Annotated in this window: 241 protein-coding genes, 2 tRNA genes, 1 other RNA gene and 4 pseudogenes; 115 read left to right on the forward strand and 133 right to left on the reverse strand. The window is 67.5% G+C overall.

Annotated features, from left to right (window positions below):
- Window positions 1–69: 69 nt before the first annotated feature.
- On the reverse strand, window positions 70–774 hold the full coding sequence (locus ACOFKX_RS09895) for a hypothetical protein (RefSeq protein WP_419826817.1): 705 nt from the start codon (window positions 772–774) through the stop codon (window positions 70–72).
- Between the two features lie 330 nt (window positions 775–1,104).
- Between ACOFKX_RS09895 and ACOFKX_RS09900 the strand changes: the two genes are divergently transcribed.
- Window positions 1,105–1,902, forward strand: a complete 798-nt coding sequence (locus tag ACOFKX_RS09900) for a hypothetical protein (RefSeq protein ID WP_419826818.1) — start codon at window positions 1,105–1,107, stop codon at window positions 1,900–1,902.
- Window positions 1,903–1,948: 46 nt separating this feature from the next.
- On the opposite strand, the gene ACOFKX_RS09905 is transcribed toward ACOFKX_RS09900, so the two are convergent.
- Window positions 1,949–2,206, reverse strand: coding sequence for a hypothetical protein (locus ACOFKX_RS09905; RefSeq protein WP_419826819.1), 258 nt, complete (start codon window positions 2,204–2,206; stop codon window positions 1,949–1,951).
- 444 nt (window positions 2,207–2,650) lie between these two features.
- Between ACOFKX_RS09905 and ACOFKX_RS09910 the strand changes: the two genes are divergently transcribed.
- Both ACOFKX_RS09910 and ACOFKX_RS09915 read left to right on the forward strand, forming a co-directional pair.
- A complete protein-coding gene (locus ACOFKX_RS09910) occupies window positions 2,651–2,857 on the forward strand; it encodes a hypothetical protein (protein WP_419826820.1) in 207 nt (68 codons plus the stop codon).
- Between the two features lie 312 nt (window positions 2,858–3,169).
- Window positions 3,170–3,562 (forward strand): hypothetical protein, encoded by a 393-nt coding sequence (locus ACOFKX_RS09915; RefSeq protein ID WP_419826821.1) that lies wholly within the window; start codon window positions 3,170–3,172, stop codon window positions 3,560–3,562.
- A 298-nt stretch (window positions 3,563–3,860) separates the two neighbouring features.
- Here ACOFKX_RS09915 and ACOFKX_RS09920 read toward each other — a convergent pair whose 3' ends face one another.
- The 6 genes from ACOFKX_RS09920 to ACOFKX_RS09945 form a co-directional block, all read right to left on the reverse strand.
- Window positions 3,861–4,790, reverse strand: coding sequence for a transporter (locus tag ACOFKX_RS09920; protein WP_419826822.1), 930 nt, complete (start codon window positions 4,788–4,790; stop codon window positions 3,861–3,863).
- Window positions 4,702–5,265 carry a hypothetical protein gene (locus ACOFKX_RS09925; RefSeq protein WP_419826823.1) on the reverse strand — a complete coding sequence of 188 codons (564 nt, stop codon included), beginning with the start codon at window positions 5,263–5,265 and terminating at the stop codon, window positions 4,702–4,704. The genes ACOFKX_RS09920 and ACOFKX_RS09925 overlap by 89 nt, the downstream gene beginning before the upstream one ends.
- A complete protein-coding gene (locus tag ACOFKX_RS09930) occupies window positions 5,259–6,032 on the reverse strand; it encodes a metallophosphoesterase family protein (RefSeq protein WP_419826824.1) in 774 nt (257 codons plus the stop codon). The genes ACOFKX_RS09925 and ACOFKX_RS09930 overlap by 7 nt, the downstream gene beginning before the upstream one ends.
- A 1-nt stretch (window position 6,033) precedes the next feature.
- On the reverse strand, window positions 6,034–7,818 hold the full coding sequence (locus ACOFKX_RS09935) for an AAA family ATPase (protein WP_419826825.1): 1,785 nt from the start codon (window positions 7,816–7,818) through the stop codon (window positions 6,034–6,036).
- Window positions 7,819–8,066: 248 nt separating this feature from the next.
- Window positions 8,067–8,141: transfer RNA gene (locus ACOFKX_RS09940), tRNA-Gly, on the reverse strand.
- A 384-nt stretch (window positions 8,142–8,525) separates the two neighbouring features.
- Window positions 8,526–8,705, reverse strand: coding sequence for a hypothetical protein (locus ACOFKX_RS09945; RefSeq protein ID WP_419826826.1), 180 nt, complete (start codon window positions 8,703–8,705; stop codon window positions 8,526–8,528).
- A gap of 180 nt (window positions 8,706–8,885) precedes the next feature.
- Between ACOFKX_RS09945 and ACOFKX_RS09950 the strand changes: the two genes are divergently transcribed.
- Window positions 8,886–9,161 carry a hypothetical protein gene (locus tag ACOFKX_RS09950; RefSeq protein ID WP_419826827.1) on the forward strand — a complete coding sequence of 92 codons (276 nt, stop codon included), beginning with the start codon at window positions 8,886–8,888 and terminating at the stop codon, window positions 9,159–9,161.
- Window positions 9,162–9,440: 279 nt separating this feature from the next.
- Here ACOFKX_RS09950 and ACOFKX_RS09955 read toward each other — a convergent pair whose 3' ends face one another.
- The gene (locus tag ACOFKX_RS09955) at window positions 9,441–10,238 is read right to left on the reverse strand and encodes a hypothetical protein (RefSeq protein ID WP_419826828.1); all 798 of its coding nucleotides are present in this window, start codon (window positions 10,236–10,238) and stop codon (window positions 9,441–9,443) included.
- A gap of 333 nt (window positions 10,239–10,571) precedes the next feature.
- Between ACOFKX_RS09955 and ACOFKX_RS09960 the strand changes: the two genes are divergently transcribed.
- Together ACOFKX_RS09960 and ACOFKX_RS09965 are read left to right on the forward strand one after the other, a co-directional pair.
- On the forward strand, window positions 10,572–11,273 hold the full coding sequence (locus ACOFKX_RS09960; protein ID WP_419826829.1) for a hypothetical protein: 702 nt from the start codon (window positions 10,572–10,574) through the stop codon (window positions 11,271–11,273).
- A 107-nt stretch (window positions 11,274–11,380) separates the two neighbouring features.
- Window positions 11,381–12,121 carry a hypothetical protein gene (locus ACOFKX_RS09965; protein ID WP_419826830.1) on the forward strand — a complete coding sequence of 247 codons (741 nt, stop codon included), beginning with the start codon at window positions 11,381–11,383 and terminating at the stop codon, window positions 12,119–12,121.
- On the opposite strand, the gene ACOFKX_RS09970 is transcribed toward ACOFKX_RS09965, so the two are convergent.
- On the reverse strand, window positions 12,015–12,821 hold the full coding sequence (locus ACOFKX_RS09970) for a DUF429 domain-containing protein (RefSeq protein WP_419826831.1): 807 nt from the start codon (window positions 12,819–12,821) through the stop codon (window positions 12,015–12,017). The two genes, ACOFKX_RS09965 and ACOFKX_RS09970, sit on opposite strands and share 107 nt — an antisense overlap.
- A gap of 117 nt (window positions 12,822–12,938) precedes the next feature.
- On the opposite strand from ACOFKX_RS09970, the gene ACOFKX_RS09975 reads away from it, so the two are divergent.
- The 5 genes from ACOFKX_RS09975 (at window position 12,939) to ACOFKX_RS09995 (ending at window position 17,702) form a co-directional block, all read left to right on the forward strand.
- The gene (locus ACOFKX_RS09975) at window positions 12,939–13,571 is read left to right on the forward strand and encodes an SOS response-associated peptidase family protein (RefSeq protein WP_419826832.1); all 633 of its coding nucleotides are present in this window, start codon (window positions 12,939–12,941) and stop codon (window positions 13,569–13,571) included.
- A 1,646-nt stretch (window positions 13,572–15,217) separates the two neighbouring features.
- Complete coding sequence (locus ACOFKX_RS09980) at window positions 15,218–15,874, forward strand: hypothetical protein (protein ID WP_419826833.1); 657 nt, start codon at window positions 15,218–15,220, stop codon at window positions 15,872–15,874.
- Window positions 15,875–15,888: 14 nt separating this feature from the next.
- On the forward strand, window positions 15,889–16,557 hold the full coding sequence (locus tag ACOFKX_RS09985) for a recombinase family protein (RefSeq protein ID WP_419826834.1): 669 nt from the start codon (window positions 15,889–15,891) through the stop codon (window positions 16,555–16,557).
- Between the two features lie 637 nt (window positions 16,558–17,194).
- Window positions 17,195–17,482 carry a hypothetical protein gene (locus tag ACOFKX_RS09990; protein WP_419826835.1) on the forward strand — a complete coding sequence of 96 codons (288 nt, stop codon included), beginning with the start codon at window positions 17,195–17,197 and terminating at the stop codon, window positions 17,480–17,482.
- A gap of 13 nt (window positions 17,483–17,495) precedes the next feature.
- Entirely contained in the window at window positions 17,496–17,702 is a 207-nt protein-coding gene (locus tag ACOFKX_RS09995; RefSeq protein WP_419826836.1) for a hypothetical protein, read from the forward strand.
- A 372-nt stretch (window positions 17,703–18,074) separates the two neighbouring features.
- On the opposite strand, the gene ACOFKX_RS10000 is transcribed toward ACOFKX_RS09995, so the two are convergent.
- Genes ACOFKX_RS10000 through ACOFKX_RS10010 form a run of 3 tightly spaced genes read right to left on the reverse strand, consistent with a single transcriptional unit; the run spans window position 18,075 to window position 19,987 of the window.
- Window positions 18,075–18,356, reverse strand: coding sequence for a CRISPR-associated protein Cas2 (locus ACOFKX_RS10000; protein ID WP_419826837.1), 282 nt, complete (start codon window positions 18,354–18,356; stop codon window positions 18,075–18,077).
- A 30-nt stretch (window positions 18,357–18,386) separates the two neighbouring features.
- Window positions 18,387–19,235, reverse strand: coding sequence for a DUF4435 domain-containing protein (locus ACOFKX_RS10005; RefSeq protein WP_419826838.1), 849 nt, complete (start codon window positions 19,233–19,235; stop codon window positions 18,387–18,389).
- A gap of 5 nt (window positions 19,236–19,240) precedes the next feature.
- Window positions 19,241–19,987, reverse strand: a complete 747-nt coding sequence (locus ACOFKX_RS10010) for an AAA family ATPase (protein WP_419826839.1) — start codon at window positions 19,985–19,987, stop codon at window positions 19,241–19,243.
- Window positions 19,988–20,241: 254 nt separating this feature from the next.
- On the opposite strand from ACOFKX_RS10010, the gene ACOFKX_RS10015 reads away from it, so the two are divergent.
- Window positions 20,242–21,371, forward strand: a protein-coding gene (locus ACOFKX_RS10015) for an IS3 family transposase (RefSeq protein ID WP_419826167.1) whose coding sequence is annotated in 2 segments (ribosomal slippage) — window positions 20,242–20,503 and window positions 20,503–21,371 — 1,131 coding nt in all. Because the reading frame shifts where the segments join, the coding sequence is not laid out codon by codon here.
- A gap of 740 nt (window positions 21,372–22,111) precedes the next feature.
- Here the strand turns inward: ACOFKX_RS10015 and ACOFKX_RS10020 are convergent.
- The 7 genes from ACOFKX_RS10020 to ACOFKX_RS10050 all read right to left on the reverse strand — a co-directional run bounded on the left by ACOFKX_RS10020 (window position 22,112) and on the right by ACOFKX_RS10050 (window position 28,981).
- Window positions 22,112–22,708 carry an arylesterase gene (locus ACOFKX_RS10020; protein WP_419826840.1) on the reverse strand — a complete coding sequence of 199 codons (597 nt, stop codon included), beginning with the start codon at window positions 22,706–22,708 and terminating at the stop codon, window positions 22,112–22,114.
- Window positions 22,709–22,810: 102 nt separating this feature from the next.
- Window positions 22,811–23,053 (reverse strand): hypothetical protein, encoded by a 243-nt coding sequence (locus ACOFKX_RS10025; RefSeq protein ID WP_419826841.1) that lies wholly within the window; start codon window positions 23,051–23,053, stop codon window positions 22,811–22,813.
- Between the two features lie 509 nt (window positions 23,054–23,562).
- Window positions 23,563–26,337 (reverse strand): DUF5906 domain-containing protein, encoded by a 2,775-nt coding sequence (locus ACOFKX_RS10030; protein ID WP_419826842.1) that lies wholly within the window; start codon window positions 26,335–26,337, stop codon window positions 23,563–23,565.
- A gap of 149 nt (window positions 26,338–26,486) precedes the next feature.
- Window positions 26,487–26,825, reverse strand: coding sequence for a hypothetical protein (locus tag ACOFKX_RS10035; protein WP_419826843.1), 339 nt, complete (start codon window positions 26,823–26,825; stop codon window positions 26,487–26,489).
- A gap of 46 nt (window positions 26,826–26,871) precedes the next feature.
- Entirely contained in the window at window positions 26,872–27,063 is a 192-nt protein-coding gene (locus ACOFKX_RS10040) for a helix-turn-helix transcriptional regulator (protein WP_419826844.1), read from the reverse strand.
- Between the two features lie 149 nt (window positions 27,064–27,212).
- The gene (locus ACOFKX_RS10045; RefSeq protein ID WP_419826845.1) at window positions 27,213–27,866 is read right to left on the reverse strand and encodes a hypothetical protein; all 654 of its coding nucleotides are present in this window, start codon (window positions 27,864–27,866) and stop codon (window positions 27,213–27,215) included.
- Window positions 27,827–28,981 (reverse strand): tyrosine-type recombinase/integrase, encoded by a 1,155-nt coding sequence (locus tag ACOFKX_RS10050; RefSeq protein WP_419826846.1) that lies wholly within the window; start codon window positions 28,979–28,981, stop codon window positions 27,827–27,829. The genes ACOFKX_RS10045 and ACOFKX_RS10050 overlap by 40 nt, the downstream gene beginning before the upstream one ends.
- A gap of 672 nt (window positions 28,982–29,653) precedes the next feature.
- On the opposite strand from ACOFKX_RS10050, the gene ACOFKX_RS10055 reads away from it, so the two are divergent.
- Complete coding sequence (locus ACOFKX_RS10055; protein ID WP_419826847.1) at window positions 29,654–30,058, forward strand: hypothetical protein; 405 nt, start codon at window positions 29,654–29,656, stop codon at window positions 30,056–30,058.
- Between the two features lie 35 nt (window positions 30,059–30,093).
- Window positions 30,094–30,546, forward strand: coding sequence for a YaiI/YqxD family protein (locus ACOFKX_RS10060; RefSeq protein ID WP_419827402.1), 453 nt, complete (start codon window positions 30,094–30,096; stop codon window positions 30,544–30,546).
- A gap of 119 nt (window positions 30,547–30,665) precedes the next feature.
- Here ACOFKX_RS10060 and ACOFKX_RS10065 read toward each other — a convergent pair whose 3' ends face one another.
- The gene (locus tag ACOFKX_RS10065) at window positions 30,666–31,700 is read right to left on the reverse strand and encodes a hypothetical protein (protein ID WP_419826848.1); all 1,035 of its coding nucleotides are present in this window, start codon (window positions 31,698–31,700) and stop codon (window positions 30,666–30,668) included.
- Here ACOFKX_RS10065 and ACOFKX_RS10070 point away from each other — a divergent pair.
- The 7 genes and pseudogenes from ACOFKX_RS10070 to ACOFKX_RS10100 form a co-directional block, all read left to right on the forward strand.
- Window positions 31,680–32,011, forward strand: a pseudogene (locus ACOFKX_RS10070) (transposase); the annotation flags it as partial. The gene ACOFKX_RS10065 and the pseudogene ACOFKX_RS10070 overlap by 21 nt on opposite strands.
- Before the next feature lie 1,024 nt (window positions 32,012–33,035).
- The gene (locus ACOFKX_RS10075; protein WP_419826849.1) at window positions 33,036–33,710 is read left to right on the forward strand and encodes a VC0807 family protein; all 675 of its coding nucleotides are present in this window, start codon (window positions 33,036–33,038) and stop codon (window positions 33,708–33,710) included.
- A 238-nt stretch (window positions 33,711–33,948) separates the two neighbouring features.
- Window positions 33,949–34,155 carry a hypothetical protein gene (locus ACOFKX_RS10080; RefSeq protein ID WP_419826850.1) on the forward strand — a complete coding sequence of 69 codons (207 nt, stop codon included), beginning with the start codon at window positions 33,949–33,951 and terminating at the stop codon, window positions 34,153–34,155.
- A 383-nt stretch (window positions 34,156–34,538) separates the two neighbouring features.
- Entirely contained in the window at window positions 34,539–34,964 is a 426-nt protein-coding gene (locus ACOFKX_RS10085) for a hypothetical protein (RefSeq protein ID WP_419826851.1), read from the forward strand.
- Between the two features lie 35 nt (window positions 34,965–34,999).
- Window positions 35,000–35,344: a hypothetical protein gene (locus tag ACOFKX_RS10090; protein ID WP_419826852.1), complete on the forward strand. Its 345-nt coding sequence runs from the start codon at window positions 35,000–35,002 to the stop codon at window positions 35,342–35,344.
- A gap of 17 nt (window positions 35,345–35,361) precedes the next feature.
- Window positions 35,362–35,862, forward strand: a complete 501-nt coding sequence (locus tag ACOFKX_RS10095; RefSeq protein WP_419826853.1) for a hypothetical protein — start codon at window positions 35,362–35,364, stop codon at window positions 35,860–35,862.
- Complete coding sequence (locus ACOFKX_RS10100; protein ID WP_419826854.1) at window positions 35,859–36,383, forward strand: hypothetical protein; 525 nt, start codon at window positions 35,859–35,861, stop codon at window positions 36,381–36,383. The genes ACOFKX_RS10095 and ACOFKX_RS10100 overlap by 4 nt, the downstream gene beginning before the upstream one ends.
- A gap of 653 nt (window positions 36,384–37,036) precedes the next feature.
- On the opposite strand, the gene ACOFKX_RS10105 is transcribed toward ACOFKX_RS10100, so the two are convergent.
- Window positions 37,037–38,416 carry an aromatic ring-hydroxylating oxygenase subunit alpha gene (locus ACOFKX_RS10105; protein ID WP_419827403.1) on the reverse strand — a complete coding sequence of 460 codons (1,380 nt, stop codon included), beginning with the start codon at window positions 38,414–38,416 and terminating at the stop codon, window positions 37,037–37,039.
- 401 nt (window positions 38,417–38,817) lie between these two features.
- On the opposite strand from ACOFKX_RS10105, the gene ACOFKX_RS10110 reads away from it, so the two are divergent.
- Both ACOFKX_RS10110 and ACOFKX_RS10115 read left to right on the forward strand, forming a co-directional pair.
- Window positions 38,818–39,596 (forward strand): IS5 family transposase gene (locus ACOFKX_RS10110; RefSeq protein ID WP_419826855.1). Its coding sequence is split into 2 segments (ribosomal slippage): window positions 38,818–39,238 and window positions 39,238–39,596, totalling 780 coding nucleotides; the frame shifts between segments, so codons are not numbered across the junction.
- A 1,584-nt stretch (window positions 39,597–41,180) separates the two neighbouring features.
- The gene (locus tag ACOFKX_RS10115) at window positions 41,181–42,077 is read left to right on the forward strand and encodes a hypothetical protein (protein WP_419826856.1); all 897 of its coding nucleotides are present in this window, start codon (window positions 41,181–41,183) and stop codon (window positions 42,075–42,077) included.
- 705 nt (window positions 42,078–42,782) lie between these two features.
- On the opposite strand, the gene ACOFKX_RS10120 is transcribed toward ACOFKX_RS10115, so the two are convergent.
- From ACOFKX_RS10120 to ACOFKX_RS10130, 3 genes and pseudogenes are all read right to left on the reverse strand, one after another.
- Window positions 42,783–43,157: a GNAT family N-acetyltransferase gene (locus tag ACOFKX_RS10120; protein WP_419826857.1), complete on the reverse strand. Its 375-nt coding sequence runs from the start codon at window positions 43,155–43,157 to the stop codon at window positions 42,783–42,785.
- A gap of 120 nt (window positions 43,158–43,277) precedes the next feature.
- Window positions 43,278–43,487, reverse strand: coding sequence for a hypothetical protein (locus ACOFKX_RS10125; protein WP_419826858.1), 210 nt, complete (start codon window positions 43,485–43,487; stop codon window positions 43,278–43,280).
- A gap of 12 nt (window positions 43,488–43,499) precedes the next feature.
- Window positions 43,500–43,868: pseudogene (locus ACOFKX_RS10130) on the reverse strand (phosphotransferase); the annotation flags it as partial.
- Here ACOFKX_RS10130 and ACOFKX_RS10135 point away from each other — a divergent pair.
- The 3 genes from ACOFKX_RS10135 (at window position 43,859) to ACOFKX_RS10145 (ending at window position 46,329) form a co-directional block, all read left to right on the forward strand.
- A complete protein-coding gene (locus tag ACOFKX_RS10135) occupies window positions 43,859–44,317 on the forward strand; it encodes an MAPEG family protein (RefSeq protein ID WP_419826859.1) in 459 nt (152 codons plus the stop codon). The pseudogene ACOFKX_RS10130 and the gene ACOFKX_RS10135 sit on opposite strands and share 10 nt — an antisense overlap.
- Before the next feature lie 237 nt (window positions 44,318–44,554).
- On the forward strand, window positions 44,555–45,361 hold the full coding sequence (locus tag ACOFKX_RS10140; protein WP_419826860.1) for an SDR family oxidoreductase: 807 nt from the start codon (window positions 44,555–44,557) through the stop codon (window positions 45,359–45,361).
- Entirely contained in the window at window positions 45,361–46,329 is a 969-nt protein-coding gene (locus tag ACOFKX_RS10145; protein ID WP_419826861.1) for an SMP-30/gluconolactonase/LRE family protein, read from the forward strand. The genes ACOFKX_RS10140 and ACOFKX_RS10145 overlap by 1 nt, the downstream gene beginning before the upstream one ends.
- Here the strand turns inward: ACOFKX_RS10145 and ACOFKX_RS10150 are convergent.
- The 17 genes from ACOFKX_RS10150 to ACOFKX_RS10230 all read right to left on the reverse strand — a co-directional run bounded on the left by ACOFKX_RS10150 (window position 46,319) and on the right by ACOFKX_RS10230 (window position 63,942).
- A complete protein-coding gene (locus ACOFKX_RS10150; RefSeq protein WP_419826862.1) occupies window positions 46,319–47,122 on the reverse strand; it encodes a VOC family protein in 804 nt (267 codons plus the stop codon). The genes ACOFKX_RS10145 and ACOFKX_RS10150 overlap by 11 nt on opposite strands.
- Complete coding sequence (locus ACOFKX_RS10155) at window positions 47,119–47,565, reverse strand: cupin domain-containing protein (protein ID WP_419826863.1); 447 nt, start codon at window positions 47,563–47,565, stop codon at window positions 47,119–47,121. The genes ACOFKX_RS10150 and ACOFKX_RS10155 overlap by 4 nt, the downstream gene beginning before the upstream one ends.
- Entirely contained in the window at window positions 47,562–48,026 is a 465-nt protein-coding gene (locus ACOFKX_RS10160) for a DoxX family protein (protein ID WP_419826864.1), read from the reverse strand. Before ACOFKX_RS10160 ends, ACOFKX_RS10155 begins: the two co-directional genes overlap by 4 nt.
- Window positions 48,023–49,591: a GMC oxidoreductase gene (locus ACOFKX_RS10165; protein ID WP_419826865.1), complete on the reverse strand. Its 1,569-nt coding sequence runs from the start codon at window positions 49,589–49,591 to the stop codon at window positions 48,023–48,025. Before ACOFKX_RS10165 ends, ACOFKX_RS10160 begins: the two co-directional genes overlap by 4 nt.
- A gap of 54 nt (window positions 49,592–49,645) precedes the next feature.
- On the reverse strand, window positions 49,646–49,960 hold the full coding sequence (locus ACOFKX_RS10170) for a cytochrome o ubiquinol oxidase subunit IV (RefSeq protein WP_419826866.1): 315 nt from the start codon (window positions 49,958–49,960) through the stop codon (window positions 49,646–49,648).
- Window positions 49,957–50,583, reverse strand: a complete 627-nt coding sequence (locus ACOFKX_RS10175) for a cytochrome c oxidase subunit 3 (RefSeq protein ID WP_419826867.1) — start codon at window positions 50,581–50,583, stop codon at window positions 49,957–49,959. The genes ACOFKX_RS10170 and ACOFKX_RS10175 overlap by 4 nt, the downstream gene beginning before the upstream one ends.
- Window positions 50,580–52,667: a cbb3-type cytochrome c oxidase subunit I gene (locus ACOFKX_RS10180; protein WP_419826868.1), complete on the reverse strand. Its 2,088-nt coding sequence runs from the start codon at window positions 52,665–52,667 to the stop codon at window positions 50,580–50,582. Before ACOFKX_RS10180 ends, ACOFKX_RS10175 begins: the two co-directional genes overlap by 4 nt.
- Window positions 52,664–53,509: a cytochrome ubiquinol oxidase subunit II gene (locus ACOFKX_RS10185; protein ID WP_419826869.1), complete on the reverse strand. Its 846-nt coding sequence runs from the start codon at window positions 53,507–53,509 to the stop codon at window positions 52,664–52,666. The genes ACOFKX_RS10180 and ACOFKX_RS10185 overlap by 4 nt, the downstream gene beginning before the upstream one ends.
- A complete protein-coding gene (locus ACOFKX_RS10190; RefSeq protein WP_419826870.1) occupies window positions 53,506–54,453 on the reverse strand; it encodes a glycosidase in 948 nt (315 codons plus the stop codon). The genes ACOFKX_RS10185 and ACOFKX_RS10190 overlap by 4 nt, the downstream gene beginning before the upstream one ends.
- A gap of 21 nt (window positions 54,454–54,474) precedes the next feature.
- Window positions 54,475–55,332 carry a sugar phosphate isomerase/epimerase family protein gene (locus ACOFKX_RS10195; protein ID WP_419826871.1) on the reverse strand — a complete coding sequence of 286 codons (858 nt, stop codon included), beginning with the start codon at window positions 55,330–55,332 and terminating at the stop codon, window positions 54,475–54,477.
- Window positions 55,333–55,465: 133 nt separating this feature from the next.
- A complete protein-coding gene (locus ACOFKX_RS10200; protein WP_419826872.1) occupies window positions 55,466–56,428 on the reverse strand; it encodes a mechanosensitive ion channel family protein in 963 nt (320 codons plus the stop codon).
- A 74-nt stretch (window positions 56,429–56,502) separates the two neighbouring features.
- The gene (locus tag ACOFKX_RS10205; RefSeq protein WP_419826873.1) at window positions 56,503–57,822 is read right to left on the reverse strand and encodes a DUF2254 domain-containing protein; all 1,320 of its coding nucleotides are present in this window, start codon (window positions 57,820–57,822) and stop codon (window positions 56,503–56,505) included.
- Between the two features lie 39 nt (window positions 57,823–57,861).
- Window positions 57,862–58,149 (reverse strand): hypothetical protein, encoded by a 288-nt coding sequence (locus ACOFKX_RS10210; RefSeq protein ID WP_419826874.1) that lies wholly within the window; start codon window positions 58,147–58,149, stop codon window positions 57,862–57,864.
- 68 nt (window positions 58,150–58,217) lie between these two features.
- Window positions 58,218–59,357 carry a permease gene (locus ACOFKX_RS10215; protein ID WP_419826875.1) on the reverse strand — a complete coding sequence of 380 codons (1,140 nt, stop codon included), beginning with the start codon at window positions 59,355–59,357 and terminating at the stop codon, window positions 58,218–58,220.
- Between the two features lie 295 nt (window positions 59,358–59,652).
- Entirely contained in the window at window positions 59,653–61,197 is a 1,545-nt protein-coding gene (locus tag ACOFKX_RS10220; RefSeq protein WP_419826876.1) for a DUF389 domain-containing protein, read from the reverse strand.
- The gene (locus ACOFKX_RS10225) at window positions 61,194–62,252 is read right to left on the reverse strand and encodes a mechanosensitive ion channel family protein (protein WP_419826877.1); all 1,059 of its coding nucleotides are present in this window, start codon (window positions 62,250–62,252) and stop codon (window positions 61,194–61,196) included. The genes ACOFKX_RS10220 and ACOFKX_RS10225 overlap by 4 nt, the downstream gene beginning before the upstream one ends.
- A 283-nt stretch (window positions 62,253–62,535) precedes the next feature.
- A complete protein-coding gene (locus ACOFKX_RS10230; protein WP_419826878.1) occupies window positions 62,536–63,942 on the reverse strand; it encodes a hypothetical protein in 1,407 nt (468 codons plus the stop codon).
- A 26-nt stretch (window positions 63,943–63,968) separates the two neighbouring features.
- On the opposite strand from ACOFKX_RS10230, the gene ACOFKX_RS10235 reads away from it, so the two are divergent.
- Window positions 63,969–64,331 carry a hypothetical protein gene (locus ACOFKX_RS10235; RefSeq protein ID WP_419826879.1) on the forward strand — a complete coding sequence of 121 codons (363 nt, stop codon included), beginning with the start codon at window positions 63,969–63,971 and terminating at the stop codon, window positions 64,329–64,331.
- A gap of 23 nt (window positions 64,332–64,354) precedes the next feature.
- Here the strand turns inward: ACOFKX_RS10235 and ACOFKX_RS10240 are convergent, their stop codons facing one another.
- The 3 genes from ACOFKX_RS10240 to ACOFKX_RS10250 form a co-directional block, all read right to left on the reverse strand.
- A complete protein-coding gene (locus ACOFKX_RS10240) occupies window positions 64,355–65,626 on the reverse strand; it encodes a sensor histidine kinase (RefSeq protein WP_419826880.1) in 1,272 nt (423 codons plus the stop codon).
- A gap of 109 nt (window positions 65,627–65,735) precedes the next feature.
- Window positions 65,736–66,416, reverse strand: coding sequence for a response regulator transcription factor (locus ACOFKX_RS10245; protein WP_419826881.1), 681 nt, complete (start codon window positions 66,414–66,416; stop codon window positions 65,736–65,738).
- 77 nt (window positions 66,417–66,493) lie between these two features.
- The gene (locus tag ACOFKX_RS10250; protein WP_419826882.1) at window positions 66,494–67,312 is read right to left on the reverse strand and encodes a S1C family serine protease; all 819 of its coding nucleotides are present in this window, start codon (window positions 67,310–67,312) and stop codon (window positions 66,494–66,496) included.
- Window positions 67,313–67,324: 12 nt separating this feature from the next.
- On the opposite strand from ACOFKX_RS10250, the gene ACOFKX_RS10255 reads away from it, so the two are divergent.
- Together ACOFKX_RS10255 and ACOFKX_RS10260 are read left to right on the forward strand one after the other, a co-directional pair.
- Complete coding sequence (locus tag ACOFKX_RS10255) at window positions 67,325–67,750, forward strand: hypothetical protein (protein WP_419826883.1); 426 nt, start codon at window positions 67,325–67,327, stop codon at window positions 67,748–67,750.
- Window positions 67,751–68,304: 554 nt separating this feature from the next.
- Window positions 68,305–70,353 (forward strand): PAS domain-containing protein, encoded by a 2,049-nt coding sequence (locus ACOFKX_RS10260; RefSeq protein ID WP_419826884.1) that lies wholly within the window; start codon window positions 68,305–68,307, stop codon window positions 70,351–70,353.
- Between the two features lie 182 nt (window positions 70,354–70,535).
- On the opposite strand, the gene ACOFKX_RS10265 is transcribed toward ACOFKX_RS10260, so the two are convergent.
- From ACOFKX_RS10265 to ACOFKX_RS10275, 3 genes are read right to left on the reverse strand one after another with little or no spacing between them, the layout of a single operon-like run.
- Window positions 70,536–71,879 carry a chloride channel protein gene (locus ACOFKX_RS10265; protein ID WP_419827404.1) on the reverse strand — a complete coding sequence of 448 codons (1,344 nt, stop codon included), beginning with the start codon at window positions 71,877–71,879 and terminating at the stop codon, window positions 70,536–70,538.
- A gap of 46 nt (window positions 71,880–71,925) precedes the next feature.
- Window positions 71,926–73,188: a cation:proton antiporter gene (locus ACOFKX_RS10270; protein WP_419826885.1), complete on the reverse strand. Its 1,263-nt coding sequence runs from the start codon at window positions 73,186–73,188 to the stop codon at window positions 71,926–71,928.
- A complete protein-coding gene (locus ACOFKX_RS10275) occupies window positions 73,185–73,745 on the reverse strand; it encodes a hypothetical protein (protein WP_419826886.1) in 561 nt (186 codons plus the stop codon). Before ACOFKX_RS10275 ends, ACOFKX_RS10270 begins: the two co-directional genes overlap by 4 nt.
- A gap of 147 nt (window positions 73,746–73,892) precedes the next feature.
- On the opposite strand from ACOFKX_RS10275, the gene ACOFKX_RS10280 reads away from it, so the two are divergent.
- The 4 genes from ACOFKX_RS10280 to ACOFKX_RS10295 all read left to right on the forward strand — a co-directional run bounded on the left by ACOFKX_RS10280 (window position 73,893) and on the right by ACOFKX_RS10295 (window position 77,412).
- Window positions 73,893–74,429 (forward strand): hypothetical protein, encoded by a 537-nt coding sequence (locus ACOFKX_RS10280; RefSeq protein ID WP_419826887.1) that lies wholly within the window; start codon window positions 73,893–73,895, stop codon window positions 74,427–74,429.
- The gene (locus ACOFKX_RS10285) at window positions 74,426–75,916 is read left to right on the forward strand and encodes an ImmA/IrrE family metallo-endopeptidase (RefSeq protein ID WP_419826888.1); all 1,491 of its coding nucleotides are present in this window, start codon (window positions 74,426–74,428) and stop codon (window positions 75,914–75,916) included. Before ACOFKX_RS10280 ends, ACOFKX_RS10285 begins: the two co-directional genes overlap by 4 nt.
- Window positions 75,917–76,228: 312 nt before the next feature.
- Window positions 76,229–76,513 (forward strand): hypothetical protein, encoded by a 285-nt coding sequence (locus ACOFKX_RS10290; protein WP_419826889.1) that lies wholly within the window; start codon window positions 76,229–76,231, stop codon window positions 76,511–76,513.
- Window positions 76,513–77,412: a TIR domain-containing protein gene (locus ACOFKX_RS10295; protein ID WP_419826890.1), complete on the forward strand. Its 900-nt coding sequence runs from the start codon at window positions 76,513–76,515 to the stop codon at window positions 77,410–77,412. The genes ACOFKX_RS10290 and ACOFKX_RS10295 overlap by 1 nt, the downstream gene beginning before the upstream one ends.
- 453 nt (window positions 77,413–77,865) lie before the next feature.
- Here ACOFKX_RS10295 and ACOFKX_RS10300 read toward each other — a convergent pair whose 3' ends face one another.
- Window positions 77,866–78,963: a DUF4238 domain-containing protein gene (locus ACOFKX_RS10300; RefSeq protein WP_419826891.1), complete on the reverse strand. Its 1,098-nt coding sequence runs from the start codon at window positions 78,961–78,963 to the stop codon at window positions 77,866–77,868.
- 350 nt (window positions 78,964–79,313) lie between these two features.
- Window positions 79,314–80,558, reverse strand: coding sequence for a patatin-like phospholipase family protein (locus ACOFKX_RS10305; RefSeq protein ID WP_419826892.1), 1,245 nt, complete (start codon window positions 80,556–80,558; stop codon window positions 79,314–79,316).
- A 484-nt stretch (window positions 80,559–81,042) separates the two neighbouring features.
- Here ACOFKX_RS10305 and ACOFKX_RS10310 point away from each other — a divergent pair, with 484 nt between their 5' ends.
- From ACOFKX_RS10310 to ACOFKX_RS10350, 9 genes are all read left to right on the forward strand, one after another.
- Window positions 81,043–81,222 (forward strand): hypothetical protein, encoded by a 180-nt coding sequence (locus ACOFKX_RS10310; protein WP_419826893.1) that lies wholly within the window; start codon window positions 81,043–81,045, stop codon window positions 81,220–81,222.
- A gap of 11 nt (window positions 81,223–81,233) precedes the next feature.
- The gene (locus tag ACOFKX_RS10315; protein WP_419826894.1) at window positions 81,234–81,602 is read left to right on the forward strand and encodes a hypothetical protein; all 369 of its coding nucleotides are present in this window, start codon (window positions 81,234–81,236) and stop codon (window positions 81,600–81,602) included.
- 26 nt (window positions 81,603–81,628) lie between these two features.
- Complete coding sequence (locus ACOFKX_RS10320; RefSeq protein ID WP_419826895.1) at window positions 81,629–82,144, forward strand: hypothetical protein; 516 nt, start codon at window positions 81,629–81,631, stop codon at window positions 82,142–82,144.
- Window positions 82,141–82,989 (forward strand): ThiF family adenylyltransferase, encoded by an 849-nt coding sequence (locus tag ACOFKX_RS10325; protein WP_419826896.1) that lies wholly within the window; start codon window positions 82,141–82,143, stop codon window positions 82,987–82,989. The genes ACOFKX_RS10320 and ACOFKX_RS10325 overlap by 4 nt, the downstream gene beginning before the upstream one ends.
- Window positions 82,990–83,021: 32 nt before the next feature.
- A complete protein-coding gene (locus ACOFKX_RS10330; protein WP_419826897.1) occupies window positions 83,022–83,900 on the forward strand; it encodes a hypothetical protein in 879 nt (292 codons plus the stop codon).
- 9 nt (window positions 83,901–83,909) lie between these two features.
- Entirely contained in the window at window positions 83,910–84,770 is an 861-nt protein-coding gene (locus ACOFKX_RS10335; RefSeq protein WP_419826898.1) for a ComEC/Rec2 family competence protein, read from the forward strand.
- 394 nt (window positions 84,771–85,164) lie between these two features.
- Window positions 85,165–85,746, forward strand: a complete 582-nt coding sequence (locus ACOFKX_RS10340; protein ID WP_419826899.1) for a tyrosine-type recombinase/integrase — start codon at window positions 85,165–85,167, stop codon at window positions 85,744–85,746.
- A 46-nt stretch (window positions 85,747–85,792) separates the two neighbouring features.
- Complete coding sequence (locus ACOFKX_RS10345) at window positions 85,793–86,176, forward strand: DUF3768 domain-containing protein (protein WP_419826900.1); 384 nt, start codon at window positions 85,793–85,795, stop codon at window positions 86,174–86,176.
- A 3-nt stretch (window positions 86,177–86,179) separates the two neighbouring features.
- Window positions 86,180–86,791 carry a hypothetical protein gene (locus tag ACOFKX_RS10350; protein WP_419826901.1) on the forward strand — a complete coding sequence of 204 codons (612 nt, stop codon included), beginning with the start codon at window positions 86,180–86,182 and terminating at the stop codon, window positions 86,789–86,791.
- Here the strand turns inward: ACOFKX_RS10350 and ACOFKX_RS10355 are convergent.
- The gene (locus ACOFKX_RS10355; protein WP_419826902.1) at window positions 86,788–87,075 is read right to left on the reverse strand and encodes a helix-turn-helix domain-containing protein; all 288 of its coding nucleotides are present in this window, start codon (window positions 87,073–87,075) and stop codon (window positions 86,788–86,790) included. The two genes, ACOFKX_RS10350 and ACOFKX_RS10355, sit on opposite strands and share 4 nt — an antisense overlap.
- 83 nt (window positions 87,076–87,158) lie before the next feature.
- Here ACOFKX_RS10355 and ACOFKX_RS10360 point away from each other — a divergent pair, with 83 nt between their 5' ends.
- The 7 genes from ACOFKX_RS10360 (at window position 87,159) to ACOFKX_RS10390 (ending at window position 91,085) form a co-directional block, all read left to right on the forward strand.
- Complete coding sequence (locus ACOFKX_RS10360; protein WP_419826903.1) at window positions 87,159–87,809, forward strand: DUF805 domain-containing protein; 651 nt, start codon at window positions 87,159–87,161, stop codon at window positions 87,807–87,809.
- A gap of 66 nt (window positions 87,810–87,875) precedes the next feature.
- Complete coding sequence (locus ACOFKX_RS10365) at window positions 87,876–88,433, forward strand: DUF2628 domain-containing protein (protein ID WP_419826904.1); 558 nt, start codon at window positions 87,876–87,878, stop codon at window positions 88,431–88,433.
- A 166-nt stretch (window positions 88,434–88,599) separates the two neighbouring features.
- Window positions 88,600–89,334, forward strand: a complete 735-nt coding sequence (locus ACOFKX_RS10370; RefSeq protein ID WP_419826905.1) for a hypothetical protein — start codon at window positions 88,600–88,602, stop codon at window positions 89,332–89,334.
- Window positions 89,335–89,400: 66 nt separating this feature from the next.
- Window positions 89,401–89,706: a hypothetical protein gene (locus tag ACOFKX_RS10375; protein WP_419826906.1), complete on the forward strand. Its 306-nt coding sequence runs from the start codon at window positions 89,401–89,403 to the stop codon at window positions 89,704–89,706.
- Between the two features lie 601 nt (window positions 89,707–90,307).
- On the forward strand, window positions 90,308–90,613 hold the full coding sequence (locus ACOFKX_RS10380) for a response regulator (RefSeq protein ID WP_419827405.1): 306 nt from the start codon (window positions 90,308–90,310) through the stop codon (window positions 90,611–90,613).
- A complete protein-coding gene (locus ACOFKX_RS10385; RefSeq protein WP_419826907.1) occupies window positions 90,568–90,849 on the forward strand; it encodes a winged helix-turn-helix domain-containing protein in 282 nt (93 codons plus the stop codon). Before ACOFKX_RS10380 ends, ACOFKX_RS10385 begins: the two co-directional genes overlap by 46 nt.
- Window positions 90,846–91,085, forward strand: coding sequence for a hypothetical protein (locus ACOFKX_RS10390; protein WP_419826908.1), 240 nt, complete (start codon window positions 90,846–90,848; stop codon window positions 91,083–91,085). Before ACOFKX_RS10385 ends, ACOFKX_RS10390 begins: the two co-directional genes overlap by 4 nt.
- Before the next feature lie 363 nt (window positions 91,086–91,448).
- On the opposite strand, the gene ACOFKX_RS10395 is transcribed toward ACOFKX_RS10390, so the two are convergent.
- A complete protein-coding gene (locus ACOFKX_RS10395; RefSeq protein WP_419826909.1) occupies window positions 91,449–92,156 on the reverse strand; it encodes a class I SAM-dependent methyltransferase in 708 nt (235 codons plus the stop codon).
- A gap of 201 nt (window positions 92,157–92,357) precedes the next feature.
- On the opposite strand from ACOFKX_RS10395, the gene ACOFKX_RS10400 reads away from it, so the two are divergent.
- The 3 genes and pseudogenes from ACOFKX_RS10400 to ACOFKX_RS10410 all read left to right on the forward strand — a co-directional run bounded on the left by ACOFKX_RS10400 (window position 92,358) and on the right by ACOFKX_RS10410 (window position 94,902).
- A complete protein-coding gene (locus ACOFKX_RS10400) occupies window positions 92,358–93,170 on the forward strand; it encodes an IS5 family transposase (RefSeq protein ID WP_419826910.1) in 813 nt (270 codons plus the stop codon).
- Between the two features lie 177 nt (window positions 93,171–93,347).
- Window positions 93,348–94,525: pseudogene (locus ACOFKX_RS10405) on the forward strand (AAA family ATPase).
- 2 nt (window positions 94,526–94,527) lie between these two features.
- On the forward strand, window positions 94,528–94,902 hold the full coding sequence (locus ACOFKX_RS10410; RefSeq protein WP_419826911.1) for a hypothetical protein: 375 nt from the start codon (window positions 94,528–94,530) through the stop codon (window positions 94,900–94,902).
- A gap of 389 nt (window positions 94,903–95,291) precedes the next feature.
- On the opposite strand, the gene ACOFKX_RS10415 is transcribed toward ACOFKX_RS10410, so the two are convergent.
- On the reverse strand, window positions 95,292–95,804 hold the full coding sequence (locus ACOFKX_RS10415; RefSeq protein WP_419826912.1) for a hypothetical protein: 513 nt from the start codon (window positions 95,802–95,804) through the stop codon (window positions 95,292–95,294).
- A gap of 85 nt (window positions 95,805–95,889) precedes the next feature.
- A complete protein-coding gene (locus ACOFKX_RS10420; protein ID WP_419826913.1) occupies window positions 95,890–96,549 on the reverse strand; it encodes an ImuA family protein in 660 nt (219 codons plus the stop codon).
- Between the two features lie 305 nt (window positions 96,550–96,854).
- On the opposite strand from ACOFKX_RS10420, the pseudogene ACOFKX_RS10425 reads away from it, so the two are divergent.
- Window positions 96,855–97,477: pseudogene (locus ACOFKX_RS10425) on the forward strand (SOS response-associated peptidase family protein).
- Window positions 97,478–97,489: 12 nt separating this feature from the next.
- Here ACOFKX_RS10425 and ACOFKX_RS10430 read toward each other — a convergent pair.
- Entirely contained in the window at window positions 97,490–98,149 is a 660-nt protein-coding gene (locus ACOFKX_RS10430; protein ID WP_419826914.1) for a helix-turn-helix domain-containing protein, read from the reverse strand.
- Window positions 98,150–98,206: 57 nt separating this feature from the next.
- On the opposite strand from ACOFKX_RS10430, the gene ACOFKX_RS10435 reads away from it, so the two are divergent.
- Together ACOFKX_RS10435 and ACOFKX_RS10440 are read left to right on the forward strand one after the other, a co-directional pair.
- On the forward strand, window positions 98,207–99,139 hold the full coding sequence (locus tag ACOFKX_RS10435) for a hypothetical protein (protein ID WP_419826915.1): 933 nt from the start codon (window positions 98,207–98,209) through the stop codon (window positions 99,137–99,139).
- Complete coding sequence (locus tag ACOFKX_RS10440; protein WP_419826916.1) at window positions 99,129–99,446, forward strand: helix-turn-helix transcriptional regulator; 318 nt, start codon at window positions 99,129–99,131, stop codon at window positions 99,444–99,446. The genes ACOFKX_RS10435 and ACOFKX_RS10440 overlap by 11 nt, the downstream gene beginning before the upstream one ends.
- On the opposite strand, the gene ACOFKX_RS10445 is transcribed toward ACOFKX_RS10440, so the two are convergent.
- Window positions 99,437–100,693 (reverse strand): tyrosine-type recombinase/integrase, encoded by a 1,257-nt coding sequence (locus tag ACOFKX_RS10445; protein ID WP_419826917.1) that lies wholly within the window; start codon window positions 100,691–100,693, stop codon window positions 99,437–99,439. The two genes, ACOFKX_RS10440 and ACOFKX_RS10445, sit on opposite strands and share 10 nt — an antisense overlap.
- Before the next feature lie 156 nt (window positions 100,694–100,849).
- Window positions 100,850–100,924, reverse strand: a tRNA-Gln gene (locus tag ACOFKX_RS10450).
- A gap of 81 nt (window positions 100,925–101,005) precedes the next feature.
- Between ACOFKX_RS10450 and ACOFKX_RS10455 the strand changes: the two genes are divergently transcribed.
- Window positions 101,006–101,497 (forward strand): MarR family winged helix-turn-helix transcriptional regulator, encoded by a 492-nt coding sequence (locus tag ACOFKX_RS10455; protein ID WP_419826918.1) that lies wholly within the window; start codon window positions 101,006–101,008, stop codon window positions 101,495–101,497.
- A 17-nt stretch (window positions 101,498–101,514) separates the two neighbouring features.
- On the opposite strand, the gene ACOFKX_RS10460 is transcribed toward ACOFKX_RS10455, so the two are convergent.
- From ACOFKX_RS10460 to ACOFKX_RS10500, 9 genes are all read right to left on the reverse strand, one after another.
- On the reverse strand, window positions 101,515–101,910 hold the full coding sequence (locus ACOFKX_RS10460) for a pyrroline-5-carboxylate reductase family protein (RefSeq protein ID WP_419826919.1): 396 nt from the start codon (window positions 101,908–101,910) through the stop codon (window positions 101,515–101,517).
- A gap of 30 nt (window positions 101,911–101,940) precedes the next feature.
- A complete protein-coding gene (locus ACOFKX_RS10465; RefSeq protein ID WP_419826920.1) occupies window positions 101,941–102,339 on the reverse strand; it encodes a pyrroline-5-carboxylate reductase family protein in 399 nt (132 codons plus the stop codon).
- Complete coding sequence (locus tag ACOFKX_RS10470; protein WP_419826921.1) at window positions 102,336–102,839, reverse strand: YbjN domain-containing protein; 504 nt, start codon at window positions 102,837–102,839, stop codon at window positions 102,336–102,338. Before ACOFKX_RS10470 ends, ACOFKX_RS10465 begins: the two co-directional genes overlap by 4 nt.
- Before the next feature lie 79 nt (window positions 102,840–102,918).
- Window positions 102,919–103,239 (reverse strand): accessory factor UbiK family protein, encoded by a 321-nt coding sequence (locus tag ACOFKX_RS10475; RefSeq protein WP_419826922.1) that lies wholly within the window; start codon window positions 103,237–103,239, stop codon window positions 102,919–102,921.
- A gap of 17 nt (window positions 103,240–103,256) precedes the next feature.
- Window positions 103,257–103,811, reverse strand: coding sequence for a TspO/MBR family protein (locus ACOFKX_RS10480; protein ID WP_419826923.1), 555 nt, complete (start codon window positions 103,809–103,811; stop codon window positions 103,257–103,259).
- A 54-nt stretch (window positions 103,812–103,865) separates the two neighbouring features.
- Window positions 103,866–104,621 carry a TlyA family RNA methyltransferase gene (locus ACOFKX_RS10485; protein ID WP_419826924.1) on the reverse strand — a complete coding sequence of 252 codons (756 nt, stop codon included), beginning with the start codon at window positions 104,619–104,621 and terminating at the stop codon, window positions 103,866–103,868.
- A gap of 281 nt (window positions 104,622–104,902) precedes the next feature.
- The gene (gene dxs, locus ACOFKX_RS10490) at window positions 104,903–106,828 is read right to left on the reverse strand and encodes a 1-deoxy-D-xylulose-5-phosphate synthase (protein WP_419826925.1); all 1,926 of its coding nucleotides are present in this window, start codon (window positions 106,826–106,828) and stop codon (window positions 104,903–104,905) included.
- 62 nt (window positions 106,829–106,890) lie between these two features.
- Complete coding sequence (locus ACOFKX_RS10495) at window positions 106,891–107,388, reverse strand: Fur family transcriptional regulator (protein ID WP_419826926.1); 498 nt, start codon at window positions 107,386–107,388, stop codon at window positions 106,891–106,893.
- A gap of 12 nt (window positions 107,389–107,400) precedes the next feature.
- Complete coding sequence (locus ACOFKX_RS10500) at window positions 107,401–107,817, reverse strand: MerC domain-containing protein (protein ID WP_419826927.1); 417 nt, start codon at window positions 107,815–107,817, stop codon at window positions 107,401–107,403.
- A gap of 103 nt (window positions 107,818–107,920) precedes the next feature.
- Between ACOFKX_RS10500 and ACOFKX_RS10505 the strand changes: the two genes are divergently transcribed.
- From ACOFKX_RS10505 to ACOFKX_RS10525, 5 genes are all read left to right on the forward strand, one after another.
- Complete coding sequence (locus ACOFKX_RS10505; protein ID WP_419826928.1) at window positions 107,921–108,985, forward strand: COX15/CtaA family protein; 1,065 nt, start codon at window positions 107,921–107,923, stop codon at window positions 108,983–108,985.
- Between the two features lie 13 nt (window positions 108,986–108,998).
- Entirely contained in the window at window positions 108,999–109,322 is a 324-nt protein-coding gene (locus ACOFKX_RS10510) for a hypothetical protein (protein WP_419826929.1), read from the forward strand.
- A 160-nt stretch (window positions 109,323–109,482) separates the two neighbouring features.
- Window positions 109,483–109,962, forward strand: coding sequence for a 50S ribosomal protein L13 (gene rplM / locus ACOFKX_RS10515; RefSeq protein WP_419826930.1), 480 nt, complete (start codon window positions 109,483–109,485; stop codon window positions 109,960–109,962).
- Window positions 109,962–110,492, forward strand: coding sequence for a 30S ribosomal protein S9 (gene rpsI / locus ACOFKX_RS10520; RefSeq protein ID WP_419826931.1), 531 nt, complete (start codon window positions 109,962–109,964; stop codon window positions 110,490–110,492). Before rplM ends, rpsI begins: the two co-directional genes overlap by 1 nt.
- Window positions 110,493–110,600: 108 nt before the next feature.
- Window positions 110,601–111,914 (forward strand): cell wall hydrolase, encoded by a 1,314-nt coding sequence (locus ACOFKX_RS10525; RefSeq protein ID WP_419826932.1) that lies wholly within the window; start codon window positions 110,601–110,603, stop codon window positions 111,912–111,914.
- On the opposite strand, the gene ACOFKX_RS10530 is transcribed toward ACOFKX_RS10525, so the two are convergent.
- From ACOFKX_RS10530 to ACOFKX_RS10540, 3 genes are all read right to left on the reverse strand, one after another.
- Window positions 111,883–113,451, reverse strand: a complete 1,569-nt coding sequence (locus ACOFKX_RS10530; RefSeq protein WP_419826933.1) for a peptide chain release factor 3 — start codon at window positions 113,449–113,451, stop codon at window positions 111,883–111,885. The two genes, ACOFKX_RS10525 and ACOFKX_RS10530, sit on opposite strands and share 32 nt — an antisense overlap.
- 90 nt (window positions 113,452–113,541) lie before the next feature.
- The gene (locus ACOFKX_RS10535; protein ID WP_419826934.1) at window positions 113,542–113,865 is read right to left on the reverse strand and encodes a YbaB/EbfC family nucleoid-associated protein; all 324 of its coding nucleotides are present in this window, start codon (window positions 113,863–113,865) and stop codon (window positions 113,542–113,544) included.
- Between the two features lies 1 nt (window position 113,866).
- Entirely contained in the window at window positions 113,867–115,459 is a 1,593-nt protein-coding gene (locus ACOFKX_RS10540; protein ID WP_419826935.1) for a DNA polymerase III subunit gamma/tau, read from the reverse strand.
- Window positions 115,460–115,507: 48 nt separating this feature from the next.
- On the opposite strand from ACOFKX_RS10540, the gene ACOFKX_RS10545 reads away from it, so the two are divergent.
- Window positions 115,508–116,311 (forward strand): APH(3') family aminoglycoside O-phosphotransferase, encoded by an 804-nt coding sequence (locus ACOFKX_RS10545; protein ID WP_419826936.1) that lies wholly within the window; start codon window positions 115,508–115,510, stop codon window positions 116,309–116,311.
- Window positions 116,312–116,327: 16 nt separating this feature from the next.
- On the opposite strand, the gene ffs is transcribed toward ACOFKX_RS10545, so the two are convergent.
- The 5 genes from ffs to ACOFKX_RS10570 form a co-directional block, all read right to left on the reverse strand.
- Window positions 116,328–116,425, reverse strand: an RNA gene (ffs, locus tag ACOFKX_RS10550) — signal recognition particle sRNA small type.
- A 39-nt stretch (window positions 116,426–116,464) separates the two neighbouring features.
- Window positions 116,465–116,692: a hypothetical protein gene (locus ACOFKX_RS10555; RefSeq protein ID WP_419826937.1), complete on the reverse strand. Its 228-nt coding sequence runs from the start codon at window positions 116,690–116,692 to the stop codon at window positions 116,465–116,467.
- A 9-nt stretch (window positions 116,693–116,701) separates the two neighbouring features.
- On the reverse strand, window positions 116,702–117,037 hold the full coding sequence (locus ACOFKX_RS10560; protein ID WP_419826938.1) for a 2Fe-2S iron-sulfur cluster-binding protein: 336 nt from the start codon (window positions 117,035–117,037) through the stop codon (window positions 116,702–116,704).
- Window positions 117,034–118,158 carry a cysteine desulfurase family protein gene (locus ACOFKX_RS10565; RefSeq protein WP_419826939.1) on the reverse strand — a complete coding sequence of 375 codons (1,125 nt, stop codon included), beginning with the start codon at window positions 118,156–118,158 and terminating at the stop codon, window positions 117,034–117,036. The genes ACOFKX_RS10560 and ACOFKX_RS10565 overlap by 4 nt, the downstream gene beginning before the upstream one ends.
- Complete coding sequence (locus ACOFKX_RS10570) at window positions 118,155–119,231, reverse strand: cysteine desulfurase family protein (protein ID WP_419826940.1); 1,077 nt, start codon at window positions 119,229–119,231, stop codon at window positions 118,155–118,157. The genes ACOFKX_RS10565 and ACOFKX_RS10570 overlap by 4 nt, the downstream gene beginning before the upstream one ends.
- Before the next feature lie 108 nt (window positions 119,232–119,339).
- Here ACOFKX_RS10570 and ACOFKX_RS10575 point away from each other — a divergent pair, with 108 nt between their 5' ends.
- Window positions 119,340–119,981 carry an alpha/beta hydrolase gene (locus tag ACOFKX_RS10575; RefSeq protein WP_419826941.1) on the forward strand — a complete coding sequence of 214 codons (642 nt, stop codon included), beginning with the start codon at window positions 119,340–119,342 and terminating at the stop codon, window positions 119,979–119,981.
- A 13-nt stretch (window positions 119,982–119,994) separates the two neighbouring features.
- Here the strand turns inward: ACOFKX_RS10575 and ACOFKX_RS10580 are convergent, their stop codons facing one another.
- The 8 genes from ACOFKX_RS10580 to coxB all read right to left on the reverse strand — a co-directional run bounded on the left by ACOFKX_RS10580 (window position 119,995) and on the right by coxB (window position 126,406).
- Window positions 119,995–120,570 (reverse strand): SURF1 family protein, encoded by a 576-nt coding sequence (locus ACOFKX_RS10580; RefSeq protein WP_419826942.1) that lies wholly within the window; start codon window positions 120,568–120,570, stop codon window positions 119,995–119,997.
- Window positions 120,571–120,577: 7 nt separating this feature from the next.
- Window positions 120,578–120,961 (reverse strand): DUF983 domain-containing protein, encoded by a 384-nt coding sequence (locus ACOFKX_RS10585; RefSeq protein ID WP_419827406.1) that lies wholly within the window; start codon window positions 120,959–120,961, stop codon window positions 120,578–120,580.
- Window positions 120,962–121,004: 43 nt separating this feature from the next.
- Window positions 121,005–121,823: a cytochrome c oxidase subunit 3 gene (locus tag ACOFKX_RS10590; RefSeq protein ID WP_419826943.1), complete on the reverse strand. Its 819-nt coding sequence runs from the start codon at window positions 121,821–121,823 to the stop codon at window positions 121,005–121,007.
- Window positions 121,824–121,855: 32 nt separating this feature from the next.
- The gene (locus ACOFKX_RS10595; protein WP_419826944.1) at window positions 121,856–122,401 is read right to left on the reverse strand and encodes a cytochrome c oxidase assembly protein; all 546 of its coding nucleotides are present in this window, start codon (window positions 122,399–122,401) and stop codon (window positions 121,856–121,858) included.
- A gap of 23 nt (window positions 122,402–122,424) precedes the next feature.
- Complete coding sequence (locus ACOFKX_RS10600; protein ID WP_419826945.1) at window positions 122,425–122,574, reverse strand: hypothetical protein; 150 nt, start codon at window positions 122,572–122,574, stop codon at window positions 122,425–122,427.
- Window positions 122,574–123,500 (reverse strand): heme o synthase, encoded by a 927-nt coding sequence (locus ACOFKX_RS10605; RefSeq protein ID WP_419826946.1) that lies wholly within the window; start codon window positions 123,498–123,500, stop codon window positions 122,574–122,576. Before ACOFKX_RS10605 ends, ACOFKX_RS10600 begins: the two co-directional genes overlap by 1 nt.
- Before the next feature lie 75 nt (window positions 123,501–123,575).
- Window positions 123,576–125,252, reverse strand: coding sequence for a cytochrome c oxidase subunit I (gene ctaD, locus ACOFKX_RS10610; RefSeq protein WP_419826947.1), 1,677 nt, complete (start codon window positions 125,250–125,252; stop codon window positions 123,576–123,578).
- An 11-nt stretch (window positions 125,253–125,263) separates the two neighbouring features.
- A complete protein-coding gene (coxB, locus tag ACOFKX_RS10615; RefSeq protein ID WP_419826948.1) occupies window positions 125,264–126,406 on the reverse strand; it encodes a cytochrome c oxidase subunit II in 1,143 nt (380 codons plus the stop codon).
- Between the two features lie 193 nt (window positions 126,407–126,599).
- Here coxB and pyrE point away from each other — a divergent pair, with 193 nt between their 5' ends.
- From pyrE to ACOFKX_RS10645, 6 genes are read left to right on the forward strand one after another with little or no spacing between them, the layout of a single operon-like run.
- A complete protein-coding gene (gene pyrE, locus ACOFKX_RS10620) occupies window positions 126,600–127,202 on the forward strand; it encodes an orotate phosphoribosyltransferase (protein ID WP_419826949.1) in 603 nt (200 codons plus the stop codon).
- A gap of 2 nt (window positions 127,203–127,204) precedes the next feature.
- A complete protein-coding gene (locus ACOFKX_RS10625; RefSeq protein ID WP_419827407.1) occupies window positions 127,205–128,269 on the forward strand; it encodes a serine hydrolase domain-containing protein in 1,065 nt (354 codons plus the stop codon).
- The gene (locus ACOFKX_RS10630; RefSeq protein ID WP_419826950.1) at window positions 128,266–128,994 is read left to right on the forward strand and encodes a pyridoxine 5'-phosphate synthase; all 729 of its coding nucleotides are present in this window, start codon (window positions 128,266–128,268) and stop codon (window positions 128,992–128,994) included. The genes ACOFKX_RS10625 and ACOFKX_RS10630 overlap by 4 nt, the downstream gene beginning before the upstream one ends.
- The gene (acpS, locus tag ACOFKX_RS10635; protein WP_419826951.1) at window positions 128,991–129,395 is read left to right on the forward strand and encodes a holo-ACP synthase; all 405 of its coding nucleotides are present in this window, start codon (window positions 128,991–128,993) and stop codon (window positions 129,393–129,395) included. The genes ACOFKX_RS10630 and acpS overlap by 4 nt, the downstream gene beginning before the upstream one ends.
- A 14-nt stretch (window positions 129,396–129,409) precedes the next feature.
- Entirely contained in the window at window positions 129,410–130,333 is a 924-nt protein-coding gene (gene lepB, locus ACOFKX_RS10640; RefSeq protein ID WP_419826952.1) for a signal peptidase I, read from the forward strand.
- Window positions 130,330–131,460 carry an AI-2E family transporter gene (locus ACOFKX_RS10645; protein ID WP_419826953.1) on the forward strand — a complete coding sequence of 377 codons (1,131 nt, stop codon included), beginning with the start codon at window positions 130,330–130,332 and terminating at the stop codon, window positions 131,458–131,460. The genes lepB and ACOFKX_RS10645 overlap by 4 nt, the downstream gene beginning before the upstream one ends.
- A 19-nt stretch (window positions 131,461–131,479) precedes the next feature.
- Here the strand turns inward: ACOFKX_RS10645 and ACOFKX_RS10650 are convergent, their stop codons facing one another.
- From ACOFKX_RS10650 to ACOFKX_RS10680, 7 genes are all read right to left on the reverse strand, one after another.
- Window positions 131,480–132,052: an FKBP-type peptidyl-prolyl cis-trans isomerase gene (locus tag ACOFKX_RS10650; RefSeq protein ID WP_419826954.1), complete on the reverse strand. Its 573-nt coding sequence runs from the start codon at window positions 132,050–132,052 to the stop codon at window positions 131,480–131,482.
- Window positions 132,053–132,200: 148 nt separating this feature from the next.
- Entirely contained in the window at window positions 132,201–132,407 is a 207-nt protein-coding gene (gene rpsU, locus ACOFKX_RS10655) for a 30S ribosomal protein S21 (RefSeq protein WP_419826955.1), read from the reverse strand.
- A gap of 110 nt (window positions 132,408–132,517) precedes the next feature.
- Window positions 132,518–134,302, reverse strand: a complete 1,785-nt coding sequence (locus tag ACOFKX_RS10660; protein ID WP_419826956.1) for a cisplatin damage response ATP-dependent DNA ligase — start codon at window positions 134,300–134,302, stop codon at window positions 132,518–132,520.
- A 13-nt stretch (window positions 134,303–134,315) separates the two neighbouring features.
- Window positions 134,316–134,498, reverse strand: coding sequence for a DUF1328 domain-containing protein (locus tag ACOFKX_RS10665; protein WP_419826957.1), 183 nt, complete (start codon window positions 134,496–134,498; stop codon window positions 134,316–134,318).
- A 92-nt stretch (window positions 134,499–134,590) separates the two neighbouring features.
- Window positions 134,591–135,091 (reverse strand): Dps family protein, encoded by a 501-nt coding sequence (locus ACOFKX_RS10670; RefSeq protein WP_419826958.1) that lies wholly within the window; start codon window positions 135,089–135,091, stop codon window positions 134,591–134,593.
- A 103-nt stretch (window positions 135,092–135,194) separates the two neighbouring features.
- Window positions 135,195–135,761, reverse strand: a complete 567-nt coding sequence (locus tag ACOFKX_RS10675; RefSeq protein ID WP_419826959.1) for a TMEM165/GDT1 family protein — start codon at window positions 135,759–135,761, stop codon at window positions 135,195–135,197.
- Window positions 135,762–135,768: 7 nt separating this feature from the next.
- Window positions 135,769–136,092 (reverse strand): hypothetical protein, encoded by a 324-nt coding sequence (locus ACOFKX_RS10680; protein ID WP_419826960.1) that lies wholly within the window; start codon window positions 136,090–136,092, stop codon window positions 135,769–135,771.
- Window positions 136,093–136,301: 209 nt separating this feature from the next.
- Between ACOFKX_RS10680 and rpmG the strand changes: the two genes are divergently transcribed.
- Window positions 136,302–136,469: a 50S ribosomal protein L33 gene (gene rpmG, locus ACOFKX_RS10685; protein ID WP_055844439.1), complete on the forward strand. Its 168-nt coding sequence runs from the start codon at window positions 136,302–136,304 to the stop codon at window positions 136,467–136,469.
- A gap of 3 nt (window positions 136,470–136,472) precedes the next feature.
- Here the strand turns inward: rpmG and ACOFKX_RS10690 are convergent, their stop codons facing one another.
- Window positions 136,473–136,853 (reverse strand): response regulator, encoded by a 381-nt coding sequence (locus ACOFKX_RS10690; RefSeq protein WP_419826961.1) that lies wholly within the window; start codon window positions 136,851–136,853, stop codon window positions 136,473–136,475.
- Between the two features lie 39 nt (window positions 136,854–136,892).
- Between ACOFKX_RS10690 and ACOFKX_RS10695 the strand changes: the two genes are divergently transcribed.
- From ACOFKX_RS10695 to ACOFKX_RS10710, 4 genes are read left to right on the forward strand one after another with little or no spacing between them, the layout of a single operon-like run.
- Window positions 136,893–137,168, forward strand: coding sequence for a DUF3572 family protein (locus ACOFKX_RS10695; protein WP_419826962.1), 276 nt, complete (start codon window positions 136,893–136,895; stop codon window positions 137,166–137,168).
- Entirely contained in the window at window positions 137,165–137,842 is a 678-nt protein-coding gene (locus ACOFKX_RS10700) for an HAD family hydrolase (RefSeq protein WP_419826963.1), read from the forward strand. Before ACOFKX_RS10695 ends, ACOFKX_RS10700 begins: the two co-directional genes overlap by 4 nt.
- Window positions 137,843–137,852: 10 nt before the next feature.
- A complete protein-coding gene (locus ACOFKX_RS10705) occupies window positions 137,853–138,320 on the forward strand; it encodes a RidA family protein (protein WP_419826964.1) in 468 nt (155 codons plus the stop codon).
- A 15-nt stretch (window positions 138,321–138,335) separates the two neighbouring features.
- Window positions 138,336–139,466: a GNAT family N-acetyltransferase gene (locus tag ACOFKX_RS10710; protein WP_419826965.1), complete on the forward strand. Its 1,131-nt coding sequence runs from the start codon at window positions 138,336–138,338 to the stop codon at window positions 139,464–139,466.
- A gap of 4 nt (window positions 139,467–139,470) precedes the next feature.
- Here the strand turns inward: ACOFKX_RS10710 and ACOFKX_RS10715 are convergent, their stop codons facing one another.
- Both ACOFKX_RS10715 and panC read right to left on the reverse strand, forming a co-directional pair.
- Window positions 139,471–139,767: a hypothetical protein gene (locus tag ACOFKX_RS10715; RefSeq protein ID WP_419826966.1), complete on the reverse strand. Its 297-nt coding sequence runs from the start codon at window positions 139,765–139,767 to the stop codon at window positions 139,471–139,473.
- 71 nt (window positions 139,768–139,838) lie between these two features.
- Window positions 139,839–140,687, reverse strand: a complete 849-nt coding sequence (gene panC / locus ACOFKX_RS10720; protein WP_419826967.1) for a pantoate--beta-alanine ligase — start codon at window positions 140,685–140,687, stop codon at window positions 139,839–139,841.
- A gap of 72 nt (window positions 140,688–140,759) precedes the next feature.
- On the opposite strand from panC, the gene ACOFKX_RS10725 reads away from it, so the two are divergent.
- Genes ACOFKX_RS10725 through ACOFKX_RS10740 form a run of 4 tightly spaced genes read left to right on the forward strand, consistent with a single transcriptional unit; the run spans window position 140,760 to window position 144,642 of the window.
- Window positions 140,760–141,590, forward strand: coding sequence for a division plane positioning ATPase MipZ (locus ACOFKX_RS10725; protein ID WP_419826968.1), 831 nt, complete (start codon window positions 140,760–140,762; stop codon window positions 141,588–141,590).
- A gap of 12 nt (window positions 141,591–141,602) precedes the next feature.
- On the forward strand, window positions 141,603–141,860 hold the full coding sequence (locus ACOFKX_RS10730) for a J domain-containing protein (protein WP_419826969.1): 258 nt from the start codon (window positions 141,603–141,605) through the stop codon (window positions 141,858–141,860).
- 26 nt (window positions 141,861–141,886) lie between these two features.
- Window positions 141,887–143,269 carry a phosphoglucomutase/phosphomannomutase PgmG gene (gene pgmG / locus ACOFKX_RS10735; protein ID WP_419826970.1) on the forward strand — a complete coding sequence of 461 codons (1,383 nt, stop codon included), beginning with the start codon at window positions 141,887–141,889 and terminating at the stop codon, window positions 143,267–143,269.
- Window positions 143,270–143,277: 8 nt separating this feature from the next.
- On the forward strand, window positions 143,278–144,642 hold the full coding sequence (locus ACOFKX_RS10740; protein WP_419826971.1) for a hypothetical protein: 1,365 nt from the start codon (window positions 143,278–143,280) through the stop codon (window positions 144,640–144,642).
- Here the strand turns inward: ACOFKX_RS10740 and ACOFKX_RS10745 are convergent.
- Both ACOFKX_RS10745 and ACOFKX_RS10750 read right to left on the reverse strand, forming a co-directional pair.
- The gene (locus ACOFKX_RS10745) at window positions 144,549–145,691 is read right to left on the reverse strand and encodes a glycosyltransferase (RefSeq protein WP_419826972.1); all 1,143 of its coding nucleotides are present in this window, start codon (window positions 145,689–145,691) and stop codon (window positions 144,549–144,551) included. The genes ACOFKX_RS10740 and ACOFKX_RS10745 overlap by 94 nt on opposite strands.
- Window positions 145,692–145,765: 74 nt before the next feature.
- Window positions 145,766–146,764, reverse strand: a complete 999-nt coding sequence (locus ACOFKX_RS10750; RefSeq protein ID WP_419826973.1) for a ligase-associated DNA damage response exonuclease — start codon at window positions 146,762–146,764, stop codon at window positions 145,766–145,768.
- Between the two features lie 98 nt (window positions 146,765–146,862).
- On the opposite strand from ACOFKX_RS10750, the gene ACOFKX_RS10755 reads away from it, so the two are divergent.
- Genes ACOFKX_RS10755 through ribH form a run of 9 tightly spaced genes read left to right on the forward strand, consistent with a single transcriptional unit; the run spans window position 146,863 to window position 154,299 of the window.
- Window positions 146,863–147,024: a hypothetical protein gene (locus ACOFKX_RS10755; protein WP_419826974.1), complete on the forward strand. Its 162-nt coding sequence runs from the start codon at window positions 146,863–146,865 to the stop codon at window positions 147,022–147,024.
- 13 nt (window positions 147,025–147,037) lie between these two features.
- The gene (locus ACOFKX_RS10760; RefSeq protein ID WP_419826975.1) at window positions 147,038–149,476 is read left to right on the forward strand and encodes a ligase-associated DNA damage response DEXH box helicase; all 2,439 of its coding nucleotides are present in this window, start codon (window positions 147,038–147,040) and stop codon (window positions 149,474–149,476) included.
- 56 nt (window positions 149,477–149,532) lie between these two features.
- Window positions 149,533–150,111, forward strand: a complete 579-nt coding sequence (locus tag ACOFKX_RS10765) for a CHAP domain-containing protein (protein ID WP_419826976.1) — start codon at window positions 149,533–149,535, stop codon at window positions 150,109–150,111.
- Window positions 150,112–150,156: 45 nt separating this feature from the next.
- A complete protein-coding gene (gene pdeM, locus ACOFKX_RS10770; protein WP_419826977.1) occupies window positions 150,157–150,831 on the forward strand; it encodes a ligase-associated DNA damage response endonuclease PdeM in 675 nt (224 codons plus the stop codon).
- A 32-nt stretch (window positions 150,832–150,863) separates the two neighbouring features.
- Window positions 150,864–151,184: a hypothetical protein gene (locus ACOFKX_RS10775; RefSeq protein ID WP_419826978.1), complete on the forward strand. Its 321-nt coding sequence runs from the start codon at window positions 150,864–150,866 to the stop codon at window positions 151,182–151,184.
- A gap of 26 nt (window positions 151,185–151,210) precedes the next feature.
- Complete coding sequence (ribD, locus tag ACOFKX_RS10780; protein ID WP_419827408.1) at window positions 151,211–152,155, forward strand: bifunctional diaminohydroxyphosphoribosylaminopyrimidine deaminase/5-amino-6-(5-phosphoribosylamino)uracil reductase RibD; 945 nt, start codon at window positions 151,211–151,213, stop codon at window positions 152,153–152,155.
- A 10-nt stretch (window positions 152,156–152,165) separates the two neighbouring features.
- Window positions 152,166–152,765: a riboflavin synthase gene (locus ACOFKX_RS10785; protein ID WP_419826979.1), complete on the forward strand. Its 600-nt coding sequence runs from the start codon at window positions 152,166–152,168 to the stop codon at window positions 152,763–152,765.
- The gene (ribB, locus tag ACOFKX_RS10790; RefSeq protein WP_419826980.1) at window positions 152,762–153,886 is read left to right on the forward strand and encodes a 3,4-dihydroxy-2-butanone-4-phosphate synthase; all 1,125 of its coding nucleotides are present in this window, start codon (window positions 152,762–152,764) and stop codon (window positions 153,884–153,886) included. Before ACOFKX_RS10785 ends, ribB begins: the two co-directional genes overlap by 4 nt.
- Entirely contained in the window at window positions 153,886–154,299 is a 414-nt protein-coding gene (ribH, locus tag ACOFKX_RS10795; RefSeq protein WP_419826981.1) for a 6,7-dimethyl-8-ribityllumazine synthase, read from the forward strand. The genes ribB and ribH overlap by 1 nt, the downstream gene beginning before the upstream one ends.
- 3 nt (window positions 154,300–154,302) lie before the next feature.
- Here the strand turns inward: ribH and ACOFKX_RS10800 are convergent, their stop codons facing one another.
- Window positions 154,303–155,397, reverse strand: coding sequence for an alkene reductase (locus ACOFKX_RS10800; protein ID WP_419826982.1), 1,095 nt, complete (start codon window positions 155,395–155,397; stop codon window positions 154,303–154,305).
- 53 nt (window positions 155,398–155,450) lie between these two features.
- Here ACOFKX_RS10800 and ACOFKX_RS10805 point away from each other — a divergent pair, with 53 nt between their 5' ends.
- Genes ACOFKX_RS10805 through ssb form a run of 5 tightly spaced genes read left to right on the forward strand, consistent with a single transcriptional unit; the run spans window position 155,451 to window position 159,775 of the window.
- The gene (locus ACOFKX_RS10805) at window positions 155,451–156,377 is read left to right on the forward strand and encodes a DMT family transporter (protein WP_419826983.1); all 927 of its coding nucleotides are present in this window, start codon (window positions 155,451–155,453) and stop codon (window positions 156,375–156,377) included.
- Between the two features lie 10 nt (window positions 156,378–156,387).
- Window positions 156,388–157,056, forward strand: coding sequence for a COQ9 family protein (locus ACOFKX_RS10810; RefSeq protein ID WP_419826984.1), 669 nt, complete (start codon window positions 156,388–156,390; stop codon window positions 157,054–157,056).
- A gap of 53 nt (window positions 157,057–157,109) precedes the next feature.
- Window positions 157,110–157,352: a FeoA family protein gene (locus ACOFKX_RS10815; protein WP_419826985.1), complete on the forward strand. Its 243-nt coding sequence runs from the start codon at window positions 157,110–157,112 to the stop codon at window positions 157,350–157,352.
- Window positions 157,349–159,217: a ferrous iron transporter B gene (gene feoB, locus ACOFKX_RS10820; protein ID WP_419826986.1), complete on the forward strand. Its 1,869-nt coding sequence runs from the start codon at window positions 157,349–157,351 to the stop codon at window positions 159,215–159,217. Before ACOFKX_RS10815 ends, feoB begins: the two co-directional genes overlap by 4 nt.
- 12 nt (window positions 159,218–159,229) lie before the next feature.
- On the forward strand, window positions 159,230–159,775 hold the full coding sequence (gene ssb, locus ACOFKX_RS10825; RefSeq protein ID WP_419826987.1) for a single-stranded DNA-binding protein: 546 nt from the start codon (window positions 159,230–159,232) through the stop codon (window positions 159,773–159,775).
- Between the two features lie 11 nt (window positions 159,776–159,786).
- Here ssb and ACOFKX_RS10830 read toward each other — a convergent pair whose 3' ends face one another.
- Both ACOFKX_RS10830 and ACOFKX_RS10835 read right to left on the reverse strand, forming a co-directional pair.
- Window positions 159,787–160,329, reverse strand: a complete 543-nt coding sequence (locus ACOFKX_RS10830; protein ID WP_419826988.1) for a YceD family protein — start codon at window positions 160,327–160,329, stop codon at window positions 159,787–159,789.
- Entirely contained in the window at window positions 160,314–160,838 is a 525-nt protein-coding gene (locus ACOFKX_RS10835; RefSeq protein ID WP_419826989.1) for a ubiquinol-cytochrome C chaperone family protein, read from the reverse strand. The genes ACOFKX_RS10830 and ACOFKX_RS10835 overlap by 16 nt, the downstream gene beginning before the upstream one ends.
- A 92-nt stretch (window positions 160,839–160,930) precedes the next feature.
- Here ACOFKX_RS10835 and ACOFKX_RS10840 point away from each other — a divergent pair, with 92 nt between their 5' ends.
- Window positions 160,931–161,431 carry an outer membrane protein assembly factor BamE gene (locus tag ACOFKX_RS10840; RefSeq protein ID WP_419826990.1) on the forward strand — a complete coding sequence of 167 codons (501 nt, stop codon included), beginning with the start codon at window positions 160,931–160,933 and terminating at the stop codon, window positions 161,429–161,431.
- 30 nt (window positions 161,432–161,461) lie between these two features.
- Here ACOFKX_RS10840 and ACOFKX_RS10845 read toward each other — a convergent pair whose 3' ends face one another.
- The gene (locus tag ACOFKX_RS10845) at window positions 161,462–163,720 is read right to left on the reverse strand and encodes an NADP-dependent malic enzyme (protein ID WP_419826991.1); all 2,259 of its coding nucleotides are present in this window, start codon (window positions 163,718–163,720) and stop codon (window positions 161,462–161,464) included.
- Between the two features lie 131 nt (window positions 163,721–163,851).
- Between ACOFKX_RS10845 and mutS the strand changes: the two genes are divergently transcribed.
- The 4 genes from mutS to ACOFKX_RS10865 are packed head-to-tail and all read left to right on the forward strand — an operon-like array spanning window position 163,852 to window position 170,430.
- Window positions 163,852–166,410: a DNA mismatch repair protein MutS gene (gene mutS / locus ACOFKX_RS10850; protein WP_419827409.1), complete on the forward strand. Its 2,559-nt coding sequence runs from the start codon at window positions 163,852–163,854 to the stop codon at window positions 166,408–166,410.
- Between the two features lie 36 nt (window positions 166,411–166,446).
- On the forward strand, window positions 166,447–167,253 hold the full coding sequence (locus ACOFKX_RS10855; protein WP_419826992.1) for a transglutaminase family protein: 807 nt from the start codon (window positions 166,447–166,449) through the stop codon (window positions 167,251–167,253).
- Window positions 167,254–167,285: 32 nt separating this feature from the next.
- Entirely contained in the window at window positions 167,286–167,642 is a 357-nt protein-coding gene (locus tag ACOFKX_RS10860) for a DMT family protein (RefSeq protein WP_419827410.1), read from the forward strand.
- A 37-nt stretch (window positions 167,643–167,679) separates the two neighbouring features.
- Window positions 167,680–170,430: a [protein-PII] uridylyltransferase gene (locus ACOFKX_RS10865; RefSeq protein WP_419826993.1), complete on the forward strand. Its 2,751-nt coding sequence runs from the start codon at window positions 167,680–167,682 to the stop codon at window positions 170,428–170,430.
- Window positions 170,431–170,533: 103 nt separating this feature from the next.
- Here ACOFKX_RS10865 and infC read toward each other — a convergent pair whose 3' ends face one another.
- From infC to metX, 4 genes are all read right to left on the reverse strand, one after another.
- Entirely contained in the window at window positions 170,534–171,070 is a 537-nt protein-coding gene (gene infC / locus ACOFKX_RS10870; RefSeq protein ID WP_419826994.1) for a translation initiation factor IF-3, read from the reverse strand.
- An 80-nt stretch (window positions 171,071–171,150) separates the two neighbouring features.
- A complete protein-coding gene (gene metW / locus ACOFKX_RS10875; protein WP_419826995.1) occupies window positions 171,151–171,741 on the reverse strand; it encodes a methionine biosynthesis protein MetW in 591 nt (196 codons plus the stop codon).
- The gene (locus tag ACOFKX_RS10880; protein ID WP_419826996.1) at window positions 171,738–172,169 is read right to left on the reverse strand and encodes a GNAT family N-acetyltransferase; all 432 of its coding nucleotides are present in this window, start codon (window positions 172,167–172,169) and stop codon (window positions 171,738–171,740) included. The genes metW and ACOFKX_RS10880 overlap by 4 nt, the downstream gene beginning before the upstream one ends.
- The gene (gene metX, locus ACOFKX_RS10885) at window positions 172,166–173,278 is read right to left on the reverse strand and encodes a homoserine O-acetyltransferase MetX (protein WP_419826997.1); all 1,113 of its coding nucleotides are present in this window, start codon (window positions 173,276–173,278) and stop codon (window positions 172,166–172,168) included. The genes ACOFKX_RS10880 and metX overlap by 4 nt, the downstream gene beginning before the upstream one ends.
- Before the next feature lie 130 nt (window positions 173,279–173,408).
- Here metX and hisC point away from each other — a divergent pair, with 130 nt between their 5' ends.
- The 4 genes from hisC to ACOFKX_RS10905 all read left to right on the forward strand — a co-directional run bounded on the left by hisC (window position 173,409) and on the right by ACOFKX_RS10905 (window position 176,884).
- Complete coding sequence (gene hisC, locus ACOFKX_RS10890; protein WP_419826998.1) at window positions 173,409–174,509, forward strand: histidinol-phosphate transaminase; 1,101 nt, start codon at window positions 173,409–173,411, stop codon at window positions 174,507–174,509.
- Window positions 174,509–175,414, forward strand: a complete 906-nt coding sequence (locus ACOFKX_RS10895; RefSeq protein WP_419826999.1) for a prephenate/arogenate dehydrogenase family protein — start codon at window positions 174,509–174,511, stop codon at window positions 175,412–175,414. The genes hisC and ACOFKX_RS10895 overlap by 1 nt, the downstream gene beginning before the upstream one ends.
- Window positions 175,415–175,563: 149 nt before the next feature.
- Window positions 175,564–175,788, forward strand: a complete 225-nt coding sequence (locus tag ACOFKX_RS10900) for a dodecin (protein ID WP_419827000.1) — start codon at window positions 175,564–175,566, stop codon at window positions 175,786–175,788.
- 601 nt (window positions 175,789–176,389) lie between these two features.
- Window positions 176,390–176,884 (forward strand): DUF892 family protein, encoded by a 495-nt coding sequence (locus tag ACOFKX_RS10905; RefSeq protein WP_419827001.1) that lies wholly within the window; start codon window positions 176,390–176,392, stop codon window positions 176,882–176,884.
- A gap of 40 nt (window positions 176,885–176,924) precedes the next feature.
- On the opposite strand, the gene ACOFKX_RS10910 is transcribed toward ACOFKX_RS10905, so the two are convergent.
- The 4 genes from ACOFKX_RS10910 to ACOFKX_RS10925 form a co-directional block, all read right to left on the reverse strand.
- Entirely contained in the window at window positions 176,925–177,233 is a 309-nt protein-coding gene (locus ACOFKX_RS10910; protein WP_419827002.1) for a hypothetical protein, read from the reverse strand.
- A 77-nt stretch (window positions 177,234–177,310) separates the two neighbouring features.
- Window positions 177,311–178,012 (reverse strand): M48 family metallopeptidase, encoded by a 702-nt coding sequence (locus tag ACOFKX_RS10915; RefSeq protein ID WP_419827003.1) that lies wholly within the window; start codon window positions 178,010–178,012, stop codon window positions 177,311–177,313.
- A 7-nt stretch (window positions 178,013–178,019) separates the two neighbouring features.
- A complete protein-coding gene (locus ACOFKX_RS10920) occupies window positions 178,020–178,469 on the reverse strand; it encodes a YcgN family cysteine cluster protein (RefSeq protein WP_419827004.1) in 450 nt (149 codons plus the stop codon).
- Window positions 178,457–179,065: an SCO family protein gene (locus ACOFKX_RS10925; RefSeq protein ID WP_419827005.1), complete on the reverse strand. Its 609-nt coding sequence runs from the start codon at window positions 179,063–179,065 to the stop codon at window positions 178,457–178,459. The genes ACOFKX_RS10920 and ACOFKX_RS10925 overlap by 13 nt, the downstream gene beginning before the upstream one ends.
- 38 nt (window positions 179,066–179,103) lie before the next feature.
- Between ACOFKX_RS10925 and ACOFKX_RS10930 the strand changes: the two genes are divergently transcribed.
- Entirely contained in the window at window positions 179,104–179,703 is a 600-nt protein-coding gene (locus ACOFKX_RS10930) for an ankyrin repeat domain-containing protein (RefSeq protein ID WP_419827006.1), read from the forward strand.
- Here the strand turns inward: ACOFKX_RS10930 and ACOFKX_RS10935 are convergent.
- The 11 genes from ACOFKX_RS10935 to ACOFKX_RS10985 all read right to left on the reverse strand — a co-directional run bounded on the left by ACOFKX_RS10935 (window position 179,700) and on the right by ACOFKX_RS10985 (window position 186,525).
- The gene (locus tag ACOFKX_RS10935; protein ID WP_419827007.1) at window positions 179,700–180,188 is read right to left on the reverse strand and encodes an MmcB family DNA repair protein; all 489 of its coding nucleotides are present in this window, start codon (window positions 180,186–180,188) and stop codon (window positions 179,700–179,702) included. The genes ACOFKX_RS10930 and ACOFKX_RS10935 overlap by 4 nt on opposite strands.
- A 37-nt stretch (window positions 180,189–180,225) precedes the next feature.
- Window positions 180,226–180,780, reverse strand: a complete 555-nt coding sequence (locus ACOFKX_RS10940; protein ID WP_419827008.1) for a cell wall hydrolase — start codon at window positions 180,778–180,780, stop codon at window positions 180,226–180,228.
- Window positions 180,781–181,007: 227 nt separating this feature from the next.
- Window positions 181,008–181,349, reverse strand: a complete 342-nt coding sequence (locus ACOFKX_RS10945) for a DUF1491 family protein (protein WP_419827009.1) — start codon at window positions 181,347–181,349, stop codon at window positions 181,008–181,010.
- Window positions 181,346–181,831 (reverse strand): PaaI family thioesterase, encoded by a 486-nt coding sequence (locus tag ACOFKX_RS10950; RefSeq protein WP_419827010.1) that lies wholly within the window; start codon window positions 181,829–181,831, stop codon window positions 181,346–181,348. Before ACOFKX_RS10950 ends, ACOFKX_RS10945 begins: the two co-directional genes overlap by 4 nt.
- Window positions 181,828–182,295, reverse strand: a complete 468-nt coding sequence (locus ACOFKX_RS10955; RefSeq protein ID WP_419827011.1) for a PTS sugar transporter subunit IIA — start codon at window positions 182,293–182,295, stop codon at window positions 181,828–181,830. Before ACOFKX_RS10955 ends, ACOFKX_RS10950 begins: the two co-directional genes overlap by 4 nt.
- Before the next feature lie 21 nt (window positions 182,296–182,316).
- Window positions 182,317–182,889 carry a ribosome hibernation-promoting factor, HPF/YfiA family gene (hpf, locus tag ACOFKX_RS10960; RefSeq protein ID WP_419827012.1) on the reverse strand — a complete coding sequence of 191 codons (573 nt, stop codon included), beginning with the start codon at window positions 182,887–182,889 and terminating at the stop codon, window positions 182,317–182,319.
- Between the two features lie 52 nt (window positions 182,890–182,941).
- A complete protein-coding gene (gene dnaQ / locus ACOFKX_RS10965; RefSeq protein WP_419827013.1) occupies window positions 182,942–183,649 on the reverse strand; it encodes a DNA polymerase III subunit epsilon in 708 nt (235 codons plus the stop codon).
- A complete protein-coding gene (gene coaE / locus ACOFKX_RS10970; RefSeq protein WP_419827014.1) occupies window positions 183,610–184,251 on the reverse strand; it encodes a dephospho-CoA kinase in 642 nt (213 codons plus the stop codon). Before coaE ends, dnaQ begins: the two co-directional genes overlap by 40 nt.
- On the reverse strand, window positions 184,248–185,102 hold the full coding sequence (locus ACOFKX_RS10975) for a shikimate dehydrogenase family protein (RefSeq protein ID WP_419827015.1): 855 nt from the start codon (window positions 185,100–185,102) through the stop codon (window positions 184,248–184,250). Before ACOFKX_RS10975 ends, coaE begins: the two co-directional genes overlap by 4 nt.
- Window positions 185,099–185,692: a Maf family protein gene (locus ACOFKX_RS10980; protein ID WP_419827016.1), complete on the reverse strand. Its 594-nt coding sequence runs from the start codon at window positions 185,690–185,692 to the stop codon at window positions 185,099–185,101. Before ACOFKX_RS10980 ends, ACOFKX_RS10975 begins: the two co-directional genes overlap by 4 nt.
- Complete coding sequence (locus tag ACOFKX_RS10985; protein ID WP_419827017.1) at window positions 185,689–186,525, reverse strand: pyruvate, water dikinase regulatory protein; 837 nt, start codon at window positions 186,523–186,525, stop codon at window positions 185,689–185,691. Before ACOFKX_RS10985 ends, ACOFKX_RS10980 begins: the two co-directional genes overlap by 4 nt.
- Before the next feature lie 292 nt (window positions 186,526–186,817).
- Here ACOFKX_RS10985 and hemE point away from each other — a divergent pair, with 292 nt between their 5' ends.
- The 4 genes from hemE (at window position 186,818) to ACOFKX_RS11005 (ending at window position 190,352) form a co-directional block, all read left to right on the forward strand.
- Window positions 186,818–187,870 carry a uroporphyrinogen decarboxylase gene (hemE, locus tag ACOFKX_RS10990; RefSeq protein ID WP_419827018.1) on the forward strand — a complete coding sequence of 351 codons (1,053 nt, stop codon included), beginning with the start codon at window positions 186,818–186,820 and terminating at the stop codon, window positions 187,868–187,870.
- Entirely contained in the window at window positions 187,870–188,313 is a 444-nt protein-coding gene (locus tag ACOFKX_RS10995; protein ID WP_419827019.1) for a CopD family protein, read from the forward strand. Before hemE ends, ACOFKX_RS10995 begins: the two co-directional genes overlap by 1 nt.
- A 138-nt stretch (window positions 188,314–188,451) precedes the next feature.
- On the forward strand, window positions 188,452–189,708 hold the full coding sequence (gene rho / locus ACOFKX_RS11000) for a transcription termination factor Rho (protein WP_419827020.1): 1,257 nt from the start codon (window positions 188,452–188,454) through the stop codon (window positions 189,706–189,708).
- 2 nt (window positions 189,709–189,710) lie between these two features.
- On the forward strand, window positions 189,711–190,352 hold the full coding sequence (locus ACOFKX_RS11005; RefSeq protein ID WP_419827021.1) for a YjbE family putative metal transport protein: 642 nt from the start codon (window positions 189,711–189,713) through the stop codon (window positions 190,350–190,352).
- Here ACOFKX_RS11005 and ACOFKX_RS11010 read toward each other — a convergent pair.
- The gene (locus tag ACOFKX_RS11010; protein ID WP_419827022.1) at window positions 190,349–191,020 is read right to left on the reverse strand and encodes a YggS family pyridoxal phosphate-dependent enzyme; all 672 of its coding nucleotides are present in this window, start codon (window positions 191,018–191,020) and stop codon (window positions 190,349–190,351) included. The genes ACOFKX_RS11005 and ACOFKX_RS11010 overlap by 4 nt on opposite strands.
- Window positions 191,021–191,042: 22 nt before the next feature.
- Between ACOFKX_RS11010 and ACOFKX_RS11015 the strand changes: the two genes are divergently transcribed.
- Window positions 191,043–191,582, forward strand: coding sequence for a thiamine phosphate synthase (locus tag ACOFKX_RS11015; RefSeq protein ID WP_419827023.1), 540 nt, complete (start codon window positions 191,043–191,045; stop codon window positions 191,580–191,582).
- A gap of 4 nt (window positions 191,583–191,586) precedes the next feature.
- On the opposite strand, the gene ACOFKX_RS11020 is transcribed toward ACOFKX_RS11015, so the two are convergent.
- Window positions 191,587–192,300 carry a hypothetical protein gene (locus ACOFKX_RS11020; RefSeq protein ID WP_419827024.1) on the reverse strand — a complete coding sequence of 238 codons (714 nt, stop codon included), beginning with the start codon at window positions 192,298–192,300 and terminating at the stop codon, window positions 191,587–191,589.
- Window positions 192,301–192,489: 189 nt separating this feature from the next.
- Here ACOFKX_RS11020 and ACOFKX_RS11025 point away from each other — a divergent pair, with 189 nt between their 5' ends.
- From ACOFKX_RS11025 to holA, 4 genes are read left to right on the forward strand one after another with little or no spacing between them, the layout of a single operon-like run.
- Entirely contained in the window at window positions 192,490–192,948 is a 459-nt protein-coding gene (locus ACOFKX_RS11025) for a DUF3576 domain-containing protein (RefSeq protein ID WP_419827025.1), read from the forward strand.
- A 10-nt stretch (window positions 192,949–192,958) separates the two neighbouring features.
- On the forward strand, window positions 192,959–195,466 hold the full coding sequence (leuS, locus tag ACOFKX_RS11030; RefSeq protein WP_419827026.1) for a leucine--tRNA ligase: 2,508 nt from the start codon (window positions 192,959–192,961) through the stop codon (window positions 195,464–195,466).
- Window positions 195,463–195,948: an LPS assembly lipoprotein LptE gene (gene lptE / locus ACOFKX_RS11035; RefSeq protein ID WP_419827027.1), complete on the forward strand. Its 486-nt coding sequence runs from the start codon at window positions 195,463–195,465 to the stop codon at window positions 195,946–195,948. The genes leuS and lptE overlap by 4 nt, the downstream gene beginning before the upstream one ends.
- A 9-nt stretch (window positions 195,949–195,957) precedes the next feature.
- A complete protein-coding gene (holA, locus tag ACOFKX_RS11040) occupies window positions 195,958–196,992 on the forward strand; it encodes a DNA polymerase III subunit delta (protein WP_419827028.1) in 1,035 nt (344 codons plus the stop codon).
- On the opposite strand, the gene ACOFKX_RS11045 is transcribed toward holA, so the two are convergent.
- From ACOFKX_RS11045 to ACOFKX_RS11085, 9 genes are all read right to left on the reverse strand, one after another.
- Window positions 196,973–197,893 carry a ParB/RepB/Spo0J family partition protein gene (locus ACOFKX_RS11045; protein WP_419827029.1) on the reverse strand — a complete coding sequence of 307 codons (921 nt, stop codon included), beginning with the start codon at window positions 197,891–197,893 and terminating at the stop codon, window positions 196,973–196,975. The genes holA and ACOFKX_RS11045 overlap by 20 nt on opposite strands.
- Window positions 197,890–198,675 carry a ParA family protein gene (locus tag ACOFKX_RS11050; RefSeq protein WP_419827030.1) on the reverse strand — a complete coding sequence of 262 codons (786 nt, stop codon included), beginning with the start codon at window positions 198,673–198,675 and terminating at the stop codon, window positions 197,890–197,892. The genes ACOFKX_RS11045 and ACOFKX_RS11050 overlap by 4 nt, the downstream gene beginning before the upstream one ends.
- A complete protein-coding gene (gene rsmG / locus ACOFKX_RS11055; RefSeq protein ID WP_419827031.1) occupies window positions 198,672–199,298 on the reverse strand; it encodes a 16S rRNA (guanine(527)-N(7))-methyltransferase RsmG in 627 nt (208 codons plus the stop codon). The genes ACOFKX_RS11050 and rsmG overlap by 4 nt, the downstream gene beginning before the upstream one ends.
- A 9-nt stretch (window positions 199,299–199,307) precedes the next feature.
- Window positions 199,308–199,544 (reverse strand): DUF6489 family protein, encoded by a 237-nt coding sequence (locus ACOFKX_RS11060; protein WP_419827032.1) that lies wholly within the window; start codon window positions 199,542–199,544, stop codon window positions 199,308–199,310.
- A 14-nt stretch (window positions 199,545–199,558) separates the two neighbouring features.
- Window positions 199,559–200,065, reverse strand: coding sequence for a L,D-transpeptidase family protein (locus tag ACOFKX_RS11065; protein WP_419827033.1), 507 nt, complete (start codon window positions 200,063–200,065; stop codon window positions 199,559–199,561).
- Window positions 200,062–201,120 carry a GTP cyclohydrolase II gene (gene ribA, locus ACOFKX_RS11070; protein WP_419827034.1) on the reverse strand — a complete coding sequence of 353 codons (1,059 nt, stop codon included), beginning with the start codon at window positions 201,118–201,120 and terminating at the stop codon, window positions 200,062–200,064. The genes ACOFKX_RS11065 and ribA overlap by 4 nt, the downstream gene beginning before the upstream one ends.
- Window positions 201,114–201,905 carry an exodeoxyribonuclease III gene (locus tag ACOFKX_RS11075; RefSeq protein ID WP_419827035.1) on the reverse strand — a complete coding sequence of 264 codons (792 nt, stop codon included), beginning with the start codon at window positions 201,903–201,905 and terminating at the stop codon, window positions 201,114–201,116. Before ACOFKX_RS11075 ends, ribA begins: the two co-directional genes overlap by 7 nt.
- Before the next feature lie 257 nt (window positions 201,906–202,162).
- Complete coding sequence (locus ACOFKX_RS11080) at window positions 202,163–202,771, reverse strand: LolA family protein (protein WP_419827036.1); 609 nt, start codon at window positions 202,769–202,771, stop codon at window positions 202,163–202,165.
- 460 nt (window positions 202,772–203,231) lie between these two features.
- Window positions 203,232–205,571: a DNA translocase FtsK 4TM domain-containing protein gene (locus ACOFKX_RS11085; protein ID WP_419827037.1), complete on the reverse strand. Its 2,340-nt coding sequence runs from the start codon at window positions 205,569–205,571 to the stop codon at window positions 203,232–203,234.
- Window positions 205,572–205,659: 88 nt separating this feature from the next.
- Between ACOFKX_RS11085 and ACOFKX_RS11090 the strand changes: the two genes are divergently transcribed.
- Together ACOFKX_RS11090 and ACOFKX_RS11095 are read left to right on the forward strand one after the other, a co-directional pair.
- Window positions 205,660–206,877, forward strand: a complete 1,218-nt coding sequence (locus ACOFKX_RS11090) for a UbiH/UbiF/VisC/COQ6 family ubiquinone biosynthesis hydroxylase (protein ID WP_419827038.1) — start codon at window positions 205,660–205,662, stop codon at window positions 206,875–206,877.
- A gap of 34 nt (window positions 206,878–206,911) precedes the next feature.
- Entirely contained in the window at window positions 206,912–207,448 is a 537-nt protein-coding gene (locus ACOFKX_RS11095; protein ID WP_419827039.1) for a hypothetical protein, read from the forward strand.
- A gap of 3 nt (window positions 207,449–207,451) precedes the next feature.
- Here the strand turns inward: ACOFKX_RS11095 and ACOFKX_RS11100 are convergent, their stop codons facing one another.
- Window positions 207,452–210,655 (reverse strand): helicase-related protein, encoded by a 3,204-nt coding sequence (locus ACOFKX_RS11100; RefSeq protein WP_419827040.1) that lies wholly within the window; start codon window positions 210,653–210,655, stop codon window positions 207,452–207,454.
- A 158-nt stretch (window positions 210,656–210,813) separates the two neighbouring features.
- Between ACOFKX_RS11100 and ACOFKX_RS11105 the strand changes: the two genes are divergently transcribed.
- On the forward strand, window positions 210,814–211,776 hold the full coding sequence (locus ACOFKX_RS11105; protein ID WP_419827041.1) for an SDR family oxidoreductase: 963 nt from the start codon (window positions 210,814–210,816) through the stop codon (window positions 211,774–211,776).
- Window positions 211,763–212,851, forward strand: coding sequence for a radical SAM protein (locus ACOFKX_RS11110; protein ID WP_419827042.1), 1,089 nt, complete (start codon window positions 211,763–211,765; stop codon window positions 212,849–212,851). The genes ACOFKX_RS11105 and ACOFKX_RS11110 overlap by 14 nt, the downstream gene beginning before the upstream one ends.
- 3 nt (window positions 212,852–212,854) lie before the next feature.
- On the opposite strand, the gene ACOFKX_RS11115 is transcribed toward ACOFKX_RS11110, so the two are convergent.
- The 4 genes from ACOFKX_RS11115 to ACOFKX_RS11130 are packed head-to-tail and all read right to left on the reverse strand — an operon-like array spanning window position 212,855 to window position 217,147.
- Window positions 212,855–213,742 carry an alpha/beta fold hydrolase gene (locus ACOFKX_RS11115; RefSeq protein WP_419827043.1) on the reverse strand — a complete coding sequence of 296 codons (888 nt, stop codon included), beginning with the start codon at window positions 213,740–213,742 and terminating at the stop codon, window positions 212,855–212,857.
- Between the two features lies 1 nt (window position 213,743).
- Window positions 213,744–216,020: an FdhF/YdeP family oxidoreductase gene (locus ACOFKX_RS11120; RefSeq protein WP_419827044.1), complete on the reverse strand. Its 2,277-nt coding sequence runs from the start codon at window positions 216,018–216,020 to the stop codon at window positions 213,744–213,746.
- Window positions 216,021–216,074: 54 nt separating this feature from the next.
- Complete coding sequence (locus tag ACOFKX_RS11125) at window positions 216,075–216,944, reverse strand: MBL fold metallo-hydrolase (protein WP_419827045.1); 870 nt, start codon at window positions 216,942–216,944, stop codon at window positions 216,075–216,077.
- Window positions 216,941–217,147: a hypothetical protein gene (locus ACOFKX_RS11130; protein ID WP_419827046.1), complete on the reverse strand. Its 207-nt coding sequence runs from the start codon at window positions 217,145–217,147 to the stop codon at window positions 216,941–216,943. Before ACOFKX_RS11130 ends, ACOFKX_RS11125 begins: the two co-directional genes overlap by 4 nt.
- Between the last annotated feature and the right edge of the window lie 156 nt (window positions 217,148–217,303).

Genomic DNA, 217,303 nt, shown 5'->3' on the forward strand with positions numbered 1-217,303 from the left:
ATCAAAGGACTTCCCTCCTAGGTGCGGCTGAGCGTCGAGAGGCGCGCTGGTGCGTGGCAGACCCGCTCGTCATTTCGCCGCCGCCTCGACGCGATACCGGAGCCCGTCACCGCCAAGCCCGAGCAACGTGATCTTCGTGTCGCGCCAGGTGACCGTCTGCGGGTACGTGCCGGTGATCGGGAAGCTGAGGTCCTCCGTAAAGGCGGGCCGCGCCATGTCGTTGGAGAACTCGCGGTAGCTCAGCCGCAGCGTGCCGGCGCTCGCTCCCTGATAGATCAGCACCGCCTGATGGTTGTTCTCGCCGAAGCCCTCCGGCACGCCCGTCACGGTGTAGGGCACCGGCTCCTTGAGCAGCTTGGTTGTGCCCATGATGGACTGCGCGGACACGCTGTCGAAGGTGCCGTCGCGATCCCGATCGGTGAGGCAGGCGCCACCCGTCTGGTTCATCATGTTGGTGTAGGTGTCCTTCGCCACCGTGCAGACGCGCAGCTTCTTCGGCGTGTCCGTCTCCGCCTTCATCGGCGAGCCCGCGCTGATCCGCACGTCGCCCTGCATGCCGAGGTCGACGTCCACGTCCCGCTCCAGGATGACGCCGGGCACGACGATCATGTTGTACCGCTTAAGCAGCGGCGAGCCGATCGTCACAACGCTATCTACGCCCGCCTCGGGTTTCTGGCCGACCTCGCGGTGCGCCAGCTGCGCGACCGCTGCGCCAGCGACGCTTGCCGCCAGCAGCGCAGCCGCCGCGATACGAGTACCGATGTTGCTTCTCACCCCGTCGCCTCCCTCTCGGCGACGCTGGCACCAGCCGGCGCCGCCCCTAGTCCATCTCGGGGCGGCGGCCGAAGCCGGATGTTCGAAACCCGCAGGAGTCCACAGGCGCATGCGCCTTTACCGTTGCCGGCTGGACATGCGCGCATGCCACCCGGCCCCAGCGTGAGCTGCGACCGGCTGACTCCTGAGAGAGGTTTCGACGCCCCACCCCCTCGGCTTTCACGAGGAGGCGGCCGAACCTTAGGTGTCGGCACGTGAAGTTGGCAAGTGACGGCGGACGGCTGGACATCCCGACGAGCGACGTGCGATCCCACACATGGGAGGGGCTGCGTGGCGAAGCTCAACAGGAAGCAGATACAGGCCCGCGCTCTGGAGCTGCTGGAGGCGACGCCCGGCGGCATCCGCTGGGGAGAGATGCTTAACGCCATCCACGCCGCCGATCCCGAGACGCCGCAGAACAGCATTCACGGCGCGCTACAGACGCTGCTCACGACCAGCGACGACATCGCCAAGGTGGCGCGCGGCACCTACCAGCTTACAAAGTATCAGGACGCCCAGGCGAGCGCAGCCATCGCGCAGGACGAGGCCGTGGCGAACGAGCCGCTGATCGTCGAGACGCCCTCGCACGCCAAGGTGACGCTCCTAGAAGCCGACTTCTACGGCAGCTTCGCCGAGTGGCTGTCGGACGTCGCCGAGGAGGTCAACGTCGCCGTCGCGCTCGGCGGCAGCATCCTGAAGGGGAAGTGGGGCACGCCGGACGTGATCGGCGTGCTCAAGCCGCGAGCGCAGGATATCCTGAAGTTCGAGCCGCAGATCGTCTCGGCCGAGATCAAGATCGATCCGGGCCAACCAGTCGTCGCGTTCGGTCAGGCGGTGGCGTACCGCCTGTTCTCACACAAGAGCTACATCGTCGTGCCGCGAACGACGAGCGAGGACGATCTAAGCCGCCTCAAGGCGCTGTGCAGCATCCACGGCGTGGGGCTGGTGACGTTCACGCTCGACAAGGCGGCGCCCGACTACACCGTCGTCGTGCTGCCGGTGCAGGCAGGCCCTGACATGTTCTACGCCAACCAGATGCTTCGGCGGCTGCTGGACAGCTCGGCCGAGCTGTTCAACAAGCTGTTCTGAAGCAACGGCGAGCGTCGGAGCTTCCGCCGACGCTCGCTGCTCGCGCTTACTGCGGCGTCGTGGTGGACGTTGCCGTCGTCGTCTTCACGGCTGCCCCGTTTGGCGTCGCGGCCGTCGAGCGGTGCACCACCTTCGTCACCTTAGGATGTCGCTTGCCGTCGTGATGCGTCACCGTGTGGGTATGGACGCTCGTCGTGTGAGTGGCGGCGACCGCGGGCGCTGTCGGCGCTGCGGGATCAGTCTGCGCGACGGCGACTGAGGAGCCGGCGACGGTCACGAGAGCGGTAAGGGCGAGCATCCTCATATTGCTTCTCCTAGCTCGGCGAAAGGCCGACGGGAGTGATGTAGCCGCTCGACCGATGCATCGTTGATGAACGTCCTGCGACGGCGGCTCGACGTCGCTACCGACCGAATCGGTAGGTCGCTGGAGCGACGAGGAGGCTCGCCAGCAAAGCGCCGAGAGACTACGACGGTTGGCGCCGCGCAGCGGACGGCATCGAGCGGTCAGGGCAGAAGCTACTGCGCGTGGTGCGGCCGAGACATCCACCTCCCGGCACAGCCCTGCTCGGCCACGGACGGCGCAGGCATAGCCACCGCAATCACGATCCCCGGCATGGGCGAGCGGTGCAAGTGGGAGCTGCGAACCCGAGTGCTGAAGTAGCCAGCATGAACGCTGCAACGGCACGGCGTCAATCTCGGCCCTTCCGCGTTGAAGCTGGACGAATGAATGTGTGAAGTCGGAGAAGCCTTGGCTTGGGATAGGATCGACAGCGTAGCGCCGCCCGTCGGGCGGCCGGTGCTGGTGCGCACGTTGGAAGCTGGCGAGCCCATCGTCGCGTTCCTCGCGCCGGACGGCGCCTGGTACGAGGGCGGCGCTCTAGTTCAGAGCGCGTCCATGCTCCTGGCCGCCGTGCCCACCGAGTGGTGCGAGCCCGAAGGCGCGGATCGCCTGTAGCTCGGCAAGCCGGGCACTGCGCCCAACAACTAAGTGGAGGACGCTCTGACCATCGGCGCAACGTCGGCCCGCAGAACAGCGGGCAGCTTCTTACTCGCCCTAACCCTCGCACTCGGCGCATGCGGCAAGCCGAAGCAGAGCGACCCGCGTGAGGTTGCGAAGGTGGAGGGGAACACGAAGTGGCAGAAGGCTGCCTGCGCGTCGCCGACCGCCTAAGATAAGCTCAAGGGACTCATCTTCGATCGGGCGATAGGCGAGCGCGCCGGTAATCGCGCGAACCTCGACACGCTGGCCGACTACTCCGTCGCGAGGATGGAGGAGCCGGTCGTCACCGGGTGGGACGCCGCGCTGGACGTGACGCGGTGCCAAGGCCGCCTCGTTCTGGAGATCCCGCCGGGTGCGGAGCGCGGGTTCGCGGGCGAGCGCCATCTGCGAGCCGACATCGGCTACACCGCTCAAGCCGCCGCCGACGGCAATGGCTTCGTTTACCGGCTGACGGGCGGGGATCCGATCGTCAGCAAGCTCGTCGCGTTCAACATGACGAGCGGCGCCTACCAGCCACCGCCGGCGATCGACGAGACGCAAGTCGCCGCGGCGGACACTGCCGCGGCGGATGAGGCGGCCGCCTCCGCGCCTGCGCCGGGCGCCGCTCCCTCCGCGGGGATGCCGAACCAGAGGCAGGCTGAGAAGCGCCGACGCACCTGACGTCAGGCGGCGCGGGCGTCTCTGAACGTGCGGAGTCGGAGGCAGCGATTGGCTTGGAGCAGGATCGACAGTGTCGCGCGCCGTTGGGCGCCGGTGCACGTGCGCACGTTGGAGAACGACGAGCCTACGATCGCGTTCATAGCGTCCGGCGGCGTCTGGTACGAGATCCGCGTGCTCTTTCAGAGCGGGCGACGGTGCTCGCCGCGGCCCCGACGGAGTGGTGCGAGTCAGCGGACGAGACGAGCCTGCAAGAATCGATAGTCTTCAGACCAGGTCGGATCACCGCTGCTTACTCTTATCACAGCTTTAGCGAAAGCGACGCGCCTCCCGAGACCGCGGCAGCGCCATTTGACAGACCTTTTGAGATGTACGTCGTGAGCCGCAAACGATCATCGGCAAGCGGAGCGGATGCGCCGAGCACGACCTCGTGGGCATCACGAATAAACCGGCTCGCGGCCCGAACATATTCGTAGTTCAGCACAAGCGAACAACGCGATCCGATCGTGTAGCCCGTACCGGCGGTGACGTCGAAGCCGTTGCGAAATTGCCATTGCCTGTTATCGCCAAAAATCCTGTAGACGGTGGATACGGTTGGTGTGAATCGTCCTATCGTCTTCGTCAGGTCAACGCCGACCGAATAGTCGGCCTTGCCCGTGGAAAGCTGGCTGGCGTTTGACGCGGTCGGCACCTTGGCCCGCACCGACAGGTCGACGTCGAAGCCGCGCGCCTCACCGTGCGGGAGAAGATAGGACGCGCCCACTGTGAGGTCGCCGAAGCCACTTCTGACACGATCGGTCATGCCGACTTTCGGCGCGACGAACAGCGGTGTCCCACCCAGGCCCGCGAAGAACGTGCCGTCGCTCCTTATCCGCATTCGCGGGATGTACGCGACGAGCCGCAATCCGCCGATCTGGTAACGCGCGCCGAACACCACCGAGACGATCTGTGTGTTGGTGGGCGCTCCGAAATGTCCGCTCCAGATCGACGCGCCAGCGGTCACCGACAGTGCGCTTGGCAGCGCGTCCGACGCCTCCTCGGCCTGCGCCGAGGCTGGTGCAGCGATCCCGGCTAATGCAAATGGCAGCGCCCACGCGTATCGACCGCCTTCGCGGAGCCGCTTTCCGAAACGATGCGGCCGTTCAATGCAAGCGGAGCGTTTGCAGCGCATCCTTCGCATCGAGACGCGCAGCCTTGATGGCCACGCCTTCCTTTCGTTCGGGCGCAGCATCCTTCTCTCCCAAGCCGTTCGCGGCGGATCGCGTTGATGGTGTCGATTGGGTCGTTAATTCAGACGATCGGCGATCGGCGAAGCGACCCTCGGGACTGCTGTGGGATGAGCGCCGGGCGGCACGTCCCTTGTTCGTGCCGCCGAGCGGCCGGTGCCTGCCGGCGCTGGAAGGATGCGGCGTTGTTTCCTGGTACGCCGCTTCGGACACGCGAACTGTTCGTGGCTTGTCGCTCGGCGTCCCGAGCGGCTCAAGCACCACCCGCTTCGCGACTCGACTACGCGCGCCGAGAAAGCCCTCGCTTTGCAGGACGCCCAGTGTACCAGCGCCGATCGCTAGCGCCAATGGCAACGCGATGATGAGGCCGGTTCGGCGACGTCGACGGATGCGTATGGCCGTGGATGCGCCGAGGATGCCGGCGAGTTGCCGATCCAGTACCTCGCGATATGGCGGGGGCGCCTGATGCCCCCTCAGCAAGGCTCAGTCTCCAACGGCGCTGGGACGTCCACCCCACGCTCGGAAGTCGCGCTTATCGACCACTGGCGGCTTCCCTCGAAGCCAACCGCGGTTAGGCGACCCGTCCGGTACGCGCCCGTATCCAGGTTGATGCGGTGGCGCAGCATCTCCGGGCCATGCTCGCGCACGCTGTGGCCATGAACGATCACCGCCTCATGCTCGACCTCGGCCGAGAGAAACTCTTCGCCGATCCAGAGCAAGTCGTCGGGATGCTGGCGCGCCAATGACGTGCCGGGCCGTATGCCGGCGTGCACGAAGTAGAAGTCGCCCGACCTGTAGGAGAATGGCAGCGCCGCCAGCCATGCGGTGACGCTTGGCGGAACCGCGCGCCGCGCGGCGGCGACTATGTCCGCCAGTTCCAGGGCAAAATCGTTGTCCTGAAAGCCCCAACTCCGCAAGGTCTGCTCGCCGCCGAAGCGTAGCCAAGCCTCGAACGAAGGCTCGTCCCCATCCAGCGCCTGGATCATCATCTGCTCGTGGTTGCCGCGGAGCACGATCACGTCACCGTCGCGACCGGTGTTGTCGTGCAGCCATTCAACGACCTCGCGTGAGCATGGGCCTCGATCGATGAGATCGCCGATGAACAGGATCCGCGTCCGCTGGGCGGGCCTACGTTCGGCATCTGCGCGGATCCGCGTCAGCAACGTGACGAGAAGGTCAAGGCAGCCATGGACGTCACCGATCGCGTAGATACGTTCGTGCCGTGCGATCCTGGGCGGCGCTCGCATACTACCGCTCGGTCCACTTGCTGAACAGCGGACGGGCGCGAACGACGCGCGTCGCGATGATTCCGGCGATGTCGGCGTTTGCGTAGGACAGTGTCGTCAGCGCCCGGCGGCTCGCGCCTCGCGGCGTAACTCGCCAGCGCAGGACGAACAGCACGCGATCGGTGAGCGACGCCAGGATTCGCGTTTCCGCCAGTCCGAGCACGGGCGCGGTGTCGAGCAGCACCAGCTCAAAGCGTGCGGCAAGCTCGGCCAGAACCGGCGCCATCAGCTTGGCATCGGACAGGTCGCGGAACGACGTATCGGCGCTATGGCGCAGGAAATGCGAGCCTGAGACATCCTGCTCAATGGCATCCGATAGGCTGGATTGATCGTCGAGGACCTGAACGAGACCTGCGGTCGAACGGCCGGGGAGCGACTTGCTGAGGATCGCCCGCCGGCCGTCGCAATCAACGACGACGGTCCTCACGCCGGACAAGGCCGAGGCCCGGGCGAGGCACAGGGCCGTCGTCGTCTTGCCCTCGGCCGGGATCGCCGAACAGATTGCGACGGTGAGCCCGCCGTTCGGGCGCAACGACAGCGACGAGAGCGCGTCTCGCAAGGAGGACAGGAGCAGCGAGCCACCATCGCCGAGGATCAGATCGGCCGGGTCGCTCGATCCCGATCGGCGCCCGCCGCCCGTCTCGGGCACCAGCGCCACCACCTTCGTTCCGAACGCCGCCTCTATCGCGCGGACGGACCGGAATCCCTTCGCCTGCATCTCGTGCACGAACAGGAGAAGGCCCGTCGCGGCGGATGTAGCGGCGAGGGCGATCAAGAGGATGAGTGGCGTCGACGGTCTGCCGTGTCGTTGCGGCGTCACGGCACGTTCGACCCGCACGACGTAGGGGAAGGGCGGCGCCAGCGCCTTCATCTGATCGAACAAGGCCACGCGACGCGCTTGCGCGGCCGCGATCGCGGCTTTGAGTTTGGCGATCAGCAACGTCACCTGCGGATTGCCTGGCGTCGCCGTCGCGGGAGGCACGGCGTCACGAGCGCGGTGCAAGCGCGCCTTGGCCTTGCGGACGTGAGCACGGACGGTCGCAAGGTCGGACGTCGCCGCCGTCAACGCGGTGGACGCGGCGTCGAGCCTGGCGCGGTCTTCCGCGATCACGGGATGCAGCGGCCCATATCGTTCCTCGAGCGCCTCGAGATCCTGCCGCGCGGCATCGCGCGCGCCGGCAAGGGTGGCAACATTCGCCTTCGACGCGGTCTCGAGACCGATCGCGTCCGTGAGCTCCTGTTGCGCTTCGGCTTGAGTGCCCTGGCCCAAAACCGGCGGCGTCGGCACCTGAGCGGTGTTGATCGTCGCGCGCACGAGCGCGAGAGCGCTGGAAAACTCGCCAACCTCCCTGTCGGCTGCCGCAAGGTCGTTCGCGAGCGCGCCACGCCGCATTCTCGACGCCGGATTGTCCGCAACTCCGTCGAGAACCTTGCCGAGTCTGGTTCCCGACACGTAGCGATCCCGATCGTCGAGCGAGACCACGAACAGCGATGTTCCGGGTTCAGGAGCTACAGTGATACGATCGTCGCCCGCCTCGACCTGATGAGCAAGGCGCTGCCTTAGTATGTCCGCCGTGATCTCGGCCGGCACGTGAGCCTGCGTCGTCAACCATTCGACGGAAACGCTGGCGTCCGACCGATACAGCCTTGGCATCAACATTAGGACGAGGATCGTCGCTGCGGCCATGGTCACCAGGAGCATGGCGATCCAGGACTTACTAAGTTGGATAGCGCCGGCTGGACGCACTGCGTGCGCCTGTGTCGCGCCAACAGGCGCTTCAACGGATATGCTTTCGTAGGACGCGGTGCGATCCCCTCTGAAAAGCCAGATAACAGAGATGACTGCCCAAGCCCAGCGTTCGTCGTAGCCTTGGTCCCAATCCTCCGCAGCCTACCGGACCACCGGGAGTTACCCCGTTGTTACCCCACGCGCCGGGCGGCAGCACTGAACGCCCTTCAGGGTCCAGCTAACTACCTATCAATGTTGTCGAAATCTGGAGCGGGCGAAGGGATTCGAACCCTCGACCCCAACCTTGGCAAGGTTGTGCTCTACCCCTGAGCTACGCCCGCTCTGGCGTCGCGCGGCGGGCATACCCGCCGAGCGAGGGCGGCCTTTACCGTGGCTTAGGGGGGTAGGCAAGCCCGTTGCCGGGTGCCGAGCGACAACGGCTGAGATGGGCTTAGAAGCTATCGGGGTAACAGCGGGGTAACTCGCGTTGGTGGGCTTCGCTGCGAGCCAGTAGCGCGTGGTGAGCCGTCGGCCTTTGGAGCAGAGAGGTTAGCTGCGTCCCCGCGTACGGTCGCAGCCGGTCACGACCTCAATTAGGTTGTGCTCCGCTCCCCGCCTTCTGACGGACCGAGGATGTCGTTCAGGCCGGCATCAACCAGCCGGCGAGATCGTCGGGAGCTTGCCCAGCGCCGGGCGGGCGTACAGGTGGCCTTGGTGGAAGCGCACTACTCTCCGGGCGGCGGCGTCTCGGATGGCGCGGTACCGGGTTCGTTGTAGCCAGGATCCGGCGGCGAGATGCCGGGCACGTCGGGGTTTGGAGCCTCGGCGGGTGAGCCGACGCCCGGCGCCTCTTGAGGCGACTGCGGCGCGATGACATCGATGCCGGGATCGGGTTGCGTAGCCATAGGGAAGCTCCTGTCGCTCGCCGGAAAGCGAGAGGCTGACGAGCGACCGAGCGAAGGCGCAGTTCCCTCGTGCGACGTTCCAGGTTGCACTCGCTTCTAGGTCGCGTCCCAGCCGATCGTGGTGGAACTTAGAGCCTGTCGCCACCTTGAGTCGTTTTCGACATGACGAGGAAGCGAGCGATGACGGAAGCGACATGGGGTGACGGCGCGCGGACGCCGACCATCGACTGGCGGATGAGCGCATCGCTGGAGAATGTCCCGCGCGGCGACGCCGACGTCGCTGAGGTGACGAGCCTGGAGGGCGCGGTGCGGGCGTGGTCGCAGCTCGACGCGAAGCATCAGGCGGAGGCGGTGCTGAAGCCGGAGCGCGCTGTCCAGATCGACGGCGTCTCGTCTGACATCTTCCACGCGGAGGGCATCGGCAGACTCGTGGAGCATCTGCCGACCGCGGACTGACGGCGAGCATCGCAGTGCTCCTTCAATTGCTCCCGACGTCCCGGGTCCGCAGCTCCCACTTGCATCGCTCCCCCAAGCCGGGGATCGTGTTGGCGGCGGCTATGCCCGCCCCGCCCGTAGCCGAGCAGGGGTGCGCTGGGAGGTGGATGTCTCGGCCGCACCACGCGCAGTAGCTTCTGCCCTGACCGCTTGGCGCCGTCGTCCACGGCAGGTTCGACTCGCGCTCACCGTCGTCCGCTTCGTAGTCCATCGTCAATCCCGGTGCGCTCCGTCCTCGCGTCAGAAAAGCTTGTTGAACAGCTCCGCCGAGCTGTCCAGCAGCCGCCGAAGCATCTGGTTCGCGTAGAACATGTCCGGGCTCGCCTGCATCGGCAGCACGACGACGGTGTAGTCGGGCGCCGCCTTGTCGAGCGTGAACGTCACCAGCCCTACGCCGTGGATGCTGCACAGCGCCTTCAATCGGCTTAGATCGTCCTCGCTCGTCGTTCGCGGCACCACGATGTAGCTCTTGTAGGAGAACAGGCGGTACGCCACCGCCTGCCCGAACGCGACGACCGGTTGGCCCGGATCGATCTTGATCTCGGCCGAGACGATCTGCGGCTCGAACTTCAGGATGTCCTGCGCTCGCGGCTTGAGCACGCCGATCACGTCCGGCGTGCCCCACTTCCCCTTGAGGATACTGCCGCCGAGCGCGACGGCGACGTTGACCTCTTCGGCGACGTCCGACAGCCACTCGGCGAAGCTGCCGTAGAAGTCGGCTTCTAGGAGCGTCACCTTGGCGTGCGAGGGTGTCTCGACGATCAGCGGCTCATTCGCCACGGCCTCGTCCTGTGCGATGGCTGCGCTCGCCTGGGCGTCCTGGTACTTTGTAAGCTGGTAGGTGCCGCGCGCCACCTTGGCGATGTCGTCGCTGCTCGTGAGCAGATTCTGCAATGCGCCATGGATGCTGTTAGGCGGCGTCTCGGGATCGGCCGCGTGGATGGCCTTCAGCATCTCGCCCCAGCGAATGCCGCCGGGCGTCGCCTCCAGCAGCTCCAGGGCCTGGGCCTGGATCTGTTTCCTGTTGAGCTTCGCCACGCCGCGTCTCCCCTTGCTGAAGGGATCGCATGGCGGTCCGCGCTGTGTCCAGCCGCCCGCCGTCACTTGCCAACGTCACTCGCCGCCACCTAAGGTTCGCCCGCTCCTTCGTGAAAGCCGGGGGAGCGGGGCGTGGAAACCCCTTCTGCAGTGCAACCGGTCGCGGGATCAATCCTGGGGCCGGGTGGCATGCGCGCATGTCCAGCCGGCAACGGTAAAGGCGCATGCGCCTTGCGCACTGCCAGGGTTTCCAACATCCGGCTTCGGCGCCGCCCCGAGATGGACTAGGGGCGGCGCCGGCTGGTGCCAGCGTCGCCGAGAGGGAGGCGACGGGTGAGAATCAAGATCGGAACACGTATCGCGGCGGCTGCGATCCTGGCGGCTTTCGTGGCAGCGTCGGCGCCCGCACAGAGCGCGCACCGCGAGGTCGGGCAGAAGCCGGAGCCTGGCGTCGAGAGCGTCGTCACCATCGGCTCGCCGCTGCTCAAGCGGTACAACATGATCGTCGTGCCGGGCGTGATCCTCGAGCGCGACGTGGACGTCGATCTCGGCATGCAGGGTAGCATCCGGATCAGCGCGGGCTCGCCGATGAAGGCCGAGACCGACACGCCGAAGAAGCTGCGCGTCTGTACGGTGGCGAAGGACACCTACACCAACATGATGAACCAGACGGGTGGCGCCTGCCTCACCGATCGGGATCGCGACGGGACCTTCGACAGCGTCTCCGCACAGTCGGTGATGGGCACTACCAAGCTGCTCAAGGGGCCGCTGCCGTACAAGCTGTCAGACGTGCCGGAGAACGCCGGCGCTAATAATCATCAGGCGACGCTGATCTACCAGGGTGCCGCCGCCGGCACGCTGCGGCTGAGCTATCGCGAGTTCTCCAACGACATGGCGCGGCCGGCGTTCACGGAGGACCTCAGCTTCCCGATCACCGATGCCTACCCACAGACCGTCACCTGGCGCGACACGAAGATCACGCTGCTGGCGTTGAGCAGCGACGGGCTGCGGTATCGGATTGAGGTGGCGAAGTGACGCGGCCTCGCCCCTTCCTCATAGCCGCACTCGCGTCGGCGGCCGGGTCGTTCGTGACTGCGTGTGGCAGCACGTCCAATCCGACTGCCTCGAACGTCAGCTGGAAGGTGGAGCGCACCACCGACCGCAAGGCCTACCGCGTTTCAGGCAGCGCGACCTATTCGAAGGGGCTTGATGGCTGGTACGCGCCGAAGCTCACGCTCATGGACGAGCTAGGCTGCACGACGGAGGTGAGCCTGCCTGATACGCAGATCGCCGACGAGCGATCCAGCGGCTTCGTCACCGCGACGTACGACCAGCAAATACAATTGCCACATCCTGTCGCCCGCGCCTCACTGCACGTCGACTACGGGGAGGCGAAGCGCTTCAACGATCCTACGAGCGTCGTGGATACGCCGGTATACGATCAGGAGCAGGTGGTAGACGCCAGCGTTCGGCCGCCGTCCGAACCTGCCGCCGGTTGCGCGGCGCGGGCGAAGGCGGCGCGGCGACGCGAGGGTAAGGCGGCGGACACGGGCGACGGGCTGGACCGTCTGCCGCGCAACAGACTGGTTGCGCTCGCCATCAACAGCGCTGGCTTTCTTTGCGCGCGCGTGACCGATCTCTACCCCGACTCGGCAGGCCAGATCATCGCGCACTGCGTGAAATACCGCACTGGCCGAGGGCGCGACGTATCGCATCGACGCGGACGGCGCGACGGTGGAGGAGGTGGACTAGGGCCGCAGCCGATGTCGGGGAGCGTCAGGCGTATGGAACGCCGGTGCGTCCCGCCGCCGCGATTAAACGCGAGCGTACATCTGCCGAGGCTGGCGCGACCATGTAACCGGATACCGTATCGCCTAACATGATCGATCTTTCGGCCGGCTCGATCCGCCAGTGCATCGCAACGGCGAGGCACAGCATGGCGTCCAGACGATCCTGATCCGCCTTGCGCGGTGCGGGCAGCTCGCCGGCGGCGCGACACCAGGCGGCGGCGTCCGCGACGCCCCAGCCATCGAACGATCTGGCGGCGGCCGCGCACACCTGGCGCCAGTCGTCCGGCCGGAAGCGACGCCGAACTGCCGGGTTGTACTTGGGCGCACCCATCCGCGTGAAGAAGCTCGGATCGAGCGACGCCAGGGCGAGCGCCGGGAACACCTCCATGAGGTAGCGTCCCGATGTCGCGGTTCGTGCGACAATAGGGTCCTCGATGGCGGACAGGGCAGCGAGGAACGGCCAAATTGGCGAGTCGTTGCAGAACATGCCGATCTTGCCCCTGTTGGCTGGCTGCACCCCGCCGCCGATCCAGCTGATCACCGAAGCCGCCACCCGCTCCACCGGCCGCATGCTCGTCGCGTTCGGCACGATCGTAGGCTGGTCCAGCGCGATAAGGGTGTAGTCGACCGCCGCCTCGTCGACGAACGCGAGCGCTTCCGAGAAGCGGACGAGCCGCGGCGCGTAGAAGACGGGCGCGGTGCCATCCTCCAGTCGCACGGCGCATATTGCACCCGGCGCCCGCGGATTGTCCGTCCAGGCAGAGTCGAAACCGACGAGGGTCTGTGCGCGCATGCCGCGAGAATGCTCGCTGGAAGCGCTTGCGCCAAGCGGAACTGAGCCGATCTAGTCCGCAGACCGCCAGCCGCCAGCGGCTTAGCAGGTGTCGTTAGCGCCGGGCATAACGGCCCCATGTGCAACCGCGCCCGCATGTCCCACGAGCCCGAGACGATCTGCGGCGCCGCCGCCACCCTGTTCGACGAACGACCGCGCGACAACCGCTTCGATCCGCGCGAGCTGCGGCCCCGCGGCCGCGCCTACGTCATCCGCGAGCAGGACGGGGTGCGCGCCTGGGACGTGCAGGAGTGGGACGTGCTCGGCGGGCAGGCGGCCTGGCCTATGACCAACGTGCGCAACCTGGGGCTGCCGCAGTGGCGGCGCCTGGCCGAGCGGCCGGAGAACCGCTGTCTGGTGCCGCTGACCGAGTTCTGCGAGTGGACGCCGGAGAAGCAAGATCTCGGCGACGGCAAGCCGCCGCTCAAGGGGGAGATGTGGTTTGCCGTGCCGGATCAACCGGTGTTCGCCGTCGCCGGCTTCTGGCAGCGCACGCGCGTGGGCCGCGGCTTCACGATGGTGACGTGCGATCCCAACGAGCTGGTGCGGCCGATCCATCCCAAGGCGATGATCACGATCCTCCCGCCGGAGGACGTGGATACGTGGCTGCGCGGATCGTACGAGGAGGTGACGGCGCTGCAGAGGCCGTACGAAGCCGGGCGGATGACGGTGCGCGGGCCGGTGTTCCCGACGAGGCGGGACGAGGCTTAGCCGGTGGTCTGCTATCGCCCAGTTGCCGACGGCAGCGTGATCGTGCAGCGTTCCTGAAAGCGGACAGGGCCGAGACGATGGTAGGATTTCTCCTTGCGGTTGCGGCGGCTCTTCCCGCCCCGCCGGCCTTAACGGCTGATGATGCGCATCGCATACGTGCGAAATGCCATGTACCGCAGTCGTGGGTGAACTACCGGAATGGTGGCGTCCACATCGCGCCGCCGCCTTCGGCGTCCGATCGGCAGATCAACTGCATCCTTGGCGAGGCGACGAAGAACTTCCCGCACGTTGGATGGGTCGGCAACGAGGCATGGTGAGAACCGGCGCGAACCGCCCATTTGCGGACATCAGGCCTCTGGGTGGGGAAAGTCCCATTTGAACCGCTGATGCTCACGTCGGCGAGGTGACCTAGCGTCAAGCGCCTCTATCTCCTGAGCCCATCGGATGAAATTTGGAATGCATTCAGTCTCTAGGAATCCGCGTATCTCGGCCACCCGCTCTGATGGCGCAGCGCCGCAAGATACCCAAAAACAGAGTTCCTCTGGCCAGCTTCCCTCGGGATAGAAGGTAGCTTCAAACGTCTCCTGCCTCTTGTAGTCCCATCTCGTCAGGCGAACCGGCAATTGCAGGCGCGCCGCACCGATAGCCTCCTCAAGCGACGAAGGTTTGAGCGGATAGCCGCGCCCCCTCGGCAGCTTCTCTTTGCGAGCGTCCATGCGGCACCTTCCGCAACATTCACTTGTCGGTCAATGTCCGCTGTCCACCACTCTGCGCCGTTCGGCTCGGCCGAAGCGGACATCAGGAGCAGCCGGGCAGAATGCGCCCATTCGTCGCCCTTCGCTTAGCCGTCAGAAGAACCTGCAAGCCATCGCTCACCGAACGCGCGATGCGGATGGCGGCGGCGGCGGCGGTGGTGGCATGTGCTCAATAATGCAGCCAAACGCTGGGTGGCAATCGTTTGGCGTCACTCCTCCAGAGTCGGGAAACATGATCTGTAACCAAATCACGGGAGCATTCTTGGACCACTTGATCTTCTGCGTCCCATCAGCGTCCAACTTGTAGAGAGTAGCCATCTTTAGAGCCGCCGCACCTACTTCCGGACGATCGGGCTCGGCTGTTACCACCTCGCAGTTCGTGACCTGTCCCTGCTTGTCCGCTGTGCATTTCAGAGCAGCTCTTGACCCGCCAGGAATTCGAGCGGCTTTGGTCGCTGCGATGTCCCTAGCCGATGGTGCCCCTGACCAGTGAGCGTCTTCTGATTGCTGAACGGTGTAGGTCAATATCGCTCTGGGGCCCATTTGGATCATTCCCGTCGCTGCGACTTCTCCCATCAGTAGAACTGCTGCGAGCATTGCGCGCTCCTCTTTCGCACGGGCCCAATCTACCCTCAGGCTGCACAATCGACAACGGCAGCTTTCGCCAGCAGCAGGCTCAAAGCCGACCGACCGCCAACCACCAAACTCCGCCGTCGATTGCTCCGCTGAAAGCTCGACGTCGAGCGTCGAGAAATTCCAATCGCGGCCACTGAACCCATAGCTTCCCCCCAGGGGGAATACCCCCTGTTGGGTCCCCTCCGCGATCACTTGCGCTTCTCTGCTCTCCTGGCATCGAACCAACAGGGAACAATCCCAGGGGAGTTTCGCACCGTGACACAAGCAGCATCCGCCGACACGCCGGCCCGTCCCAAGCTCGGCATCCGCACAGGCAGCAGCCGCAAGCTGCTGGAGCGGAAAGCGCGCGAGCAGGCGGAGAGCGCGCCCGCGGGCGAGAGGCTGGAGGACAGCTTTCCCGCGGACGCTGCCGGCGATGTTGTGTCGTCATCGGCTGACATGGCGCCGGACGCCGAGGACGCTACGGGAGACGCAAGCGAGGAGGCGCCGCCCCCGCCCGCACAGGCCTCTCCAGCGCCCGCCGCCGCGCCGCCGCCAACGCTACCCCCCGCCGCTCCGGTGTGGTCTGCCGAGGACGAGAGCGCCTTCCAGAGCCTCACCGCCAGGCGCAAGGCGGCCGGCTACCAGCGCCGCGGCCGCGACGTGGCCGATCAGATGATCACGCTCGGCGCCGTGACACCCAACCCCGGCACCATCGTCGCCGTGATCGTAGCGCTGGTAGCAGAGCGCGGTGGCAGCGTCGGGCGGGCGGAGCTGGTCGCCGCGATGGCGGGCGCCGACTTCCCGCACGGCAAGGCGCGGCCCGACGACAAGGGCTGGTGCCAGGGCTACGTGGCCGGCGCGGTGCGCAACGGGTTCCTCGCGCTGGCGGACGCCGAGCCGGCGGCCGAACCTGTCGCCGCGGCGGCCTGACGGGAGCGCGCACCATGCAGATCGTCACCTACCTCCGCGTCTCCACCGCAAGGCAAGGCGCCAGCGGCTTGGGGCTGGAGGCACAGCGCGCCGCCGTCAGCGCCTACGCCGCGGCCGCCGGCCACCGTCTCGTCGCCGAGTACGTGGAGGTGGAGTCTGGCAAGCGCGCGGACAGGCCGCAGCTGACGGCCGCCTTGGCGGCCTGCCGGCTGCACCGCGCCACGCTGGTGATCGCCAAGCTGGACAGGCTGGCGCGCAACGTCGCCTTCATCGCCAATCTGATGGACGGTGGCGTCGAGTTCGTGGCGTGCGACATGCCCCACGCCAACCGGCTGACGCTGCACCTGCTCGCAGCCATGGCTGAGCACGAGCGCGAGATGATCAGCCAGCGGACGAAGGCGGCGCTGGCGGCGGCGAAGGCGAGGGGCACCCGGCTCGGCAACCCGCGAGGCGCGGTGGCGCTGCTGGATGGCTGCCGGGCGGCGGCGGCCGTAAGCGGTACCAAGCGCACGGCAGAGGCTGGCGCGCGTGCCGCCGGGCTACGGCCGCTGCTGGAGCGCTACGCGGCAGCCGGCGCTCGCACGGCGAGAGAGTTGGCTCTCGCGCTCAACGTGGGCGGCGTGCCGGCGCCGGGCGGTGGGTCGTGGTATCCGCAGCAGGTGAGGCGAGCGCTGTCGGGATAGCACACTCGAGTTGCGGCTACTTTGCGTCTCTGGCACGGTGTCCACGGGGGGCATGCGGACTGTATGGCTGCACATGTTAAGCTCGAGTGGCGAAGCTTCACTTTCAAGGCACATGGAGTGTCAGGATGGCGCGCCTTCATAGCGGCCGCCGACGTCGATAAGGACTCTCTGGTACTCTCCGACCGCGCCGTCTACGTTATTCGTGTACAGCGACCGTTCTCATTCAGCTATGGCGAGGAGCACTCGCACGTTGCTTATATTGGGAAGGGCCAGTTCCAGCAGAGAATAACATCACACATAAAGACGTGGATCGGGCACCTTTCGAAGAGATTTCCGGATCTGAGGATAAGAGTTTACTACTGCGAGCCTCGCGTTCGACGCCATGGCACGATTTGCGAAGGCGTAGAAGCTGACCTTATTGGTAAATTCGTGCAAAGGTATGGGCGTAGACCTCTAAGGAACCGCAACACACCAACGGACTGCTACGAAAGAGTTTACCTGCCAGCAGACTTGCGCGTCCTTCATCCAGGGAAGGGCCGTGGCTACGAGTGGAGCTTGTCTCCTTTAGCTTCATCGCACTTCTACCGAACGTAAGAGAGCCGCCGCGCGTTTTCTTATTGCAGCTAAGGAGGAGAGTATGACAAGAGCGCGCGTTTTCGTGCTTCGCGAGAAGCAGGCAGAAGTGCTGAGCGCCGGCTTGTCGGCACTCTACAATGCATGGATCAGCACAGAGGATGGTCCTGATGACTTGGCTGCTCGCCAGGCTATTTCTACGCACCTCTACGATTTCTATGACGTTCTCTACTCACCTGAGCAGGTTGAGGATTGGGAGAGCGCCGAGCTTCTGGCGGCGAGCGTGGCGAGGGTGGTCCTTACCCGAGATCCGCCCAATACGAAGCCGCCTTGGAACGCACTATGGGTTTAAGGCGCCCAGCCGGGTGGTGGACGTCGAGCCGCTCCTGCGGCTGTGCGCGATACGGCGGCGGGACACCTCGTTCGTCGCGATCGGCAAGAAGCTCCGCTGCGGCCGATGTCGCGCCAAGTTCCCGATCCTGTCCGCGTCGGATCAGCCGGCCGAACATCCGCCTATCGGCCCCGCCACGGAGGCTGAGTTCCGGCGGATGGTGCGCGAGCAGCGCCGGTAGCGATCAGTGCGCGTGGAGCAGATTGTACGCGATGGCCCACAGGCCGTAGGCGCCCATCAGGCGCGAGAGCACGAGTAATCGCATGAGGCCGTCTCCTTCGAGAGTGTCGATACGGTCGCTGAGGCATCGAGCAAGTGACGGCGAGCGGTCAGGATGATCGTCGGGGGGCTGACACAGCAGCCGTAACGCCCGTTTGGGCTCGTGGGTCAGGGTGATCGTGGCAGGAGTCGGCCTTCCCGGGCGGCGTGCCAACCGGTACGGATAGGCAGCAGGTGCCGGACGGTGTCACAACCGCTCGGTTTTGACATCACTAGCAGATCCTAGGGTGAAGGCGGAGTATTGCTACTGGCGGGCCGTTTGGCAGGACGTCATTTACTTGGACCATTTGTCCAATATGAAAGTACTCACCTCACTGGATAAACCGTGCCACGCCGACGCCCCGTTTGTCGCATCGACCACATACAGCTTATCTCCAGCATCCATGGCTTTCATGACATGATCACGCGCCTGAGATGCAGTGTAAATCGAGTTGACATACCAAAATGAATATCCAACTTTTGCCCAGTTTCCGAGCTGCTTGATACTCTCTATGACACGTTGATAGCTTTGCCCCGGTGCCATCAGGTCATACGATATGTGCAAGTTATTGGCCATTATCAGTTCCTTAATAGATTAAAGGCGAAGTTAACGGACTGCCATTACTCGTTGACCGGTCCTCACTTCCCAAGTCTCTACCATACTCTTGAGCCCGCATTCTTGTAAGTCGGACGCGTCAAATGTCAGCCGGAGATGCTTTTCTACCTCTGATCGCCACGTTTGTGGAGGGCGACGGCAACCAAGGCGATCACGCAGCGCGATGCCTAAAGCCTCGATAAGATCATGCCCGTTTGTAAACTGCCAGAGATCAATTTCAGCAGCTGTGTAGCGGTCTACGAATCCACGAAGCGCTGTTTTATGCTGGTCAGTAACAAACCTTCCGGTAGAGACATGGTCGATCATTTTATCGATGTCTAAGTCGCCTCCATCGAAGAATTGAGAGACATCGATCTTGTCGAATGAATAAGCCAGAAGATGCTTCTGGTTTGCAAACCGCATCGCCGATAACGGCTTTAGTGTGGCTAATAGCTGCTCTATGACAGCGATTTTTCCGCCGCGGTTAACTATCTTCTGCTCCTCGCCCATTTCGTCCAAATATCTATGCATTGCAGACGTAGCACAGACATCGGTGTCAAAGTCGTGATGAGCGGAATGTATTATGTCGCCATTCTCGACATGATTGCCTAGCACCCTATCAAAGTCGGCGTCAGCGAAACCCAAAGAGTCACAACGACCAGAGTTCTGTTCTATATCAATGGCTCCGATTACGTTATCCTTGCCAAAGCAGTTTACAAACGAACAACTCTGGGGGTCGAAAAACTTCCTAAATCTTCGGATGTCGGTGGCTCCCTCCACCAAGGCGAAGACGCCGCGATGACGCTGGCGTTCCATCCTTAGCTGTGCAGAGATGTCCGAAGGACGAATATGTCGGGACATGGATCTCATTCTGGATCAACGTCGCCGAGTTCAACAACCAAGCTTTCCCACTCACCAACCAGCTGCGGTGAGTGCGTCGCCAATAAAACATCAAACTTGTTTAGAGAAATAATCCGTTTCAAGTCAGGTATAAACTTCTTCTGCCATCCGACATGGAGCGACAACTCTGGCTCGTCGATCAATATTAAGGCATTCTCCTGAAGCTCAAAAAGAAGCTCAAAAAACAAGACTAGCTGATGCTGCTCGCCGGACGAGAGCTTTTCTAGAGGAACGTTCACATCGCTGCTTCTCTGAACAATAAACCCGACACCCTTGTCGACAAGAACTCGCTTTGGCTCAAACCTATTATCGATTAACTCAATAAAAAGTAGTATGCGCTCTCTTAGCTGCGCGAGAACCTCAAGTTTCTTGCGAGTATCCTCTACATACACGCTTAGAACGGCGGCAACCGCCGAGTCCAACTCTCGCACAGGAGGAATAGCGTCCTCTGCTTCTTGAGCCAAGATTCCCGCTTCGGTTAGCCCTCTTCTAAGAATATCTAGTTCCTCTAGATTCTTAGTAATGTCCTCTGAAGGCTTTATAGGCCCGAGCTGGAGAACCCGCCGGGGGAAAGACCGGTCAAGCGACTGCGAGATAGAGGCGTAAGTAGCTAGCTCGCGTGCGATGATCGCCTTTAATGCTTGGGCCTTACGCGATATGGCTAAAGTCGAAGCCTGCGGTGCTCCACGGCGAAACTCATCGTTCTGAAACACAAGTAGTCGTTGAGTTTCGATTAAATGACAATCCACTTGACTAATGAGGTGACCCAAGGCGCTAGGTGGAGCGGAGCTAAATGATCTTGCAACGTGGTCGGGCAGTTGATCCCCGAATGCCTCGATAAGCTCCTGAAGATTGTATGTCTGCCGGGTAGAATCGTGGGTCAGAGGTGGCTCGGGGAATCTGCACAGCGGGGATAAGTGGATTGCCGATCTGACAGCGGCCATGCTGGCCGCGAGCAGGAGGCAAGATGAGCAAGCGACCGCGCCGGAACCACAGCCCGGCGTTCAAGGCCAGGGTGGCGCTGGCTGCCGTGAAGGGCGAGAAAACGCTGGCCGAGCTGGCGCAGCAGTATGACGTGCATCCGAACCTGATCAACCAGTGGCGGGCACGGCTGCTTGAGGGGGCAGCGGACGTGTTCGGGTCGGAGCCCACAGCGACAGAGCCAACCGTCGATGTGACGGTGCTGCACGCGAAGATCGGCGAGTTGACGCTGGCGAATGATTTTTTGGCCGGTGCGCTCGGCAAGGCCGGTCTGTTGCCGAGCGCAAAGCGATGATCGACCGTGGTCATGCGCTGCCGCTGGTTGCCCAGGTGCGGCAGCTCGGGATCAGCCGCGGCAGCATCTACTATCTGCCACGCGCTGTGCCGGGCACTGACCTGGCGATCATGCGGCGGATCGACGAGCTGCACCTGCTCTATCCGTTCGCCGGCAGCCGGATGCTGCGCGACCTGCTCCGGCAGGAGGGCGTGAGCGTTGGTCGGCTGCATGTCGCGACGCTGATGAAGCGGATGGGGTTGGAGGCGATCTACCGGCGGCCGAACACGTCGAAGCCGGCACCGGGGCACAAGATCTATCCATACCTGCTGCGCAAGCTGGCGGTGACGCGGCCGAACCAGGTGTGGGCAACGGACATTACCTACATCCCGATGGCTCGCGGCTTCGTCTACCTCGTCGCCATCGTCGACTGGTTCACCCGGCGCGTGCTGGCGTGGCGGGTGTCGATCTCGCTCGAGATCGCGTTCTGCATCGAGGCGCTGGAGGAGGCGATCGCCCGCCACGGCAGGCCGGCGATCTTCAACAGCGACCAGGGCGCGCAGTTCACGAGCACGGCGTTCACCGCCGTCCTGCACCGCGAGAAGGTCGCCATCAGCATGGACGGAAAGGGTCGCTGGCGCGACAACGTGTTCGTGGAGCGCCTCTGGCGCTCGGTGAAATACGAGGAGGTCTATCTCCACGCCTACGCGTCGGTCCCCGAGGCTCGCGACGGCATCGGCCGCTACCTCGGCTTCTACAATGCCGTCCGACCGCACTCGGCGCTAGGCGGCAGAACGCCCGACCAGATATACTTCAACCACCCGCTTCTCGCAGCGGCATGATCAACCAGCGGCAGTCCACTTATCCGAGCCGCGAGCCTGTGCAGACAAACCGAGCCACCTCTGGTCCACATCCTCGGGCCGGTGCGTGTTACGTATGGCAAGTAGCCGTCGATCCTACCGAGCCTACCAGGTGCTTCCTCAACCACACGCGGGGACCAGATCTCCCCCTCATCGGCGCTCGCGAGACGAGTGCGTAATCTGATGCCCAAAGCATCACTTACTTCAGTATCCGAGTCTGTGGTGTTAATGTGACTAACAGTAACAGTGTTCCCATTCGAGAACACATATTCCACCTCGGTGAAATCAGTGGACGAAAAGACGGACCACTGCTTGCGGAAAAGCGCATTTATAAGACGGAGGCAGGCGGTCTTGCCGAGACCGTTCGGACCGATCAGCGCTGTAACTCTATCGTTCTGGTTAAAATCTATGCGGTGGTTAAACTCGCCAAACAGCCCAGTGACTCGAAACTGGGTAAGCCGCACCAACTCCCCCGCTGTATCAGCCATCCTGAAATGCTCCCCTGAGATTGATGTGGTCCTCGCTTGCGTTTCTGCATAATGATTGTGGGGCGGAAGTCGACCTGCTCGCTGTTACGTGCGTCCCGACGCAGGGTGAATGTGTGCCTTGCAGGGTGAGAAAAATGCCTGAGATCACGCGGACTGGTGTCAGAACCGGACGGTTCTGACACCGGGGACGCGGTCGCGGGTTTTCAGAGGCTTTACAGGTGTCAGAAGTCTGCTTCACAATCGCCGCATCTGCATCAGCCACTCGCCGTCGAGTGCCGCGAGCACTGCCGGCAAGAAGGCGGCCGCGACGATCTCGATTGCGCGCGCGTTCGGGTGGATGCGATCGGCCAACGTCAGCTCCGGACGGCCAACTACGCCCGGCGGGAAGAAGGGGTGGGTCGCAACGCCATGCCGAGCGCGCATGTCAGCGTAGATATCTTGGTAGAGCGCCGCGGTTGGACCGAGGAAAGCCGGCGGCTCGAAGGTGGCGAGCAGCGCGGGCACACCGCAGCGCCCCAGCTCCAGCAGTATGGCGTCCAGGTTCGCGCGCGTGCGCTCGGGCGGCACGCCGAACAACACGTCGTTCGCACCAAGCTCCACGATAGCGAGGTCAGGCTTGCGGGAGAGGCTTGCCAGCACGCGCGGCAGGCGCCGGATGCCACCCGCGGTCGTGTCGCCGCTCACGCCAGCGTTGTGCACGATGGCGCCAGCCCGGTGCTGGCCTAGCAACGTCTGGAGTTGCGCCGGGAAGCAGGCGGAGGGCGCCAGGCCGTAGCCCGCGGTAAGGCTGTCCCCTAGCGCCAGCACGAGCGGCGCGGATGCGTTGGTCATACCCGCAATGTAGGTGCTCGCAAGCGGCCTCGGCAGAGGGGCTAGGCTTGTCGGCAACGCAGCCGCCGCAAGGACGCTACGCAGGGCCGGCGGCTCGACCAGCTACCCCGCGGTGATCGGCGTCGCTTCCAGGACAGGTGCGCTGCCGACGTGCACGCGAACGGACGCTCCTTCAGTTTGCCCTCCTGTCGCGGTGTCCGGCAGCTCGCCATGATGCACCACGACGCCGGCCACCGCCGCCGCGCCGCGATGCACGGTGACGGTGCCCACCTCGTGGTGCTGCCACCCATGCTGCCAGGGGTGCGGCAGCAACGATGGTAATGCGATGCTGTCTGCACGCTGCAAGGCACGCCGCCACCCACTATGGATGTGCCCCGCTGCGCATCGCGCTTGGACAGAGGGTGCGGCTCGTACATCCGCGACCACGCCGCCACCGCACATGCGTTTACACCGCCAATGGCCGTCACTATTAGCCGCAGCCGCAGCATAGCCCTGCCCGAGTTGGCAATTGGCCCGCGTTACCGCCTTGTGGGTGGGGGTACTCGCGTTATCCCCCGACGCGTTACGCGGCAGCTGCGGGTGGAAAAATCGTCTCGCAGCCGCCGAACGCGGGTAAACCGCGCCTGTCGCTCGCCCGAGGAGCGATCCTCTTCAAGCGTCTACCACCCCTACCAGGGTTGCCACCCCAGCAACTCAGCAATACACCTTTGTACCTGCACCTCTAATACTAATTCTCTCTTTTGTAAGTACCCCTGGTAGGGGTGGCAGAAGGGAAAAAGGTGAGCGTAGCGAGTGCTTTAGACTACCAGCGGAGTGCTGCCGGCCCTGGCAGCGGCGGGCAGCACCCCTGGCAGCTAGATGGCGGAGCGAAGCTGGGCGGGTTGCGGTGAGCGGTCGATCGTTTGACCGCTGACCTTCTCAAAGTAGGCGCAGCATGCCTCATAGGGCGGAAGCGCGAGGAACTGATCCCGCTTGCCTGCGACCATGATCCGCTTGGCGGGCAGTCCACCAGGGAGCATCTTGCCTAACTCCTTCGCCCACTCCGCCTTTGAGCGTACCTTCGCGCGGGCCTCGGGCGCATTCGCCTCGCACCAGCCGCGATAGCGCCCGTAGAGAGCGTCTTTAGGGAGGGGGGCCGACCAGTCTGTCGACTTCCCATCTGTCTCAGCCAGGACGCCGCGCTCCAGCGTTTCGCGCCACCAGACGCGCTGCAGATCACGATCAGCGTCATCCTGTGCGAGTTCGCGGAACAGGTGCGTCTTAGGTATCACCGCCGGCGAGAAACCTGTGAGATCGACCCGCAGGAGATCGTAAGCGAGCGCTTCGTAGCCGCCGTCGTCGAGTTCCGCCCACATCTGGCCGTACCACTCCCTTCGTGCAGCTTCGTCGCCGCCGAGGCGATCGGTCACTTCATAGATCGCGAACCGACGGCTATCGGCGCTGATCCGAACAAGATTACGCTCGTTCGACGTGATCGCTATGAAAAGATGATTGTCCGCTTGGAACTGCGAGAGGTACTTGTTCTCTAGGTCGAGCTTATCACCATTCACAAAATGCATGAGCCTATGATGGTAAGCCATACTTCTTCCGAGATCCATCTCCTCGGCCTGTACGAAGAGCTTATCCTGAAGCGCCGCGTTGTTCTTCCCGAGAAACTTGTCCGGATCTGACAGCGAGATGCTGTGCGGGGCGAGTAGCCGACGGATTACCTGCGTGATCGACGACTTTCCCGCACCCTGCTTGCCGGTGAAGGCAAGACCGGCAGGCACGAAACCGCTGAGGTTCTGAAGTCGATAGGCGATCACCTTCCAAAGAAACTGCCCCGTGTCGCCATTCTCGGCCATGACGGCGTCGATGTGCTCGCGCAGTAGCGTGTAGCGTCCTCCGGGGGCCGGTTGTACATCGAAGCCGCGAAACATGTTGAATTCGTCGTCGGCCACGCTGCCAACGGGCTCGAAGACAGCCTCGTGTGCGGGCAGCAGTGCGTGGTTCTGCCAGAGGTCGAAGATGTTCGTCACCTCGCCCTTGAAGTTCGGCACCTTGTATCGCCGCAGCACCGACTCAGCATTCTTTTCGCGCATCTCGCGAAGGAAGTAGGAACCATCGACGGCGCGGCGCTGGAAGGCGACCACGACGTTATCCTTGCGAGTGAGCTTGCGGTGGCTCTCCTCGAACTCAGCGAGGTGGGCGAGAGCCAGCGCTTCCGGTGATGGCTGCCAGGGTGCTCCCTCTCCCTTCGTACGGCCCCGCGCCTCCTTCATAGCTGCGCGGAACATTGCAAGAAGGGGCAGCGGGGTCGGCGGCTGAGCAACGTCGTAGGCGTCGAAGATACGGCGCACCTCACCGTCGATATACTTCCCGTGCCTGGCGGCATCGCGTTGCGACCAAGCGTCAGCTAGCCGGTAGCCAGCTTCGCCGAGGGCATGGTGAACGGCGCTCAGCATCCCCATCCACCGACCGCGCTTACAGCCGGAATCGATATGGCCGAGAGCCTGCTCGACAGCCTCCGTGACCCTCTTGTCGCGAGCGAAGATACCGTCGGGCAGCCGAAAAGGCGGCGCGTGCCTGGCGCCTCCGCGAGGTGCAAGCGCGCTCTTCACCTCGTCCCACTGAACGGGCGCCGCCTCCGTCAGGTGCCGGCGCAGATCGTCGGGCGTCATACCCGCCGGCGGCTCGTCGGCGAGGTCCCACTTATCGGGGAGCCCCGCGGGCAAGGCTACCGTGCGAACGCTTGCGGCACGGGCCGCGATGATGTGAGCTGCGACGGTGCGCTCGTACTTCGAGCCCGCCGCGTCGTTATCGCGCCAGATGGTCACGTCACGTCCGTGTAGGGGCGACCAGTCGGTACGGCTCACGTTGCCGGAGCCTGACGCCGACGTCACGACGACGTGATCGCGGAACAGCTCCTGCGCGGCATCGGCCGTGCCCTCGCCCTCTACCAGCAACACGGGTGCGATCGGCTCCGCGACGAGCCGATCCCAGCCATAGATCGGCCAGAGACCGGAGGGAAAGCGGAACACCATGTCGGCGTTGTCGCTGGCGTCTACCTCTAGATGCGCCGGTAGGAACTTCTTCCGCTCGCCGACGCGCCGCCGGAAGGTGAACATGATCGGGGCGCCGCTGGGGCCGCGATACGCGAAGGGCGTCACGTCACCGCCGCCGCTGGCCCGAAACTTACGCAGTGTTGCGCGCTCGTCGTGATCCAGGAACTGGGCGACCTTGCCGTGTACAACCGCGTCAAGAACCCGTCGCTCCGCGTCCGGGCCGAAGGAGTAAAGAACGTCGTCACGCACCTCGAACGCGAGCGGGGCAATCCTATGCAGCGCCTCACGGAGCCGAGCGATCTCGCAACCACCGGCGCACGTCAGCACGAACGGAGCGCCCGTGGAGAAGCCGGTGGCAACGGTCGCCTCCTTGCCGCAGACGGGACAAGCGAAACCGAAGGCTGAGAAGCGATCCGCCTTGGTGCCGAGCGGCTTCGCGCTGACGAGGTGGCCCGCGAGGTACGCGGTGCTGAGGTACGGGCGCTCGGCGGTGTTCATAACGCGCTGCTCGATCGGCACCGGCGTGATCGGCTCGGCGGCGTCGAGCAAGCTGTCGATGTCGTAGCTCTCTTTCTTAGTGGGCATCTCGAAGGTGTCCTGCGCGGGCGGAGTATGGTTGCCGGCGGGGAGCCGCAGTATCGGCGGCGGTTTAGAAATGGCCCGGCTATGCGCCGGGCCGAGTGAAGAGGCGTTGCTGAGTTAGCCGTGCTGCCAAACTAGCCAGTCGACTTAGCTCAGGTGACCGCGATCGAGGTGAGCCGAGTGGTGCGGTGCCACGAGCCGTCATAAGCTACGACAAAATAAATCTGGTGGCCAACCGAGTAGTCATCTCCGGCGTAGGCATCTTCCTCTCCGCGAATCAGGAGAAGCTCCTGTTCCAGGTCGCCGTTGTCCACGCGGATGATCGTCGGCGGACCATCCGTTTCCGAAAAGCGATCCAGAAACTCCAGAAATTCACCGGAGATCGTGATCGAGTTAAGATCACCCTTCTCGTCGATAATGGGGAAGGATCGCGGCACGCACGCTGGCGGCAGAGGAGCGGCCATGATGCGACCGGCAGAAGTGAAGCTCATTCCGATTATCCTTTTTATGAGTCGCCGTTACCGTTGCTAAGGCGGTTCAAACCGCCGCAGCGGCGCGGCGAGCCGCAATCCACTCGTCGAAGTCCTCGACAGCGAAACCGCAGCGCGACGGCCCGAGCTTCACCTTCGGGACGAAGGTGCCGGCCTTGACCCAGCGATCGAGCGTGCTGCGGTGGACGCCGACGAGCGCCGCAGCCTTGTCCGGCGAATGAAACTGACATTTGAGCATGTATGCCTCCCGTAAATGTGCAGTATAATACTACTGCATGCGCATGGACCATGGCTGCGTGCTACGTGCACGAGCAAATGGCCGTGGGAGACCTTAAGAGGTGCTAGCTTGTACGGCGATGACAATTAAGCCCGGCTGTCATGAAGGGGCTATTTTCGCATTTCCTTCCTAACGGCATTCATGTGCGTGCCCAGCTCACGTCCCGTTACGCTGAACTCTAGGGCGTCAAGCACCGCAAAAGTGAGCTTTGCTGCTTCAGACACAATTGGCCATTCCGGACCGTGCTCGCCCTGCTTCCGACGCGGCGCCCCGGTGTAAGCCAACCCTAGGCTACGGAAATATTGTCCGCACGCCCGCACGATCGCACGCGTCCCCTCGTCCCCTTTGGGCTTCACAGCGAAGTCACTATCATCCCTTCGCATTTCAATATTTGCAACCGCTTCAATGGTCCTTACTACCGAAGCAATCGTACGGCGGTAGGTAGCCTCAGAAGTCCCTCTCTGTAAAACGTCGCCAACGGCGTTGTGTAGAAGGCTGTAGTTTGTGTGAGACGATTGGTGTCGGAGCAGTCCGTTTGCTAGCTTTATCATCTTTGTGAGTTTATTACGCGTGTCTACACGCGCCTCGCGCTTAAGATCGTCGTAGCGAGCAAACTGGATATTGATGTACAAGCCAGCGCGGCGTTGCAGTAATTCGGCTAGGAGGGTTGGCTCGGTCGGCGGTTTGGGCAGACCTGCAAGCGCGTCAACGATACGCGACGAAGCTACGTTTGCGCCACCATCTCCAGCAATCTTGTCTCCCATCGCTCCAACGCCTCCCGCTTCTCGGCCAGATACTCGTGCCGGTTGTAGATGCGATCCACCTTGCCGTCCTCGTGGTTCAGCACCTTGCGGGCGACGTCGCGCGGAACGCCCAGCTCGGCGAGCTTGCTCCTGACGGTGCGACGGATGTCGTGGATGCGCCAGTCGCTCACGCCGGACAGCTCGTCGATCCGCTGCTTTACGTAGGAGAAGCCGCTGGCGGCGGTGGCACCGCCCGTGCGCGTGAAGATGAACGCGTCGTCGCCCCAGCGTGGCAGGGTGGCGAGCGTGGCGGCTGCCGTGGCGACCAGCGGCACCGCGTGCGGCCTGTCCTTCTTCACCTTCTCGCGCGGAATGACCCAGGTGGCGCCCTCCACCTCGCTCCATCGCATGGTGGCGACCTCGCTGCGGCGTTGCCCGGTGAGCATCAGCAGACGGATCATCTGGCACCATGGCGGCGACATCTGCTCGCACGCGCGCCACACGGCGACGATCTCGGCGTCGTTGAGCACGCGGTCGCGCTCCACGACGCGCACCGGCGGCCTGATCCGCTCGCACGGGTTGGCTGGCAGCAGCTCGCGCTCCGCCCCCCAGTTGAACACCATCTTTAGGCGGCGGAGCAGATTCACCGCTGCCTGCCCCTTCCCTTCCGCCACCACAGCGTCGATCAAAGATGCGATTTCGCCACGAGTGATCCCGGCGGCGGCACGGGTGCGCAGCGTGCGGAAGGCGGGGTGGAGCAGGCTGGAGCGGATGTCGCGCCAGGAGCGCGCGTTGGGCCGCAGATGCCGCTCGGTGTACGCGTCCACCAGCTCGGCGTAGGTTATGGCCGGAGCGGGTGCCGCCGCGGGCTCACGAGGATCTACGCCCTCCGCGGCGCCGCGCTGCATGGCTAGGGCCGCGGCCCGCGCCGCCGCTAGCGAGAGGTTGGGGTAGCGGCCGATGGTGCGACGTTGGAGCCTGCCGTTCACGCGCAGCATCGTGGAGAAGCTTTTCGTGCCTCGCCCGCTAACGCGAAGATGCAGGCCGGGGCACAACGCGTCGGCGTAGTCGGCCCGCTGCGCGCGCGGCGCCGAGCAGGACTGTATCCAGCGATCGGTGAAGCGATGGAGAGCCACGGGTAGCTGCCTGCTGCGAGGTTCGGACGCGCGAGGTAGGGCAGCGTCCAAGTCGCTTGCAAGGGGGCGTAAAGTGGGAGCGGCCTATAGATCACCGATGCCGCAGTACAGTGACGACGCCTGCGCACGATTGCGCACGCAGCGAACAGCAGAAATAAATCTCACCGCTCAATCAGCACAGAACCGGGGTAACTTCTCGGGTAACAGGCGACTGCGAATTGGTGCGCAGCGGTGCGGCAAGGTGCGCAAGCGTCGAGAGGTAGATCAGGACATCTGCTTGCGCATGCGAGCGCTTGGGTGCTACAAGGTGCCAATTGGCAAGGTTGTGCTCTACCCCTGAGCTACGCCCGCTCTGGCGTCGCATGGCGGGCGGACCCGCGCAGGCGAGGGCGGGCTTTACCGTGGGTTACGGGGGTAGGCAAGCCCGTTGCCGAGCACGGGGCGAGTGCGCCTCAATGGGCTACGAAGCCAACGGCAACAGCGGGGTAACACCCGCGGATGCGGTAGGCTGCCTGTGAACGGTTGCCTTAGCAGCAAACGCACGATCTGGGTCTCCTCGACCCCGGTTGGCTGCGCGGTGATCCTGCGGCAACCGGCGCATTGGCGTTCAGGCGGGGTGCAGCGCCGCTTCCGCAGACGAAGTGCGGGAGTCCCGACTGGAGTCCGAGCACGATGAAGCCGTTTTCCGCTTTCCTGCTTCTCGCCTTCGCGATGCCCGTAGCGGCTGAGATCGCTCCCGATCGTTCGATACGGCGCGGTGAGGTCGTCGCCGCGATCAAGCAGCAGTTCGCCGAGATCGATGCGAACCACGACGGTATCGTCACTCGAGAAGAGTTCGACCGTTTCCATGCGAGCCCGGCGGGACAGGCGGCCGGCACGTCGACCAACCCGTTCAGCCACGTCGGCGGCCACTGGTTCGAGCACGCCGACGTGGGCGGCACGGGGCGCGTGACGCTCTCGACGGCCGAGCAGCATCCGCTCCAGCTCTTCGACATGGCGGATGTGAACCACGACGGTGAAGTAAGCGTAGCCGAGATGCGGGTCGCCGAGACGATGCGCTCGCTGATGGGGCACTGAGACGGTTGGCGGATCCGGTTGCCTGCCAGCTTGGCATCCGCATCCTGGTCGACGCCGACGCATGTCCGGTGAAGGACGAGGTGTATCGCGTGGCCTGGCGGCACGAGGTGCCGGTGACGATCGTCAGCAACGCGCGTCTGCGCGTCCCGGAGCATCCGCTCGTCCAGCGCGTCGTGGTGCACGCCGGCTTCGATGCCGCCGACGACTGGATCGCAGAAGCCGCCGACGCAGACGCGATCGTCGTCACCGCCGACATCCTCCTGGCAGACCGCTGCCTGAAGACGGCGGCCGCAGTCCTCTCGCCGAACGGCAAGCCGTTCACCGCGAACTCGATCGGCGCGGCGATCGCCACCCGCGCGATCATGGCCGACCTGCGCGCCGGCGGAGACCAGATCGGCGGCCCGCCACCGTTCACGAAGACGGACCGCTCGCGCTTCCTGAGCGCTCTGGACGAGGCGATCGTGCGGCGGAAGCGAGAACGGGCGTAGCGTCAGCGGTGGCGGGTGGTTCACGGCGTGTGACGGCTGACGCTGCTCGGCCGGCTGGTGCCACTCCACAGCGGGGCGTAGCTCCTTCGCGACGAGAGTGCGCCGGGGATATCCTGGCCTCAACAGCCATTCAGCGCGCGGATCGAGCGGATCAAGCTACGGGCATCTAGGCTGACGATGGCGCTTCCGCCGCAGCGCGAGCGACCGGCGGAGTAGCGATAATTGACACGGTAGCTGCCGGGGCTGAGTGGCTTGATCTCAGTGAGGCGGATCGGTTCGGGCAGCGATCCGTAGAAGCGGGAGAGCGCCTCCGGGGAGAACGGGCCGCTCGATCTCTTCTGCGGGATGATCCGCGTTGACGCCGACGCGCCGTCTCCTACGCCGAGCGCACTGTAGAACGCGCGTACGGTAGCCTCGCCGGCTGCGCCCGGTGCGATCCGCGACGACGAGGTGCTCGGCTCAAGACCGGCGCGTTGCGAAGCATCGCCGGTCGCGAGGGTCTGCGGCGCAACGGATTGCGCCCGTCCTCGATCGGGCGTCGCTTCGGACTGAACGGCGCGCGGCAGAGGCGCGGAGGCGTTCGGCTGAATGCCGGCGGGAGCTTGCGTCTCGTCAATCGCCGGCGGCGGGCGGTAAGCGGCGGTTGTCATGTTGAACGCTGCGAGCTTGGCGACGATGGGTTCCGCGCCGCTCAGCCGGTACACGTAGCCGGCGCCGTCGGCGGCGGCCTGAGCCGTGTAAGCGATGTCGGCTTGCAGATGGCGTTCGCCGGCAAACGCGCGCTCGGCACCCGGTGGGACTTCCAGGACGAGGTGGCCTCGACAGTGCGTGACGTCGAGCGCGGCATCCCAGCCGGTGACGACGGGCTCCTCCATCCGGGCGAGAGAATAGTCGGCGAGCACGTCGAGGCTCGCGCGCTTGCCGGTGTGCTCGCTGATCGCCTGATCGAAGATCTGGCCCTTCAACCTGTCGTACGCGGTCGGCGACGCGCACGCCGTCTGCTGCCGCTTCGTGTTCCCCTCCTCCCTGGCACTCGCGTGCGCATCGCTCTGCTTCGACCTGCCGCATCCACCGAGAGCGACGGTCAGGGCGATACAGGCCGCGATCATGAAGGCTGATCTCGTGCCGGCAACACCGAGGGCATGGCGCTCCATCTTCAGAGATCTCCGCGGCGGCAGCGCTCGGCGCCCACGCCGTGCTGCTGCTCGATCAGGCCGGTTGGCATGGCTCGCGCGACGTCGTCGCTCCCGGCAACATCACGCTCCTGCCGCTGCCGCCGCGCTCGCCCGAACTCAACCCGGTCGAGAACGTCTGACAGTTCATGCGCGACAACTGGCTCTCGAACCGCGTCTTCGCCTCCTACGCAGAACATCCTCGACCACTGCTGCCACGCCTGGACCACGCTCGTCGGCCAGCCTCGGCGCATCACGCCCTCGGCTTCCGCCAATGGGCGCATCGGTCATGAACTTAAAGGCTCGATATCAGGTCCAGCAGCGTGATCCTGGTATCGCGCCAGGTGACGGTCTGCTGGTACGCGCCGGTGATCGGGAAGCTGAGGTGCTCCGTGGACGCCGGGCGCGCCATGTCGTTGGAGAACTCGCGTAGCTGAGCCGCAGCGTGCCGGCCGCCGCGCCCAGGTAGACCAGCGTCGTCTGGCGGTTGTTCGCGCCGGCGTTCTCCGGCACGTCGATCAGCTTGTACGGCGGCGTGCCCGTCGTTGTCTTCATCGGCGAGCCCGCGCTGGTCCGGATGCTGCCCTGCATGCCGAGGTCGACGTCCGCGTCCCACTCCCGCCGCCAGCGGAGACCGGCGAGAAGATGCGAAACCTGCTGGCGCCGATCGAGTGCACCCGCCTCGACCGCATGGTGGACGTGATGTTCGCCATCGCCAGGGACGTGAGGAGGGACTTGGGGCGATCGAAGAGGACTCTACCGATCTTGCGCCGGAAGACGATACGCCACGCCCCTCCGTCGGGGCGGCGCCGTCGGCCGAATAGCTATTCATACGAGAGGTGGCGGTGGCGCGCAGGCCGAACCCCGACTTGAGGCCGTACGAGATCGCCATAGGCTGACGAAGCGGGGGGAGACTCGCCCACGCACCTCGCCTACTGCGACATCGACGTCTTGGTAGCAGTTCCGGCGGGCGTCGCAATCGTCGAGCGGTGCACCACCTTCCTTGCCTTCGCGTGACCCTTGCCGTCGTGATGCGTCACGGTGCGGGTGTGCACGCTCGCTGTATGAGCGGTCGCCGCCGGGCGGGCGCGGCAGCGGGATCGGCCTGCGCGAGGGCAGCGCGACGCGGCTGTCGTCGCAGGTGCGATGAGAGCGAACATCTTCATCGTTGTTCTCCTGTTCCGGCGTCGCGGCGGTGAAGACATCTAGACGGCGAGCAGGTGGATCGTCGATGAACGCTTCCCGGAGGGGACGGACATCGCGGCGATGCCGCCGCCTCCGAAATGATGCGCAACGTTGGCCCGAAGGATGCAGAGCTTGAACAGGGGGGCACTCTGGCTTCGGCGGCACGGCGCCGCGACGTTCGGCGAGATTGCGGTGAACTTCGTGGCGCCCGTCCTCATCTACGATCGGTTCGCCCCTGCTCACGGCGACGTGGTGGCGCTGCTCGGCTCGTCCGCTCCGCCGGCGCTGTGGTCGCTCATCGAGTTCATGCGCAGGCGCCGTGTCGACGCCATATCGCTCATGGTGCTTGCGGGCATCGTGCTGTCGCTGCTCGCGCTCGTCGGCGGCGGCTCGGCGCGCTTTCTCCAGCTGCGCGAGAACCTCGTGACGGCGCTCGTCGGGATCGTCTTCCTCGGCTCCGCCGCGATTGGCCGCCCGATCATCTACCAGTTCGTTCGCGCGGGCGCCGCGCGCCACTCGTCCGACATGGCGGCCGCCTACGCCGCCAAACGCAACCTGCCGCGTTTCCGCCGCGTGATGACGATCATGACGGTGGTGTGGGGCTTCGGGCTGCTGGCGTCCACGGCGGCGGCGTGCGCGCTGGTCTACGCGCTGTCGATCCATGACTACCTGATTGTCGGCCCGTTCGTCGGCTACGGCTCGATGGGGGCGCTGGGGGCGTGGACCTTCTGGTACGCGCGGCGGGCGAAGCGGCGCGGAGAGGCGCTCGACGCCGCGGCTGGTTCGGGGCGGCTGGTTCGGGAGTGACGCCGTGCTCGTAGTCAGGCTGGCAGCCCTGCGCGCCGCCGCCGGCCGGAGCGACACCGGTTAGTAAGACAAAGGCTTGCGCGAATTATGCTTCGTCCGCGCTCGGCAAACTGGATGGCAGGCTGGCAATCGAGTGAAAACAGGCGCGCGAAGGCCGCTGACGTACTGACTGGCATTGCCGCGTCAAGCCCGCAGCGGTGGCGATCGCCCTCGACGGGCGAGCAGGAGGAGAGGCGGTTTGAGTTGGAACAGGAGCGACAGCGTGCCGCCGCCGGTGGGCCGGCCGGTGTTGGTGCGTATCGCGGAGTGCGACGAGTCGGTGGTCGCCTTCCTCGGCCCAGACGGCGTCTGGTACGAGGGCGGGGCACTCGTGCAGAGCTCAACGACTGTGCTCGCCGCGGTGCCGACGGAGTGGTGCGAGCCTCACGGGGCGGATCGTCTGTGATGCTGCGAGGCGAAGCGAAATGGCGCGACGGTGCGGAGTCCGTTCCGATCAGCGAGTCAAGACGAGGGCCGCACCTTGCCCTCGGCCGAACATATGGCGCCGTAGATGGAGGCGGATGCGGTGCGCTCTAGGGCGTGCCGTGCGGGAGACGCGCGCGGATCGCCACCATCACCGGCACGCCCGAGGCCTGTCAGCCATGCGCCACCAGCGGTGATCCTGGAGAAGCCTGTGCGCCAGCATCTTGTTCTGGAGGCGTTCAGCCGACTGGCGCCCCTTTAGCAACCGGCGTCCAACGAACTTCTTGGTGCGGCCAGCTCACCGCCGATGCGGCTTGATCCAAACTCGATTATCGCCACCCTAGGCATCAAGGTGGGGAGTGTTGCGTGCCGGCGGAGCTGACACAGCGTCAGAAGGAGTATCTGCGTCTCGTCGCACGGGGCCATACCTCGTTCGAGATCGCGCGCCTCGTATCGACACCTGACACTACCATCAGCCCCACCGCAGTCGACAAGCAGCTGAAGAAGGCGATGGCCGTCTATCAGGTCGGCGATCGCAAGGCCGCGGCACGTCGGCTCATTGCCGAAGAAGCAGGGGTCCAGGCGCTGGACCCCCCAGCCAACGGCCCTTCCATGCCCGTCCTTCAGCTGCTGCCACTGCCGCTGCCGACCGAGGCTGCACCCCGCCAGAACATGACAGGGTGGCAGATACTCGCCTGGGGTTTGATCATCGCGGTCACTGCCACAGTCGGGTTGCTGGGAGCCGTCCTGTTGTTGGACAGCCTGTCTCGCATCGTTGGCGGCCCGCGCTGACGGAGTACGCTCCGGGGCGCCAGAGGAGTGGTGCAGTGGCTACCATCGACAAGACTGCGATCGGCCTAACCATCGGAACCGACGTGCGGAGGGCCGAACGCTCGATCCAAGCCGCGATGCGTGAAGTGGCGCAGCTCGCCGTCTCCACCATCGAAGCGGCAGAGGCGCTCGACGTCGGGGCGGCATTGACGCACCCGGCGCTGGAGGGCCTCTCGAAATCCTTGGTCGGGCTTACCGAGGCCCACGGAGCTGTCGCGAGGCGCGCGCATGTGGCTCTCGAACGCGTCGGTCGGCGTATCGGGCTTACCGAAGTGAACTGGGGACCAGGTGGCGCCAAGCCAGCGATCGGCGACCAAGAGCTGGAGAGTTTTCCAGCTTGATAAGGCGGTGAGCGGGCATGACGACCGGAATGGCGCTGACCGCGCTCTACTACCTGTTGCTGATCGGAGTGGCACTTCACGCGCTTCTGCGTGGAGGAGTGCCTGAGAAGGTCGGAGCGGCGCTCAACATAGGTGCGTCGCTCCTAACTTTCGCCGTGATCCCGCCACTGCATGTTCGATGGAGATCGGTCGATCTGCCGACCTTCGCCATCGACGCTGCCGTGGCAACCGGATTCTTCGTAATCGCCAGATGCTCCGACCGGTTCTGGCCGGTATGGTGTCTTGGCTTCGCAATTGCGAACCTCTTCGTTCATTTCGCGCGCTTCACGGTGCAGAACGAGGTGCCGCTCGCCTACGCGGACGGCTCGGTGGCTTGGGCATACCTCGCGCTCGTAGCTCTCGCGGTCGGCACCTCTCACGAAGCAGGAGTCGTCGCAGGGGTCCGGCTGGCCGATCGCGTCGCGGCGAAATTGCGGAGACTGCTGGCCTCTAACGAAACCAACGAGGAACGTCAGTGACGCAAGACGACAGCCAGTTCTTGATCGAGTCCCGTGAACCGGATGCAGCATGCCCGAGGATCGGCCATCACCTTAGCGTGGTCGCCTCACAAGGCGATCCGGACTATGCGGCATACGCAGCGGCGATCATCACGAACTGGCAGGCGCTCAGCCTCAACATACCAGGTGGTATCTTCAACGACTCGGCGTTGATCATGATGCTCGATCTGTTTTTGGCGGCTGAGCGCAACGAGAAACGATACGTTACATCGGGCTCCCGCGCGGCGACGCTGCCGCATACGACCATACTGCGCTATATCGATCTCATGTCCCGCGCCGGCTTGATCACTCGCCCGCCTGATGCTCGCGGGACGCTGATCGCGATAGCTCCGAAGACCCGAGAGGATATACGAGCTTGGCTGGAGGCGACCTCGTCTATCCGGCTACGGCGCCAACCTCGGGAGCTTCAGGTCGAAGCAACATCAAAGCCTGATGCGCATAGATCGCCTCGAGACCTAGGCCGAGATCGTCGAGAATCCTGACGGCTTCCTCAAGCAGATCCTCCGCTTGCCGTCGTTTCTGAGCTGTCTCTTGCTGCACCCGCACCTCCCTGATGCCCACTGGCACGATCCTACCGGACGTCACTAGACGTGTGGAGTAGGGTACGCAAAGCCCAGCCCGGGAACATGAGAGGCGCGCAAGACAACCTCGAACCGTCAACAGCTGTTCAGCGCACGTTTCGACCGGATCAAGGCTAAGGTCGTTCGCGCTCGCGAGGCTCACGATTGCGCCGCCGTCCTAGCGCACGCAGCCATCGTCCAACCGTTAACTGGGGTTGACGATCTCATGGATCGCGCGCTGCGACCCCCGGTATAATCCCGCAGAACCTTCCGAGTGCGGTCTCACCCCTCGATGAGGCAACCCATCCAGCGCCCCCCACCAGCACTGATAGTTTATCCCATCGGCCCGTTCTCACGCAGCCCCGGTGACTGCCCGAAGCCGTGCTGTTCGTCGACAGACTTCCGCAGGATGCTACTGCAAACTCCCGAAGACCGCGTCATCCAGGGGCCGTTAGGCACCGCGCCGCTACACACGGCGCAGAGACTGAGAGTCCGACGACGTACCGACCATGCGCCCTTGCCGCAGCATGAGGAACAGCACGCGCCCGACCAGACGATGCGACCCGCTCGCCCGATCAGGCGTTCAGATAACGGTCCAGTTCGGCCAGATAATGCCGGATGCGGATTTCCTGCTCTCCGAGCCGGTAGCCTTTGAACGCGCGCGACCGCATACCGGCCTGAACGTGCGGCACGAGATGGGCGTCCTGCGCTAGAACGAAGCCGAGTTCGGCGTCGGTCGTCGGGTGCATGCGTGGCGGGCGCGGGTCGCCCGTCCACATCGTCTCGCCGCCATGCCCTTGGCCGATATTCGTGATGTCGAACATCTTGTAGTCCGGATCGTTGACCGGAAGGTTCAGGCTGATCGGATTATAAATGCTCACATTCGGGTCGTCCGGATGCGGCAGGAAACGCTGAATCAACAGCGCATTCGGGTAGATGTTGATCGTCACATTTGGGAAAATGTGGTAGTTCCACACGTCCGCGATCTGGTTGTCGGAGAGAGCTTCGAAGAAGTCGAGTCCGTTCTTCTTGCCCCAACGGCGCTTGGTGTCGACGACCGCTTGCTTGTAATCACGACCTTTTAAATGCGCATAGTCATCCGGATTACCGCCATACTCGCGAACCATCGCCTTCAGGCCCTCGGTGACAGTGTCAGTATCTGGGTTCGTATCGGGCACATACCCCATCGGCACGATCATCCGACTTATGCCACGAGGATATTGATCGTACTGGACATGATAGGTCTCGACGACCGGTCCAAGCTCGGGGTGAACGACGTCGCCATGATAAAATTCAAGGAACGCGTCCAGCGCGGTCTTCCAGTTCGCCTTCCACGTTATCTCGTCGTCTTTCGAGACGCGGAAGCGATCAATCGGGTAAGCATCCAGATGGGCCGGCAGGACGCCGAGGAACTCAATCAGAGGCGGGGCGCCGTCATCCATGCAGATGAACACCATGCCGTTCCAGACGTCGCACCGAACCTCCGCAAGCGCGGGTCGGTCACGGAAGACCTCCGGACGGAACGTCTCGGGCCGGTAGACGCTCTTTAGCTTGCCGTCCGTGGTGAAGCTCCAATTGTGGAACTTGCAATTGAAGCAATTGTCCTTGGCGACGCCGAAATCGTCCCACACGAGCCGCGTTCCGCGATGAGGACAAACGTTGTAATAGGCCTTGATCTTATCCGCCTCGGTACGGACGACAATGAACGACTCCGGACCAATTTCGTATTTGAAGTAGTCTCCCACGTTCCTGACGTCGCAGACCATCCCCGCAAGCGTCCACACCTTGGTCCAAAGCTTCTCCCACTCGAGCTCCATAGTCTCGCGGGAGGAGAATAGCTTCGGGTCGATGAGGCCAGTGCCGAGGTCGACATAGGGCGCCTTGGCCTCGATGTGCTCACCATGCGCGTCCGGGTTAACCAGCGGACCATCGATATAATTGTAGCTCGTCCTCATCCCACTCACCACATCCGCCTGTACGTTAGCGTCAACTTAGGCCGGAGCGGCGGTCCAGGCAAGATCAATGATACTAATCGGTATCTTGGGAGATCGGCCGGCTCGCCGCCGGAAGCTAGCTCCGAACGACCGAGCAGAGGCGTCCGCCGGGGGCCGACCCATTGCCGACCCTAATCCTCGTCGCAAGTCCCTCTACCCTCGACCTTGCAGGACCGTGATCGGCGGCAGCGGCGGAGCGATAGAGCTCCTCCATCAGCGGCTGGCCGACTACGGGAGACATGGCGCCTACCTTATGAGCGCCGGCGTAACTCAGAGGCCGTATCAGAACGCTGGCGTAACGGTGGGCGATCGGGTTCCGATGTGGTTCCGGCGGTTGCGAGACCAGACCTGGAAGACATCATGTGGGACCCGACCGCTATGGAAGCGATCTGACCGACGCGGAGTGGGCGATCGTGGCGCCGCGTCTGGCCAAGCCCTGCGAGCGGGGGCGGCATCGTCGATGGCGATCGCGCGAGGTGCTGGACGCGATCTTCTACGTCCTGCGGGCGGGCTGCCCCTGGCTGCTGCCATCCGACAGCTTCCCGCCCTGGCGCACCGTCTACCGCTGGTTCGGGGAGCTGCGCGACGCTGGCGGGTTCGAGGGGCTGAACGACCAGTTCGTCCAGATGGACCGGGCCAGGGTCGGGCGTGAGCCGATGCCGTCTGCGGCCGTGATCGACAGCCAGAGCGTCAAGACCACTGGAGCCGGCGGTCCCTGCGGCTATGACGCCGGCAAGAAGGTGAAAGGCCGCAAGCGCCACGCCATGGTCGACACCGATGGCGGACGCTCGAACTCCTCGTCCATCCTGCCGACGTGCAGGACCGCGACGGCGCCGTGTCCCTGCTCAAGCTATCGCGCGGCCGCCACCCGTTCGTGAAGCTCGCCTACGCCGACAGCGCCTATGCCAGCCCGCGCGTCGCCATGGCGGCCGCCGTCAACATCGAGATCGTGCGCAAGTTCGCCGACCAGACCGGCTTCGTCGTCCACCCGCGGCGGTGGGTGGTCGAGCGCACCTTCGCCTGGCTTAACCGCAACCGCCGCCTCGCCAAGGACTTCGGGCACACCGTCAGGTCCGCCACCGCCTTCCTCTACGCCGCATCAGCCATGCTGCTCTCTCGACGCATAGCTCGCTACGCATGAGATTCGGGACGGGCTCTTAGGAGTCTGCCGGACGTGTGGTCTGGGCGAGCCAGCAGCCTCGACGGTAGGATCCTCGATGTAATGTGCTGGGTCGACCGGCTCCTGTTTCACAGCGATTGCATGCAACATCGGGCAACAGCTGGTGACACGCCGCAGCGCCGAGATCCGTCTGTTATTCGGCCTCTGCGACATATGGCAACAGCATACTACAAGAGGCTGGCTGGGGCGGCAACTGTCAAATTACGATACACAAGTGTTTGTTAATGCTCATTTTGCTTCAACATCATCTGGCGAGATGCCCCCACTCGTGCCCCCAGGGTGCCTCGATGCCCGATCGAACAAGCGCATCAATCATGCGCTCGAGACGGTACCACATTAGGCTGCAGTCGCCACGCGGCTCGTTTGTTGGTGAGCGGCGATGCGCCGCATAAACCAGTGTTGAGTGTCGAGCACGAAGTTAGGTCAGAGCCGTTGAGACGGCCGGAGCTTCTAACCAGCGTCGAACCCTACTCTCGCGTGCGGAGCAGGCCAAGCCGCGCGGGCAGAACTCGCCGACAGCAGCCGAGCTATCATGAACCTCATGGCCATGCACATCGCGACTGTGCAGACGTATGAGAGATTGCGGCTTGCGTCACGCAAGCGCAGGCGGTGATGGCCGTGGGAGTTGCCTATGGCGCCAGCTCTTGTTCCCGTTCTCGACGACCCGCTGGACAGAGTGCTGCCGCTTCACGGCATCGGCGACGCCCCCGTTACAGGCATGGCGCATTCGACTGAGCTTTGATGTTCCCATCATCTGCAGGATGGCGTGGCGTTCCATAGGACCTTCCCAGGCGGTCGTAACGGGCGCAGTCGGCGACCGGCTCGCGGGTGAGCCGCAGCGCCTCGGGCGTGGCGATGCTGGCGGACGTGTCGGCTGGCGCTGGCGGGTGATTATGTCGAACGCGACGCCGCGGCTGACGGGGCCGACGGCGGGCGCCCCAGCATCGGCCGCCTCCTCCGCGTGGAGCCCGTCCATCGTCATCGCTGCCAGGATACCCACCATCTGGCTCGCCGCGGCGTATCCCGTCAATCTCCGCCTGACGCGTTCCAGCGCCACCGGCAGTGTCCAGTCCTCAAAGAGGGAGCCGGTCCTGAGCGCGCCGGGCTTGCGCGCTCACACCGGCACGTAGTGCCACGAGCCGTAGAGCGTTTGGGCTAGCCAAAGCGCCGTGCACGCCGACGACTTCGCCTCCCTGGCGGACAGCAGGCCTGATCGATTTTTCTCGACGGCCCGCTTCAACGGGACAGATTCCGCGCCAAAGATAGGTTTGTAAACCTTGGATGGCCGGAGGCATTTATGAAGCGCAGCGCTCATGTTCCCCGCACAGGCACCGCCAAACTCGCCCATTCAGCCGCCCCACGGTTCCCTATTACGCATCAAGGAGGTCCGCCATGCGCGGCTTTAGCAACATCAAACCTCTGCCACCGCGATCCGGGATTGATCCCTCGCCACGTGCGGCGAAGGCATATCTGCGCGCGACGTTAGAGCAAGGATTGAGCTGCCACTTCCGGTGTACCGAGCGATGGTGCCTAGACGCTCCAGCGTTGCGCACCGAGGCGGATATTCTGGGCGCTTCGCAGTTCAGAACCCTTCCACGCAACGCGCTTGCTTCGAATATGGGCCTACGTTGGCATGTGGGCGCGTTTGGCATCGACATGTTCGCCGAGTTCGCGGCTCAAAATCCACAGCGCCGCTTCATGCTGGTAACGCTCATCAGCGACGGCTGGCTAGCGTATGATTGCGACACCTTCATCTACCTGGGTGGAATGCAGGCCGCGTCCACAGCCTTGCTAAACCAGGCCGGCTTCGACGGCTGGGCGGCCATCGCCGAAATCCAAACCCTCGATGAGTCGAAGAAAGATCTGGGGCGAATCCTGCTGCCAAACGTCCACGCCATTGCTTGGACCATGGACCCAACCATCGAACTGGCGGCCCTTGAAAGACAACTGCAGGCATCTCCCGAGTTGAAGAGCGCCACCAGTGCTGCAACGGTAACGATCGAACATCGAGCAGACACCAGCCCTACCAACTTAATGGCCTACCTCTTGAAAAACGCTGCGTTGGCGAAGCGCCGTGTGCCTTCGCGACACAGCCTCTCTGGTCTCGCGCTCGGTGACTGTGCACTGCGGCCAGCCAGCGCAGTCCGCCAGCACGAGATCCTGTCGAGGATCTACCTCAGCGAGCTCATCTTTGCCGGCGGCGAGGGCCTCCCACTGAAGGATCAGCTCGATCACGAGGTTGATCGCTGTGCTCCATTCCATCGCGGGGAGCTGTCAACCGACGCAGCTGCGATGTTCTGGAAGCGGCTTCGGCAACGCCACGGGCGCGACGAGCACTATTACCCGGTCGCAATCGATCGGAGCCCCGCCCAGCTACCTTGCGAGTCGCCGATCTCGCTGGCGGCTTCGCGCTTCTACCGACCGACACGGTCGGCGGCGTAGAGCCGACCGCAGGCGTAGATGCGTGCCAGCCCAACTTAGCAATGCCGCGGGAGGTGTTGGAGGGCCGAGCGCATTCGTCTAGGCCTGCGGTCGACCCTAGGCCGCGCGCAGGGCTCGTCCTCGGCCACCGCGCCGAAATTGCGGTTTGTCGATGCAGCTCGCGAGCGAGGACTTCGCCGACGACGTACGAGATGTCGTACCTAGGCTGAGGGGCGTAGCGGCAGGAGGCGATTGTATTATGTGCGGACAGCGTTTGGCGTCCGCCGATCTCGTACGCTCCAGCGAGGGTGTCAACGGCGGCGTGGCCGTAGCTTTCGGCAGTTCTCGACGTTAACTGGAATTTCCCCGTGCGCATCGACGCACTCTGACGCGCTCGCCGACCGCTTAAGCAGGTTAAGGGCTACTGGTGCCAAAAAGTGATAATGTCATTAGTAGGCGTCGGAGCAATCCGGCGCCTACAGCATTTTGACCCTGCGGTTTGTTGGGCTGCTCCCAAACCACTTCCACGGCGAGGCCTCGCCCGAGCAGCGCGCGGGCGATCGCACGCCGGAGCCGCAACCGATGTCCAGCAACGCCGCGCCTGCGGGCAGCATGTCGCGGAAGCGGTCCAGCCACGCCCTTCCACCGCTCGCTCGCCGCGCAGCCCAGTTCAGGTCGCGCCGTTCCGGTCATACACGCCGAGCACGGAAACCTCGACCGGTCCGGCTATGCCCGTCCCGACGCGGCCAGCGGCTTCACCATCAACAGGCACGGCGCGTCCTCTCCCCACAAAGTCGGGAACACCTCCAGCGGATCGGTCCCGACCGCCTCGTAGAAGGCTCGCGTCCTTGCATAGTGCGGGTCGGGATGCGAGGCGGCGAGCGTCTTGACCGTCAGCCAGCGGACTCCCGCAGCCATCAGGTGCCGCTCCGCCTCGCCAAGCAGGCGGCGCCCATGATCCCGGCCGTGCCCGGCGCGGGAGACGCCCATGACGTGCACCTCGGCGGCGACGGGCGTGTCCCGTTCGAGCGTGGCGAACCCGACCGCCCGGCCGTTGGCCGAGCAGGCCACCAGCGTCGGGAGCCGCCCGGCCGCGGCCACGTAGGCGTCCAGCGCCGCCGGCCGGCCGAACCATTCGGGAAGCGCGTCCAGGACGGCCCGCCACCCGATCCGCTCCCTGCGTCACGAGCTCGACGCGGCAGCCGCCCGCGGCCGGACCGGTCATCCGACGAGCCGCTTCGACGCGCGATAATTGTGAAGCGCGACGCCGTTCAGGACGAAGTCGTTCCGGGCATCGAGCCTGAAGCTGCGCCGCATGAAGAAGCGGCGGGCGCCTTCGCTCGCTTCGACGGACAGGACGGGGATGCCCGCCTGTTCTGCGGTTGCTTCCAGCCCGGCGTAGAGGGCCGAGCCCACGCCCGTGCCGACCATTGCCGAACGCCATCAGAACAGCTCATCCAGCAAAAGGTGGATGCGCAGCTTGCGCTCGTCCACCGCGGCAACGCCGTAGCCGGCGAGCAGCGCGTCCCGGACCAACGGGTCGAACTCGCCCAGGCAGTTCCACAGGATGGCGAGGTCCTGCCAGCGGTCCGCGATCCCAACGCGGCCGACATCGATGCAGCCGACCGCCTCTCCGCCGAGCAGCAGGAGGTTGTCGAGCGAGAAGTCGCCGTGGGTCACGACCGAGTCGAGAGCGAGCGGCAGCAGGCCCACGAGTTCGTCCCAGACCTGCTCGGCCGTCCAGCCGCGGCGTTCTTCGTCGAAGTCGCCTGTGTCCACTAGGCCGGCATCGATCCGCTCGCGTGGCGGCATTGTGCGTCACCATCCTGGTCTCGGCAACGTGCCTGTTCCAGGGTGCCGCAGCCCCGACCACGTTGGCCGAGCGCCTGATCGTCACGGCAAGGGCAGATGTGTTCGTCCTCTGCTGGCTTGCCGCGGCGATCGGCAATGTCGCCCGGCTGCGTTTCTTCTCGGCCGACGACATCGCCGGCAGCGGCTCCGCGCCAACGCAATCCTGCAGAACACGCTCGAGCAGGTGGTGCTGGCCGTTTCCATCCACGTTGCGCTGGCGGGTGCTGGTTGCGTCATCGGTGCCGCTGATCGAGGCGCTTGCGGCGCTATTCGCGACCGGGTGTTTTCTCTTCTGGATCGGCTATGCGAGAGGTGCCAAGTCGCGCGCCTTGGGGTTCGCGTTGACCACCTATCCAAGCCTTGCCGGGCTGATCATCGTGGTTTTAGCGGCGGTCAGGCTACCGCTGTAGCGACAATGTGCCAGTGCTCCCGCGGCGAATGACCCACAAAGCGACATTCGGAGCTTCTTGCTGCCTCCCCAACTACGGTCATCCGTTCACCTTGAGCGACCCGTTGCCGCCGACATCCCTTTTTCTCGCCCTTCGGATTTCAGCGTCACCGCCTGAGGTGGAGCGGACCGTAGTGGAGGACAAAGCGTTGAACAGCATCGACCCTTGGCACATCGCTCGGGCTCAGGAGACCTGACGATGGCCAACGAGATTGTGTCGAGAATGTTTGGCGACGTGCTTGCCAAGCGCGTGGCGCTGGTGACCGGCGGTGATTCGGGGATCGGGGCGGCCTGCGCCAAGGCGCTGGCAGCAGCAGGGGCCGACGTTGCGATCACCTACCTACATGATGCGGACGGGGCAAACGAAACCGCCGAAGCCGTTCGCGCCTTGGGGCGGCGGGCGCTGGCGCTGCGGAGCGACGCGCGCGAGGAGACGGCGGTCGAGGCTCTGTTCGGCCAGGTCGAGCAGGAGCTTGGCACGGTCGATATCCTGGTCACCTCGGCAGGGATCAATACGTACGGCATCGAGATCGCCAAGCTGACGCTCGAGCAGTGGGAGAACATGCTGCGCACCGACCTGACCGGCACGTTCCTCGCCACGCGGCGCGGCATCAAGGCGATGCGGGAGCAGAAGAAGAAGGGCACGGTTATCGCGATCAGCTCGATCCACGCCGAGATCGTACGCTCGGGCAGCTCGGCCTACGCGGCGGCCAAAGCGGGGGTGAAGCACTATATCGAGACGCTGGCGCTGGAAGTGGCGGGCGACGGCATCACCGTGAATGCGATCGCGCCTGGCATGATCCTGACCCCAATGAACAAGACGGCCGAGGACTGGTGGATCGTGCGCAAGGCCAAAAGCGAGTTCATCCCGCTCGGCCGGCCCGGCGAGCCGGAGGAGGTTGCGAACGTCGCCGTCTTCCTCGCCTCTCCCGCCGGCGACTATTTCACCGCCTCGACGCTCACGATCGACGGCGGCCTGTCCAAGATGGTGGCGCTCGGCGCGTGATGTCGGACCTGCTCCCGACCGGGCTGCTGCGTCGGCCCGGCCCGCCCCGGCCGCTGCCGGACTGGCGAGGGGTGCAGGTCGACGATCCGCGCTTCGCCGTTGTGCTGTCGCCGGACGCGCCGCTGCTCGTGCTGCACGAAGGCACCGTTCATGGGGAGGGACCGGCATGGCAGCCCGGCAAAGGGCGGCTGGTCTGGTCGGACGTGCCCAACCGCCGCCTGCTCGGCTGGTATCCGGACGGCCGCGTCGAGGTGCTGATCGAGGGCACTTGGTTCATGAACGGCAACGCGGTGTTGCCGGACGGGACGCTGGTCCACGCCGAGCATGGCCGGCGCTGCATCAGCCGGGGCGGCAGGGACGGCACCGAGCCGGAGCCGATCGTGACTCATTTCGAGGGCAGGCGGATCAACTCGCCCAACGACGTGGCGGTGGCACCCGACGGCAGCATCTGGTTCACCGATCCGATCTTCGGCATCGTCATGCCCAACCAGGGTGCGCTGGCCGAACCCGAGCTCGACCATCGCAGCGTTTACCGCTTCGATCCCGCCAGCGGCGAGCTCGCGCGGAAGGCGGATTTCGAGCAGCCCAACGGTCTCGCCTTCACCGCCGACGGTGCGACGCTGTACGTATCGGACACTTCGCTGTCGCTGGGGGAGGTACCGGGGTTCGAGCCAGGATCGAAGCACGAGATCGTCGCCTTCGACGTGGGCGGAGACGGCACGCTGTCGAACCGCCGCTTCTTCTGCCACACCGATCATGGGTATCCGGACGGCTTCGCGGTGGATGCGCGTGGCTGGGTGTGGACAAGCGCGGCGGACGGCGTCCACGTCTGGTCGGCGGACCGGCGTAAGCTCGGCTTCGTTCCGACGCCGATGACCGCCTCCAATCTCACTTTCGGCGGCGCGGATGGGCGGCGGCTGTTCATCGCCGCGACCACGTACCTGTTGGCGATAGACCTCAGCGCGTGAGCTGGTGGAGGTGCCCGTCGGGATCGCGCACCAGCGCGTCGCGACCGGCCTCCCAGACGATCCGCGTCGCGGAGACGTCGTTGGCGCGTAGCGGGGGATGCGGTCGGCCACGGGGGTGGCAGTAACCGAGCAGCTCGAGATGAGGCGGCTTGGAGGCGGGCTGCATCGGGACCACGTCGACACGCACCCCGTCAAGCCCGTCGAGCGCGACCTGCTCAGCCCCCTCGTTCAGCGTCACCTTGCCTTCGATCAGACCGGCATCGGCGAAGAAGCGGCGGCTCGCGCCCGCATCCGCCACGGCGATGGCGCTGTGGTCAATCCCGAGCACTCCCCTGCCCGTCCAATCAGGGTTCTTGCCCGGCGGGAACTGGAGGAACTCGAGCGGGTGGCCGTCGGGATCGCGGAACTTGACCGCCGTCACCCCGCCCGACGAGGCCGGCAGCGTCACCGGGCGCTCGCGGCTGATCGGCGTGGCACCGGCGGCTTTTGCTCGCGCCCACGCCGCTGCCGCGTCGTCGGTCACCAGCGCCAGGTGCTGGAAGATCGGGTCAGCGGCGTTCGCGCCGGCGGGGTAGGACGTGCCCGGCACCTCGAAGCAGTCGAGGTCGAGCCGGCTGGGGCCGAGCGTCATGATCCGCCGCCAACCACCTCCATCGAGGCCGAGCAGGCGCGTTTCGTCTGCTGCGATCACGCGCTCGTCGCCGATCACGAAGCCTATCGCAGCGTAGAACGCCGTAAGCCTCTCTGGATCGCTGGTGACGATCCGGAAACCGGCGATTCTGGTCCAGCTCACGACAGGTGGCACGGCTCGCGTTGCGGATCACGGTGGAGCTGCACCGTCATCAGGCAGCATGGCTCGTCCCCGACCGTTCCCGACTTGTGGCCCTTGCGCCCTTCCGTCTCCGTACAGCCCTGGTCCTCGCCGAACGAGAACTCGCCCGGCCCCTGCTCAATGCGGATGCCGTCCATGCTCTCGATCCACCAGCGGCCCGACAGCACCACGATCCATTGCGGCGCCGGGTTCTCGTGCCAGTCCCCCACCCATCCAACCGGCTGGACGGTGAACACCACCGTCGCCTCGCCGCGCTCCATCTTGTTGTTCCACTGCGGGTCGGCAGGTCCGACACCCTTCGCCTCGTAATCGGTGAGGTGGCATTGCGTCTGTCGGCTGACGCCGTCCGCGTCCACGTAGAGGTGCCAATAGGGCACAGAGGGCTTGGGGCCGAGATCGCTCATGGCATGCTCCGATAGGGATGGCTGGACGCAAAGGGCGCGGCGAGGAAGGGACGCAGCCCCGAACCATCGGTGCCGACGACCAGCAGTAGGAAGCCTGCGCCAAGCGACAGGTTCTTGAGGAAGTCCCAGAACAGCGTCCGGCCCTTGCCGCCCGGATCGGACCAGAAGTCGCCGGGCGCCCAGAACCGCTTGTAGAGCAACGCCGTCGCCGCGCAGTAGCCCGCGATCACCAGCGCTGAAGCGCGGTCTGCGACCCCGATCACGACGCCCAGCGTGCAGATGACCTCGATCGAGAGGCCGACGAGCAGCACTGCGGCGGCAAGCGACGGGGGGCTGAACACCTCGCCGGCCTGCTTCACCGCTTGCGGAAAGTTGAACACCTTGTCGAGCGCGCTGAACGGCAGGAACAGCATCACCATGCCGTAGCGCACGACCAGCGCGACGAGTGCGGGTGCGCTCACAACCGGTCTTTCAGCAGATCGGCGACCCGCAGCGCGTTGGCGATGATCGTCAGCGTCGGGTTGACCGCGCCGATCGAGGGAAAGAAGCTGGCGTCGGTGACGTAGAGATTGTCCACCTCGTGCGCGCGGCAGTCGAGGTTCAGCACCGACGTCGCGGGATCGGTGCCGAACCGGCACGTGCCCGCCTGATGAGCGGTGCCCGACAGCGGGATGTCCTTGCCGAGGTAGAGCGATCGTTCCACCAGCACCGCCGGCCAGCCGATGTCGGACAAGACCTGCTTGAGCTTGGCCTTGAGTCGGCCCAGCGCCTCCTCGTTCGTCTCGGCAACATCGAGGTGGACCTCGCCGTCCTCGTAGTACACCCGGTTCTCGGGGATCGGCAGATCCTCCGTCTGCAGCCAGAAGTCCATCGAATGCCGCGCCATCTCGGCGAACGGCATGTCGGGGAGGTGCTTCATCAAACCGGCAAGCGGCGCTTCGCCCTTGATCTGGTCGGCATGGCTGGTGGCGCACATCTGGATGAGGCCGAGCGGATGCGGGAAGTCGGCATCACCGCTGTCGAAATAGAAGTCGCTGAGCGCGAGCGTCTTCTGGAACACCGTCTCGTTGACGTGCCGCATGACCGCCATGACGATCGACATCTCGTGGCGCATGTAGTTGCGGCCGACCTGATCCGACCCGTTGGCGAGCCCGTTCGGGTGTCGCTTGTTCGCCGACCGCAGCAGCAGCAGCGCGGACGACAGGGCGCCGCAAGCAACCACCACCGTACCGGCGGTGTAGACTTCCTCCTTGCCGCCCCGCGTGACGTGCACCGCATCGATGCGCCGGCCGCTCGCGTCGGTGTCGAGCTTCGAGACATAGGCGCCGGTCAGCAGGGTGACGTTGTCGTGCGCCTTCAGAATCGGATCGACGCAGATCACCTGCGCGTCGGCCTTGCCGTTGAGCAGGCAGGGGAAGCCGTCGAAGAACGAGCACCGCATGCAGGTGCTGGTCGGCGTCGCAAACCCGTCCTCCTTCTGGTCGAGCAAGATGCCGAGCGGCAGGTGGAAGGGATGGAGGCCGATCCCCGCCAGCTTGCCGGCGAGTTCTGCGACCTTGGGCTCGTGCTTTACCGGGACGAAGGGATAGGGTGCGGCGCCGGGGTCGAGCGGATCCTCGCCGCGCCGGCCGTGGACGTGGAACAGCGCCTCGGCCTCGTCATAATAACGCGCGAACGCCTCGTAACCGAGCGGCCAGGCAGGCGAAACACCGCCATGATGGCGCACTTCTTCGAAGTCGCGCTCGCGCAGGCGAAACAGCGCGGCGCCATAGACCTTGGAGTTGCCGCCGACATTGTAGTGGAGCTGCGGCTTGAACGAGCCGCCGTCGGCGTTGCGCCACGTCTCGTCGGCCTGATAGCGCCCTTCCACGAACACCGCCTGCGGGCTCCAGTTCGCCTCCTCGCGCGGCAGATAGTCGCCGCGCTCGAGGATCAGGATGCGCTTGCCGGTGGGGGCCAGGCGATGCGCCAGGCTGGCGCCGCCGGGCCCGCTGCCGATCACGATCAGGTCGTAATGCTCGCTCATTCCATACCCTTCGCGCCGGTTGTGGCTGAACGTCGGCTCCGCACCTTGTCTCCCTCACATCATGCGGGCGCGCAGGTTGAACAGGATGACGAGCGTGCCGCCGACCATCAGGATCACGATCAGCGTCGAGAACAGGATCAACTGGAGATCGTCCCGCGACGATCGCGCGAGGCTGATGTGGAGAAAGCAGCGGAACTGAACCACGACCTGCACCAGCGCGAGGGCGAGCACGACCGCGAACGTCGCGCCCGCGCCAATCGACGGCCAGCGTACCGCCGCGAACGCCGCCGCCGTCAGGGCGAGCGCGAGCAGATAGCCGATGGCGTAGGTGCGGATCTCCCTTGCGCGGCTCCGGTTCGGTCCGCTCATCGGATCAGCCCCTGCAGGTAGACGAGCGAGAAGATGCCGATCCAGACGATCTCGAGGAAGTGCCAGAACAGCCCCAGCCGCAGGATGTTGACCTTGACCCGCGCGTCCGCGCCGAAGACGAGGAGCTGCGCCATCATCACGACGATCCAGATGCTGCCGGCCAGGACGTGGAGCCCGTGGAGCGGCACCAGCGCGAAGAAGCCGGACAGGTAGCCGCTGCGCGACGGGTAGGCGCCGTCGCCGAACATGGTAGCGAAGTCGTGCAACTCCAGCCCCAGGAAGAGGAGCCCGAGCAGCAGCGTCACACCGAGCCAGCCGAGCAGCTCTCGCCGCGGCGCCCCGTGCTTCATCGCCACCGAGCCGAGGCCGTAGGTGAAGCTGCTGGTCAGCAGCACCAGCGTCTCGATGAACGCGGGGCCCATCTCATACTCGCCCGCCGGGGTCGGGCCGCCCATCGTGGCGGGCAGCATCACGCCATAGGTCGCGAACAGCAGCGCGAAGATTACCGCGTCGCTCATCAGGAAGACCCAGAAACCGAACACGTCGCTGCCCGCCACCATGTGCGTCGGCTCGTCGGTATCGCCCAGGTTGAGCCCGGGGTGACGCCCCACGCCGGCGCTCACCGGTGTACCTCCGCCAGCCCGGCATTGGCAGGCGTCATCTCCTCCTCGCGCTGCACGGGCACGGCCCGGCTCACCGCGTCCAGCCAACGCCGCTCGGTCCGCTCCACCTCGGCGGCGGGGATCTTCCGATCCACGTCGCGCGCGAAGCTGCGGGCGATCACGGCCGCCAGCACCGCGAGGCTGCCGAGGATCGCCAGCCACCACATGAGCCACACCAGCCCGAAACAGGCGGCCGCTCCCGCAATCCCGATCACCGGGCCGGTGGCGCTGCTCCGCGGCATCTCGATGGCGTGGTAGCGGCGCGCGGGGGCATAGGGTGCGTAGACACGCTTGTCGTGATGAAATGCGTCACGGCGATGGACGTGGGGAATGACAGCGAAGTTGTACTCGGGCGGCGGTGCCGAGACCGACCATTCGAGCGAACGCCCGTCCCATGGATCGCCCGCCGTGACACGGTTTGCGTCGCGCTCCCGGATGCTGACGTAGAGCTGCATGAACAGGGCCGCGAGCGCCACGAACAGGATCACCGCACCGCCTTCCGCGATGTAGAGCCACGGGCGGTAGGCGGCCTCGAATACCGCCTGCGTGCGCCGGGTCATGCCGGCCGCGCCGAGCACGTAGAGCGGCATGAACGCGGCATAGAAGCCCACCACCCAGCAGACGAACGAGATGCGTCCCCAACGCTCGTTGAGGCGGAAGCCGAACGCCTTGGGGAACCAGTATTGGTAGCCGGCGATCATCCCGTACAGCGTGCCCGGGATCAGCATGTTGTGGAAGTGCGCGACCAGGAACAGCGTGTTGTGGACGAGATAGTCGAGCGGAGGGAAGGCAAGGATGATGCCGGTGAAGCCGCCCAGCACGAACGTCATCATGAATGCGATCGAGAACAGCATGGGCGTGGTGAAGCGCACCTCGCCCCGGAACATCGTCCAGATCCAGTCGTAGATCTTGACGCCGGTGGGCACGCCGATCGTCATGGTCGCGATGCCGAACACGGCATTGATGTTGGCGTTCTGCCCCATGGTGAAGAAATGGTGGACCCAGACGGTGAAGGACAGCACCGCAATCGCCATGGTCGCGAGAACCAGCGAGGTATAGCCGTACAGCTCCTTGGAGGAGAATGCGGACACCACCTCCGAGTAGACGCCGAACGCGGGCAGGATGACGATGTAGACCTCGGGATGGCCGAACATCCAGAACAGGTTGGCATACATCATCATGTTGCCGCCGAGGGTGTTCGTGAACAGGTGGAAGCCGAGATAGCGGTCGAGCGCCAGGAGCGCGGTGGCGACGGTGAGCGGCGGCATCGCGAAGATCATCAGGATCGAGGTGCACAGGCTCGTCCAGCAGAACAGCGGCATCCGCATCAGTTTCAGGCCGGGGCACCGCTTCTTGTAGATGGTAACGGCGATGTTGAGCCCCGTCAGCGTCGAGCCGATCGAGCCGAGCGACACCGCCCAGATCCAGTAGTCGGGCCCGACGTCGGGACTAAAGGCCAGCTCGGTATAGGGGGGATAACCGCTCCATCCGCCGGTCGAGAAGCGCCCGACGACGAGCGAGATCATCATCAGCCCCGCGCCGCCGCCGGTCAGCCACAGGCTGATCGAGTTGAGCAGCGGAAAGGAGACGTCGCGCGCGCCGAGCTGGAGCGGCACGACGTAGTTGATGAGGCCGGTCAGGAACGGCATCGCCATGAAGAAGATCATGATCGAGCCGTGCGTGCTGAACAGCTGCGCGAAATGGTCGGGTTCGATGAAGCCGGGTCCGTCGATCGCGGTCGCCTGCTGGAGCCGTATCAGGTTTGCCTCGATCAGCGCGCGCGCGAGCATCACCAGCGCCACGACGACGTACATGATGCCGATCTTCTTGTGGTCGAGGCTGGTCAGCCACTCCCGCCACAGCCAGCCCCAGCGGCCGGTGACCGTCAGCAGCACCACCACGAACAGCGCGCCCGCGACGACGATGCCGCCCGCGCCCGCGCCGATGATCTCGCTAAGGCTCGGGTCCTGCCACGCGCGCACGAACGGCAGCGCCTGCCAATCGAAGCGGCCGAGCACCGCCGGCCAGATCGGGTGGTGGTTCATCGCGTCGGCCTCTGGGTCGCGGCCATGATGCGGCCGAACAGAGTGGGTGGAACGGCCGAGAAGAATTGGGGCCGGGCCGGCGTCGACCGGCCGAGCACGCTCGCCAGGGCCGGGCGCGTCAGCGGCTGGGCGGCCTTTACCCGTGCCAGCCAGCGCGCATAGGCCGCGGGCGGCAGCGCAACCACGTCGAACTTCTCCCGCTGGAAGCCCTGGCCGTTGAACTGCGTGTTCTCGCCGCGAAAGATGCCAGCCCTGGACGCCATCAGGTTGAGCTGCGTGCGCATCCCCGCCATCGCGTAGATCTGTCCGGCGAGCTGCGGGATCATGAGCGACTGCATCACTGTGCCGCTCGTCAGGCTGATGTGGACGGGTCGTCCCACGGGGATCGCAAGCTGGTTTAACGCCGCGACCCGCGCATCGGGGTAGATGAACAGCCACTTCCAATCGAGTGCGACCGCCTGCACCTCGACCGGCGCCTGCGCGGAGGGCAGCGACCGATAGGGATCGAGCTCGTGGGTGTAGTTCCACAGGAGGAAGGCTAGACCGATGACGATGCCGATCGGAGGCACCCAGATGAACCCCTCCAGAGGCCAGGAGAAGTTCCACTCAGGCTTGAAAGCATTGCCCTTGTTGCCGAGCCGGTAGTGCCAGGCGATGATCGGGGTCAGCAGCAGCACCGGCCCCGCCACGAACACCAGCACCGCGCCGACGATGACGTAGAGGTGCCATTGCTCGGCGGCGACCGGACCGGCATGGTTGACGACGCCCAGCTTGAGCGCCGCGCAGCCGCCGAGCGACAGGCAAACCGCAGTGAGCGCCAGCCGAGCCGGGCGAAAACTCACGTCGTCTGCCGAATGGTGGCGCGCTTCAGCTCGCGGTCGTTGCGGGAGTAATAGAGCCAGATCGTGCCTTCCGTGTCGACGACCGAGGCCGCGAAGGAGATGTCGCGCGGACCGTCGGCATCCGCCGGCGGCGCGATCAGCGGCCCGTCGCACCGGGCGGTCACCCGGCGCAGGTCGGGCGAGAGCGCCACCCAGCCGATGCCCCAGTCCGCGCTCTTGTTGGCGCCGTTGTAGAACATGACCGGCCGCGCAGGATCGGAGCGCAGCAGCGGCCCGGTCGACAGGTGCCAGCTGTCCCACTTTTCGGCACGAGGGCCGAACGGATCGGGCTGCTCGTCCCAGGGGCCCGCTGGCCCCGCCCCGTTGGTCAGGCTGATGAGCGAGTGACCTTCGGAGCTGTACTCGTAGAGCAGTTGCCAGCGGTCGTCCGCGCGCAGCAGCGTCGCTTCCTTGCTGTTCTTTTCACCCTTCGAATTGGGCAGTGCCACACCGCGCTTCTCCAGCCTGCGCATGTCCGCACCCGTGGCGTAAAGCAGGTGCCCGTTCTTCCGTCGGTCGACGCCGGTGTAGAGCACGGCATAGCCTGCCTCGGTCTGCACCACGGTCGGGTCTTCGCAGCCGAGCGCGTCATCGCCTTCGTCACTGGGGACAAGCACCGGCGTCTCGTCCATCCGGAACACGAGTCCGTCGCTGCCGCTCCGCCCATACCAGATACGGCCGCTCTCGTCGTCCGGACCCTTGTCGGGCGGCACCGCGCGGACCAGCGCCATCAGGCCGGCATCCTTGCCCTCGCGCCACGCAAACGGGCTCATCAGGTTTTGCTTCAGAAGCTCGGCAGGTCCGTCGAGCACCACGTCATCGATCCGCTCGACGGTGAAGCCAAGGGTCATGCGCAAAGTCCTTTGTATGGAGGCGATCGGCGCCGCTTGCGCAGGCGGCGGCAAGTCGGGTGGATCATCATCCGGTCAATCTCGACCCGATCTGGCCCAGGCTGCGCCCATGGCGTCGCGGCAACGACCGATCATTGCTGCCATGTCGCCATTGTACAGCGAGTCGGTTACGTCGTTCGAGAAGATCTCCACCACCCACGGCCCGGCGAAACCGGTGGCACGGGTCGCTGCAATCAGCCGGGCGAGCGGGATCGCGCCGTCGCCGGGCACGATCCGGTCGGCGAACGAGCGCGGGGTCCGCCAGTCGCTCGCCTGGACGGTGAAGATCCGGTCGCCTGCCCGAGCGATCGCCGCCTCGATCCCGGCGTCCTGCCAGATGTTCCAATAGTCCAGGCAAAGGCCGACATGGTCGCTGCCGCTCGCCTCGATCACATCGAGCGCCTGGTCGACCGTCCAGATCGCGCTCTCGACGTTGACGGAGGTAGGGTTGAGCGGCTCCAGCGCCATCGTCACGCCGTGATCGGCCGCGACGCGGCCGAGTTCGCCGAGCCCGGCAGCCGCGACCTTCATCGCTTCGGACATGTCGCCCTGCGGATGCGGCCCGGTATTGGTGATGAACGGCACACCGGGCGCGTAACGGGACAGCCGCTCGATGGTCGCTCGCAGGCAGGCAATCCGCTCATCGAGCGGCTTGGGATCGGGCATCATCCGGCTCGGGAAAAACGTGCGGACCTTCGGCTGCACCCCGCTGATGACGAGCCCGGCGTCACCGATCGACCGCATCTGCTCGGCGAACCGATCCTCGTCGAGCTTGGCTTCCACGACCTCGACCGCGTCCACCCCCAGCGCGGCGTAGTGCTGGACATCCTCCTCGAACGACCAGGGCATGGTGGTGAACTCGCTGATCCCGAAGGTGAAGGGCAGGTCGCTCATGGGGCAGGCTCCTCGGACGGGGACACAATGCGCGAGCATGTCGCGCGGGCTCGTCAGGTTCGGTGCGCCCGTGATCGGGAGATCGCATTCGGGCGGCGTGACATCCGAATCGCCGCGCGGCCCGGCCCGCTCCTCAAGGCGCGGGGTTCGAGGGTGCCGACCGGATCTCGATCGGCGGAAAACCAACGATGTCGTAGGTGGCGGAGGCGATGCCGATGCCGACCTTGTCGAGTTCGGCAATGATGGTGCGGCTCATCGCGTCCTTGGCGCCGCGGATGCCATGAGTATGGACGATAAAGCGCACCGTCAGCTCAAGCCAGTTGTCGGTGATGCGGTAGAATACGCGGGGCACGAGGTCGATCGGCTCTACCCCGAACCGCGCCTGCAAGCCTTCCTTGTACTCGGCCGCCAGCGAGTCCGGGTCCACGGATTGCTGCTTGGCGGCTTCCAGCATGATCGCTTCCACCCGGACGCGGTCGGCCTGGTAAGTGATCGGGATCGCCATCTCCTCCCAGATGAAGGGGAAGTCGCGGGTGTAGTTGTAGACCGGCTCGGCGAAGATCTTCGCATTGCTCACCGTCACGATGCGGCCGGTAAACTGGCGGCTCTTGACCCACACCGCCGGGTCGGCGCCCTGGACAGCCGGCGGCTCGCCCATCTCCATGATCGTCGTCTGGATGAACCCCAGCCGCATCACGTCGCCGCGCACGCCGCCCATCGAGATGCGGTCGCCGACCGTGAAGGTGTTGCCGCGCAGGATCACGAAATAGCTCGCGATCGCGGTTACGGGCTGCTGGAGCGCGAAGGCGAGGCCGGCGGACATCAGGCCGGCGGCGGTAGCCAGCCGGGTGGGGTCGCTGAACCAGATCGACAGCAGCCCCAGGATCAGGATGATCGCGGCGGCGAGGCTGATCGCCTGACGGGTCCAGAACCGCGTCTGCACGGTCGCATGGTCAACGCGGCGTAGCAGAAGGCTGACGAGACCGCGCAACAGCCTGCTCGCGAGCACCACGATTGCGATGAACGCGAGCGACAGCAGCAGCTTGCGCCCGTTGTCGGCGTTGACGCCTACCCAGTCGATGCCAAGGAAATGCATGATCGATCCTTATGGCCGGAGCTTGCCGGAGGCCGGCAGGCTTGCGGTCGTTCGAAGGCCAGCGGCCAGGTACATCATGCCGCCTTGCGCTCCAGGACGCTGATCGGCCCGATCGTCTGCATCGCGATGAAGCGCCGATGCCGTCCCTTGAGGTCATCGAGGTCGGCAGGCGTGGCAACATCGCGCTCGCCGTCGCCCAGCACCAGGTCGGCGTGTCGGCGCAGCACGCCCAGCCGTTCAGGCCGGCGTTCTAGCCCAGCGACGGCTGTCAGCACCTCCAGCATCCGGATCAGCACCGCCGCGCTCCCCGCTGCGTTCTGCCGGATCAAGTGAAACATAGCGTCGACCAGCCCATCATAGTCGATCGTGGGCACGACCAGCACGGTGCGCCCGCCGCGCTCGACCCTTCCGTGCGAGAGATGGCGCGGCACCATGTCGCACAGTGCCGCCCCCATCCGGTCGAGCACGCTCATCGCGGTATGCGGATCGTTGATGCCCGGCGACAGCGCCCGCACCGCGATCTCGACAAGCTGGCGGACCGCGAACTCCAGATCAATCCGGCTGACGCGCTGCCCGCCGAGCGCGGAGACACGCCGGATCGCACGGTCGATGCCGTCGCGCACTGGCTCCGCCAGCGCGATCGGCGCGCCGGGGAAGACGTAGTCGCCCGGGCGCACCAGCAGCTGGATCGTGCAATCGTGCGCGGCGGCCCAGTCGGCGAGCTGGTCGGCGTCGAGCTCCTGGACGTAGCCGCGGCGCGGGTCGGCGATGGCCGTGACGGCATCGGTGAAGGTCGGCGCGGCGACGGGCTTGGGCGCGTCGATGCCAGTCAGCCGGCGGATCGCGTGGGTGACGTCGTCGCTCACCAGCTCGATGACGGTGTCGACGTTGATCCGGCCCGCCATGTGGCCGACGAAGAACACCAGCACGCCGACACACAGGAACGCCAGCAGGATGCCGGCGGTCAGCGCGGCGTGGGGCACGAACGGCCCCTCGCCCTGCGTCCGCACGCTCCTGAGCACCATCAGAGCGTAGGAGAAGGTGCCGAGGAAGGCGCCGAGCGTGAACTGGTTGCCGCGATCCTTGACGAAGTTGCGCAGCAGCCGCGGCCCCATCTGCCCGGCTGCCAGCGACAGCGAGGCGATGGTGATTGAGAACACGGTGCCCGCGACGCCGATCGTTGACGAGGCGACGGCTCCCAACAGGGTCCGCGCGCCGGTGCCGCCGCCGTTGTAGAGCCACGGGCTGTCGATCAGCCACTGCGGCACGATCCCGCTGCGGTCGAGCTCGACCAGCCCGACCGCGAGCAGGATGCCGGCGACCACCAGCGCCGCCGGCAGCAGCCAGAACGTCTCGCCGATGGCGACAAGGAACTGGCGCAGGCGGGCGGTCAAGCGGATCGCGATCTCAGCGAAGTCGCGTGCCGGGCCGGATCACCGGACAGCGGGTGCCGCCCCGTTGACGATCGCAGCCTTCTGCTCGTTGCTCATCGCCCGGGTGTTGAGGTTGGCGGCATCGATCGCGTCGCCGCGCTCCTTGCCCGTTGCCCGGATCTGCTTGGCTTCGGCGTTGAGTTCGGCCGCCTGGTTCTTGAGCGCGTCGGCCTGGGCGTCGGCGTGGTTCTCGACGCGGTCGGCGAGCTTCTCGTCCCCGCTCTTGGCGCAGCCGCCGAGCCCCAAGGTCAGGCTGGCTGTGAGCAGCGTCGCGGTGATCGTCTTCATGGCTTCTCCCCTTAAAGGGAAAGGCATCGGCGCATTCGGAAGCGTTGTCGAACGAATAGCACCCAGGATCAGCCGTGGGCGTCGCATCCTCCGGCGTGGTGGTGGCCGTGATCCATCGGATGACGTCGATTGAGCACGAACAGCCAGATCGCGAGCGCCAGCGCCACGAGGTTCAGCCAGAAGGTGTAGTTGATCGCGAAGTGGCTCACCCGAGCTTCGATGCCGCCGGTCGCGTGCGGCACGATCCCGACCGCGGTGAAGCCGAGGTCGACGACCAGCGCGGCGAGCGCCATCGCCGTGTAGAACACCGCACCCATGTAGATCGCCATCCGCCAGCCATAATAGCGACGGTAGATGTCGAGCAGCGGCAAAACAATAAGGTCGGCGAACAGGAACGCCACCACACCCCCGAAACTCGCGCCGCCTCCCCACAGCACGGCCGCCAGCGGCACGTTGCCGATCGAGCACACGAAGGTGAGCATCGCCACGATCGGGCCGATCAGCGCATCTACAGGGAGGCGGACCCAAGGCGAGGCGTGGGTCAGGAACAGCCCCTGCCAGACGCTATCGGGCACGAACACGGTCAGGAAGCCGCCGATCAGGAAGCCGGCGGCGAGGTCCTTCCATAGCATCCGCCAATCCATCGCGAAGTTCTGCGCGACCCGCACCGGCGTGTCGGGGCTGCGCAGCCGCTCGCGCCAGGTGCCTCCCTCGACGGTCATGCTCATATGCTCATGACCGCCACCCTGCTCCTCATGGTGACGCGCTTCGTCCGCCAACCCCGCCGGGAGGGTGGCCTTCACCAGCAGGCTCAGCACCGCGATCAGCACCAGCCCGCCGACCCACTCGGCGAGCATGAATTGCCATCCCAGCAGCAGGTAGAGGATGATCCCCAGCTCCAGCACCAGATTGGTGGAAGCGAACAGGAACGCGATGCTGGCGACGAACGAGGCGCCCTTCTTGAACAGCGTCCGCATGATCGCCGCCGAGGCGTAGGAGCAGCTCGAACTCGCCGCCCCCGCCAGCGTGGCGATGGCGATCTCGCGCGGGCCGGCGCGGCCGAGCGCGCGGCGCATCTGGTCCGCCGGCACGATCGCCTGAAGCAAATCAGAGACGGCGAAACCCAGAACGAGGCTCCAGCCGGTCTGCCAGAACATGCCCGCCGCCATCACCAGGGCCCGCCTGACCTCGTCCAGCAGGTGTGTCATGCGTGATAGTTCCTTCGGACGAACGACGCGTGCGGCTTGCGCGCTTCAATCTCAACGTCGAAGGGCTCGCAATGGCAGCGTCGCTCGACACCTTGCTGGCCCGACCCGCGCAGATGAGAACGGCAATCGTGCCGGCCGCAGCAATGAACTGCGGTGCCGGTTGGTGATGCCGTGTACTCGGGCTGATTAAACCCTCTTTTTACAAAGGCTAGCATCGACTCCTGGTAGCCGAATGGCGATGCCGATCCGCGGCAGTTGGGCGTTCTGCCAAGCGCCGGACGAGGGGTTCGCCGCGTCAAGGATTAGGAGAAGTCGATAGGATCACCTTCTGTCCCTCAGCCGGTGCGCTCCTCGTAGCAATCCCCTCCTGCTTCAAGATAGCGCCGATCGCGAGCGCGCGCCGTTCGTCGAGCCGCGGTTTAACTGGGGTCGTCGGCGGAAGCCCCGGCACCGACAGTCCAGGTGCGTTCCATCTCTTGGCTGCCCAGGCCGAGAGATGGACTGCTTGGCGGCCTACGTCATCAAGCGCATCTACCCCATCGGGAAAGGCGATCGTCGGCAGCGGCATGACGGGAGGAACGATGGTAATGTCCCAGCCAGCGGTAGCACTCGCGACCCTGTGCTCCAGCGCGAAGTAGGTTGCCAGCGAGGCGCCCGGCAGCACTGCCGCCTGGACGATGGCGCGGTGGCGGTCCTGGTCAATAGTGACGGCGTCCGGCGCGACGCCTGCTGCCAGCGCGACGAGCTTCGCCGTGGTGTTGTCTTCCGCGACTGCCGCCTGTGCGCTTTCAGCCAGCTTCAGCTCGACGCGCTGCCGATCGATCGACTCTGCTCCCGGATTGAGCAGGACCTCGTCGATCCTCAGCGTCGCCGGTCGACCAAGCTCCTTGGCGAGCTCGGCGGCGAGGATCGTCTTGGCAATCGCACGGTCGCGCGGCGCGATAACGACCGCACGGACCACCATCGGCTTGCGCTCGAAGTCGACATCTAGCTGGGTCAGGCGGGACTGATCGCCAAAGCGGCCGGACAGGAACGATCGAACCTCGGCGACGGTGAGCGCCTCGCCGGCGATACGCCGGAGCGAGATCGCGAGCGGGATCGCCATGACGACGAAGACGATCACCAGCATGATGGTCTGCGCCCAGCTCTGATGGCTGGAGAGCGAGTGGCCGAAGCCGTAATAGCGCGCCATGATCGTGGCGGAGAGCGCGATGGTCACGAAGTTGGTGACGAAGAGCGCCAGCGCACCCTCCAGAACCGGCACGTTCCAGGTCGCCAGCCCGTACCCGACAACCGCGATGGGCGGCATCAACGCCGTCGCAATGGCGACGCCAACAATGGTCTCGCCACGACCACGGATGATCGCGAACGTCCCTGCCAATGCCGCAAATAGCGCCACCAGCAGGTCGAACAGGTTGGGTCGCGTCCGCGACAGGATCTCGGGCGTGGCTGCCTTGAGCGGTGAAAGCAGCACGATCAGCGCGGTAAACAGCAGTGCCGCGGCCGCCCCGACCAGGAGTGCGGCCAAAGCCCGCCGCATCTCGGTGAAGTCGAAGAGGGCTAGGCTAAAGCCGAGGCCGAGAATCGGGTTCATCAGTGGCGAGATCAGCATCGCGCCGATGACGACGGCGGGCGACGAAAGCAGCAGGCCCAGGATGGCGATGCCGGCCGACATCATCGTCATGAAGGCATAGCGCGGCGACCAGCCGCTTTCCTCGAAGATGCGGACGACGACCTGCTCCTGATCGACGCTCCCGACGACGTGGGATTGCCACCAGCGATACGGTAGCCATCCCGCGGGCGCTTCGGTCTGTACCAGGCTATCCGGTAAAGGAGTCATGCCGTGCCTACACCGGCGTTTTCGGCCGCGCCGCCGCTTCGTATGTGGATGTCGCGCTGCGGGAACGGGATCTCGATGCCGTTTTCCTTGAAGGACACCCACAGCCGGTTGAGAACCTCCGAGCGGACGTTGCCGACGCCCGCCTCCGGGTCGGTAATCCAGACCAGGATCTCGTGATCGACCGAGCTGTCGCCGAAATCGGTCAGCCACACGGTCGGCTTGGGATCTTTGAGGACCCGCGGTGCCGCCAGGGCCGCCTCGATCATCAGCCGCTGCGCAACCGCCAGGTCGCTGTCGTAGCCGACGCCGACCTTGATGTGCACGCGCACGTTGCGGCTGGAGTAGGACCAGTTCTCGACAGGATCGGTCATCAGCTGCTCGTTGGGGATCAGATGCTCCTTGCCGTCGCGGGTGACGACGGAGACGGCGCGCACGCCGATCTTGCCGACCTGCCCAAAGGTGTCGCCGACGACGATCACGTCGCCCGGCTTCACCGAGCGGTCCATGAGCAGGATGAGCCCGGCGATGAGGTTGCCGAAGGTCTTCTGGAGGCCAAAGCCCACCGCGAGGCCGAACGCGCCGGAGAACACCGTCAGTGCGGTGAGGTCGATGCCGAGCAGGTCGATCCCCAACAGCACCGCGAGGACGACGATGGCGATGCTCGCCAGCTTCTGGACGAGCGCGCGCTGAGACACGTCGAGCGAATGCACCCGGCCGATCGAATGCAGCACGACCCGGTTGGCGACGCGAGCGAGCGCATAGAGCACTGCCGCCACAACGACGAAGTTGACGACGCCGAGCAATGTGATCCGGTGCGTGCCGACCGTCATTCCGACGCTGTTGAGGCCGGAGACGAGCGGTTGCATGCCGCCGAGCGTGGCCGAGGTGGTAGCGACGAGCGCTGCAAACGCGAGCACGCCCGCAGTGGCGGTGCCAAGGCTTGCGGCGCGACACAGATGGTAGCCAAGCATCGCAACGGCGACGCCCAGCGCGAGTGCCACGATCATCAGCGCGATCGGGCTCAGCGTCGCGGCATTGCCGACGACGAGCAGCAACAGCGCGACGATGCCATAGTTGGCGATCGAACAAGCGAGGTTGATGTAGTCACCGTCGCGTCCGGTCCATCGGTGGGTAAGCGCGACGAGGCGCGGTCCTGCCCGGCTGCCGACGAACCAGCCGATCCAGTAGGCGCCGACGACCAGCACCACCGCCAGCAAGATGGAGCTAACGTCCGGCGATCTGGGCAGCGGAAGACCCCACTCGCTCACCAAATGTTGCCAGTTCATCCGTAGGCCTCCGCACTCATTCTCGAGTGCTGCACCTGAGCAGTCGGCATGATCAACCCTCCGCCGGAGCGCCGGCAGCCGCCGCGACGGCGCAGATCAGCCCGATCGCGGCGAAGCCGCCGCGCGCTGCCCGACCACCGGCGCCGCTCCGCAGCGACGCCCAGAATGCCAAAGCCGCCTGCATCGCGTAGAACAAGGCGAACGAGCGCGAGGCAAGCGCGACCACCTGGAACGGATCAGTGAGCCACACGATGGCAACAGAAAGGGCGCTCGATGCGAGGAAGGCGCCGCGCACGCCGAGCTTGCCGCGCGAAACCTCGATGAGCAGGCCGCCGGCGCCGATCGAGTCCGCGATCGCAGCGCTAAGCTGACTCGCGGCAGCGCCGATCAGCACGAAGATACCGAGGGCGGAGGCAACGATGGTCATGATGTCAAGGATGCCGGCGACGCCCTCGGCATGCTGCGCCTGACCGAGAAAGGGTGTGAGGAGCGCGATGAAGCCGAGGTAGATCGCCGAGGACATCAGTTGTGACAGGCGCATCGTGCGGATGCGCGTCTGCCGGCCATAGCTGGCGCCGAGATAGCGCGAGGTCTCAAAACCCTGTACGGTGATAAGGAGACCGAGCAGCATCGCCACGCTCCCCCAACCGACCCGCACCGGTGGCAGCGCGGCAGTGTCGCCGGCATGCTGCAACCACCACATGGCGAGTGCCGCGAGCAGGCCGGCGATGATCCCGATCTTGAGCGAAACACTGCCATGCGCGGCATGCTCGATCTTGCGGATGCTTCCCGAGAAGGTCAGTGCGACGAACAGAAGGATGATCGCGGTCACCACTATGTTGGCGACGAGGGCGTGGATCGTCTCCGGCACTGCGAGACGCTTCATGCCGAACTCGGCCAGCAGCTTCAGATAGTAGGCGACGGACACGGCGTAGGCGATGCCGAGCATCCCTTGCGCGACGCGCATCGCCCAGGCGAACGGATCATGCAGCCGCAGCGTCTCGGCCAAGGGCTCGACCACGGCGATGTTGAAGCGGATCACCCAGCCGACCGCATAGGCAAGCAGCAGCAACACCGCCATCGCGCCAAGCGCCGCCGCGCCGAACTCGCGTGCCAAAAGCGGCCCGCAGATGAGGAAGCCCGAGCCTATGATGGAAGCGAGCGGCGTGACCGTCGCCCGCCAGGTCTCGGATCGTGCGATCGGTCCGACTGTGAGCAGCAGCGTCACCACAGCCGCCACTGCGATTGCAACGATCACGATCATTGCGAATGCCTCACTCGGGTCGCTGGATGGCTGCGGGAAACAGGGAGAATAGGAGGGAAATCCATCATCCACGAGGCGTAGCATGGATGGCTGCGATGTCTGCCGGTTGAGCTTCGCTGCCAAGGGCGCAGAGAAGATGACCGTCCGGTGGCTCGCCCGTGCTAAGGTCGCTGCGCGGTAGGTGCCTTCGTCCAAGCACAACCGCCCTGAAGGAATTCATCATGCGCCAACTGTTCGCCGGGTTGCTCATCCTCGCTGCCGCCGGCTGTTCGAAGGCCAATGAGCAGATCGAGTGTCCCGCGCCCGAGAGTGGACAAGCCGCGGGAACACTGCGGGAATCGCCGGGCCAGATCAAAGCCGCTGGCGACCAGCTAGGTCAAGGCAGCGAGAACGAGATCGCCGAAGCCGCGGCGCGGATCAGGGCGCGTCACGCGGGCGCCGCAAGGAGCGAGGTCATCAATTACCTGGTCACTGCCTATTGTCCGAGGATCAACGGGCAGAGCTCGCTCGATAAGTCGGCGAAGCAGCAAGCCTTGCAGAGCTTCTCGGCCCGGGCGGAGAAGATAGTGAAGGCCGGGAGCTGAGTACGGGAAAGGCCCAGTTCTACTTAGTGAGCGGGAAGCGCACCCCTCGCCAGTGGAAAGCTGATCTCGACGCGGAGGCCAGGCTCATTGTCTGCCAGGCGCAGCGTTGCGTCGTGTAGGCGAGCCACGACCTCGACAATGCTAAGCCCGAGGCCGCTGCCTGGCACTGTCCGGCTTTCGTCGAGCCGGCGGAAGCGTTGCAGGACCTCATCGTGCCGATCGGGAGCTATTCCCGGACCGTTGTCCGCGACCGTGAAAGTCGCACTCTGGCCCTCCGGCACGAGCGCGACACGCACGCGCCCGCCGGCCGGCGTGTATTTGATCGCGTTGTCGAGCAGATTGGCGACGAGGCGCGCCAGCAACGAGCGCGATCCGAGGACCATCGCCGGCAAGACCGCGACGTCGAGCTCGATCGCCTTGTCTTCGGCGAGCGGAAGATAGAGCTCCAGCGCCTCGCTGACGATCGCGTCGAGCGCCACGGGCACGAATCCTGCGGTAGGCGTCGCTTCGGCGCTGGCGAGACTGAGCATGTCGTCGATCAGCTGCAACAGCCCGTCGAGATCGTGACGGCTTTCATCGACCGCCCGCTGCAACACTGCGGGCGGACCCTGCTGGAGGTCGGCGAGCTCGAGCCGCGCCCGGATGCGAGTCAGCGGGGTCTTGAGGTCGTGCGCCATGCCGTCGGTGGCAGCGCGGAGCGAACTGACCAGTCGCTCAACCTCGGCGAAGGCGCGGTTGATCGTTTCGGCGAGCCGATCATATTCGTCGCCGCGCGCAGAGACAGGCAGACGCTCCGCCAGATTACCGGCGAGGAAGCGGTCCCCCGCGTCGGCGACGATGCCCACGAAGGCGAGGCCGCGCCGGCTGTACCACCAACCGAGCAGCAGCCCGAGCAGACCGGTGGCCAGCATCGACCATAAGAGCGCCGACAGATAGCGCTCGCGCAGGGCGGCCTGCTCATCAGCGAAGTCCCCGACCAAAAGGCGAAAGGTGCCGTCGAGGAGCACCGCGCGGGCCTCGACGCGCCGCCGGCTGGTTGCGCCGCGCGTATTGACGACATCGGTATCGAAGCTGTGGAAGCCGGTCTGACTGACCTCTGCGGGCCAAGCCAGCAGGTTGCCGGCGAGCGACGTCCCGTCCGGCGCCGCCAACAGATAGAAGAATTCATGGATGCGGGGTACGGCCTGCTGCCGCTGGATCGCGCCCGCCACCCCATCGACTCCTTCGCTGCGATAGCGCTCGACCAGCCCGGACGTCTCGTCATCGACGGCAGCCTGCCGGCGCGCCTCCACCATCCGTGTCGTCTGGACATATTGCAGCGTCAGCGCGAAGCCGGTGGTGACCAGCGCGATCAGCGTGATCCACAGCGCACCGCGCCACGCGGCGCTACGCGGCCGGCGGTTCTCAGACGGCATCGAGGCGATAGCCGGCGCCGCGGATGGTGCGGATCATCGGCGGCTCGCCAGGTCCGTCGATTTTCGCTCGCAGTCGGCTGATGTGGACATCGACGATATTGGTACCGGGATTGAAGTCATAGTCCCAGATCGCCTCGATCAGCATCGTGCGGGTCACCACCTGACCAGCGTGGCGCAACAGATATTCGAGGAGCTGGAACTCCTTGTTGAGGAGCTCGATGGTCCGCTCGCCGCGCCGGGCGGTGCGGCCGAGTAGATCGAGCGCGAGGCTGCCGACGACCAGCCGAGTCGCCACGTCTCCGGCGGACTGCGATTGCCGGCGAACAATCGCCTCCAATCGCGCGATCAGCTCCTGAAAGGAGAAGGGCTTGGGCAGATAATCGTCGCCGCCGGCGCGCAGGCCGGCGACGCGGTCGTCGACCTGGCCGAGCGCCGAAAGGACGAGGACGGGCGTACGATTGCCCTGTGCCCGCAGCGCCCGCAGCACGGCCAAGCCGTCAAGCTCGGGGAGATTGCGGTCGAGTACCACTGCATCGTAGTTGTGAGTCAGCGCCGCGGTCAGTCCCTCTACCCCGTTCGGCGCGTGATCGCAGATGTGGCCGAGTTCGCCGAGGCCCCGCCGCACATAATCGGCGGTCTGGGCGTCGTCCTCGACGAGAAGCAGCTTCACCAGTACCCAGCCTTATCGTGACGACGGATGCGGGGATGGACGCCTTCCATCCCCGCGAGTTCCGCATTGGCGCCGGCTCAGCCGTTGCGATCGGTGCCGATACGTAGGTCGAGCGCTACCTGATGGCCGTCGCGGACGACCGTGACTGGCACCTTGGTGCCGGCACGCGCATCGGCGACCATGCGGGCCATGTCGCGGCTGTCCTTGATCGGCTTGCCGTCAAAGCTACGCACGACGTCTCCCTGCTTGAGGCCGGAGAAGAAGGCTGGACCATCGACGTCCACCTTGGCGATCAGCGCGCCGTCATGGTCCTTCATGCCCATCGCGTCGGCGATGTCGGGTGTGACGCTCTGAAGCGCGACGCCGATCCTTCCGCGCGAGACGCCGCCTTTGCTCACGATCTGGTCGGCCACCCGACGCGCCATCTGCTCGGGAATGGCGAAGCCGATGCCGACATTGCCGCCCGAGGGTGAGAAGATGGCGGTGTTGATGCCGACGACACGGCCGTTGCCATCGAACAGCGGTCCGCCGGAATTGCCCGAGTTGATCGCCGCGTCGACCTGGAGGAAGTCGTCATAGGGACCCTCGCCGATGTCGCGGCTGCGCGCCGAGACGATGCCGGCGGTCACGGTGTTGCCGAGCCCGAACGGGCTGCCGACCGCGAATACGCTGTCGCCGACGCGGATATGGTCGCTGTCGCCCCACTGGATCGGCTGGAAGTTACCGCCGCCGTTGATCCGCACGACCGCCACGTCGGTCTTCGGATCGGTGCCAAGCACCGTGCCCTTGTACTCGTGGCCGTCGCTGGTCTGCACCGTCACCTGGCTAGCGCCCTCGACGACGTGGTTGTTGGTGAGGACGATGCCCGAGCGGTCGATGATGAAGCCCGAGCCCAACGCGCCCTCCTCATGCGGCGCCTGACGCTGGAGTGCGCCGGCGCCTTGACCGCCGAAAAATTGGCGCAACTGATCTTCCATCCCGCCATCGCCGCCCGCTTCGTCACCATCGCCTTCAGGCGAGAAGGCCATCTGCTGGCCATCGACATGCTTGCGGACGCTGATCTGCACCACACTGGGTCCGACGGCCTGCACCATGTCGGCCAGCGAATGCGCACCGCCGCGCGCCGTCAATGGTGCGAGCTGCGGCGCAACAATGGCCTGTGTCATCCCGCCGCTTTCATTAATTGCGAATGCCCCCGAGGCGCCGAGCGCAGCACCGCCCGCGAGCAGCAAGGCGGCCAAGGCGGGACGCGCGGACATATGATCGTTCGGTTTCATGGGCTTGCCCGTCCATCAGAGATGATTTCGGGCCGTTGCTACTCCGGCAGTATCTAGCCAGCCTGTGATGAACGTGAAGAGAATTCCATGTAGCCATGCTAGGGCTCGCCGCGATCTGAGGCGGCTAGCCTAAACGTTTTCCTTGCAGCCGATCCGGATCAAGCCGGCAGTTGACCTACAATCAGCCCTTCGCCGTTCATTTTCAGCTCGCCAACTTCGGCCGCCCTTTCATCTTGGTTGCAAGGGCGGCGTCAGGCGTTTGACTCCGGCCGCCACGCGACCGCCTTCCCGAAAACAATGGTCTATCGGCAATGCCTATCCCACGCGGGAATAGCTCCTAGCGCGGCACAAGAGTTGACGCACAAGGTGCTGAGCTGCCGACGCGTCGTTCCTATCCCTGATCGGCGAGCGCCGCATCTATGAAGCGGTTGATCCATCCATGTCCAATGAGGGTCACGTCGCTAGTCGACGCCACCGTAGCGAGAAGGTGCGACCTGGCGCTCCATTCTCAAATTTTCGACCAAGCCCGCACGATCAATAGTCTCTGGCCGATCTCGCCGTCCGCACGTTAAAGCCCCGGACAGCGTCGATAAGAAGACAGAGACAGAGCCATGCCGACGCTTGCCAAGATGATCGACCACCACGACTGGGCCGGAACGGCTCTTGGAAACCGGGTGTCGTGGCCAAGGTCGCTGAAGACGATCCTTGACCTCATGCTCGCCTCCAAGTTCGCGATGTGCATCAGCTGGGGACCGGAACTGACCCTGTTCTACAACGACGCCTACGTGCCGTTCCTTGGCAGGCGGCACCCCGACGCGCTCGGCCGCCCCATCGCCGAGGTCTGGTCGGAGGTGTGGGCGGACATTGCGCCGGATATCGAGAGGGCGATGGCCGGCGAGCCGGTGGCCTACGAGGACCTGCCGCTGACGATGACGCGGCACGGCTATCCGGAGGAAACCTGGTGGACCTTCGCCTACAGCCCCGTCCGCGACGACGACGGCCGGGTCGCCGGTTTCCTCGACGTGGCGACGGAGACCACCTCCAAGATCCTCAACGAGCGCCGGCTGATGGCTGAGCGCGAGAAGCTCGCCGCGCGCGAGGCGGAGTTGCGCGCGCTCAACGCCGATCTCGAAGAGCAGGTGGTCGCCCGCGGCCGGGAACGCGCAACCACCTGGAATGTGAGCTCCGAGTTGCTGTCGGTGATCGATCTGACAACTGGCAGGTTCGATCGGGTCAATCCCGCTTGGCAATCGTTGGGATGGCTGCCCGAGGAGATGGAGGGCTCGTCCTACACCGAGTTCGTCGATCCGAACGACGTCGCGAGCAGCGCCGCCGCATTCGAGCAGGTGCGCTCGGGTGAGCCGGTGCCCCGGTTCGAGAACCGCTATCGCGCCAAGGACGGTTCCTGGCACTGGCTGTCCTGGGTGGCGGTGCCGTTCGAAGGCAAACTCTACAGCAGCGCTCGCGACGTGACGCTCGAGCGGCGCCAGGCCGAGGAACTGGCGAAGGCCGAAGACGCACTCAGGCAAGCGCAGAAGCTGGAGGCGGTGGGACAGCTCACCGGCGGTGTCGCGCACGACTTCAACAACCTGCTGACGGTCATCCGCGGCTCGGTCGACTTGCTGCGCCGTCCGGGCCTCACTGACGAGCGGCGTGAGCGCTACGTCAGCGCCATTTCCGAGACCGCCGACCGCGCCGCCAAGCTGACCGGCCAATTGCTGGCCTTTGCCCGGCGCCAGTCGCTCAAACCGGAGATCTTCGACGCCGGTGCCAGCATCCAGGAGGTGGCGTCGATCGTCCGTACGCTGACCGGCTCCAGGGTCGTGCTGGAAACGACGGTTCCGGCCGACGCCTGCTACGTCCTCGCCGACCGCGGCCAGTTCGACACCGCGATCATCAACATGAGCGTCAACGCGCGCGACGCGATGGACGGCGAAGGCCGGCTAAGCATCGCGATCGGCCCGGTCTCCGGCATCCCGGCCATCCGCAGCCATCCGCCCGTTTCCGGCAGTTTTGTCGCGGTCACCATCGCCGACGACGGCAGCGGCATCACGTCTGACGATGTCGGCCGCATCTTTGAGCCGTTCTTCACCACCAAGGAGGTCGGCAAGGGTACTGGTCTCGGCCTCAGCCAGGTGATCGGCTTTGCCAAGCAATCCAACGGCGACATCCGCGTCGAAAGCGCCGTCGGCAGCGGCACGACCTTCACGCTCTACCTGCCTCGGGTGAGCGCGGATGGCATGGTCGAGGAGGAGCGTAACGAGCCCGAGCAGCGGGTCGATGGCGACGGCATCTGCGTGCTGGTGGTCGAGGACAACAAGGGGGTCGGCGACTTCGCAGTCCAGGCGCTGCGCGAGCTGGGCTACGACACGATTCTGGCAGTGAACGCCGCGGAGGCGCTCACCGAGCTGGAGAGCGACTGCGACCGCTTCCACATCGTGTTCTCCGATGTGGTCATGCCGGGTATGAGCGGCCTGGAGCTTGGCCAAGAGATTCGAAGGCGCCATCCCGAAATGCCGGTGATCCTGACCAGCGGCTACAGCCATGTTCTCGCGCAGAACGGCCGCTACGGGTTCGAACTGCTGCATAAGCCCTATTCGATCGAACAGCTATCGCGCGTGTTTCGCAAAGCGGCGAACTGGCGGACGCAGAATCGGTGAACGCGCACGCCGGCGCTTGTGCGCAAGCTGCGCCGATCCGCAATTCTCTGCCGGTTTACGATGCCAACCTTGTCGAACGTTCCGCATTTCTGGGCCTGGCACGCAGACCGGAGGTGCCGGAGAGATCGCAGGGTTAGCTTTTGTTCTAGCCTACGCACGAGCGCGCGCGAGGTTGCCTTAGGTTAGACCGACGTTGCCAGGCTATCCTTCGAGGAAGCGTCACTGAGTTGCTGCTCTCGAAAATCTGCAGGAGATGTCTCCAGGAACGGCTTGGCCAGCCCGTGGTAAAGCCGCTCCCTCGATACCAGCGCGCTGACGCCGTCCGCAATCAGCGCGGTCGCGAACAAGGGCAGGATCATGCCCCGGCTGGCGGTCGTCTCGGTGATGATGATGACCGCCGTCAGCGGCGCGCGCACCACGCCAACGAAATAGGCCACCATTCCGAGCAGGACCACAGCCCCAGCCGGACTGTTTGGAAACAAGGGTGTCAGCAGGTTCCCCACCCCGGCACCGACCGCAAGCGACGGCGCGAAGATGCCGCCAGGGGTGCCGCTGAGCGTCGTCGCCAGCGCGGCGAGGAACTTGGCCGGGCCGAACCACAGCGAGCCGCCATGTCCCTCGACAAGGCCGCGGGTGGTCTCGTACCCTGTGCCCCATGTCGCGCCGGCCGTGGCGAGGCCGAGCACGGCCACCGCCAGCCCGCATGCCGCGGCGAACCGCACCGGCCGGGCTTTCATGCGCCGGAGCGCCGGATGCGCGGGCCTCGCGAAGCGGAGCACAAGGCGTGTGAACAATCCGCCTGCCAGCCCGCCAATGACCCCGGCGATCGGACTGACCATCAACACCGCCGAGACCGACAGCGTCTCTCGCATGGCGCCGAAATAGACGTAGTCGCCGGCGATCCCGAGGCTCACCAGACCCGAAATCATCACCGCCGCCATCACCAGCACCGCCACGCGTTGCTCGTAGGCCGAGGCCAGCTCCTCGATGGCGAACGCCACCCCGGCCAGAGGGGTGTTGAAAGCGGCCGCGACGCCGGCAGCACCGCCGGCGATCAGGACCCCGGCGCTGATCGGCACCTTGAGGACGCGATGGACCGCGACCATCAGGGCGGCACTGATCTGGACCGTCGGTCCCTCACGACCGACCGAGCCGCCAGCGAAGAGCATGGCGATGGTCAGCCCGAACTTGGCGGCCGCGGTGCGCAGCGACACCAGCGGTCCACGAGCGGCGACGTCCGGCGTCCGGGTCGCAGCGATGACCTGCGGTATGCCCGATCCCCGCGCCTCGGGTGACCATCGCTGCGTCGCCAGCATCACCACGGCGAAGGTGGCGGGGGTCAGCACGAGCGGGGCATAGGGGCAGGCCCCGACGATGCCGGCAAATACGTGCTGCGCCCAGTCGCCGGCTTTGGCGAAGGCCAGTGCGACCAGGCCGAGCAGGATCGCGCCGCTGGCCGTCGCGATCCGCCGGCTCAACGCCTTGAGCGGCGGCGCGAGATGGGTCGACCGCCGACGCCGCCACATGACGGTTAGCTTGCGGGCATCGTTGCGGGAGAACAGGCGCGGCATCTTACCGGATCCCTGCGCGCGATCTGAGCACCCGCTCGATCGTCCCGCCCTGGACGATGACCGAGAAGAGGACCACGAGATAGGTCGCGGCCAGCGCGAACGCGCGCGCAGGGCCATCGGGCAGCCCGAGCGCCAGTGCAACGGAGATGCCGCCCCGCAGGCCGCCCCAGATGAGGGTCACGGGAGCCAGGCTCCCCAGCGATAGAAACGGCCGAAGCGCCGCCAGCGGCACCAGTACCGAGACGCCGCGCGCCAAAAGGACGAGCGGTATCGCGGCGGCGCCGAGCAGGATCAGCCGCATGTCAGAGGGGATCGTCACGACCTCCAGCCCGATCAGCAGGAACAGGACGGCATTTAGGATGTCGTCGATCAGCGCCCAGAATTTGAGCAGGTAGTCGCGGGTCACGTCGCTCATCGCGTGGGCGACCCCGTGGTTGCCGATGATTAGCCCAGCCACCGCCATCGCCACCGGCCCGCTGACGTGCAGCCAGCGGGCGACCGCATAGCCGCCCATCACCACCGCGAGGCTGATCATGACCTCGACCTGATAGTCGTCGATCGAGTGCATCGCGCGATATGCAAGCCAGCCCGTAACGAGCCCCAACGCGATGCCGCCGCCGGCTTCCAGCAGGAACAGGTGCGTCGCATGGCCGAGCGAGAGCGGCTCGGTTCCTGTTGCGGCGGCGAGGATGATCGCGAACACGACCACGCCGATCCCATCGTTGAACAGGCTCTCGCCCGCGACGGTCGCTTGCAAGGTCGGCGGGACAGCGGCGTGGCGCATGATCGCCATGACGGCCACCGGATCGGTCGGGCTGATCAGCGCGCCGAAGACGAGACACCAGACCAGCGGGATGGAGAGCCCCATCAGCCCGGCGATGACCTGGAAGCCGATGCCGATGATCGCCGTCGAGGCGAGAACGCCGGCCGTGCTGAGAATCAGAATCGCCCATCGCCCGCGATGCATCTCGCTCCAGTCGATGTGGAGCGCACCCGCAAACAGCAGGAACGACAGCATCCCGTCCATCAGCGTCGCATGGAAGTCGATCCCGGCGATGAACGCGACGATCTCGTGGCTGAGACGGCTGCCTGGTGACAGCCGGTCGATGCCAACGACGATGAGCGAGGCGATCACCCCCATCACCGTGAGCCCGATCGTCTGCGGCAAATGGAGGAACCGCCGATTGAGGTAGCCGAGCGTCGCCGCGAGCACGATCAGGATTGCAGCTGCATCGAAGGGGGTGATGATGACGCCGTGGATCATTGCGCTGCACCCGAGGCGGCGGTCAGCGCGAAGGTCTGTCCTGCCGCAGGCGCGGGCACGACGGCCATGCCCTGCTGACGCAGGAGCGTCCCCACGGCGAGACCGCGCCGCTGGCTGAGTGCCGGCACCGTGCACGACCCGAACCCGTCGGCGTCGATGCGTTCCTTGACCACGATCGTGCAGTCCTGATGCGAGCCGAACGCCCAGTTCCTCAGCGCCGTTTTATCGAACAGGATCGCACAGATGGGGCGAGCATCGGGCCCGAGCTCGGCGTCCGCGATCGCGCCGATCGGTCCGGCGGTGTCGAGGAACGGCTTTAGCTGCGGACCACCGCCGATCCGCGCGCCTTGCACGCTACTCGGCAGCGTGGCCAAGGCAGCCTCAAGGCGGATGGAGGCAGCCTCGTCCAGCGCTTGCGCGAAAAGCTGGGCTCCACCTTCGTCGAGATTGAGATCAGCGGATCGGTCAGTTCTCGCAAGCATGTTGATCAGGTAGCCGAGACCACTGGCTGGGTCGACCTGACAGCGCTCCCCGCAGCTCGACCCATAAGGCGACATTCACGCCGCCCTCCCCGCCACCCGAAACCTGCCGCTTATTCACAATCCATTTTCAGCTCGGGTTGGCAGTTGCAGCCTCACGATTCTTGAGGCATCAGCGTTAGGAAGCGGAAGTTCGCTCGCTCCTACACCCTTCGCAGATTGACGGTGCCGACGGGCGCCACAACGGGTGGCATGCGGGCGGGGACGCTTTGGCTCGTCCTCGCGCGCGATCTGACCCCTTGCCCGCTGGCTACCTTTTCCCGCAAGACGGACTTCGTCATGGCACCGCCCTGGAATCACAATGGCCCCACCTATAAGGGCAGCTCGAAGCACAAGCGACGCCCTGGAGATGAGGTGAAGGGTACGCTCTGCCCGCAATGGTCGCACCAGACGGCGGCAAGTGGGCTCGGCACCGACATGGACAAACATGATTGGATTAAGTCAGCGGCGTCGACGTTGTTCGCAGATTCGCTTGCGCATCCGAGTGGTCTTGAGCGGCGCTATGCGACGCTGAACGGCATCGCGTTCGAGGCGAAGCCGTCGGGTGATCAGACGTGGCACGGCTATCCCGTCCCCTGGCAGTCGGTGCCCACAGCGATCGTGCGTGGCTGGAAGAAGACCGGCGCGGTCAGGACAAAGCAGATCCGCGACTTTTGGAAGGATGACGATCGCATCGACTGGGCGCTGGAGAGCGACGGATGAACACGATGTCCTTTGGGTCGCGCGAGCGCTTCGCCGTCACAATCGGTTGGATCGACGACGGCTCGCCAGCCAGGAATCGTCCGAAAGGCCATGGCTTTTCGTTGGGGTCGTTGGAGTTGGTCGTTAATGGCTATTCGCTTACTGCCCACCTAGAGGACGAGACGCGGCACGACAGCGTCCGTTGGTATCTTCTTCCGATTTTCCGCTGGGCCGCAGAAAATTGGCGTTATCTCTTCCATGAAGAGGACTTCTCGTGGCCCGAACGGACCGAGGAGCCGGGCGCGATCGCCTGTAACGTCGCGCTCGAGCGCTTTCTCCCGCCCGATCATAGCGAGCGCTTCGCGGTCTACGATCAGGTGCAAGCTTGGTGGCAACGCCATGCGTTGCGCGCAGGTGCGAGCGGCGGCCTGCTCCCGGACGTCTTTCTTCGCCGGCTGGGCGACGGCGTCGAACTGTCTTGGTCGGCACGCGAAGCGGATTTTGCGCCTCCGGGATACAAGCTCATAATCGCGCCGGGCGTGGCGGTGTTGCCGGTTAAGGATGTGGCGACGCCCCTCTGGGGGGCGTTGCGCTGGCTCCTGGATACGGCCAAGGTGCCGGACGCGGCGTCGCGCACCGAAATCGACGAGCTTTGCGCTCTGGTTGAAGGGCTGCGCGGCGCCTCGGATCGGGAGGTTCGGCAAATCTATCTCGGAGACAAGCTCGCTGGAAAGGTCGAGAATGTCTTTCGTGGTCTCGGGAAGAGCGATCTGCTCGTTTCTCAGTTCGATCGCGAGGTCCCCGTCGTCGAGGTGTTGGCGGCGCCGGTCGCTATGTTCGGTGGCGTCGATCCCAATCTCACGCTCAGAGACGTTCGCAGCCTGTCCAATATCCTCGTGACGCAGTTGCGCGAAGTCGATACCGCCGAACTCGACCGCTTCGTCGATCGCTCGGTGAGTTTCCCGCTAATAGCTGCCTACGATGAGGGCTATGAACTGGCGGAAGCTCTACTTGACGATCTGGGCATCAGCCTGTCCGAAGCAATCGACATCGAGCAAATCTTTCGGGATCTCGGGATCACGCTGCTGCAGCGACAGTTCGACACCCATACAATCCGGGGCGTGGCGTTGGCGGGGTCCGGCCTCGCGCCCACGGTCATCATTAACAAGAACAGTCCGTTCTCGCGGAACGAGGCCGGCCGCCGCTTCACTATGGCACATGAACTCTGCCACATACTCTATGACCAAAGTCGGGCGCGCCGCGTGACACAAGCTAGCGGTCCTTGGGCGCCGAGCGGTATTGAGAAACGAGCGAATGCGTTCGCGGCGATGCTGCTGATGCCGCGCGCCCTAATCGACCAACATCTCCGCCGCTATAATGCATGGAGCGAGGAGCGCGTCCGGGCGATCGCAAGCGACATGAAGGTCAGCTTTGGCGCGCTGACCGAACATCTCTATAATCTCGGCTACATCAATGAGGCCGACCGCGAGGAGCTACGCCTTCACTGATCGATCCGCGACATTCGGGTGTGCTCGAAGGGCGATTAGCAAGCCAGATAACCACGTCTAGCCCGCCTGCTGACCGGGAGGCTTCGGGTGGGCGGCATTTGAGGCACTCTGCGACAGCGCCTCGGCGGCTGGATCTCAAGAACCAAGCCCGTCGAGTTGACGTTGAGTAACAGCCTCGACCCACGATGCGCCACTCCGCGGCCTCAAAGCGTTTCTCGGTTTCAGGCCTTCGTACAGTCGTAGGATATGACCCCGAGCGTTTTTGGTTTGTTCTACTCATTCAGCGTGTTAAACTTCACGCGGGAGAACGCTATGTTTGAGATCAAGGGCCTGGACAAGCTCAGTCGAGACCTGGAAGCGGCGCAGCAGGCGTTCGCGGAACTGGACGGCGAACTCGGGACGGTTAACTTCAATGCCGAAGACCCGGAAAGCATTGAGGCGGCAATCGCGGCAGTCGAGAAGATGGTGGATGACCGCGTGGGCAGGTACTCTGACAATCCATTTGTCGGTCCGATGATCGATGAGATGAAGGAAAGCTACCGCCAGGCGATCGTCGACAAGGCAGCGGAAGCTCGAGTCGGGGGTGAGGCCGACTGATGTCGAACGATATTTTTGCTCAAATAAACAACGCTGTCCTCGATCTTCAGGCGTCCGACTATCAGAGCTACCAGCGACCGCTCCGCCAGCTCGCTCGTTTGCTGGCCCATGACGATCTGAAGGCTGCGAACGAGGCGCTCACTGCGGGCGTTGACCTCGACGCGTTCCTCCAGTCCAGCGAGGCAACACAGGGCGGCATGGTCGGCAGCGCGGAACTCCTCTGGCCCGAGGAGCCGCGGGAGGACTTGGCCCTCAGGCTGCTGCTGGTGAGTAGAGCGGGCGAAGATCCGGATTTCGCATTCCAGTTCAGTCATACGTTCTTTGCAGGCAGTAACTCGAAGGTGATGTCGAGCATCAACGCAATGACGCGCCAGCTGATCATACCATTCGTGCGTGACTACAAGGCTCACGTGCTGGCGGGCGGACGAGCGAAGGTGAAGCTAGTCGTGCCCCATTCGAAGCGCGTGTTTATTGTGCACGGCCACGATGCTGAGGCCCGGGAAACTGCCGCCCGCTTTCTCGGCAACATCGGATTCGAGCCCGTCATCCTGCACGAACAGGCTAATCGAGGTAGGACAGTTATCGAGAAGGTAGAGGCTAACAGCGACGTCGGCTTCGCGATCGTGCTGCTCACCCCCGACGATGTGGGGCGGGCCAAGGAGGCGGCAGAGTTGGAGCCCCGCGCCCGACAGAACGTGCTGCTTGAGCTCGGCTACTTCATCGCAAAGCTCGGGCGCGATAGGGTGTGCGCGCTCAAGCGAGGCGACGTTGTGATCCCGAGCGACTTCGCCGGGGTAGTCTGGACGGACTGGGACGCCGCCGGTGCATGGAAGACCGCGCTTGGGAAGGAACTTCAAGGCGCGGGCTACGAAGTCGATTGGAATACGGTGATGCGCTGATCCGCAACGTCGAGCGTGCAACCGGCGTATGGGGAGCAACGGCGGCTTTCATCTGAGGTCCGAGACTCTGCAGCTAGGACTGGACATCGAGAATGGCCGCGGATGGACCTACAGCTGAAGCGACCCAAAGCCGGGCATTCGCGGCCGCTTTGCCCATTCCCAGGTGCGGAGACTCGTTGACCCATGAATCTTGGTATTGGTCGATTCCGCCTGGCGCGATCGGCCGGCTGAACAGCACAGAGTGATGCTTGCGAAGCGGTAGCTTGTGATCTTCGGCGGAGCTGGTCCGGTCGCTGCCGACAAGCCTTGCTCATCACCAGCGGCTGTCAGAAACGGCGGCGCCACCTGACTGGAGCCCTGCCTTTGCCCACGGTGCACAACTTTACGGCCCGACGCTGCGCTGGCCTGCACGACGGCCGCGAGTGGCGGCCGAAGGACGCAGAGGGTCGCCGCTTAGACCCGAATTTTGCGATAGCCCGCGCCGGTGACAAAGCCGTGTTCAAGGCTTCCCTGCCGCGTCCGGCCCGCGCCGGTGTCGTTCGACCAGGCGGTGGCGCCCGGGCGAAAGCGCAGGAAGGACGGCCAGGCAGCTGGCTCGGGATGGTCAGGCCAAACATTGATCAGCCATTTTCGGCCATCGCGGATATCGGTGATCGGCTGAACGGTGAAGCGCTCGCCCCAATCGCTGATCTCGTCGCGCACGGCATGGACAACTGACAACCGCTCGGCCGGCCGGCGTGGCCGCGCGTCGGCTGCGGCTGCGCCCACGTCGACGCGGCATTCCCAATCGCCGAAATAGATGTTTGCCATGCAGTGGAGGTATTGATGCTGATTGAGCGCGGCGATGTCGGTTGTACGATCCGCGTCAACCCAATGGCCGCGATGCGCGACGGCGTAGACGTTGCCGTCGTACAAGATCGCCAGCAAAGCAGGCGTCAGCGGAAGGAGGAAGACAACGCCGGCGTCCTTGGCACCGAAGCTGCACTTGCCTGGCACCGGGCGCTGGAAATGAAGGCGATTGGTCAGAATCGCCGGATTGTCGGATGTGACGAAAGGAAGCCCCGTCCGGTCGCGGACGATTGAGAGCTTGAGATCATCGACGATGCACATGGTCGCGGCGTATTCCTGCATCGCTGCCTGGACCGCCATCTTGGCAAGCTTGCCGAACGACGGGGCCGGCAGGTCCGATCCAGGCACGGCGGTCATCGCCATCGCCATCTCGGCGCCGGCGATTGCCGCCGCTTCGGTCCGTAAAAACTGAAGATAGAGAAAGCGGCGGAGCACGATATCGACGCCGGGCGCGACCACGCCGTTTTCGGCCAGATGACGGACGACACTACCATACGGGCCCTCGACGGACTGGATCGCGCGCTCGAGCCGGGCGTCGTGACCGTAGAAATAATCACCCGAACATTGGTTCTTGGCCGGAACGTCTGAAATAGCTCGCGTGCGCTCGAGGTTGAACAGGTTGATCGCACGCCCTGCTCCGTCCCGGGTGAACGGCTTCAGATGCACACGAGGAACATAATGCTGGTTTCTATTGTCAGCCATTTAGCCTCTCGAGACTCGTCCGTATCGGAGCGGTGGTGCAGGTGCCGGGTCATCGGTGCGCGCGTTTATGTTGCGCGTGATTTGCGCGTGATCTCAGACAGAGCGCTCTACAGCATTGAGGTTGGCCGGGATTCTGACGTGACGCTTGACAGCCCGCAAAGTTCGTGACGTCGTGTCGACGTGCAAGGAAATCGCTGACCTCGCGAGTTGTCTCGCTGTCTCCGGCGCAATCGCGAAGACCTGGAAAAGAGGCGGTCGAAGTAGTCGTGACAACGCTCGCCAAAAATGAAGCCGCTGTGCCCGCAGGCGGAGGTCGCGCTGCGGAGCCTCCGATTGATGGTGCTGCCTAGTCATCGCCCCTCCCCCCGCGCTGCCATAGCGGGGCAGTCAGGTGAAAAATCTAAAGCGGCAGGCGTGTCCGTCGTCAGCATCTCCGGCCAATTCTCGCGTACAAGCGCATGGACCAGCTGCTCGCCACGCCGCGACAGCCGGTCGATCCATTCGGGTGGCATCGCCGAGAAATTCGTAGGGTAGCCGGCAACGTCTTCGTGGCGGACGAGGTCGTCCGGTGGGTATCTGAGCTTGTCATCACGCTGTCCCAGATAGGGTAGCAGGAACCCCTTCAGCTCTCCGGCACGAACCAGATCGTATAGACGAGTAGTGGCGAGGTTCTGCGCCCTAGCGAAAACGCTCTCGAACGCCGCGTTCATGCGCGAGAGCATGGTCGACGCCGGATCCGCCACGTCCAGTGCGTAACCGGCTCGGCAGGCGATGATCCGGTCGTGACGGCCCGTATCCAGGCTGATCGTCGGGTCCCGACCGGGCCAGAACGGTGCGAGGCCGAGATTGTCATAAACGCCGCCGTCGGTCAGGGTAATGCGGTGCCGCTCGGTCCGCCCGCTCTTCTCGAACGACATTTTCGTCTCGATCGTCGGCAGCGCGGCCGGGTAGGCTGCGGATGCGGCCACCGCGTCAGCGAGCTCAACATTTTCGGAACTGGCCGAGCCGTAACGCCAGCAATGAAGGCGCTCCGCCGTGAAGTAGAAAGCCGCCTTCGCCCTCAGCTCGCAAGCCACGATCACGAGCCGAGGACGATCCGGCCTCAGATCAGTCAGCCGGGCGCCGGCGAACATCCGGCTGAAAGTGCGCCTCAGAATGGTCGTCCGGCTGGACCGGCGAAGCACCGGCGAAGTGCTCAGCCATCCCCATGCCGGCCTCTTGCGGAACGCGGCAAGCGTGCGGCGGGCGAGGAAGGCTGCGGTCCGGTCGGTGGCGAGCAGTAGCCGGGTTCCGATCGCACGCACTCCCTCGTCCGTCGTGAGCGCGGTACGCACCGCGGGACGAAGAAACCCTTCCTTTAGCACCTCGCGTGCTCGGCACTCGAAGGCCGTGAAGTCGCCGGGATGGCTGCAGTAGATGCCGGCGAGCACGCTGCCGCCGGACACGGCTGACACCGTCGAGACGCGCTGTAGGATACCAAGGTCGTGGAGCGCGCGTAGGCAGCCGAGATGGAACGCGATCGCTCGAGATCCGCCACCGGACAGCGCTAGCGCGAGCCGCTCTTCTGGCTGCCGTTCAGGATAGACCATCGTCATGTTCCACTTACCTCCGACCCGCCCACCATCCTGCCAGACGGTCGGAGCGAGCGAAAAGTCGGTATTGCGCCAGGCCACGGCGAGCGCGGCAGAGGTGATTGAGCCCCGGACACGCTCGAATTGCCCCGCAAGCCGGGCGACATTCTAGCTTCGTGCAGCTACCAAAAGCCGTTAGCTGAAACAGTATCGCCCCGTGGCCAGCCCTGAACATCCACATCGCCTCGCCAGCCTCCACCGCCGCTCCGGCCTGGCCGTCGTTCAACGGGCTGACCCGATCCTTCGCCATTGAAACCTTACTATGCCCGACTCCGTCTGCGCCGAGCCGGAGATTAGCGCCGTGCTGAAGTTAAGGTCAAAGCCGACCGGTCGAAGCCTCCAATCCGGAGGCCTTTCACGTCAAAGCGGTTAAAAGCGTTTTGCATAACGCGTGATTAAGCGTATGCATGATCGTGCAATCGTGCGATTTAGATCATAAGGTGATCATATGGCTCGCCCCACTATCGCGGAACTCGAAGCCATCCTCGAGAGCGAGGAGCAGACAGAGATCGAGATCCTCCCGAATGGTGAGGTTCGGGCGAAGGGTCAGACGTCCTCCCACGAGCTGGGCGGAAAGAAGCCGTTGACGATGCGCGAGGATCTCGGCGGGGAATACGGAGCGAGGTGAATCCAGTGGACGTGCAGCGCATCTACAACGAGGTCACGGCGGCTAAGAACCACTTCGCACTGGTCGAGGCCCATCCGGACGGACTGGGCGGCGTTTTCGTCAAGGCTGGCTTTCAGACGTCGGCCGGCAAAACCTACTTCACCAAAATCTTGTTCGCCGGCTACCCGCACGGCATGCCGCAAGTCCACGTGACAACGCCCGCACTCGGGACGACCCCGCACCGCTACACCGACGGACACCTCTGCTACCTGCACCCCAGCATGTGGAACCCCGGTCGTCACGACCTAACCTTCGTGCTCGGCCGCGTCGCGAAGTGGCTCAACAAGTACGAGGTCTGGCGCGTCCGCGGTGCCTGGCCCGGTGCCGAGATCAAGCACTGATGCCCCTAGACTTTCGCCTCCTGTCCATGACGGAACTACGCAGCAAGCCCGGCGAGATCTTCGACCGCGTGGCCGACGACGGCGAGGCGTTCATTATCGAGAAGGGTGGTCGCCGGAAGGCCTGCCTAGTCCCACTCTCGGTATTTTTTCCCGACGTGTCGCCAACCCGGATCGCCGACGAGATCGACGAGCTGCAGAAGAACGGCGAGACGGCGCGCGTCGCGATCACGGACCAGCGCGAACTGGCGCTGCGGTTCACCTGCGACATGCCGGGCGACGACGCCGTCGAGGTCAGCATCGTGCTGCCGCACGGCTATCCCAGTACGCCGCCGCGAGTTTACGCAGAGCTCGGCAACACCGGCGACGTCGCCGTGCCCCACCGCTGGGACGACGGGGCGCTTTGCCTCTACGGTGTGATGAGCGGGTGGAACCCCGGTCGGAACACTACGCTGTCTACGCTCCGGCTCACCCGCCAGTGGCTCCAGCACTACGCGGCATGGCAGCGGGCGGGGGCGTGGCCAAAATTCGGAGACAGACCATGAGCGACGATCCAGCCTTCGCCCGCCTCGCCGGACTATTCGACGTCGGCCTGCTCAAGGACGCGCGGGTGCTCGTCGCTGGCTGCGGCTCGGGCGGCAGCCAGGTTGCCCTTCAGCTCGCCATGTCCGGCATCCGGGACTTCACGCTCCTCGACAACGACGAGCTGGAGATCGAAAACGTGATCCGCCACGCCTGCGGGCGGCGCTACCTCGGCCAGCGCAAAGTCGGCGCGGTAGCCGACTTGATCCTGGACAGGAACCCGGCGGCGGCGATCACCGAGCTCGACGTCGACCTAATGAGCGCGCCCGACCTCGACGATCAGATTGCCGCCAGCAGTGTCGTAGTGCTGGCCACCGACAACGACCAGACCCGATATCTGGTGAACCAGAAGTGCGTGGAGCTGGAGACGCCATTCGTGACCGGCCGGGTCTTTACCCGCGGGATAGGCGGGGAGGTCTTCGCCTACAATCCAGGCGTTACCGGCTGTCTCGCCTGCCTGGAAGGAGTGCTCGAGCGAACGACGCTCCGGCAGGGCATCCGCGAAATCGACCTGGTCGACGAGGACGTGCGCGAGAAGATGTATGGCATGGAGATCGCCGAGATCAAGGACTCTCCCGGGCTAAACATCGACATCGCGTTCATCACCTGCTTCCACACGCGGCTGGTACTGGACACGATAGCCCGCGGGTTGCCGGAACGGCCGAAGTTCCTCCCGCCGCTCGAACACAACTACTTTGTGTGGGGCAATCGTCCGATCCCGCCCTTCTCAAAGCACTTCGAGCTTCAGAAGATCGCGCTCAAGCCACAGGAAGGATGCCTGATATGTGGTCCCGCAAGTCACGAGTGAAGATCGCCCCGCAGGCGGCGATCCGCATCGTCATGCCGCGCGAGGCGATGATGACGGTGTTCGACGAATGCGACGCCTTCCCGGACGACGAGACCGGCGGCCGCATCATCGGCACCTATCGCGAGGCGAAGGGCGTGCTGACGATCACTGTGGCCGGGATCATCGAGCCCGGTCCCCGCGCCCGCCGCTCGCGCGTCAGCCTCTTCCAGGACGGATCCTACCAGGAGCGCGTTTTCAGGCGCGTCGAGCAGGCCCATCCGGAGATCGAGCACCTCGGTAGCTGGCACACCCACCACGTCAACGGCTTGCCCCACCTCAGCGGCGGAGACATCGAGACCTACACGCGGACGGTCAACCACGAAAACCACAACACGTCGTTCTTCTACGCGCTCCTGGTGACCGGCAAGAACCCCGGCGCAAAGGGGATCGATCGATACGAGTTTAGGCACTACGTCTTCCACCGCGGCGGCGGCGATTTCGTCGAGGTCCCGGCGAGCGACGTAAAGTTCACCGATACGGCCATGCTCTGGCCCGTCGCGGCCGCCCCTGCGGGACCAGCCACGGGCGACTCCGGGCCGCGCGAGGAGTGGCCCGGACGGGTCGCCGACCGCGACACCCTAGGGGAGCTCTATAAGAGCTTCCGGTCCTACACGTCGCAGCAGCTCGGATTCTACTGGCGGGGCAAGTTGGAGCTCGTGGACGGCTCCGAGCAGGATCTGCTGGTGCTTGAGGACCAGACCGGGAGGGAGCCCGCCTACACCGTGATGCTCCGCAATCCGCCCGAGCCGCTGCACGCCGCGGGCCACGCGATCGCCAAGCCGCAGCACAATTCCGCCCGACAGGCGCTCGCCGACACCGAACGGACCCTCAACCGCGCGCTGTTCGAGCAGCTCCGCAAAACCGTAAGATAGGAAGACGCAATGGAGGTTTTCACGCTGTATGCGGGGCAGGGCGACCTTGCCGCAGTCCGAGCGGGTAACGAGGCCATCATCGTCGACGCGCACATGCCGGCGTCCGACGACGTCACTCCACCGCAGGTGGAGGAGAGCCTCGACGTGTTCCTCACGGGCCGCCACACTCGCGGACTAGTCTTGACCGGTCTAGACAAGGACCACGCGTGTCCCGTCGGCGTCGAGTTGATCCTGACCCGCTACTCCCCCGACTGGGTGATGTATCCGACTTACTACAAGGACACCGCGACGGCTGAGGAGGTCTTCGCCATCATCGAGCGTCACGTTAAGCGCCGCGCCGGTACCGCGCGACCGCTGACACGCCACTCCGTGCGCATCGACAAAAGCGGCGGGCGCTTCCTGACGGGCCTGGCCGACCTCTTCACGTTCGAGTTCTTCGCTCCCCACATCGACGACATGGACTGCTCCAACAACTGCAGCATCGTCATGAAGATCACCGGAATGGACGCTACCGGCTTTGGCTACCTCGTCACGGGCGACACCGAGACGGGAGCATGGGACCGCATTAACGCCCGCTTCGGCGACCTGCTGTCGGCTCCCGTCATGTCCGCGCCGCACCACGGGGCGACGAGCGGATGCAACGCGGCAACGACCGTGCGGGTCGATCCCGACACGGTTCTAATCAGCGCCGGCGTCGACAACGCGTATGGCCATCCTGACACCTCGGCGGTCCGGGTGTATGCCGCAGTTGCACGGGCGGTATATTCGACGAACCAGGTCCCGGGGGGTACATGCCTGTTCACTCGGCGCGTGGGCGACAGCTACGATACGCGCCTGGTCGATCACTACCCAAGCGTCGCCGCCGCCTGACCGGCCTGGCGATCGGCAGCAGATGGCCAAACGCGTTGAACCCGCGTCGTCATCGACCTGCGAGCGCTCACACCGGATGGGGATCGTGCGAGCGTGGGTTGATGACCTCTCGCTCGAACAGAGCATCAATCGATTGGATGATCTTCGCTCGTGGATGCGAAGTGGACCCGTCAAGTTGCTGAATGAATGGCAGATATGGTTGTTTGGCTCCTCCGAAGCGGTCAGGCCGAAATCCACCAGCTTAGCCTCGAGAGCAGCCGTTAAGTTGCCATCCGCATGGGCAGCAAAGCGGCTACTTTAAGATATAACTTGACATAGCTATATCGTTCTGGTAGCGTAATGATGCTGCCACACAGCTGGCCAGCGCCCACCCACATAGCTCATCGAGACCGTCATGCCCCGACAGCCTGCCAAGGCGTTGGAGAGCGAAGACGTGCGCCGCCTGCTCGAGCACGTCTGCGACCAGCGCCACCCTGCCCGTAACCGCGTCATCATTCTGCTCAGCTTCAAGGCGGGCCTGCGTGCCTGCGAGATCGCCGGTCTCGACTGGTCGATGGTGCTGGCCAGCGACAACCGCGTAGGCTCGCATCTGCGCGTCGCCCGCTACATCGCCAAGATGGGGTCCGCCCGCGACATCCCCATGCACAAGCAGCTGGCGACCGCGCTGGGGCGGCTGCACCGCGCCGCCGGCCGGCCCCGCGACGGTCCGGTGATCCGGTCGGAGCGCGACCGGGCTATGACGGCGCGGAGCATCGTCAACTGGTTCGGTCGGCTCTACCGCGAGCTCGAGCTTACCGGTTGCTCATCGCACTCCGGTCGTCGGACCTTCATCACTGCGGCGGCACGCGTGCTCGCCGGCACGGGCGGCTCGCTGCGCGACGTGCAAGAGCTCGCCGGGCACCGCGCGCTCACCACAACCGAGCGCTACATCCAGGGCAATCGCGAGGCGCAGCGCAAGCTCATCGCGCGGCTCTAGTCCCCTACCCTTCTACCCACTCCATCATTGGAAAGGATGCTGCCGCATGTCCCGCAGCGATCAGGAAAGCTATGCCTGCAACCGCGCTGGTGCCGAGAGGCTCGACGAGCGCAAAGCCCGCATCCGCCACCTCAACGACGAGCTGCGCCGCCTGTTTGTCGGCGGCCGCATCATGGTCACGTCCGGCGTGCAGGCGCTCGCGACCGACCACCTAGCAAGGGCGCTGAGACAAGTCTCCTGCTTTGCCGACTTCAACCCCGACAACGATTCCCACGACGAGCACGACTTCGGCGCCGTCGAGGTCGCAGGGCAGCGCATCTTCTGGAAGATCGACTGCTACGACAAGCAGCTGGAATATGGCTCGCCCGACGCCGCCGACCCCGCTGTCACCGCACGCGTGCTGACCATCATGCTCGCGTCGGAGTATTGACGCGTGAACCCGCGCACCAGGCTGGCACTTGCCGCCAAAGAGCTGATCCCCCTGCGCCAGGGCGATCTCGACGGGCTCTGCGGCCTCTATGCCATCATCAACGCCGTCCGTCTCGCCATCCACCCCGGGCAGCGGCTACGGCATCCCCAGTCCAAGCGCCTGTTCGAAGCCGGGATCGTCACGCTCGGTCGGCACCGTCGCCTCCGCTACGCACTCCATGAAGGCATGACGGACGCGACATGGCGCCGGGTCTGCGAGGCTGTGCTTGCCGAGGCGGACCGCCTCGTCGCCGGCAGCGTCACCGCCACCTGGATCTTTGCGGGCGAGGCCAGGCTCGAGGTCCGCGACATGGTGCGGCGCGTGCGCCGCAGCATACGCGAGGGCAACCCCGTCCTGATCACGCTTGGCGGCTGCTATCATCATTGGACGGTCGTCGTCGGCTTCAACGGTGACCGCCTCAGGCTCTTCGATAGCGCAAGCTACCGGTGGGTGCTGATCCGCTCGATCGGCTCGGCGACCGACCACCCGCTTCGGCGGCATCAGATTTCGCCGGCGGGCGTGATCGCGCTGAGCTTCCGGTCTCTAACGGGCACGGTAGCAGCCCGCGAGACTTAGAGATCCGACGATTGGATCAGGTCCGAAAGCGAACTTCGGAGCGCAACCGCGATTCGAACTAGGTTTAGCACCGTGACATTGCGCTCACCTCGCTCAACCTTACCCATGTGAGATCGATCGAGCCTAGCAGCATCCGCAAGCGCCTCCTGAGACATACCCAGCTGCTGGCGACGTTCACGAATAGCGACGCCGACCCGGATCAAGACGCCTTCAGAATCAGCTTTGCCCGAGATGCGAACCACGGAAGACGTGGTTGAGCCTAGGCGTTTTGAGGGCCACGGCATTTACGACCCGGAGGCTCTCTGTCAGAAGCGATCCAGCACGATCGCCAACGCAAATTAGCCGTCCACAGCACCTAAAGAGGAAGATGGATCCTATGCTCGTGCTCACCGCGTTGAAGCGCTTTGCCCAGTTCAGCGGCCGCAGCGGTCGTGCCGAGTTCTGGCAGTTCATAGCCGCCTACGCCGCTACCCTAACCGTCGTCGCGGTCGTAGAGTCGGGTACCTACGCTTACCAGGCATCGGGCACTCCCACGCTCACCCTACTGGTGCTGATGGTCGGCGCCTTGCCCTCTTACGCAGTCGCGTTCCGCCGGCTCCACGACCGCGATCTGTCCGGTTGGATCATCGGTGCCCAGTGGCTGCTCAACGCCATCTGGTTCACCGTCGACCACTTCCGCAACTTCACGCGCGGGTCGATCGTCGACTTGCCCTTCGCCCTCGTCAACGGCATCGATCTCCTGCTGACGGTCGGCGTCGCCGGCTACGTGCTCTATCAGCTTTGCCAGCCGGGAGACGCGGCCGCCAACGCCTACGGTCCCCCGCCGAGCGAGAGCACGCCCGATGCGGAGGCAAGCGCGGGCAGGTCGGCCATGGAACCGCCGTTAGCACCACCCGCGTCCGACAATGATCCGCTTGCGATGATCGAGCGCCTGTCGCGACTGCGCGAGCAGGGCGTGCTCAGCCAAGCCGAGTTCGATCAACAGAAGGCTGCGCTCCTGGCCAAACTCGCAAGCTAACCGGGAGCGTACGCGGCACGGCGATGGCGTCGGCGCCGCCCTTTACCACCTCAGGGAGATGGAACGATGGATCAGGCGAGTTTAAACCGGCTCGAGCAGCTCGCGCGGCTCAAGGAGGCTGGCGCTCTCACCGACGAGGAGTTCGCGATCGCCAAGACGACTGTGTTAGAGCACAAGGTTACCGCCAATCGCGCTTCGACAACGCCACGCGCTGAAGTTTCGACATCGGCCAAAGCCGCCGAGACTCTCAGCCTTTCTGCGACATGGCGCTTTCGGTTCGACTTCCTCGATACTCATGGGCTGCCGGGTACGCCCAGCTACCAAGCGGCCTTCCGCGCACTTTCGTTGTGGAACAAAATCCGGGTGAGATCCAGCTTCTGGGGCTTGGTGTTCGGCCCATTCTATCTCCTCTACCTGGGTCTGTGGCGCGCTGCCCTGACGGTCACCGCCGGCTTGATCGCCGTCGTGGTTCTGCTCGCGCTGCTCGGCGCCTCAGACGACGCCCTTCAGCCGCTCGGCGCTGGCTTCGGTGGGCTGATCGCGAGCACGTGCGTGCCGCTCTATTACCTCAAGGTAGTCTGCAAGAAGAACCGCTGGAACCCCATCGTCTGGCGGACGGCCTGACATGCGAACACCATCGCCTCCATTCGTCTGCCGATCACAACGCCGGGCATCGGAGACCTGCGCCACCAACGGCTTCATTCCCCGACCAGAAGCCGCCCAGTGGCCGGTTTCATCTGGCCGGCTTACATCCCGCAATCGATTGCATCGCGCCGAGCGCGCCCGTGTCATGCCGAGGATCGTGCCGTTGCTCGCTGTAAGCATGTTGCTGTCGGCTTGCGGCCTCAAGTCCGAACGGACGCCCGAACCTAGCGAAACTCAGCGGGTAGCCGACCTGATCAACCGCCTTGGCACGGATCGCTCCTACAACTCTCGTACGCTGCTCTGGAACCCAGATCCCGACGGACTGGTCCTGTCGGCTTGGTTGGCCCGGCGCACCGCGACACTGAATGGCAACCTCGCCTGGGATCAGTTTCCGGCGTCGATCAATCCAGGATCTATCGGCGCAACGCTGACATGGGAACAGCAAACGGAAAAAGCGGAAAGCTTCTTGGTTGCCGACTATGGCGAATATTCGAAGGCACTGTTCTTTGCAGGCATCGCTTGCCCAAAGCTGCGAGATAGCGAACAACGTTGGCTGGACGGCGTCAAAGCAAACCGGACCGGTGGCGGCTACACATCTGCCGTCGATTGGGGCGCACGCCAAGCCACGTTCAAAGCCCGGTGTCCTGTCGAAGAGCGGGAAAATAGTGCTGAGGAAGCACGAGAGAAAGCTGCCGAAGCGGCAGAAGCTGCCAATTTTGTCCATGCCCAGGAGGAATGCCGAGCGATCTACACGCGAGCGAACGACATCTACATGAAAGCGTTCACGATCGAAACAGGGAACGCCCTGAACGATGCCTCACAGGCGATGCGAGCGTGCTTTAAGCGCATTCCTCAGTGTGCGACCTCTAACTGCTCGTGATGTAACTGCCATTTCGTCACCAGTTAGGTAAGCGAGGAAGAGCCAGGATCGTAAGGAGCAGGCCTGATGCTTAAGGGCATAGCACTGGAGAGTGCTTGGCTTCGGTGGGGCGTCGACCGAACCCTGAAGCCGGAGATCAGAGTGATCGAGGTAGGTCAGGAGATCGACAAGCGATACTTCATGAGCTGGGGCAGCCCGAACGCCGACTTTCGAATGGCAGAACCGGAGCAGCGTCTCACTCTGCTGTTCGCGAAGGCAATGGAACTAGTTCTCTACCACGGCTACGATCCAAACATCGTTCACTGCGCGCTCCTGCCGATCTATGAGTACCGAGCCTGCCTGTTCGATAACCTTGTTCTTAATGATCTGTAGCAACCCTGCGCGCGGTGAATGTTATGCTATCGCGCGGCGACATGCCAGAACATCGTCAGCGGCCAGCACTCGGGGGCAATGGCCGGCTGAGACGAGCCGGCATCCAATTCGCAACAGCTTCCGCCCCTGCCTCCAGCGCCTCTTATCGGAGCCGGCGGCTTGAGGAGGGTCGCACACCTCCGTACGATCAGCGCGCTCGCCCTCTCCTCGCTCCCGACCGCCTGCCGCCGTCAAGCCGCTGCCCGAGAAATCGTGCGGGCCCGATCTCCGCTGCAGCCACTATCGCGGGATCGCCGAGGCCGACATCACCGGCCGCTGATCGGTGCCGGGTCGGCCTGGATCGCCGAAACAGTCCGCCGCGCGGACAACCGATCGCGAACGCGACATTGGGAGGTTGTAAGGGGCGTTCCGCAGCCGGCGCGCTAAGATGTCGCCGATGACCGATCGGACGAACCCGGCGCCATGCGCATCCTGATCGCCGAGGACGACGCCGAGCTGGTCTCCTCGCTCCTGCGCAGGCTGGCCGGGGCGTGCCACGAGGTGACGACCGCTGCCACCGGGACCGAGGCCGCCGCACTGATCGGGCGGGTTTTTCGACGTGGTGGTCCTCGATCGACTGCTTCCCAATCGCGACGGGCTCGCGGTCCTCACTGAAGCCCGGGTTACAGGCCTCGCCACGCCCGTCATCATGCTCACGGCGCTCGGCCAGATCGCGGACCGCGTCGAAGGCCTGTCCGCAGAAGCGGACGACTACCTGATCAAGCCGTTCTCGTTCGACAACTCCTCGCCCAGATCAAGGCCGTCGCGCGCCGCCACGGGGCGGACGCGTCCTCCGGTCGCCTGCGATTGGGCCGCCTCGACATGGACCTGCTGCACCGCGAGGTGCGCTTCGCTCGCCGCCTGGTAGCGCTGCAACCGCGCGAGATCCGTCTGCTCGAGACGCTCATCCGCAACGGCGACACCGTCGTCACCCGCGCCATGCTGCTGGAGACGGCGTCGAGCTTCCACTTCGACCCCCAGATCAACTTGGTGGAAACCCACATCAGCGGGCTCCGCTCGAAGCTCGCCCTCGGCGGACTTCCGGACGCCATCGAAACCGTCCGTGGCATCGGCTACCGCTTCCGGACGGCGGGCGCCGCATGATCCGTAGCGCCGCAAACCGCATCGCCGTGGTCTACTCGACGGCGTTCGCCGCGTCGGTGCTGCTCCTCGGCGTCGGCGTCTATCCGGCATCAGCAACCAGACCGAGCACGACCGGGATCGCGAATCGTCAGGGTCCACGAACCTGTCCGCGCCGCTCCACCTGCTCGCCGACGACCAACTGGGAAGTCGGGGGCAAACTGCGCTTCCGCACTTCCGCCACAAGATCGCGCAGGTGAACCGCTTTTCGGTGAGCGGCGCCGGACAGAGCCTCGTCGCTTTCCAGAGCGGCGGCCCCTACACCTTCTGCGAAGACCACTACCAGATCGGCTAGCCGAGCTTGTTCAAACGTAGACGAGCGGTGGCGCGACCGGCTACGAACTCCTCCGTCGGTCCGACGAGAGGTCAGAGACATCGCGACGGGCGCTAAAGTAGCCGTCCACGCCCGGCGATCGGGACGGCGACAGTGATCGCGCATCGATCGTATTCGTGGACGCCCGCTTCAGACTGGCGGTGACGAGCCGTGAACAATCAATTCGCCGAAACCCACAACAAACTCCCTTAGGTGAAGAACAGGATGAGGCCAAAAAGGCCCCTCCTGATCAATCAGCAAGGTTACTCGGAAAGGCCAGCGTACAAACCACGCCTTCCAAACAGAGATCCATTGGCCTCAGGCCTGGAGGGAGCTTCGGCCAGATTTCAGTGAATTTCTTAACCTCACGATCAGGCACAACACCTAGATCAAGTAGAATTAGCCCCGCCTCCCGTACCGCCTCAAGGAAGCTGGTAATTGTCATCCCGTTCAGTTCGGCTCGATAAGCCTCCCACTGGCGCGGTGGCACCATCATTCGCAGCTCATCCTGCGTCATGGTGAGGTGCTGCCAAGGCCCCACTCGAAGGTGGTGCCCGTGCGAAGACAGGAAGAGAGGATCCGCAAAAATGACGATTCGCGCACCGGGAGCGGGCAGGAAACGCTGAAGCGAGGCAAGAGTGTGGGAGAGGCCACGCACATGCTCGAATACGTTGTTGGACATCACGTAATCGAACGTGCCGATCTCGCGGACATCGTGCGTCGTTGCCGCTATCATCTCGAAGGCGTCGCACCGTGCAGACAATCCTAGTCGCTGCAATGCGATCCTCAGGGCATCCGGGGCACAACCTTCGGGATCCAGACCCACAACATGCTCGGCTCCGTTGCGCAGCGCCCAGAGGATCTCAGGACCGTATTGTGAGCCGATCACCAAGACACGTTTGCCATCAACCTGCATACGCGATCCAAACCAGCGGCTAAGATGGCCATCCCACTTCATCACGTAGTCGGCGAGTTCCTCAGGGGATTTATCGGAGAGAATGTTCTTATTCCTGCTATCGGGTTGACGGCCGTCACCGGGCGGAGCCAGGCAAACGCTCCACCTTTTTCTAAGAGGCTGTGTCAGAACGGCTACGTAACGGTGGACGATCGAGCTTCAGCGTGATTCCGAGGGGTTGCGATACCATCCTTGGAAGAGCTCATGTGGAACCCGACCGCCCGTGCGCAGCATAGCCGCGCGGGGCTGCGCTATGGAAGTGACCTGACGGACGCGGAGTGGGAGATCGTCGCGCCGTTTCTGCCGAAATCGCGCCGCCGAGGCCGGAAGCGGCGCTGGGGCTGGCGCGAGGTGCTGAACGCGATCTTCTACGTGCTGAGGGCGGGATGCCCTTGGCGCTTGCTGCCCGACAGCTTTCCGCCGTGGCGCACGGTGTACCGCTGGTTCGCCGAGCTGCGCGACACCGCCGCGTTCGAGGGGCTCAACCACCATCTGGTGCAACTCGACCGGGTGCGGATCGGCCGAGAGCCGGCCCCTTCGGCAGCGGTGATCGACAGCCAGAGCGTGAAGACGACCGAAGCAGGCGGTCCGCGCGGCTACGACGCCGGCAAGAAGGTGATGGGCCGCAAGCGCCACGCCATGGTCGACACCGACGGGCGGCCGCTCGAACTCCTTGTGCACCCGGCCGACGTTCAGGACCGCGATGGCGCCGTGCCGCTGCTCAAGCGCTCCCGCCGACGACACCCCTTCGTGAAGCTCGCCTATGCCGACAGCGCTTACAACAGCCCCAGGGTCAAGATGGCCACCTCGATCGGCATCGAGATCGTCCGCAAATTCGCCGACCAGACCGGCTTCGTCGTTCACCCGCGCCGCTGGGTCGTCGAGCGGACCTTCGCCTGGCTCAACCGCAACCGCCGCCTCGCCAAGGACTTCGAGCACACCATCCGATCCGCCACGGCCTTCCTCTACGCCGCCGCGGTCATGCTCCTCATCCGACGCTTGGCTCGTTACGCATGAGATTCGAAACGGGCTCTAAGGCCGTATATAAGCGTTTGCTGCTTCGGGAAGCAACAATGAGCCCTTCAGAAAACACGAACAGGGCGATTGGCTTCGTTTACCACCAAATGCTCGGTGCCGACGCCATTCGGCTCGGCTACGCCGTCACTATCGCTCCCGTTTCGACCTTCGAGCTGGATGCCGTGCCGCAGGCGCCGCGCGAGGCCTTCTTGGCCAACTCCGCCGACATCAAGGCGGGGCTGGAGGCCGCCCGCATCGTCGCCGCGGCCGAGCTGCGCGCCGCCGACCACGGCCACGCCTGGACGCAAGGGCAGCGCGACGCCACGCGCGGCCTCCTCCTGTCCACCACCAGCGTCACCGGCGTCCAGGGCCGCCGGCACCGCCAAGACCACCACCGTGCTCGCCACCCTCGCCGAGCCCGCGCGCGACCAGGGGCTCGCCGTCCGCGCGCTGGCCCCCACCGCCACCGCCTCCGACGTGCTCGGCCGCGCGATCGGCGCCGAGCCGATGACCGTCGCCAAGATGCTCGCCGGGGACGTCGAGCACGGCCGCGTGGTCTGGATGGTCGACGAGGCCAGCATGGCTGGCACCCGCGACATGGACGCGCTCCTCGCCCGCGCGGCCGACGCCGGGGCTCGGCTCGTCCTGGTCGGCGACGTCGCCCAGCTGGCTCGGTCGAGGCGGGGCGTGCCTTCGGGCAGCTCCAGGACCATGGCATGGCGACCCTCGTCCTCGACGAGATCGTCCGCCAGACCAACCGCCACACCCGCGAGGCGGTCGAGCACATGCTCGCAGGCGACGCGGAGAAGGCCTTCGCCGCGCTCGATGCCGGCGGCGGCCGCATCGTCGAGCAACCCGACACCCAGACCCGCCAGGCCATCCTGGCGCGGGACTTCGCCGCTCTGACCGCCAAGGAGCGCGCCGCGACGCTGGTGCTCGATCCGACCCGCGAAGGCCGCCGCCAGCTCACCGCCTGCATCCGCGCCGCGCTCGTCCGCGACGGCACGCTCTGCGAGGAGGCGCTCGTCGCCACCGTCCTCGAACCGCGCGGCCTCACCCGCGCCGAAGCCAAGCGGGCGACGAGCTACCAGCCGGGCGACGTCGTGACCTTCCGCGAGCAGGAGAAGGGAAGGCCCCGGCCCGGCACCGGCTACAGGGTCGACGCCGAGACGGCACCGTGCGGCTCGTGCCGCCCAACGGCAAGCCGCACGACCGGCAGCCGGCGCGCTGGGGCGCGTCCCACGCCGAAGCCTTCGCCGAGATCGAGATGGAGGTCCGCGCTGGCAACCGCCTCCAGTTCACCCGCAACAACTACCGCGCCGGACGCCTCAACGGGCACACCGCCGAGGTGGTAGCGGTGGACGCGGGCGGCTCCAGTGTCGTCGTCGAGCGTGAGGGCGGGCGCCGCGAGATGCTCGACCTGACCCACCTCGCCGATCGCCATGCCCGCCATGGATGGGTCCGCACCATCCACTCCGCCCAGGGAGCGACGGCAGATCGAGTGATGGCCAACCTGGAGAGCTTCCGCGCCGCCACCGTCGATGCGCGGTCGGTCTATGTCGCGATCGGTCGCGCGAGGACCGGCGCCGCCCTCTACACCGACAGCCACGCCGGCCTCATCGAAGCGCTCGGACTGCGTGATGGCGCAAAAATGGAGGCAAATAGACAAACGGCACGAGAGAGTGCCGAAACTACGCACCACCACAACGCGATGGAATTATTTAATCCGTAGCAGCCTACGACCGCAGTCCGGTCACATTGACTCGCCGAAGATAGTAAATTGCGAGCAGTTTGCACTCTTATCAGGCGGGAAAGGTATCACCCCTCTACCTCTAAAACGCGCACAACCTTGGCCGAACTGGCTTGCCACTAATATTAGTAGTGCAAGGAAAGTCGCGAACAACGCAAGAGAGACTTTTCTTCTCAATGAGCTTGGACCAGCATGTATTATTCTATATCAGCTTCGCCGTTGACGCCGTCTTATCAGAACTGCGTTGTAGAGTATTGCTATCAGAACTAGAACTGAAACAACCGTCTTTGATGTTCCGTGCAGAAATACGATAGACACGATCTGAGCAATTGCCAGGACGACCAAGATTATTGGTCGGATGCTACGAGCCGTCATTCGAACACGTCTTTGATAGCAGCGGCACAAGATGTCCCCGCCAGCACGCCTCCAGCAAGGTCTTCGACCGTTGCCAGCCCTGTCACACAACCGGTTAGATCAATAAGCAAGTCTTGAGATCGATTGATTTCCTCACGTAGGTCCTTCTTCTTCGGTGGGCTAAGCCGCGGCGTCGGTGTAGCAGGAAACGTTCCGCACTGGGCTCCGAAGCAGACGGTCACCGGCGCAATCCGAACCGGAGGCACCTGCACGTTATTGTTCGGCCGCCGACCCGTGACGGTGATGCACTGTTTCGGGTCTTTAGCGCAGGCATCGTCCCCATCCCCATTTTGCGGCGAGGTAGGCAGCTTTTTCGCGAACGCGCTAATTTTGTCTTTATTAGCCACCACTTGCCCGACAGCATAAGCGATGATGTAGCTAGCATCAATCGAGCCGATGTTAGTAGCATCACCACCATCCAGTGAAAACGCTCCGTTACCGCTACCACCGCCAGTGGGAGCATCCACCACGATTGCGCCAACTAAACCCGAGGGATCGCTCAGGCTCGGCCTGCGCAAGCTCCCCTGATCGGCTCCCTTCTGAGTGGTCAATCGTCTATGGCAGTTCAAATTTAGTCGCAAGATCACGCGCGGCAAGCTGCTCGGCTTCTTCGCAAGCCACCCGTAATGCGTGGTGGCGCTGGAGACGACCATGCGCATCGCAGCCCTCCAGGTTCCAGGATTGCGCCTCGCCGCCACGCTGGCGGACGAGGTCGACCTGCCAGCGCGAGCGGCCGACGCCCGCCACCGGGAGGCGTGCGGACGGCAGGCAGCCGATCCGCCAGCGCGCAGCCGCCGTTGATGGCCGAAAGCGAGTCGACGCAGGCCTTGGCTGCCTTCTCAGCAGCAGCACCGGCACGCCCGCCTCACCGGCAACGAGCTGCAGCGTGCGGGTCGCGACCATGGAGGCGGCGCGCACCTCGCCGATCACGGCGGCGGGCGTGCCATCGCGGATGGCGTCCTCGACGACGGCGAGCAGCGCCGCGTCGTCTTGCGCCTCGGCGTAGAGCACCGACGATGCTGGCAGATCAACCTGCTCCAGCCCTGGCGCGTAGAGATCGAAGCGGTTCAACGCCCAAAGCACCGGCACACCCGCGGCCAGAGCGCGGCGGGCCACGATGCCGGCCAGGAACAGCGTCGCGGCGGCATCGTCACCGAGGGCCGAGGATGCCGCGGCACCGTCGCGCAGCCCGCCTCGAGCCAGACTGCGCGCCACGAGTCGGTCATCGACGGCCGCCACGCCAAAGGGAAGAACCGCCGACGGCTTACCGATGCTGGATGCGGCGACGATCGCCCTCAGCTCGGCTAGCGGGGTTGGCGGAGCGGAGGAAAGCATGAGAGACTCGGCTCGTGATGTTTCCCAAATGTTATTGCCGTGGTTGATGATTGGTCGACCGGGTAACGTTGTCCTGATGCGAGACCCTCAACGCCTGGTCGACGCGTGGCGACGCTGCCGGTAGCCGCCTGCCGGCGCCTCGCTAGCGAGGTCTAGCGGGCCGCGCTCCCAACGAGGAACGATCAATGTGCAACCTCGCGCGCATGCCTACGGGCCTGAGACCATCTTCGGCGCCACGAGCGCGCTGTTCGACGAGCGCCCGCGTGACAACCGCTTCGACCCGCGCGAGCTGCGACCCCGCAACCGCTCCTACGTGATCCGCGAGGAGGCCGGCGAGCGGGCCTGGGACGTGATGGAGTGGGACGTGCTCGGCGGCCAGGCGGCGTGGCCGATGACCAACGTGCGCAATCTCGCGCTGCCGCAGTGGCGCAGGCTGGCGGAGCGGCCGGAGAACCGTTGCCTCGTGCCCCTGACCGAATTCTGTGAGTGGACGCCCGACAAGCACGACCTCGGCGACGGCAAGCCGGCGCTGAAGGGCGAGATGTGGTTCGCGGTGCCGGAGCAGTCGGTGTTCGCGGTCGCTGGTTTCTGGCAGCGTACGCGCGAGGGCCGCGGGTTCACGATGGTAACATGCGATCCCAACGAGCTGGTGCGGCCGATCCACCCCAAGGCGATGATCACGATCCTGGCACCCGAGGACGCCGACATCTGGCTGCGCGGCTCCTACGAGGAGGTGGTCGCTCTCCAGAAGCCGTATGATGCCGCTGACATGACGGTGCGCGGACCGCTTTACCCCACTAGAGCATAGAAACATCGTGACCTAGCCAGGCTCGTTCCTGTTGAACCCATTTTCTGAGGCTTGGCGAGACAACGCGAGCTTGACGCGCTTGCGAAGCGCCGAGCGGTCTCTATGCCGGCGTTCCGCGGCCTCCTTACTAATCGCCTGCTCCGTCGCCCGGTCGAGCGGACCGGCAAGCTTCTTCTGCTTGAGCAGATGTTCGTTTAGCTCTCGGAGATGCGTAAAGCCAAGAGCCTCCGCGTACTTCGCATTGCACGGTTGCTGGTAAGCGTCGGTCGTCGTGCCAGCGGATGCAAGCAGCTTGCATACAGAGCCACGTTCGAAGCGAGACAAAGCACTCGTACTAACACCTGCAAGACTCGCGCACTGCGCGAGGCTGAGACCCCGATTTCTGCGCAGTTTCCGGAGCGATGCTCCCAAATTCGGGTAGGCGGACCTGTCGGCCGCAGCAGACTGCGGTAGCAGATCCCTTAGCTCGAGTTGCAGGGCCTCCACGATCTTATCAATCGTCGATCGGTACGCCTTCCGGCCGGCCTCAAGGCGACAGATTGTCTCGCGGCTGACGCCAATCTTTCGGGCTAGCAGCTCCTGAGTCATCGCAGGCAGGCGACGGCGACGCGCCTCCCGGACAGCGCTGCCGACCCTAGCCGCAGCATCAGAATCAAGTTCAACATCGCTCATTTCAGATTTGTGTGACGTCTTTGCCGAGGGTGTAAACCCGCCCTGTGAAGCGCTGGGATGAAGCACAAAGCACCCCCGCCGCTTCCGCTCGACGGCCACGCCGCCGCCCCGGAGCACCGCACCGTCGCGATCGCCGACATTGTCGTCGATCGCTCCATCCACCCGCGCATGCTCGTAATGCGAGGCCACGTCCATAAACTTGCGCGCGCCCTTGCAGAAGGAAGTGAGCTGTTACGGCCGATCGTTTTTGATGATCGAGGCGAACTGATTCTTTCAGATGGGTTCTACCGGCTCGCGGCGCACGATCGTGTCGGTCACAAAACGATCGACGTCGAGGTGCGGCGCGGCAATCATCACGACGCCAAGATCTTCGCGATCACCGCCAATGCATACCACGGGATGAAGCTGACCTCGCACGAGAAGCGTCGGGCGGTGAACACGTTGTTCAACGACCTAGTCTGGAGGCGCCGGAGCGATCGCGAGATCGCGGCAGTGTGCGGTTGCAGCCCCCCGACGGTGGCGAAGATCCGGAAGCTGCACCCTCTCACTGAAAATATTGGCAGTGACGAGGTTCGCGAGGTCCGCAACAAGCATGGCGCGCGTGCGCCTATGAAGATCGACGGTTTGCGCCGTCCACCGGTGGATCGCCAGGAAGGCAATCACACCGGCATCCTTCCAGACACGAAGCGGGATATCCGGGCCGCCAAGACGGCCGAGGACGCATCAGTCGACGTGGCTAGGCGAGCTCGCCGTAGCCGCGAAAGGACCGTGGATCGCGTGCAGACGGCGACAGCGATCGTCGAGGCTCTTGAAGCGGTTAGGGCACAGTACGGCAACGCCATAAGCATTGCGGACGCCATTCTCGCTTCGCGCGATGATGCTTTGATCCGGCGCTTCAACAAGGTTTCGGTTACGTTCCGCGTCGCTTCCCGGAAGACCCGCGTCAAAGGGAAAAGCAACCGGGACCAGGAGGCCAGCAATGACCGCTGAACTGTTGGTCCCTCTGATGCCCGCTGGCAACGTGGAGCTCCCGCAGGCTGAAGCAGCGAACATCCATGTTGCAGCACAGGCCCGTGCCAGCGCCGCTCGCCGGACCCGCACGAACGAGCGGCTGGTCCGGATCGGCGAGGTGCTGCACCGCGTCGGCGTCCACCGCGGCACGATCTACAAGTGGATTAAGGAAGGTCGCTTCCCACGCCAAATCTCCCTCGGGCTCAACAGCTGCGCGTGGTACGAGAGCGACATCGATCGATGGATCGCTGATCCAACCGGTTGGAGGGCACCTGGTCAGTCTTGACCGGGTGCCAGGAGGTCGGCCCACTCCTGGCCCAGCTCGCGCCGCCGTTCCATGTGCTCGGAACGGTTGTAGGCGGCTTCCGAGCTAGACAGGCCCGTCGGCACGTGGGCCAACATCAGGTCGATCACTGCGCGATCACCGGGATGCCCATGATGCCGAGCGCGCTCGTTCATGATCGTCGAGAAGGTCGACCGCCAGCCATGTGGGACGTGCTTGCCGGTATAGCCCAGGCGCCGGTAGAGGACGCCGAGCGTGTTGTTGGAGATCGGTTTGGCGGTGCTCCAGTGCCCCGGGAAAACGAAGGGGCTGTACGAGCTGAGGCTGCGCGCCTTGCGGAGGGCAGCCACCGCCTGTCGGGAGAGCGGCACGAGCTGGTCGAAGCCGTCATCATGCTTCCGCTCCAGCTCTAGCTTCATGCGTCCCGCTGGGACCCGCCAAACAGCCGCTGGAGCAGGCTCGGAAGGATGTGACCAGTCAATGGCCTCGAACTCGCTCCAGCGAGCGCCCTGTGCGATGCCTGGCCGGACGGCCGTTAGCGCTAAGAGGCGGGAAGCGATCCTAGTGCCGACGTCTGCCGACGACTGGTCCACGTCCGACATGAGCTGACGAGCATCGTCGATCCGGGTGACTGCCGGCTGCTTCCGTTTCTTCACCAAAGGCCTGAGCGCCCTGCCGACGCTTGCCGAGGGATCTGTTACCGCGACACCCTCTGCGATGGCGTAGGCGTACACCGACGAGATGAACTGGCGGATGCGCTTCGCACTCTCGATCGAGCCGCGCGCTTCGATCTTCCTGAGCGCCGCCAAGATCAGCGGGGGATGAATCGAGCCCAAAGGAAGTGACCCCAACTCTGGAAAAATGTCGCGCTCCAGCGAGCGAAGGATCAGGGCGGCATACTGAGGGACCCACCGCGGCGCTTGAGCCTCATGCCACGCCCGGGCTTGCGCCTCGAACGTAAGCGCCGCCACGGCGTCACTTGAGGAGCGAAGCCGCTTGTGTTCTACGCCCGGGTCGACACCCTCTCGTAGCCATCGTCGCGCTGCGTCTCGCTGCTCTCGCGCCTCGGCGAGCGAGATCTCCGGGTAAGGCCCGAAAACTAGACGCCTTTCCTTGCCTGCAAAACGATATTTCAGCCGCCAGGACCGGAACCCCGTCGTCGTGACGAACAGGTAGAGGCCGCCCGAGTCGGCAAGCTTATAGTCCTTGCTTGCTGCCTTCGCCTTGCGAGCTTGCACGTCCGTAAGCATCGATGCCCCCAATCATACGAGTTGGTGCCCCCGACGTGCCCCCATGCTGCAGCGATCGCATGCGACATGACGCAACAGCCGGCGACACCGCGCTTGCCGCAGATGCCGGAATCTCTGCACTTCTGCGACGTTTGGCAACAGCATACTACAGGAGGCTGGCTGGGGCGGCAGGATTCGAACCTGCGAATGGCGGTACCAAAAACCGCTGCCTTACCACTTGGCGACGCCCCAAGGCCGGGCAGCTTCTAGCCTCGGCGGCGGGGCAGCGGAAGCCCTGCTTGCCCGCCGGCCCGCACCGGCTTAACCGGCGCCATGTCCGGCGTGCCCGCTTCCGCTTCACCCCTGTTCCTGCGCGAGGCGGAGGTACGACGCGGGATCGAGTTCCTCTTCTTCGGTCATGCCAGCCTGTTCCGTGCGGTCGACGCGCGGCTCGCGCACGAGGGGATGGGGCGGGCGCATCACCGAGCGCTCCACTTCATCGCGCGATCGCCCGATCTCGCGGTGGGCGACCTGCTCGCGCTGCTCGGCGTGACCAAGCAGTCGCTCGGCCGCGTGCTCGCCGAACTGACGGAACGCGGGCTGATCGAGACGCGGGTCGGACGGGACGATCGGCGGCGGCGGCTCCTGCGCCTGACGCCGGCGGGCGCGACGCTGGAGGCTGAATTGTTCGAGCCGCTGCGCGCAGCAATGGCGACGGCTTACGGCGAGGTTGGGCCGGCGGCGGTCACCGGTTTCTGGCAGGTGCTGGAGAGGTTGGTCTCACCTGAACAGCGCGCGGCGATGACGGTGCCGGGCCGCCGCTAGCGCGCGCCTGCTCACGCCTAGCGTGCGGCAGCCGCCATCTCGGCATTGCGGCGTCGTGCGGCGGCCAGCGTTTGAGCGAGGAGCTTCCGGAGCGCGAAATCGTGGTCAAGCACGTCCAGCCCGGCGCGCGTGGATCCGCCGGGGCTCGCGACCCGCTCAGCGAGCAGCGCCGGTGCCTCGCCGGACGTGACGGCCAGCGCGGCGGCCCCCTCCACCGTGGCGAGCGCGAGGCGCGTGGCGCTCGCCACGTCGAGCCCGTCGGCGGCGCCGGCAAGCGCGAGCGCATCGACGAAGCGGTAGAGGAAGGCGGGCCCGCTGCCGGCGAGCGCCGCCGCCGCGTCCATCGCGCGCTCGTCCGCCAACCACTCGACGAGGCCGAGCGGCGCCATCAGCTCGTCGATGCGCGCGCGCACCTGCAGGAAGATCGGGGCCGGCGGCCAGCGTCACCACGCCCCGGCCGATCGCAACGGGCGTGTTGGGCATGGCCCGCACCACCGCGCCGGCGCGGGGAAGCGTCGCGCCAGCGCGACGCGCTCGACGCCAGCGAGGATCGACAGTAGCACCGTGTCCGCGCCTGCCGCGCCGGCGAGCGGGAGAGCCGCCTCGTCGAGCTTCTGCGGCTTGCATGCCAGCATCAGGAGCGCAGGCGGCGCCTCGCCCGCCGGTGCGAACGGCACCACGCGCACGCCATCGGCCACGGCGTGACCCGATGGGCGGATCACCGTCACCCGGGCGGGATCGAGCCCGCACGCCAGCCAACGCGACAGCATCGCGCCGCCCATGTTGCCGCACCCGACGAACCAGATCGCGCCCTCGCCCGTTCCGTCCGGCAGCGGCGTCACGCCTCGCCCTGCGTCTCGATCATGGCAGCGGCGATCGCGTCGGCCGGGCTCTTGTCGCCCCACAGCACGAACTGAAAGACCGGGTAGAAGCGGTCGCACTCGTCGATCGCGCTCTCGACCAGCGTCTCGGCCTGATCAAGCGAGAGGCCGGAATCGCCGTCGATCAGCATGGCGTTGCGGTAGAGCACTATGCCGGACGACGCCCACAGTTCGAAGTGCCCAAGCCAAAGCTGCTCGTTGATGAGACCGATCGCCTCGTAGACGGCGCTACGCTTGTCGGCGGACACGCGAATATCGGGCAGCGCCAGGAATTGGAGCACGCGATCCTCGCCGCGCCAGATGCCGCGCAGCTCATATTGCGCCCAGCTTCCCTGCACGCTCGCCAGCACCTCGTCGTCGCCGATCAGCTCGGGCGACCAGCCGTGCGCGGCGAGGTAGCTCTCCAGCATCTCGATCGGCGCGCTCTGGTCGCTCTCCGTCTCGTCGTCGTCGAGCGTCATCGCAGGCCCTCCGGCGCGCGATGTGCCGCGCGCGCGAAGACCGGGCAAGCCACGGACAACGGAAAGCTGTGGATGACGCTCAGGTGACGGGCGGGAAAGCGGCGGGCGACTCGGACGCCGGCGTTGCCGGATCGTAGGAGGTGGGCGCGTTCGACTGATGGACCTTGCCGTCGAGCGCGTCGAGCCGCGCCCTCAGCGCGTCCACCTCATCGCGCGCGGCCGCCGCCATCGCCTTCACCGCCTCGAACTCGTCGCGCGAGACGAAGTCGCTTCCACCGAGGAAGCTGCGCACCCGCTCGCGGAACTGCCCCTCGGCCTCGCGGCCGGCGCCCGCCATCGTGCCCGCCAGGCCGTTAAACAGCTTGGCCATGTCGTCGAACAGGCGGTTCTCGGTCTGCATCGTGCGCTCCTTCCGGCTCAGAGTTCGACTTGGGTGCTGCCGCGCCCCGGTGCAAGCGCGGCCGCATCGGGGTTCATCACGTCGATACGGTGGTTGAGCCAGGCGGCGAAGCACAGCCAGGCGAGGTAGGGCAGCATCGCCCACGCGGCGCGGCGGCGCACGCGCGCGAAGGCGAGGATCGTCGCGATCGTGAAAAGGATCATCAGCAGGATCACGCCGAACGCGATCGCGACACGATGGCCGGCGAAGAAGATCGGCGACCAGGCGAGATTGAGCGCGAGCTGCACGACGAACAGACCGACCGCGAGGCCCCGCCCCGGCGCGCCGCGCGCGATGACGACCGCCGCGAACGCGAGCCCGATCAGCACGTAGAGGATCGACCAGACCACCGGAAAGGCCCAGCCCGGCGGCGTGGCGGCCGGCTTGGCGAGATCCGCGAACCAGGGATTGCCGTCACCCGAGCCCGAGAGCACGCCCGACGCGATGCCGAGGAACAGGATCAGCGGCACGATCGCCAGCGCGGCGCGCGCGTAGGACATGCGAAGCTGGCCGGCGGACGCGATCTCGGTCATCCAATATCCCGTCGGTCGAGTACGCGCCTGTGCGTAAAGCGGCCCGGCCCCGCGTCAACCGCCGTCTTGTGCGGGTTCGCCGGCGACTGCCCCGATCAGGAACTCGACATTGCCTTCCGGCCCGGTGATCGGGCTTCGCACCAGGTCCGCGACGTGCCACCCCTCGCCCGTCAGCCAATCCGCCGCCTGCGTGCACACGCGGGCGTGGATTTCGGGGTCGCGGACGACCCCACCCTTGCCGACCTCGCCGCGCTCCGCCTCGAACTGCGGCTTGACGAGCGCCACCAGCCGCGCGCCCCGACAAGCCAGCGACAGGGCCGCCGGCAGCACCTTGGCGAGCGCGATGAAGCTCGCGTCGCAGACCACCAGGTCGACGGGCTCGGGCACCTGCTCGCGAGTGAGCGCGCGCGCGTTCATGCGTTCCAGCACCACCACGCGCGAATCCTCGCGCAGCTTCCAGGCCAGTTGGCCGTGCCCGACGTCGACCGCGTAGACGCGCGCGCATCCGCGCGACAGCAGCACGTCGGTGAAGCCACCGGTCGAGGCGCCGACGTCGATCGCCGTCGCGCCCGTCACGTCCCAGCCGAGATGCGCGAGCGCGTGATCGAGCTTGAGGCCGCCACGCGAGACCCAGGGATGATCGCGGCCCTTGACGGTGAGCGGAGCGTCGGGCGCCAGCGGCTGGCCGGCCTTGTCGATGCGCCGATCGCCGCTGAACACGAGACCGGCGAGGATCAGCGCCTGGGCGCGCGTCCGGCTCTCGGCCAGCCCGCGGTCGGCGACGAGCTGATCGGCGCGGATGCCTGTCATGCGCCACCTCTGCGCGACATCGGGATATGCAAGCGGTAACGCATTCTTCGCAGCTGCAGCATAACAGGCGCGATCACATCTGGCGCGTCAGGAACCTACCGCGATACGGCTCGACTGACGTTAGAAGGACATGATCATGCACAGGTTCGAGAATGCGGCGATGTTCGCCGCCGTCATCGGCACACAGGTGCTCGCGGTCAGCGCCTTCTTCATCCGCTGATCGCCCCGTGCGAGCGAGGCATGATGCGGCCGTAGCGATTTGCGCGGCGGATGGCGTCACGTCAGGCGCGCGCGCCCTCGGCAATGCCGAGCGAGTTGAGGCGTAGCGCCTTCGCCACAGCATCCACGATCGCGTCGGCGTCGAGCCCCGCCTCGGCATATTGCCGCTCGGGCTTGTTCTGCGCTTGGAAGGCGTCGGGCAGGCGCAGCGTACGGATCTTGAGCCCGGCGTCGAGCAGGCCCGCGTCCGACGCCAGCGTCAGCACGTGCGCGCCAAGGCCGCCGACGGCGCCTTCCTCGATCGTCACGACGACCTCGTGGCTGCCCGCAAGATCGCGAATCAGCGCCTCGTCGAGCGGCTTGGCGAAGCGCAGGTCGGCGACCGTCGTGGAGAGCCCCTGCGCATCGAGCCGATCGGCGGCCTTCAGCGCCTCGGCGAGACGGGTGCCGAGCGAGAGGATGGCGATCTTCTTGCCCTTACGCACGATGCGGCCCTTGCCGATCGCCAGGCGTTCGGGCGCGGCGGGCAGCGCGACGCCGGTGCCATTGCCGCGCGGATAGCGTAGCGCGATCGGGCCATCATCGTGGACGGCGGCGGTGTGGACCATGTGGACGAGCTCGGCCTCGTCGGCCGCCGCCATCACCACCATGTTGGGCAGCGTCGCGAGATAGGTGATGTCGAACGATCCGGCGTGCGTCGCGCCGTCCGCGCCGACGAGGCCCGCGCGATCGATGGCGAAACGGACGGGCAGGTTCTGGATCGCGACGTCGTGGACCACTTGGTCGTAGGCGCGCTGCAGGAAGGTCGAGTAGATCGCGCAGAACGGGCGCATGCCCTGCGCCGCCAGTCCGGCGGCGAAGGTGACGGCGTGCTGCTCGGCTATTCCTACGTCGAACATGCGATCCGGGAAGCTGGCCTCGAACTTGTCGAGGCCGGTGCCGGACGGCATCGCGGCGGTGATCGCGCAGATCGTCTGGTCGCGCTCCGCCTCGGCGGTCAGCGCGGCGGCGAAGACGCCGGTGTAGCTTGGCGGGCCGGCGGGGCCCTTGTCCTGCTTGCCGGTGAGGATGTCGAACTTCTGGACGCCGTGGAGCTTGTCGGCGGCGGCCTCGGCAGGGCCGTAGCCATGCCCCTTCTTGGTGACGACGTGGACGAGGATCGGGCCCTGCGCGGCGTCGCGCACATTCTCCAGCACCGGGATCAGGTGATCGAGGTTGTGGCCGTCGATCGGGCCGACATAGTAGAAGCCCAGCTCCTCGAACAGCGTGCCGCCCGTCGCCATGCCGCGCGCATACTCGTCGACCTTGCCGGCGGCGTCGGCGAGCGGACGGGGCAGCTTGTTGGCCAGCTTCTTGGCAAGATCGCGCAAGCTGAGGAACGGCCGCGACGAGACGATCTGCGCCAGGTAGGCGGACAGTCCGCCGACCGGCGGCGCGATCGACATGTCGTTGTCGTTGAGGATCACGACGAGCCGGTTCCCGGCCTGCGCCGCGTTGTTCATCGCCTCGTAGGCCATGCCGGCGGACATCGCGCCGTCGCCGATCACCGCGATGCCCTTGCCCGGCCGATCGGCGAGCTTGTTGGCGATCGCGAAGCCGAGCGCCGCCGAGATCGAGGTGGAAGAATGCGCGGCGCCGAACGGGTCGTACTCGCTCTCGGCGCGCTGGGTGAAGCCCGAGAGCCCGCCGCCCTGGCGCAGCGTACGGATGCGGTTCCGCCGGCCGGTGAGGATCTTGTGCGGATAGGCCTGATGGCCGACGTCCCAAATCAGCGTGTCGCGCGGCGTGTCGAAGACATAGTGGATCGCGGTGGTCAGCTCCACGACGCCGAGGCCGGAGCCGAGATGGCCGCCCGTCACCCCCACCGCCGCGATCATCTCGCGGCGAAGCTCGTCGGCGAGCTGGCGTAGCTGGCCGGGCTTCAACCGGCGCAGGTCCGCCGGCGTATCCACCGTATCGAGCAGAGGGGTGTCGGAACCGTTGGACACTGGAAACTTCTCCTGCGGATCGCCCCGTCTACGCGCGGCGGAGCGACCGTCCAATCGCGAACTTAGCGGCCGGCCGCCGGTTCCGGGCTTTGCGCGCGGCAGGTGGCGCAAAGGCCACGCACCTCGATCACCGGCCGCTCGGGCGCGAAGCCGGCGCGGGCGGCGGCGTCGCGGACGTCGGCCGCCACGCGGTCGTTGTCGAGGTGGAGCGTCGCGCCGCAGCGATCGCACACCAGGAAGATGCAGTCGTGGACGCAACCCGGATGCGGGTTGGCGATATAGGCGTTGGCGCTCTCGATGCGCTGGGCGAGGTTGGAAGCGACGAACAGGTCGAGGATGCGATATACGCTGTTCGCCGCCACCCGCCGGTCCTCGGCGCGCGACACGCCGTCGGCGACGTCGTAGGCCGAGGCCGGGCGGCCGGCATCGCTCAACACCGCGAACACCGAGGCGCGCAGCGCCGTCCACTGCTCGCCGCGCGCCTCCAGCGCGGCGCGGGCGGCGTCGGCGAGGGCGGCGCCCTGCTGGTGCGCGTGGGCGTGAGCGGAAGCAGCGGGCATGACGCCGCGAAGCTAGTGTTCGCGACCGACCTCGACAAGCGACCGGCGCCCGGCGTTGAGCCGGTGCGCGAGCGCGAGCAGCGTCACGCCCGCCACCGTCGCCCCGATCTCACCCGCGCCGTGCTCCACAACCAGCCCCGACGCCATCAGCGCGAGCCCGGCACCACCGAGCCCCAGCGGGCGCGCATCGCGATGAAGCGCGTAGCCGCGGCCGAGCGCCGCCGCGCCGATCAGGATGGCGAGCGTGAACCCCGCCTCGTGCCACGCCGGGTCGGCGAGCGCGGCACCGGCGGAGGCGAGCGTCGCGGCGAGCAGCACGGTGGCGATGCAATGCACCACGCACAGCCCGGACAACGCGATCGCCAAGCGATCGAGCCGGCCGACGCGGCGCCGTTCGCCGGAGGGGGAGGAGCTGGCGGTGACGGTCATCGCGTCGCTATGGCGTCGGCGCGCGCATGTTACAACATCTCACGGGGATGTCGTGCCGAATGTTGGATACAAGTTGGAAAGGCGCGGCTACCACGCGGCCGCCATGGCACTCAGCAGCTCCACCATGCTCCGCCAGCCTGCCACCCCGCGCCCGGCACCGCGCGCGCTGTCGCGCTGGCTGTTCCTGGTCGCGGCGATGGTATTCGCGATGGTGGTCGTCGGCGGCATCACGCGATTGACCGAGTCGGGGCTGTCGATCGTCGAGTGGAAGCCGGTGTCGGGCACGCTGCCGCCGCTCACCCACGCCGATTGGCAGGCGGCGTTCGACGCCTATCGCCGCACGCCGCAATATCTGCTCGTCAATCGCGGCATGACGCTGGCCGATTTCCAGCAGATCTTCTTCTGGGAATATGTCCACCGCCTGCTCGGCCGGCTGATCGGCACGGTGATGGGCGCGGTGGTGCTGGTCGCGTGGGCCCGCCGCGCGATCCCGCCCGGCTACGGCTGGCGCATGGTCGCGATCCTGGCGCTCGGCGGATTGCAGGGCGCGATCGGCTGGTGGATGGTGAAGTCCGGCCTGCAGGATCGCACCGAGGTCAGCCACGTCCGCCTCGCCGTTCACCTCGTCAACGCGCTGCTCATCTACGGCGTGCTGATCTGGACGGCGCTCGATCTCGCGCGGCTGGCCCGCGATCCCGGGTCGCGACCGGCACGGCTGACCGGGCTCGCCGCCGTGGCGCTGGCCGTGCTGGCCTACCAGATCACGCTCGGCGCCTTCACCGCCGGGCTGCGCGCTGGCTACGCCTTCTCGTCCTGGCCGAAGATGGGAGACGACTGGTTCCCGGCGGGCGGCTGGAACACCGGCCTGTCGACGCTCGCCAACCTCGTCGACAATCCGATCGCGGTGCAGTTCGTCCATCGCTGGTGGGCGTGGGTGACGGCGGCGGCGGTGTTGACCGTCGCCGCCGCCGCGCGCCGGCGCGGTGCCGGCCCGGCGGCGGTGGCGATCGCCGCCGCCGTGACGGCGCAGATCCTGCTCGGCATCGCGACGCTGCTGTCGGGCGTGGCGCTGCCGATCGCGGTCGCGCACCAGGCGACGGCGACGCTGCTCGCCGGCGCGGTGGTGTGGGGCGCTCACGCGATCGGGCGGGCGCCGGCGCGGCCGTGAGGCGGGCGGCATGATGCTGATCGCCGCGGCCGCCGCCGCGCTGACGTTGCCCTTCGCGCCGCCGCTCGACCATCCGCTACGCTATGAACTGGTGGAGACCACGCCCTCGCCGGGTGGCGGCGAGTGGCGCTTCAGGCTCGTCGAGGAGGCCCGGTTCACGCGCGAGGGCGCGGGCTTCGCGCTTGCCCTGCGCGCGCGCAGGGTCGCCGCGAACGGGCATTCGGAGGGCTCGGCTACCCTGGACGCGGCGGTCCGGCCGACGATCGGCGTTCCCCTGGTGCTGCGCGTCTCCGCTGGCGGTGTCGCCACCGACGTGATCGAAGGTGGGGCAAAATGACGGCGCGACCGAGGGATTTCTGATCAGGTATTATGTTACCTTGCCGCAAAGCCGCACTTTTGCTTGACTTGCGCGGTGCGGATCGTCATTGCAGCCGCCGTGGCGTCGCCCTGCCAAGGGCGGCGCGCTTTTGTTTCGAGACATATCGGAGGTCGGGGCCATGAAGGCGCTGATGAAGACCACCAAGTCGGCGACGCCGTACACGGTGGAGAAGAAGTGGCTCCTGATCGACGCCGACGGGCTCGTGGTGGGCCGGCTGGCGTCGATCGTCGCCAACATCCTGCGCGGCAAGCACAAGCCGAGCTTTACCCCGCACATCGATTGTGGCGACAACGTCGTCATCATCAATGCGGAGAAGGTGCGCTTCACCGGCAAGAAGCTGCAGCAGCAGACCTATTACAAGCACACCGGCTATGCCGGCGGCATCAAGGAGATCACCGCCGACAAGGTGCTCGCCGGCCGCTTTCCCGAGCGCGTGCTTGAGAAGGCCGTCGAGCGCATGATTCCGCGCGGCCCGCTCGGCCGCCAGCAGATGCGCAACCTGCGCATCTTCGCGGGCACCGAGCATCCCCACACGGCGCAGGATCCGCAGCCGCTCGACGTCGCGGCCATGAACCGCAAGAACAAGGTTGGTGCGTGATGACCGACAATCGCCAATCCCTCTCCGATCTCGCCGCGCTCACCGGCGGCGAGGCTCCCGCTCCCAGCCAGGGCGGTGCCGCCTCCAGCCCGCTGGGCGACTTCGTCTCCGCCGCCCCGTTGCGCGAGAAGCAGGTCGACGCGCAGGGCCGCGCCTACGCCACCGGCCGCCGCAAGGACGCCGTCGCCCGCGTGTGGCTGAAGCCGGGATCGGGCAAGATCACGGTCAACGGCCGCGATCAGGAGATCTACTTCGCGCGGCCGACGCTGCGCCTCGTCATCAATCAGCCGTTCGGCGTCGCCGGCCGCGAGGGCCAGTACGACGTCGTCTGCACCGTCTCGGGCGGTGGCTTGTCGGGCCAGGCGGGCGCGGTGAAGCACGGCATCAGTCAGGCGCTCACCCGCTTCGAGCCGGGGCTGCGCGCGCCGGTGAAAGCGGCGGGCTTCCTCACTCGCGACAGCCGCGCGGTCGAGCGCAAGAAGTACGGCCGCGCCAAGGCGCGCCGCAGCTTCCAGTTCTCGAAGCGCTGATCGGCACGCGGGCGGCGCCTTCGCGGCGCCGCCCCGCCTCCTGTTCCGGGACGGGGACGGCGCGCAGGCGCTTCCCTTGCGGTATGGCGGTCGCGTAAGGCCACTCCGGTGCTGGCGCCGCCCGATCCCTCACCGGCCACGGGCTGGAGCGCTCCCGCGACACGCCGGGCAAGCCTGTTGGCGCTGGCGCTCCTCGCCTCCCTGGTGCTGATCGTCTTCGGGCTCAGCGGCTCTCCCTCCGCTGTCGGCCGCGGCGCGGTGCGCGCACGCCCCGCCGGATCGGCGCTCGCCGCCGCGCCGACCCCGCCGCCGCCGGTCGCGCCCACCATTCTCGCGGACCTCACGCCCGAGCAGGCGCGTGCGGACAACGCCGCGATCGGCTTCGCCGACGAGAAGCCGAAGCCCGCGCCGCCCTTCCTCTTCGCCGGCACCGATGTCGATCGTGCGGAGGCGCGCGCGTGCCTCGCCGCCGCCGTGCTCTACGAGGCGGGCGACGATGCCAGGGGCGAGCAGGCGGTGGCGCAGGTGGTGCTCAACCGCATCCGCCATCCCGCCTTTCCCAAGACGGTGTGCGGCGTCGTCTTCCAGGGGTCGGAGCGGTCGACGGGCTGCCAGTTCACCTTCACCTGCGACGGCGCGCTCAATCGACCGCCTCCGGAGGCGGCTTGGGGCCGCGCGCGCAAGGTCGCCGACGCCGCGCTCGCTGGGCATGTCGACACCGAGGTCGGCGCGGCGACGCACTATCATGCCGACTATGTCGTGCCCTACTGGCGCGACACGCTGACCAAGCTCGCCCAGGTGGGCGCGCACATCTTCTATCGCTGGCCGGGCTGGTGGGGTTCGAGCGCGGCGCTGACCGGCAGGCTCCAGCCGTTCGAGCGGCTCGATCCGCGTCTCCTGGCGCTCGCCGGGCCGGAAGCAGTGGCGGCGGCAGCGGCGGCGGCGCCAAGCGTCGCGGACCTAGGTCCCGACGCTCCGCCAACCGCTCCGGCTGCCGCCCCGCTCCAGTCGCTGGGCGTCGACGGCGTGCCCAAGGCGGCGCTCAAGGGCAGCATCGTGCGCGCCAAGGACGAGGCGGTGGCGCAATATGCGCTCCAGCTCGAGGCGGGCTCATTCCCGGGAAGCTGGGCGGTGATCGGCTTCTCAATCTGCGCCGACCATCCGGATTGCATCGTGCTCGGCTGGACGTCGGAGGAGCTGACGCCGCGCGTGCTGCCGATATCGCCGCTGTCGATGCGGACGCTGGCCTTCATGTACCGCAAGTCGACCGCGCTGGACGTGACGCAGCCGTCATGGGACTGCCGCCGCTATCCGCGCGCCGATCGCAAGCAGTGCCTGCCGGGCACGGCGCCCGCGCCGAAGCCGCCCGCCGCGTCCGCCGCCGTCGCGATCAAGCCGCCGCCCGCTCCCGAGTCGCACTGAAGCGCACCTGCGGGCTGCGTTCGGCGACGTAGCCGACCTCCCACTGATCGCGCGCGAGGAAGACGGGCGCGCCGTCGCGATCCTCGGCCATCGCCCCGCCCCGTCCCTCCGCGAATGCCTTGAGCGCGGCGGGATCCTCGGCCGACAGCCAACGCGCGGTCTCGAACGGCGCGGGCTCGAACTCGGCGGCGACGTTGTACTCCGCCGCGAGCCTGGAGATCAGCACTTCCAGCTGGAGCTGGCCGACGACGCCGACGATCCACTGGCTGCCGACAAGCGGCTTGAAGAGCTGCGTCACCCCCTCCTCCGCCATGTCGACGAGCGCGGTGCGAAGCTGCTTGGTCTTGGTGGGGTCGAGCAGCCGCACGCGGCGCAGGATCTCGGGCGCGAAATTGGGGATGCCGGTGAAGGTCAACTGCTCGCCCTCGGTCAGCGTGTCGCCGACGCGCAGCACGCCGTGGTTGGGGATACCGATGATGTCGCCGGGCAGCGCCGTCTCGGCGAGCTCGCGGTCTTGCGCGAAGAAGAAGATCGGCGAGTTGATCGCGATCGTCTTGCCCGTCTGCACCTGGCGGAGCTTCATGCCGCGCCGGAACTGGCCCGAGCAGACGCGCAGGAACGCGATGCGATCGCGGTGCTGCGGGTTCATGTTGGCCTGCACCTTGAAGACGAAACCCGAGACCTTGGGATCGTCCGGCGTCACGGCGCGCGGCTCGGCGGGTTGGCGGCGCGGCGGGGGTGCATGGCGCGCGATCGCGGCGATCAGCGTCTCGACGCCATATTCGCGCAACGCCGAGCCGAAATAGACGGGCGTCTGGTCGCCATCGCGATAGGCCTGCTCGTCGAATGCGCCATAGCCGCCCAGCGCCAGCTCCGCCTCATCGCGGAAGGCGGCGGCGCCCTCGACCAGCGTGTCGAGGCGGGGATCGTCGAGCCCGGACAGCCGCTCCTCCGCCTGCCCCGGCCGCATCAGCGTGTCGGCGCGCAGGTCGTACAGCCCCTCGAAGGTGCCGCCCATCCCAACCGGCCAGTTCATCGGCGTGACGTCGAGCTGGAGGAGGTCGGCGATCTCGTCGAGCAGCTCGTAGGGGGGCCGGCCCTCGCGATCGACCTTGTTGACGAAGGTGATGATCGGCACCGATCGCAGCCGGCAGACCTCGAACAGCTTCCTCGTCTGCGCCTCGATACCACGCGCCGCGTCGATCACCATCACCGCCGAGTCGACGGCGGTGAGCGTGCGGTAGGTGTCCTCCGAAAAATCCTCGTGCCCCGGCGTATCGAGCAGGTTGAAGGTGAGCCCGCCCAGCCCCTCGAAGACGCGCTCGAACGTCATCACCGACGAGGTGACGGAGATGCCGCGCTGCTGCTCGATCTTCATCCAGTCCGATCGCGCGCGGCGATTGGCGCCCCGCGCGCGCACCTCGCCGGCGAGGTGGATCGCGCCGCCGGCGAGCAGCAGCTTCTCGGTGAGCGTGGTCTTGCCCGCGTCGGGGTGGGAGATGATCGCGAATGTGCGGCGGGATGAGGCGTCGGTCATGCCGCGCGCCTTAATGCCGCTTGCCACGGGGGCAAAGCGGCACTGCGCGAGTCACGGTTCGGGCGGCGGGACGCCGCCCTGCCGCGCTGATCAGAAGTTTGGCAGCTTGAAGCCCGGCGGCAGCGGCAGGCCGGCGGTCAGCCTGCCCATCTCGTCGTTGGAGGCGGCGTCCGCCTTGCTGCGCGCGTCGTTGAAGGCGGCGGCGATCAGATCCTCCAGCATCGCCTTCTCGGAGAGCTGCACCAGGCTGTCGTCGATTGCGATCGACAGGATGCGGCCCTTGGCGGTGGCGCGCACCTTGACGAGCCCGCCGCCCGAGGCGCCCTCGACCTCGATCTTCTCCAGCCCCGCCTGCGCGGAGGTGAGCTGCTCCTGCACGTTCTGCGCGGCCTTCATCAACTGCTCGATGTCCATGTCAGCTCCTTGCGTGTTCGACGAGTTCGGCACCGGGGAACGCGGCCATCGCCGCCGCCACCACCGGGTGATCCAGGATCGCGGCGTGCGCGTCCGCCTTGGCCTTGAGCTCCTGCTCGCGCAGCGTCGGCTCGCCGGGCTCCTCCGATAGCGAGACGCGCCAGCCGATGTCCGCGACCGATTTCAGCGCGGCGGCGAGATTGCCGTCGAGCGGGCGACGCGGGTGGAGCACGAGCTCGGGCGGCGCGTAGCGGACGGGGCTGGCATAATCGTGGAGCTGCTGCGCGAGGTGCGCGTGCCGCCGGTCGAGCGCCGCCACCAGCGCAGCGAAAGTCTCGGGCGCGGCGGGCGGCGGGGCGGCCGACGGCGCGGCGCTGGGGGCGCCGGGTGCGGGCAGGCCGCCCTCCAGCCGCCGCGCCAGCTCGCCGGGATCGGGCATCTGGCCGGCGTGGACGATGCGCAGCAGCGCCATCTCCGCCGCCTCCTGCGGCATCGTGCCGGTCTCGACCTCGGACAACCCCTTGAGGAGGAGCTGCCAAAGCCGGTGCAGCGTGGCGTGGCCAAGCCTATCGGCATAACCCGCCATCGCCTCGCGATCCTCGACGGAGTGGGCGGGATCGGGCGCGGCGCCCGATTTCGCGAGCGTGACGCCGTGCACCGCCTCCAGCAGCCCCCGGATCAGCCCCGCCGGATCGACGCCGAGCGCGTGCTGTTCCGCCAGCGCGGCGAGCACGGCGGGCGCGTCGCCCTTCAAGATATCGCCGAACAGCCGGCGCACGGCGCCGCGATCGGACAGGCCGAGCATGTCGCGGACCTGCGCGGCGGTGACGCCGCTCTCCTCCATGCCCGCATGCGCGATCGCCTGGTCGAGGATCGACAGCCCGTCGCGCGCGCTGCCCTCCGCCGCGCGCGCGATCAGCGCCAGCGCCTCGGGCTCCGCTTCCGCGCCCTCCGCCTCGACGACGCGCGCGAAGTGGGCGGCGAGCAGGTCGGCCCCGATGCGGCGCAGATCGAAGCGCTGGCAGCGCGACAGCACCGTCACCGGCACCTTGTTCACCTCGGTGGTGGCGAACAGGAACTTCACGTGCGGCGGCGGCTCCTCCAACGTCTTGAGGAGCGCGTTGAACGCGTTGCGGCTGAGCATGTGGACCTCGTCCACGATGTAGATCTTGTAGCGCGCCGACACCGCCGAGTAGCGCACCGCCTCGATGATCTCGCGCACGTCGTCGACGCCGGTGTGGCTGGCGGCGTCCATCTCGACGACGTCGATGTGGCGACCCTCCGCAATCGCGCGGCAGGGTTCGCAGACGCCGCAGGGATCGATCGTCGGCCCGCCCGCGCCGTCCGGCCCGACGCAGTTGAGCGCCTTGGCGATCAGGCGGGCGGTCGACGTCTTGCCGACGCCGCGCACGCCGGTGAGCAGGAAGGCGTGCGCCAGCCGATCGCGCTTGATCGCATTGCCCAGCGTCTGGACCATCGCGTCCTGCCCGATCAGCTCGGCGAAGGTGCGCGGGCGGTATTTGCGCGCCAGCACGCGGTAGGGCTGCGCGGCTACCGGTTGCGGCGGCTCGCCAAGATCGAGGGAGTCGGGCATGCCGCGCGAAGATAGGGGCATGGGCGGCGGCGGTCGAGGGCGGAGCGGGTGGAGCGCGAACGGACATGCGAGCCGCCGATCCTCCCGGCGGCGCTGGCGGAGCGGATCGCCGGCCGCGCCTGGTCGCGCGACACCGTGGGCGAGGCCGGTTGCGCGGTATGGCGGCTGCACCGGCCGGGCGCCGCGGACTACTACCTGAAGCAAGGCGACGGTGCCCGAACCGCCGACATACTCGACGAGGCCACGCGGCTGCGCTGGCTCGCCGGGCGCCTGCCGGTGCCGGCGGTGCGCCACCTGACGGTGGACGGCGACGCGGCGTGGCTGCTGACCGACGCCATCGCGGGGCCGACCGCGTGGCAGGCGCTCGACGCCCGGCCCGGCCGGCGCGGCGAGGTGGTCGATGCGCTCGCCGACTTCCTGAGGCGCATCCACGCGCTCCCCGTCGATCGCTGCCCGTTCGAGGCGGGCCACGCGCTGCGGCTCGCCCACGCGCGCGATCGGCTGGAGGCGGGAGAGATCGACGAATCGGACTTCGGCGAGGACCATGCGGGATGGAGCGCCGCGCGATTGTGGGAGGAGATAACCACGCTGCTGCCGTTCGATGCCGGGCGGGTGGTGACGCACGGCGACTATTCGCTCGACAACATCGTGATGGCGGAGGGTGGCGTCGCCGGCTGCCTCGACGTCGGGCGGCTCGGCGTCGCGGACCCTCATCAGGACGTCGCCATCCTGTGGGAGTGCCTCGGCGAGTTCGACGCGGAGCTGCGCGAGCGCTTCCTGGCGCGCATCGGCATCGCGGCGGTGAACGAGCGGCGGCTGCGCTTCCACCTCATGCTCGACGAGTGCTTCTAGAAGCGCCGGCGTGGGGGGCGGTGGGAGCCGGAACGACCCGGTACGGAATCGTTGCGGCTGCTTCCTTCCGGACCTGACCGGGTTGGCGACGGCACCGTCCGCCCGACTCCCGCGGGCGCTATGCGCGAAGCCGCGCCGCCTCGCAAGCGCGCGCTAGGCGCCCTCCCCCCGGTAGCGGCGCCGCGTCGCCTCGCGCAACGCGTCGAGCGAGGCCGCGTCCCCCGCCTCCATCAGCGCGCGCAGCCGCGCCAGCCGACGCTCGTGATGATCCATGACGAGCGCCTGCACGAAGGCCTCGGCATCCGGGTAGCCGGCGTGCGCGACCTCCTGGCGCACGAACGCCGCCAGCTCGTCGGTCAGGTGCAGGACGATCTTGGGCATGCCGTGGCGTCAACGCCGCGTCATGTCGCGAGCGGTGCCGGGCATGCGGACCGTCAGCGTGGCGAGATCGGGGGCAAGCATGATCTGGCAGGCGAGCCGCGAGGTGCGCGTCGCGTGCGCGGCGAGATCGAGCAGGTCCTCCTCCATCTCGGAGGCGGGCGGCAGCCGCGCGAAATCGGCGGGATCGACGATCACGTGGCAGGTCGAGCAGGCCATCTGCCCCTCGCACGTGCCCTCCAGCGGCTGGCCCGCCGCCTGCGCGACGTCGAGCAGCCGGGCGCCGGGCGCCGCCTCCACCTCGGCGGAGAGGCCGCCGCCCGTGTCGAGGAAGCGCACGCGCGTCACGCCCAGGCCCGCTGCGCGTCGGCGGCTTGCGCGATCGCGGCGACCGCGACGTCGACCTCGTCGGCGGTGGTGTAGCGGCCGAAGCCGAGCCGGATTGAGCTGCGCGCCTCCGCGTCCGTCAGCCCGATCGCGGCGAGCACGTGGCTCGGCCGCCCCGATCCGCTCGCGCAGGCGGAGCCGGCGGAGAAGGCGACGCCGCGCACCTCCGCCATCAGCCGGGCGACGTCGAGCCCCTCGCGACGGAGATTAAGGTTGCCGGGCCAGCGCGGGTTGGCGGCGCCGTTGAGCATCCAGTCGCCACTCAAACCCTCGCCCACCCGCCGCCACAGCCGCGCGACGTGCGCGGCGTCGTTGTCGATCCGCGTGCGCGTCACCGCCGCAGCCGCGCCGAAGCCCGCGCACAGCATCGGCGCGAGCGTACCCGAGCGGCGCCCCGCCTCCTGTCCGCCGCCGTGCAGCAGCGGTTCGATCGCCACGCCGTCGCGCAGCCACAGCGCGCCGATGCCCTTAGGCCCGTGGATCTTGTGCGCGGAAACCGCGATCAGATCGCACGCCGCCGCCGGAATCGCGACGCGGCCATAGCCCTGCACCGCGTCGCACAGCATCACCGCACCCGCCCGGCGCGCCATCGCGCCCAGTTCGGCGATCGGCTGGATCACGCCGATCTCGTTGTTGACCAGCATCGCCGCGACGAACGCGGTGGTGTCGTCGATCGCGCGCGCCGCCGCGTCCAGGTCGACGAGGCCCTCGCCGTCGACCGGGAGGACGACGACGTCGCGGCCCTGCCGTGCGAGCCAGCCGGCGGTATCGAGCACGGCGGCATGCTCGGTGGCGATGGTGACAATGCGCGGGCGGTCGGGGCGCGCGGCGGCGACGCCCTTCATCGCCCAGTTGATCGCCTCGGTGGCACCGCTGGTGAAGACGAGACGCCCGCCGGCGCCGAACGGCGCCGCGACCTGCGCGCGCGCGAACTCCACCGCCGCCCTGGCCTCACGGCCGGGGCGGTGCGCGGAGTGCGGATTGCCGAAACCCGCACGTTCGGTCTCGTCCAGGAAGGGCAGCATCGCAGCGCGCGCCTCGGGCGCCAGCGGCGTCGTCGCCTGATAGTCAAGATAGATCATGCCGCGCGCGCCCGCACGTCGGCGGCGATGGCACCCCACGCCGCGAGGAAGCACTGGACGTCGCCGTCGGTGGTCGTGCGGCCGAAGCTGACGCGGATCACCTCGTCGGGGTGAGGCACGCCCATCGCGGCGAGCACCGGACTCGGCTTCATCGTGCCCGACGAGCAGGCGCTGCCCGCCGACACCGCGATCCCGGCCAGATCGAGCCGCACGAGCTGCGCGGCGGCCGATACGCCAGGCATCCGGTAGGAGGCGATGGTCGGCAGGCGCGGGCTGGCCGCTGCCACGATCTCGCCACCCGCCGCCCTGATCGCCGCATCGCACGTGCCGCGAAGCTCGGCCACGCGCGCGAGCCAGTCGCGCCCTTCGTCCAGCGCCGCCGCCATGCCGGCGACGCCGGGCAGGTTCTCGGTGCCGGCGCGGTAGCCCTGCTCCTGCCCGCCGGTGGCGGCGAGCGTCGCCAGATCGCGCACGAGCAGCGCGCCGATCCCCGGCGGGCCGCCGAACTTGTGCGCGGAGAGGACGAGGAAGTCGGCGTCGGGCAGCGGCATCTTGCCCGCGCCCTGCGTCGCGTCGCACAGCCACAGCCCGCCCGCCGCACGCACCGTGCCGCCGATGCGTTCGACGTCCTGCACTACGCCGGTCTGCGGGTTGACGAGCTGGATCGCAACGAGAGGGCGCGGCCCCGCCGACGCCATCGCGGCGGCGAGCGCCTCCGGATCGGCGAGACCGTCGGCGTCGACCGAACAGGTGACCGCGCGTTCGCCCGCGATCCGCGTGACCGCGTCATGCTCCGCCGCCGAGACGACGCGACCGCCGGCCACGACGCGCGCGAACACCGCCGCGATCCCCTCGCTCGCGCCGCCGGTGAAGAGGATGGCGTGCGGCAGGCCGAGCGCCGCGCCGATCCGCGCCCGTGCCTCCTCCAGCGCCGCGCGCGCGGCGCGTCCCTGCGCGTGCGGCGACGAGGGGTTCGCCCACCGCTCCATCGCCTCCATCACCGCCGCCCGCGCGCGCGGCAGCACCGGCGTGGTGGCGGCATGATCGAGGTAGACGCGCGATGCGACGGCCAAGCGGGGACACTCCTCCTCGCACCCGCGATTGCGCGAGGGCGGTGCGGCTCTATATAGGCCGCCGCTCCCCGGCGCACGCGCCCGTCTCCAGGTTTTCCGCCGAAACTTATGCCCGAAGTCATTTTCCCCGGCCCCGAAGGCCGTCTCGAGGGGCGGTTCAGCCCCGGCCCCCGGCCCCGCGCGCCGGTCGCGCTCATCCTCCACCCGCATCCACAGGCGGGAGGCACGATGAACAACCGCATCGTGCAGGCGCTCTACCAGACGTTCGTGCGGCGCGGCTTCGCGACGTTGCGCTTCAACTTCCGTGGCGTCGGCAAGTCGCAGGGCGTGTTCGACAACGGGGTGGGTGAACTCTCGGACGCGGCCTCGGCGCTCGACTGGGTGCAGAGCTTCCACCACGAGGCGAGCCAGACCTGGGTCGCCGGCTTCTCGTTCGGCGCGTGGATCGGGATGCAGCTCCTCATGCGGCGGCCCGAGGTGCGCGGCTTCATCTCGATCGCGCCGCCTGCCAACCTCTACGACTTCACCTTCCTGGCGCCGTGCCCGTCATCGGGGATCATCATCCAGGGCGATCAGGACGAGGTGGCGACGCCGCCGGCCACGCAGAAGCTGGTCGACAAGCTGCGCACCCAGAAGCACATCACCATCCATCACGACACCATCCCGCGCGCGAACCACTTCTTCGCCGACGAGATGCCCGAGCTGATGGCCTCGGTGGACGGCTACCTGGACATGCGCCTGAAAGGATGATCGTCGCGCGTCCTCAGCGGGGCGGCCGCCGCCACAGCGCCACCGCGTAGATGATCGCCGCGATCGCGGCGAACAGGAACCACTGCACCGCGTAGGCGAGGTGATTGTTCGAGACCACCGCGACGTCCGGCCTGGCGCTCGGGACGAGGCCGGGCGCTGCCTCGTCCGCCACCAGCAGCACCTGCGCGTTGCGATCGGGGCCGATCGTGCCCGTCACCCTGCCGCCGCGCCAGCCGCCGGGCGCCTCCGGACGATCCGACCAGCCCATGTCGATCGCGACGCCCGGCCCTTCCGCGCCGGTGCGGCAGTCGGCGACGTGGCGATAGCCGGAGCGACCGGTACGATCGCGCCCGGCGCTCGCGCGCCAGGCGGTGGGCTGCAGGCAGAAGACTTCGGAGCGGCGGAACAGGAGCGACTGGTCGGTCGGCACACGCGGGAAGCCGACCGGCGGCAGCGTCGCCGCCGCCTCGTACCGCGCGATCAGCGCCTCCTTCCAGCGGAGCCGGTGAAGCTGCCACACGCCGAGCGCGATCATCGCCGCCACCGCCGCCGCGACCAGCAGCGTCGGCAGCACCGGGACGCGCCTCACCGCCGGCTCACTCCCCGCTGGCGCGCGGGCTCAAGCGGCCCTCGCCGGCGCGATTGCGATATTCGGATGCGATCAGCATGCCCTTGGCGACGCGCAGCATCGCCAGGACCAGCAGGATCGTCACCGGCACCCACAGTATGATGTGAACCCAGAAGGGCGGATCGGCCGCAAGTTGAAGGATGATCGCGCCCGCCGTCACGATGGTGCCGACGATCAGCGTCAGGAACGCCGCCGGCCCGTCGCCCACGTTGAACGCCGTGAGATCGAGCCCGCAGGCGCGGCAGCGGCGCGCGAAGCGGATAAGGCCGTCGAACAGCGTGGGCGCACCGCAGCGCGGGCAGAGGCCGCGCAGGCCGACGGCGACGATCGTCGGAGGCTCGCCGTCGGTCATGGCGTCCGGCGGCACGTGGCCGCCGGTCGGCTCCGCTTCCGGATCAGGAGGCGTAAGTGCCACCCCAGCCGCCCCAGACGTAGATCGTCAGGAACAGGAACAGCCACACGACGTCGACGAAGTGCCAATACCAGGCGGCCGCCTCGAACCCGAAGTGCGCGCGGGGCGTGAACTCGCCCTTGTAGGCGCGGATCTGGCAGGCGATCAGGAAGATGGTGCCGATGATGACGTGGAAGCCGTGGAAGCCCGTCGCCATGAAGAAGGTGGCGCCGTAGATATTGCCCTTGAAGGCGAACGGCGCGTCGGCATACTCATAAGCCTGGATCGAGGTGAACAGCAGGCCGAGCAGGATCGTCGCCCACAGCCCGGTCTTCAGACCCTTGCGGTCGCCGTGGATCAGCGCGTGGTGCGCCCAGGTGACCGTGGTGCCCGAGCACAGCAGGATCAGCGTGTTGAGCAGCGGGAAGTGGAAGGGGTTGATGACCTCCATCCCCTTCGGCGGCCAGACGCCGCCGACCACCTCCGCCGCCTTGGGGAACAGCGAGGCGTCGAAATAGGCCCAGAACCAGCCGACGAAGAACATCACCTCGGACGCGATGAACAGGATCATCCCGTAGCGCAGGTGGAGCGACACGACGGGGGTGTGGTGGCCCTCCTTGCCTTCCTTGATGACGTCGGACCACCAGGAGCACATGCACAGCGTGACGAGCGCCGCGCCGATGGGCAGCACGATCTTCCCGAACGGATAGGCGTGCATGTACATGATGAGGCCCGCGGCCATCACCAGCGCGGAGAAGGCGCTCAGGATCGGCCACGGGCTGGGCGGCAGGATGTGGTATTGATGGTCTTTGGCGCCGGCCATGTCCGTCCCCGTTGTCCTCTGTCGCCCGTGCCTTAGCTCGCGGCCTTGGCCGGGTCCACTGGATAGAAGGTGTAGCTGAGCGTGAGCTCGCGCACGCCGTTGTCGTCCGGATCCTTGAGGAAGGCGGGATCGACGTAAAACACCACGGGCATGCGCTGGGTCTCGCCGGGTTGTAGAGTCTGCTTGGTGAAGCAGAAGCACTGCACCTTGACGAAGTACTGCGCGGCCTGATCGGGGGTGATATTGAACACCGCCGATCCGGTGAGCGGCTTGTCGGTCAGGTTGGTCGCATCGAAATAGGTGAGCTGGCGCGCGCCGATCGCGACGGACTTGCTCCTGGCCTCGGGCTCGAACCGCCAGCCGAGCTTGTCGGACACGTTGGCGTCGAAACGCACCGTGACGATGCGCCCGGTATCGCCCGGCGCGTGCGCGGCCTCGTCGATGCGCGCGGTGCCGCCATAGCCGGTCTGCTGGCAGAAGATGCGGTAGAGCGGCACGGCGGCGAAGCCCATGCCGACCATAGAGCAGGCGACCGCGCCCGCGATCAGCCCGGTGCGGATGTTGCGCGTGGCGGTCATCGGGCGTTCGGCGGTCGCCCGGCTCACATCATCTTGGCTATGCTGATCGCGTAGAACAGCACCACCAGCCCACCAAGGATCAGCGCGGTGACCAGCGCGCGGCTCTTCTGCCGCTGCCGGATCGCAGCGTCGCGGCGCAGCTCGCGCTCCTCCTCATAGTCGTGGCGCGGCATCAGGCGAGCAGCCGGTCGACGACCAGCATGCCGAAGCTCGCGAACAGGTAGAGGATGGAGTAGCCGAACAGCCGGCGCTCGGCGCGCATCTTGGTGGCGTCGGGTTCGCCGCTGAAGCCGACGCGTGCCGCAAGCACCACGAAGACGATGTTGAGCAGGACGGCGGCGACGCCGTAGATCGGCCCGACGAGGCCCATCGGCCAGGGGGCCACCGCCACCGCGGCCATCGGCAGCGAGTAGAGAAAGGCCTGGAGCCGGGTGGAGCGCTGCCCCGCGACCACCGACATCATCGGCACGCCGGCGGCGGCATAGTCCGAGTTGACGAATAGCGAGAGTGCCCAGAAATGCGGCGGCGTCCACAGGAACACCTGGAGGAAGAGCAGGATCGGCAGCGCGTCCACCCGTCCGGTGGCGGCCGCCCAGCCGATCAGCGCGGGGAAGGCGCCGGCGGCTCCGCCGATCACGATGTTCTGCGGAGTCCGGCGCTTCAGCCACATCGTGTAGACGACGACGTAGAACAGGATCGACACGCCGAGGATCGCGGCGGCGAGCGCGTTCACCGCCAGCCCCATCAGCACGACGGAGGCAACCGCGACGCCGACGCCGAACTGCAGCGCCGCGTCGGGCTCCATGCGGCCGGCAGGCAGCGGGCGGTTGCGAGTCCGCTTCATCTTGGCGTCGAGGTCCGCCTCGTACCATTGGTTGAGCGCACCCGCCGCGCCAGCGCCGAGCGCGATGCACAGGATGGCGGTGAGCGCGATCACCGGATGGACGTGGCCAGGCGCCGCGAGTAGCCCGCAAAGGCCGGTGAACACGACGAGGCGCAGCACGCCGGGCTTGGTGAGCGCGACGAAGTCCCGCCAATCGGCGGGCAGGCCGTCGATGCGATCACCTTCGCCAGCGAGATGGGTCAACACGGTCGCCATGGCGTCCAAACTCGCGAAAAGCAGCGGCCGGAGCGGTAGCACCGCCCCGGCCGCCCGTCACCTGAAAGCGCCCGATCAGTCAATCTTCGGGAGCTGCTCGAACTGATGGTACGGCGGCGGGCTGGACAGCGTCCACTCCAGCGTGGTCGCGCCCGGACCCCATGGATTGGCCGACGCCTTCTTCCCCGCGATCAGGGACCAGGCGATGTTGACGAAGAACACCGCCATGCCGAGCGCCATGATGTGGTAGCCCGTCGTCGCGACGCCATTCCAATGCTCGAATGCATCGGGATAGTCGGGATAGCGGCGCGGCATGCCCTGAAGCCCGAGGAAGTGCATCGGGAAGAAGAGCGTGTTCACGCCCACGAAGAACAGCCAGAAATGCACGTGGCCGAGCAGCTCGTTGTACATCTTGCCGCTCATCTTCGGGAACCAGTAGTAGAAGCCCGCGAACAGCGAGAACACCGCGCCAAGCGACAGCACGTAGTGGAAGTGCGCCACGACGTAGTAGGTGTCCTGCATGTAGTTGTCGATGCCGCCATTGGCGAGCACGACGCCGGTGACGCCGCCGACGGTGAACATGAAGATGAAGCCGAACGCCCAAACCATCGGCGTCTTGAACTCGATCGAGCCGCCCCACATCGTCGCGATCCACGAGAAGATCTTGATGCCGGTGGGCACCGCGATCACCATGGTGGCGGCGGTAAAGTACATCTTCGTGTTCACGTCGAGGCCGGTCGTGTACATGTGGTGCGCCCACACGACGAAGCCGATGACGCCGATCGCCACCATAGCATAGGCCATGCCGAGATAGCCGAACACCGGCTTGCGGCTGAACGTCGCGACGATTTGGCTGATCATGCCGAAGCCCGGCAGGATCATGATGTAGACCTCGGGGTGGCCGAAGAACCAGAAGAGGTGCTGGTACAGGATCGGATCGCCGCCGCCCGATGCGTCGAAGAAAGCGGTGCCGAAGTTGCGGTCGGTCAACAGCATGGTGATCGCGGCGGCGAGCACCGGCAGCGCCAGCAGCAGCAGGAAGGCGGTGACCAGCACCGACCACACGAACAGCGGCATCTTGTGCAGCGTCATGCCCGGCGCGCGCATGTTGAAGATGGTGGTGATGAAGTTGATCGCGCCGAGGATCGAGGACGCGCCCGCGAGGTGCAGCGCCAGGATCGCCATGTCCACCGCCGGGCCCGCCGAGCCCGAGGTGGAGAGCGGCGCATAGACGGTCCAACCGGTGCCGGCGCCCTGCCCCGTGCCGCCGGGCACGAAGACCGAGCCGAGCAGCAGCATGAAGGCCGGAATGATGAGCCAGAAGGACACGTTGTTCATGCGCGGGAACGCCATGTCCGGCGCCCCGATCATGATCGGCACGAACCAGTTGCCAAAGCCGCCGATCATCGCGGGCATCACCATGAAGAACACCATGATGAGGCCGTGCGCCGTCACCATCGTGTTCCACAGGTGGAGCATGGCATCATTGCCGGCCGGCCCGCCGAGCAGCGAATGGACGAGCGGCAGCACCTGGATGCCGGGATGCGCCAGTTCCTCGCGCATCACGCCGGAGATGGCGCCGCCGATGATCCCCGCGGTAATTGCGAAGATCAGGTAGAGCGTGCCGATGTCCTTGTGGTTGGTGGACAGGAACCAGCGGGCGAAGAAGCCGGGCTTGTGATCGGCGTCGTGATGATGCTCGTGCGCCTCGTGCGGCTGGAAGAAGCGGGCGTCGGCGGCGGTATCGGTCATCTGTCCGGCCTTCAGTTGTTCGTGGCGCGCTGGCCGTAAGGCTGAGCCTTCGCGGTCGCGTCGATGGTGGCGGCGCCCTCGACGCCTTCGCCGTAGGCGCCCGGCTTGGCGGTCGCGGCGGCGGGGTTGCTGACGGGCGAGTTCTGGGTCGCGTCGGACGAGGTTGCCTTGCCGCCGATGGTGCCGCCGCGCGCGGCGATCCACTGGCGCCACTGCGCGTCCGTCACGACCTCGACCGCGATCGGCATGTACCCATGGCGCGCGCCGCACAGCTCCGAGCACTGGCCGTAATAGACGCCGGGGCGATCGACCTTGAACCACGTCTCGTTGAGGCGGCCCGGCACCGCGTCCATCTTGGTCCAGAAGGCGGGCACCGCGAAGGAATGGATCACGTCGTCGGAGGTGGTGATGACCTTCACCACCTTGCCGGCCGGCACCACCATGCGCTCGTCGACGCCGAGCTGGCGGGGTTCGCCCTTCGCCTTGTCTTGTGCATCGGTCAGGATGTTGGAGACGACCTCGAAGTCACCGTTATCGGGATATTGGTAGGACCAGTACCACTGGTGGCCGATCACCTTCACCGTCAGGTCGGGCTTGGGCGTGTCGTACTGCGCGGCGAGCAGGCCGATCGACGGCACCGCGAGCAGCGCTAAGATCAGCACCGGCGCCACCGTCCAGGCCACCTCCAGCACGGTGTTGTGCGACGTGGTAGACGGCGTGGCGTTCACGCGGCGGTTGAAGCGCGCGACCAGCCACAGCAGCAGGAACAGCACGAACAGCGAGATGACAACGATCACCGGCAGCAGGATCGCGTCGTGGAAATGGCGCGCGCGCAGGCCGAGGCCCGTCTCCTGCGGCTGGAGACCGATCGAGTCGGTCGGCTGGCCGATGCCGGGAGTAGGCTTGTAGAATTGCGGGATGGGCTTCTTGGCGGCGGCGGCGGCCGGCGCCGTCGCGGGAGCGGCCGCCGCGCCGGTGGCGGCAACAGGAGCGGGCGCGTTAGCCGACGTCACCGTTGGCGGAGTAGCGCCGGCGGTCGAATCGGTGCCCACGGTCGTCGGCGAGGCGCTGGTGATCGGCTGCGCCGAGGCGGCGCCGGTCAACGCCAGCGCCGTCAGCCCGATCGCCGCCAGCATCCCCTTGATCCGTGTCATCGCCACCCTTTCACCCGCCCCGGTGGGGCGTCAAGCAGCGGCCTTATAGCAACAGGCGCCCGCCGCTCAAGCGCCGCGCCGCACCAAAACAATGCAGGTTCCGGACGTTGCGCCCCATGCCCGGCGGCCGCCATTGAAGGGGGCGGGTCGGCACCCTATCAGCGCGGCACGGGTAGCTTGAGGTACGCACGCGATGACCGACGAGGAAGTGCTGACCGAGTTCCGCGCCGCGGACGCGCTGCTCGACGGCCACTTCATCCTGTCCTCGGGGCTGCGTTCCGCCACCTACCTCCAGTGCGCGCGCGTGCTGATGGACCCCCGGCGCGCGGCGCGGCTCTGCGCGGAGCTTGCCTCGCGCCTCTCGCCCGCCGTCCATGCCGGCGTCTCGGCGGTGGTGTCGCCCGCGATGGGCGGCGTGATCGCGGGTTACGAGATGGCGCGTGCGCTGGGCGTGCCCGCGATGTTCGTCGAGCGGCCGAGCGGCACGTTCGAGCTCCGGCGCGGCTTCGCGCTGGAGGCGGGGCAGAAGGTGCTGATGATGGAGGACGTCGTCACCACCGGGCTCTCCAGCTGCGAGGCGATCGCCGCGATCGAGGCGGCGGGCGGCCGAGTGATCGCGGCCGCGTGCCTCGTCGATCGCTCCAACGGCCGCGCCGACGTCGGCGTACCGCTCACCGCGCTCGTGCGGCTCGACGTGCCGACCTACGCGGCGGACGCGCTACCGCCCGAACTCGCCGCCATCCCCGCGATCAAGCCGGGCAGCCGCGCCCTGAACCACGCGGGGGCGGCGGCGTGAGGATGGCGGTGGCGGCGCTCGCGCTCGCCGCCGCGGCGTCGCCCGCCGCGCCGCCGTCGCTGCGGCAGGTGGTGCGCGAGGCGGGGTTCGAGGGCGTCGCGATCGCCGGCGGCGGCGCCACGCCCTCAACGGTGATCGCCACCGGGCTCGCGGCGCCCGGCGTTCCCAACCGCGCCACCGCGACGTGGCGCTGGGCGTCCGTCACCAAGCAGATCACCGCCGTCCTGGTCCTGCAGGAGGTCGCCGCCGGTCGGCTCGCACTCGACGAGCCGATCACGCGCGCCTGGCCCGACTGGCCGCAGGTGTTCGCCGACGAGGTGACGATCCGCGAGCTGCTCCAGCACACCAGCGGCATAGCCGATCCGAACGAGCCCGATCCCGCGCAGCCAGCGGCGCTGCCGGCTTTCTACACGCCCGCGAACGGCGCCGGCACGATGCAGTATGAGGCGACGCATTTCTGCGCCGAGCATCCGCTGAGCCGGCCGGGCGCGGGCTTCCACTACAGCAACTGCGACTACATCGTGCTCGGCGCGCTGCTGGAACGGGTGACGGGCAAGCCGTTCGCGGCGCTGGTCCAAGAGCGGATCGCGCGACCGCTCGGCATCCGCATCGGCCTCTTCCGGCCTGGCGTGCCCGCCGCCGCGCATGTCGGCGGGCGCGATCGCCACGGCCGCCCCGACGTGATCGGCGATCTCGGCGTCTATGGCGCGGCCGGCTCCGCCTACGGCAGCCCGCTCGCGCTCTACGCCTTCGATCGCGCGCTGCTGGAGCATCGCCTGCTGCCGCCTGCCGTCACCCGGCAGATGTGGACGGGGGATCCGAGGCTCGGCGCAGCGGCGCTCGGCCAATGGGCGTTCGAGGCGCCGCTCGCCGGTTGCGCGGCGCCGGTGTCGATCGTCGAGCGGCGCGGGCAGATCGGCGGCGTGCAGGTGCGCAACTATATCCTCCCTGCCGGCGGCCGCGCGCTCGTGCTGTTCACCGCCCGCGAGGCGTTCGACTTCGGCGAGGTTTGGCAGGGGCGCGGCTTTGCCTATCGCGCGCTCTCCGCCGTGGCGTGCGCGGCATGACGCCGCCGCTGCGCCTCGGCGTCAACATCGATCATGTCGCCACCATCCGCAACGCGCGCGGCGGGCTGCATCCCGATCCGCTGCGCGCGGCGCGGATGGCCGCCGCCGCCGGCGCCGACGGCATCACCGCGCACCTGCGCGAGGATCGCCGCCACATCGTCGACGACGACATCGCGCACCTGATCGGCGGGATCGCGCTGCCGCTCAACCTGGAGATGGCGGCGACGGACGAGATGGTGGCCATCGCGCTCCGCCATCGCCCCCACGCCGCCTGCATCGTGCCCGAGCGCCGCGAGGAGGTGACGACCGAGGGCGGGCTCGACGCGGCGGGACAGCACAACCGGCTGAAGCCGCTCGTCACCCGGCTCGGGGAGGCGGGGATCCGCGTCAGCCTGTTCGTCGAGCCCGATCCACGCCACATCGAGGCGGCGCTCAGCCTCGGCGCGCCCGTCGTCGAGCTTCACACCGGGCGCTACGCGCACGCGGAGGGCGAGGTGCGCGAAATGGAGCTGCGCCGCTTGTCCGATGCCGCCGCTCTCGCCGCCAAGAACGGCATCGAGGTCCATGCCGGTCACGGGCTCACCACCGACAATGTGGCGGCCGTCGCGGCGATCCCGCAGCTCGTCGAGCTCAACATCGGCCACTATCTGGTCGGCGAGGCGATCTTCGTCGGGTTGGAGGAGGCGATCCGCCGGATGCGCGCGTCGATGGACGCGGCGCGGTGATCCTCGGCATCGGCTCCGACCTTTGCAGCATCGAACGCATCCAGGCCTCGCTCGATCGCTTCGGCGAGCGTTTCGTGCGGCGCTGCTTCACGCCGCAGGAGCGCGCGAGGGCGGAGCGCCGCACGCTGACCCGGGCCGCCACCTATGCCAAGCGCTTCGCCGCCAAGGAGGCCTTTTCCAAGGCGGTGGGCACGGGATTCCGCCATGGCGTGTTCCTGCGCGATATCGGCGTCGTCAACCTGCCCTCGGGCGCACCGACGCTGGCGCTCGCCGGCGGGGCGCAGGAAGCGCTTGACGCGTTGGTACCCGAAGGCCACGCCGCGACGGTCCACCTGACGATGACTGACGACCAACCCTGGGCGCAGGCTTTCGTGGTGATCGAGGCGAGACCCTGCCGTTGACCAAGGACGCCCGCGTGACCGACACCGCCGCCACCGCGACCGCGCGCGAGAGCACGCCCGAGGGCGGCCCCGCCGCGCCGCCCCCCGCCCCCGCCACGCCGACAAAGGCCGGCACCGACTGGTGGGCGGAAGCCAAGGGGCTGTTCTGGCTGGTGCTCGCCGTGCTCGGCTTCCACTCGCTGATCGCCAAGCCTTTCTATATTCCGTCTGAATCGATGATGCCGACGCTCATCAAGGGCGATCGACTGGTGGTGAGCAAGTTCCCCTATGGCTGGAGCTACGTCTCGCCATCCTTCCACGTGCTGCCCTTCATGCCGGGTCGGTTCTTCGGCCATATGCCCGAGCGCGGCGACGTCGTGATCCTGACGCCGCCGGGCGAGCAATCCGATTACATCAAGCGCGTCATCGGCCTGCCCGGCGACACGATCGAGGTCCATGAGGGCGTCGTCCGCCTCAACGGCCGCGATCTGCCGCGCGTCGCCGAGGCGCCTGCCGCGATCCCGATCGACGCCAACGTGCCGTGCGATCACGGGCTGGAGGCGCAGTACCGCGTCGTCGACGCGAGCGGCCATGGGGTGTGCGCGCTGCCGCGCTTCCGCGAGACGCTGCCCAACGGGCGCAGCTACGACACGGTCGACATGGGCTACATACCCGGCTCGGGCGACGATTACGGGCCGGTCACCGTGCCCCCTCGACGGGTCTTCGTGATGGGCGACAATCGCGACGAATCGGCAGACAGCCGCTACCCGACCGAGGAACTTGGCCTGGGCGGACCGGTACCCTGGGAGAATCTCGGCGGCCGCGCCGACTTCATCACCTTCTCGCTCGACGGCCGGTCCGAGTGGTATAACCCGATCTCGTGGCTTACCGCGCTGCGCGGCGGCCGATCGGGGATCAGCCTGCACCCGGCGCGCAGCACCAAGGACGACAGGCGATGAGCGACGACACCCGTATCGAGGCCGGTGCCCGCGCCGAGGCGCAGGCGCGCGCGATTGAGGCGCCGAGCCCGATGGAGATGCGCGATCCCGGGATGCGCGCGGAGCTGATGCGCGCGATCATCTGGGTGTCGGTCGTGCTCGCGATCGTGCTGCTCTACGTGCTCGCGCAGCCGCTGCTGCTGATCGTCGGAGGGCTCGTCTTCGCCGCCATGCTCGACGGCGGCGCGCGGCTACTCGGCCGCGTGCTGCCGATCGGACGGGGCTGGCGGGTGGCGCTGGTCGCGGTGTTGGCGCTGATCTTCCTGGTGGGCGTGATCTTCTATGCCGGGCTGACGCTCGTCTCGCAGTTCACCGCGCTTAAGACGCTGGTGTTGGCGCAGGTGACGCGCGTCGAGGGATGGGCGACGCAGCTCGGCGTCATGCCGCCGGGCGGCGCCGGCGGCGGCATCGGCGAACTGGGCAAGCAGCTCATGGGCTCGCTCGGGCAGCTCACCAGCGCGGTGGGCACCGCGCTCGGCGGCGTCACGTCGGGCGCGATGATCGTCGTGCTCGGCCTGTTCTTCGCCGCCGAGCCGCGCATTTACGAGCGCGGGCTGGCCTGGCTGATCCCGGAGGACAAGCGCGCCGCCTTCTTCGAGACCAGCCGCGACATGGCGTCGACGCTCCGCCGGCTGATGGCTGGCCGTCTGTTCGGCATGGCGTTCGAGGGCGTGGTGGTGGCGATCACGCTCTCGATCGTCGGCGTGCCGTTCGCGCTGCTGCTCGGCGTCATCACCGGGCTGCTCGCCTTCCTGCCCAACATCGGCGCGATCGTCTCGGGCGCGCTCACCATCCTCGTCGGCTTCTCGGCAGGATCGACGACCGGGTTCCTGGCGATCGGCGTTTACGTGATCGTCCAGATCCTCGACGGCTATATCGTCGTGCCGATCGTCGCACGACGCGCCGTCGACCTCGCGCCGGCGCTGGTGCTGGGCATGCAGCTGCTGCTCGGCGCGCTGTTCGGTCTGCTCGGCCTGATGTTCGCCGACCCGATCGTCGCGATGACGAAGGTGGCGCTGGAGCGGAGGAGCGGTATCGATCCCAAGGAGGATCAGAAGTCCAAGCCGACCGGAACGCTACGCCAGTAGCCCGGGGACGCCCGCGCGATCACATCGCGCCGGCGCCACCCATCCCCGCGACGCCGCCGCCCGGCTGCTGCGGCGCGATCTCGTGCAGCGTCACGTCGAACTGGAGCACGCTGTTCGGCGGGATCACCCCGTCGCCCGCGCCCTGCGCGCCGTAGGCGAGCTGCGGCGGGATCCAGAAGCGGTAGCGCGCGCCCCGGCTCATGAGCTGGAGCCCTTCCGAGAAGCCAGGGATCGAGCCGGCCACCGGCATGACGGCGGGCGAACCGTGTTGCGCCGTCGAATCGAAGGTCGATCCGTCGAGCAGCTTGCCGTCGTAATCGATCAGCACGATGTCGGTGGCGCCCGCCTTCGCCCCCGCCTGCCCCGCCGTCAGGACCTGGTACTCCAGTCCGCTCGCGGTGGTGTGGACGTCATGCTTCTTCGCGTTCTTGGCAAGGAAGACCGACGGCGGCTGCCCCATCGCCACCTGCTTAGCGGTGCCCGCCCAGGCGAGCCCCGCCCCCGCCAGCGCCGCGACCGCGACGCCGATCCAGACCTTGGTGACGGTGCCCTTCGCGACGGGGCGGAGCGGCACGGCGGTGACTTCGGACATGCGGGCGGTTCCCTCAGGCTGACGCAAGGTTCATGGCGACGCCGCGCCTCGCCGTCCAGCGCCAAGGCGAAGCGCGGAAACGGCGAGGGCCGGCATCCGGAGACGATCCGGATGCCGGCCCTCGCCAGTCGCCAGCGAAGTAGACCGATTACCGGACGCCGTCGCGCTCCATGCGCTTGCGCTCCACCTTGCGGGCGCGGCGGATCGCGGCGGCCCGCTCGCGCGCGCGCTTCTCCGACGGCTTCTCATAATGGCGGCGCAGCTTCATCTCGCGATAAACGCCCTCGCGCTGGAGCTTCTTCTTGAGAGCCCGGAGCGCCTGGTCGACATTGTTGTCGCGAACGATGATCTGCATAAACCTCTGGTCTCCACGGGCAAGCGGCGGCCGGAGCCATGCCCCGCCGCAGGAAAGCGCGGGCCCTAGCAGGCGGTGCGATTCGGGACAAGCACGTAGCTTGCGCGCCGTCAGCTCTTCTTGGCCGCCGCCTTGCCGCCCTTCTTGCCGAGCTCGGCCTGCGCGGCGGAGGATTTCCGGGGGTTCTTCTCGCCTTCCTTCGCCGCCTTCGCATTGGCCTTCTTGGCCGTGTCGCTGCCATGGCCCTTCTTCTCGGTCATCTCCGTCTCCTCCGTCGGGATCATACGCCGAAGCGTGTCGATCAGGTCCGCCTCGGCCGCCGGCTTGTCCCGCCTGAGGCGCGCGATGCGGGGAAAGCGCATCGCCAGACCGGACTTGTGGCGCTTCGATCCGTGGATCGAGTCGAAGGCGATCTCGAGAACGAAGCTCTTCGCCACCTCGCGTACCGGGCCGAAGCGCTGCACGGTGTTGTTGCGCACGAAGCGGTCGATTTCGCGCAGCTCCTCGTCGGTGATGCCGCTGTAGGCCTTGCCCACAGGCAGCAGCTCGCCGCCTTCCTCTGGCGGCGCGGTCCAGCAGCCGAAGGTATAGTCCGAATAGTAGCTCGAACGTTTTCCGTGACCGCGCTGCGCGTACATGACGACGCAATCGGCGACGAGCGGATCGCGCTTCCACTTGTACCAGAGCCCCGCGCGCCGGCCCGCGACGTAGGGCGATGAGCGGCGCTTGAGCATGACGCCCTCGATCGCGGCGTCGCGCGAGCCGAGCCGGATCTCGCCGAGCGCGGCGAAGTCTGCCGCCTCGATCAGCTGCGAGATGTCGAAGCGATCGACGGGCAGCCTCGCGGCAAACGCCTCAAGCCGGATGCGGCGCTCGGTCCACGGCAGCGCCCGCACGTCGTCGCCGCCGACGAACAGCGCGTCGTAGAGGCGGACAAAGGCGGGATAGTCCGCCATCATCCGCGTCGTCACCGCCTTGCGCCCGAGCCGCTGCTGAAGCGAGTTGAAGCTCGCCGCGCCGCCGCCATGCTCGTCGCCGCCCTGGCCCAGCCCGCGCACGAGCAGCTCGCCGTCGAGCACCGCGTCCTCGGTGGCCGCCTCGCCGAAGGCGGCGGCGACATCGGGGAATGTGCCGGTGATATCGTCGCCCGCGCGGCTGTAGAGCCGCACCTCGTCGCCAACGCGGACGAGCTGGACGCGGATGCCGTCCCACTTCCACTCGGCGGCATAATCCGCGAGGTCGACGGTGCCGTCCTCCAGCGGATGGGCGAGCATGAACGGGCGGAACACCGGGAGCGCGCCCGCCACCGGCCGCTCGCCGCCGCGTGCCGCCCAATCGAACAGGGAGGCATAAGGCGGGGCGAGTCCGTGCCACAGCTCCTCGACCTCGTCGACGTCGAGACCGAAGGCCTGCGCCAGCGCCGTCTTGGCGAGCCGCGACGAGACGCCGACGCGCAGCTCTCCGGTGGCGAGCTTGAGGAGCGCGTAGCGGCCCGAGGCGTCCAGCCGGTCGAGCATGTCCGCCAGCAAAGCGGGCGCCCCGGCGCGCGGCGCCTCGTCGAGCGCAGCCAGGGCGGCGGCGAGGCCGAGCGTGCCATCGTCGATCTCCTCGCAAGCGCCTTCGGGCTTGGGCCAGAGCAGCGACACGGTCTCGGCGAGATCGCCCACGAAGTCGCGGCTCATCCCGAACAGCACGGGATCGATGCGCTGCGCGACGAGCGCGTGGATGGCGGCGGGCTTCACCGCCTTCAGGTCGACTGCGCCGGTCAGCGCGGCCATCGCCCAACCGCGATCGGGATCGGGCGTGGCGCGCAGATAATCGCCGATCAGCTTCAGCTTGGCGTTGCGGGAGCGCGTGTAGACGAGCCCGTCGAGAAGCTGCGAGAAGGCGCGCAACCCCGCGCCCGCGCTACAGCCTGTCGGACACCGCGCGCCCGGCGAGCAGGCCGAGCACCAGCAGCACCACGAACACGATGAGCGCGAGCACGAACAGGAATTTGGCGATGGTCACGAAGGTGCCCTCCGCGCCGGTAAAACCGAACGCGCCGCACACCAGCCCGAGCACGAGGAAGATGATCGCCCACTTTATCATCGCGCCATTCCCCCGACCTGCATGCTCCCGAAACGAAGTGGGCGGAGCGCCGTTCCCGACGCCCCGCCCGCTCTATGGAGCCGTCTTCCGGCTCAGTTCGTGCGCGCGGCCTCGAACAGGAACCAGGCGCGGCGCTCGGCCTGGTCGATCCAGTCGTCAATCATCGACGAAGTCGGCGTGTCGCCGGCATCCTCGCACTTCTCGCGCGCCTCGCGGAAGTGGCGCACCACCTCGAGATTGTCGTCACGCAGCTCCTTGAGCATGGCGAGCGGCTCGACGAACTCCTGATCGTTGTCGCGGATCGTCTGGCGGCGCGAAATGTCGCCGATCGAGCGCAGCGTGAGATTGCCGAGCTTGCGCATGCGCTCGGCGACGTCGTCCGTGATCGCGAAGATCTGGTCCGCCTGCTCGTCGAGCAGCAGGTGATAATCGCGGAAATGCGGACCGGACATGTGCCAGTGGAAGTTCTTGGTCTTGAGGTAGAGCGCGAACAGGTCCGCGAGCACGCCGTTCAGCGCGTCGGCGGCCGTCTCGGTGTTCTTGGCGTCGAGATCGGTCGGGGTGTCGAGCGCGGGCGCGGGGGCGTCGGCCATAAATGGATGCTCCTCATCATGTTTCCTCGGTCGCCAGCGCAACGATGGTGCGGAGCATGAGTTGCTTGGCGTCGCGCGCGAAAACCCGATCGGACTGATCGGATCAGGCGATCTCCAGCGCCGACAGCGCCACCGCCGCGCCGGCGAGCATCAGCAGCACGCCCGCGCCGACGCGCGCGGACCGCAGCGCCGGCAACGCCGTCCAGCGATCGGCGAACAGGGCGGCGGGCGCGCAGGCGAGCAAAATCCCGATCGCAGCGCCGATGCCCGTCTCGACGGGCGCGCCGCTCGCCGCCGAGAGCGCCACCGCGACGAACACCGCCGACTCGCCGAAGCCGAGGATCAGCGCCGCGCCGAACGAGGACAGCAGCGATCCCAGCCGCCAACGATCCACGGCGGGGGCGGGCGTGGGCCGGAAGAGCGCGCCGCCGCCGGCGAGCAGCAGGGCCACGCCGACGAGCAGCCGCGCCGCGCTGTGCGGCACCTCGCGGCCGAGCGCGACGCCCAGCGCCGCGCCCATGCCCATATTGGCGATCGCCGCGAGCAACAGACCCGCGAGCACCGGGCCGACGCGCCCGAAGCGCCGCGCGAGCAGCACCGCCAGATGCTGCATCCGGCCGGCCATCTCGGCGAGCCCCGCCGCGACAAGGGCGGGGATCAGTGCCTCCACGCGATGCTCAGCCGGTCAGCCGCACCACGACGGAGGAGAGCCACGAGGTCTCGGCGCCGGTGTCGGCAGCCTCGCAGCCGATCGCGTCGCGCAGCCGCTCGATCCACGGACCGACCGCCGCGCCGCGCCCGCCCGACTCCAGCGCCACCGCCAGCCCCTCGGCCAGCCGCACCGCCGGGCGGAAGCCGTGCTCGCCCGCGATCGCGCCGATCTCGGCGGCCTCGGCCGCGAGCCCGATCGGACCGCGCGCGGCGAGCGCCGCCTCCAGCCGTTCGAGCCTGCGGCACAGGTCCGTCCGCACCATCTGCGCCGCGTCCTTCGCGTCCCGCATGCCCTGTCTCCGATCCTCTACGAAGAAGCGTAACGCGCGATGGTTGCGATCGTGTGAAGCGGATGGCCGGCCGACGCACTTCTTGACAGCCGCGGCCGCTTCGCGCAGGAGCGCCGGCGTTCACGAGCGGCGGCGACGCCGCTCTTTTGCTTTCATCGATCCGCAGGACGGCCGGGCGCCGGACGGATCGTGCCGATCCGGAGCGTGCCATGGCGAAGCCCACCACCGTCAAGATCAAGCTGGTATCGAGCGCCGACACGGGCTTCTTCTACGTCACCAAGAAGAACCCGCGGACCAAGACCGAGAAGCTGAGCTTCAAGAAGTACGATCCGGTCGTGCGCAAGCATGTCGACTTCAAGGAAGCCAAGATCAAGTAAGGCTCAGGCGGGAGGCGATCCCGCCGCCAGCGCCTCGATGGCATCGATGAAGCGCATCACCGAGATCGGCTTCGACACGTAGGCGGCGGCGCCCGCCGCCCGCACCCGCTCCTCGTCCTGCGGCGTCGCGTAGGCCGTCACCGCCATGATCGGGATGCGCGCGAGCGCGGGCTCCGCCTGCATCGCGGCGATGATCTCCAGCCCGCTGACATGGGGTAGCTGGATGTCCATCACGATCATGTCGGGCGCGAACTCGCGCGCCGCGGCGAGCGCGTCGCGCCCATCGCGCACCGCGCGCGTGTCGTGGCCGTGGACCTCCAACAGGTCGCAGAACAGCTTGAGATTGAGTTCGTTGTCCTCGACAACGAGCACCTTGCCCACCAAATGCCGCTTCCCGCCCTGAACCGGCCGTCGAGATAGGCGATGCGCGCGTACGACACAAACACGCCCGATCCCCACGCCCTGGCGCTCGCCGCGCTGGCGTGGACACTCGCCGACGATCAGCGTGCCGAGCGCCTGCTCGCGCTGACCGGGCTAGACGCGGCGGGCTTGCGGATGCGCGCGGCCGAACCGGCGCTGCTCGCCGCCACGCTCGGCTTCCTGGCGGCGCACGAGCCCGACCTCGTCGCCTGCGCCGACGCGCTGGGCACCGAGCCCGCCGCGCTGATCGCCGCGCAACGCGCGCTGGAGGCGGCATGAACGCCGACGCAACCGGACGCCCGCTGCTCGTCTCCGACTGCGACGAGGTGCTGCTCCACATGGTCGCGCATTTCCGCGACTGGCTGTCGGACGAGCACGCCATCGATTTCGCGCTCCACGAGGAGAATTGGGGCGAGGCGCTGGTCCGCCGCGACACCGGCGCGATCGTGCCGGGCCCCGAGATCTGGCCCTATCTCGACAGCTTCTTCGACACCGAAATGCGCCGCCAGACGCTGGTGCCGCACGCGCTGCACGCGCTGGAGCGGATCGGCGCGCACGCCGACATCGTCATCCTCACCAATCTCGGCGATTACCGCCAGGCGCCGCGCGTCGAGCAGCTTCGCGGCCATGGCATCGCGCACCGCGTCGTCTGCAACCAGGGCGGCAAGGGGCCGGCGCTGCGCGCGCTGCTCGACGAGTTCCGGCCGTCGGCGGCGGTGTTCGTCGACGATCTCGCCTTCCAGCAGCAGTCGGTGGCGGAGCACTGCCCCGAGGTGTGGCGGCTGCACATGATCGCCGAGCCGCAGGTGGCGGTGCGCCGCCCGCGCGCGCCCGACTCGCACGCCCGCATCGACGACTGGCGCGAGGCGGCGGAGTGGATCGAGGCGCGCTTCGCCGAAGGTCCCGCCCCGCTCCCCGCTCCCGCCTTGACCGAGGCGGAGCGCGGGGCGTAGCGGCCGCGCGATGGACATCGACGCCCGCCTCGCCGAACTTGGCCTCACGCTTCCCAAGCCCGCCGCGCCCGTCGCCGCCTACGTGCCCGTCGTCGAGGCGGCCGGCCTGCTCCACGTCTCGGGCCAGCTTCCCTTCGACGAGGCGGGCGCGCTGATGACCGGGCGGCTGGACTCTGCGGACGATGTCGAGCGCGGGCAGAAGGCGGCGCGGCGTTGCGCGCTGATGCTGGTGGCGCAGGTCAAGGCGGCGCTGGGCGGATCGCTCGACCGGGTCGAGCGCGTGGTGAAGCTCGGCGCCTTCGTGGCGAGCGGGCCGGACTTCACCGATCAACCCAAGGTCGCCAACGGCGCCTCCGAGCTGATGGCTGATCTGTTCGGCGAGGCCGGGCGCCACGCGCGGTCGGCGGTGGGCGTGCCGGTGCTGCCGCTCGGCGCGGCGGTCGAGGTGGATGCGATCGTCGCCGTGCGCGCCGCCTGATCGCCAGCGAGCGTCGTGACCGAAGTCACCGCCCGCCTCGGCGACGGCGTCGGCTCGATCCCCGCGGCGGACTGGGACGCCTGCGCGGGCGACGCCAATCCCTTCGTCAGCCACGCCTTCCTCTCCGCGCTCGAGGACTCGGGCAGCGCCACCGCGCGCGCCGGCTGGCAGCCGCTGCCGATCGTCGTCGACGGCGGCGATGGCCGCCCCGCCGGCATCCTGCCCGGCTACGCCAAAAGCCACAGCCAGGGCGAATATGTCTTCGATCACGGCTGGGCGGACGCGTGGTCGCGCGCCGGCGGCAGCTACTATCCCAAGCTCCAGGTGGCGGTGCCGTTCACGCCGGTGCCAGGCCCGCGCCTGCTGCTGCGCGATCCCGCCGCGGCACCCGCGCTCCTCGCCGCCGCCGAGGCGGTGGTGCGCCAGCACGATCTCTCCTCGGCGCACGCGACCTTCGTCGAGGAGGCCCAGCTCGCCCACTTCGAGGCGGCGGGCTGGATGATCCGGGCGGGCAGCCAGTTTCACTGGATCAACGACGGCTATCGTGACTTCGCCGATTTTCTCGACGCGCTGGCGTCGCGCAAGCGCAAGGCGATCCGCAAGGAGCGCGAGGCGGCGGTGTCGGGGCTGGAGGTGCGCGCGCTGGCCGGGCCGGAGATCGGGGCGGCGGAGTGGGACGCCTTCTGGGCCTTCTACCAGGATACCGGCAGCCGGAAGTGGGGCCGGCCCTATCTCACCCGCCGCTTCTTTCCGATGCTGACCGAACGGATGCCCGACAAGGTGCTGCTGTTCCTCGCCTATCGGGCCGGCAAGCCGATCGCCGGCGCGCTCAACCTGATCGGGCGCGACGCACTCTACGGGCGCTACTGGGGGACGACCGAGGAAGTGCCCTTCCTCCACTTCGAGCTATGCTATTACCGCGCGATCGAGGAGGCGATCGCGCGCGGCCTCTCGCGCGTCGAGGCGGGCGCGCAGGGCGAGCACAAGCTAGCGCGCGGTTATCGGGCGGTGCCGACCTACTCCGCGCATTACATCCCTCACCCTGGCTTTCGCGCTGCGGTGGCGGACTTTCTGGAGCGCGAGCGCGATGCGGTCGCGCGCGACATCGAGATGCTGGGAGAGCTCGCCCCGTTCAAGCGGGGCTAGCCGCTCAGGCGGCGCGCCGCTGGCTGAGCTGGAGCCAGGCGCGCGCCTGCTTCTGCGCCTCGACGATCTCGCGCGCGGTCATCTCCTCGGCGATCTCGGCGCGGCACTCCTGCGCGCGCTCGTCGCCGGCGACCGAGGCGAGATTGAACCACTTGTGCGCCGCGACGAGGTCCACGTCGGCGCCGCCGCTGCCCGTCGAGAAGGCGATGCCGAGATCGTAGAGCGATTGCGGATCGTCGAGCGAGGCGTGCGGAAGCCTGCTCTCGATCATCATGGCGGCGGCGTGAAGGCTGATTCCCATGTCCGGTCTTCCCCTGTCATGCGGGAGACTTGGCCGCCGAACGGGAAAAAGTTGGTTAACGTCGGCGCCGTTTACTTCGGTTCGATCGCGATGTTGTCGATAAGCCGCGCCTTGCCGATCCGCGCCGCCGCGAGCAGCCGCGCGGGACGCCCATCGAGCGCGTCGACCGGCCGCAGCGTCGCGGCATCGGCGAGCGCGACATAGTCGACCGTCGCGAAGCCGCCCCGCGTCAGCCGCTCGGCCGCGAGCGCCACCACGACCGCCGCCGGCTCCCCCCGCGCGATCGCGGTCGCCGCCTCTTCCAGCGCGCGGGGCAGCGCGCGTGCCGCCGCGAGTTCGTCAGCCGTCAGATAGGCGTTGCGCGAGGAGAGCGCGAGGCCGTGCTGGTCGCGCACGATCGCCACGCCCGCGATCTCCACGGGAAGATCGAGGTCGGCGGCCATGCGGCGGACGACGGCGAGCTGCTGCCAGTCCTTCTCCCCGAACAGGGCGACGTCCGGGGCCACTTGGTTGAGGAGCTTGCACACCACGGTCGCCACACCGTCGAAGTGGCCGGCGCGCGCGGCGCCCTCCAGTGGCTCGGATACGCCGGCCACCGCAATCGTGGTGGCGAAGCCTTGCGGGTACATCGTCGCGGCGTCGGGGGCCCACAGGATCGCGCAGCCCCGCGCCTCCAGCATCGCGGCGTCCTCCGCCTCGCGGCGGGGATAGCGCGCGAGGTCCTCGCCCGCGCCGAACTGCATCGGGTTGACGAAGATCGACGCGACGACGGTGTCCGCACGTCGCCGCGCCTCGTCCACCAACGCCATGTGGCCGGCGTGGAGCGCACCCATCGTCGGCACCAGCGCGACCCGGTCGCCGTGCCCGCGGACTTCGGCGACGGCGCGGCGCAACGCCGTCAGGTCACGGATCGTTTGCACCGGCGACTCGGCTCCGATATGACTGGCGACGGCTTCATTGCGGTGACGGATGACCCGGATCAAGGGCGCCCGATGCGCGAGCCCAGCAACGAGAGGGACAGAGCCTTGGCCCGCGCGCATATCATCGTCTTCGCAAACGAGAAGGGCGGCACCGGCAAGTCGACGACGGCGGTGCACGTCGCCGTGGCGCTCGCGGCGCAGGGTCGCCGCGTCGCCGCGATCGACCTCGACACCCGCCAGAAGACGATGGCGCGCTACTTGGAAAACCGCACCGCCACCTGCAGGCGCGAGGCGCGCGAACTCGTGACGCCGCGCTTCGAGGTGTTCGATCCCTCGCGCGATGCCAATATCGAGCGCCGTCTCGACGAGATGAGCGAGGACGCCGAGTTCATCGTCGTAGACACGCCCGGCCGAGACGATCCCTACGCGCTCAAGGCCGCCGGCCGCGCGGATACGCTCGTCACGCCGATCAACGACAGCTTCATCGACCTCGATCTCATCGGCCAAGTCGATCCCGACACCTACAAGATCAAGCGCCCGTCCTTCTACGCCGAGGTGGTGTGGGATGCGCGCAAGGTGCGCGCCAAGGCGGACGGCGCCACCGTCGACTGGGTGGTGCTGAGGAATCGGCTCCAGCACCTCGCCGCGCACAACATGCGCCGCGTCGGCGTGGCGGTCGACGAACTCTCCAAGCGCGTCGGCTTTCGTGTCATCCCAGGGCTCGGCGAGCGCGTGATCTACCGCGAGCTGTTTCCGAAGGGGCTGACGCTGCTCGACATGGGCGCGATCGAGAATGCCGGCATGAGCCACGTCGCCGCGCGGCAGGAACTGCGCGAGATGGTCTCCTCGCTGGAGCTGCCCGAGGCGGCCGAGCTGCTGGAGCGCGAGCGCACCGCCGCCTGAAGGCCGGACGTGGTGAAGCTCCTCGTCGCGCTCGCCATCATCGTAGGCGTCTGGTGGCTGGCGCAGCGCCGCCGCCCCGCTCTGTCGCCCGACGAGGCGCGTGCCCTGCTCGGCGTATCGCCGGGGGCTACGCGCGACGACATCGCCGCCGCCCATCGCCGCCTGATCGCGCGTGCACCCCGACGTGGGCGGCTCGGCCGCGCTCGCGCAGCGCGTCAACGCGGCGCGCGACCTGTTGCTGACGCAACCGTAATAATCGTCAGCCATTGAGACGCGAACCGCTACCGGAGACCCTCATGACCCACCGCTTCGATCCGACGTCGCTTCGCGAGTACGACATCCGCGGCATCGTCGGAAAGGCGCTCGGCCCCGCCGACGCGACCGCGATCGGCCGCGGCTTCGGCACGCGGCTACGGCGCGCGGGCGGCACGCGTATCGCGGTCGGCTATGACGGGCGTACCCACTCGCCGATGCTGGAGGCGGCGCTGATCGAGGGGCTGACGGCGAGCGGCGTCGACGTCGTCCGCATCGGGCTCGGCCCCACGCCGATGCTCTATTATGCCGAGGCCACGCTGGAGGTGGACGGCGGCATCCAGATCACCGGCAGCCACAATCCCGGCGATTACAACGGCTTCAAGATGGTGCTCCAGCACAAGCCCTTCTTCGGCGCCGACATTCAGGATATCGGCCGCCTTGCCGAAGCCGGCGACTGGGAAGAAGGCCGGGGCAACGTCTCCGATTACGCGATCATGGACGATTATGTCGGACGCCTGATGGTGGGGTTCACGGGCGGCGCCTTCCGCATCGGCTGGGACGCCGGCAACGGCGCCGCCGGGCCGATCGTCGATCGCTTGGTTAAACTGCTGCCCGGCGAGCACCACACGCTCTACACCGAGGTCGACGGCACCTTCCCCAACCATCATCCCGATCCCACGGAGGAGAAGAACCTCGCCGACCTGAAGGCGCTGGTCGCCGAGAAGGGCTTGGATTTCGGCATCGCCTTTGACGGCGACGGCGATCGCATCGGGGCGATCGACGGCGAGGGCCGCGTCGTGTGGGGAGACCAACTCCTCGCCGTGCTCGCCGAGCCGGTGCTGAGGGCGGTGCCCGGTGCCACGATCATCGCCGACGTGAAGGCGAGCCAGGCGCTGTACGATCGCATTGCCGAGCTGGGCGGCACGCCGCTGATGTGGAAGACCGGCCACTCGCTCATTAAGACCAAGATGAAGGAGACGAACTCGCCGCTCGCGGGCGAGATGTCGGGCCACGTCTTCTTCGCGCACGATTATTACGGGTTCGACGACGCGCTGTACGCCGCGATCCGGCTGATCGGATCGGTGCGCGTGATGGGCGGCTCGCTGACCGCGATCAAGTCGGCCATGCCCGTGATGGTGAACACGCCCGAAATGCGCTTTCAGTCGTCCGAGGACCGCAAATTCAAGGTGGTCGACGAGGTGCTGGCGCGGCTGGAGGAGGCCGGCGCCGAGGTCAACCGCACCGATGGCGCGCGGGTGAACACCGCCGACGGCTGGTGGCTGCTGCGCGCGTCGAACACGCAGGACGTGCTCGTCGCCCGCGCCGAGGCGAAGGACCAGGCCGGGCTCGACCGGCTGATGGCGCAGATCAACGATCAGCTCGCCCGGTCCGGCGTCGAGCCGGTGCTCGCCGGACACCACTGATCGCGGCGATGCGGCGCGAAGCGGCGCGCGCCTGGCGGATCGCCTCGCCGCACACGCGAGCGATCCTCGTCGCCGCGATCCTGATCGGGCTTGCCGAGCGCATCGGCTGGGCGCTGGCGCGGCGCACCCCCTTTGCGGTGGGCGAGGCGGCGGAGGTCGCCATCGCGCTCGCGCGCGGTCGTGGCTTCGCGGATCCCTTCTTCCCCGGACAGGGCGCCACCGCGCACCTGCTGCCGACGACGCCGGCGATCGCGGGCGTCGTATACGCGCTGCTGGGCATCCGCAGCCCGGCGGCGGAGGCGGTACTGCTCGGCTGGGCGCTGGTGCTCACCTTCGCGGCCTACGCGCTCACCTGCCTCGCCGCCGCGCGCATCGGCGTGCCGCGCCGCGCCTGCTTCTGGGCGTTCGTCCTACTGGCGGTGGCACCCGTCTACACCACCGACGAAGCGTTCGAGTGGCGGGTGTGGGAAGGCGGGCTGGGGCTGACGCTCGCCACCGGCTCGCTCCTGCTCCTGCTGCGGGCGGAGGATGGCGCGCGGCTGCGGGGTTTTCGGGCGTTGCAGGCGCTGCTTCCGGCGCTCGCCTTCTTCGTCAATCCGGTGATGGGGGTGACGGCGTTCGCCGGCTGGCTGCTGTTCGCGTGGCGGCATCGGATGCGCGACGGGCTGGTCCGCCCCGCGCTCCTCGCCGGGCTGTCGCTCGCGCTGCTGATCGGACCGTGGACGGTTCGCAACGTGGTGACGATGGGGCGACCCATTCCGCTGCGCGACGATCTCGGGCTGGAACTCGCCGTCGCGAACCATCCCGCCGCCGTGCACCCGGCCGACTTCGACCGCGTGTTCCTGGACAGGCTGACTGCGATCCAGCCCTATATCCACCCGCAGGCGCAGCGGCGGATGATCGCGGCGGGCGGCGAGATCGCCTACTCGCAGGCACTCGGCCGCGCGACGATCGCGTGGATGCGCGCGCACCCACGCGCCGTGGGCACCCTGTGGGCGCGCCACCTGCGCGAGATGCTGTTCACCCGCAAATGGCTGTTCAAGACCGCGCACGGCCAGCAACTGCCGCTGATCCGCGCCACGACCGTCTCGGCGCTGGCGACACTCGCGCTCGTCGGGCTCGCGATGGCAGCGCGCCGGCGCGATGGGCGCTACCTCTACGCGGCCGCCTATCTGTGGACACCGACGCTGCTCTACGTGCCGTTCCAGCCGGTGATCCGCTACACTTGGCTGATCTGGCCGATCGTCGCCTGCCTAGCCTGCGACGCGATCGCCCGCGCCTACCGCCTGCGCCACGTCACGAGCGTGGACGCCGCGAAGTTCCAGAGCGAGCCGACCACCGCCCCCGCCACGCCCGAGACCCACCAGCGCTGATGATGCGCGAACAGCACCGCGCCCGCGCCGACATTGGCAAGCGCGCCGAGGCCGCACACCGCGTAGAAGCTGGCGAGCCCGGCGACGAGCCGCCATCCCGACAGCCGCCGATCGCGGAAGGTGACGGCGTTGTTGGCGACGAAATTGAACGCGATCGCGACGGCCACGGCCACCGCCTGCGCGCGCGCGAAGCTCGGCTGCGCGGCCAGCATCGCGCGGAGCACGCCCAGGTGGATGCCGAGGCCGAGCGTGCCGACGCCCGCGAACATCACCAGTCGCGACGGGAGGTAGCGGCGGACCAGTCGATCGAGGATCGTCACCAGATAGTCGATCGCGACCGCGGGGCCGAGCTTGCTGTCGCCATGCTCGCGCAGGCGGAACCGGTAGGGCAGCTCGACGATGCGCAACGGCTCGGGCGCGGACGTCAGCAGATCGAAGAGAATCTTGAAGCCGCGCCCCGACAGCCTCGGCAGCAGCGCATCCACCGCGTCGCGCCGGATCGCGAAGAGGCCGCTCATCGGATCGGCGACAGGGGTCCGCAGCACCAGGCGCGAGAGGCGAGTCGCAGCGCGGCTGGCGCGCAGCCGTCGCTCGTTCCAGACGCCGGTGGACCCGTCCGCGCAGTAGCGCGAGCCGATGGCCACGTCGGCGGCGCCATTCGCCACAGCCTTGTGCAGGCGCGGCAGCAGCCGTTCGTCGTGCTGGCCGTCACCGTCGATCACGGCCACCACCGGCGCCATCGTCGCCATCATCCCCTCGACGACCGCCGAGGCGAGCCCGCTGCGACCGAAGCGGCGCAGCACGCGTATGTCGGCACGGCCCCGCGCCAGCTCGGCGATCGCCGCGGCGGTGCCGTCGGTCGACCAATCGTCGACGAACAGGATCTCGAAGCGCGTGCCGCGAAGCGCGACGTCGAGCGAGGCGACGATCCGCGCGACGTTGCCGGCCTCGTTGCGCGTCGGAACGACGACGGCGAGATCGTAGCCGCCGGACACGGCTACGGGCTCGGGCGCGAACTCCTCGGGCAGCTCCGCGAACCTGGTGGCCATGGCTTCCCCGCCGATCGGCCGTTCGCCGACGAGACGGCCCTGCGCGCCGGCCCTTTAAGGTTCGGTGAAGCCGCTCAGTCGTCCTCGTCCTCGTAGCCGACGAGCGCCAGCGACCGCGCGCGCATCTGCCTGGTCATGCACCAGTGGACGAGCGCCTCCTCGCGGCCGTGCGTCACCCACACCTCTTCCGGTGCGATCTCGGCTAGCGTGGCGGTCAGCTCGTCCCAGTCGGCGTGGTCGGAGACGATCAGCGGCAGCTCGACATTCTTCTGCCGCGCGCGCTGGCGCACGCGCATCCACCCGCTCGCCATCGCGGTGATCGGATCGGGCAGCCGGCGCGACCAGCGATCGTTGAGCGCCGAGGGCGGGCAGAGCACGATGCGCCCGCGCAACTGCTCCTTGGGCGCGGCGGTGGCGAGGACGAGTTCGCCCAGCGCCACGCCATGATCGGCGTAGAGCGTGCAGAGCCGTTCCAGCGCGCCGTGGATGTAGATGGGATCATGGTGGCCGCGTCCGCGCAGCTCGGCGATCACGCGCTGCGCCTTGCCCAGCGCATAGGCACCGACGAGAACGCAACGATCGGGATTGGCATGGAGCGAGGCCAGCAGCCGGTCGATCTCCTCCCCCGCGTCGGGATGGCGGAACACCGGCAGGCCGAACGTCGCCTCCGTCACGAACACGTCGCAGGGCACCGGCTCGAACGGCGGGCAGGTGGGATCGGCGCGGCGCTTATAGTCGCCCGAGACGACGATGCGCTCACGCCCGTGCTCCAGCACGATCTGCGCGGAGCCGAGCACGTGGCCGGCGGGTACGAAGGTGGCCGAGACGTCGCCCAGCCGAACTGTCTCGCCATAGCGGACCGGCTGGCCGTTCTGGTCGCCGTAGCGCGCGCCCATGATCGCCAGCGTCTCGGGCGTGGCGAGCACGGCACCGTGGCCGCCGCGCGCGTGATCGGCATGGCCGTGCGTCACCAGCGCGCGGGGCTTCGGCTGCGACGGATCGATCCAGGCATCGGCGGCGGGCAGGTAGATGCCCTCGCGGCGGGGATCGATCCAGTGTCCGAGGCGCGGCATGTCGGGCGGGGAAGCGGGCGATGGCGGCGCATGGTTCCTTCGGCACCGGACGCCGCGCGCGAGCGTTGGCAAGTCAACTCGCGTCGGAAGGATCTATCATGGGTTGGGTGCCGTATATCGGCGGCTTCGTGCTGCTCGCCTTCATCATCATCGTGACACTGAGGAACCGCAGCGCGAAGAACGTCGCGGAGGCCGATCGCAATACCGAGAAGCTGTACCGCGATCTCGCCCAGAAGGAGAAGGATCGCGGCGGCGCCTGAGCCTTTGCTCGGGGTGCGCGACGCGGACGCGCTCCCCGCCGCCCTCACGGACTGGTTCGCGTCAAAGGGCTGGCGGCCGCGCCGCCACCAGCTCGCGATGCTCGACGCGGCGCGTGCAGGGCGTTCGGCGCTGCTCGTCGCGCCCACCGGCGCGGGCAAGACGCTCGCCGGTTTCCTGCCGAGCCTGGTCGAGCTGATCGAGGAGGGTTCGTCCGGCCTCCACACGCTTTACGTCTCGCCGCTCAAGGCGCTGGCGGTCGACGTGCAGCGCAACCTGCTCGCCCCCGTCGAGGAGATGGGGCTCGACGTCCGTGTCGAGACGCGCACCGGCGACACGCCGTCCGATCGCAAGGCGCGGCAGCGGGTGAAGCCGCCCGACATGCTGCTGACGACGCCCGAGTCGCTCAGCCTGCTCATCAGCTATCCCGATTCGGCCGCGCTGTTCGCCAACCTGCGGCGCATCGTCATCGACGAGGTCCACGCCTTCGCGCCCACCAAGCGCGGCGACCTGCTGGCGCTGGCGATGGCGCGGCTCCAGCGGCTGGCGCCGGCGATGACCCGCGTCGCGCTGTCGGCCACCGTCGCCAGCCCCGACCTGTATCGCGGCTGGCTCTCGGGCGATGGCGAGATCGACCGCGTCGCGCTCGTCGAGGGCGAGGCCGGCGCGGATCCCGACATCTCGATCCTGCTGCCCGAGGGCCGCGTGCCGTGGACCGGCCATTCCGGCCGCTACGCCGCCGCACAGGTCATGGCCGAGATCGCGCGCCATCGCACCACGATCATCTTCTGCAACACGCGCAGCCTCGCCGAGCTGATCTTCCAGGATCTTTGGGCGGTGAACGAGGCGCACTTGGCCGTCGGCATCCACCATGGATCGCTTGACATCGCCGCGCGTCGGAAAGTCGAGCAGGCGATGGCGGACGGGAAGCTGCGCGCGCTCGTCGCCACCGCCTCCCTCGATCTCGGCGTCGATTGGGGCGACGTGGACCTCGTCGTGCAGATGGGCGCGCCGAAGGGCTCGTCGCGGCTGCTCCAGCGCATCGGCCGCGCCAATCACCGGCTCGACGAGGCCTCCAAGGCGCTGCTCGTGCCCGGCAACCGCTTCGAGTATCTGGAGGCGCAGGCGGCGCTCGACGCGGTGGAGGCGGGCGAGCGCGATCCCGACATCTTCCGCCCCGGCGCATTGGACGTGCTGGCCCAGCACGTCATGGCGATGGCGTCCGCCGCGCCCTTCCGCCGCGACGATCTGCTCGCGGAGGTGCGCGAGGCGGCGCCCTATGCCACGCTGTCGGACGAGGTGTTCGACCGCGTGCTCGGCTTCGTCGCCACCGGCGGCTACGCGTTGCGCGCCTACGACCAGTACAAGCGACTGACGGAGGGGCCGGACGGGGTGTGGCGCGTCACCAAGCCGGGCTTCGTCACCCAGTTCCGGCTCAACGCCGGCATCATCGTCGAGGCGGCGATGCTCACCGTACGTTTCCGCAACGGCCGCTCGCTGGGCCGCGTCGAGGAGGGGTTCGCCGCACAGCTCAGCGCCGGCGACACCTTCTTCTTCTCCGGCCTCAGCCTGGAGGTGGAGGGCGTAAAGGGCGAGGACCTGTTCGTCCGCGCCACCTCCCGCCCCGCGCGCATCCCGACCTATGGCGGATCACGGATGCCGCTCTCCACCAATCTCGCCGATCGGGTGCGCACCTTCCTGTTCGATCGCAGCCAGTGGCGGCGCTTCCCCGACGACGTATCCGAGTGGCTCCAGTACCAGGAGCTCCGCTCGATCCTGCCGGAGCCCGACCGGCTGCTCGTCGAGACCTTCCCGCGCGAGGGCCGGCACTATGTCGTCATCTACGGCTTCGAAGGCTGGAACGCGCACCAGTCGCTCGGCATGCTCGTCACCAAGCGGATGGAGGCGCAGGGTCTCCAGCCCATCGGCTTCGTCTCGTCGGACTACGCGCTCGCCGCCTTCTGCCTGAAGCCGATACCCGATCCCGCCTCGCTGCTCTCGCGCGATCTGCTGGAGGACGAGTTCGTCGAGTGGGTGCAGTCGTCCGCGCTGCTCAAGCGCGCGTTCCGCGAGGTGGCGGTGATCGGCGGGCTCGTCGAGCGCCAGCATCCCGGCAAGCGCAAGACGGGCCGACAGGTGAGCTTCTCCACCGACCTCATCTACGACGTGCTGCGCCGCTACGAGCCCGAGCACCTGCTGCTGCGCGCCGCGTGGGACGACGCGCGTGCTCGGATGACCGACGTGGGACGCCTCGCCAACCTGCTCGATACCGCGCAGGCGCGTATCGTCCACGTCGCGCTAGATCGCGTGTCGCCGCTGGCGGTGCCGGTGCTCGTGCTCATCGGGCGCGAGCGGATCGCGACGAGTTCCGGCGACGACGCTCTGCTCGTCGAAGCAGAAGCGCTGGTCGCCGAAGCCACCGCCGGAATGACGCTGCCGTTAACGCCCAAATAGGCTGCGGCGAGTAGACGACGATTTGTTCGGGGAGCGACCGACGAGGGGGCAGCCGAGTGTTTCGCAAGCTTTTGCTTTCCATTCTCATGGCGTGGTCGGCGGTGCCCGCGCAGGCGGCCAACCTGCCCGACATGATCGACGGGCGCATCGGCACCGGCCTGGAATGCGTGCCCTTCGCGCGCGAGATGTCGGGCATCACGATCTTCGGCAACGCCTGGACGTGGTGGGAACAGGCTTCCGGCCGCTATGCCGAGGGCAGCAGCCCGAAGGTCGGCGCGGTGCTGGTCTTCCGGCCCCATGGTCCGATGAAGCTCGGCCACGTCGCGGTGGTCAGCAAGATCGTGTCGACACGCATCCTGATGGTGACGCACGCCAATTGGTCTCGGATCGGCGGCGTGCGCGGGCAGATCGAGCGCGACGTGACGATCGTCGACACCAGCCTCACCGGCGACTGGAGCCGCGTGAAGGTGTGGTGGAACAGTAACAAGAGCCTCGGCGGCACCGCCTACCCGGTATACGGCTTCATCTACGGCACGCCGGCGGCCTCCGGCGTCGCGGCGGCGCGGCCGAGTCCGCGCCTCACCACCAAGTCGCCCGACATCGTCGGCGCGGTGATCGACTCGCTGGGCGCCTGACCGCTCGTTCTTGACCGCGCTGGCGGCGTCGTTAGAGCGCCCGCCATGGTTCGCTTTTCGTTCGCCGGCACCGAACTCGCCGCGCTGCCCGGCGGCGTGCTGTGGTGGCCGGCGCGCGCCGCGCTGATCGCGGCCGACCTGCACCTGGAGAAGGCGAGCTTCCTCGCGCGGTTCGGCCAGATGCTGCCGCCCTACGACAGCGAGGCGACGCTCGCAGACCTGTCGGCGCTGCTCGTCGCCACCCAAGCCCGCGAGGTATGGTGCCTGGGCGACAGCTTCCACGACGCCACCGGGTGCGAGCGGCTGTCGGCGGCGGCGCGCGAAACGCTGCGCGGCATGACGTCGGCCAGGCGCTGGACGTGGATCGTCGGCAATCACGACGCCCGCGCCACCGCGCTGGTCGATCATTGCGGCGGCGCGCTCGTCGACGAGGAGGAAGTGGACGGGCTGCTACTCCGCCACGAGGCGCGGGCGGACGAGCGCCGGCCCGAGCTCTCCGGTCACTTCCACCCCAAGCTCCGCCTGACGGTGAAGGGCCGCCGCGTCGCGCGGCGCTGCTTCGTGATGACCGAGGGCAAGTTGATCCTTCCCGCCTTCGGCGCGCTCACCGGGGGGCTCGACGTCGACAGCCCGGCGATCCGCCGCGCGATCGGCCCTCGCCCCGCGCAAGCGCTGGTGCCGCTGACCGACCGGCTGCTGCGCTTTCCGATCGCCGCCTAGCGGGCGCGCCGCGCCGGCCTTATCTTCCCGTCATGGCGCTTCCCCAACGCTTCAACGTCGCCGCCGCCTTCCGCGACCTAACGGCTTTCCTGCGCGCGCGGGAGCGGCACGAATATATCTTCGCGGTGCTGGCGGTCGCGATCACCGGCTTCATCGTCTTCGCTTTCAACCACGACAGCAAGTTCACGCAGGCGCCGCAGATCGTCTACGTCGAGAGCTGGCCAGCCACCCGCTCCGACGCCGAGATCAAGCGCGACATCACCGCCGATCAGGCCGCGCGCGACAAGGCCAAGGCGGAGCGCCAGGCCGAGTTCAAGAAGATAGACGACGGATTGAAGGCTTGGGGGATCTGAGCGACGCGGCCGACGATCGCCGCTGGATGGCCGCCGCGCTCGCGCTGTCCGAGCGTGGTCGCGGGCGCAGCTTTCCCAACCCCAATGTCGGTTGCGTGCTGGTCCGCGACGGCCACGTCGTCGGGCGGGGCTGGACGCAGCCGGGGGGGCGGCCCCATGCCGAGGCGATGGCGTTGAAGCAGTCCGGCGCGGCGGCGGCGGGCGCCACCGCCTACGTCACGCTCGAACCGTGCGCGCACGCCAGCCCCCGCGGCCCCGCCTGCGCCGACCTGCTCGTAACGGCGCGGCCGGCGCGCGTCGTGGCGGCGCTGACCGATCCCGATCCGCGCACCGCCAAGCGCGGCTTCGCGCGGCTGCGTGCGGCCGGGATCGAGGTGGTCGAGGGCACAGCCGAGAGCGAGGCCACCGCCGCCATGGCAGGATGGCTGACGCGCGCCGCGCTCGGCCGGCCGCACGTCACGCTCAAGCTCGCCACGTCGCTCGACGGGCGGATCGCGCTGCCTTCGGGCGAGAGCCGCTGGATCACCGGGGCCGACGCCCGCGCCCATGCTCATCTCGAACGCGCGCGTGCGGATGCGATCCTCGTCGGACGCGGCACGCTCGACACCGACCGGCCGGGCCTGAACGTACGGCTGCCGGGGCTGGAGGCGCGTTCGCCCGCGCGCGTCCTGCTGTCCCGCGGGCCCGACGTGCCCGGCTGGACGCGGATCGCCTCGCCGACCGACGTCGGCGGGCTGGCGGCCGACTGGCTGCTCGTCGACGGCGGCGCCGCCACCGCCGCCGCCTTCCTGGCCGCCGACCTGGTCGACAGGCTGCTGCTCTACCGCGCGCCGATCCTGCTCGGCGCCGGACGGGCGGCGCTGGACGCGATCGGCCTCGAGACGCTCGCCGATGCGCACGGCCGCTGGGAACTTCGCGATACGCGCATGCTAGGCGCGGACCGACTCGAAATCTTCACGCGGCGGCGCTAAGGCGGCATCCATGTTCACCGGCATCGTCACCAACATCGGCACCATCGCCCGTATCGAGCCGCGCGGCGACCTGCGCGTCGAGATCGAGACCGGCTACGACACCGACACGGTCGCGCTGGGCGCCTCGATCGCCTGCTCGGGCACCTGCCTGACGGTGGTCGACAAGAGCCCCGGCCGGTTCGCGGTCGACGTCTCCGCCGAGACGGTCGAGCGGACCGCCGATCGCTGGCGCGCGGGCGCTCGGCTCAACCTCGAACGCGCAATGCGCGTCGGCGACGAGCTCGGCGGCCACATCGTCACCGGCCATGTCGACGGCGTCGGCACGGTGATCGCCGTCGAGCCCGAGGGCGCGTCCACCCGGCTGACGATCGCCGCGCCGCCCGCGCTCGCCGCCTATATCGCCGCCAAGGGTTCGATCGCGATCGACGGCGCATCGCTCACCGTCAACACCGTCGAGGACGCCGCCGACGGCACACGCTTCGGCATCAACATCATTCCCCACACCGCCGCCGAGACGACGCTGGGCGCGCTGACGCCCGGTGACCGCGTCAACCTGGAGATCGACGTGCTCGCGCGTTATCTCGGCCGTATGGAGGAGTTGCGTCGATGACCGTCCGGCCGATCGCGGTGCCGCGGCACGCCTATCTCTCCTCGATCCAGGAGATCGTCGACGAGGCGCGCAACGGGCGCATGTTCATCCTGGTCGACGACGAGGATCGCGAGAACGAGGGCGACCTCGTCATCCCCGCGCAGATGGCGACGCCGGACGCGATCAACTTCATGGCGACGCACGGGCGCGGTCTCATCTGCCTCGCCCTGACGAAGGACCGGGTGGACCAGCTCGGCCTGGAACTCATGAGCCGCAACAACGGCACCCGGCACGAGACCGCCTTCACCGTCTCGATCGAGGCGCGCGACGGCGTCACCACCGGTATCTCCGCGGCGGACCGCGCGCGCACCATTGCCGTGGCGATCGACGTGGGCAAGGATGCGGCGCACATCGTCACGCCCGGCCACGTATTTCCGCTCGTCGCCAAGCCGGGCGGCACGCTGGTCCGCGCCGGCCATACCGAGGCGGCGGTGGACGTCGCGCGGCTCGCCGGGCTCAACCCGTCAGGCGTGATCTGCGAGATCATGAACGCCGACGGCACGATGGCGCGGATGGACGATCTCGTCGCCTTCGCGCAGAGCCACAAGCTGAAGATCGGCACCATCCGCGATCTCATCGGTTACCGCCGCCGCCACGATCATCTCGTCGAGCGCGTCTCCGAGGAGCCGTTCGCGTCGGACTATGGCGGCGACTGGAAGCTGGTCATCTACCGCAATCGTGTCGACGGCACCGAGACGCTGGTGCTGCAAAAGGGCCGCGTGGTGCCCGGCGAGCCGACGCTGGTGCGCGTCCATCCCGTTTCGCTGCTCGACGACGTGCTCGGGCGGCCGGGCGGCCGCAAGCGGCTGCTCCAGCGCACGATGGCGGCGGTGGGGCTGGCCGGCGCCGGCGTGATCGTGCTGATCGGCCGCGCTACGCCGGCCCGCTTGTCCGGGGCGGTGCGCGGCGGCGACGAGGGCGTCGACATCCGCTCCTACGGTATCGGCGCGCAGATCCTGGCGGACATGGGTGTTCATGATATGATCCTCCTCACCAACTCGCACCACACGTTGGTGGCGCTGGCCGGCTACGGGCTGGATATCGTCGCTGAGCGCCGGATCGACGAGGAGAGCGGCGCCTAATGGCGCGCGTGCTGATCGTGGAGGCGCGCTTCTACGCGCACCTGAACGACCTGCTGATCGCGGGCGCGCGCGCCGCGATCGAAGCGGCGGGACACGAGCATGAGACGATCACGGTGCCCGGCGCCCTGGAGATCCCGGCCGTAGTGGCGCTGGCCGCCGAGCGTTACGACGCGTTCGTGGCGTTGGGCGTCGTGATTCGGGGCGAGACCTACCATTTCGAGATCGTCGCCGGCGAGAGCGCGCGCGCGCTGATGGCATTGACGCTCGACGGCCTTGCGATCGGCAATGGCATCCTGACCGTGGAGGACGAGGCGCAGGCGCTGACCCGCGCACAACCTACCGAGAAGGATAAGGGCGGCGAGGCGGCGAAGGCCGCGCTCGCGCTCCTCGATCTCAGGCGCCGCTTCGGCTGAGCGTCACTCCGCCGCGATCGCCTGCTCCGCGAGCGGATAGTCGGTGTAGCCGTGCGGTCCCTGCGAGTAGAAGGTCCCGTAGTCGGGGTCGGTCAGCGGCCGCCGCTGCGCCATACGGCGCACGAGATCGGGATTGGCGATGAACGGCCGCCCGAAGGCGATCGCGTCCGCTCCGCCCGCGTCCAACGTCGCCTGGCCCTTCGCTCCGTCATAGTCCGAGTTGAGGACCAGCGGGCCGGAGAAGACCTTGCGAATCGACGGCGCGATCGCCGGATGGTCGGCCGGCGAGAAGCTGCTGTCGAAGTCGGGCTCGCGCAGCTCCAGCCACGCGACGCCCGCCTGCGCGAGCGCGGCGGCGGCGGCGGTGAACAGCGGTTCGGGATCGCTGTCGTTGTTGCCTTGCGACTCGCCGTTTGGGGAGAGCCGCACGCCCGTGCGCGATCCGCCGACGACGTCGCGCACCGTCTCCGCCACCTCGCGCAGCAGCCGCACGCGGTTCTCGATCGGCCCGCCATAGGCGTCGTCGCGCTGGTTGGCGCCGTCGCGCAGGAAAGTGTCGATCAGGTAGCCGTTGGCGGCGTGGATCTGCACGCCGTCGAATCCGGCCGTCATCGCGTTGGACGCGGCGCGCGCGTAGTCGCCGAGCAGGCGCGGCACCTCGTCCACCTCCATCGCGCGCGGCGTCGCGTAGGGCGCCTTGCCTTCGTAGGTGTGGGCGTGCGCCGGCGCGGCGATCGGCGATGCGCCGAGCGGCGGCCGCCCGCCGAGGAAGCTCGGATGGACGAGCCGCCCCATGTGCCAGAGCTGCGCGACGATCCGCCCGCCGGCGCGATGCACGCGCTCAACGATCGGCTTCCACGCCTCGACCTGAGCCGGGTTCCACAGGCCCGGCGCGTAGGGCCAGCCGAGCCCCTCCTGGCTGATCCCCGTCGCCTCGGAGATGATGAGGCCGGCGGACGCGCGCTGCTCGTAATAGTCGCCCATCAGTCCGGTGGGCACATGGTCGCGGGTCCCGCGCCCGCGCGTCAGCGGCGCCATGAGGATGCGGTTGGGCAGGTCCAGCGCGCCGAGCGTCAGCGGATCGAGCAACGAGGGCATAAGCAAGGCTCCTGGGACGGCGACAGGCCGGCCGCGCCGCTATATGGGGCGCCATGGCGACGCTTCCAGACACGCCTCCGCCCGTCTTCGAGGAGGAGCCGAGGTCCGCGCCTCCACCGGCGGGGGGTCCCTCCCTCGGCGGGTTAGCCGCGCTGGTTCTCGGCAACGCGATCCTCGCCGTCGGCCCGTGGCTGGTGCGGCTGTCGGGCGTGCCGCCGGTCGTGTCGGGCTTCTGGCGGCTCGCGCTGGCGCTGCCCTTGGTGCTGCTGATCGCCGTCGCCCGTCGGCGCACGGCCCCGCCCGTCACCGCGCGCGCGCTGCTGGTCGCGGGGGCCGGCGGCCTCTTCTTCGCGCTTGATCTCGCTGCCTGGCATTCCGGGATCGTCCGCACCCGCCTGGCCAATGCGACGCTGTTCGGCAACGTCACCAGCTTCTTCTTCGTCGCTTACGGCTTCCTGGTGACGCGCAGCCTGCCCGACCGGGTACAGGCGACGGCGATCGGGCTTGCCGTCGCGGGGGTCGCGCTGCTGCTCGGCCGCTCGTTCGAGCTCAGCCGCGCGCACCTGGCGGGCGATCTGCTGTGCCTCCTCGCCGGCGCCACCTACACGGGCTACATGGTGGCGGTGGACCGGCTGCGCGGGCGGCTTGGCACCTGGGCGACGCTCGGCTCGGCGACGTTCGCGGCAGCGGCGGTGCTGCTCGCCCTCGTCGGCGTCGAGCATGCGCCGCTCTGGCCGCGTGACTGGCGGCCGCTGCTCGCGTTGGCGGTCGGCAGCCAGGTGATCGGACAGGCGCTCATCATCTTCGCGATCGGCAATCTGCCTTCGATGATGGTCGGACTGGGGCTGCTGACGCAGCCTGTCGTCGCCTCCGCGATCGGCTGGATCGCCTATGACGAGCGGCTGGGCATCGTCGACCTCCTCGGCGCGCTCGCCATCGCCGCCGCGCTGGTGCTGGTACGCCGGCGGGCCGCCGGCTAGCATGGCGGCCATGCTCGACACCGCCCTTCCCTCCGACCCGACGCTTGACGAGATGCGGGCGGCGCTCGGCCCCGCCATCGCGGCGGAGGCGGCGTTCGATGGCTGGGGAGACGTGGCGCTGACGGCCGTCGCGATCCGGCTCGGCATCGATCCAGGCCACGCCCGGCTCGCCTTTCCCGACGGTGCCGCCGGCATGATCGACGCCTGGTACGCCGCCGTTGATGCCGCGCTGGCGCGTGACTTCCCGGCCGAGCGCGTGGCGGCCCTGAAGGTGCGCGAGCGTATCGCGGCGCTGGTCGAGGCACGGCTCGCGCTGATGCGGGCGGACCGCGAGGCGGCACGGCGCGCGTTGACCGTGCTCGCCCGACCCGGGAACGCCGCCGCCGCGGCACGGCTCGGCTGGCGCGCGGCCGACACGATGTGGCGCATCGCCGGCGACACCGCGACCGACCTCAACCACTACAGCAAGCGCGCGACGCTGGCGGCGATCTACGGCGCGACGATCCTCGTCTGGCTGAACGACGGCAGCGCGGATGGCGAGGCGACGCGCGGCTTCCTGGCGCGACGCATCGATGGACTGATGCGGTTTGAGAAGGCGAAGGCGGCGTTCCGCGTCCCGGCAGCGCGCCGGTTCAGCGTGACGCGATTGCTAGGACGATTGCGGTATCCAGCGACCTAGCCTTACGCTCGCAATATTGATAATCAGTCGCGTGAACGATCCGGACTCCGCCCGTGAACCTCGCCGACCTGCCGCTCAACCGCCCCGCCCGCGTGCTCGGCATCGCCTGGGGAGAGCTTGCCGAGGCCACCGCACGCCGCCTGCGTGAGCTTGGTTTCGATGAGGGGGTGACCGTGGAGACGATGCACGCGGCGCCGTTCGGCCGCGATCCGATCGCCTGCCGCGTCGGCCGTATGACGGTGGCACTGCGCCGCGCCCAGGCGCGCGCGATCGCCGTGATCGAGATCGCGGCATGAACCCCGCGCCGATGGTGGCGCTGGTCGGCAATCCCAATGCGGGCAAGTCCGCCTTGTTCAACGCGCTCACCGGTGCGCGCCAGAAGGTCGGCAACTATCCGGGGGTGACGGTGGAGCGGAAGGCCGGCCGCATGAGCCTGCCCGACGGCCGCCCGATCGAACTCGTCGACCTGCCCGGTACCTACAGCCTCCAGCCCGGCTCCCCCGACGAGCAGGTGACGCACGACGTGCTGTTCGGCCGCCAGGAGGGCGAGCGCCGTCCCCACGCGCTGGTGGTGGTGGTCGACGCCACCAACCTCGACAATCATCTCCGCTTCGCGCTCCAGCTCGTCGGCCTGGGCCTGCCGGTGGTGATCGCGCTCAACATGATCGACATGGCCGAGCGCGACGGCCTGAGGATCGACACCGCCGCGCTGTCGCGCGAGCTCGGCGTGCCCGTGGTGCCGACGGTGGCGGTGCGCAGGCGCGGCCTCGACGAACTGCGGGATGCGTTGGCGACGCTGACCGGCGATGGATCGCGCCAGCCTGCCAAGCTCAACGCGAGCCGCCACGATATCGCCCTTCTCCAGCGCCGCGCGCGCCAGATCGCGACGGCCGCGACGACCGAGGAGCACGCCCGCAGCCTGCTCACCCGTCGGATCGACACGGTGGCGCTTCATCCCGTCCTCGGCCCGCTGTTGCTCGCCGTCATCCTGTTCGTCGTTTTCCAGGCGGTGTTCGCCTGGGCGCAAGCGCCGATGGACGCGATCGACGGGGGCTTCGCCTGGGCAGGCGGCTGGATCGATCGCGAGCTGCCTGCCGGCTTCGTGCGCGATCTGCTGGCGGAGGGCGTCATCAAAGGCGTCGGCGCGGTCGTCGTGTTCCTGCCGCAGATCCTGATCCTGTTCGGCTTCATCCTGCTCTTGGAGGCGACCGGCTACATGGTCCGCGCCGCCTTCATGATGGACAGGCTCATGGCGCGCGTGGGCCTGTCGGGCAGCGCCTTCATCCCGCTGCTCTCCAGCTTCGCGTGCGCGGTGCCCGGCATCATGGCGACGCGGACGATCAACGATCCCAGGGATCGCCTCACCACCATCCTGATCGCGCCGCTCACCACCTGCTCGGCGAGGCTGCCCGTCTACACGCTCATCATCGGCGCCTTCATTCCCGCGCGCGCGGTGCTGCCGGGCGTGGGCCTGCAGGGGCTGGTGCTGTTCGGGCTCTACGTGGCGGGCACGGCCGGGGCGATGATCGCCGCCTACGTGCTCCGGCGTACCGTGACCAAGGGTGTGAGCCAGGGCTTCCTGATGGAGATGCCGCGCTACCAGATGCCGTTACTGCGCGACGTCGCGATCGGGCTGTGGACGCGCGCGGCCATCTTCCTGAAGCGTGCGGGCACGATCATCCTCGCTTCCAACGTGATCCTGTGGGTGCTGGCAAGCTACCCGCAAGCGCCGGCGGGCGTGAAGCAGTCCGAATATTCGATCGCCGGACGGATCGCGTCGGCGATCGACGTCGTCGTGCATCCGATCGGCTTCAATCACGAGATCGCGCTGGCGCTGCCGCCGGCGATGGCGGCGCGCGAGGTGGCGGTCTCCGCGCTCGCCACCGTCTACGCGATCGATCAGGGCGACGCGGAAGGCGCGGTGGACAACCCGTCCGACGATCAGCTCGGCGTCCGCATGAAGGCGAGCTGGCCGCTGCCCACCGCACTCGCCTTCCTCGCCTGGTTCGTGTTCGCGCCGCAATGCCTCTCGACGATCGCGGTGACGAGGCGGGAGACCAACGGCTGGCGCTGGCCAGCCTTCATGATTGGCTATCTGTTCTTGCTCGCCTATGTCGCCGCCGGAGCGACATACTGGCTCGCCACCTGGGCGGGCCTCTAGGGAGGCGAGCGAATGGCAGGCAGCGTGAACAAGGTGATCCTGGTCGGCAATCTCGGCCGCGACCCTGAGTCACGTAGCTTTCAGAATGGCGGCAAGGTGGTGAACCTGCGCATCGCGACGTCCGAGACGTGGAAGGACCGCCAGTCGGGCGAGCGCAAGGAGAAGACCGAGTGGCATTCGGTGGCGATCTTCAACGAAGGCCTCGCCAACACCGCCGAGCGCTACCTTCGCAAGGGCTCCAAGGTCTATATCGAGGGCAAGCTCCAGACCCGGAAGTGGCAGGGCAATGACGGGCAGGACAAATACTCCACCGAGGTGGTGCTCCAGGGCTTCGACGGCACGCTGGTGATGCTCGACGGGCGCGAAGGCGGCGGCGGCAGCGGCAGCGGCGGCCGGGATTTCGGCGGTGATGACGATTTCGGCGGAGGCCAGGGCGGTGGCGGCTATGGCGGCGGCTCGTCCGGAGGGGGCTTCGGCGGCGGCCAGCGCTCCGGCGGCGGCGGCAAGCCCGGCGGCGGTGCCTTCGACAGCGATCTCGACGACGACGTGCCCTTCTAAGGCCTGCGACCTCAGTCGCGCTTCAGCACCTTGAGCGCGGCGAACGGGCTCGCCTCCCGCCGCGCCTGCTCGGCCTCCTCCTCGCTGAGCACGCCGGCGGCGCGCAACGCCGCGTCGGCACCAGCGGAGCGCGGGAACGGATCGAGCGCCAGCGCGAACCCCTGCGCCGCTGCCTCACCGAGGTCGATCGCACCGCCCAAATAGGGCAGCGTATCGAGATCGTCCTCGTCGAGTTCGATCTCGTCGCCGTCCTCGCGCGCGGGCACGAAGCGCAACGCGAACGGCTCCTCGACCCGCGCCGGCACGGGCTCGCCGGTCGCGACGCAGGCCTGCGTCGCGGCGCCCACGATACGACCCTGCGCGCGCACCACGTCGCGATCACGGACGAGGGTGGCCTCCACCTCCAGCGAAGCGAGCGCGAGCAGCCCGAAGCGCGCCGCCAGCGCGCGCCGCTCCGCTTCGTCGGCCTCGATCCGCACAGCGCGCGGCTCGGCGCCGATCGTGTCGAGGCGGATCGGCCGTGCGAACTCGGGCGCGGTCATGCCGTCGGCCATCGCCCTGCCAGCAGCACGTCGAGGGGCGTCGCCATGATCTGTCCGCCGAGCGCGCGCACGCCGCCCTCCAGCGTCTCACGTGCGGCGTCGGTCGCACCGGGACCGCGGTGGACGTTGCGGTCCAGCGCGCCGGCGAGATCGCCGCCGGGCGCCAGCCCATCCCGGTAGGCGGCGATGCGGCCGCCCAGCGCCGCCATCATCCGGCCGACATGCTTGCCGACGACGATGTCGCCGATACCCTGCTGGCGAAGTTGGCCGTCCATGTCATCGACGAACAGCTCGGTCACGCGCGCCGCCGGCTCGCGGCCGTCGTCGCCCGCCGCCTCCAGCCGGATCAGCACCAGCGCGAGTACCCCCGACACCATGTCGAAGCGCCCGTCGAGAGTGTCGGCGACGCCGCCTGCGCGATACCAGCGCGGATCACGCGCCGCCGCCACGATCGCGGCGTAGAGCGGTGCGTACGCGCTTACGCGATCCTCGCGGCCGAACCACCGCCTCCACAGCCCCACGCACCTGCCTCCACCACGACGCCTTGTGCGGCACCGGAGGCGCGCATATTGAGCGGGGCGAGCGGGGTTGCAATGCTGGGTGAGGGAACGAGATGATCGCGATCGGGCGGTGTAAGCGCGCGACACTCGCCTGCGCCTCGCTGGCCGTGCTCGCCGGCGTCTCGGGCTGCGCGCGCACGCGCGGACATCAGGGCTACGTCATGGACAATGCTCTGGTGGCCTCGGTGCAGCCCGGCGTCGACAATCGTGCTTCGGTCTTGAAGACGCTCGGCGATCCGAGCTTCGCGGGCGAGTTCGACTCCGCGACCTGGTACTATGTGTCGCGCACAACGCGGCAATTCTCCTTCGGCCTGCCCAAGCCGATCAACGAGACGGTGCTGGCGGTCCATTTCGATCCGCGGGGCGACGTCAGCGGGGTCGAGCGTACGGGGCTCGAGCGGGTCGTCCCGATCTCGCCCGTCGGAGAGACGACGCCGACGCTGGGCCGCAAGCGCGGCCTGGTTCAGGAGCTGTTCGGCAACATCGGATCGGTCGGCGGATCCGGCACCAACGCGCCCACCGCCGACAATCCCAACGGACGGACCGGACCTTAGGCACGGCTCGATCAGCGTCGGAGCCGGGCGCTAGCGCGCGATCCCGGCGCTGGCGAGCACCGCCAGCGTGACGAGCTCGGACGCGGTCGACGTCATCGCGGCGATCTGCACCGGCTGCGCCATATTGACCAGCATCGGCCCGATCATCGAGTCGCCACCCAGCTCCTTCAGCAGCTTGGCGGACAGGTTGGCGGACTGGAGGCCCGGCATCACCAGCACGTTAGCCGGGCCGGAGAGACGGCTGAACGGGTAGAACTTGGCCATGGCCGGGTTGAGCGCGACGTCGGCCGCCATCTCGCCTTCATATTCGAAGTCCGCGCCGCGCCTGTCGAGCACCGCGATCGCGTCGCGGATATTCTCGAGGAAGCGACCGGGCGGGTTGCCGAAGGTCGAGTAGCTGAGGAAGGCGACGCGGGGCTCCTGCCCCATGCGGCGCGCGACGGCGGCGGTCTGCTCGGCGATGTCGGCGAGCTGCTCGGCGGTGGGCCGCTCGGTGACGGTCGTGTCCGCCAGGAACACCGAGTGGTTGCGCCCGACGAGCAGGTGAATGCCGAACGGCGTGTGCCCCTCCGCCGGGCCGATCACGCGGCGCACCTCCAGCATCGTCTGGCGGAAGGGGCGGGTGATCCCCGTCACCATCACGTCGGCGAGCCCCATCTCCATCATCAGCGCGCCGAACACGTTGCGGTCGCGATTGACCATGCGCTCCACGTCGCGGCGCATATAGCCGTGCCGCGCCAGCCGGGCGTAGAGCGAATCGACCATCGCCGGCACGTGCGGGCTGTGGCGGCTGTTGTGCAGCTCAAAGTCTTCGGGGTCCTCGACGCCCAGCGCGCGCAGCCGCTCGGGCACGTCGTCGCGGCCGACCAGCACCGGCACGCCGTAGCCGCCGTCGCGGAACTGGATGGCGGCGCGCAGCACCACCTCCTCCTCGGCCTCCGCGAACAGCACGCGCTTGGGATTGGCGCGCGCCGCCTCGTAGGTGGAGGTGAGCACCGCCGTCACCGGGTTGAGCCTGGCCTTCAGGCTCTCTCGGTACGCCGCCATGTCCGCGATCGGCTTGCGCGCCACGCCGGTGTCCATCGCCGCCTGCGCGACCGCCGGCGGCACGACGTCGACCAGCCGCGGGTCGAACGGCGTGGGTATGATGTAGTCCGTGCCAAAGCTGTGCGTGACGCCGTAGGCGGCCGCCACCTCCTCGGGCACGCGTCGGCGGGCGAGATCGGCGAGCGCGCGCGCGGCCGCCACCTTCATCTCCTCGTTGATCGTCGTCGCGCGCACGTCGAGCGCGCCGCGGAAGATGAATGGGAAGCCGAGCACGTTGTTGACTTGATTGGGATAATCCGATCGCCCGGTGGCCACGATGGCGTCGGGCGCCGCCTCGTGCGCCTCCGCCGGCGTGATCTCGGGATCGGGATTGGCCATAGCGAAGATGATCGGCTTGCGCGCCATCCGCTTGACCATATCGCCGGTGAGTGCGCCCTGGACGGAAAGGCCGAGGAACACGTCCGCGCCCTCTAACGCTTCCGCCAAGGTGCGCGCGGAGGTCTCCACCGCGTGGGCGGACTTCCACTGATTCATGCCTTCGGTGCGGCCGCGATAGACCACGCCCTTGGAATCGCACATGATCACATTGTCGGACGGCACGCCAATCGCCTTGGCGAGTTCGGTGCACGAGATGGCGGCGGCGCCGGCGCCGTTCACCACCATGCGCACGTCCCCGATATCGCGGCCGGTCAGATAGCAGGCGTTGATCAGCCCGGCCGCCGCGATGATCGCGGTGCCGTGCTGGTCGTCATGGAACACCGGGATGTTCATGCGCTCGCGCAGCGTTTGCTCGATGACGAAGCACTCGGGCGCCTTGATGTCCTCAAGGTTGATGCCGCCGAAGCTCGGCTCCATGATCTCGACGGCGGCGATGAAGCGGTCGACATCCTCCGTCGCCAGTTCGAGGTCGATCGCGTCGATGTCGGCGAAGCGCTTGAACAGCACCGCCTTGCCCTCCATCACCGGCTTGGACGCGAGCGCGCCGAGATTGCCGAGCCCCAGGATGGCGGTGCCGTTGGAGATGACGGCGACGAGGTTGCCCTTGGCGGTATAGTCGTAGGCGGTGGCGGGATCCTCCGCGATCGCCTTCACCGGCACCGCAACGCCGGGCGAGTAGGCCAGCGCCAAGTCGCGCTGCGTCGCCATCGGCTTGGTCGCGACGATCTCGATCTTGCCGGGGCGGCCGTGGCTGTGGAACAGCAGCGCCTCGCGCTCCGAGAATATCAGCCGCTCATGCGCCATCGATCCGTTCCCCGCCGCTTCCGCGACAGGTCATGCGGCATCGTCGCCGGGGCAGCAAGCGCGCGAAAGCGGTTCCCCGCGCCCTTGCCGTCCCCTATCCCGCCGTCATGTCAGCGTCGCCCGACACCCCGATGTTCGCGCAATACCGCGCGCTCAAGGCCGAGGCGGCGGACTGCCTGCTGTTCTTCCGCATGGGCGACTTCTTCGAGCTGTTCCTGGAAGACGCGAAGGTGGCGGCGGCCTGCCTCGACATCGCGCTCACCGCGCGCGGCGACGGCGTCGCGATGTGCGGCGTGCCGGTGCATTCGGCGGACAGCTATCTCGCGCGGCTGATCCGCGCCGGCCACCGTGTCGCCGTCGCCGAGCAGGTGGAGACGCCGGAACAGGCGAGGAAGCGCGGCGGCGCCAAGGCGCTGGTGGAGCGCCGCATCGTCCGCCTCGTCACCGCTGGCACGCTGACCGAGGAGGCGCTGCTCGACGCGCGCGCGTCGAACTGGCTTGTGGCGCTGAGCGAGGCAGGCGGGCGGATCGGCGTCGCGGCGGCGGACGTGTCGACCGGCCGCTTCGAGCTCGGCTCGGTGGAAGCGGCGGCGCTCGACGCCGAGCTCGCGCGGCTGGGCCCGGCAGAAACGGTGGCGGCGGAAGGCTCGGCCCTTGCCGCCGGGCGCGCGAGCGGTCCGCGCGCCGACTTCGCCGCCGCCGCCGGCGAGCGCGCTCTGAGACGCCGCTTCGAGGTGGCGACGCTCGACGGCTTTGGCGCATTCGATAGCGCCGCACTGGCGGCGGCCGGCGGCCTCCTCGGCTATCTCGACCATGCCGCGCGCGGCGCGGCGACCTTCCTCCAGCCGCCCGCGTGCCGCGTCGCCGGCGCGCATCTGGCGATCGACGCGGCGACCCGCGCCTCGCTGGAGATCGTGCGCACCACCGAAGGCGAGCGGCGCGGGAGCCTACTCGACGCGGTCGACCGCACCGTTACCGGGGCGGGCGCGCGCACGCTCGCCGCCGATCTCGCGGCGCCCCTCGACGATAGGAACGCGATCGAGTCGCGGCTGGCGATGGTCGCCTGGGCGGTGGACGACGGCGGGTCGCGCGAGCGGCTGCGCGCGGCGCTCCGCGCGCTGCCCGATGTCGGCCGCGCGCTCGGCCGGCTGGTGACGGGCCGCGGTTCCCCGCGCGACCTCGGCCAGCTTCGCGACGGGCTCGGCCACGCGCGCGACCTGCACGACTGGCTGGGTGGGCTCGCCACGCCGCCCGCGATTGCGGCGCTGCTGCCGGCACTGCGCGGCCACGGCGAACTGGTCGACCGGCTCGCGCGCGCGCTCGTCCCCACGCCGCCTATCGATGCGTCGGGCGGCGGCTACATCGCGGAAGGGTATGACGCCGCGCTGGACGAGCTGCGCGCCGCCGCCGGCGATGGCCGCCGCGCGATCGCCACGCTGGAGGCGCGCTACCGCGAGGCGACCGGCATCGCAGGCCTCAAGATCCGCCACAACGGCGTGCTCGGCTATTATATAGAGGTGCAGGCGCGGCACGCCGATCCGCTGATGCGGGCGGATTCGGGCTTCACCCATCGCCAGACGCTGGCCGGCGTCGTCCGCTTCAACGCGCCCGAGCTGCACGAGCAGGCGGCGCGGGTCCATCAGGCCGGCGCACACGCGCTCGCCGCCGAGGCGGCACACCTGGAGGAGCTGACCGAGGCGGCGCTCGCCAGCCGCGACCGCGTCTGCGCCACCGCCGACGCGCTCGCCCGGCTCGATGTCGCGGCCGGGCTGGCGGAACGGGCCGTCGAGGGCAGCTGGTGCCGGCCGCGGCTGGTCGAGGAGCCCTGCTTCGACGTGGTCGGCGGGCGCCATCCGGTGGTCGAGAGCGCGGTGGCGCGTGAGGGCGCCGCCTTCGTCGCCAACGACTGCTGCCTGTCGCCGTCCTCCCGGCTGTGGCTCGTCACCGGGCCCAACATGGGCGGCAAGTCCACCTTCCTCCGCCAGAACGCGCTGATCGCGGTGCTCGCGCAGGCGGGATCTTTCGTGCCGGCGAAATCCGTCACGCTCGGCCTCGTCGACCGGCTGTTCAGCCGGGTCGGCGCGTCGGACAATCTCGCGCGCGGGCGCTCCACCTTCATGGTCGAGATGATCGAAACCGCCGCGATCCTCGCGCAGGCAACGGAACGCAGCTTCGTGATCCTCGACGAGGTGGGGCGCGGCACCTCCACCTATGACGGTCTCGCCATCGCCTGGGCGGTGGTGGAGGCGGTGCACGAGGCCAATCGCTGCCGCTGCCTGTTCGCGACCCACTATCACGAGTTGACGCGGCTGGCCGAGCGGCTCGACGGGCTCACCCTGCATCACGTCCGCGCGCGCGAGTGGAAGGGCGATCTCGTCCTCCTCCACGAGCTCGCGCGCGGACCGGCTGACCGGAGCTACGGCCTCGCCGTCGCGCGCCTCGCCGGCCTGCCCAAGCCCGTGCTCGCCCGCGCGAAGGACGTGCTCGGACGGCTGGAGAAGGGCCGCGAGCGCACCGGCGGGATCGCCGCCGGGCTTGACGATCTGCCGCTCTTCGCCGCCGCCGCGACGCGCGAGCAGGCGCCCGATCCTTTGCGCGCGGCGCTCGCGACGGTGGACGCCGACACGCTGTCGGCGCGCGACGCGCTCGACCTCGTCTACCGGCTGAAGGCGCTCGCCGCCGAGGACTAGTTTGCGCGACGCGCCCGCGATCCCCATGTTGGCGGCATGGACGAAAGCATCGCCTATCTCGGCCTGATCGACGAGGACGACATCGTCCTCGATACCGCCGCGCTCGCGCTTGCCGCGCTCGACCATCCCGACACGGATACGTGCTCGCATCAGCGCATACTCGACGGGATCGCCGCGCGGCTTGCCGAGGAGGGGGTCGGCGCGATCGATGACGCCGCGCGTGCCGCAGTCCTCGCGCGCGTGATCGCGGGCGAGCATGGCTTCACCGGCGATCGCACGAGCTACGACGATCCCGACAACGCCGATCTCCTCCGCGTCATCGATCGCCGGCGCGGCCTGCCCGTCAGCCTCTCGATCCTCTACGTCGCCGCCGCGCGCCGCATCGGCTGGGAGGCGCACGCGCTCGACGTGCCGGGTCATGTGATGGTGCTCGTCGGCGACGGCTCGGTGCCGGTGATCGTCGATCCCTTCCGCGACGGCATGATCGTAGCACCCCACGCGTTCGCCGCGATCATGGCCCACGCGGGCGGCGGGGACGAGCAGCCGGCGGTGCGCCACGTCGCGGCGATGCCCAATCGCGCCGTCCTCGTCCGCCTGCTCAACAATCAGGCGACGCGCGCGGAGGCGGCGGGACGCGGCCGCCGCGCGCTCGAGCTTTACCGTCGCATGACCGTCTTCGCGCCCGCCGACGGCGCCGCCTGGTGGCAGCGGGCGCGGCTCGAGCTCGCCGATGGCGACGTCTCCGCCGCTCGCGCCAGCCTGGGCTCGATGCTGGAGATGACGCGCGACGCCGACGTACGCGCCCGCGTCAACGAGACGCTGAGCGCCTTGGCGACCGCTTGACGGCACGCCGCGCGAGGCGGACGGGCGGCACCATGCTCTCCCCTCGCCTCCTGCCGGTCCTGCTGCTGGTCGGCTCCAACCTGTTCATGACGTTCGCGTGGTACGGGCACCTGAAGTTCCGCGATCGGCCGCTGTGGATCGTCGTGCTGGCGAGCTGGGGCATCGCCTTCTTCGAATATTGGCTGGCGGTGCCCGCCAACCGCATCGGCAGCACCGTCTATTCGGCCGCCCAGCTGAAGGCGATGCAGGAGGTCGTCACGCTGACGATCTTCTCGATCTTCTCGTGGGCCTATCTCGGCCAGCGTATCGGCTGGAGTCAGGCGGCGGGCTTCGCGCTGATCGCGTGCGGCGCCTTCTTCCTGTTTCGCGGCGGGGCGGCTACCGCCTGATACTGGTTCTTCACGCCAGTGTCGCTACATCGCCACCGTGGCCTCCCGTTTCGACACCCTCCCGCAGCGCCGCCAGATCGTAGACCGGCGTGACGTTGCCGATCGCCTGGCCGCGCTTCCCGATGACGAGGCGCTGCGTCGCGCCGCGACGGCGACGCTGCGCGATGCGCTCGGAATGGGCCGCGACGAGCTCGTCCGGCGGCTGACCGAGCATCCGTCGCGCGGACTGGAGGCGGCGGCGGGCTACGCCTTCCTGACCGACCAGATCCTCCGGCTCGCCTTCGATCTCGCGGTGGAGCGGCTGCACCCGAACCCCAATCCCACCAAGGCCGAGCGGCTCACCCTCATGGCGGTTGGCGGCTATGGCCGCGCCGAGATGGCGCTCCATTCCGACGTCGATATCGCCTTCCTGACACCATGGAAGCAGACGCCTTGGACTGAGCGCGTCATCGAATCGATCCTCTACGTGCTGTGGGATCTCGGCCTCAAGGTCGGCCACTCCAGCCGCTCGCTCGACGAGATGGTCCGCCAGGCCAAAGCCGACCTGACGGTGCGCACCGCGCTGCTCGAAGGTCGTTTCGTATGGGGCGACGAGGCGCTGTACGACGAAGCGGCGCGCCGCTTCGAGGCGGAAGTGCAGGCTGGCACCGCCCGCGCCTTCATCACCGACAAGCTCACCGAGCGCAACGCGCGCCACAAGCGGATGGGCGACAGCCGTTACGTCGTCGAGCCCAACGTCAAGGAGGGCAAGGGCGGGCTTCGCGACCTCCACACGCTGTTCTGGATCGGCAAGGTCGTCCACCAGGTCCGCCTCGCCGCCGATCTCGTGCCCGCAGGCCTCCTGACGGTAGAGGAGCTGCGCCAGTTCCAGCGCGACGAGAATTTCCTGTGGGCGGTGCGCTGCCAGATGCACCTCATCGCCCATCGCGCCGAGGACCGGCTGACCTTCGACCTTCAGCGCGACGTCGCACAGCGGATGCGCTATGCCGATCGTCCCGGCCGCCCTGCGGTCGAACGCTTCATGCAGCATTACTTCCGCACGGCGCGATCGGTCGGCACGCTCACCGGGCTGTTCCTCACTCACCTCGACGAGAGCTTCGAGCGCCGCCGCAGGCCCCGTTTCAAGCTGCCCTCCGTCGGACGGAAGCGGCAACTCGATGGCTTCGTTCTCGATCACGGCAAGCTCGCCGCGCCCGACGACGGCTTCTTCGCCGCCGATCCCGTCCGGCTCCTCGCGCTGTTCGCCGTCGCCGATCGCCACGGCTTGGAAATCCACCCGCTCACCATGCGGCAGGCCTCGCGCGACGCCGGGCTGATCAGCGCCGCAGTCCGGGTCGACGCCCGCGCCAACGCCATCTTCCTCGGCCTGCTCGCGAGCGAGAACGGATCGGCGAAGGCGCTCAGGTGGATGAACGAGGCGGGGGTGTTCGGCCGCTTCGTGCCCGACTTCGGCCGCGTCGTCGCGCGGATGCAGTTCGACATGTATCACCATTACACGGTGGACGAGCACACGCTCCACGCCATCGACCTGCTGTCCCGGATCGAGCGCGGCGAGCTGGCCGGGGACCACCCGCTCGCCGCCGAGCTGATGGGGAAGATCGCCTCGCGTCGCGCGCTGTACGTCGCGGTGCTGCTGCACGACATCGCCAAGGGGCGCGGCGGCGATCATAGCGTGCTGGGCGCGGAGATCGCGTGCCGGCTGTGCCCGCGCCTGGGGCTCACACCCGCCGAGACGGAGACCGTGTCGTGGCTGGTGCGCTATCACCTGCTGCTGTCTGACACCGCCTTCAAGCGCGACCTGTCGGACTTCAAGACGATCCTGAACTTCGTCGAGACGGTGCAGAGCGTCGAGCGGCTGCGTCTCCTCCTCCTCCTCACGGTCGTCGACATCCGCGCGGTGGGACCCGGCGTGTGGAACGGGTGGAAGCGCCAGCTCCTCGGCCAGCTCTACGACGCGGCGGAGGAGGTGCTGCGGCTGGGCCATAAGCACAAGGGCCGGCGCGAGCGGATCGGCGAGAAGCAGGCCGTCCTCGCCGCCGCGCTCGGTTGGGAAGAGGCGCGCTTCGCCGCCCACGCTCGCCGCCTGCCCGACGCCTACTGGGTAGCCGAGGCGCCCGACGTGCTGGAGGCGAACGCGCGCGTCATCGCCGAAACGGATGCGGAAGGATCCTCGCTGCGGATCGCGACCCAGCCCGAGCCGGCGCACGGCGCCACGCTGGTGACGGTCTACGCCGCCGATCATCCCGGACTGTTCTTCCGCATCGCGGGTGGCATCCACGTCGCGGGCGGCAACATCATCGACGCGCGCATCCATACGACGCGCGACGGCATGGCGCTCGACAATTTCCTGGTGCAGGATCCCCTCGGCGGCCCGTTCGAGGAGGCGGAGCGGCTGGATCGCCTGCGTCGCGCCATCGAGGACGCGCTCGCCAACCGCTCGCGGCTCGCCGACCGGCTGGCGGACAAGAAGCCGGCACGCGCGCGGGCCGATACGTTCCAGATCGTGCCCGACGTGCTCATCGACGGCAAGGCGTCGAACCGCTACACCGTCGTCGAGGTCAACGCTCGCGATCGGCCGGCGCTGCTTCACGCGCTCGCCTACGCGCTGTTCCAATCCAAAGTGACGATCCACTCGGCGCATATCGCCACCTATGGCGAGCGCGCGGTCGACACCTTCTACTTGACCGACCTTACCGGCGAGAAGATCGCGGGCCCGCACCGGCTGAAGACGTTGCAGCGGCGCTTGCTCGCGGCGGCAGCGGGCGAGGTGCTCGCCGACGCCGCCTGAGTGCCCTCGGCCTATGCCGAACCTGCGAGGGGAACGTTCGGCCTGTCGGGCTCCCCATGCGGACGCTCCCGCCCGCCGCTACACGCGCGTTCGCCTCACCGCATCACTTCGGCGCGATCACCATCAGCATCTGGCGGCCCTCCATGCGCGGGAACTGCTCGACCTTGGCGACTTCCGCCACGTCGGCCTGAACGCGCTGGAGCACCTGCATGCCGAGCTGCCCGTGCGCGAGCTCGCGCCCGCGGAAGCGCAAGGTGCACTTCACCTTGTCGCCCTCGCCGATGAACTCGAAGATCTTCTTCATCTTCGTGTCGTAGTCGTGATCGTCGATGTTCGGACGCATCTTGATCTCCTTGATCTCCTGCGTCTTCTGCGACTTGCGGGCGAGGTTCGCCTTCTTCTGCGCTTCGTACTTGAACTTGCCCACGTCGAGGAACTTGCACACCGGCGGATCGGCGTTGGGCGACACCTCGACGAGGTTGAGCCCCTGCTCGCGCGCCTGCTCCATCGCCTCGCGCGTGTACATCACGCCCAGATTCTCGCCCGCCTCGTCGATCACGCGCACGCGCGGGACCTGGATGAACTCGTCGAAGCGGGGGCCGTTCAGCACGGGCGGCGCGCCCAGCGGGCGGCGCATCATCGGTGGCGGTATGGCGTCTTCTCCTGGCAGACCTGATCCGAACGCCAACCATATAGTCGATCCGTGAAGATTCCGGAAGGTCAGGCCCGGCTGATCAGGAAGATCGCGTGCTCCGCCCACAGGTTCGCGGCCGCCGGCCCGCGCAGCCGGTCTCCGGCGAGAAACCAGCTTCGCTGCGTGGCGATGCCGCGCTCGCGCAGGAAGGCACGGAAATCGTCGATCGTCAGGTGGTGGATGTTGGGCGTGTCGTGCCAACCCTCGGGCAGCGTGCGTGTCACCGGCATCCGCCCGCCCCACAGCAGCGAAGCCCGCACCCGCCAGTGCGCGAAGTTGGGGAACGAGACGAAGGCATAGCGTCCGATGCGCAGCAACTCGTCCAGCACGCACGCCGGCCTGGCGCTCGTCTGCAGCGTCTGGGAGAGGATCGCGTAGTCGAACGCGCCGGAGGGGTAGCCGGCCAGGTCCGTGTCGGCATCGCCCTGCACCACCGACAGCCCACGCGCCATCGCGGCGGCGACGTTGGCGGCATCGATTTCGATGCCGCGCGCATCCACGCCACGCTCGTCTCGCAATGCCGCCATGAGCATCCCGTCGCCGCAACCGACGTCGAGCACGCGGGCGCCGGATGGCACGTGGCCGGCGATGATCGACAGATCGGGGCGCAGGCTCATCGCATCGCCTCCAGCACGGCCACCGCTTCCTGCGACAGCCGCTCCATGTAGTTCTGGGGTCGCAGAGGCGGGTGGAAGCCCAGCGGCGCGTAGACGCCGTGCGCGTCGAGCGTGACGAGAGCGACGCGACGCAGACCCGCGAAGTCCGGATGATCGAGGAACCAGCCGACCATCCGGCGACCGAGTCCTTCGCCGCGCGCGGCTTCGTCGATCCAGACGTCGGCGATCCACGCGAACGTGGCGTAATCGGTGATCGCGCGCGCGAAGCCGACCTGCCGATCGCCCTCATACGCGCCAAGGCAGTGCGAGCCCGCGATCGCGCGCTCGACCCGCTCCAGCGCGATCCCCGGCGACCAGTAGCTGGATGCGAGCCAACCATGGATGCGTGCAACGTCGAGCCGCGCCTTGTCGTCGGATAGCGCGATCACGTCGCCGCCCCGAGGAAGCCGCCTACCACGCGATCGAGTTCGGGCACGTCCAGCAGAAAGGCGTCGTGGCCGAACGGCGAGGACAGCTCGACGAAGCTCGTCGCCGCGCCGCCGGCGTTCAGTGCCTGCACGATCGTTCGCGACTCGGCCGTCGGGTACAGCCAGTCGGTATCGAACGACACGAGGCAGAAGCGCGCGGCCGATCGCCGGAAGGCGTCGGCGAGGCGACCGCCATGTTCCTCGGCCAGATCGAAATAGTCCATGGCGCGCGTGATGTAGAGGTAGGAGTTGGCGTCGAAGCGATCGACGAAGCTGATGCCCTGGTGGCGGAGGTAGCTCTCGACCTGGAAGTCCGCGTCGAAGCCGAAGCGCTTGGCCCCCTCCGGGCTGTTGGGGCGCTTCTGGAGGCGACGGCCGAACTTCTCGGTCAGCCCGGCTTCCGACAGGTAGGTGATGTGCGCCGCCATGCGCGCGACGGCGAGCCCGGCGGCGGGAGGATCGTCCGACTCGTAATAGTCGCCGCCGCGCCACTTGGGGTCCGCCATCACCGCCTGCCGGCCGACCTCGTGGAAGGCGATGTTCTGCGCGGAGTGGCGCGCGGCGGACGCGATCACCACGGCGGCGCGCACGCGCTCCGGATAGGTCGCCGTCCACTCCAGCACCTGCATCCCGCCCATCGATCCGCCGACGGCGGCGGCCAGCACTCCGATGCCGAGATGATCGAGCAGCATCGCCTGCGCGCGCACCATGTCGCGGAGGGTGAGGACCGGGAACCGCATCGCGAATGCGCGCCCGTCCGCCGCCGCCGAGGCCGGACCGGACGAGCCCATGCACGAGCCCAGCACGTTGGCGCAGACGACGAACCAGCGATCCGTGTCGATCGGCCGCCCCGGCCCCACCATGCGGTGCCACCAGCCCGGGCGGCCGGTGCGCGGATGAACGCTGGCGACATGCTGGTCGCCGGTGAGCGCGTGCGCGACGAGGATGGCGTTGCCACGATCGGGCGCGAGGATGCCGTAGGTCTCGTAGGCGATCGTCACCGGCGCGAGTTGGGTGCCGCCGTCGAGCGCCAGCGGCCCGGGCAGGACGACGCTGCGGGCCGTTCCCATACGCTGGTCCACCAGCGGTGCGATGCGTCGCGAGGAGAAAGCTGTCAATCGCGGGCGCCGCCGCCGAGATGGCGCGCGCGACGTGGTGAGCGCCGTTCCCCTTCCCCGCCATCGCCGCTACAGCGCGGCCATGACGAACATGCCCCTTCAACCCGTGGTCAAGCCGTGGATCGACGCAATCGCGCCCTACGTGGCCGGCCGCGCGACCACCACCAGCGGTGCCGCCGCCGCCAAGCTCTCCTCGAACGAGAACCCGCTCGGCACACCCGATGAGGCACGCGCCGCCTTCGCTGCCGCCGCGCACCACCTGGAGGTTTATCCCGACGCCGGCGCCGCCGCGCTACGCGAGGCGATCGCCGCTCATTACGGCATCGAAGCCGACCGGGTGATCCACGGCACCGGATCGGACGAGGTGCTGCACCTCGTCGCCGGCTCGTTCGCCGGGGTGGGCGACGAGGTGCTCTACGTCCGCTACGGCTTCTCGGTCTACCCGATCGCGGCGCGACGGGTCGGCGCGACGCCTGTCGAGGCCGCAGACCGGGATTATGCTACCGACGTGGACGCGCTGCTGGCGTGCGTGACGGGACGAACCAAGGTGGTCTACGTCGCCAATCCCAACAACCCGACGGGCACCTACACGCGGCGCGAGGAGATCGCGCGGCTCCACGCCGGCGTACCGGCGGACGTCATGCTGGTGATCGATCAGGCCTATACCGAGTATCTCGACGCGGCCGACGACGACGGCGCACTGGAACTTGCGCGCGCGGCGCCGAACGTGATGGTGACGCGCACCTTCTCCAAGATCTTCGGGCTGGCGGCGGAGCGGATCGGCTGGGCCTACGGCCCCGCTCACGCGATCCACGCCATGCAGCGCATCCGCGCGCCTTTCAACGTCACCACCGCCGGCCAGCACGCGGCGATCGCGGCGCTGGGCGCGGATCGCTTCCTGACCGAGAGCCGCGAGCACAACCGGCGATGGCGAAGCTGGTTCGAGGAGCAGGTGGACGCGATCCCCGGCCTGCGAGCGGTGCCGTCCAAGGCCAATTTCGTCCTCGTCCTGTTCGAGGGCCAGCTCTCCGCCGAGCAGGCTTATGAGGGGTTGATGGCTGCGGGCTTCATCACGCGCTGGCTGCCCGGCCAGGGCCTGCCGCACGCGCTCCGCATCACGATTGGAACCGAGGCGCAGATGAGAGGCGTCGTTGAGGCCCTGCGCGGGATGGCCGGCGGCTGATGCTGCCCTTCGCGCGCGTGTCGGTGATCGGACTGGGGCTGATCGGCTCCTCGATCGCGCGCGCGGTGCGTGCGACGATGCCGACCGTCGCGCTCTCCGGCCACGACGCGGATCCGGCGGTACGCGCGCGCGTCGCCGAGCTCGGCCTCGTCGACGATCTCGCCGATACGGCGACGGCGGCGGTGACGGACGCGGACCTCGTCATCCTCTGCGTGCCGCCCGGCCGCATCGGCGAGGTGGCCACCGCGATCGCCGACGAGCTGCCCGCCGACGCGATCGTCTCCGACGTCGGATCGGCCAAGGTGCGCGTGCTGGCTGAGCTGGTGGCGGCGCTGCCCGGCCGAAAGGTCGTGCCCGCGCACCCGGTTGCCGGCACCGAGCGCAGTGGGCCGGATGCAGGTTTCGCCACGCTGTTCGAAGGTCGCTGGTGCATCGTCACGCCACCCGCCGACGCAGACCCGATAGCGGTCGAGCGGATCAGCGAGTTCTGGCGCAGGCTCGGCAGCCAGGTGGAGACGATGGATGCCGCGCATCATGATCGCGTGCTCGCGGTCACCAGCCACCTGCCCCACCTCATCGCCTACACCATCGTCGGCACCGCATCCGACATGGAGGAGGTGACGGCGAGCGAGGTCATCAAATATTCGGCCGGCGGTTTCCGCGACTTCACCCGCATCGCCGCCTCCGATCCGACGATGTGGCGCGACGTGTTCCTGTCGAACCGCGAGGCGGTGCTGGAGATGCTCCAGCGCTTCACCGAGGACCTGACCGCGTTGCAGCGGGCGATCCGCTGGGGCGACGGCGATGCCCTGTTCGACCTGTTCACGCGCACCCGCGCGGTCCGCCGCTCGATCCTAGAGACGGGGCAGGATGATCCGGCGCCTGATTTCGGACGCAGGCACTAGTCTGAGGTTCACGCCGACGGGGCCCGGCCACCCGAAGCGACCGGCTGGATCGCGGCGACCCTGCGAAGTCCAGGGGTGGGATGCATCGTGCGTTGGTGGTATCACAGGCGCGACGTGGAAACCTGAGCTGCGGCAAACGGAGGCATGAGATGAGTAACTATGTAGCCAAGATCGTCGAAGTCGTCGGCACATCGGACAAAAGCATAGACGACGCCATCGAAGGCGCCGTCGCGCGCGCCAGCGAGACGCTGCGCCATATTCGCTGGTTCGAGGTTACCGAGATGCGAGGCCAAGTGAAGGAGGGAAAGGTCGAGCGGTATCAGATCATATTGAAGCTCGGCTTCTCGCTTGACGAGAAGGCCAACCACGACTGATCCGCAGCAGATCCGATTGTAACGGGAACCTTCGTTCAGCGTAGAGGGCGAACCTCGTCGCAGACCGCATCACCTCGCCCCCAAAGCTGCTTGCGTGTCGCGGCCGCAGCAGCCGGGTCGTCGAGGTGATCGGCTGTTTCGCGCGGGCAATTAAAACCCTGCAGGAGTGGGATCGCAGGCCGCCGACGGCCAGGCCGCGCACGGCTATCTGGCCCCGCCGACTTCGCGAAAAGGCATCACGTCGAACTTCGAGCGGCGCGCTCGCGTCATGCAAGCCCGTCGCAGCGATCGGAAACGATCCCGAGGTAGCGGTGGCGACCTAGCGCCCGGACGGTCCCACCTCCCGAAAGTCGGGCAACTCGGCCAGCGCCAGGCCGTTGATGTCGCCGCTCGAGGTGCTTCTTCCAAGCTAGACCGTGTTTTTCCGATGTCTCAGCACGCCTGCCCATGATCTCTGCTGCCGCATCCGGCCATGCGGATGCCTGACCGACGGCATGTCGCGTCCAGTCGCCGATTTCGCTTGAGGTAGCGGAACCCTCCGCCCGGTGGCTCGCTCCCCTTCCTCTAGCGGCCGCCGCCGCCGGAAGAGGAGGACGCCGTCATGTCGACACCCGAGGATCTGAAGGACCTGTATATCGACGAGCTCAAGGACCTCTGGTCGGCCAACGACCAGATGCAGCGGCTCCTGAAGAAGGTCGCGTCCAAGGCGAGCGACGCCGATCTCAAGGAGATGCTGGCGGGATCGCAGGAGGGCATCGGCAAGCACAGCGACATCCTCAAGGAGCTGATCGCCGGCCAGGAGGAGAAGGTGTCGAAGGAGCATTGCAAGGGAATGGAAGGCCTCGTCACCGAGGCCACCAAGCACATCGTCGAGGAAGGCCCGGAGAAGGGTCCGCTGCTCGACGCGCTGATCGTCGCGCAATATCAGCGCATGTCGCACTACGGCATCGCCGGCTTCGGCACGGCGGCCGCCTATGCCAAGGCGCTCGGCCTCAAGGACGACGCGAAGCGGCTGAAGGACGCGACCAAGGAAATCTACGGCAGCGACCGCTACGCGACCAAGCTCGCGGAGACGGTCGAGGCGAGCGCGGCCTGATCGGGTGGGGCGGGACCTGGCGTCCCGCCCCAAGCGCCGATCAGCTCTCGGTCACCTCGGCGGCGTCGAACTCGGCGAACGCGGAGCGCACCTCGCCCGCCACCGCCTCGTCCTCAAGGTCGACCGAGACCGTGACGCGCCCTTCGAGTTCGCTGTCGTCCCGCTCCTCGGGGCTCGGCGAACCGGCCTCCGTGTCCGATCCCGCGCGCTCGACGCCGGCGCTGTTCTCGTCGCCCGCGGTGGCGATGAAGATGTCGGTCCGTTCGATCCCGAACTGCTGGACCAGTCGCTCCACCGTCATCTCGGCCTCGCGACGGGTGTCGAAACTCGCGGTCAAGGTCGTGCTCATGCCGTGCTCCCATGGTGCCGGCCCGCGCCGGCGTCGGACGGAAAACGCCCGACGCCGCGTTAGGGCTCAGCTCGCGATCAGGACGATCGCCCGTCCGTCGCAGGCGATGCGGGACGACCGACAGCGTGGAGCGCGGCGCCATGGCGGCGAAGCCAGGCACGGGGAACTGCGGGGTCCTGCCCGAACAGGCGCCGCTCGGCGGCCCGGAAATCCGGCCCGTGGTTCATGTGGAGACGATGCGCGACCTCGTGCGCGACGGTGGAGCGCAGCACATCCTCGGGCGCCATGACGAGCCGCCAGGAGTAGCGGATGTCGCCCGATGCCGTGCAGCTTCCCCAGCGCACACGGGGATCGCCGACCGAGACACGGCCGACCGACACGGCCGCGTCCGCCGCCACCGCGCGCGTCTCGCGATCGAGCAGCACCAGCGCCTCCGCGCGCAGCCAGGCGATCAGGCGACGCGGCAGCGCCTCGATCGTACCGCCGACCCGCAACCTCTCGCCCGCCTGCTCGGGCGCGCGGCGATGGTCCGGCGACCAGTCGATCGTCACGTCGCGGCCGCGCAGCGGGATGGTCGCGCCCGGCATGATCGGCCTGGACAGCGGCAGCGCGGCGAGCCGAGCCTCGATCCAGCCGCGATGCTCCTCCGCCCAGGCGCGGCCACGCGCCTCGGTCATCCGCGGCGGCAGCGTCAGGCGCACCGCGCCGCTCGCCGCATCGACACGCAGCAGGGCTCGCCGCGCCGAGGCGTGGCGGCGCACGATCAGCGCGTAGGCCATGGCCGCGTCACAGCTCGCGCTCGACGATGTGGTTCTCCAGGTCGCCGACCTCGTCCTCGCTCACCGTCCAGCCGCGCACCGAGATGCCGGCGCGATGCACGCTCTCGGGATCGCCGCTCACCAGCGGGTGCCAGTCGGCGAGCGGTCGCCCCTCGGCGAGCAGGCGGTAGGCGCAGGTGGTGGGGAGCCAGTCGTGCGTCGCAACGGTGCGCGCGGTCAGCCGCACGCACTCCGGCACGAAGGCGTGGCGGCGGCGATAATCCTTGCAACGGCCGGCGCGCCTGTCGAGCAGGCGACAGGCGACGTTGGTGGGGAAGATCTCGCCGGTCTCGTCGTCCTCCAGCTTGTGGAGGCAGCATTTGCCGCAGCCGTCGCAGAGCGACTCCCACTCGACGCGGCTCATCTTCTCGAGCGGCTTCTCCTCCCAGAAGCGGGACGGGGCGTTCACCGCACCCAATCCGAGAAGGTGGCGGCAACGGCATCGGCTCCCTGATCGGTGGGCAGCAGCGCGATCGGCTTATTGTCGGGGCTGAACAGCATGGCCTGGCTCATATGGTCGACCAAGTAGCCGGATGCACCCTTCGCCGGCTGCGCCTTGTAGTAGACGCCATATTCCTTGGCGGTGCGCGCGATCGCGTCGGCGCTGCCGGTGAGTCCGACGAGCTGCGGTCCGAAGGCGGCGACGTAGCGCTTGAGCACCGCGGGCGTGTCGCGCGCGGGGTCGACGCTGACGAAGATCGGCACCAGCCTGGCGGCGTCGGCCGGGTGCGCGTGCGCGAAGCGGCGAAATCCCTCCATCAGCACCTGCAGCGTCGTCGGGCAGACATCCGGGCAGTAGCTGTAGCCGAAGTAGATCGCCCGGTAGCGACCGGCGAAGGCGCGCTCGGTGACGAGGCGGCCATCCTGGTCGACGAGCGAGAAGGGGCCGCCGATCGCCGCGCCGGCCAGCGGCGCGGTGGCAGGATCGGGCGCGCGGTGGCAGCCCGCCACAAGGGCGCCGAGCAGCAGCGTCGCCGCCCACGATGCACGGACGTTCATGGCGCGGCCAGCCATGCTGCGCTACGCCTCGCTTGGCAAGCGGGAGGGCGGCGATGCGGCGGTGGCACGGCTGGGCGATGATGGCGGCGATCGTGGCGTCCGCTCCGGCGGTGGCGCAGCAGTTCATGTCGGACAGCTACGGCTTCTTGAAGGCGGTGCGCGACCGCGACGGCGCCAAGGTGCAGGAGGCGCTGGACAAGCCCGGCTCCACCATCCTGACCTCGCGCGAAAGCGCGACGGGGGAGACGGCGCTGCACATCGTCACCAAGCGCCGCGACGGCACCTACGCGCAGGTGTTCCTGTCTCGCGGCGCCGATATCGACGCGCGCGATCGCCAGGGGCTGACGCCCCTCGCCGACGCGGCGCAACTCGGCTGGGTGGAGGGCGTCCAACTCTTCCTCGGGCGCGGCGCGCGCGTCGACCTCGCCGACGATCGCGGCGAGACCCCGCTCATCCTCGCTACCCAGGCGCGCAGCCTGCCCGTGGCCAAGGTGCTGCTCGACGCAGGTGCCGATCCCCGCGCGACCGACAGCGTCGCCGGCATGTCCGCGATCGACTATGCGCGCCGCGACGGCCGCTCCGAGGCGCTGCTGCGGATGCTGGAGACGACGCCGCCGAAGCCCAAGCGCAGCATCGCGGGTCCGCCACGCTAATCGAAGGCGACCAGCGCGGGATCGAGACTGCCGAGCACGCGCCGGGCGGCGCGACGCGCGAAGCGCAGCGTCTCGGCCTTGCGGCGCGCGCCGGGAAGCGGCCGGCACGCCGCCTCGCGCAGCACCTGCGCCTCGTAGCGATCCGCGACGATCAGCCCGGCGACGGCGGGACGGAGCTGCTCGCCCTCGAACGGCGAAAGGTCGAAGCCGGGTGGCACCGCCCAGTAGAAACGATCGCAGTAATCGAGATAGTCGGGCCACTTGCCGTCGCCGAGCAGATCGGCACGCGATACCTTGATCTCGACGATCGCGATCTGGCCACGCCCGTCGATCGCCATGATGTCGGCGCGCCGGCCATTGCCGAGCGGCACCTCGCAGAGCGTCATGCGATCCGCGTGGAAGAACAGGCGCGACACGCCGCGCGCGACGTCGCGCGCCTGCGGCGGCGCATCGGCGAGGCATTCCGCTACGGCCGGCTGGTTCATGCCCGCCGATTAGAACGTCCAGCGAACGAGGGAAAGCTCAGCGGAAGAAAATGTGGTTGCCGATCGAGGCGATGCGCGACTTGCCCCAGCCGGGCGAGACGTAGCGCGCGTGGAAGAACAAGGCGGCGGGCGCGATCTGCTTCCAGAGCCCATCGCGCGCGATCCGGGCGATCGCGACGGCGCGCGACCAGGCGGAGTTGACCGCCGGCGTGGGCACCTCGCCGTGGCGCATGAAGGAGAACTGGCCAGGCTGCTTGACGACGCCGCACACGCTGTCGGCGAAGCGGCCGGACTTGGCCCGGTTGATGATCGTCTGCGCGACGGCGAGCTGTCCGGCGAGCGGCTCGCCCTTGCTCTCATAATAGACGCTGGCGGCGAGGCAGCGATCCTCGGGCGTGTCCGCCGTGTCGCCGGCTTTGGCGGAGACCAGGTCCTCAAGCGAACCGGGCGACGGCGCGTCGGCGGTCTGCGCGGTGGAGAAACCGGCCTCGGCGGCGCGGAGCCGGGCGATGTCCCCTGCAATGAGCGGGGCGGTAACTGCCGCCAGCATAGCGGTGGCGGTCGATCCGGAGCTACCGATCTCGGCGGCCATGGAAGGAGTGGCGAGACCGCCAAACCCGGCCGCGCAACAAAAGGACGCCGCCGAGAAGGCGACGCGAGCAAATCCGCGCATGATGTTTCGCAACGAGGCGGTGGATCCGACCCGGCCTCGCAACGTTGAGGCCCAGCGCTATCCCCCGACTACGGAGCCCGCCTGGAAGCATGGCGGTCGCCGTTACTGGATGACGACTCTCCCGTGGCCGGCCGATTGCCGTAGCGTCAACCCGTACTCGTCATTTCAGCGGCGAAGCGTTCCGCGTCCGGGATATCCAGTTCAAGCACCCAAAGGTCGGAGTCGATCAAACCCCGTCGCTCCAGATAATCGTTAACAACTTGTTTTTGCTCGATCTCTTCGCGCGATCGGAACTGCCAGCCGTAATGACCGCGCGAGCGTAGCACCCGCTCCAACAATCCTAGGACAGCGCCGCGCTCGGCGATCAGGACGAGGATCGCGCCGGCGTCACGCTCACCCCGGCGCAGGACGGCGGCATGGCCGCCCAGCGCCTGCGAACGACGAATCAGGCCGGATATTTCGATATGCGCCGGCAGCCTGCCACTCACTCTGCGCCCACGCCCGCGTAGCCCGGCAGCGAGGAGAGCGCGAAGCGCGAGCGCATGAAGGTGCCGGTGCCGCGCGCCACCTCCTCGCCCTCCCCGTCGACCAGCCGTGCATCCGCGACCAACACGCGCCGCCGACCGCTCACCCAGCGCCCCTCCGCCACAACCGGGCCGCCCCTGATCGGGCGGGTTAGCAGCAGGTTGAACGCGGTGGTCAGCAGGAACCGGTCGCTTACCAGGCTGTTCGCCGCGTAGAAGGCCGCGTCGTCGAGCATCTTGAAGTAGATGGTCCCGTGCGCGGCGCCGGCGGCGTGGTGGCTGCGCCCATCGACCGTGAAGCGGATACGCGCCACCCCTGCTTGCGCGACCTCCAGCCGCGACTCAAACAGGTGGTTGACCGGGGCCGCCGCGTAAAGCCGTTCAAGCGCGCGGAAATGCGCCTCCTCGCCGGCGTTCACGGTCTCGGCTGGAGCATCGTCGCTCACGCCGCGTCGCGCGCGCCGCCGTCCGCGAACAGCGCGTAGAGCGCGTCGGCCGAACCCGCGCCGCGCAGCTTGGCGACGAAGGCGCGGTCGCGAAGCCGGCGGCTGACCCGCGCCAGCGCCTTCAGGTGATCGACGCCCGCGTCGGGCGGCGAGAGCAGCACGAAGACGAGATCCACCGGCACCGCGTCGATCGCCGCGAAGTCGAGCGGCCTGTCCAGCATGGCGAACAGGCCGACGACGCGGGGCAGGCCGTCTATCTTGCCGTGCGGGATGGCGACGCCCGCGCCGAAGCCCGTCGATCCGAGGCGCTCGCGTTCGGCCAGTCGCTCGGCGATGAGCTTGGGGTCGAGCGCGAGGCCGCGCGCGGCGAGCCCGCCGACCTGCGCGAACAGCGCCTTCTTCGATCCCGCCGCGAGATCGTGGAAGACGGCGTCGGCCGCGAGAATGTCGCTGAAGTCGTCCATCGCCGGGCGAGGCGCCCTGCCTCAGCCGCCGCGGTTCGGCTCGACCCAGCCGATGGTGCCATCGCCACGCCGGTAGACCATATTGTACGCGCCCGTGCCCGCGTTGCGGAACAACAGCGCGCCGGTGTTGCGCAGGTCGAGCATCATCACCGCGTCGGACACGGTGGCGTCGGGCACGTCGACGCGTGTCTCGGCGACGATGAGCGGCGCGTCGGCGACCTCCTCCTCCTCGTCACGGCCGACGTCGAACACCGTGTAGCCGGCATTGTCGTCGACGCCGTCAGCAGGCGTGGCGCCATGGCTCTTGAGGCGCTTGGAGTAGCGCCGGATCTGCTTCTCGATCTTGGCGGCGGCCTCGTCGAAGGCGGGGTGGGCGTCGGCGCCCATGCCGGATGCCTTCATCACCAGTCCGTTCGTCACGTGCGCCACGATGTCGCAGGTGAAGCGGTTGTCGTGCGGTCCCTTGCCGAAGGTCGTCTGTGCCGAGATCGTGCGCGAGAAATACTTGTCCGCGATACCATTCAGCCGATCGACCACATGGCCGCGAAGCGCCTCGCCGGTATCGACCTGGTGGCCGGAAACGCGGATGTCCATGCGTACCTCCTCGAACTTCGGGCGGGCGGGCTAGGCCCCGCCCCGCGCCCGGTCAACCGGAAGCGGCGAACCGCTCCCACAATGGAGACACCAACGTCGCGACGAAGGCGCGGTGCCGTTCCAGCTCGTCCGTCGAAGGCGCGTGCGGGCGCGGCGGGCGCACGGCTCGCGGCGGCAGCGGGATCGCGGACGACACGTCGGCGACCGCGATCGCGGCGGTCGACGCGTCGGCGAGGCCAAGGCCGATCTGCCGCCCGCCGCAGAGCTCGACGTAGAGCTGGGCGAGGAGCTGCGCGTCGAGCAACGCGCCATGCTTCACCCGCTGGCTGCGATCGATGCCATAGCGGGTGCACAGCGCATCAAGCGACAGCTTGGCCCCGGGGTGGCGGCGCTTGGCGATAGCGAGCGTGTCGATCATTCGGGACTCGCACACCGCCGTCCGGCCGCACGCCGACAGCTCCCAGTTAAGGAAGCCGAAATCGAACGCCGCATTGTGCGCGACGAGTGGCGCGTCGTCCAGGAACGCGAGCAGCTCCGCCACGCCATCGGCGAAGCGCGGCTTGGCGGAGAGGAAGGAGAGGGACAGGCCGTGCACGCGCTCGGCCTCGCCGGGCATGTCGCGCTCGGGATGGAAGTAGGCGTGGAAGTGGCGGCCGGTCTCGACCCGGTTGAACAGCTCGACGCAGCCGATCTCGACGAGGCGGTGGCCATCGGCGGGGCTCAGCCCCGTCGTCTCGGTGTCGAACACGATCTCGCGCATGCGCGGCAGTATCGGAGCCCGTGGCGGCGGAGGCAAGCGACCAGGGCGCGGACCTGCGCGCCGGTACGATCCCGCGCGCGACCCGTCTCGATCACGAAGTCGGCGCGGCGGCGCTTCTCGGCGTCGGGCATCTGGAGTGCGAGGATGCGCGCGAACTTGGTCGCATCCATGCCGGGGCGCGCCATCACGCGTCGGCGCTGCATCCAGGCGGGCGCGGACACCACCACCACGGCATCGACGCGAGCCGCGCTCCCCTTCTCGAACAGCAGCGGCACGTCGTCAACGACGATCGGCCGCGCGGCATGGCGGGCGAGGAAGGCGGCGCGCTCGGCGTAGACGGCAGGATGAACGATGCGCTCCAGCTGCCCGAGCTTCTCCGCGTCGCCGAACACCGCACGGCCGAGCGCGATGCGGTCGACGCCGCCCCCGCCCGTCGATCCGGGAAACGCCGCCTCGATCGCCGGCAGCAGCCGCCCACCCGGCCCCTGCAGGCGGTGGACGGCTGCATCGGCGTCGAACACGGGCACGCCCTCGCGCCGCAGCATCTCCGCCACCGTCGACTTGCCCATGCCGATCGAGCCGGTGAGGCCCAGGAGGATCATGCGGCGAGCAACGTCCGGAGTTCGCCGTCGCGCCCTCGAGGCGGCGCCCGCCCGAAGAACCGCTCGAATGCCTCGGCCGCCTGGCCGATCAGCATGGCGAGCCCGTCGATCGTCGGCAATCCACGCGCGCGCGCGTCGCGTAGCAGTCTCGTCTCCAACGGCGCGTAGACGATGTCGTAGACGATGCTGCCGGGCGGCGCGTGGCTGATGTGGAAGGCGAGCGGCGGCTGGCCGATCATCCCCAGCACCGTCGCGTTGACGACGAGATCGAGGCAACCGGCGCGATCGTCGAAGGCGAAGTCGGTCGGCTCGGCAAAGTGGGAGATCGCGACCGCGTGATGCCCGCCGTCGGGCGCGAGTTCGGCGAGAAGTCGCGCTGCCTTGTCCGGATCGCGTCCCGCCAGCACGATCGTGAAGCCCTCATCCGCCAGCGCCGCCACGATCGCGCGCGCCGCGCCGCCGGTGCCGAGCACGCGCGCCATGCGGAACAGGTGCGGGCGGCCCAGCACCTCGCGCAGGGGATCGATGAAGCCGCCCGCGTCGGTATTGACGCCGACGAGCGCGTCGCCATCGCGTATGACGGTGTTGACCGCGCCGATCCGCGCGGCCTGCGGCTCCAGTCGATCGAGCAGCGGCACCACGCGCTCCTTATGCGGCACGGTGACGTTGCAGCCGCGCCAATCGGAGTCGCGACGACGCTCGGCAAGGAAGCGGGCGAGATCGTCGCCCGCGACCCGTGTCTTGTCGTAGCGGCCGGGCAGGCCCGACGCGGCGAGCCAGAAGCCGTGGATGACCGGCGACTTGGACTGCGCGACCGGATCGCCGATCACCTCGGCCCAGGGCAGGCTCATCGTGCGACCTCGCCGACCTCGCGTAGCCAGCCGAGCAGCGGCAGCAACGGCATTCCCAGCACCGTGAAGTGGCTGCCCTCGATACGATCGAACAGCTGCACGCCGCGCGTCTCGATCCGGAAGCAGCCCACGCAGGCGGCGATCGCGGGCCATTCCGCGTCGAGATACTCGTCGAGGAACGCATCGGAGAAGGCGCGGACGTGGAGCGTCGCCACGTCGATCGCGCGCCACACCGCCATGCCGTCGCGCGCGGCCACCGCTGCGCTGACGAGGCGGTGTCTGGCACCGCGCATCCGGCGGAGCTGCTCCGCCGCCGTCGCGCGATCGGCGGGCTTGTCGAGCGTCTCACCGTCGGCGAGCGCGAGCACCGAGTCGCTGCCGATCACCACCCGCCCCGGCCGCCGCCGCGACACGGCAATCGCCTTCAGCTCGGCGAGCGCGTCGGCGAGCCCGCGTGCCTCGACGCCTTCCGCGCGCAGCGAGGCCTTGGCGCCCTCCTCGTCGACGCGTGGCGGCTCGACCTCGAAGGACACGCCCGCCGCCTCCAGCATCGCGCGTCGCGACGCGCTGCCGCTCGCCAGCAGGATCATCGCGCCGCCACCGGCGCGAGCGGCGGCGACTCACGGCGCTCCGTCACGAGGTTGATGATCGCCGCCGCAGTCTCCTCGATCGAGCGACGGGTGACGTCGATCACCGGCCAGCCACGATCCGAGAACATCCGGCGGGCGAAGGCGAGTTCACGCGTCACCCGCTCCTGATTGACATAGGCGGTCTCGGGCGCCTGATTGAGCGACAGCAGGCGATTGCGGCGGATTTGGATCAGCCGCTCCGCGCTGGTGGTCAGGCCGACGACCAGCGGCTTCTCGAGCGCGAACAGGCTTCTCGGCGGCGGGCTCTCCACCACCAGCGGGATGTTGGCGACGCGGTAGCCACGATTGGCGAGATAGATCGACGTCGGCGTCTTGGACGAGCGCGAGACGCCGGCGAGCACAATGTCCGCCTCCTCCCAATCTTCCGCGCCGACGCCATCGTCGTGCGCGATGGTGTAGTGGATCGCCTCCACCCGCGCGAAATAGGCCTCGTCGAGCGCGTGCTGGCGGCCCGGGCGGCTGATCGTCTCCTGTCCCAGCAACCGCGACAGCGCGTCGATTACCGGGTCGAGCGCGGACACGCAGGACAGGCCGATCGCTGCGCACCGCTGCTCAAGCTTCTGGCGCACCGTCGAGTTGACCAGCGTATAGATGATGAGGCCTGGCTTGGCGGCGATCTCGATCAGCACGCGATCGAGATGGCCTTCGGAGCGCACCATCGGCCAGAAATGCTTGATCGCCTCCACGCCCTCGAATTGCGCGAGCCCTGCCTTGGCGACGTTCTCGAGCGTTTCGCCGGTCGAGTCGGAGAGGAGGTGGAGGTGGAGCCGCATGGCCGCCGGCAAACCCTGTGGAAAACAGCGTTCGAAGCGCTAGCGGATCGGGTGCCCGTGCGGCAAGCGTCCCGCCGCCCCCGCTGCCGGCCAGGGCATCGACCATTTCCTCCACAGCGCCATCCCAGCGCCCCGCACTTGTGGATAGCGGGGTCCGTCGCAGCGACTCGCGGCAGGACGGAGCCGGGGCGCGGCGTCAAGCTGTTGGCAGAAGCAGGCCGCGTGAATAAACCCCGCTCCCAGCCCGCCTACTACCCCTCACAACCTCTTTAAGAATCCTTAAGGTATAGAGATGGAATCCAGCTCGACCGGCTCGCCGGATCCTGTCGATCGCCCGCTGCTCGCCGTGCTGCGGGGGCAACGGCGTGATCCGCCACCCGTGTGGCTGATGCGCCAGGCCGGGCGCTACCTGCCCGAGTATCGCGCGCTTCGGGCCGAGAAGGGCGGTTTCCTCGCGCTGTGCATGGATCCGGAGGCGGCCGCCGAGGTGACGCTCCAGCCGATCCGCCGCTTCGGCTTCGACGGCGCGATCCTGTTCTCCGACATTCTGATCGTGCCCCACGCGCTGGGCCAGGGGCTGAGTTTTGGTGTCGGCGAGGGACCGCGCCTGACGCCGGCGCTGACCGACGCCTCGCTCGCTGCGCTGACGCCCGCGCGCGAGCGGCTGGAGCCGATCTACGCGACGGTGCGCCGCGTGGCGGCCACGCTGCCGCCTACCACCACTTTCCTCGGCTTCGCGGGATCGCCCTGGACGGTCGCGACCTACATGGTGGCAGGCGAGGGATCGAAGGACCATGCCGCGGCGCGTGCGTTGGCCTATCATGATCCCGTCGCGTTCGGCACGCTGATCGACGGCGTCGTCGAGTTGACGGTCGAGTACCTCGCCGGCCAGATCGATGCCGGTGTCCACGCCGTGCAGCTCTTCGAGAGCTGGGCGGGCAGCCTCTCGCCCGCGCAGTTCGATCGCTGGGTGGTACGGCCCAACGCCGCGATCGTCGAGCGGCTGCGCGCTCGTTGTCCGGGCGTGCCGATCATCGGCTTCCCCAAGGGCGCTGGCGGCAAGCTGCCAGCCTATGCCGCCGGCACCGGCGTCGACGCGCTGGGGCTTGACGAGACGGTCGATCCTGCCTGGGCGGACGCGGTGCTGCCGCCCCGATTGCCGGTGCAGGGCAATCTCGATCCCCTTGCGCTGCTCGCCGGCGGCACGGCGCTGGAGAGCGCGGTGACGTCGATCCGCGCCGCGCTCGCGGGGCGCCCGCATATCTTCAATCTCGGTCACGGCATCACGCCCGAGGTGCCGGTGGCGCATGTCGAGCGGCTGCTCGATCTCGTGAGGGCCCGCTGATGGTGGGATTCCTGGGCCTCGCCTATCCGTGGGTGAAGGCGGCGCACCTGATCTTCGTCATCTTCTGGACGGCGGGCATGTTCATGCTGCCGCGCTACGCCATCTACCAGGCGGAGAGCGCACCCGGATCGGCGGAGGATGCTGCGTGGACGAAGCGGTGCGCGAGCCTGCGTCGCATCATCCTCACGCCCGCGATGATCGCGGTGTGGCTGCTGGGGCTCGCGCTGATGCTCGATATTGGCGCCCTGTCGATGGGTTGGTTCCACGCCAAGCTCGCGCTGGTGCTGGCGCTGTCGGGCTATCATGGCTGGGCGGTGGGCGTGTCGAAGAAGCTGGCGCGCGGCTGGCGGCCGGGGGGAACCGGCAAGCTGCGGCTCTTGAACGAGGTGCCGGCGCTCGCGGCGATACTGATCGTCGTCCTCGTCATCGTGAAACCGTTCTGAGTGCGAGTGCTTGACTTGTCCGCGCCTCCCGACTAGCTGGCGCGGCAAGGCCCGCCGCCCGTCCGGGTGGCCTGCGTCCCTCCGACATGGACGCCCAGTCGTCCTACCCGTCGCGACTCCTCCCCTGCCGGACTCTCCATGCACCTCAAAGACCTCAAGAAGACTCCCCCCGCCGAACTCGTGACCATGGCCGAGGAACTCGGCGTCGAGGGCGCTTCCACGCTGCGCAAGCAGGACCTGATGTTCGCGATCCTGAAGGAGCAGGCGGAGCGCGGCGACCAGATCATGGGCGAGGGCACGATCGAGGTGCTGCCCGACGGCTTCGGCTTCCTGCGCTCACCTCAGGCCAATTATCTCGCCGGCCCCGATGACATCTACGTCTCGCCCAACCAGGTACGGAAGTTCGGGCTGCGCACCGGCGACACCGTCGAGGGCGAGATCCGGGGGCCGAAGGACGGCGAGCGCTACTTCGCGCTCACGCGGCTGGTGTCGATCAACTTCGACCAGCCCGAGGTCGTCCGCCATCGCGTCAACTTCGACAACCTGACGCCGCTCTATCCCGAGAGCAAGCTCAGCCTCGACACGCTCGATCCGACGATCAAGGATAAGTCGGCGCGGGTGATCGACATCGTCAGCCCGCAAGGCAAGGGCCAGCGGACGCTGATCGTCGCGCCGCCGCGCGTCGGTAAGACGGTGATGCTCCAGAACATCGCCAAGGCCGTGACGGACAACCACCCCGAGGTCTTCCTGATCGTTCTGCTGATCGACGAGCGGCCCGAGGAAGTGACAGACATGCAGCGTTCGGTGAAGGGCGAGGTCGTCTCCTCCACTTTCGACGAGCCTGCCACCCGCCACGTCCAGGTCGCCGAGATGGTGATCGAGAAGGCCAAGCGCCTCGTCGAGCACAAGAAGGACGTGGTGATCCTGCTCGACTCGATCACCCGCCTCGGCCGCGCCTACAACACCGTGGTGCCGTCCTCGGGTAAGGTGCTGACCGGCGGCGTCGACGCCAACGCGCTCCAGCGGCCCAAGCGCTTCTTCGGCGCCGCGCGCAACATCGAGGAAGGCGGCTCGCTCTCGATCATCGCCACCGCGCTGATCGACACCGGCAGCCGCATGGACGAGGTCATTTTCGAGGAGTTCAAGGGCACCGGCAACTCCGAGATCGTGCTCGACCGCAAGGTGGCGGACAAGCGCATCTTCCCGGCGATGGACGTCGGCAAATCCGGCACGCGCAAGGAGGAGCTGCTCGTCGCCAAGGAGAAGCTCTCCAAGATGTGGGTGCTGCGCCGCATCCTCATGCAGATGGGCACCACCGACGCGATGGAGTTCCTGCTCGACAAGATGAAGGACTCCAAGACCAACGAGGACTTCTTCGCGTCGATGAACCAGTAGGAGTGATCGCGCTACCCGCCTTCGATTTCGGCGAGATCTTCACCGGCCCGGGATTTGCGGCGCTCGGACAGGTGCTGGCGATCGACCTCGTGCTCGCCGGCGACAACGCCATCGTCGTCGGCGCGCTCGCCGCCGGCTTGCCGCCGGCGCAGCGCCGCCGGGTCATCCTCGTCGGCATCGCCGCCGCCCTGGTGTTGCGCATCGTCTTCGCGCTCGGTGCCACCGTGCTGGTCGAGGTGCCGGGACTATTGCTCGTCGGTGGGCTCCTGCTGCTTTGGGTTTCCTGGCGCTTCTGGCAGGAGCTGCGTGCCCATCCCGATCACGCCGGGGACGCCGCCGAGGCGCAGAAGCGCGCACCCAAGAGCTTCGCGCGGGCCGCCTGGGCGGTCGCGCTCGCAGACGTCAGCATGAGCCTCGACAATGTGCTCGGCGTCGTCGGCGCGGCGCGCGAGCATCCCGCCGTGCTGGTGATCGGACTGGTTGTGTCGGTGGCTTTGATGGGCTTGGCCGCGAACCTGATCGCGCGCGTGATCGACCGGCAGCGGTGGATCGGCGTCGTCGGCCTGCTGGTGATCCTTTACGTCGCCGGCCGCATGATCTGGGACGGCGTGCAGGACGTCGGGCCGAAGCTCGGCTTCGCCTAACCGCGCGTGCCGAACAGCGCGGTGCCCACGCGGACGTGAGTCGCACCCAGCATCGCGGCGGTTTCGTAATCGCCCGACATGCCCATGCTGAGATTGGTCACTCCGTGGTCGCGGGCCAGCTTGGCGAGCAGCGCGAAGTAGGGCGCTGGCTCGATGTCCGCTGGCGGCACCGCCATCAGCCCGATGATCGGCAACCCGGCCGCGCGCGCCGTTTCGAGAAGGTCGCCGAGCGCGCTGATCGCGACGCCACCTTTCTGCGGTTCCTCGCCAATGTCGACCTGCACGAAACAGGCAGGTCGCTTGCCCTCGCGTTCCATCGCCCGCGCCAGCGCGACCACCAGCGAACTTCGATCGACTGAGTGGATCACGTCGAACAGCCGGACGGCGTCGGGCGCCTTGTTCGACTGGAGCTGCCCTACGCAATGCAGCTCGACGTTCGGGTAGCGCTCGCGCAGCGCGGGCCACTTCGCCTGCGCCTCCTGCACGCGATTCTCGCCGAACATACGCTGACCGGCGTCGAGCAACGGCACGATCGCTTGAGCGGCGTGGGTCTTCGACACTGCGACGAGTCGTACTGACTCGGCTGGGCGGCCCGCTAGCGTGGCGGCGCGGGTGAGGCCGTTGCGAATCGTGGCGAGACGGCCGGCGGCGGCTTGGGCGTCGTCCATCGGCGGAGCTATAGGAGCCGCCATGCCCCCTCGCCATCCCCGTCTCTGGTTGATGACCGATGAGCGTATGGGTGACGGGCTATGGCGCGCGCTCGAACGCCTGCCGAGGGGCGCGGGCGTGGTGTTCCGACATTATGGTCTGCCCACCGTGGACCGTCGGCACTTGTTCGCGGAGGTACGCGCCGTCGCCCGACGGCGCCGGCTCGTGCTGTTGCTGGGCGGTACGCCTCGCGAGGCGATCGGCTGGCGGGCGGACGGCTCGCACGGGCGCTCGCGCCACCGCTGGTCGGCGCGCCCGCTGCTGCGGAGCGCGCCCTGTCATGGTCGTCGAGCTCTGATCGCGGCCCGCCGCGATGGCGTCGCGCTGCGGTTCGTGTCGCCGCTCCATGCGACTCGCTCGCATCCCGGTGCGCTACCGCTTGGAAGGGTTCGCACGGGGCTAGCGATCATCGGCGAGCGACGCGGCTTGATCGCGCTCGGCGGCATGACGGCCCGCCGCTTCGCCGCGGCTCGCGAGCTGGGCTTCCAAGGGTGGGCGGCGATCGACGCGTGGTCGGCTTGACGAATCAGAAGCGGAAGGCCGTGCCCACATAGACAGCTTGGCTGTCGCGGCGATCGTCGGTGAGCATCTGCACCCCGTCGAAGTCGCGCTTGTAGCGTAGGCCGCCGGTGACATCGAGGCGATTGCTGATCGAGTAGGATCCGCCGAGATCGACCGAGACGTTGCGATCCCGCTCGATCAGGCGCGGCACCTCGCCGAGCGCATGATCCGCGGCGAGTGCGAGTCGCGTGCTCCAGCGGTGGCCGGCGAAGCTGACCGCAACGTCCGCGCTCTCTCGGCTGCCCGGTACCGGCCCAAGGTCGACCTTGGCATAGTCGCTGGTGATCGCGAACCGCTTCCAGCCAACCGCCACGCCGAGGTTATAGGCGGACTGACCGATTGCGCCGCTGCCGCCGGCACTGGCGATCCGCTCGGCCTCGGCGGGTGTCGCGGCACGGGCGCGTACCGCAACCGTCACGCGACGGCTGGCACCCGGCGCCACGGCAGGCGTGAAGCGGAATCCGGAGCCGCCACCAAGTCCGCCGCGCAGCAGGCTCGATGCGAGACGCGGGTCGGCGGCGGCCGGCGTGAAGGAGCCGATGCCGCCCGCCAGCGGTGCGGCGAAGGGTGGACGAACGACGCGCTTACGATGCAGGCCGGTCGCGGACGCGGCGGAGGCGAGCGCAAGCGCAGCCGCTAGCCCCGCGCCCCACCGCACTCCCTTGCCGATCCCAAGCATGTCGGTCCGTAACCCCCAGTTCCCGCCGGCCTAACATGCTCGTAACGCGTCGACCACGAGCACGCCGCCATCGTGTCGGGGGCCATCCCGAATCTGCTACGTTGTTGCAATGAGCCCACAGCTGGTGTTCGGCTTGCGGGGCACGAGCGAGCCTCTATAGATGCCGACGTGACGTCGAGAACCTCCCCCATGGCCGTTTACCTTCCTGTCCGCCGCCTGCGCGGAACCGTTGCGACTGCCGCCCTCGCGGCGTCGCTGCTGCTTGCGGGCTGTGGCCACAAGCGTGCGAAGACTAGCGGCGACGTCGCGGCGTCACGCGTGACGCGCATCGGTGTAAACGCCTATCTCTGGCGTGCGACGCTCGACACCTTGTCCTTCATGCCTCTGGCGCAGGTCGATTCGAACGGGGGCGTGATCGTCACCGACTGGTACGCCAATCCCGCCACGCCCGGCGAGCGGATGAAGGTGACCGTCGCCATCCTTGATCAGGATCTCCGCGCGGATGCGGTGCGGGTAGCGGCTTCGCGCCAAGTCAATCAGGGCATGGGCTGGGTTGATGCGCCTGTCGCCGCGCAGACCGTGCAGCGGCTGGAGGAAATCATCCTCGGTCGCGCCCGCGACCTGCGCCGCGGCACCAACCCGGGCTAGGTACGTCTCGATGGAGCGACGCTTCGATCCGGCAGTCGCGGACGCGCGCTGGCAGCGGGCGTGGGACGAAGCGGGCAGCTTCCGTGCTGACGACAACAGTCCCAAGCCGAAAAGCTACATCCTAGAGATGTTCCCCTATCCATCGGGGCGCATCCACATGGGACACGTCCGCAACTACACGATGGGTGACGTGCTCGCCCGGTACAAGCGCATGACAGGGCATGAGGTGCTCCACCCGATGGGCTGGGACGCGTTCGGCATGCCGGCCGAGAATGCCGCGATGGAGCACGGCGTCCACCCGCGCGAGTGGACGCTCGCCAACATCGAGACCATGCGTGCCGAGCTGAAGCGGCTGGGCTTCTCGCTCGATTGGAGCCGAGAGTTCGCGACGTGCGATCCCGAATATTACGGGCACGAGCAGGCGCTCTTTCTCGACATGCTGGAGGCGGGCCTCGTCTACCGTAAGGAGAGCGAGGTCAACTGGGATCCCGTAGACCAGACCGTACTCGCCAACGAGCAGGTGATCGACGGCCGGGGCTGGCGATCCGGGGCGCTGGTCGAGCGTCGGGAGCTCGCGCAGTGGTTCCTCCGTATCACCGATTTCGCGGAGGAGCTGCTTGACGGCTTGGACGGTTTGACTGGATGGCCCGAAAAGGTTTGCGCAATGCAGGCGAACTGGATCGGGCGCAGTGAAGGTCTGCGATTTAGCTTTCGCTTGGCCGAGACCTTTTCGGGCATTGATCATGTCGAGATATATTCGACAAGACCCGATACGATCTTCGGAGCAAGTTTTGTCGCGATCGCGCCAGACCACCCACTGGCATTGGCTCTGGCCGAAACCGATGCCGACCTAGCCGCATTCGCTGCGGGATGTCGGCATACTAGCACCGCGGCGGAGGCGTTCGAGAGTGCCGAGAAGAAGGGCTATGATACTGGCCTCTCCGTCGTTCACCCGCTGGATACGGCCTGGACCTTGCCCGTATTCGTCGCAAATTTTGTCTTGATGGGCTACGGCACTGGAGCCGTTATGGGCGTGCCGGCGCATGATCAACGAGATTTAGATTTCGCGCGAAAGTATTTTCTCCCGGTAACGGCGGTTATCGAACCAGAGGGCGACGATGCGGCCTTTGTGGACGATATTGCATATACGGGCGCGGGCGCGCTCAAAAACTCTTCGTTTCTTGACGGGCTGACGGTGGCAGACGCGCAGAAGGAGATCGTCCGAAGAGCGACCGCCGAGGGTTGGGGGTGCGGAAGCACGGTTTGGCGCCTCCGGGACTGGGGGGTGTCGCGCCAGCGTTATTGGGGTACGCCAATCCCTATCATTCATTGCGGTGCGTGTGGGCCGGTGCCGGTTCCTCGAACCCGTCTTCCCGTACGCCTACCAGAGGATGTGTGCTTCGACGTTCCTGGTAATCCGCTTGAGCGGCACGCTGCCTGGAAGAACGTGCCTTGCCCACTTTGCGGGCGGCCCGCTTCACGTGAAACAGACACTCTCGACACGTTTGTTGATTCTAGTTGGTACTTCATCCGGTTCGCCAGCCAACCTGATCATCGGCCGTTCGACCCAAATCTCGCGACAGAGTGGCTTCCCGTCGATCATTATATCGGCGGCGTTGAGCATGCGATCCTTCACTTACTCTACGCCCGTTTCTGGACGCGAGCCTTGGCTAAGCAGGGCGCGTTCGACCTTCTTGAACCATTTACCGGCCTCTTTACTCAAGGGATGGTGACGCACGAGACATATAAGGATCAGAACGGTGCATGGCTTGCTCCTCATGAGGTGGAAGGAGGGCATTCCGTAGCCACGGGCGAGCGGGTGCTCGTCGGTCGCACCGAGAAGATGTCGAAGTCACGCCGAAACACCATACCGCCGGGCCCGATTTTAGAGCGATACGGTGCGGACGCGGTGCGGTGGTTCATGCTCTCGGATAGTCCCCCTGATCGTGACCTCGAATGGTCCGAGTTTGGCATCGAAGGCGCTTGGCGGCTTGTTCAACGTGTCTGGCGCGTCGCCTCAATAATAGAGTCTGAGGAAGTCGCATCGGACAAGACCCTCGAGCGGGTGGCGCACGGCACGACTATCGGAGTTGCGGCAGACATAGAGGCTCTCGCCTTCAACAAGGCGATCGCCAAGCTTTATGCACTCATCAGCGCCATTGAACGATCTTCGCCTTCCGCAACGAAGTCGTTCGCGATCGACACCTTGCTGCGGCTGGCGGCTCCGATGATCCCGCATGTTGCGGAGGAGGCCTGGCGGGCTCGCGGCAAAGCCGGGCTGATTGTCGATGAGCGGTGGCCGGACGCAGATCGATCACTGCTGGTCGATGATGACGTGACTATCGTCATCCAGGTCAATGGGAAGCTTCGCGCGACCGTGAATGCCCGTCGAGGTGCGAGCGAAGAAGAATTGCAGACTCTTGCTACAACGTCAGAGCGCGTGTTGTCGTTTTTGGAGGGGCGGTCGCCCCGTAAGATCATCGTCGTGCCCGGTCGCCTCGTGAACTTGGTGGTATGAGACGGCTCTTCCCGCTGTTTCTTCTTCTCGGAGGATGTGGCTTGCATCCGCTATATGGCGGTGGACCTTCGAGCGCAGCAGGGCGTCTCCTCGCGACGGTGAGCGTTGACCCGATCGATGGGCAGGCAGGTTGGTTGGTCCGTCACTCTCTAATCGATCGCTTAGGGTCGGCTAGCAGAACGTCAGCCGAATATCGCCTTGAGGTCGAACTCGACGATCAGATCGTTGGACTTGGGATCAACGATCAGAACACCGTCACACGCGAACGACGGACGCTACGAGCGCGCTACCGTCTTGTGGACACGAGCCGCGCTGGAGTTGTCGTTGTTGACGCCACCGCGGGCGCAGATGCGGGCATAGACGTGACCAGCTCCGATTATTCAACGCTCGCCGCCGAGCAAAAAACCCTTGAGAACGTTTCGGACGAGATTGCGGACCAGATCGTTGCTAGACTGGCGTTGTACGCTCGACGGGCCGGATAGCCGGAAGAAATGATCGCCACTAACAGCCGATTAGATCCTGCCATTCGACCGGGTCTGAGATGTTCCCTCTTCTACGGCAGCGACGAACCAGCTTCTCGCGAACTCGCGGCCGGGTCGGTCAAGGCCCTGGGATCTGCAGTCGAGCGGATCGACCTTCACGCCACGCAGCTCAAGAGTGATCCATCGCTCCTGGTCGACGAGGCGGCAGCGCTCTCGTTGTTCGGAGCTGCACGTTACGTTCGCGTTGATGGAGTAGTTGAGGACTGCCTTCCGGCCATCGAGGCGCTGTTGAGCGCACCCCAAGTGGGTAGCCCGGTTATTCTGGTAGCGGGAGCACTGAAGAAGAACTCGCAACTGCTGCACGTTCTCGGAAATGATCCTCATAGCCGGGTCATAGCCAGTCACCCGGTTGAAGCTCCCCATCTACGCCGGCTTGCGATTGCGCTCGCGGCCTCCCACGGCCTTCGCATTGATGATGACGCTGCGGAGTCTCTGGTGGAGATGGTGGACGGCAATCGTGAGCTGCTGGCGCGAGAGATTGAAAAGTTGTCGATCTATGTCGACGCCTCGTCGGAGACCCCACGACGGGCAAACGAGGAGGCAATCGCCGCCATGTCGATCGACCAACGCGGCGCGAACATCGGCGTTGTCGTCGACGCCTTCTGCTCGAGAGACCTGCGTTCCCTTTTATCAAGCGAGGCGCAGCTCTCACGCGACGGTTCAGATGATGTGCTTTTGGTGCGGTCCTTGTTGAAGCGTCTCGTCGCGATGGCAGCTGCAAAAGCCGAAATTGGGCGTGGGGCAAGCGCGCGCTCCGCGATCGATCGCGTCACGCGCGCGATGTTCTGGCGCGAGCGCGAGAGCATCGCGGCCGACTTACCTGAATGGACCTGCGATCGTTTAAGTTGGGCGATCGAGTTGCTAGGGAAGGCCGAGAGAGCGTTGAAGTCCGGCCGCGGAGCAGGTTCGGTCGGCTTGCGCCAACTTATCGCCACAATTGCGCGGAGTACCCGGCAAGGTGACGTCAGAAGCGCTCGCCGCTAAGACGCTGGCAGATCATGTCGAGTTGATCGAGGCTTGAGTAGTGCAGCGTCACGGTTCCGCCTGACTGCGAGTGGCCGATCTCGACTGCGAGCCCAAGCATGTCTGCAAGCTGGCGCCCAAGAGCCGTAATATCGGCGTCGGGTGCTAACTCCGCCGGCGTTCCCGCGCCACCACGCTCGCGCGTTGAAGTCGAACGGCCTTTCTCGCTACGAGCGAGCCGCTCTGCATCTCGCACGGACAATCCGCGTCGTAGTACCTCTTCCGCCAAGCGCTCCGGATCACCGGATGCGGCAACAGCCCGCGCATGGCCCATGCTCAACGCGCCGCTCGCGACCGAAGCGCGAACGGAGGAAGGGAGATCCAGGAGTCGCAGCAAGTTAGCGACGTGGCTCCGCGACTTGCCGACGAAGCGCCCCACCTCCTCCGGGCTTCGACCATGATCGCTGATCAAGCGACGATAGGCCTCCGCCTCCTCAATCGCGTTCAGGTCGGCACGCTGCACATTCTCGATGATCGCGACCTCAAAAGCGGACCTGTCGTCAAGCGTCCGGACCAGCGCCGGTAGCTCGTGGAGGTGTGCCCGTTGTGCGGCTCGCCAGCGGCGTTCACCTGCGACGATCTCAAAACCGGCCTCGGTCTGCCGAACTACGATCGGCTGAAGGACGCCTCTGACCTCGATAGACCGTGCCAGTTCGTCGAGCGCATCCTCGTCGAAGTAGCGCCGGGGTTGCTGGGGATGAACGCGAATATCCGCTACGGCAATCATACGGACGTCGCCGTCGGCCGGCGTCGCGCTCTCGGCGGCTCTTGGGGCGTCGCGCTCCACGTCGCCGAGGAGGGCGGAAAGCCCACGGCCAAGGCCTCCGGCGCGCCGACGGGCGAGTGGATTGTCGTCACTCATGCCGCCACCTTTTCCATTTGAGGCAACCGCGCGATCAGCTCGCGAGCGAGCGCGATATAGGCTTCCGAGCCGGAGCAACGATGGTCGTAGATAAGCGCCGGTAGACCGTGGCTAGGTGCTTCGGAGAGGCGAACATTGCGCGGGATGACCGTCTCGAAGACCAGCTTGCCGAGGCAGGCCCGCACATCCTGCGCCACTTGCTCTGAAAGCCGGTTCCGACGATCGTACATGGTGAGCGCGACACCCAGGATCTGCAGGCCGGCATTAAAGCGTTCTCTCACGCGCTCGATCGTCTGCAGCAGCTGGCTCAACCCCTCCAACGCGAAGAATTCGCACTGCAACGGAACGAGCAGCGCTGACGCCGCCGTCATCGCGTTAATCGTGAGCAAGCCGAGAGAAGGGGGACAGTCGATGAGCACGACGTCCCACCGCGAGTGCCGTACATCGGACAGGCTCATGTCGAGGCGATAAGCTCGCCGGTCTATATCGACCAACTCGATTTCCGCCCCGGAGAGATCGACCGTCGAAGGGATGAGCTCAAGCTTCGGAACACGAGTTGGGATCGACGCCTCTTCCGCACTCGCCGTGCCGACCAAGATGTCGTAGCTGGATCGGTCGCGTGCGGACCGGTCGATCCCTAGCCCCGTCGATGCGTTACCTTGCGGATCGAGATCGACGATCAGCACGGACGATCCGGATGCAGCAAGCGCTGTCCCGATGTTGATCGCCGTCGTCGTTTTTCCCACTCCGCCTTTCTGGTTGGCAACTGCAATGCGGATCACTTCCTTCTCCGACCAATATGACTCGCGACGACAATAGAGGCCGAGGGATCGGTCGCGCTGCCGACGAGCTGGAACTCTCCTTGCCACGACTGTTGGGCGGCTTCCAGTTCCATCCGGGCTGATCGGCCTTTTGGGAGAACCCAGCGAGCGTCGGGCGCGGCAATGTGGAACGTGATGGAGAGAAATGTATCCAAGCTCGCGACCGCCCTCGCAACAATGTTCGACGCGTTGAGCCTGCCTACTCTCTGGACGTTTGCTCGATGGACCGTCACCCGATGAGCGAGTTCGAGATGCTGTATGGCTTGCGTCAGAAAAGCGACTCTACGGGCGCGAGGTTCAATGAGGTGAAAGACGCGCTCGCACGTGCAAGCGAGTACGAGGCCCGGTAAACCGGCGCCTGAGCCGACATCTACGACGTTACCTGGTGCCAGCAAGGGGAGAAGCTGCAGCGAGTCATTTATATGCCTCGATCGAAACTGCGGGATCGTGCTTTCGGCTATAAGGTTTTGACGTTGAGCTTCTGAGAGGAGGAGCTTGGTGAGTTCATCGAGCCGCGCCTCCGCTGAGCCAGGCAGAGAAGGAATGAACGTGACATCTGCGGGAACTTGGATGCGATGTTCCACGTGAAACGGTCAGCCAGACTTTGGCGAGCCGAGTTGGTCGAGCATCTGCTTCCACAGAGAGACGCCAGCATCGCCCATTGGCGTCCACGCCTGCATTATGCCGGCGACTGTGTCAGGCGTAAGTCCCTGTCCAAGCGCCTGCCGGAGGTGATCGACGTAGGCGTGATGAAGTGGTGACAGGTCCGGCAAACCCATCACGCGCCGCGCTTCCTCTGGCGTACAATCGAAATCAATAGTGATCTTCACGCGAAACCCTCCACTTAATCTTCTCCGTGGACATCAATTAACGAGGAACTGCCGAGCAGCCTAAGAAGATTGTGCATCACTGGTGGAGAGACGGCGATACATCCTGCGGTCGCACCTTCTCCGACGAGGTGAAGAAAGATAGCGCTTCCAAGGTCACCAATTGGCGGAGCGTCATTATAGCCCAAAATTACCAATGCGTCATAACGATCATCGGCTCGCCATAGTTGCTCCGCAGAACACTCGGCCGGCAAGCGAATAGGACGGTTGTAAGTGCGCGAGCCGGGATCATCGCACCAGCCGTCACAGGGGCGGCACCATCGCCAAGCCACATTTGGGGGCGGCGCATAGTCACGATCCGGGCGCAAGATTACTCCTCGTACCTTCCACCGTCCGATGGGGGTAGAACCGTCGCCTTCACGTTTCGAGGCGGCAGGCACGGCGCCGCATCTCCCGATCTCGCATCCATATACCCCACCATCGAAGCGGATCGTCCGTTTGAGACTATCGACGCTCACGATCATAGTAGATGACCGGTTCGCACGCGCTTAGTGTCGAGATAAGCCAAGTTGTGCGGATTCGCGGTAACGACGTGGGACACCTGCTCAACCACTTCAATCCCGGCGTCCCCCAGCCCTCGCACCTTGGTGGGATTGTTGGTGAGCAGCCGAATGCGAGACTGGCCGAGCAATTCGAGAATACGCGCCGCGATGCTGAAGTCGCGAGCGTCGACATTGAAACCCAGCCGCAGGTTTGCATCTACCGTGTCGAACCCCTGATCCTGTAACGAGTAGGCGCGCAGCTTGTTGACCAACCCGATTCCGCGCCCTTCTTGTCGTAAATAGAGGACGATGCCCCAACCAGAGTTCGCGATACGCTCCAGAGAGTTGTTTAGCTGGGGTCCGCAATCGCACTTGAGCGAACCGAACACGTCTCCCGTCAGACACTCGCTGTGAAGGCGGACGAGCGGGACTTGGCCGTTCGGCTCTCCAATCAGCAAAGCGACATGCTCTACCGCCTCGTCCGCTGACCGGAACGCGACGATTTCGCATTTTTCCGTCGCGTCGATCGGTAGTCGCGCGCGCGTGACAAGCGACAGGCGGGAAGGGCGATCGTAGGAGAGGATCTCCTCCGCGTCAGGCATGGGCGTGTCGTCATCGTGGCCGCCGTCTCTCACGAAGAAGGCGGGCAGCAATCCGGCCAAGCGCGCGAGCTTCAGTGCGGCGTTGGCAGCTTCTTGTGCGGCCAAGCTCGCAACCCGAAATGGACCCTTAAGCGGCGTAGCGAGGTCCTGGGCGGGATCGGCCAATGCTGTCGCCGTGTCGAAGTCGAGCCAAGGCGTATGGGCAATGCGGACCGCCCCCCCGCCGGCCGCGCCCCGCTGATTGCCCAGCATCAATACCGCCGCACGCTCGGAGGAGAGAAGGATATCGCTGCCGCCGCCGAAGTCCGCGAGTCGTAAGGTGTCGGCGGTTTCGACGGAAAGCAGCGTCAGTGTCCCGCCGCTGCCCCGGACGGCGACGGGCCAACCCCGCCGGCAGGCATCGATCGCGCGCGCGACAAGCCGCGCGCTCACCATTCGAACTCGGTGAGGATCGGGACATGGTCCGATGGCCTGAGCCACGAGCGGCAGTGCTGGAACACGCGGTGATCGATCGCAGTCGCCGCCAAGGCGGGACTCGCCCACATGTGATCGAGCCGGCGGCCACGATCCGATGCCGCCCAGTCCTTGGCGCGATAGCTCCACCAAGTGTAGAGCCGCTCCGGCGGCGGCACGAACCGGCGGCCGAGATCGACCCAGTCGTGAGCGGCGCGAAGCCGTTCCAACGCCGCGATTTCTACCTGCGTATGGCTGACCACGTCGAGCAGCTGGCGGTGGCTCCATACGTCGCATTCCAGCGGTGCGATGTTGAAGTCGCCGACGATCAGCGTCGGCTCGTACAGCGCTTCGGACCAGCGCGTCATCCGCTCGACAAACGCCAGCTTCTGCGCGAACTTAGGATTGAGCGACGGATCGGGCACGTCGCCGCCGGCGGGCACGTAGACGCACTCCAGCCGCACGCTGTTAGGGAGACATGCGCCAACATGCCGCGCCTCGCCGTTGTCCTGCCAGTCATGCCGCCCATGCGCCGTAAGCGGCAGGCGGCTGAGGATGGCGACGCCATGATGCATCCGCTGTCCGGCAAGCAAGCGATGCGCGTAGCCCTTCGCCGCGAACATCTCGTGCGGGAATGATCCGTCCTCCACCTTGGTCTCCTGCAGACACAGGACGTCGGGCGACGCCTCGTCCAGAAAACGGGCGACGATATCGATCCGTGCGCGGATCGAGTTTATGTTCCAGGAGGCGATGCGGGTGCCGCTCATGCGCGCCACGATGTAGCGTGCTGATCCCGGCTTCGCCAGAGACGGAAAGGCCCCCGCTCCGGGGGCATGGAGCGAGGGCCGACCCAGCGTTCGTCACGCGAGGCGGATCACGGATACATGCCGGACAACAGGGGGGAAATTCCGACACGAACCGCGACCGCAAGACGGCTCTACGCCAGGGTTACTGTCGCCTGGATTAACAGAGAGCAGGTGATTAAACGCGCGTTTTCGGGCCATCGTCTCGGCAACACGGCTCGTCATCCCCGCGGTCCCTGCCGGCGTGGGTCGCTCCAGCGGAACTGATCGTCGGAGATGGCGACGTTGAGTTTCTGGCCGGAGAGACGCACCGTGGTTCGGTTGTTCTGATTGTCGGTCACGGTCCAGCCGGCGAGCATCAGACCGCCTGGCGCATCGGCGGAGCGCTGGAAACCGACGACGATGCTGCCATATTCGCGATGCTTGGGATCGGCCCCGGCGAGCAGCAGCAGCTCGGGGCTTCCGGACGGGATGATCCTGGCGACCGTCGCGATGTCGCGCGAGGGATCGAGCAGCAGCCCGAGCGGGGTCTTGCCGATCGGCCAGCGCGAGACCTGGCGCACCTGATAGTCGATCATGGTGAGCGCGCCTCCGTCGCCGACGACGAGCAGCGGCACCCCTTTCTGATACTGGAAGCGCACCTTGCCCGGTCGCTTAAGCAAGAGCGTGCCCGTGACGCTGCGTCCCTTGGCATCGGTCTGCATAAAGGCAGCGGTCATCGTCTGCACGGCGCGCAGATGCTGCTGCACCTGCGCCAGCTCGGGCGAGGGGGCCGCCGCGGCGAGCAGCGGAACGGCCGCGAACGGTATGAGGGGGCGGAGTAGGGTCATCATGGCTCCGGGAAACGATGGCCGGTCGACTGACCGCGAGGCATTGAACGACCGCTGAACCCGGCTCGATCCGCCATGCTGCCGCCGCAATGTGCAGGGGCGTTGGCCCGCGGCTCCGATCGTCCCGCTCCTCGCGCAGGTCGCGACGGTGACGGCGCCACTGGCGGAGATGGTGCTGCCGGCGGCGGCTGCGCGGCATCGTCATCCGAGATCGTGGTGTGCGGCCGTCATACGGATAGTGATCATTGTCGGCTGCCACTCCGTGGCGAGCGTACCGAGGCGAACGATCTGCTCCGCGCCGAGTGGGGGCTTGGACGGGGCGTCCAGCGGGCATGGCGGCGTCGCAGGGGATCATGCCGCAAGGCGCGATCAGCCAGCGGGTGATGGGCGACGGTGAAGCTGTCGCTTTAGAGTGCGGCGCACGCCGCGGCCGAACCGTCGACGGCCAGCCTGCCGCCGATCAGGCCGGCTGGCCGTCGCGATCGATCAGCACCTCGCGGCGACCGACATGGTCGGGCGCGCCGACCTTGCCCTCCTTCTCCATGCGCTCGATAAGGCGCGCGGCGGAATTGTAGCCGATGCGGAGCTGGCGCTGGACGTAGCTGGTCGAGGCTTTCTGCGATTCGGCGACCACTTGGCAAGCCTTGCGATACAGTGCGGCGTCGGGCGAATCGTCGTCCGCCGGCGCGCCGTCGAGCGCGAAACCGCCATCCTCGGGCTCCTCGGTGACGGCGGAGACATAATCGGGCCGCCCCTGTCCGCGCCAGTGGTCGGCGATCGCGCGCACCTCCTCGTCGCTGACGAACGGCCCGTGGACGCGCGCGATCTGCTTGCCGCCGGGCATGTAGAGCATGTCGCCCTTGCCGAGCAGCTGCTCGGCGCCCTGCTCGCCCAGGATGGTGCGCGAGTCGATCTTGGAGGTGACCGAGAAGCTGATCCGCGTCGGCAGGTTAGCCTTGATGACGCCGGTGATCACGTCCACCGACGGGCGCTGCGTCGCCATGATGAGGTGGATGCCCGCCGCGCGCGCCTTCTGCGCCAGCCGCTGGATCAGGAACTCCACCTCCTTGCCCGCCGTCATCATCAGGTCGGCAAGCTCGTCGACGATGACGACGATCTGGGGCAGCGTTTCGAAATCGAGCTGCTCCTCCTCGTAGAGGGGATGCCCGCTCTCGGCGTCGTAGCCGGTCTGCACCCGCCGCCCGAGCTTCTGGCCCTTGCCCTTGGCGGCGCGCACCTTGTCGTTGAACGAGGAGAGCGAGCGCACCCCCACCGACGCCATCATGCGATAGCGCTCCTCCATCTGCTCCACCGCCCATTTGAGCGCGCGCACCGCCTTAGGCGGATCGGTGACGACGGGGGAGAGGAGGTGCGGAATGTCGTCGTAGATGCTGAGTTCCAGCATCTTGGGATCGATCATGATCATCCGGCACTGCTTGGGATTCAACCGGTAGAGCAGCGAGGCGATCATGCAGTTCAGGCCCACCGACTTGCCCGAACCGGTGGTGCCGGCGACGAGCAGGTGCGGCATCGGCGCGAGATCGGCGACGACGGGATCGCCGAAGATGTTCTTGCCCAGCACCAGCGGAAGCTGGCCCGACTCGTCCTCGAAGGCCTCCGACGCGATCAGCTCGGCCAGCATCACCGATTCGCGCTTGGCGTTGGGCAGCTCGATGCCGATCACGGTGCGGCCCGGGATCGTGGCGACGCGCGCGGACAATGCCGACATGTTGCGCGCGATGTCGTCGGCGAGCGCGATGACGCGGCTGGCCTTGATGCCGGGCGCGGGCTCCAGCTCGTACATTGTCACGACAGGGCCGGGGCGCACCTGGGTGATCGTGCCCTTTACGTGGAAATCCTCCAGCACGGTGTGGAGAAGCTGGGCGTTGCGCTCCAGCGCGGCCTTGTCGATCGTATGGCCCGTCGCCGGCGGCGGCGGTGCCAGCAGGTCGATCGAGGGCAGACGATAGTCGTCGCGCAGGTCAAGCGAAGTCTGGCCGTCGCCGGCCGCGCGCTTGGCGGCGGAGGGTCCGCGATCGGCGATGACGGGCTTGGGCGCGGGCGCCGGCGGCGTCTTGGGCGCGGCGGCGGCACGCGGCGACGCGATGCGCGGCACGGCCTGCTCCTCGCTATCGTCTTCGTCGCCCTCGCTGTCCCTACGCGCCGTGCGACGCAGCGGGCGCGCGGTGGCACGGCCGGCTTCGGCCAGCCACGCCCGTTCGCTCGCCTCCAGCCCGATCGCACGCAGCCACAGGCCGACACCGCCCGCGCCGAGCAGCGCTACCGCGGCCCAGCGTAGTGGGGCGGCGAAGCCCGGCGCGTCGACGGCGGCGATCCCCGCCTCCACGCCCGCCGCGCCGCCGAAACCGAACAGCCCGCCCCAACCCGCCGGCAGCGTCAGCGACGTGCTCTCCCGCGCCAGCGCGGCGGCGGTGGCGGCGAGCGCCATCGCGACCAGCGTCAGCAGAGCGGCACGCTTCCACGCGCCGGCGTCGCGGCCACGCGCGATCCGCACGCCGGGCACCAGCACGATCGGCACCAGCGCCGCCGCCGCCGGGCCGAACAGGGTGAGCGCCAGGTCGGCGATCCATGCGCCGGGCAGCCCCGCCCAATTGCGCGTTACGCCGCCGGCGGCGGTGTTCAGCGCGGAGTCGTTGCGCGTGTAGCTCGCCAGCGCGATCGCCAGCGCGAGAGCCGCGACGATGAGCGCGATGCCGCCCGCGACCGCGCCGCTGCGCGCCACGGCCGCGCTCGTCCGCCCGCGCCAGGCCGGGGTTCGCATCGCCGCGCTGCTCGCCATGTCCACCCGACTCCCGTTAACCATCATGGTTCGTACCGGCAATGTTCCAACATTGCAATCGCCCGATCGCCGCCGCAAGACGCGGAGCATGAGCGACCTGCGCAGCGACGTGATCATCCTCGGCGCCGGCCTCGTCGGCTGCGCGCTGGCGGTGGCACTGGCGCAAGGCGGCGTCACCAGCATCCTCGTCGATCCCGCCGATCCCGCGGCAATCCGCGACGCGGGGTTCGACGGCCGGGCGTCCGCGATCTCGTCTGCATCGTGGCGCATGTTCGGAGCAACAGGGGTTGCGACACGCTTCGCAGGACACGCGAATCCGATCGCCCGTATTGAGGTGGGCGACGGCGGCGCGCGTGGACTGCTCGCCTTCCAGCCGGACTTGGAGAAGGACGGTCCGCTCGGCCTGATGGTGGAGAACCGGCACCTCCGCCTCGGCCTCCGCGAGGCGGCGGAGGCGGCCGACGGCGTCACGCTGCTCATGCCTGCGGCACCGGCCGCGATCGAGCGCGACGCGCACGGCGTGACTGTGACGCTCGCCGACGGACGCACGCTCCGCGCCGCGCTGTTGATCGGCGCGGAGGGCCGCCGCTCGCCCACGCGCGAGCGGGCGGGCATCCCGGTGGCACGCTGGGAGTATCGCCACCGCGCGATCATCGGCATGCTCGATCACGAGGCCGCGCACGGCGACGTCGCGCACGAGCTCTTCTATCCCGCCGGCCCGTTCGCGCTGCTGCCGATGGCGGGCGGGCGTCGTTCGGCGCTGGTCTGGACGGTGGCGGAGGCGGACGCGCCCGCGATGCTGTCGCTCACTCCGCGTGCCTTCCTCGCGGAAGCGGAGAAGCGGATGGGCGGGATGCTCGGCCACCTTTCGCTGGCCGCGCCGCTGTCGAGCTACCCGCTCGGCTTCCACCATGCCGGGCGCATCGTCGACCAGCGGCTGGCGCTCGTCGGCGACGCCGCGCACGGCGTCCACCCGATCGCGGGCCAGGGGCTCAACCTCGGCTTTCGCGACGCCGCCGCGCTGGCCGAGGTGCTCGTCGACGGCGTTCGGCTGGGGCTCGATCCCGGCGACGCGCAGCTCCTCGCGCGCTACGGCCGTTGGCGCTCGCTCGACACCTTCCTGGTGGCGCTCGCCACCGATGGCTTCACCCGCCTGTTCGGTATCCCCGGCCGTGCCGCGCATCGCGTCCGCAGCCTGGGGCTGGGGGTGGTGGAGCGCGTCGAGCCGCTGAAGGCCTTCTTCATGGCCGAGGCACGCGGCGAGTCGGGGGAGTTGCCGAAGTTGCTGCGCGGCGAGGCGCTCTAGCAGGGCGCTGATCGGCCCGGGGGGAAAGGGCGGAATGGCGCGCAAGCTCAAGGTCTACCGGACGGCGATCGGCTTCCACGACGCCTATGTCGCCGCCGCCAGCCAGAAGGAAGCGCTGGGGGCGTGGGGCGCCAAGGCGGACCTGTTCGCGCGCGGCGTGGCCGAGCAGGTCGACGATCCCGAGCTTGCCCGCGAGCCGCTGGCGAAACCGGGAGAGGTGGTGCGCCGGTCGCGCGGCACCGCGGCGGAGCAGCTCGCGGCGCTGCCTCCCGATCCGCCCCGCGCGAAAGCCAAGCCGCGCGAGGCCGAACCTGCCGCCAAGCCGCCCACGAAGCGCGAGCCGCCGCCCCGCCCCTCCCGCGCCGCGCTCGACGAGGCGGAAGCCGAACTCACCGCTGCAGAGGCGCGCCATGAGGCGGCGCTGGCTGACATCGCCCGCCGCGAAGCCGAACTCGCGCGCGAGCGGAAGGCACTGGAAAAGGCGCAGGCGGACGAGCGCGAGCGGCTGGAGGATGAACGCGATCGAGCGCACTCCCGCTACGACCGAGCGATGGCACGGTGGCGCGGCTGAGCGCTACCCGACCTGCTCGGCCATCGCGCCGATCAGCGCCCGCGCGCGGGCCAGCCGCTCGGTGGGATCCTCGATCCGCTCGCGTAGCAGCAGCCTGTCGCCCTTGGCTTCAAGGCCCAGCGCGTCGGCATCGAACCTCGTCTTGCCGCGCGGCTCGACCGCGATCGCGCCGGGTCCCGCCGCCACCCGTGCGATCCCCGCCTCGCGTGCCGAGATGCGCAGCCCGGCGATCGCGAGCAGCGTCGCGGCCTCGGCCGGGATCTCGCCGAAGCGATCCTCGATCTCGTCCTCGAAGGCGGCGAGCGCCTCCTCGTCGGCGATCCGCGCGAGGCGGACGTAGAGGTCGATGCGGGTATCCTCGTCGGGTATCCACGACGGCGGCAGCCGCCCGCCGACACCGACGTCGAGATCGGGCTGCCAGCGGTCCACCGCCTCGCCGCGCGTGGTGCGGAGCGCGCCCTCGAACAGCGTCTGGTAGAGATCGACGCCGATCAGCTTCATGTGCCCGGCCTGCGTCTCGCCCATCAGGTCGCCGGCGCCGCGCATGTCGAGGTCGCGCGCGCTGATCGCGAAGCCCGCGCCGAGCCGGTCGAACGCCTCCAGCGTGCGCAGGCGCTTGAGCGTGCGCGGCGCGATCGCGTGCTCGCCGTCGGTAAACAGCAGCACCTGGCCGCGCCGGTTGCCGCGCCCTACCCGCCCGCGAAGCTGGTGGAGCTGCGAGAGGCCGAAGCGGTCCGCCCGCCAGATCGCCATGGTGTTGGCGCGCGGCACGTCCAATCCCGCCTCGATGATGTTGGTGGCGAGCAGCACGTCGCCCTCGCCGCGCCCGAAGCGCACCATCGTCTCGTCGAGATCGGCCGGCGGCATCTTGCCGTGTGCCTGGAGGATCTCGAGCTCGGGCACCGCCTTCGCCAGTGTGTCGGCGAGGCTGTCCATGTCGGCGATGCGCGGCACCACCACGAAGCTCTGCCCGCCCCGGCTGCGCTCGCGCAGCAGCGCGGCGCGCAGCGTCTCGGGCGCGAAGGCGGAGACGGCGGTGCGGATCGGCTGCCGCCGCGCCGGCGGCGTCGCGATCACCGAGAGCTGCTGCAGGCCGACCAGCGCCGATTGCAGCGTGCGCGGGATCGGCGTGGCGGTGAGCGTCAGCACATGGCCGGCGGACAACGCGCGCAGCCGCGCCTTGTCGGCGGCGCCGAAGCGCTGCTCCTCGTCGACCACGACCAAGCCGAGATCATGGTAGGTGATCCCCTTGCCTGCCACCGCCGCCGTGCCGACGACGATGTGGACCGATCCGTCGGCGAGCCCGGCGCGCACCGCCTTGCGCTCCGCCGCGCTCGACAGCCGCGAGAGCCCGGCGACGACGAGCCCGGTGTCGGCGAAGCGTGCCCGGAACGTCTCCAGATGCTGGCGCGCGAGCACGGTGGTGGGCGCGGCGATCGCCACCTGCCGGCCGCCCAGCGCGGCGATCGCGGCGGCGCGTAGCGCGACCTCGGTCTTGCCGTAGCCGACGTCGCCGACGACGAGACGGTCCATCGGCCGGCCCGACGCGAGATCAGCGCGCACCGCCGCGATCGCGCTCGCCTGATCGGCGGTCTCGGTGAAGGCGAAACCCGCCGCGAACCGCTCATAGGCCGCGGGATCCGGTTCGAACGCCGGCGCCCCCCTGCCCTCGCGCTCGGCGGCGAGCCGGGTCAGCTCGCGCGCGCTCTCGGCGATGGCGGCGTCGATCTCGGCGCGGCGCTTGGTCCAGCTCGATCCGTTCAGCTTGTCGAGCGACACCGCGTCACGCTCCGCGCCGTAGCGCCACAGCCGGTCCGCCTCGTCGACGGGCACGAGGCGCACATCCTCGTCGGCATATTCGAGGCGGATCGCGTCGCCGCTGTCGACACCCTCGCCGCTCGTCAGGGCCTCGATGCCGACGGCCACGCCGATGCCGTGATCCTCGTGGACGACGACGTCGCCGAGCCGCACCGCGCCCATCCCCGCGAAGCCGCCGACGGCGGCGTCCGTGCCCGCGTCGTCGCGGAGCGCGCGGCTGCCGAGCAGGTCGGCGGCGGCGACGGCGAGCAGGCCGGGCCGCGCGAAGCCGCGATCGGCGGGCATGGCGAGCGCGAGCAGCGCGCCCGCCGGCGCGGCGAGTATGGCGGCGAGATCGTCGACGCGCGCCGGCGCCTCACCCAGCGCCTTGGCGAGGCGGCGGCCAAGGAAGCGCAGGTCGCGCTCGGCGCCCAGCAGCACCACGCGGTCGCCGGCCTCGCGCGCCGCGCGCGCGACCTTGGCGAAGGCCTGGACCGGCCGTCTGCCTTCGACGAAGCGGGCAGGCGGCTCGCCCGCGCGCCGGACATCCACCTGCTCGCGCGTGGACGCGACCTTCGCCCAGGCCTTCTCATCGAGCACGTCGCGCATGGCGCGCTTGGGCAGCCGCTTCGCCAGGTCGGCGGCGAGCGCGAGGAAGCGCCGCCGCCGCTCCTCGGCCTGCGGCTCGATCATCAGGCGCGCGTCAACAAGATGATCGGGCAGCGCAACGCCGTCGTCGCCGATCGGGGGTTCGCCGACGCGGCCGAGTTCCTGCTCGTCGAGCGGATCGGTCGTTCGCTGGGTGAGCGCGTCGTAGCCCGCGATCGTCGCGACCCGTCCGTCCGCCACCTCGATCCGCAGCGGGCGGGCGGCATCCACCGGGAAGACGTCGAGCACCACGCCGCGTAGCGCCACCTCGCCCGGCTCGTCGACGCGATCGTCATCGACGTAGCCGAGCGTGCAGAGCTTCGCGTGTATCGCGTCGAGGTCGAGCTCCGCGCCGACGCGGACCAACGGCGGCGCGGTATCAAAGGCGGCAGGCGGCGGGGTGCGACGCGCCAGCGCCTCTCCGGTCGTCACGCAGGCGATGCGTGGGCGATCGGCGGCGGAGGCGAGGACGCGCAGCCGGCGCAGCGCCGCCGCGCGCTGGCCCGCATTGGCTGGCGAGGCGGGCGCGTCGTCACCCGGCAACGCGTCGCTGCCGGGCACGAATAGCACGGTCGTTCGCTGGTCGGCGGCGGCGATCGCGCGGGCGATCGCGGCGCCGCGCGCCTCGTCCGCAGCGGCGAACAGCATGTCGCCTTCCCCCAGCATCTCGGCGATGGCGAAGGCGGCTTCGGCGATGCCGAGCGGCTCGGCGATCATGGACCCGGCGGCAGATCCCTTGTTCTCGCCGGACTTCCGCAACATGATCCTCCCTCGACAAGGCTGGCGGCGAACGAGCCGTGGCGGGCGCCGTTCCGGCGGCGTTCGGGCTCCCGCCCTTATTTGCCGGCGGAGTAACATCCGATGCCGGCCCTGATCCCGCTTGTGCGTTGTGGCGGCATCGCATCGTATGAGAGGCTTCCATGGGCGGACGGCAGGACCTGCGCATCGTCATCACCGGCGCGTCGAGCGGCATCGGCGCCGCCACCGCCATCGCCTTCGCGCGCAACGGCGGACGGCTGATGCTCGCGGCGCGCGGCGCGGACGGGCTCGACGACGTCGCGGCGCGCTGCCGGGCGGCGGGCGGCGAGGCGCACGTCCACGTCGCCGACATCGTCGAGCCCGGCGCGTCGGCAGCGCTGGCGGAGGCGGCGCAGGCGGCGCTCGGCGGCATCGACCTGTGGTTCAGCAACGTCGGCGTCGGCGTCGTCGGCCGCTTTCATGAGGTGCCGGCGGATGTCCACGCGCGCGTCGTCGTGGCCAATCTGGTGGGCCACATGAACGACGCGCACGCCGTCGTGCCGATCTTCCTGGGCCAGGGCCACGGCACCTGGGTGAACATGATCTCGGTCGGCGGCTTCGTCGCGACGCCGCACGCCGCCGCCTACTCGGCGAGCAAGTTCGGGCTGCGCGGCTTCAGCCAAGCGCTGCGCGGCGAGCTGTCCAAGCATCCTCAAATCCACGTCTGCGACGTCTATCCCACCTTCGTCGATACGCCTGGCGTCGATCATGCCGGCAACTGGTCGGGCAAGCGGCTGTCGCTGCCGCCCGGCGCGCTCGCGCCCGAGACGGTGGCGAAGGCGGTGGCGCGCCTCACGCGCCGTCCGCGCGACACCACGGTGGTCGGCGCGCCCGCCCCTGCCTTGGTGCTCGCGCAGGCGCTGACGCCGAACCTCGGCGCGGCGGTGATGAACGGGTTCATGGACGTGTGGGAGAAGCATGGCGAACGCGCCGGCGACACGCCGGGTACGCTGTTCGATCCGCCGGGGGCGAGCGGCATCGACGGCGGGCGCCGCGATCCCGCCAAGCGCCGCGTGGGGGTGGCGATCGCTAGCGTGGCCGCGCTCGCCCTGGCGGGCGTCGCGCTCGGCCGTGCCCGCCGCTGACGCGCGGGCGATCGCCCGCCGGCCGCGCGGCCTGCCGCGCCGGCTGTTGCTGACGCGCGCGGCGCGCGGGCACGCGCACGGCCTCGCCATGGCGGAGCGGGCGGCGGCGCTCGGGCTCGACGTGGTCGAGCTTGCCGGCGACCGCGTTACGCTCGACCTGCCGGAGGATCCGCGCCGCGCCTATCGACAGGCCAAGGAGACGCTGGCGGTGACGGTCGCCCCGCCCTCCAAGCTCAGGCTGCAGCCGATCGCGCCCAGCGCCGATTGGCGCGTCGATCTTGCGGAGGGTTGCCCCGCGCACTGCGCCTATTGCTACCTCGCGGGGTCGCTGAAGGGGCCGCCGATCACCCGCGCCTACGCTAATCTCGACGAGATCCTGGCCGCGCTCCCGGCCTATCTCGGCACCGGCCGCATCACCTCGCGCAGCCGCGTCCGCGCGCACGAGGGCACCACCTTCGAGGCGAGCTGCTACACCGATCCGCTGGCGATCGAGCCCGTCACCGGCAGCCTCGCCGCGACGATCGCGCACTTCGGCGGCTGGAACGAGGCGGTGCAGCTCCGCTTTACCAGCAAGTTCGCGGACGTGGGGCCGCTGCTCCCGCTCGCGCATCACGGTCGCACGCGGATGCGCGCTTCGGTGAACCCGGCTGCCTATGCTCGCTTCGAGGCGGGCACCGATCCGGTCGCGGAGCGGCTCGCCGCCCTCGGCCGGATCGCCCGAGCGGGCTACCCGGTCGGGCTGACGATCGCGCCGATCATCGCCGCCGAGGGCTGGCGCGAGGCCTATGGCGCGCTGATCGCGCAGGCCGCCGCCGTCCTCGCCGGCATCGCCGGGCTCGATCTCACCGTCGAGCTCATCACGCACCGCTACAATCCCGGCTCCAAGGCGGTGCTGGAGAGCTGGTATCCGGGATCGCGGCTGGACATGAGCGGCGCCGGCCGCGCCACCAAGCGCACCAAGTTCGGCGCAGAGAAGCAGGTCTACGACGCGGACACGATGCGCGCGCTCAAGGTCTTCTTCGAGGCGGAGATCGGCGAGCGGCTGCCGGAGGCGCGCATCCTCTACTGGACGTGACGCTCAGGCGCCGCTTTCGAGGAAACGCAGGATGCGCGCGTTGATCCGATCCGGCTGCTCGATGTGCAGCCAGTGTGTCGCGTCTTCCACGAACTCCAGCCGCCCGCGATCGCACAGCGCGAGCCCCGCCTCGGCGACGTGGCGTTCCAGGAAGCGATCGTCCGCCGCCCACAGGATCAGCGTCTCGGGCGAGAGCCGTGCGGGCCCGCCGCTTCTCGGCCGTTCGCGGAGCGCACGATAATAGTTGAGCATGGCGGTGAGCGCCCCGGGCCGCGCCCACGCCTCGGCATAGCGATCGAGCGCGTGCGGCTCGAAGCTGCCGGCGCGCGCACTCGCCTGCATCATCGCCTTGAGCCCGGCGAAGTCGAAGCCGCCGAGCGTCGCCTCGGGCAGCCAGGGGAGCTGGAAGAACGCGACGTAGGTGCTGCGCAGCGCCTGCGTCGGATGCTTGAGTGCTTGGCGGGCCCACACGTCCGGATGCGGCCCGTTCATCAGCACGACGCGCTCCAGCCGGTCGGCGTGGCGGGCGGCGACCCACCAGCCGATCACCGCACCCCAGTCATGGCCGACGAGGTGGACGCGCGCCGCCCCGAACGCGTCGGCGAGGCCGATCACGTCGGCGGCCAGCACATCGAGCGTGTAGGCGGCGAGCCCGTCCGGCTTATCGCTCAGATTATAGCCGCGCATGTCGGGCACCACGACGTGGTAGCCGGCTGCCGCCAGCGGCGTGATCTGGTGGCGCCAAGCCCACCAGAACTCCGGAAAGCCGTGGAGGAGGATCAGCAGCGGATCGCCCTCGCGACCGGCCTCGACGACGTGCAGGTTCACGCCGTTCGCCGGCCTCACGCCTTCGCGCCAGCCCGGCTGCAACAGCGGCGCGCCCGCCGTCACGTCACGCCACGATCCGCACCGGCACCGCCTTGGCTGCCGGCGTCTTCGACTCCTCGTCATGCCACCACAGCGGAATCAGCGGGTTGAGTTCCGGGTAGTAGCCCGCGATGCAGCCGGTGGGCAGCAGGAAGGGCGTCACCTTGAGCCCGCCGACCTCGCGATGCACGTCGTCGCCGGCGTCCGAGCGCAGCCCGACCGTCTGCCCGGCGACGAGCCCGGTGCGCGCGATGTCCTCCGGGTTCATCAGCAGCACGTCGCGCGTGCCCTCGATGCCGCGCAGCCGGTCCGAATAGCCGTAGATGGTGGTGTTGAACTGGTCGTTTGAGCGGATCGTCATCAGCCGCCAGCGGCCCTCCGCGTCCTCGCTGCCCCAGGCGGTCATCGTCTTGGGCACAGTGAAATGCGCCTTCTTGCTCTCGGTCTTCCAGATGCGCTCGCGCGCCGGGTTGCCGCGATAGAAGCCGCCGGGCGTGAACACGCGCTCGTTGAAATCCGCGAATTCGTCTGGGTAGGTCGCCTGGATGAGGTCGCGGACATTGTCGTAATTATCCGTCCACTCGTCCCACTTGAGCTTCGGGTTGGGGGCGAGCGTCGCCTTGGCCATCCCGGAGACGATCGCGAGCTCTGACAGCAGATGCTCGCTGGCGGGCGTGTTGGTGCCGAGCGAACCGTGGATGCAGGATAGCGAATCCTCCATCGTCACCTTCTGCGGGCCGGACGCTTGCATGTCCTGCTCGGAACGCCCCAGGCAGGGCAGCAGGTAGGATGCCTTGCCGTGGACGAGATGGCTGCGGTTGAGCTTGGTCGCGATCTGCACGGTGAGGTCGAGCCGGCTCCACGCCGCCTCCATCGCCTCGCGCTCCGGGATGGCGCGAACGAAGTTGCCGCCCAGGCCGACGAACGCCTTCACATCGCCCGACAGGATCTTCTCGCAGGACTCGACGGTGTTATGGCCCTTGGTGCGCGGCGGATCGAAGCCGAACAGCCGCTGGATGGTGTCGAGCGGCACCAGCTCGGGCTTCTCGGAGATGCCGACGGTGCGCTGGCCCTGCACGTTGGAGTGGCCGCGCACGGGGGAGACGCCGGTGCCGTCGCGGCCGATATTGCCCTTCATCAGCGCCATGTTGACGAGCGTGGCGAGGTTCTCGAAGCCGTGGACCTGCTGCGTCAGCCCCATGCCGTACATGAAGATCGTGCGGTGCGCGGAAATATAGACGTCCGCCGCCTCCTCCAGGTCACGCCGCGCGAGGCCGGATTCGCGCTCGATCTCGTCCCAGCCGGTCGCCTCGATCTTCGCCTTCACCTCGTCCCAGCCGACGGTGTGCTGCTCGATGAAATCGACGTCGAGGACATGCTGCTGCTGCTCAGCCCAGCGCTTCTCCTCGACGACCAGGATGTGCTTCATCATCCCCATGATCGCGGCGATGTCGCCGCCCGCCTTCACCTGCAGGTAGAGCGTGGAGATCTGCGTCGCCTTCGGCGTCAGCATCTCGATCGGGTTTTGCGGGTTCTTGAACGTCTCCAGCCCCTTCTCGCGGATGGGGTTGAAGGTGACGATCTTGCAGCCGCGCTTCACCGCTTCCTGCAACGGGTGGAGCAGGCGCGGCGAGTTGGAGCCGGTGTTCTGCCCGAAGAAGAAGATCGCGTCGCACAGCTCGAAATCGGCGAGCACCGAAGTGCCGACGGGCGAGCCGATCACCTTCTTCAAGCCGACGCTCGTCGTCTCGTGGCACATGTTGGAGCTGTCGGGCAGGTTGTTGTGCCCGTAAGCGCGCGCGTACAGCGCGTACAGGTACGAGGTCTCAAGGCTGGCGCGGCCGGAGGCGTAGAACACCGACTGCTTGGGGTCGATCGCCTTCAAGCCTGCGCCGATATCAGCGAAAGCGTCCTCCCACGAACAGGGCACGTAGCGATCGCTCGCCGCGTCGTAGCGCAGCGGGTGCGTAAGCCGGCCCTGCTGCTCCAGATCGAAGTCCGACCAATCGCGCAGCTCGCTCACCGTGTGCGCGGCGAAGAAATCGGGCGTGCAGCGGCGCGTGGTCAGCTCCCAGAGCGTCGCCTTGGCGCCGTTCTCGCAGAACTCGGCGACGTGTGGCTTCTTGGGCTTGGACCAGGCGCAGGAGACGCACATGAAGCCCCCGGGCTTGTTCTGCCGCGAGAGCGTCTTCAACGCGCCGGGCGTCGGCCGTTCCCTGAGGGCGGTCTCGGCGATGCCGCGCAAGGATCCCCAGCCGCCGGTCGCGTGATCGTAGTGAACGGTGTCCTTCTCGTCGGCCATACTCGCCTCCTGATGCACGCACGTCTGTTTCGCGCCTGTCGGCTCGGGTCGAAGCTAGAGCAAGGGCTTCCGCACGGCGGCGCCCGGCCCGCCGGCGAGAATCTCGAACTCCACCGCGTCGTGCGCGCAGAAGATGCGGACCTCGTCGCCATGCTCCAACGACAGAGCGCGCAGCCTCTGCTGGTTGTCGATCCGCGCGCGGCGATCCACCTCCATCAGGGCCTGATAGCCGCGCAAGGCGGGCGTGCAGGCGTAACGCTCGGACCCGATCTCGCCCCGGTGGAAATAGGCGTCGGCGGCGTGGAGCAGCCAGCCGTCCCCTGAGCGCACCGCGACCCCGGCATGGCCCCAGGTGTGTCCGGCCAACGGGACGAGCAGGATCTCCGGCGGCAAGCCGTCGAGATCACGCACCGCGTCGAAGCCGAACCAGCGCTCGCCGCCTCCGAAGGGGTAGAGCCGCCAGTCGCCCACGCCGTTCCACTGCTGCGGGCGGTAGCGCCGCGTGCCGACGAACAGCCCGCCGTCGCGCACGTCGGCGACCTCCTTCTCGCGGGCGGTCAGGTGGACGGTGGCGTTCGGAAAATCCTCGATGCCGCCGGCATGATCGAAATCGAGGTGGGTGACGACAATGTGGCGTACGTCCGCCGGGTCGAAGCCCAGGCGCCGCACCTGCGCGTGCGCCGTCTCCTCGCTTCGGAGTTGTATGTTGTTGAGCGTCAGGAAGAAGGGGGAGAGCCGGCGCTTGGGATGGTCGATATCCTTGCGGCCGAAGCCGGTGTCGATCAGCACCAGCCCGGCATCCGTCTCGATCAGCAGGCAGTGGCAGACGAGGTGGCCGAACGCGCCGTCGCTCTTGCCGTCGAACAGCCTTCCGCCGACCGGGCAGCAGGTGCCGCAATTGAGGTGGTGGACGCGCATCGTCATGCCCGTATCCGCCCGGTGGAGCGGAGCCGCTCCTGCGTCCGGGCGGTGAGGCCGGGCTCGCGCAAGCGATCGAGCAGCCACCAACCCGCGACGGCGGTGGCGATGCCAGCGGGTAGCCACCGAGATCCAATGTGGCGCCGTTGCGGCTTGGCGAATGGCGCGACCGGCTTGCGGCGCCGGCGCGGCTTCAAGGCTTTGGACATCGTCGGGCTCCCGTCGCGTTATAACCCCGGCGAGCGCGGAGTTCTCCCTCGGATCCGTATACGCTTTCGAGAAAGATCGGTGCTGAGGCATGTTAACGACCAGCCGAAGCTAGGATCGCGTTTTCTTGACTTGTCGGTCGTGCCCGGCTAGATGCG

It is taken from the genome of Sphingomonas sp. (genome assembly GCF_965200105.1).
Lineage (GTDB): Bacteria > Pseudomonadota > Alphaproteobacteria > Sphingomonadales > Sphingomonadaceae > Solisphingomonas.

Excerpts from the sequence above, each read along its gene's own strand:
- ACOFKX_RS09915 (WP_419826821.1), top strand. The coding sequence starts at position 3,170 with ATGGAGGAGCCGGTCGTCACCGGGTGGGACGCCGCGCTGGACGTGACG.
- ACOFKX_RS10855 (WP_419826992.1), top strand. The coding sequence starts at position 166,447 with ATGGACGAAAGCATCGCCTATCTCGGCCTGATCGACGAGGACGACATC.
- ACOFKX_RS10705 (WP_419826964.1), top strand. The coding sequence starts at position 137,853 with ATGGACATCGACGCCCGCCTCGCCGAACTTGGCCTCACGCTTCCCAAG.
- ACOFKX_RS09945 (WP_419826826.1), bottom strand. The coding sequence starts at position 8,705 with ATGGCTACGCAACCCGATCCCGGCATCGATGTCATCGCGCCGCAGTCG.
- rho (WP_419827020.1), top strand. The coding sequence starts at position 188,452 with ATGCACCTCAAAGACCTCAAGAAGACTCCCCCCGCCGAACTCGTGACC.
- ACOFKX_RS09950 (WP_419826827.1), top strand. The coding sequence starts at position 8,886 with ATGACGGAAGCGACATGGGGTGACGGCGCGCGGACGCCGACCATCGAC.
- ACOFKX_RS11010 (WP_419827022.1), bottom strand. The coding sequence starts at position 191,020 with ATGGACGACGCCCAAGCCGCCGCCGGCCGTCTCGCCACGATTCGCAAC.
- ACOFKX_RS10285 (WP_419826888.1), top strand. The coding sequence starts at position 74,426 with ATGAACACGATGTCCTTTGGGTCGCGCGAGCGCTTCGCCGTCACAATC.
- lptE (WP_419827027.1), top strand. The coding sequence starts at position 195,463 with ATGAGACGGCTCTTCCCGCTGTTTCTTCTTCTCGGAGGATGTGGCTTG.
- ACOFKX_RS10330 (WP_419826897.1), top strand. The coding sequence starts at position 83,022 with ATGCCGCGCGAGGCGATGATGACGGTGTTCGACGAATGCGACGCCTTC.
- ACOFKX_RS10725 (WP_419826968.1), top strand. The coding sequence starts at position 140,760 with ATGCGCGAGCCCAGCAACGAGAGGGACAGAGCCTTGGCCCGCGCGCAT.
- ACOFKX_RS11100 (WP_419827040.1), bottom strand. The coding sequence starts at position 210,655 with ATGTTGCGGAAGTCCGGCGAGAACAAGGGATCTGCCGCCGGGTCCATG.
- ACOFKX_RS10260 (WP_419826884.1), top strand. The coding sequence starts at position 68,305 with ATGCCGACGCTTGCCAAGATGATCGACCACCACGACTGGGCCGGAACG.
- coaE (WP_419827014.1), bottom strand. The coding sequence starts at position 184,251 with ATGATCCTCCTGGGCCTCACCGGCTCGATCGGCATGGGCAAGTCGACG.
- ACOFKX_RS10180 (WP_419826868.1), bottom strand. The coding sequence starts at position 52,667 with ATGAACCACCACCCGATCTGGCCGGCGGTGCTCGGCCGCTTCGATTGG.
- ACOFKX_RS09975 (WP_419826832.1), top strand. The coding sequence starts at position 12,939 with ATGTGCAACCGCGCCCGCATGTCCCACGAGCCCGAGACGATCTGCGGC.
- metW (WP_419826995.1), bottom strand. The coding sequence starts at position 171,741 with ATGAGCCTGCGCCCCGATCTGTCGATCATCGCCGGCCACGTGCCATCC.
- ribD (WP_419827408.1), top strand. The coding sequence starts at position 151,211 with ATGGCCGCCGCGCTCGCGCTGTCCGAGCGTGGTCGCGGGCGCAGCTTT.
- ACOFKX_RS10220 (WP_419826876.1), bottom strand. The coding sequence starts at position 61,197 with ATGACTCCTTTACCGGATAGCCTGGTACAGACCGAAGCGCCCGCGGGA.
- ACOFKX_RS10125 (WP_419826858.1), bottom strand. The coding sequence starts at position 43,487 with ATGGTCGGCACGGGCGTGGGCTCGGCCCTCTACGCCGGGCTGGAAGCA.
- ACOFKX_RS10975 (WP_419827015.1), bottom strand. The coding sequence starts at position 185,102 with ATGAGCCTGCCCTGGGCCGAGGTGATCGGCGATCCGGTCGCGCAGTCC.
- ssb (WP_419826987.1), top strand. The coding sequence starts at position 159,230 with ATGGCAGGCAGCGTGAACAAGGTGATCCTGGTCGGCAATCTCGGCCGC.
- ACOFKX_RS10310 (WP_419826893.1), top strand. The coding sequence starts at position 81,043 with ATGGCTCGCCCCACTATCGCGGAACTCGAAGCCATCCTCGAGAGCGAG.
- ribB (WP_419826980.1), top strand. The coding sequence starts at position 152,762 with ATGACCGTCCGGCCGATCGCGGTGCCGCGGCACGCCTATCTCTCCTCG.
- ACOFKX_RS10530 (WP_419826933.1), bottom strand. The coding sequence starts at position 113,451 with ATGACCGACGCCTCATCCCGCCGCACATTCGCGATCATCTCCCACCCC.
- ACOFKX_RS10625 (WP_419827407.1), top strand. The coding sequence starts at position 127,205 with ATGGCGGTGGCGGCGCTCGCGCTCGCCGCCGCGGCGTCGCCCGCCGCG.
- ACOFKX_RS10860 (WP_419827410.1), top strand. The coding sequence starts at position 167,286 with ATGCTCTCCCCTCGCCTCCTGCCGGTCCTGCTGCTGGTCGGCTCCAAC.
- ACOFKX_RS10505 (WP_419826928.1), top strand. The coding sequence starts at position 107,921 with ATGGCACTCAGCAGCTCCACCATGCTCCGCCAGCCTGCCACCCCGCGC.
- ACOFKX_RS10480 (WP_419826923.1), bottom strand. The coding sequence starts at position 103,811 with ATGACCGAGATCGCGTCCGCCGGCCAGCTTCGCATGTCCTACGCGCGC.
- ACOFKX_RS10270 (WP_419826885.1), bottom strand. The coding sequence starts at position 73,188 with ATGATCCACGGCGTCATCATCACCCCCTTCGATGCAGCTGCAATCCTG.
- ACOFKX_RS10200 (WP_419826872.1), bottom strand. The coding sequence starts at position 56,428 with ATGCATTTCCTTGGCATCGACTGGGTAGGCGTCAACGCCGACAACGGG.
- ACOFKX_RS10295 (WP_419826890.1), top strand. The coding sequence starts at position 76,513 with ATGTCGAACGATATTTTTGCTCAAATAAACAACGCTGTCCTCGATCTT.
- ACOFKX_RS10290 (WP_419826889.1), top strand. The coding sequence starts at position 76,229 with ATGTTTGAGATCAAGGGCCTGGACAAGCTCAGTCGAGACCTGGAAGCG.
- ACOFKX_RS10540 (WP_419826935.1), bottom strand. The coding sequence starts at position 115,459 with ATGCCCGACTCCCTCGATCTTGGCGAGCCGCCGCAACCGGTAGCCGCG.
- ACOFKX_RS11045 (WP_419827029.1), bottom strand. The coding sequence starts at position 197,893 with ATGAGTGACGACAATCCACTCGCCCGTCGGCGCGCCGGAGGCCTTGGC.
- metX (WP_419826997.1), bottom strand. The coding sequence starts at position 173,278 with ATGGGAACGGCCCGCAGCGTCGTCCTGCCCGGGCCGCTGGCGCTCGAC.
- ACOFKX_RS11075 (WP_419827035.1), bottom strand. The coding sequence starts at position 201,905 with ATGAGCGGCACCCGCATCGCCTCCTGGAACATAAACTCGATCCGCGCA.
- ACOFKX_RS10035 (WP_419826843.1), bottom strand. The coding sequence starts at position 26,825 with ATGAGCTTCACTTCTGCCGGTCGCATCATGGCCGCTCCTCTGCCGCCA.
- holA (WP_419827028.1), top strand. The coding sequence starts at position 195,958 with ATGATCGCCACTAACAGCCGATTAGATCCTGCCATTCGACCGGGTCTG.
- ACOFKX_RS10020 (WP_419826840.1), bottom strand. The coding sequence starts at position 22,708 with ATGACCAACGCATCCGCGCCGCTCGTGCTGGCGCTAGGGGACAGCCTT.
- ACOFKX_RS09970 (WP_419826831.1), bottom strand. The coding sequence starts at position 12,821 with ATGCGCGCACAGACCCTCGTCGGTTTCGACTCTGCCTGGACGGACAAT.
- ACOFKX_RS10600 (WP_419826945.1), bottom strand. The coding sequence starts at position 122,574 with ATGCCGCGCCACGACTATGAGGAGGAGCGCGAGCTGCGCCGCGACGCT.
- ACOFKX_RS09990 (WP_419826835.1), top strand. The coding sequence starts at position 17,195 with ATGACAAGAGCGCGCGTTTTCGTGCTTCGCGAGAAGCAGGCAGAAGTG.
- ACOFKX_RS10590 (WP_419826943.1), bottom strand. The coding sequence starts at position 121,823 with ATGGCCGGCGCCAAAGACCATCAATACCACATCCTGCCGCCCAGCCCG.
- ACOFKX_RS10555 (WP_419826937.1), bottom strand. The coding sequence starts at position 116,692 with ATGCCCAAGATCGTCCTGCACCTGACCGACGAGCTGGCGGCGTTCGTG.
- ACOFKX_RS10305 (WP_419826892.1), bottom strand. The coding sequence starts at position 80,558 with ATGACGATGGTCTATCCTGAACGGCAGCCAGAAGAGCGGCTCGCGCTA.
- ACOFKX_RS10750 (WP_419826973.1), bottom strand. The coding sequence starts at position 146,764 with ATGCCGCGCCTCGGACACTGGATCGATCCCCGCCGCGAGGGCATCTAC.
- ACOFKX_RS10145 (WP_419826861.1), top strand. The coding sequence starts at position 45,361 with ATGTCGGACCTGCTCCCGACCGGGCTGCTGCGTCGGCCCGGCCCGCCC.
- ACOFKX_RS10170 (WP_419826866.1), bottom strand. The coding sequence starts at position 49,960 with ATGAGCGGACCGAACCGGAGCCGCGCAAGGGAGATCCGCACCTACGCC.
- ACOFKX_RS11025 (WP_419827025.1), top strand. The coding sequence starts at position 192,490 with ATGGCCGTTTACCTTCCTGTCCGCCGCCTGCGCGGAACCGTTGCGACT.
- ACOFKX_RS10495 (WP_419826926.1), bottom strand. The coding sequence starts at position 107,388 with ATGCCCGCTGCTTCCGCTCACGCCCACGCGCACCAGCAGGGCGCCGCC.
- ACOFKX_RS10800 (WP_419826982.1), bottom strand. The coding sequence starts at position 155,397 with ATGCCCTCGTTGCTCGATCCGCTGACGCTCGGCGCGCTGGACCTGCCC.
- ACOFKX_RS10955 (WP_419827011.1), bottom strand. The coding sequence starts at position 182,295 with ATGGACGACTTCAGCGACATTCTCGCGGCCGACGCCGTCTTCCACGAT.
- ACOFKX_RS10240 (WP_419826880.1), bottom strand. The coding sequence starts at position 65,626 with ATGGTGGAGGCGCGCCGGCAGGCTGCCGTCGATGACGAGACGTCCGGG.
- ACOFKX_RS10210 (WP_419826874.1), bottom strand. The coding sequence starts at position 58,149 with ATGAAGACGATCACCGCGACGCTGCTCACAGCCAGCCTGACCTTGGGG.
- ACOFKX_RS11120 (WP_419827044.1), bottom strand. The coding sequence starts at position 216,020 with ATGGCCGACGAGAAGGACACCGTTCACTACGATCACGCGACCGGCGGC.
- hpf (WP_419827012.1), bottom strand. The coding sequence starts at position 182,889 with ATGGACATCCGCGTTTCCGGCCACCAGGTCGATACCGGCGAGGCGCTT.
- ACOFKX_RS10605 (WP_419826946.1), bottom strand. The coding sequence starts at position 123,500 with ATGGCGACCGTGTTGACCCATCTCGCTGGCGAAGGTGATCGCATCGAC.
- ACOFKX_RS10755 (WP_419826974.1), top strand. The coding sequence starts at position 146,863 with ATGGGTTGGGTGCCGTATATCGGCGGCTTCGTGCTGCTCGCCTTCATC.
- ACOFKX_RS10155 (WP_419826863.1), bottom strand. The coding sequence starts at position 47,565 with ATGAGCGATCTCGGCCCCAAGCCCTCTGTGCCCTATTGGCACCTCTAC.
- ACOFKX_RS11105 (WP_419827041.1), top strand. The coding sequence starts at position 210,814 with ATGGGCGGACGGCAGGACCTGCGCATCGTCATCACCGGCGCGTCGAGC.
- ACOFKX_RS10320 (WP_419826895.1), top strand. The coding sequence starts at position 81,629 with ATGACGGAACTACGCAGCAAGCCCGGCGAGATCTTCGACCGCGTGGCC.
- ACOFKX_RS10995 (WP_419827019.1), top strand. The coding sequence starts at position 187,870 with ATGGTGGGATTCCTGGGCCTCGCCTATCCGTGGGTGAAGGCGGCGCAC.
- ACOFKX_RS10065 (WP_419826848.1), bottom strand. The coding sequence starts at position 31,700 with ATGGAGCGCCATGCCCTCGGTGTTGCCGGCACGAGATCAGCCTTCATG.
- ACOFKX_RS10345 (WP_419826900.1), top strand. The coding sequence starts at position 85,793 with ATGTCCCGCAGCGATCAGGAAAGCTATGCCTGCAACCGCGCTGGTGCC.
- ACOFKX_RS10665 (WP_419826957.1), bottom strand. The coding sequence starts at position 134,498 with ATGATAAAGTGGGCGATCATCTTCCTCGTGCTCGGGCTGGTGTGCGGC.
- ACOFKX_RS10585 (WP_419827406.1), bottom strand. The coding sequence starts at position 120,961 with ATGACCGACGGCGAGCCTCCGACGATCGTCGCCGTCGGCCTGCGCGGC.
- feoB (WP_419826986.1), top strand. The coding sequence starts at position 157,349 with ATGAACCCCGCGCCGATGGTGGCGCTGGTCGGCAATCCCAATGCGGGC.
- ACOFKX_RS10435 (WP_419826915.1), top strand. The coding sequence starts at position 98,207 with ATGAAGCACAAAGCACCCCCGCCGCTTCCGCTCGACGGCCACGCCGCC.
- ACOFKX_RS10040 (WP_419826844.1), bottom strand. The coding sequence starts at position 27,063 with ATGCTCAAATGTCAGTTTCATTCGCCGGACAAGGCTGCGGCGCTCGTC.
- rpsU (WP_419826955.1), bottom strand. The coding sequence starts at position 132,407 with ATGCAGATCATCGTTCGCGACAACAATGTCGACCAGGCGCTCCGGGCT.
- ACOFKX_RS10445 (WP_419826917.1), bottom strand. The coding sequence starts at position 100,693 with ATGCTTACGGACGTGCAAGCTCGCAAGGCGAAGGCAGCAAGCAAGGAC.
- ACOFKX_RS10500 (WP_419826927.1), bottom strand. The coding sequence starts at position 107,817 with ATGACCGTCACCGCCAGCTCCTCCCCCTCCGGCGAACGGCGCCGCGTC.
- ACOFKX_RS10565 (WP_419826939.1), bottom strand. The coding sequence starts at position 118,158 with ATGATCTATCTTGACTATCAGGCGACGACGCCGCTGGCGCCCGAGGCG.
- ACOFKX_RS10355 (WP_419826902.1), bottom strand. The coding sequence starts at position 87,075 with ATGCCGTGGCCCTCAAAACGCCTAGGCTCAACCACGTCTTCCGTGGTT.
- ACOFKX_RS10105 (WP_419827403.1), bottom strand. The coding sequence starts at position 38,416 with ATGAGGACGAGCTACAATTATATCGATGGTCCGCTGGTTAACCCGGAC.
- ACOFKX_RS10670 (WP_419826958.1), bottom strand. The coding sequence starts at position 135,091 with ATGGCCGACGCCCCCGCGCCCGCGCTCGACACCCCGACCGATCTCGAC.
- ACOFKX_RS10595 (WP_419826944.1), bottom strand. The coding sequence starts at position 122,401 with ATGACCGCCACGCGCAACATCCGCACCGGGCTGATCGCGGGCGCGGTC.
- ACOFKX_RS10935 (WP_419827007.1), bottom strand. The coding sequence starts at position 180,188 with ATGAACCAGCCGGCCGTAGCGGAATGCCTCGCCGATGCGCCGCCGCAG.
- hisC (WP_419826998.1), top strand. The coding sequence starts at position 173,409 with ATGACGAACATGCCCCTTCAACCCGTGGTCAAGCCGTGGATCGACGCA.
- ACOFKX_RS10455 (WP_419826918.1), top strand. The coding sequence starts at position 101,006 with ATGTCCGGCGTGCCCGCTTCCGCTTCACCCCTGTTCCTGCGCGAGGCG.
- ribA (WP_419827034.1), bottom strand. The coding sequence starts at position 201,120 with ATGGTGAGCGCGCGGCTTGTCGCGCGCGCGATCGATGCCTGCCGGCGG.
- ACOFKX_RS10905 (WP_419827001.1), top strand. The coding sequence starts at position 176,390 with ATGTCGACACCCGAGGATCTGAAGGACCTGTATATCGACGAGCTCAAG.
- ACOFKX_RS10785 (WP_419826979.1), top strand. The coding sequence starts at position 152,166 with ATGTTCACCGGCATCGTCACCAACATCGGCACCATCGCCCGTATCGAG.
- ACOFKX_RS10400 (WP_419826910.1), top strand. The coding sequence starts at position 92,358 with ATGTGGAACCCGACCGCCCGTGCGCAGCATAGCCGCGCGGGGCTGCGC.
- ACOFKX_RS10235 (WP_419826879.1), top strand. The coding sequence starts at position 63,969 with ATGCGCCAACTGTTCGCCGGGTTGCTCATCCTCGCTGCCGCCGGCTGT.
- ACOFKX_RS10395 (WP_419826909.1), bottom strand. The coding sequence starts at position 92,156 with ATGAAGTGGGATGGCCATCTTAGCCGCTGGTTTGGATCGCGTATGCAG.
- ACOFKX_RS10340 (WP_419826899.1), top strand. The coding sequence starts at position 85,165 with ATGCCCCGACAGCCTGCCAAGGCGTTGGAGAGCGAAGACGTGCGCCGC.
- ACOFKX_RS09930 (WP_419826824.1), bottom strand. The coding sequence starts at position 6,032 with ATGCGAGCGCCGCCCAGGATCGCACGGCACGAACGTATCTACGCGATC.
- ACOFKX_RS10845 (WP_419826991.1), bottom strand. The coding sequence starts at position 163,720 with ATGGCGCATGAGCGGCTGATATTCTCGGAGCGCGAGGCGCTGCTGTTC.
- ACOFKX_RS10440 (WP_419826916.1), top strand. The coding sequence starts at position 99,129 with ATGACCGCTGAACTGTTGGTCCCTCTGATGCCCGCTGGCAACGTGGAG.
- ACOFKX_RS10910 (WP_419827002.1), bottom strand. The coding sequence starts at position 177,233 with ATGAGCACGACCTTGACCGCGAGTTTCGACACCCGTCGCGAGGCCGAG.
- ACOFKX_RS11095 (WP_419827039.1), top strand. The coding sequence starts at position 206,912 with ATGGCGCGCAAGCTCAAGGTCTACCGGACGGCGATCGGCTTCCACGAC.
- ctaD (WP_419826947.1), bottom strand. The coding sequence starts at position 125,252 with ATGACCGATACCGCCGCCGACGCCCGCTTCTTCCAGCCGCACGAGGCG.
- ACOFKX_RS10840 (WP_419826990.1), top strand. The coding sequence starts at position 160,931 with ATGATCGCGATCGGGCGGTGTAAGCGCGCGACACTCGCCTGCGCCTCG.
- ACOFKX_RS11020 (WP_419827024.1), bottom strand. The coding sequence starts at position 192,300 with ATGCTTGGGATCGGCAAGGGAGTGCGGTGGGGCGCGGGGCTAGCGGCT.
- ACOFKX_RS10810 (WP_419826984.1), top strand. The coding sequence starts at position 156,388 with ATGCTCGACACCGCCCTTCCCTCCGACCCGACGCTTGACGAGATGCGG.
- ACOFKX_RS10535 (WP_419826934.1), bottom strand. The coding sequence starts at position 113,865 with ATGGACATCGAGCAGTTGATGAAGGCCGCGCAGAACGTGCAGGAGCAG.
- rpsI (WP_419826931.1), top strand. The coding sequence starts at position 109,962 with ATGACCGACAATCGCCAATCCCTCTCCGATCTCGCCGCGCTCACCGGC.
- ACOFKX_RS11080 (WP_419827036.1), bottom strand. The coding sequence starts at position 202,771 with ATGACCCTACTCCGCCCCCTCATACCGTTCGCGGCCGTTCCGCTGCTC.
- ACOFKX_RS10365 (WP_419826904.1), top strand. The coding sequence starts at position 87,876 with ATGGATCAGGCGAGTTTAAACCGGCTCGAGCAGCTCGCGCGGCTCAAG.
- hemE (WP_419827018.1), top strand. The coding sequence starts at position 186,818 with ATGGAATCCAGCTCGACCGGCTCGCCGGATCCTGTCGATCGCCCGCTG.
- ACOFKX_RS10740 (WP_419826971.1), top strand. The coding sequence starts at position 143,278 with ATGCGGCGCGAAGCGGCGCGCGCCTGGCGGATCGCCTCGCCGCACACG.
- ACOFKX_RS10775 (WP_419826978.1), top strand. The coding sequence starts at position 150,864 with ATGGCGCTTCCCCAACGCTTCAACGTCGCCGCCGCCTTCCGCGACCTA.
- ACOFKX_RS10985 (WP_419827017.1), bottom strand. The coding sequence starts at position 186,525 with ATGCGGCTCCACCTCCACCTCCTCTCCGACTCGACCGGCGAAACGCTC.
- ACOFKX_RS10900 (WP_419827000.1), top strand. The coding sequence starts at position 175,564 with ATGAGTAACTATGTAGCCAAGATCGTCGAAGTCGTCGGCACATCGGAC.
- ACOFKX_RS10325 (WP_419826896.1), top strand. The coding sequence starts at position 82,141 with ATGAGCGACGATCCAGCCTTCGCCCGCCTCGCCGGACTATTCGACGTC.
- ACOFKX_RS10575 (WP_419826941.1), top strand. The coding sequence starts at position 119,340 with ATGCCCGAAGTCATTTTCCCCGGCCCCGAAGGCCGTCTCGAGGGGCGG.
- ACOFKX_RS10265 (WP_419827404.1), bottom strand. The coding sequence starts at position 71,879 with ATGTGGCGGCGTCGGCGGTCGACCCATCTCGCGCCGCCGCTCAAGGCG.
- ACOFKX_RS11065 (WP_419827033.1), bottom strand. The coding sequence starts at position 200,065 with ATGATCGTGAGCGTCGATAGTCTCAAACGGACGATCCGCTTCGATGGT.
- ACOFKX_RS10370 (WP_419826905.1), top strand. The coding sequence starts at position 88,600 with ATGCCGAGGATCGTGCCGTTGCTCGCTGTAAGCATGTTGCTGTCGGCT.
- ACOFKX_RS10485 (WP_419826924.1), bottom strand. The coding sequence starts at position 104,621 with ATGACAGGCATCCGCGCCGATCAGCTCGTCGCCGACCGCGGGCTGGCC.
- coxB (WP_419826948.1), bottom strand. The coding sequence starts at position 126,406 with ATGACACGGATCAAGGGGATGCTGGCGGCGATCGGGCTGACGGCGCTG.
- ACOFKX_RS10385 (WP_419826907.1), top strand. The coding sequence starts at position 90,568 with ATGGACCTGCTGCACCGCGAGGTGCGCTTCGCTCGCCGCCTGGTAGCG.
- rplM (WP_419826930.1), top strand. The coding sequence starts at position 109,483 with ATGAAGGCGCTGATGAAGACCACCAAGTCGGCGACGCCGTACACGGTG.
- ACOFKX_RS10360 (WP_419826903.1), top strand. The coding sequence starts at position 87,159 with ATGGATCCTATGCTCGTGCTCACCGCGTTGAAGCGCTTTGCCCAGTTC.
- ACOFKX_RS10095 (WP_419826853.1), top strand. The coding sequence starts at position 35,362 with ATGACGACCGGAATGGCGCTGACCGCGCTCTACTACCTGTTGCTGATC.
- ACOFKX_RS10930 (WP_419827006.1), top strand. The coding sequence starts at position 179,104 with ATGCGGCGGTGGCACGGCTGGGCGATGATGGCGGCGATCGTGGCGTCC.
- ACOFKX_RS10510 (WP_419826929.1), top strand. The coding sequence starts at position 108,999 with ATGCTGATCGCCGCGGCCGCCGCCGCGCTGACGTTGCCCTTCGCGCCG.
- ACOFKX_RS11015 (WP_419827023.1), top strand. The coding sequence starts at position 191,043 with ATGCCCCCTCGCCATCCCCGTCTCTGGTTGATGACCGATGAGCGTATG.
- ACOFKX_RS10895 (WP_419826999.1), top strand. The coding sequence starts at position 174,509 with ATGCTGCCCTTCGCGCGCGTGTCGGTGATCGGACTGGGGCTGATCGGC.
- ACOFKX_RS10030 (WP_419826842.1), bottom strand. The coding sequence starts at position 26,337 with ATGCCCACTAAGAAAGAGAGCTACGACATCGACAGCTTGCTCGACGCC.
- ACOFKX_RS10650 (WP_419826954.1), bottom strand. The coding sequence starts at position 132,052 with ATGTCCGAAGTCACCGCCGTGCCGCTCCGCCCCGTCGCGAAGGGCACC.
- pgmG (WP_419826970.1), top strand. The coding sequence starts at position 141,887 with ATGACCCACCGCTTCGATCCGACGTCGCTTCGCGAGTACGACATCCGC.
- ACOFKX_RS10140 (WP_419826860.1), top strand. The coding sequence starts at position 44,555 with ATGGCCAACGAGATTGTGTCGAGAATGTTTGGCGACGTGCTTGCCAAG.
- ACOFKX_RS11125 (WP_419827045.1), bottom strand. The coding sequence starts at position 216,944 with ATGACGATGCGCGTCCACCACCTCAATTGCGGCACCTGCTGCCCGGTC.
- ACOFKX_RS09985 (WP_419826834.1), top strand. The coding sequence starts at position 15,889 with ATGCAGATCGTCACCTACCTCCGCGTCTCCACCGCAAGGCAAGGCGCC.
- ACOFKX_RS10805 (WP_419826983.1), top strand. The coding sequence starts at position 155,451 with ATGGCGACGCTTCCAGACACGCCTCCGCCCGTCTTCGAGGAGGAGCCG.
- ACOFKX_RS10695 (WP_419826962.1), top strand. The coding sequence starts at position 136,893 with ATGCGCGCGTACGACACAAACACGCCCGATCCCCACGCCCTGGCGCTC.
- ACOFKX_RS09905 (WP_419826819.1), bottom strand. The coding sequence starts at position 2,206 with ATGAGGATGCTCGCCCTTACCGCTCTCGTGACCGTCGCCGGCTCCTCA.
- ACOFKX_RS10940 (WP_419827008.1), bottom strand. The coding sequence starts at position 180,780 with ATGGCCGCCGAGATCGGTAGCTCCGGATCGACCGCCACCGCTATGCTG.
- leuS (WP_419827026.1), top strand. The coding sequence starts at position 192,959 with ATGGAGCGACGCTTCGATCCGGCAGTCGCGGACGCGCGCTGGCAGCGG.
- ACOFKX_RS10215 (WP_419826875.1), bottom strand. The coding sequence starts at position 59,357 with ATGACACACCTGCTGGACGAGGTCAGGCGGGCCCTGGTGATGGCGGCG.
- ACOFKX_RS10255 (WP_419826883.1), top strand. The coding sequence starts at position 67,325 with ATGCGGCGCCTGACGCTGGAGTGCGCCGGCGCCTTGACCGCCGAAAAA.
- infC (WP_419826994.1), bottom strand. The coding sequence starts at position 171,070 with ATGATGCGCCGCCCGCTGGGCGCGCCGCCCGTGCTGAACGGCCCCCGC.
- ACOFKX_RS10275 (WP_419826886.1), bottom strand. The coding sequence starts at position 73,745 with ATGTCGCCTTATGGGTCGAGCTGCGGGGAGCGCTGTCAGGTCGACCCA.
- ACOFKX_RS11130 (WP_419827046.1), bottom strand. The coding sequence starts at position 217,147 with ATGTCCAAAGCCTTGAAGCCGCGCCGGCGCCGCAAGCCGGTCGCGCCA.
- rpmG (WP_055844439.1), top strand. The coding sequence starts at position 136,302 with ATGGCGAAGCCCACCACCGTCAAGATCAAGCTGGTATCGAGCGCCGAC.
- ACOFKX_RS10715 (WP_419826966.1), bottom strand. The coding sequence starts at position 139,767 with ATGGGAATCAGCCTTCACGCCGCCGCCATGATGATCGAGAGCAGGCTT.
- ACOFKX_RS10470 (WP_419826921.1), bottom strand. The coding sequence starts at position 102,839 with ATGACGCTCGACGACGACGAGACGGAGAGCGACCAGAGCGCGCCGATC.
- ACOFKX_RS10645 (WP_419826953.1), top strand. The coding sequence starts at position 130,330 with ATGAGCGACGACACCCGTATCGAGGCCGGTGCCCGCGCCGAGGCGCAG.
- dnaQ (WP_419827013.1), bottom strand. The coding sequence starts at position 183,649 with ATGCGCGAGATCGTGTTCGACACCGAGACGACGGGGCTGAGCCCCGCC.
- ACOFKX_RS10375 (WP_419826906.1), top strand. The coding sequence starts at position 89,401 with ATGCTTAAGGGCATAGCACTGGAGAGTGCTTGGCTTCGGTGGGGCGTC.
- ACOFKX_RS10915 (WP_419827003.1), bottom strand. The coding sequence starts at position 178,012 with ATGGCCTACGCGCTGATCGTGCGCCGCCACGCCTCGGCGCGGCGAGCC.
- ACOFKX_RS10630 (WP_419826950.1), top strand. The coding sequence starts at position 128,266 with ATGACGCCGCCGCTGCGCCTCGGCGTCAACATCGATCATGTCGCCACC.
- ACOFKX_RS10165 (WP_419826865.1), bottom strand. The coding sequence starts at position 49,591 with ATGAGCGAGCATTACGACCTGATCGTGATCGGCAGCGGGCCCGGCGGC.
- ACOFKX_RS10335 (WP_419826898.1), top strand. The coding sequence starts at position 83,910 with ATGGAGGTTTTCACGCTGTATGCGGGGCAGGGCGACCTTGCCGCAGTC.
- ACOFKX_RS10430 (WP_419826914.1), bottom strand. The coding sequence starts at position 98,149 with ATGAGCGATGTTGAACTTGATTCTGATGCTGCGGCTAGGGTCGGCAGC.
- ACOFKX_RS10980 (WP_419827016.1), bottom strand. The coding sequence starts at position 185,692 with ATGATCCTGCTGGCGAGCGGCAGCGCGTCGCGACGCGCGATGCTGGAG.
- pdeM (WP_419826977.1), top strand. The coding sequence starts at position 150,157 with ATGGTTCGCTTTTCGTTCGCCGGCACCGAACTCGCCGCGCTGCCCGGC.
- ACOFKX_RS10830 (WP_419826988.1), bottom strand. The coding sequence starts at position 160,329 with ATGGCCGACGGCATGACCGCGCCCGAGTTCGCACGGCCGATCCGCCTC.
- ACOFKX_RS10005 (WP_419826838.1), bottom strand. The coding sequence starts at position 19,235 with ATGTCCCGACATATTCGTCCTTCGGACATCTCTGCACAGCTAAGGATG.
- ACOFKX_RS10045 (WP_419826845.1), bottom strand. The coding sequence starts at position 27,866 with ATGGGAGACAAGATTGCTGGAGATGGTGGCGCAAACGTAGCTTCGTCG.
- ACOFKX_RS11090 (WP_419827038.1), top strand. The coding sequence starts at position 205,660 with ATGAGCGACCTGCGCAGCGACGTGATCATCCTCGGCGCCGGCCTCGTC.
- ACOFKX_RS10475 (WP_419826922.1), bottom strand. The coding sequence starts at position 103,239 with ATGCAGACCGAGAACCGCCTGTTCGACGACATGGCCAAGCTGTTTAAC.
- ACOFKX_RS10300 (WP_419826891.1), bottom strand. The coding sequence starts at position 78,963 with ATGGCTGACAATAGAAACCAGCATTATGTTCCTCGTGTGCATCTGAAG.
- ACOFKX_RS09920 (WP_419826822.1), bottom strand. The coding sequence starts at position 4,790 with ATGCTGCGCCCGAACGAAAGGAAGGCGTGGCCATCAAGGCTGCGCGTC.
- ACOFKX_RS10700 (WP_419826963.1), top strand. The coding sequence starts at position 137,165 with ATGAACGCCGACGCAACCGGACGCCCGCTGCTCGTCTCCGACTGCGAC.
- ACOFKX_RS10000 (WP_419826837.1), bottom strand. The coding sequence starts at position 18,356 with ATGGCCAATAACTTGCACATATCGTATGACCTGATGGCACCGGGGCAA.
- ACOFKX_RS10055 (WP_419826847.1), top strand. The coding sequence starts at position 29,654 with ATGAAGCCGTTTTCCGCTTTCCTGCTTCTCGCCTTCGCGATGCCCGTA.
- ribH (WP_419826981.1), top strand. The coding sequence starts at position 153,886 with ATGGCGCGCGTGCTGATCGTGGAGGCGCGCTTCTACGCGCACCTGAAC.
- ACOFKX_RS10925 (WP_419827005.1), bottom strand. The coding sequence starts at position 179,065 with ATGGCTGGCCGCGCCATGAACGTCCGTGCATCGTGGGCGGCGACGCTG.
- pyrE (WP_419826949.1), top strand. The coding sequence starts at position 126,600 with ATGACCGACGAGGAAGTGCTGACCGAGTTCCGCGCCGCGGACGCGCTG.
- ACOFKX_RS10680 (WP_419826960.1), bottom strand. The coding sequence starts at position 136,092 with ATGCGGGACGCGAAGGACGCGGCGCAGATGGTGCGGACGGACCTGTGC.
- ACOFKX_RS10195 (WP_419826871.1), bottom strand. The coding sequence starts at position 55,332 with ATGAGCGACCTGCCCTTCACCTTCGGGATCAGCGAGTTCACCACCATG.
- ACOFKX_RS10745 (WP_419826972.1), bottom strand. The coding sequence starts at position 145,691 with ATGGCCACCAGGTTCGCGGAGCTGCCCGAGGAGTTCGCGCCCGAGCCC.
- ACOFKX_RS10390 (WP_419826908.1), top strand. The coding sequence starts at position 90,846 with ATGATCCGTAGCGCCGCAAACCGCATCGCCGTGGTCTACTCGACGGCG.
- ACOFKX_RS11085 (WP_419827037.1), bottom strand. The coding sequence starts at position 205,571 with ATGGCGAGCAGCGCGGCGATGCGAACCCCGGCCTGGCGCGGGCGGACG.
- mutS (WP_419827409.1), top strand. The coding sequence starts at position 163,852 with ATGTTCGCGCAATACCGCGCGCTCAAGGCCGAGGCGGCGGACTGCCTG.